Source organism: Stappia sediminis (genome assembly GCF_009826895.1).
Lineage (GTDB): Bacteria > Pseudomonadota > Alphaproteobacteria > Rhizobiales > Stappiaceae > Hongsoonwoonella > Hongsoonwoonella sediminis.
Map to the genome: position 1 here is coordinate 285,640 of NZ_WUMV01000006.1, position 165,891 is coordinate 451,530.

A 165,891-nucleotide genomic window follows, 5' to 3' on the forward strand; every position below is an offset into this window, starting at 1 on the left:
GCCTGCGTTGAAAAACACGATATCGGGGCGGAACGTCCTCAGGATTTCAGGCAGGTTTTCGCCAAGAACGGCCAGATAAGCCTCATCGCCGGTCTTGTCGGGAAGTGCGATATCGAAGCTCGACGGCACTTTCCTCACCGGATAGTTCTTCTCCGCATGCATGGAAAAGGTGAAGACATCCCGGTCGCCTGCGAAAATCTCCGCCGTTCCGTCGCCCTGGTGCACGTCGAGGTCGACGACAAGCGCCCTTGAGATCAGTCCGCTTGCCTGCAATACCCTGACCGCGACCGCAACGTCGTTGAAAACGCAGAACCCCGCGCCGTGGCTCTTTCGCGCGTGGTGGCTGCCGCCCGCCGTGTTGCAGGCAATTCCATGCTCCAGCGCCAGCATCGCGGTCAGCACCGTTCCCGCAACCGCGCATCTGGCGCGCATGCCGACGGCTTCCGTCATCGGCAGGCCGATCTCGCGGGCGATCTTCGCAGGCACGTCGGATGAAAACACCTGATCCACGTAAGTGCGGTCATGGGCAAGCGACACCCACTCGGCGGGAGCAGGCGCGGGGATAAAATATCCGTCCTCCGCGACGATGCCGTCCTCGACCAGAATTTCGGCAACCCGCCTGAACTTGTTCATCGGGAATCGGTGCCCTTGCGGCAGTTCTGCCCGGAAGGCGGGATGGTGAACGATCGGCAACGGCATGGCGGTCACGATAGCCGCCTTGTCGCGGGACGGAAAACGAAATTGCTCATGACGCCTCGTCGGGGTTCTGAATCACCTTTGTTTCCCTTTTCGGGCACGAATTTGCCCCGTCCGGAATTTTCCTCGCGGCCTTTTGCGCCCATCTGAAACCTGCCTGAAACCGATTGACCGTTCGACATCTGTTCTATACGCAATTGCGGCCATTCCGATCAGGTTCGTTTCATGGATTCCGCAGCTTCCCCCCAAAGACCTTTCGACGTCACGAACCGCAGCGTTCTCATGATTGCGGTGCCAATGACGCTTGCCTACCTGTCGACGCCGATCCTCGGCCTTGTCGACACCGCCGTCATCGGCCAGTTGGGTAATGCGGCGCTCATCGGCGGCATCGCGCTCGGCGGCATCCTTTTCGACCTCGTCTTCACGACCTTCAATTTCCTGCGCTCCGGCACCACGGGCCTGACGGCGCAGGCCGTCGGTTCCGGTAACGCCTTGCAGGAACACGCGGTTTTCTTCCGCGCCAGCCTGCTTGCGATCGGCCTTGGGCTCGCCGTCGTCCTCCTTCGTGCACCGATATTGGAAACCGGGCTTCTCGCCATGGGCGGCAGCGCCGGGGTTCAGGCCGCGACCCGCGATTATTTCATGGTCCGCGCGCTTTCCGCGCCCTTCGCCCTCATGAATTACGCCATCCTCGGCTGGTTCATTGGCCGCGGGCAGGCTGGAACGGGGCTCGTTCTCCAGACGATCCTGAACGGCCTGAATATCGCCCTTTCCGTGCTTTTCGTCATCGGATTCGCCTGGGGCATCACAGGCGTCGCAGCGGCAACAGTCGTCAGCGAGACCGCCGCCTGCCTGATCGGTTCCACGCTCGTCGCCCGCGCCATGCGTGGCCGCCCATTGCCGACACTTGCGCAAGTCCTTGAAAAGGCTGAATTCCGGCGGATGATCGCGGTCAACCGCGATATCATGATCCGCTCGTTCACGCTGCTTTTCGCCTTCGCCTTCTTCACCGCACGCTCGGCGGCACAGGGCGATACGATCCTTGCCGCCAACGCGATTCTTGAGAAATTCTTCCTGATCGGCGGCTATTTCCTGGACGGTTTCGCCACCGCCGCAGAGCAGCTCTGCGGGCGCGCCATCGGCGCGCGCTATCGTCCGGCGTTCGACCGGGCGGTCAGGCTCACGCTTGTCTGGGGCTTCGTGCTGGCCGGGCTGGCGGCCGTTGTATTCTGGGGCGCGGGCGACGCCATCGTCGCATTTATCACGACGGCAGAGGATGTGCGGAAAATCGCGGGAGACTACCTCTTTTGGGCAGCACTCACGCCCGTTTTCGGCGTGCTCGCCTTCCAGATGGACGGTATTTTCATCGGCGCCACATGGTCGCGGGACATGAGGAACATGATGCTCATTTCGCTTGCCATATACCTTGCAAGCTATTTCGTCCTGTTCCCGCTTCTCGGCAACCACGGCCTCTGGCTGGCGCTGGAGATCTTCCTCGGCATTCGTGGCATTTCGCTCAGCTACATCTGCCGGATTCGCGCAGCCGAAACGTTCCCGGCCGTATCAGGCCACAGACCTTTGGAAAAGGCGGGTTAGGCGGGTTTGTCTATCCGCCAGAAACGGCAAACCTCTTCGCGATTGCGCGACGGCGTATAAACCAGCCGTTCTCCCACTTCCCTCATGCCGAGCTTTTTCAAGAGATGATGCGACACCGCGTTTTCCGGCTGGGCGCCTGCCTCGACCGCATTCGCGTCCAACCGCGAAAATGCCGCATCGACGGACGCTGCGGCAGCTTCGAATGCATAACCTTTTCCCTGCGCGTTCTCGGCAATCCAATATCCAAGCTCCAATACCCCTGCATCATTCTCGCTCTGCTCAAGCCTGAGCCAACCGATGATACCGCCGTCCGCCCTGGCGGTGATAACCATGGGCCAGATGCGAGCGTTCGCCGCGGCATCGAGCCTGCTTGAGATCAGCCTTTCCGCCCCCTCTGCCGTGAGCGGATAGGGCCAAGACGCGACCCAGCGGCTGATTTCGGGCGTGAGCAACTTTGCAAGCGCTTTAGCATCCTCAAGGCGGACGATACGTAAATGCAGGCGTTCGCTATCAATGGCGAAATCAGTGGAATTCATTCTTTTGGTTCAACTTTCAATGCCGAGCTTAATGGTTGTCGCGCTCTACCTTCCCGGCTCGTCATGCCCGAGCTTGACCCGGGCACCCAAGCCACTTCGAAGCTTTACTTCGATGTTCAATGGGTTGCCGGGTCGCGCCCGGCAATGACGATGGAGAGAACACAGCAGGTGGAAAGTCCGCCTGGCCGCTTACCGCAGGCAATCGAGGATTTCGCCATCACCGATAAGGCCGACCGGCGCCCCTGCCTCTTCCACGACGACCGGGGTTTCGCTGCCGCGTTTCAGGGCGATCACGTCGCGCACCGGGGTTTTGGCCTCGCAGCGCGGTGCCTCCTTAATGTTTGAAACCGCAGCCCCGTTCACCGGCTTCATGATGTCTCGCGCGCGAAGCACGTTGAGCGGGTTCATGTGTCCGACGAAATCCGCGACGTATTCCGTTGCAGGTTGCTGCACGATCTGCTGCGGCGTGCCAAGCTGGATGACGTGACCGCCTTCCATGATGGCGATGCGCGAGCCGATCTTCGCAGCCTCGTCAAGATCGTGGCTGACGAAGATGATCGTCTTGTTGAGCTGATCCTGAAGGGCCAGCAACTCGTCCTGCAGCCGGTCGCGGATCAGCGGATCGAGCGCGGAAAATGGCTCGTCCATCAAAAGGATCGGCGCATCGGTGGCAAACGCGCGGGCAAGGCCGACGCGCTGCTGCATGCCGCCCGAAAGCTCGTGCACGTATTTGTCGCCCCATTCGGCAAGGCCGACAAGCTCAAGCTGGTGGCCGACCTTTTCCGCCCGTTCCGCCTTGCCCATGCCGGAAAGCTCCAGCCCGAAGCCGACGTTTTCGCGAACCGTGCGCCACGGCAGAAGCGCGAACTGCTGGAAGACCATGGCGATGCGCGAGCGGCGAAGACGGCGCAGCCGCTCCGGGTCGCAGGTGGTGGGGTTCACCCATTCGCCGTTGTCACGCACCTCGACCGAGCCGCGGATGATCTTGTTGAGCCCGTTGACCCCACGCAGGAGCGTCGACTTGCCTGAGCCTGAAAGGCCCATCAGCACAATCACCTCGCCCTCGACGATATCGAAACTGGCGCCCGCGACACCGAGGATCTGGCCGGTTTCGGCCTGGATTTCGGCGCGCGTCCTGCCGGCATCGATCAACGGCAGCGCCGTTTGCGGCTTGTCGCCGAATACGATGTCGACATCCTTGAACCTGACAATCGCCTCGCCGCTCATGATCCTCCTCCGCTTTCCTTCGTACGGAAGAACCGGTCGAGCACGATGGCGATCAGGACGATCGATATGCCGACCTCGAAGCCTTGCGCGATATTCACGCTGTTGAGCGCGCGAAGGGTCGGCACGCCGAGACCGTCAGCACCGACGAGCGCGGCGATCACCACCATCGACAGCGACAGCATGATGGTCTGCGTCAGACCCGCCATGATCTGCGGCAGGGCGTAGGGAAGCTCCACCTTCCAAAGAAGCTGGGACTTCGTGGCGCCGAAAGCCTCGCCCGCCTCCAGAAGCTGTTTTGGCGTAGAGGAAACGCCAAGCTGGGTCAGGCGGATGGGGGCGGGAATGGCGAAGATCACCGTCGCGATCAGGCCCGGAACCATGCCCAGCCCGAAGAGAATGAGCGCGGGGATGAGGTAAACGAAGGTCGGGATCGTCTGCATCAGATCAAGAACCGGCCGCATGGCGGAAAAAAGCCTCGGCCTGTGAGCGGCGGCTACGCCGAGAGGTACGCCGACGATCATGCATACCGTCGTCGCGCCGATGACGAGCGCCAGCGTTTCCGTCGTCTCTTCCCAGTAGCCCTGGTTGATGATGAGAAGAAGGCTTCCCACCACGAAGGCCGTGAAGGCGACGGTGCGGTGGACGAGATAGCCGAGAGCGCCGGCAGCCACCACGACAACGAGGGGGTGCGGCGTCTGCAGGAGCCAGAGGATGGCGTCGATCATGGTCTCCAGCGCGACCGATATACCGTCGAACACCCAATAGGCGTTGTCGGTCAGCCAGTCGACGAAGGCGCGCGCCCAAGGCCCGATGGGAATCTTGTGGTCAGTCAGCCATTCCAAGGGAATGCCTCATGGGTTTTTATGAGTCAGGAAGCGAAACGCCGGGGAAGAACCCCGGCGCTTATTTGGCGGACAATCAGAGGCCGAGAGCCTGCTTGACGGCGGGAATCCCCTCGCCGCCGTCGAGGGTCTTCACACCGGCAAGCCATCCCTCGAAGGTGGCCGGCTGTTCCTTCAGCCATGCGGCGGCGGCCTTTTTCGGATCCTCGCCGTCATTCAGGATCGCGCCCATGATCTCGTTTTCCATCGAAAGCGTGAACTTGAGATTTTCCAGGAGCTTGCCGACGTTCGGGCATTCCTTGGTGTAGCCGGCACGAACGTTGGTGTAGACGGTCGCGCCGCCGTAGTTCGGGCCGAAGATGTCGTCGCCGCCGTCAAGATAGGCCATCTCGAAGCTGGCGTTCATCGGATGCGGCTCCCAGCCGAGGAAGACGATGTCCTCATCACGCTTGGTCGCGCGAGCGACCTGCGCCAGCATGCCCTGTTCGGAGCTTTCCACGACCTCGAAATCCTTCAGGTCGAAGGTATTCTGGTCGATCATGTCGATGATCAGGCGGTTGCCGTCATTGCCCGGTTCGATACCGTAGATCTTGCCGTCGAGATCGTCCTTGAACTTGGCGATGTCGGCGAAGGACTTGAGGCCTTTGTCGTAGGTGTATTTGGGAACGGCGAGGGTATACTTCGCTCCCTCAAGGTTCTCGCGCACCGTCTCGACAGAACCGTCCTCGCGGTAGGCCTTGATGTCGCCTTCCATCGTCGGCATCCAGTTGCCGAGGAAGACGTCGATATCCTTGTTCTTGAGCGAAGCGTAGGTGACAGGGACGGAAAGGATTTTCACGTCCGTCTCATAGCCGAGCGCATCGAGAACCACCGTGGTTGCGGCGGTGGTGGCGGTAATGTCGGTCCAGCCGACATCCGAGAAGCGGACCGTCTTGCACGATTCCGGATCGGCGGCGAAGGCGGGGCCCGAGGCGAGCCCGAACACCAGGGCGGCGGCGCCGAGTCCAAATTTGACAGTCTTCATGAAAGCTCCTCCTGAATTACGGATAGATTTTGGAGTGACGGATCACCGTCAGCCATTTGTTCCCCGGCGCGTGCAAGGTCGCGCCCTTGTTTTTTAATTTCATATTCCTGCCGGTTCGCCAGCCTGTTTTCGCGCAACCTGCGATGCAGGGCGCGACCTCCAGCGATGCGATCCGCGATCAATAAAATCACTTTTCGTTTGCTTTGGCAAATCTTCCCTGAAAACGGCTTTTTTTGTTGATTGAACAGCCAATCAAAATTATCTCTGGGCTCTGTTGGGTTTTTTGGAACGGAGCCTGGATCGGAGCGCATGCCAAGGATCGGAATGGAGAGCGAGCGGCGCAAAGCGCTGATCGACGCGACCGTGGCTACAATCCACGAGCGCGGCTTCTCCGACGCCACGATTTCGGAAATCGCCAAGCGCGCCGGCGTCTCCGGCGGGCTGGCGCACCACTATTTCGGATCGAAGGCGGGGCTGCTCAACGCGACGATGCGCGCACTCCTGACCGATCTTTCGCGGGAGACGCGGGAGCGCATGGCGAGCGCGAAAAACGCGCGAGAGAGAATCAGCGCCAGCATCGGCGCGAGCTTTGCCACGAATCAGTTCCAGCCGGCGCTGATTTCCGCTTGGCTCGCCTTCTACCTGCAAGCGCGCGTGGAACCGGAAACACGGCGGCTCCTGCACATTTACCACAGACGACTCGTGTCGAACCTCGCGCACGACTTCGCCAGCCTCCTGCCGCGCGACGAAGCCCGGCGCGCGGCGGAAGGAACGGCGGCGCTGATCGACGGGCTCTGGCTGCAGCGCGTCTTCGCCGACGGCCCGCCACAGCCGCGATCGGCAGTGCGCATGGTCGAGGACTACGTCGAAAGACAACTCGGGACCTGAACGAAATGGCTCAAGCCACATACATCATCGTCGGAGCGGGCTCCGCGGGTTGCGCTCTCGCCTATCGGCTCTCGGAAGACCCGGGAAACCGGGTGCTCGTGCTGGAGTTCGGCGGCACGGACGCCGGCCCCTTCATCCAGATGCCGGCGGCCCTCAGCTACCCGATGAACATGTCGCGCTATGACTGGGGCTTCGAAACCGAGCCCGAACCTCACCTGGGCGGACGCAGGCTCGCCACTCCGCGCGGCAAGGTCGTCGGCGGATCGTCCTCGATCAACGGCATGGTCTATGTGCGCGGCCACGCCTGCGACTACGACACATGGGCGGAAATGGGCGCCAGGGACTGGGACTATGCCCATGTGCTTCCCTATTTCCAGCGCATGGAAAGCGCGCATCACCCGCACCTTGACGAAGAGCCGGGCGTGCGCGGCGCGAACGGCCCGCTGCACATCACGCGCGGGACGAAATGGAATCCGCTTTACGCCGCTTTCGTGGAAGCCGGCAGACAGGCCGGATACGAGGCGACGCACGACTACAACGGGCTGAAGCAGGAAGGCTTCGGCGATATGGAAATGACGGTGTGGAAGGGCCGCCGCTGGTCGGCGGCGAACGCCTACCTGAAGCCGGCGCTCAAGCGCCCCAATGTGGAACTCGTCAAGGGTGCCTTCGTTACTCGAGTCCTTTTTGAGGGCAAGCGCGCCGTCGGCGTTGAATACGAGCGCGGCGGCAGGATCGAAACCGCCCATGCGGACGGTGAGGTGATCCTTGCCGCCTCCTCCATAAACTCGCCGCGCATCCTCATGCTTTCGGGCATCGGCGACGGCAAGGCTCTCTCCAGCCTCGGCATTCCGGTTATCGCCAACCGCCCCGGTGTCGGCAAGAACCTGCAGGACCATCTCGAGCTCTATATCCAGCAGGCGTGCTCGCAGCCGATCACGCTCTACAAGCACTGGAACCTCGTCTCAAAAGGCATGATCGGCCTGCAATGGCTGCTTCAGGGCAAGGGGCTTGGTGCCTCGAACCACTTCGAGGCCTGTGCCTTCATCCGCTCGAAAGCGGGCGTGAAATACCCCGACATCCAATACCATTTCCTGCCATTCGCCGTGCGCTACGACGGCAAGGCGGCGGCCGAAGGCCACGGCTTCCAGGCGCATGTCGGGCCGATGCGCTCCAAATCGCGCGGACGCATCACCCTCACCTCGCCCGACCCGAAGGCAAATCCCTCGATCCTCTTCAACTACATGTCGCATCCTGACGATTGGGAAGACTTCAGGACGGCGATCCGCCTGACGCGGGAAATTTTCGGGCAAGATGCCTTCGCGCCGTATCGGGGCGAGGAAATCCAGCCGGGAGAAGCGGTGCGGAGCGACAAAGAACTGGACGCCTTCATCCGCGAACACGCGGAAAGCGCCTATCACCCTTGCGGGACCTGCCGGATGGGGGCTGCCGCCGATCCGAATGCGGTCGTCGACCCGGAAGGCCGGGTAATCGGCGTCGAAGGTCTTCGCGTCGCCGACAGTTCGATCTTCCCGCAGATCACCAACGGCAACCTGAACGGCCCATCGATCCTCACGGGCGAAAAGATGTCCGATCATATCCTGGGTCGTACGCCCCTGCCGCCTTCCAACCAGGAGGCATGGATCCACCCCGACTGGGAAACGGCCCAGCGCTGAAACCGTAGCTCCCCCGCCGATTGAACGCCTCAGCGGCGGAGCGTACCCTTTCTAACCTTCTTTCGGGATCGCCAGATATCCCGCGCCTCAAGAGGACCATGCCGATGCGCGCCCAGCCGACCGCCTCGCACTACATCAATGGCGAATACATCGACGATGAAAGCGGCGCACCGCTGGAAAGCCGCTATCCGGCAACGGGCGAAGTGATAGCGACGCTGAACGTAGCGACGCACGCCACGATCAACGCAGCCGTTGCCGCCGCACGCAGGGGCTTCAAGGTCTGGTCCGCCACGCCTCCGGCGGAGCGAGGCCAAGTGCTGCTCCGCGCAGCGCAAATCCTGCGCGAGAAAAACCGCGAACTTTCGGAACTCGAAACGCTCGACACCGGCAAGCCCTTGCAGGAAACGCTGGTGGCCGATGCCGCCTCCGGCGCCGACTGCCTTGATTATTTCGGCGGTCTCACCCGAACGCTGACCGGAGAGCATATCGACCTTGGCGGCTCCTTCGCCTATACGCGCCGCGAGCCTCTTGGCGTCGTCGCCGCGATCGGCGCCTGGAACTATCCGATCCAGATCGCCTGCTGGAAAGCGGCTCCCGCTCTTGCCTGCGGCAACTCCGTTGTCTTCAAGCCCTCGGAACTCACCCCGCTATCAGCCCTCAAGCTTGCCGAAGCCCTGAGCGAAGCCGGACTTCCCGAGGGCGTCTTCAACGTGATCCAGGGCCTCGGCGAGACGGGCGCGCATCTGGTCTCGCACCCCGATGTCGCGAAGGTTTCGCTGACAGGCTCCGTGCCGACCGGCATCAGGGTCGCCGAAGCAGCGGCGAAGACACTCAAGCACGTGACGCTGGAACTTGGCGGCAAGTCACCGCTGATCATTTTCGACGATGCGGATGTGGAGAACGCCGTCTCTGCGGCGATCAACGCGAACTTCTATTCCACGGGGCAAATTTGCTCCAACGGCACGCGCGTCTTCGTGCAAAAGGGCATCAAGGACGCCTTCCTGAAGCGGCTTGCCGAACGCACGGCCCTGGCCCGGCTGGGCGATCCGCTGGATGAGGAAACGCACATCGGCCCGCTTGTCTCCGAAAGCCAGATGGACAAGGTGCTTTCCTATATGAAGCTGGGCGCCGAAGAAGGCGCACGGCTTGTTTGCGGCGGCGGCCGGGCGGAGGTTCAAGGTTTTGCCGAGGGGCTTTTCGTGGAACCGACCGTGTTTGCCGATGTCGCCGACCACATGCGGATCGCGCGTGAGGAAATCTTCGGACCCGTCATGTGCGTGCTCGACTTCGATACGGAAGATGAGGCGGTCGCCCGCGCCAACGCCACCGAGTTCGGCCTGGCAGCCGGCGTGTTCACCGGCAATCTTGCGCGGGGGCACCGCGTGGTCGCCGCCCTTCACGCCGGCACCTGCTGGATCAACACCTACAACCTCACCCCTATCGAAATGCCCTTCGGCGGCTACAAGCATTCGGGCTTCGGCCGCGAGAACGGCCATGCGGCCATCGAGCACTACAGCCAGATCAAGTCGGTCTACGTGGAGCTTGGGAATGTTGAGAGTGCTTATTAAGAACCAGGCATTACGATCTGAAAACACGTATTGATTTTTCTCGATTCCAGGATTGCCAATGCTGACGATTTGGGGACGCAAGACTTCATCCAACGTCCAGGCGGCGATGTGGTGCGTCGCGGAGCTTGGACTGCCCTTCACACGCCATGATGTGGGCCACAAATACGGCGGAAACGATACGCCCGAATTCCTGACGATGAACCCGAACGGAACCGTTCCCGTTCTTCAGGACGGGGATGGCGAGCCCATTTGGGAGACTGGCGCGATCCTGCGGCATCTCGCCAATCGATACGCGCCAGCGCCGTTCTGGCCGTCAGAGCTTGAAGCGCGAACGCAGATCGACAAATGGACCGAGTGGGCCAAGATCAACATTGCCGCCGGCTTCACAGTACCGATCTTCTGGCAGGTGGTGCGCACCGCGCCGAAGGACAGGAACGAAGCCGCAATCAAACGAGGCATCGATGCACTGGGCAAGAAGCTCGATATCGCCGAAGCACGCCTTGCCTCCCATGCCTTTCTGGCCGGAGACGACTTCACGCTTGCCGACATCCAGTTCGCGCATGTTCTTTTCCGCTATTTCGACATTGAAATCGACCGCCCGCAGCACCCCTCACTGCGGCGCTACTACGACAGGATGACGGAACGCCCGGCATTCAGGGAGCATGTCATGGTGTCATACGAGGACCTGCGGGTCACCTGACGAAATCTTCTTCCAATGAGGCGATGGGCAACATCGCAGCATCGACAATCCCCTGAAGCGCCCGCCGGTCGGGCGCGGTCTTCGCCAGGACGTTGAGCCCCTGTGCGACGCAGACGAGGTAGCGTGCGAAATCCGCCGGCTCAAGATGCCCGGGAAGGCTTGCCCTGTCTCGCTCCAGCGCTTTGCGAAAGGCCGCTTCCAGTTTGTCGAAATGCTCTTTCATGATCGCCTGGACGGCGTCATCCCGGTCAGCCAATTCCATGAAGGAATTGGTGCCGAAACACCCCCATTGCCGGCGGCCCGCGACGATGCCGTCCATCAGGTAATCGAAATAGGCGCGGATGCCTTCCCGCCCGCTGGGGGCCGCTGCAATCAGGTCGATACCCTCGCGCGTCACGTCATCAAGATAAAGGCCGATGGCGGCAAGGAATAGATCGCGCTTGTTGCCGTAAGCCGCGTAGACGCTGCCGGGGTTAAGCCCCATGGCGGCACAGATCTCCTGCATTCCGGCGCCCGTAAAGCCGCGCTGCCAGAACACCTCCAATGCGCCAGCGAGCGCCTCTTCTTCATCGAATTCGCGATGGCGAGCCATATCCTGCGATACCGCAAATGAAATTCGCTTGCAAGGCAAAGCGTTACCCAAGGTTTCGTTGCCAGCCCTGCAATTCTTGAATTGACATTCAAAATTTTTCATGAATTCTCATTCAAGAATGCGAGAGCGGCATGAGGCAGGGAGGAAAATACGCCGCCGCTCCCGCAGGAAAAAACCTCTTCCTGGGAGTGAAACAATGAACGCCTACAAGAAGGAGTGGACGTCGACGCTCGTTTTCGGCGCACTCTACGTCGTTCTCGCGCATACCGGCCTGTTCGCCATCGCGTTCGGTGTCGACAACGACACCCGCGTACTCGGCTTTCCGCTGCACTACTTCATCGCGATAGTCCTCGGCTCCGCCGGCATCCTGGCCGTATCCATCGTCTGGAACCGCTACGCCGACCAGTTGGAAAGCGAGATCGAGGCGGAAAACAACAAGACAGCGCCTGAGGCCGCATCCGCGACCGGCGCGCTCGCAGCCGCGAACGGCTTCGCCCGGGAAGGAGCGCAGTCATGAGCGAAGCCGACTGGCAGATCCAGAATATCTGGCTGGGCATGGGGATCACGCTTGCGGTCTTCGCGCTCTACTACATCGTCGCCGTCATCTCCAACAAGAAGACGCATACCTCGGCAGACCTTTATCTGGCCGGCAGATCGATCGGGCCGGTGGTGAATTCGCTCGCTGCCGCCTCCACCTGGATGAGTGTCGCCACCTTCCTCGGCGTCGTCGCCCTTATCCAGCAACTGCACCTGCCCTTCGTCTACATGTGGATCCAGCTCATCCTGAGCGTGCCTCTGCTGGTGCTGCTTTACGGCGCATCGCTCTGGCGGTCCGGGGTCTACACATCCGTTCACTTCGTGCAGATGCGTTACGGGCGCTCCGCCGGATATCTCGCCGCCGTGTGGATGCTGCTCATCATGCTCATGTACATGATCGGCCAGTTCATCGGCATCGCGAAGGTATTCGAGGTTCTTCTCGGCCTTCCCTACACGCCCTCGCTCATAATTTCCGCGCTGGTGATCACCGGCTATATCACCGTCGGCGGCATGAAGGGCGCCACCTACAACGACGCGATCCAGATGGTGATCATGATGGTCGCCCTGCTCGTGCCGCTGGCCGCGATCCTCAAACAGATGGGTGTCGCCGGATACTGGTTCCCGCCGCTCGGCTACGGCGACCTGACGGATGTTCTTCTGGAACGCCTCCCGACGTTCTTCGACCTCAAGTACGAACCTCGCTTTTACCTGGCGCTGTTCGTCGCGCTGACGCTTGGCACGCTCGGCCTGCCGCAGCTTGCCCAGCGGGTCCTGACATCGTCGAGCATCCGCACCGCGCGCCGCGTCGTGCCGTGGTTCTGCCTCTGGGTGGGACTGATGTTCCTCGGCACCTATGCCATGGGCTTTGCCGGCGTCTACCACTTCGCCTCGATCGGCGAGACGCTGACACCGGAAGCCGCCGACAAGACGACGCTCCTGCTCAATCTCGCCTACAACCCGGAATGGGTGAGCGCCTTCGTGATCGCAGGCGTTCTGGCGGCAGGCGTTTCCACGATCGCCGGCCTCATGATCGGCATCGCAACGGTCGTCGGCCATGACATCGTCGGCAGCTTCAAGCCCGAAATGCCCGAAATCAAGAAGCTGCGCTGGGGCTACGTCGCGCTTGCGGGAACGGGTGTGGTCTCCATGCTCGTCTCACTCGATCCTCCGGCGTTCCTGATCACCAGCATCTTCTGGGCGTTCGGCCTTTGCGCGACCGCCGTAACCCCGATGGTGGTGCTCGGTGTCTGGTCGACGCGGATCAACTTCTGGGGCGCGATCTTCGGCAGCACCGTTTCCGGCCTGCTCTACATAGCCCTGTCGCCATATGTGTTTCCCGACTTCTCGATCGGCAGCGGGCTGATCGCCAAGCTCGGTTACTCGGTGGCGCTGATCACGGTGCCGGTCGGTTTCATCCTGACGATCCTCGGATCGCTCGCCGCCGAACGCGCATTCGCCGGCGTCGCCGCGGGCGAACTGTCACGCGCCCAGGCGATGGTGGAAGGCATGCACGGCTGGGCGACCGTCACACGCGAGCGCTACAACGGCGTGCAGTGGCTCCTGATCCTCTGCGCGCTTTGGGTGCCGGTCCTGATTTGGGGCCTGCAGCCGTGGTAGGCTCAGCAGCCGGACAAACAGGCTTCCGGGGGCTCACCGCCCTCGGAATGCCGGTTACCGGGCTGATGTGGAGCACAGGCGTCTTTCTCGGGCGATCAGACGACATAGGCGGGCTGGACATACCCTTGGCCCAGGCCTTTGCGGTTGTCACCGTCGGCGGACTTTCGCAGACATTGGCTATATGGTTCGGCCTGGCCGCCGTAACCTGGGCGATGACGCGCCTCTTCGGTGCTAGGATCGGTTTTCCGAAGCTTCTTGCGGTCTATTCCGCAGCAGCCGCGCCGCTGTGGGTGGCGGCACCCGCCGCCGCCCTTCACCTCAGCAGCGAGATCGTTCCGCGGGAACCGACACTGATCGTCGCCATCGCCGGTGTCGCGCTCTTTTTCTGGAAACTGTCGGAAAGCCTTGCCATGGCCTGCGACTGGACAAGGCTCAGAGCCTGCGGCGCCCTCATCTGCACGGGCGTCTTCATGGCCAGTTTCATCTCACTTTATGCATAGACAACAACCGGGAGCATCCCAATGACCATCAAAGCCATCGTCTTCGACGCCTATGGAACGCTCTATGACGTTCAGTCGGTATCGTCGATCACCGAGGAAAAGTTTCCGGGAAAGGGCGAGCTGATCACGCAGGTGTGGCGGCTTAAGCAGCTTGAATACACCTGGCTGCGTTCGCAGATGGGCGCTTTCCACGACTTCTGGGCCGTTTCGCAGGAATCGCTTGCCTATACGCTCGACTGCATCGGCATTCCCTATGAGAAAGCGGTCTTCGAGGAGATCATGGCGAAATACCGCCATCTCGACCCATATGCGGACAGCATCAGCGCGCTTGAAGCGCTGAAGGGGAAACAGCGGGCGATCCTTTCCAACGGCAGCCAGGACATGCTGGACGACCTGATCCGCAACACCGGGCTCAACGCTCACCTGGAGGCTTGCGTCAGCGTAGACGCCGTTCAGATCTTCAAGCCGAACAACAAGGCCTACGAGTTGATCGAGGACAAGCTCGGTGTGAAGCCGGAAGAGGTGCTCTTCGTCTCCTCGAACGCCTTCGATGCCTGCGGAGCAAAGAACTTCGGCCTCAAGGTAGCCTGGATCGAAAGGGTTACGGCGGAAGCGCTGAGAGCCGAGATCGCCGGCCTCGACAAGGCGGGCCCGACTACGATGTTCAAGATCCTGCGCATGCGCATGGAGCACTTCGGCATGGATCCGGATTATCGGCTTTCCTCGCTCAACGAACTGGCAGGCATCGTGAACGGCTGAAGCTTAAAGGATATCCAAGACGGCTTCCGGCGGGCGACCAAGCATGGCTTTCCCGCCGGAAAAGACGACGGGGCGCTCTATCAGGATCGGGTTCGCAGCCATCGCTGCGACGAGAATGTCCGGGTTGGTAACCTCGGCGAGCTCCATCTCCTTGTAGAGCGCCTCGCCCGTACGCATGAGCTTGCGCGGATCGTTGAAACCGAGCGCATAGAGAGCGGAACGAATATCCGCTTCGTTCGGCGTATCCTTCAGATATTCGCGCACATGCGGATGCGCGCCTTTTTCTTCCAGAAGCGCAAGTGTTTCCCGCGACTTGGAGCAGCGCGGATTGTGCCAGATCGTTACCGTCATTTTCGTTTAGTCCTCCCGCACATCGGCCCAGGCATCCACATTGGCGCCCACGGCTTCGGAAATATGACCAAGTCCGTTTGAATCGAGCTGCTTCGACAGATGCGACAGAATGCGCCTCACAAGGCCCGGCCCCTCGTAGACGAGGCCCGTATAAAGCTGGATCAGCGTTGCTCCGGCGGCGATCTTCGTCCACGCGGTTTCGGGACTGTCGATACCTCCAACGCCGATGATCGGTAGCTGCGGGCCTACAAGTTTGCGCATGCGGGCAAGGGCGATCGTCGATTTGCGAAAAAGCGGCCTGCCGGATAGCCCGCCGGCCTCCTTGGCCGTCGCGCTGTCCTTCAAATGATCGCGCGAGATCGTGGTATTGGAGACGATGAGACCGTCGACCTTGGCGGCAAGAACTTCTTCCGCGATCTCTTCCATGGCCTTGTCGTCGATATCCGGCGCGATCTTCAGGAAAACCGGCACCTTGCGTCCGACACGCTCAGAGGCATCGTCGCGCGCATGGAGCGACCGCTTCAGGAGATCGCGCAGCGCGTCGCGCGCCTGAAGGTCCCGCAGGCCCGGCGTGTTGGGAGAGGAAATGTTGACCGTGAAATAAGAGGCAAGGTCCGCAAAAGCCTCGATGCCGGCGACATAGTCGGCGATGCGGTCCCCGGCATCCTTGTTCGCTCCGACATTGACCCCGACGATGCCGCCGCGATGACGGCGCGCCTCGAGCCGGGCTCGCATCGCCGCATGGCCTTCGTTGTTGAAGCCGTAGCGATTTATGACCCCGTGATCGGCGGGAAGCCGGAAGACGCGCGGGCGCGGGTTCCCGGTTTGCGCCCTCGGCGTGACGGTGCCGACCTCGGCGAAGCCGAAGCCGAGACGAAGGACCGCATCGGGAACTTCGCCGTTCTTGTCGAAACCTGCGGCAAGCCCGAGCGGATTGGGAAAAGTCAAATCGAAGAGTTTGACCGCGAGCCTGCCGTCCGCCGCCGGCTCGCATGCCGGAAACAATCCGGAGGACAGCGCCTTGATCGTAAGCCCGTGCGCCGTTTCCGGATCCATGGAAAAAAGCGCCTTGCGGGCGAGGCCATCTACCAGCGACAGGACCATCAAAGCCCCTCCGGGAAGACATGCACTCCCCCAGGCCCGAGCGGAAGGTCGTTCACCCATCCGACCTTGGCAAGGTCCAGCGAGGCATAGAGATGCGGGAAAAGCGCACCCCCGCGCGATACTTCCCACTTCAAAGCGTCACCCAGCTTTTCCGCTTCCACGCCGACGAGCAGAAGGCCCGATTGCCCGCCAAAATGCTTTGCGGCGGTTTCGCGAACCTGATCGGCCGATGAAAAATGGATGAAGCCGTCGGCTTGATCGACCGGAGCCCCGTCGAACCGCCCCGCGCTTTGCGCCTCGGCCCATTGGGTGCTCGTGACGATCTTGTAGATGATTGCCATGATGATCCGCTCCACTCGCTCTGGCGAGCTTTTAGACTTCGCGAATGAGAACGACAAGACTGGCGAACAGGGGTGGACAGGAATATATACCGATAGGTAAACTAATGTCGGGATAAATTCCTTGCGCCATGCAGGCCGCAACCTCGACATACTGCAGGCCATATCGCCGGAGGAGCGAAGAAATGCTTTCCCATGATCGCGTCTGGGCCGCGATCGACACGCTCGCCCGCCGTCACGGCCTGTCGCCATCAGGCCTTGCCCGGCGTGCAGGTCTCGACCCTACGACCTTCAACCCGTCGAAACGGGTGGCAGGAGACGGACGGCCACGCTGGCCCTCGACGGAATCGCTCGCCAAAATCCTTGAGGCGACGCGTTCCGACCTGACCGAGCTGTTCGACATGGTCACCGACCGCGACCGTCCGGATCTTGCGGGCAAAGCCCCCAGGCGGACGGTCCCCCTGCTTGGCATCGCCCAGGCGGGCGCGGGCGGCTTCTTCGACGACGGCGGCTTTCCCGCAGGCACCGGGTGGGACGAGATTACCTTTCCGGACGACGGGCGGGAAAGCGTTTATGCGCTGGAGGTGACCGGCGATTCCATGCATCCGCTTTATCGCGACGGTGACATGCTGATCGTCTCTCCCGGCTCCGCCGTCAGGCGCGGCGACCGTGTTGTGGTCAAGACGCTGGAAGGCGAGGTCATGGCCAAGGTACTGCACCGGCAGACCGCGCGAAACGTGGAGCTGCATTCGCTCAACCCCGAGCACGAAGCGCGCACGATCGAACTTAAGGACATTGAGTGGATCGCGCGCATCATCTGGGCAAGCCAATAGCCGAAGCGGCAGGAGGCGACGATGAACATCAAGGGCTGGTTGATGGTGTTGATCGTAGCGATGGCCGGTGCGGCGGTGCTGTCCGTCATGCCCGAGCCGCAGGGCGACTTTCGCGAAAGACTGGCGGCAGCCCAACCCCAGCCGCTTATCGATACGCCACCAGTCTACCCTGACAGCATCCGCAACGTCACCCCCGATGACGTGCTGCCGCATCCGCGGGTCACCGGGCCGCTGAAGCGCGTTGCCGGCGTGCGCCCTCCCCCACCCGAAGAAGTGAAGCGGGACGATACGCTCGATTTCCAGCGTCCGCTGGTGCTCGACGCGCGCAGCATGCGCGTCAAGAAAACGACTATCAGGCTGGCGCATCTGGCAGGCCCGACCCTTGCCGAGAAATGCCCCTCGCGCCTCGGCGGTGACTGGCCGTGCGGGATGCGCGCGCGCACGGCCTTGCGCGGCCTCATCCGCAACTACGCCATACACTGCGACGAACAGCTCAGGCTCGGCGAAAACGAGATCCTCGCTAGCTGCACGAAGGGGCCGACCGATCTTTCCCGCTGGATGTTGGAGCAGGGTTGGGCGCGCCCTACGCAAGTTGCCCCGAAAGACCTGAAGAACCTTTCGCTGGCGGCCCAGGACGACAGAAGGGGACTATGGCAGCTCGACGGTTCTTTTTCCTGGTCAGGCCCCACCCTGAGCACACAAGTGCAGGAGCCCGACATTCCACTGGACGATATTGAAATCCTGCCTGCTGAAAATCTCGACGCCAGCACGGCTACCCCCTCCGGCGCGGACGCCACCGGCGACATCCTATGGTCGGAGAGGCCTTGAAGCGTCCTGATCGATGAACTGCGTGAGATGGCGCGCCCACGCCTCGAACCCCGTTTCAGAGGGGTGCACGCCGTCAGAACAGAAGGCATCCGCCGACAGGCCTTTCATCGCAGGGACGTCGATCGCTCCGCGTTCCAGGCAAAGCCTGCTACCCACGCGGTTGAACAAATCGGCCCGCAACTTGAGGATTGCGCCCAGAGTGGACGAGATCAGCGGCATCTCGTTCGGGTCCAGGACCTGCGACCAGTAGAGCCGGCTGTCGGGAAAGCGGGCCTTGAGCGCATACAAAAGCCCGCCGAAGCCCTTCTTGAAACGCCTGCCCGAGTGGAAGTTCTTCACGTCATTGAAACCAACGCAAAAAAGGATGTGCGTGTAGGGCGCCGGCTCCAGATTATGCACCACGTGATCGCGCAATTGATCCGAAGTCGCGGAATTGAAGCCAGCGCCGCGCCACGCTACCGGGCGGCCCGTTTTCTCGTTCAACGCGCGGGCAAGCGCGGGAGCCAGACCATCTGCCTGCCGCGCGATCCCGACCGCGGCTGCCGAGGAATCGCCGAGCACAAGGAGGTGGAGCGGCTCGCCCTCCCCTTCGACGTTGCCGCTCGTCGGCCCTTCACCCGGAGGAAGGCGAAGTGAGCGCACCCGCGTCCGGATACCTTCCAACGCGTACACGGGAAAGGCGGCCCAGGAAACGAAAGAAGCGATCACTCCGCGCCCTCCAATGCATCTTTATGGCGCAAGTTCGCCGGCAAGCGCCTTGCGGATCAGCTCGCGCGTCTCATCGATCCCGTAAAGCGCCACGAAGGACCCGAAACGCGGCCCCCTCTCCTGCCCGAGCAGGATTTGGTACAACGCGCCGAACCACGCCACCGATACGCCGGGGCCGCCGTCCGGGCTCTTCTTCTTGTGGTCCTGGTAGCGTTCGATCGCACGCGCAACGTCGAGAACGGCGTTCTGTATCGTTTCGCCATCCGCATCGGCCGGCAAGCTCGCCAGTTTCCGGTCAAGCTCCTCAAGAGCCGCGCGCTCTACATCATCCGGCGCGCGGAATGTCTTCGTCGGCTTCACGAAATCGTCGAAATAGCGGATCGCATAGCCGACGAGTTCGTCGAGCTTCGGGTGGCTTTGCGCCGTCACCCCCGGTGCATAGCGTGAAATGAAGGCCCAGAGGACGGACTTGTTTTCCGCATTCGATGCCGAGACGAGATTCAACAGCATGGCAAAGGAGACTGGCATATCCACCTTCGGCGGGTTGCCGGAGTGGATGTGCCAGACCGGATTGGACAGCTTCTGCTCAGGCGCCATCGCCTCGACCTTCGAAAGGAAGGTGAAATATTCGTCCACCGCCTTCGGGATGACATCGAAGTAAAGCTTCTTCGCCGCCTTTGGCTTGTTGTACATGTAAAGCGACAGGCTTTCCGGCGAGGCATAGGTCAGCCATTCGTCGATCGTCAGGCCATTGCCCTTGGACTTGGAGATCTTGCGGCCCTGATCGTCGAGGAAAAGCTCATAGACGTAATGCTCCGGCGGGGTGCCGCCAAGCACCGAGCAGATACGGTCGTAGATCGGCATGTTCGGCCCGTGGTCCTTGCCGAACATCTCGAAGTCCACGTCGAGCGCGGCCCAGCGCGCGCCGAAATCCGGCTTCCACTGCAGTTTCACCTGACCGCCGGTGATACCCTGCGTGATCTCTTCGCCGTCCTCGTCGATGAAAGTGATCGTGCCCGCCCTGGCATCGACATGCTTCATCGGAACGTAGAGAACGCGGCCGGTCTTGGCCGAAATCGGCAGGAACGGCGAATAGGTGGAACGGCGTTCCTCGCCCAGCGTCGGCAGCATGATATCCATGATGGCGTCATAGCGCTCGGCAACGCGCCGCAGGATTTCGTCGAACTTGCCGGACTTGTAATACTCGGTCGCGCTTGCGAACTCGTAATCGAATCCGAACGTGTCGAGAAAGCGCCGCAGCATGGCGTTGTTGTAGTCGGCAAAGCTCGCATAATCCCCGCCGAAGGGGTTCGGCACCGAGGTCAGCGGCTTGTGCAGATGCGGCTCCAGCAACGACTTGTCCGGCACGTTGTCCGGTATCTTGCGCATACCGTCCATGTCGTCTGAAAAGCAAAGCAGCCTGGTCGGAACCTGATCTCCGGTCAGAAGACGGAAAGCGGTGCGCACCATCGTCGTGCGCGCAACCTCTCCGAAGGTGCCGATGTGCGGCAGGCCGGACGGGCCGTATCCCGTCTCGAACAGAACCGGCCGGTCATGCGAACGCTTTTCCACCCGCTTGACCAGCTTGCGCGCTTCTTCGAACGGCCAGGCTTTGGAAGCCTGCGCCGCCTCTACGAAGGAGGGCGACAGGTCAAGTTCAGGCAGGGATTGAACGCTCATGTGCGGATGGTTCCGTTGAAGGGGTTGCGTCGATTTTCGCGGAAAACGGGACGCGACATGAGGATTGCCACGTTCCGGTCGCGCGGAAACTAGAAAAGCCGGGGCGTCCCGTCAATCTCGACCGCACGCCATTGCGGATATCGTCCTTCGCAGTGTTCTCGAACCGAAACCGAACGACCTGAAATTCGAAGGTTGCGTAGGAACGTCCGCCAACTTACTTGTCGTAAGCCAATTAGGCTCCGTGGACAAGAAAGGCGCAGATATCCCGATGACTTCGACCGTTTCCCTGCATGACGCGCTAATTTACGTGATGGTGATCACCTCGGCCGCCGACAGCGCGATGACCGACCGGGAACTTTCCTCCATGGGCCAGGTCGTGCGTACGCTGCCCGTTTTCAACGGCTTCGACGAGAACCGGATTATAGCGGTCGCCCAGGAATGCGGCGAGCGCCTGCAGGCCAAAAACGGCATGAACGACGTGCTCGACCTGATCGTGGCAAGCGTGCCCGAACGCATGCGCGATACGGCTTACGCGGTTGCGGTGGAGATCGCCGCAGCCGATCTGGACGTCCAGCAGGAGGAATTGCGCCTGCTCCAGATACTGCGCGACAGGCTCGGCCTCGACAAGCTCACCGTCGCCGCGATCGAGCGTAGCGCCCAGGCCAGATTCCGGACCACTTAGCATCAATCGGCTTCGAATCAGGCGTTGCCGATCTCGACACAGAACTCCGTTCCGGCGGTCCATTCTACAGGCCTTCCGACAAAATAGCCTTGCGCGAATGTCACACCCAGTTCGCGCAGGATTTTCATCGTTTCCCGATTTTCAACGAATTCCGCCGTGACTTCGATGCCCAGCTTGTTGGCCACCGCCACAATGCCAGCCACAATCGTACGCTGGACCTCGTCGCTTGCGACGTCGCCGATGATCGAGCCGTCGATCTTCAGGCAATCGATCTCGAATTGGCGAAGATAGGCGAACGAGGAAAGCCCCGCGCCGAAATCATCCAGGATGACCCCGCAGCCGCGATCGCGAAGCGCGCGGATGAGCGCTTGAGCGGTCGCCATGCTGCGCACCGTAGCCGTTTCCGTAATTTCGAAGGACAGCCGCGTGGCGAGGTCGGGATATTCACCGAGCCTATGAAGCAGAAGATCCTTGAACGCCGGATCGCCAACCGACTGCCCCGACAGGTTGACCGAAAGACGCAAATCTTCGGGTGCCGAACGAAGCCGCTGCAGGACGTTGCAAATGACCCAGCGATCGATTTTCGGCATCAGGCCATGACGCTCCGCCGCCACGATCAACGGAGCAGGCGGCAGCATCTGCCCGTTCTGGCCGACCACCCTCAGAAGCACTTCGTTGTAGAGGCGCCCACTGTCATCGATGGCTTCGATCGGCATGGTGAACAGGCGAAAGGCATTTTCCTCAAGCGCCTGGCGAATAACCTTGAGATTGCCGATATGCGCCTGCCGGGCGGCCATTTCCCGGTTGCCCGGCTCGAAAACGAGCGTACGCCCGCCGCCGGTTTCCTTGGCAAGCAGGCAGGCCTGGTCCGCCCATTTCATGAGGTCGCCCGCGGTAACGGGATTTACGCCGGCATCCTTGCCGTTGAGAAACGCAACGCCGATGCTCGCGTCGACCGTGAAGACGCTTCCGCCCCACTCGAAGCGCATCGTCTGAATGTTGGAGACGATCTGACGCCCGATTTCCATTGCCCGGCATTCGCCGCGGCAGGACAACAGGAGCGCGAATTCATCTCCGCCAAGCCGTGCCACCATGGCATCATGGCTCGACTCGAAGGCCTTCAACATTTCGCCGATCTGACATAGCAGCGCATCACCCGCACCGTGGCCGGCAAGGTCGTTCACCACCTTGAAATTGTCGAGGTCTATGGTCAGGAGTGCGGCACACTCGCCCTTCTCCGAAGCGTTGGAAATAAGCTCTTCAAGACGTTCCTGAAGTGCATATCGGTTGTAGACACCCGTCAGCGCGTCCTCGCGCGCCCTGCGGCGTATCTCCTTGGCCATCAGTGCGGTTTCGGTAATGTCGCGAATGACCACCACCGCTCCGGTGATCTCGTCCCTGCCTTCCCTGAAGGGGTACATGCGCACATTTGCGATCTCCGGCGCTTCGCCGGGTTTCGTCAGGTCCAGCTCGAACTCGAGCGACTCGCCGGCAAAGCAGCTGTCATAATTTTTTCGGCCATGCTCCTCGAACAACGCCCAGCCGATCATGTCGCCCAGGTGGCAACCGATGATATCTTCCGGTCTGCGGCGGTGATAGGCGGCGTTTGCGTCGTTACAGAATCGGTAGCGATAATCCGTGCCGATCACGCCGACCCGGTCCGTCGTCTGGCGCAGAACCTCACGGTACATCGACAGGCGCTGCTTGAGTTCCTGCTGCTCGCTCGCCTTGATCGCGGAAACGATCGCACCGACTATCTCACCTTGACGGTCGCGCACCGGAACATGGGATATGTCCAGGATAAAACGCGCGCCTGTGCGATCCGTTTCCCACTCCAGCAAGCGCGTGGTTTCGCCCGAAAGCGCCTGATCGATTGAAGGTTTGCGCCTCTCGAAAATCTTCTGACCGATCGCGCAGGAAAGCGGCCGCCCGATGACGACGTCTGCTACCAGACTGAAATCATTCAGGAATTTCGCATTCGCTTCCCAGACTATATAGTTACGGTCGCAAAGCAGCGTCGACGCAGGCGAATTGTCGATGATCGCATCGCGCCTGGCATCGGCATCAAGCGGCGGAACGAGTGCTTCGGCGCCTGACACGGAACCGGTAGCGTCAGGCCCCGCCGGGAAGACCTGCAGATCCGCCATCGCATCCATCAGTTGGCGCGAAGTGGGTACTCCGCGCTTTTGCCTGTCCCTGGCACGAGCCATCGTAACTATTGACGCCTTCGGTATTTATCGTTGAAGGCGATTGAACATTAAACAAGTGAATACTTGGTTTCCCGATGCGCAAGCCTGGTAAAAATTATCAGGTCGAGGCGATGTCATCGCGCTTCGGCACATCGGCGATTACTACCTTGGATAGAATGCACCTGTTCAATTGATGACGCGCCGCGGGTCCGGCTTGTCGAGGGAAAAGGTAGGAACGGTGACAAGGAAAAACTCACCTGAGTCCGACTGCATCTGATAAGAGCCCGACATAATGCCGGATGCCGTGGTGAGCGGACACCCGGAGGTATATTCGTAACGCTCGCCCGGGCGTATGATCGGCTGCTCCCCCACTACCCCGGCGCCGCGAACCTCGTTGACCTGGCCATTCGCGTCCGTAATCTTCCAGTATCGTTTCCGGAGCTGAACGGTTTCCTCGCCCAGATTCACGATCTCGACGGAGTAGGCCCAGAAGTAATGCTTGTCATCCGGATCGGACTCTTCCGCGATATAATATGGCTCAACAGTCACCTGAATATTGCGTGTAACAGATTTATACATCGATCGTTTCTGCCCAAGCCTGGCTACTAATCCAATTCGAAATTTCGTTATTTTTATCGCACGATCTTGATGCTGTTAATGCAAACTTTCGGGGAAGTGTGAATTGTGATCGCAAAAGCCGAGTTACATTTTCGCCATGACCAAGTCTACCCTAAAGTTTATGCTGCAACAGAGGCGCCATTTACCAGGAACCTCTCTGTGACTTAAAGAATATCAGAGCGGGAATTTTATGCACTATGCAATCTTTAAGAGTAATGCTCAATCTTGTAAAAATGACCTATGTTCAAGGTTTCGAATCCGAAACAAGCTATACTCGGCGTACATCCCGCCAAGCCGATGTGTTGCGCCGAAACGCCGAATAAGCGAAGAGCATTGAGCCAGAGAATGAAAGGCTCCGGATGTTCGACGCCAGGCTTCGCCACATCATTGATCCACCATTGAACGCGGTGGGGCTACGCCTTGCCCGATCGGGTATCGGCGCAAACTCAGTGACGATTGCGGGCTTCGTTTTCGGGATTGCGGCGGCACTTGCGATCGCTTGGGGGTATTGGCTTTCCGCGCTCGCACTGATAGCGCTCAACAGGCTTGCCGACGGCCTGGATGGCGCGGTTGCGCGGGCAACCGGAAAGACCGACCTCGGCGGTTACCTGGATATCGTGCTCGATTTCTTTTTCTACGGCGCAGTACCCTTCGCCTTCGCCGCCCAGGACCCGGCCGCCAACGCCTATTCGGCGGCGGCCCTTTTGCTAGCCTTCTACATGAACGGCGCAACATTCCTGGGATTTGCGGTAATGGCCGAAAAGCGCGGCATGAGCACGGACATCCATGGCGCGAAATCGCTCTACTATCTGGGCGGTCTGGCCGAAGGTGCGGAGACAATCGCGATTTTTACCGCCATGTGCCTGTTTCCGGCATGGTTTTCGATAATCGCATGGGGCTTTGCCGGGATATGCGCGATCTCCGCCTTATCCCGGCTTGTACTCGTCTCGCAGATGCTGCGCGGCTGAGGGGCAACTGCCCTTCAGCCGACGCGATCGAGTGCCCGCGTCAGATCCTGCAGGAGGTCTCCGGCATCCTCCAGGCCGACGGACAAACGCAGCAGTCCATCGGATATATCGAGTTCCGCGCGCGCCTCCTCGCCGATTGACTGGTGCGTGGTCGTCGCGGGATGGGTGATCAGGCTCTTGGCGTCGCCGAGGTTGTTGGAAAGCTTCACGAGCCTCAGGGCATTCAGCATGGAAAACGCCCCTTCCTTGCCCCCCTTCACTTCAAGAGCGATCATGGTTGAACCGGCCTTCATCTGACGCCTCACCACATCGGCCTGCGGGTGGTCCTCGCGACCGGGGTAGATCATGCGCGTGACGGCGGAATGGCCGGCGAGTTCGTCCGCCAGATATTTCGCCGTGGCCGTCTGGCGCTCCACGCGCAGCGGCAACGTCTCAAGCCCCTTCAGCATGACCCACGCATTGAACGGGCTCATGTGCGGGCCCGTATGCTTCACGAAAGGCATGACCTCATCGACGATCCATTCCTCATCGGACAGGATAACACCGCCGAGACACCTGCCCTGCCCGTCGATATGCTTGGTGGCGGAATAGACGACGACATCGGCGCCGAACTTCATGGGCGATTGCAAAAGCGGCGTTGCGAAAACATTGTCGACGATAAGCCTCGCGCCGACCGAATGGGCGATATCGGCAACCGCCTGAATGTCGATCACCTCAAGGGTCGGGTTGGTCGGGCTTTCAAGGAAAAGCGCCGCGGTATTGGGCCGAACCGCCCGCTTCCACTGTTCGATGTCGGTCCCGTCGACCAGGGTCGATTCCACACCGAAGCGCGGCAAGAGCGTTTCCACGATAAACCGGCAGGACCCGAAAAGTGCCTTCGCCGCGACGACGTGGTCGCCCGCCTTGCAACACGCCATGAGTGCCAGATTGACGGCTGCCATGCCGCTTGCCGTTCCACGCGCGGCCTCCGCCCCCTCAAGCGCCGCGATGCGCTGTTCGAACATGGCGACAGTCGGGTTCGCATAGCGCGAATAGACGAAGCCGGGTTGCTCGCCGTTGAAACGGGCTTCCGCGAGTTCGGCCGTTTCATAGACGAAGCCTTGCGTCAGGAACATCGCCTCCGAAGTTTCTCCAAACATCGAGCGCGCCGTCCCGCCGTGAACCAGCGTCGTGGCCGGTTTCCAGTTTCCGCCTTCGGTCGGGTCGATATCCTGCGTCATCAGCTTCATCTCCAGAATGCAAAAACCCCGGCCGAGAGCCGGGGTTTTGAGCACCCGGCCTTTTTAGCGACTTGTTTAACGTGGCTGCAAGCCGGCCGGCTCAAATCACCACGGGTCAAAAGGCGTCATACGCCAAGCCCGCCTGCCCGTCAACGCTCCGAGCGAGGCATTCGCGCCTCAGCGCCGCCCCGCAAGTATCCTTCACTCGATTTTGAACCCGTCAGCCGGAAACACGATTGGCGCTTTCAACAATTGTCGCAGGCTCGACCGGTTGTGCGAAATCCTGCAGCCTGTCCGGAATACGATCATAGAAGGGACCAAGATCGACCGGCATTTTTCGGGCGGCTTGCCTGCAGCAACGCAGTTCCTCTGTCCAATTGCCGCGAGCTGAGCGCAACGCATCGAAAAATGCCGAATGCGCTTCTGACAATTGGAGGAATTCCGAAGACCGCGCCAGTTCCTCGTCGCCCACCAGAATGTGGATCTCAACAAGATCGTGCCGGCCCTTGACGGCGATCCGGCCGGCCTGAAGCAGCGCCATGCCCTTAGCGCCTGCAGCGGTGGATGCGGAAAGGACGATATCGAAGCCGACTAATTTGGAAGCGGTCTCGACACGCGATGCGATGTTCACCGTATCGCCCACCACCGAATAGTCGAACCGCGACTGAGAGCCCATGTTGCCGACACATGCCAGGCCTGTCGCCATTCCAATGCCGATGCGAACAGTGGGGAGCCCCTTGCGCCAGCGCTGCGGCTGGCCTTGCCCGTCATCCTTGTTGAAGCGGTCCAGCGCCCGACGCATTTTCAGCGCTGCGCGGCAGGCATGAAGCTCATGCTCGGGATCTGTGACCGGGGCATTCCAGAACGCCATGACGGAATCGCCCAGATATTTGTCGATCGTGCCGCGCTCGGAGGTGATTTCCACGCTCAAGGCACCAAGAAGGGTGTTCAGGAACTGAATGATATCGTCCGGCGCGAGCGCTTCTCCAAGAGTGGTGAAATCTCGAATGTCCGCGAACAAAACCGTTGCTTCGCGGGTTTCTCCGCCAAGCGCCAACGTCTCCGGCTGCCTTTCGATCTGGTCCAGGATGGCCGGTGCCACATATTGCGAAAATGCGCGCCTGATCTGCCGTTTCTGGCGATCGGCCACAAGGAAGCGGAAGGATGTCGCCGCAAGAAAAATCACAAAACCGCCCGCCATCGGAAATGTGGGATCGAAAAGAACGCCGTAATCGGCGAAAGCAACCCACGAGCCCGTGGCAATGGCGCCCGCCGCAAGCCCCCCCGAAACAAATGCGACAACGGGCCCCGTTGCCATTGTCATGACAAGGACGAAGAGTGCGACGAGAACAAACCCGAGAAGCTCGATCCCATCTACCCAGTCTGCGCGTATAAGATAATCGCTCGCGATAACCTGTTCCAGCAGCTGCGCATGCACGGAAACGCCTGGCACATTTTCGCCGATAGGCGTGGCGCGGATGTCGTAAAGCCCGATCGCCGATGTCCCCACCAGGACGATGTTGCCCGCGATCTTGTCGATGACCGCCTGATCCACCTCATCGGCAAGGATATTCGCGGCTGAAACATATCTTTGCGGGCTATCGCTGCCGAAACGCACGCGGACCGTGCCGTCGGGAGCAGTGGGAATCTCGAATTCCCCGACCCGCAAGGACTGAATGATAGTACCTTTATTCTCCACTGCATTGACCAGAAGCGTGGAAACGCCGCTCGCCACGCGCAACGCCTCCACCGCAAGGCTCGGAAAAAGGTTGGTGCCATCAGTCCAGAGAAGCGGCACCATGCGCACGACAGAAACGGACTCCGTCGGCGACAGGCTGATGCTGCCGACGCCTGACGCCGCCTGATCCAAAATCGCAAGATTGGTGGCTACGGATGGCAGCTTGGGAACGGCAGGGGCCGGATCGACGCCGGTATATGCGAAGCCGGTCTTGACTGCCGGCTTGCCGCCTTCTGCCGCGTCCAGTCGTGCGAAGCCAAGAACCGAGGGAGTTATCGCCAGCATTTCCGAAAAGGCGCGATCGTTGTCATCGATCTCTTGCATAAGGCGCTGGATTTCGCGCGGCGGCATCAGCCTCGTGAAGGCGGGATCGCGCAGCATCGTCACGGGCGACAGGCGATCGGGTTCCGCAAACAGCATATCGAAGGCGATCGCAGCAGCCCCCATCTGTCCAAGTCGCTCAGTCAATTCGGCAAGCCGAGAGCGTGGCCATGGCCATTGGCCGTAAATGCGAAGCGAGGCTTCGTCTATATCCACTACGCGCACTGGCGCGTTACCAAGTGGGCGCGGTGAGAGGCGCTGAAACTGGTCGAACGCCGTTTCGCGGATCGTCCGCACGAAGAAGGGGTCGGCCGCACGCACGACCGAAAGCACCGCGATGCAACCGATCCCAAAAATAAGTGCCAGAAGTGTGGATCTGCGCAGCATCCGCCCGGCTCAACGCCGTTCAGTTGCCGGACGCGGTTTCGCCGCCGCCCGACCATGCAAAAAGCAGCGCAATGCCTAATATGGCGCCAATTTTCCCGAAGATACTACCGGGCAGATACACGCCCTTACCCTTCCCTGCGAAGATGGGGCCATATTTTTTCTTATTTTCATCATTATTTTTTTAATTTTTACATGATGCAAGGCAAATTCAAAGCGATATTTCCTTAACGACAGGATCTTTTATGTCAGCGATTTTGATATGGCCCGATTTGGCCGGATAGCAGAGAGCTTTCCCTTCCGCCCGGCATGCGTTAATAACGGAGCCAGAACCTGAAGACGCACGATGAGCGGGCAAATAGAGAATGATTGCCGCCAAGAACGGAATATTACCGGTACAGAACCTGAGAGAGCTTTTCGCGGAAGGCGCGATCACGGCCGCTCGGGAGCCGGATTCAGACCAGATTCAGCCTGCCAGCCTCGATCTCAGGCTTGGCCAGGTCGCCTATAGGGTGCGCGCCTCCTTCCTGCCGGGGCGCACCTCGGTGGAGGAAAAGCTCAACGATCTGAAGCTGCACGAATTCGATCTGTCGCACGGTGCCGTCCTTGAAACCGGTTGTGTCTACATCGTGCCGCTGCAGGAAAGCCTGGCGTTGCCGAACGATATCTCCGCGACGACCAATCCGAAAAGCTCGACCGGAAGGCTCGATGTCTTTACACGCGTCATAACGGATGAAGGCCGCGCGTTCGATACCGTTCCTGCCGGCTACAACGGAAGGCTTTACGCCGAAATCAGCCCGAGAACCTTTCCGGTGCTGGTGCGCGAAGGCTCGCGTCTGTCGCAGATCCGCTTCCGCCGTGGCGACCCGCTGGTGAGCGATGCGGAGCTTGCGACGGTCCATGACGAGCACACGCTCGTCAACGGTGGCGATGAGCTGATCGGCGGCGGCGTTCAATTGACCATCGACCTGAAAGGAGAGGCCACGGGGAGCCTGATCGGCTACAGGGCGAAACGACACACGAGCGTCATCAACGTCGACGCGAAGGCCGCCCAACACCCGCTCGACTTCTGGGAGCCGATCGTAAACCGCGACAAACCCTGGCTCGTGCTCGACCCGAATGAGTTCTACATCCTGGTTTCGCGAGAAGCGGTCCATGTACCGCCGATGTTTGCCGCCGAGATGGTGCCTTTCGATCCGCTCGTCGGCGAATTCCGCGTGCATTACGCAGGTTTTTTCGACCCCGGTTTCGGTCATACGGGTGTCGGAGGCAGGGGATCTCGTGCGGTTCTGGAAGTGCGCTCCCACGAGGTGCCGTTCATCGTCGAGCATGGCCAGACCGTCGGCCGCCTGGTCTACGAACGCATGACCGAGCGCCCCGAGACACTTTACGGCGAAGGGATCGGCTCGAACTACCAGGGCCAGGCGCTGAAGCTTTCCAAGCACTTCAAGACCAACGTCTGACCTCCATTGAGCGCATGTTTGGGTTAAGCCACATGGCGCGCTTGCCGGTATTTCGTTTTCCGAACGTCATTATCTCACTACCGGTCTCCAGCTTCGGGAGATATGCAATATGACGCTGCTGACGCCCGTGAGCGAAAGCATCGGCGAGTTGGAAGACCGGCGCTCGCGCTTCATCGCTCATCTCGTTTCGATGGATAAATTCGAGGCGCGCCTTGCCGAATTGCGCGAGGAACACCGCAAGGCGAACCACTTCGTCACCGCCTTTCGCCGGTTCGACGAGTTCGGGCGCATCGCCGAAGGTGCGAAGGACGACGGAGAACCGGCAGGCACATCCGGCATGCCTTGCCTCAAGGTTCTGACGGGCGCGAGCCTTATCGATGCCGGCGTCATCGTCGTGAGATATTTCGGAGGCACCAAACTTGGCGGTGGCGGCTTGGCGAGAGCCTATTCGGGCGCCGCCTCCCGAGCGATCGAAGCCGCCGACCTGAGGCCTTTCGTCAGGCAGGCGACCAAGACCGTGAACGCGGCCTTCGACGAGATGGGCGAGCTTGAAAAGCGCCTTGCCGCGGCAGGGGTTGTCATCGAAGGCCGCGAATTCAGCGAATCCGGAGTCCTGTTAACAATCTCCGGTGCAAAAGACGTGGTGGAAAAGCTGGGCCTTTAGAGCGCTTTCCACGAAAGCGGGAGCGCTTTCGTGATAAGAATTCGCTCCAGGATCAATACCTTGAGCATACCCTTGTCGTAAAATCCGATATGGATTTCGCGGGATATGCTCTAGGTCACGCCTGCCGTTCCTTGCGCAGTTCCTGTATTTCACGGCGAAGCGCCCTCACCTCTTCCAGCACCGCACCCGTTTCGTCATGGATCGCCTGACGGTCGGCCTCCGCCAGTTCATCATGCTCCTTTTGCATGGCGGACACGATGACACCGATGAAAAGGTTCAAGACGGTAAAGGCGGTGGAAAGAATGAAGGGCACGAAGAAGGCCCACGCCATGGGGTGTTTTTCCATGACCGGGCGCACGATACCCATTGACCAGCTTTCAAGCGTCATGACCTGGAAAAGCGTATAGATGGAGCGCCCGAGCGTCCCGAACCATTCGGGAAAACTCGCGCCATAAAGCTTCGTTGCCATGACACCGAAGACGTAGAAGACAAGCGTCAAAAGCAGGATGATGGATCCCATTCCCGGCAGGGCGGCGACAAGCCCGCCGATCACCCGCCGCAGGGAAGGCACCACCGAAATAAGGCGCAGAACACGCAAAATTCTCAGCGCCCGCAACACGGTAAGCGGGCCGGACGCCGGCAGAAGGGCAAGCCCGACGATGACGAAGTCGAATATGTTCCATGCGCCGCGAAAGAATGACAGCCGAAAGGCATAGATCCGCAACGAGATCTCGACGACGAAAATGGCAAGCGCCACCCTGTCGACGGCTACGAGAAAACCGCCAGCGTAATGCATGGCCGTCTCGCTGGTCTCAAGCCCAAGCGTTATGGCGTTGATGACGATCACCGTGACGATCGTCATCTCCCATTTTCTCGATTGAATGAGTTCCTGAAGCCTGCCGCGCATGATCCGCCTCTCCTTTCGCCTAAGCGAGACGCGTGAAAGGTGGCATCGGCGGACGCAATTTCAAGCAAAGACCGCGTTCATCCACCTCGGCATAGCGCAGCCGGCCGATCTCGCTTGACAGATGCCGCGAACCCTCGCGATATAGGAGTGCCTTGCGGGTGTAGCTCAATGGTAGAGCAGAAGCTTCCCAAGCTTACGACGAGGGTTCGATTCCCTTCACCCGCTCCAAAGTCTTCCAACAAGTCTTTCCAGTATCGAGAGCCTCGACTTTCGCCCGGGGCGAGCGGGCGTGTCGCAATTTTGCGGCGCCTTACGCATCTCGGCGTTCCGAATCAAAGGACGGTTCGCAAGGCCATGCGGCGTTTTGGTCCAGTGGTGAGGACGGCGTATAAATTCGTAAACAGCGTGATAGAAGGCAAGACTCTGCAAGAGCCAATAGACGGGGATGCCCAAAACGTCGCGAGGCCCAAGCCGGATAGCCCGCCGTTTCGCGCCCGAGGCCATTGCGAACAGCGATCCGGCGTAACTCATGAAAAGGCTTCCCGCGGCAAGAGCCACGACGCAATCTCCCGCCAGGCTTCCCTGAAGCGGATAGGAAGCAAGGCCGGACAGGTGCAGAGCCACGATCAGTACGAATACAGGATGAAACGCCAGTGTCATGACGATCGAGGCAAAGTAGACCAGGATTACGGTCAGGCCCGGCCGGTCCAGTTCGCCTGCAAGCCGAGGCGGGTCGCGAAAGGAAACCAAAAGGGTCTGCAGCCAACCCTTGAGCCAGCGCGTCCTTTGCCCGTGCCAGATGCGCCACGTCAACGGGGCTTCTTCGAACGTGGTGCTATCCAGAACCTCCAGGCTATAACCGTAGCGGCAAAGGCGGATGCCGAGGTCGGCATCCTCCGTCATGTTGAACGGATCCCACCCGCCGGCCCGTTCCAGCGCTTCGCGGCGAAAATGGTTCGACGTGCCTCCAAGCGGAATTGGCCAGTTGCGCGCGGCCAGCCACGGCAAGAAACGGTCGAAGAGTGCGGCGTATTCAAGCGCGAACTGACGGACCAGAAAGCGGTTGTCCACGTGATCGACCGCGAGTTGAGCTTGAAGGGCTGCGACATTTTCGGGAAGTTCGGCGAAGGCACTGGCAGCCATTCGCAACTGCTCGGGTTCTGGACGGTCTTCGCCATCGAATATGGTCACCAGTTCCCCCCTCGCTTGCGCGAGGCCGTGCATTAGTGCGCGGGGCTTGGAACGCGGGCTTCCCTCAGGCACGATGATGACGCGCATTCCAATGCCGAGTTCTTTCTGAATTGCGAGGTGTGTCCTTTGGTCGTCCTCTTCAAGAAGAAATAGAATTTCCCTGCGCGTGAGCGGGTAGTCGAGCCGTGAAAGAGCGTGGACGAGAGAACTCGCCACGGCCTCCTCGCGGTGCAGCGGCACCAGAACCGAGTAAAAAGGCAGCTTTTCATCCGGCAGGGGCGAGGCCGGCCTTATCGGCTGTTTGACCGAAAACGCGGATGCGGTCCTCGCCACCGCAAGTGCGATACTGCTTCCGGTCGTCACGACCGAGGTGAAGAGCGCCATAATCTCAGGGGGCATTGTCATCCCAGCGGTGGTAAATGCCGCCGCGACGCCGTAGAACCACCCTTGTTCGGGAGAAAGCCTTGTGCTGGCTGAAGATTCCGGATACCGGACCATGAGCCGAAATGTCGGATCGCATTCCTTGGCTGCGTATTCGATTCCCTCCGGGCTTGCAAAACAGATTTGACGGCGAAGCGGTTCGTGCCTTTTGAAGAATTCCAGAAGAGCCGGCAGGTTCTCCGGCGAAGGAACGACCACAAGTTTTTCCGTATCGTCAACTCTGGTGCCGAGCCCTAGAAGACCGGACGATCTCTCGCCCGCTCCATGGTCCGCACCGCTTATTTCATGCACCCCGAATGTGCGGGCCGGAAGGAATGTCACGCCGCAAAGCTCTGCCGCCACACTGCACCAGGTTTCCTGCGAAATATAGCCGCCGTCGAGCAGTATACGGCCCGGCGCGAGCTTCGAGCGTGCGGAAGCTGCATGCGCGAGCGATGCAAGCACGTCATTGAACCCGCGCCTGACAAGGCAGGCAAGATCGGGATGAATGCGCCGCTCTTGCCATCTATAGCCTGCGCCAACATCTCCCCTTGCGCCATCTTCGATTCCGCCGCCCGAATTTCGTGATAGTGTGCGCTCGCAACTGAGAAGGTCCGGATCAAATCGCAATGCTTTTCGAACTCCCGGCGAGACGGCCGAACGACCGAGGCGCTCGCACGAAATTCTCGTGTCATCCTTGGCGTTCAGGAATTAAACGCATTTCTTCTGCAGTATCAGTAGTTCTTGCATTGTCACTCTATGCGTGTATATGCACGCTTTCAATACTAATGATAGCAGGTCAAGGCGTGGCCCAAACGGCGCGGGACTATCCCGTTCCGCCGAACTTCTGGGATCCAAGGGCAACAACCGAAGAAACGGGCGTACCACCCGAGACCATCCAGTTTCTGGCGACCGACGATTATCCGCCGTTTTCCTTCCGCGATTCGACCGGTCGCCTGACCGGATTCAATATCGACCTCGCACGCGCGATCTGCGAGGAGTTGAACGCAGCCTGTTCCATGCGCATCAAATCGTTCGATGCGCTGATCCCCGCGCTGATGCGTGAAGAGGGAGACGCGATTATCGCGGGCCTGGCGCCAACCGAGGCCAACCTGAAGACCATGCGCTTTTCGGACACTTACGTCGGGCTTCCGGCGCGTTTCGTCGCATTGCGCGATGAGGAGGTGCAAGCCATCCCCGAAGAACTCGACGGAGAGAAGATTGCCGTGGTCGCGGGCACGATGCACGAAAGATTTCTGCATCGCTTCTTCACTCTCTCCGACATTGCCGCTTACGAGACGCGCGATGAGGCGCGGGCCGCTCTCATGGAAGGCAAGGCGAAGGTCTATTTCGGCGACGGCCTGTCGCTCTCGTTCTGGCTGAACGGGGCGGCATCCCAGAATTGCTGCAAATTCGCCGGTGGTCCCTGGCTGGAACCGGGCTATTTCGACCGTGGGCTTTCGATAGCGTTTCGCGCCGACGATGCATTGCGCCAACGCGCCATTGACGATGCGCTGCGAAGGTTACAGGCCAAGGGAACCTATTCGGAGCTTTACCTGCGCTATTTCCCGATAAGCTTTTACTGAACACACGAACGGAAAAATCTTGATGACCGACTTTCTCTGGACGCGGCCGACAAGCGCGGCACCCGTCTCGACCCTGCTGCTTGCCCATGGCGCGGGCGCGGCAATGGACAGCAACTTCATGGACCGCTTTTGCAATGCGGCAGCCGCACAGGGCCTGGAAGTTGCCCGGTTCGAGTTCGCTTATATGGCGGCACGGCGTAACGGAGGAAAAAAAGCCCCTCCCCCGCGCGCGGACAAGCTTGTAGCGGAGTATCAACGCGCGGTTCAGGACCTGATGGCCATCACCGAGGGCCCGGTTCTGATCGGCGGGAAATCCATGGGCGGGAGGGTTGCCGCTATGCTTTGCGGAAGCGCATCATGCCCGAAACGAGTAAGCGGCCTCGTGTGCCTGGGTTATCCTTTCCACCCAACGGGAAAGCCCGATCAATGGCGCCTGACCCCTTTACTGGAAAGCCGCAGGCCCGCACTCATCCTGCAAGGCGAACGCGATCCGTTCGGCAGCAGGGAGGAAATCGAGGCGATTACCCTGCCCGACAAGATCGGCGTCGAGTGGCTTGAAGACGGCAACCACGATTTCGGGCCGCGCGGCAGGTCCCCCGCCACATGGGAAGGCAACATCGAACTTGCAGCCCGAAAGACCGTCGAATTCGCCCGTCAGGTTATCGACTGCAAATAGCTATTCGGCGGGCGTGATATCCCGCGCGCCCGTCCCGTCGTGCATGCGAGATGGTTTCAGTGTGAACAGGTTGGCAATGTCGGCGCCGATCCCCATCAGCACAGGCACGAGGATGAGGACGAGCACCGTCGCCGATGCGAGGCCGAAGACGATCGTGATCGCCATCGGCATCAGGAACTGCGCCTGCAGGCTCTTTTCGAACAAAAGCGGCATCAGCCCGCCGATGGTTGTCAACGAAGTCAGAAGGACTGCCCTAAGCCGGTCCTGCGAAGCGCCGATGGCCGCCCCGGCAATGTCTTCGCCCTCGGCCAGCCTTTCGTCCGTGCGCGCGACAAGAATGATGGAATCATTGACCAGGATGCCGGCAAGGCCGAGAAGCCCGATCATGCTCAGGATCGTAAGATCGAAGCCCATGAGGTAGTGCCCTACGACTGCGCCTACCACGCCGAAAGGAATGATCGCCATGACTGCGAGCGGACGCGAATAGCTGGCGAAGATCGCCGCCAGTATCAGGTAGATGGCTACAAGGGCCGCGATCGTGCCGAGCTGCAGGTCCGCGAAGGCATCCTCGCGTTCCTCCTCTCGGCCCGAAAACCTGTAGCCGATGCCGTATTTGTCCGCGATCGCCTGGATCTTGCCCGATGAAAGATCGCGCACGATCTCGATATTGGACGTTACCTCGCGGTCCACATCCGCGGTGACGCTCACCGTCGTTTTGCCGTCGCGGCGCTGGATCACGGAAAAGCCCTGCCGGTCCGAAAGCCTGACCACCTCGCTCAAAGGTACGAATTCGCCACTCGGCGCCTTGAGCGAAAGATCGCGCAGCATGCTGGCGCCACTTCCCTCCTGCTTCTGCTGAACGCGGATCGTGATCTCTTCCTCCCCTTGAGCGAAACGGCGGGGGATAGCGCCTTCGAAGGCATTGCGGATCTGGCGCGCCGCACTTTCGACCGTGAAGCCCAGTGCCCGCCCGCGTTCCGTAAGCTCCATGACGAGTTCGGGTTTGCCATGGGCGAGATCGTCCGACACGCCGGAAACGCCGGGATACTCGGTCAAAAGTTCCTGAACCTCCAATGCCGCCGCCTTCAAAACCTCCGGGGCTGCATCCAGCAGGCGGATATCAAGGTCGCGGCCGGGCGGGCCGCCGCGCCGCTCGTAGACAGAAACGCGGCTGACGCCGGCAATGGGCGGGATCTTGTTTCGCCAGGTCTTGACGATTTCCGGCGTGCGCACCGTCCTGTTTTCGGAGGCCGTCAACTGGACGTCAATGCCGGCGACGTTGTCGCCGCGGTTGAAGCCCGCCTGCCCGAGCGTTGCAAAGGATGCGACCACAAGCGGCTCATCCCGCCCGTCCGTCAAAGTGCGCTCGGCATCGCGCAGTGCACCTTCGATAGCCTTGAGGGAGGAGATGGAGGCCTGTTCGTCGATCCCGGGGTTGAAATAGATGGTAGCTCGTATGTTTTCCGCCTCCGGCGAGGGGAAGAACACGAAGCCGACGCGCCCGCCGCGAACAAGTCCGGCGCAGATGATCAGCGAGCCGACGACCAGTGCGACCGTCACATAGCGCCAGTTGAAGGCAAGCGTGACGATGCCTTTGAACGGACGATCCCGGAACCAGCCGAACGCAGCATCGAAATTGCGCCGAAAGAAGCCCGGATGATCGACGATGTCACGCCCGGCGGCCGAACGGCGGCGCAAGGACAAGGTGGCCTCGAGCACCAGCGCAACGAGGAAGAACAGGCCGATGACACCTGCATCGAAGACGATTTCGCCCATTGCGTCACGCCAGGCCCGGGCGGGCACGGCCAACCAGTCGAGATAAGGAGGGACCGCAATATCCGGCCGGCCGGCAAGCGCAACGATGAAAAGGCCCGGGACTCCGGCGATAAGGATCACCCGCCACCAGTTCCAGGACGCCCGTCCGGCAAGCGAATTCGCCAGATGGCCTGGCAGGACGAAGAAACATTCGACAAGGCTCGCGATCACCACGGCGACCACGACAAGCGGCAGCACGCCCATGATCTGGCCGATGGCATCGCCGATGAGCAGGATCGGCAGGAAGGCCGCTACCGTCGTGAGGCTTGCCGCCGTCACGGGCATGATCATCCGGCCGGCACCATTTTCGGCTGCGATCACCGGGGTATCGCCCATCGCGCTTCGCGTCGCCGTATGTTCGCCGACGACGATGGCATCATCCACGATGATGCCGAGCGTCATGATCAGCGCGAAGAGGGAGATCATGTTGATGGTCTCGCCCATGACCCAGAGAATACCGATGGTTGCCAAGACGGCGACCGGAATGCCGGCCGCGACCCAGAACGCGATACGCGCGTTCAGGAAGGCGAAAAGGATCAGCACGACGAGGATGAGCCCGCCCAGGCCGTTCTCGACGAGTAACATGATCCTGTCGTTGAGAAGGTCCGCGCGGACCTCGTATTTCACCAGCTCCAGGCTTTGCGGCAGTTGCGGCGCGATTTCACGCAGATAATCGTCGAGTATCTGGTTGGTCTTCAGCGTATCCGCGCTTGCCGAGCGCTGAACGGTCAGTTCGACCGCGCGCAGGCCGTCGGAAAACCCTTGTGCCTCGGCCTCGTCGAACTGTTTTTCGACGGTGCCAATGTCGCCGATGCGGATCTTTTCGCCTGTCGGGAAGGTCTTGATGTCGATCTTGGCGATCGCCTGAGGCGAGGTGGTATCGGCAACCGCCCTGATCTGCCGCTCGACACCGCCCTTGATGTCGCCGGACGGCAGATCGCGCGTGTTCTGGGCAATCTTGTCGGAAACATCTCCTATCGTCAGGTTGAGACGCCGCAACTCGCGTTCCGGCAAGAGCGCAACGTACTCCGTGTCGCGAAAGCCCGCGAACTCCACCTTGTCGATACCCCGGTCTATCAGCCCGTCGCGTATCTGGCGGGCGAAGGCCTTCAGCGCATCTTCGGAAAACGGCCCCCGCAGGGCAACACGCGCCACGCTGTCGAACCAGTTTGAGACGGATACGACCGGAACTTCGGAATCTTCCGGCAATGTCGTGACGCCCGCGATTGCCTGATCCACATCCGAGAGCGCCTTTTGCATGTCCGCGCCGTCGACGAATTCAAGGCGGACAGAAGCCGCTCCCTCACGCGCGTAGGAGATGATCTCCTTGATATTGTCGATGAAGCGCAATTCCGGCTCGATCGCCTGGAGGATATTGTTTTCGACGTCTTCGGCACTCGCGCCCGGCCAGCTCACCGACACGTTGATGCGGTCGGTTTCGATCTGCGGGAAGAACTCGGTGTTGAGCTTGGCGATCGCGAACGCGCCGAACAGGATCATCATCGCCATTACGAGATTGGCGGCATTGGGGTGGCGGATGAAACGGCCGATAAGGCCAACGTTACGCAGGCCGCGAGTCGCCATCAGTTGGCCCCTTCCGCCTGCTTGGGCGCACCCGCCGCGGCTGTTTCTCCACCGCCTTCGCGCTCCTGACGCCTGCGTGTGGCATCATTCTGGTCTACGACCTTCAACCCGTCGCCAGCCTCGGCAATACGTGTGGCGACGACAACGTCGCCATCTTGCAGGTCTCCCTTCACGATGAGATGTGTTTCATCGAAGGCAAGCACCTCCACATCGCGGCGCACCGTCCTGCCGTCAACGACCGCGAAGACATGGTCGGCGCCATATAACGCTGCTTCGGGTATACGCGCGGTGTCGTGATATGTCTGATCCGCGAGCCGCGCCTCCACGAAGGCGCCGGGTCTCAGTGGCGTCTTGCCCTTCTCCGTCATGACTTTCGCGTAAACATCCACGCCGCCGCGCGCGAGTGCGACATCGGCGCCCACACGGTCGATGACCGCCCGATAGACAACAGGCTCACGGCCGATATACCAGACCACCTCGACCTGGCGTCCGATCACCGTACCGGCATCGGCGACGATACGGCCGAACTGATTGTCCGACAGGGTAAGCCTGACCTCCAGATCATCCCGGTCATAGAGTGTGGCGACGACGTCATTTACGCCAACGAGCCGGCCGATGCCCGCGGATTCCGAGCGCACGATCCCGTCGAAAGGCGCCTTCAGCACCGTATCGGCAAGGTTGCGTTCTGCCTCCTGCACGCGCCATTCAAGCCGTTCGATGGCGGCTGCCTGCTGCTCCACCTTCGCCTCGGCGACCGCTACCGCATTGCGCCGCTGTTCCACGGCTTGCCTGCGCTGCGAGAGCAGTAGCTCGCGCTCTTCGACGGTACGCTGCGTCAAGGAGCCGCTTTCAAGGAGTTGCTGTGCCCGGCCGAAATCCTTGCGTGCGAACTCGAACTGCTCCTGCGCCCGATCCAGATTGTCCCGTTCTGTCGCTACGAGGCCGCGGTTTTCAACCTGACGCGCACGCGCTTCAGCAAGATTTGCCTTCGCTTCGATGAGTGCGCCCTCATAGTCGAAGCGGTCGATGCGAATGAGTTCCTCGCCTCTGGCGACAGAACCGCCAGCCTTGAGGTTTTGCGAAATGGATACGATCTCGCCAGCGACGAGCGCCCGCAGGTCGACCGTTCGCGCAGCCACGATTTCTCCGTAGAGGTTCAATATCGGGGCGTGGTTGGCTATCCGGACGCGAGCCATCTCGACGACATATTCCGTCTCGCGGCGCTCGCGTTGGGGCACGTCCGGTTTCGTCAGAATGAAATAACGCATGCCCTGATAGGCGCCATAGAGGATCACGGCGACCAGCAGCGTCTGGAGAAGCGCCTTGAAGACGAGAAGAGGCCGGCCGGCGCGCCGGGGCGCTTCAGCTTCATGCCGCTCTATGGAAACCGCCCGGCCCTCCTCAGGCCGTTCGTCCTGCAACTGCTTCAACATTCGCGTCTCTGTCCGTTCGGGCTCGCTGACCTATAGTTATAGGGCAAGTATCGAAACGCGGATCTACAATGCACGTCACGACAGCGCGGGCTGACAAAATCTCCGGTTTGAGATTAGAAGACGTAAGCTGCGCTGCGGTGCAACAACAATCCTGTAACAAAATGTCTTCAAAGAAAAACCGCCGCCGCCCGATAGGCGACGACGGCGCGTTCGATCAATTTCCGAAAGGCGGAGTTCTGCTAGTGATCCGATTCCGACATTTGAGCATAAGCCTGGACGCCTCCGGGACTCAAATGTCCAATTCGCTCCACTAGCGGTCAGTTGACGTCCGCGAGAATTTTCTCGGCTTCGAAATCGTATTGCGAGCTGCAGAACTCGCAAGTGACTTCAATCCGGTTTTCTTCCTTGGTCATGTCGCGGATTTCTTCCTCGGTGAAGCTGCGCAGCATACCTTCGACGCGCTGACGCGAGCAGCGGCACCTGTCCTCGACCGCCTGTGGCGTGAAAATCCGCACTCCCCGCTCGTGAAAGAGGCGGAACAGGATCTGTTCGACGGTAAGATCCGGATCGGTCAGTTCCTCGTCCTTCAGCGTTTCGACCAGGGTGCGTGCTTCCACCCAGGCGTCGTCTTCCTCGATCTCGTGAACCTCAGCTCCATCCGGAGCATCGCCCGGGTGAAGGTCCGGCACGCGCATGCGCTCCGGCGCCTCGGGAAGGAACTGCGCGAGAACGCCGCCGGCACGCCAGCGGTGCCTGGGCATGGTCCCTTCCTGTCGGTCGAGGATTTCGGCCACCGCAAGGCGCACGACCGTCGGGATCTGCTCCGACTGGAGGAAATACCGGTGCGCGACTTCCTCAAGGCCGATCCCGTCCAGTTCGACGATACCCTGATAGAGCTGCATGTTCGCGCCCTGATCGACCGTCATCGCCAGATGGCCTCTGCCGAGCAGCGAAGGGGCGTCGCCACGCCCTTCCCTTTCGGCCGCGGCGACCGCGTCGGCGTCGAACTTCGCGCAGGCGCGAATACCGTCCGGCGTCTCGAAGTCGACCACCAGCATGGACACCGGACCGTCGGTCTGGGTCTGCAGCGTGAACCTGCCGTCGAACTTGAGGGAAGTCCCAAGCAGGGTGACGAGCGTCACCGCTTCAGCCAAAAGACGGGACACAGGCACGGGATAGTCGTGCCGGTCGAGGATCCTGTCGAGCGAGGGGCCAAGAAACACCGCGCGGCCGCGCACGTCGAGCGGCTCCACGGCATAGGGCAGAACGGCATCGTTGCCGGCCGGGGCAATGCCCCGGTCTTTCAATTCCTGTACGATCTTCATGATGTGGGCAGAGCGTCAAAACACCAGGCTAGGATGCCCTTTTGGGCATGCAATCTGTTTTCGGCTTCGTCAAAGACGACCGACTGTGGGCCGTCCATGACTTCGGATGTCACTTCCTCGCCGCGATGGGCTGGAAGACAATGCATGAATATAGCGTCCTTGTCGGCTTCCGCCATCAATCGCTCGTTGACCTGAAAGGCCTTCAGCAAATTGTGACGGCGTCCCTCGTCGCCATCGCCCATGGATACCCAGCAGTCGGTGACGACGCAATCCACACCCTTTACCGCCGCATATGGGTCGTCGGTGAAAGTGACTTCCGCGCCCATGGAGCGCGCGGAATCGATAAGCTGCATGTCCGGCTTCAGTTCTGGCGGTGTTGCGACATTGATCGCAAAGCCCAGTTTGGCCGAAGCATGGATCCAGGATGCGAGCACGTTGTTGCTGTCACCCGTCCAGGCGACCGTGCGCCCCTTGATCGAGCCCTTCTTCTCCTCGAACGTCATGACGTCGGCCATTATCTGGCAGGGGTGCGAACGCTTGGTCAGCCCGTTGATGACAGGCACGGTCGCCGCTTCGGCAAGTTCGTTCAGATCGTCGCTGCCAAGGATGCGGATCATGATCGCATCCACATAACGCGAAAGCACGCGCGCCGTATCCCCCAGCGTTTCGCCGCGTCCAAGCTGCATTTCCGCGCCCGTCAGCATCACCGTTTCCCCGCCAAGCTCGCGCATGCCGATGTCGAAGGAAATTCGCGTGCGGGTGGAAGGCTGCTCAAACACCATGGCAAGTACCTTGCCGGCAAGCAGGCCTTGTCCGCGGATGATGCGAATGTCGCCCCGGGCCTCCTTGATGCGGCGGCTGCCGTCCAGGATCGCGCGGAGTTCGTCCGCTTCCATTTCTGTCAGGTCGAGAAAGTGCCGAGGTTTGGCAGAACTCATTCGGCAGCTCCCTTCGCGGCCTTCTCCTCAACGGCAATTGCCGCCTTCTCGATACGCAACACCGCTTCTTCGATCTCCTCGTCGCTGATGGTGAGCGGCGGCATGATGCGCAGCACGTTTTCGCCGGCAGCAACGGAAAGAAGCCCATTGGCCCTCATTTCCGCCAGAACTTCGGCATTCGGTACATTGCATTTGAGACCTATATGAAGCCCCTTGCCGCGAACTTCCTCGAACACCGCCGGATGCGTGTCGACAAGTGCTGCAAGTTTCTGCTTCATCAAAAGCCCCTTGCGCTGCACCTCCTCCAGAAAGCCTTCGGCAAGGAGAACGTCGAGCACGGCGTTGCCTACGGCCATCGCCAGCGGATTGCCGCCATATGTTGTGCCATGCGTGCCGGCGACCATCCCGGAAGCAGCCTCTTCCGTCGCAAGACAGGCACCGAACGGAAAGCCGCCGCCGATCCCCTTTGCGACCGACATGATGTCGGGCGTAATACCCGCCCATTCATAAGCGAAGAACTTGCCCGTACGCCCGACGCCCGACTGAATTTCATCAAGCACCAGAAGCAGGCCGTTTTCATCGCAAATCTCGCGTAGTGCCCGCAAGGTCTCTGTCGGCAGGACGTTGATCCCGCCTTCGCCCTGCACGGGTTCGACGAATATACCCGCCGTTTCCGGCCCGATCGCGGCCTTTACCGCATCCAGATCGCCGAATGGAACCTGCACGAAGCCCGGCGTTTTCGGCCCGAAGCCTTCAAGATATTTCTCCTGGCCGCCGGCCGCGATCGTTGCGAGCGTACGGCCATGGAAGGCGCCTTCGAAGGTTATCAGCTGATAGCGCTCGCCCTCTCCCTTGGCATGGAAATACTTGCGCGCGGTCTTTATCGCCGCCTCGTTCGCCTCTGCACCGGAATTCGTGAAGAACACACGGTCGGCAAAGGTGGCGTCGATCAGCCGCTGGCCAAGCTTCTCCTGGCCCGGAATCGTATAGACGTTCGACACGTGCCAGAGCTTTTCCGCCTGCGTCTTCAGCGCTTCCACCAAGTGGGGATGCGAATGGCCAAGGGAATTCACGGCGATGCCGGCTGCGCAATCGAGGAATCGTCGCCCGTCTACGGTGGTGAGCCAGACACCATCTCCCCGCTCAAACGCAAGTTCGGAGCGTGCATAGGTCTGATAGAGCGGCGACGCGGACATTCCTCTTCCTCACAGGTTCAATCGCCATATCGCACCCGGATTGCGACGGATGCAGATCATGGTTATATTTCAAGAAGTTGGCAGAATTTGGCACCATCGCCCCCATTTCGAGGCGGTGAAGGGCCAGTTCGTTCGCAAGCTTTGAATACGGATTGCAAACGCCTGCCCCAAACGACACGTGCCGCCTCGGTAAGGCGGCACGGCGTCTGGAGAGACTATATACACCGCCAAGGGGCAGTCCTGTCAAATCAAACGGCCAGAATCCGCCAGTAACACGAGATTCGTCAATTTCGCCATTTCTGGGGAAAACCGCGGTCATCCCCAAGGTATTGCCTTGCTCGCCTTGCAGGCAAAACGCACCATATTGTAGATTACTAATTGTTAAATACGATATCTCGTATGGCTTGCTGACCAGCCTGCCAAATAAGCAGCCTCTCCATGTTCAAAGGAGGCTCAGGGATGTGCTTTGCGCACCCGGGCTGGAAGTGTGCCTGAACGTTGCGGTCAAAGCGAGACGGAGAGCCTCAAAAATGACCTGGACAACCGAACGTGTCGATCTCCTCAAGAAGCTTTGGAGCGACGGCCTCAGCGCAAGCCAGATCGCCGGCGAACTGGGCGGCGTAACGCGCAATGCCGTGATCGGGAAAGTGCACCGCCTGGGACTGTCCGGCCGCGCGAAGGCCCCCGCACCGCAGCAAAAGCCGCGAAGGCCCGTCTCGAAACCGGCTTCGGGCTTGTCTGGCGGATCATCGGCGCATTCCTACAGCCGCGGCGGAGGCAGCGCCCCGCAAACCCACGGCGCAACGGCGCTCAAGATGGAAACCTCGCCTGCCCCGGCTCCGGCGCCTAAGGAACAGCCGGTCGCCGAGCTGGTGCCGATGGCGAAGAAGGCGACCATCCTTCAGTTGACGGAGCGCACCTGCAAATGGCCGATCGGCGATCCGAGTACCGAGGACTTCTATTTCTGCGGCAATCCTTCGGACCCCAGCGTACCCTATTGCGCATACCATTGCCGGATCGCCTATCAGCCGGCGACGGACCGCAAGCGCAGGGCTGCGGGATAAGATAGATAATCGGCTCGTTTTTGCAGGCGGCACATTTCGGATGTGCCGCCTTTTTCATTTTTCGGAAGGACCGGCCGGTTCGATTTGCTATTCTGCTACCGCAAACTGATCGTTGAAGGCGTAGCCCGCGCCACGCACGGTGCGGATCGGGTCTTTCGCGCGGCCCCGGTTGATCGCCTTCCTGAGGCGGCCGACATGAACGTCCACCGTGCGCTCATCCACATAGACGTCGTGCCCCCAGACACCATCGAGCAGTTGTTCGCGTGAATACACGCGGCCAGGCGACGTCATCAGAAATTCAAGAAGCCGGAATTCCGTGGGGCCCAGGTGAATTTCCCGCCCGTTGCGGCGGACGCGATGGGTTTCGCGGTCAAGCTCTATATCGCCGGACCGCAACACGCTGGCGACGACCTCAGGCTTCGCCCGGCGAAGGATCGCGCGCACCCGCGCCATGAGTTCGGGCACGGAAAAAGGCTTCACCACATAATCGTCCGCACCCGTGGCAAGCCCGCGGATGCGCTCCGATTCCTCGCCGCGCGCCGTCAGCATGATGACCGGCAGACGTTCCGTCTCGGTGCGGCCGCGCAAACGCCGGCAAAGCTCGATGCCGGAGATGCCCGGTAGCATCCAGTCCAGCAGCAGAAGGTCGGGCTGATCTTCTCGCAGCCGCAATTCAGCATCGTCGCCGCGCGCGCAAACCTCGACCGAATATCCCTCGGCTTCGAGATTGTATCGCAGAAGAAGACTTAGCGGCTCCTCGTCCTCGACAATCAGAACCTTCGGCATTCCACCCCTCTCATTTCAACAAGACGAGGGCCGATTTCCGGCTCATTCCCACAAGGTTATTCGCTATTTCAGGCGTTCCCGCTTTCGACGAAACCCGTCTCGTCGACTTTCGGCCGTTCGTCCTGCGGTTGCGAGCCGGTGACCATATAAGTCACGTTTTCGGCGATATTGGTCGCGTGATCGCCGATACGCTCGATATTCTTGGCGCAGAAAAGAAGATGCGCGCAAATCGAAATCTGGCGCGGATCTTCCATCATATACGTCAACAACTCGCGGAAGATCGACGTGTAGATCGCGTCGATCTCGTCGTCTTGCTCGCGCACGGTTTCGGCCGCCTCGGCATCACGTTCGGCATAGGCGTCGAGCACGGACTTGAGCTGCTGCTGGGCGAGTTCAGCCATGTGCTCCACACCGAGCGCGAAGCGCTTGGAATTGAAGCTGTTGTCAATCGCAATCACACGCTTGGCGATGTTCTTGGCGAGATCGCCCACGCGTTCCAGGTCGCTGGAGATGCGCATGGCGGCGACGATGTCGCGAAGATCCTGCGCCACCGGCTGGCGGCGTGCGATGATCAGGACGGCCGTTTCCTCAAGCTCATGCTGGAGCTGGTCGAGCCGCTTGTCGGTCTGCACGATTTTCTGTGCCTGCTCGCTGTCCTTGCGGACCAGCGCGGATACGGAATCGTTGACCATGGTTTCGGCCAACCCGCCCATTTCGGCGACACGGCTGGCGAGACCTTTCAGCTCGTCGTCGTAGGATGTAACTGTATGCTGCGGCATATTTTTCTCCCTCCAAGGGGCGAGATTTCCCTGGCCGGCCCTATCCATCGCCGCCGGTCGAACGGCGATTACCCGAAGCGGCCGGTGATATAGTCCTGCGTGCGCCTGTCCCGCGGATTTGTGAACATATCTTGCGTCGGGCCTTCCTCCACCAGGATACCCAGGTGGAAGAACGCCGTACGCTGGGATACGCGCGCGGCCTGCTGCATGGAGTGCGTGACGATGACGATCGTGTAGTTCTCGCGCAACTCGTCGATCAGTTCCTCGACCTTTGCCGTGGCAATTGGATCCAGCGCCGAGCAAGGCTCGTCCATGAGGATCACTTCGGGGCTGACCGCAATCGCGCGTGCGATGCAAAGACGCTGCTGCTGCCCGCCGGAAAGGCCGGTGCCGGGCGCATCGAGGCGATCCTTCACCTCTTCGTAGAGGCCGGCCTTCTGCAGGCTGGAGGCGACGATGTCGTCAAGCTCCGCCTTGGAACGGGAAAGCCCGTGAATGCGCGGTCCGTAGGCAACGTTCTCGTAGATCGACTTCGGAAACGGGTTCGGCTTCTGGAATACCATCCCGACGCGGGCCCGAAGCTCCACCACGTCAATCGACGGATCGTAGATATCCATCCCGTCCAGCGTGATATCCCCGGCGACACGGCAAATGTCGATAGTATCGTTCATGCGGTTGAGGCAGCGCAGGAACGTGGACTTGCCACAGCCTGAAGGGCCGATCAGCGCAGTGACCTGGCGCTCGCGAATGTCGAGATCGATATCGAACAGCGCCTGCTTGTCGCCGTAGAAAACACAGACCTTGTCACCGCGCATCTTGATGGGATCGCCGTCTGCGGTGAGCGCACGTGCCCCGGCCTCGGTAGCGTTCGCTGCTTCGGCGGCCGTCGGGCTCATCGTGGCATCCATGGACATTTCGTCACCTCTTCAAACTCACCAGCGCCGCTCGAAGCGTTTGCGCAGGATAATCGCGATCGCATTCATCAGGATGAGGAACGCCAGCAGCACCATGATTGCCGCGGACGTCTTCTGCTGGAACGCGGGCTCGGGGAAATCCGCCCACATGTAGATCTGGACGGGCAGCACGGTCGACGGATCGAGCGGGCCACCCGGAATATCGACGATGAAGGCCACCATGCCGATCATCAGCAACGGTGCGGTTTCACCCAGCGCCTGCGCCATGCCGATGATCGTGCCGGTGAAGATACCGGGCATTGCAAGCGGCAGCACGTGGTGGAACACCGTCTGGATCTTCGATGCGCCGATGCCGAGCGCCGCCTCGCGGATCGACGGCGGCACGGCCTTGAGTGCCGCGCGCGCAGCGATGATTATCGTCGGCAGCGTCATCAGCGCAAGCACCATGCCGCCGACCAGTGGCGCCGAACGCGGCAGGCCGAAGACGTTCAGGAACACGGCAAGACCCAACAGGCCGAAGACGATGGACGGCACGGCGGCGAGATTGTTGATGTTCACCTCGATCAGATGCGTGATCCGGTTCTTCGGCGCAAATTCCTCAAGGTAGATGGCGGCTGCCACGCCGATGGGGAACGACAAGGCAAGCGTCACCAGCATCGTATAGAACGAGCCGACGACCGCACCCCAGATACCCGCCATCTCCGGTTCTCGGCTGGCACCGGAGGTGAAGAAGATCGTGTTGAGCTTGCTTTCGATGAGGCCTTTGCCGGCCAGGTAGTCGGTATATGCGATCTCCTGGTCGGAGAACTTGCGCGAGGATTCCGGCGTATCGATGCGCTTGATCCGCCAGTCGCCCGCCGCCGCCGCCGCTTCGGACTGAAGCGGGATATAGGCAGTGCCTTCGATCATGGTCGCATCGACCGTTTCGACCTTTACCACGCCGCCGTTGATCTCGACGAGATAGGAGGCAACGTTCGTGGTCAGCTGCTCCGACTGGTTCACGGCGGTTGCCCGCTGTTCCAGGTTTTCAGCCTGTGTGCTCAGGCTTTCGATTTGCGCCCGGACGGAGGCGAGTGAGCTCTTGTTACGTTCAAGCCGCTCTTCAAGCCGGCGCTTCGTTGGCCCGTCCGCTTCAGCCACGCGCCGTTCGAGTTCCGGGATAGACGCTTCCAGGCTGCGAACGCTGCGCTGCTTGGCTTCGATTTCGGCACGAATTCCACGCGCGTCGTTGCCGAGGCCGGCCTTCACTTCCGCCAGAATTTCGTGAAAATCGTTAGAGGTGGAGAGAATCCTCACCGTACCTTCGGTGCCGACCGGGCTCGCGATCCCCTGCCCGGTTTCAACTGAGGACGTGGTGATCATACCTTTCACGTAAAGGTCCGCGAAGTCGGATAGCGGGATCGGCCGTGCTTGTTCGGTGCCGAGCATCGAGACGTCGTCGAGGACCTCGTTCCTCAGCACGATGTTCGCGCCACTGGAGACGAGCGAATAGAGCACCCTGCGGTTTCGCCGGTCGGATGCGAAGGGAAGTTCCGCTTTCAGCGCGTCGCGGACAATCGTGTTGTAGTCGGCGGCTTGCGGATCGGAAGGGTCGACGTTTTCGACGGAAAGATCAATCGGCAGGCTCACGTAGTTGAACGTGAATGCCGGCAATCCTTGCGAGATGATCGTCGAAAGCAGCAGCACCAGAAACAGGCCCGCGATGCCAATGGCACCGATACCGTACGCCTTGAAGCGGGCTTCGGCGCTATAACGCCTGGCGAGACGCTTCTTCGCTTCCACGCTGGTGTGAAGGTCTCCCGCCGGAGAGACGGTCGCCTTGTGTGCGATCTCAGTCATACTGTTCCCTGTATTTCTGAACCACGCGCAGCGCGATGATGTTAAGCAGAAGAGTTATGCAGAAGAGCAGCAGGCCAAGCGCGAAAGCTGCCAGCGTCTTGGCGCTGTCGAATTCCTGGTCGCCGATGAGCAGTGTGACGATCTGAACGGTGACGGTCGTCACCGCTTCCAGCGGATTGACCGTGAGGTTCGCGGCAAGGCCGGCTGCCATGACGACGATCATCGTTTCGCCGATCGCGCGTGAGATCGCCAGGATCAACGCCGAGACGATGCCGGGAAGCGCAGCCGGCAATACGACCTTTCGGATCGTTTCGGACTTCGTGGCCCCGAGCCCTGCCGATCCGTCGCGAAGCGACTGCGGCACGGAGTTGATCACGTCGTCCGACAGCGAGGAGACGAAGGGGATGATCATGATCCCCATCACCACGCCCGCGGCAAGAGCGGATTCGGAGGAAACCGACATTCCGAGGCCTTCGCCGAAACCTCTGAACGCGGGCGCCACGGTGAGGGCGGCGAAGAAGCCGTAGACCACGGTCGGGATGCCCGCGAGGATTTCGAGAACCGGCTTCGCGACGGCACGCACGGGCTGCGAGGCGTAGTCGGAAAGATAGATCGCCGAAAGCAGTCCGACCGGCGCGGCGACAAGGATCGCGATCGCGGTTATCAGCATGGTGCCGACGAGAAGCGGGATCGCGCCGAAGATTTCGGAATTCACATCGCTTGCTTCAACGCCTGCCCCTTCGAAGGCGCTTTGCGGACTCCAGTGGGTGCCGAAAATGAAATCGAAGACAGGGACCTGGCGGAAGAACATGAGCGATTCAAAGATCAGCGACAGCACGATGCCGATCGTCGTGACGATTGCAACCGCCGAGCACGCGGCGAGAAAGACCATCGTCGTACGCTCGACCACGTGGCGCGCGCGCATGCGCGGTGCGATCTTTCTGAAACCGTAGACAAAGCCGAGGGCGACCAGCAACGCCAGGACGATGTTCATCCCTGTCGTGCTGTAGCTGCTGTAGGTTCTGAATAGTTCCGCAGCCTGCTCCTTGGCATCATCCGTAAAGCCGACAATGCCGCCGAAGGCGATCGCACGGGCATCGCGCAAAAACGCCTCAAGTTCCGGCTTGCCGAGATCGGCGACCGCGGAAACGCTTTGCGAGACTACGGCACTGTCAATAAACCGGGGCGCGGCGATCGACCAGACGACCAGCACGGCAAGTGCGGGCAATACGGTGACGATCGCGAGAAAACCGCCGTGGAACGACGGTCTTGAGTGCAGTTTCGAATAATCCCCATCGACGACCTTGCCCGATCGCGAACGGCCGATGAAATAAGCCGTGACTGCGAGCGCGGCGAGTATCAACAGATAGGTCCAGAACATGACAAGTCCTGATGGCTTGGGCCGATGGGTTGGGCGGTGACACCTTTAAGCCGATGACCGGCAGGTGAGCCCGCAAAGTGTCGCGACCGGCCGCGCATGGAGCGGCCGGTCGCGCAAGTCTTGTATTAGAGGCTGAGCGGCGTCAGGTTCTTCGTCGTCTCGCTCACCTCTTCGCGCTTCTCGTCCGGAAGCGGGATCAGCCCCTTGTCGGCGAGATAGCCTTCGTCGCCCCAGGTGCCTTCGCTGGTGAACTCGGCCACGTATTCCTCAATGCCCGGAATCACGCCGACATGCTCTTTCTTGACATAGAAGAAGAGCGAGCGGGAGACCGGATATTCGCCGTCGGCGATGGCTTCGAACGTCGGCGAAATGCCGTTGATCTTGGCGCCCTTGATCTTGTCGGCATTCTGGTCGAGGAACGAGAAGCCGAAGATGCCGAATGCCTTCGGGTTGGCTTCCAGCTTCTGAACGATCAGGTTGTCGTTTTCGCCGGCTTCGACATACGCGCCGTCTTCGCGGATGGCGGTGCATTTGTCGCCCTCAAGGCCGGCATCGGCAGCACCGGGAACCTGCTCGCAGCCATGCTCCATGACCAGTTCCTCGAACGCGTCACGCGTACCGGAGGTCGGCGGGGGGCCGAGAACCTCGATCTTCTCCGCCGGCAGCGAAGGGTCGATATCCGACCAGTTCTTGTAGGGGTTGGCGACGAGCTTGCCGTCGACCGGCACTTCCTTGGCAAGAGCCAGGAAGATCTGCTCGCGGGAAACATTGAGATCGGCGCCCGACTTTGCGTCGGCAAGCACGATGCCGTCGAAGCCGACCGTAACCTCGACCGGCGTCACGCCGTTTGCCTGGCAGGTCTCCAGCTCGGACTTCTTCATACGGCGCGAAGCGTTGGTAATGTCGGGCGTACCCTCGCCTACACCTTCGCAGAACAGCTTTATGCCGCCACCGGAGCCGGTCGATTCGACGACCGGGGTCTTGTGGGACGTCTTCTGGCCGAACTGCTCCGCAACCGCGGTCGCGAACGGAAAGACGGTCGACGAACCGACGATCTGGATCTGGTCGCGCGCTTCGGCGGTTCCCGCAACGACGGTGCTGGCAGCAACAAGCGCCACCGCGCTCACGAATGACTTGATCTTCACCTGGCCTCTCCCTTCGAGTGTTCAGGATTTTTTAACGTGTCCGCTTCGCAGGCGATTTCCCTTGCGAAACCGAGCGGAACGTAGCGGCCTCGGATGTGACTTCTATGACGCTTCGATCTCAGTTTTATGACAATGCTAGTTATTGATTTTATGAAGTTTTTCGTCCTTCACATCAGTCATTTGACGATCGGCCCTGGGGATTTTGACGGTGAAACAGGCACCTTCCCCGAAAGTGCTTTCAATTTCCAGCCGCGCCCTGTGGCGCGTCAGGATGTGTTTCACGATTGCAAGTCCCAGCCCCGTTCCCTTCATTTCGCGGCTTGTCGCCACGTCGACGCGGTAGAAACGCTCCGTGAGGCGGGGCAGGTGCTCCGCCTCGATGCCGGGGCCGTAATCACGAATCGATATCTCCCACCACTCGGCGCCGCGCGGCCCGGTTCCGGCCGCCGCCGCAATGTCCAGGCGCTTTCCGGACGCCCCGTATTTCAGAGCGTTTTCACACAAATTTTCAAAGACTTCCGTCAATTCGTCCTTGTCGCCACGCACCAGGATTTCACCGGCAGGAAGGTCCACCTCAAGCGCAACTTCCAACTCGTCGGCAAGCGGCTTCAGCGCCTCGAGGTTGTGCTCGATGACGTCCTTGAGATCGACGAGCGTATCCGGCTGGACATGCGCCTTGAGTTCGATACGCGACAGCGAGAGCAGGTCGTCGATCAGGCGTTTCATCCTGCCTGCCTGCTCCAGCATGATGGAAAGGAACCTGTCGCGCGCATCCGGGTCCTCGCGCGCGGGGCCCTGCAAGGTCTCGATGAAGCCGGTGAGCGAAGCAAGCGGCGTTCTCAGTTCGTGACTGGCATTCGCCACGAAATCCGCGCGCATGCGTTCAAGTCGCCGCTGTTCCGTCAGATCGCGTACGGTGACCAGAATGAACCTCGAGCCCTTTCGGAATTTTTCCGATGCCGACGCCTGCACCGGCGCGATATAGGCTTCCATCCAAAGTTCGGTGCGGGCTTTCTCGCTCCATTCGATGCGTTCGGTTCCGCCGCCGGAACTCACGCGGTCGAACGCTTCAAGCATTGCAGGCGAACGAAGGCTGAAAGAGAGCGGATCTCCCGGCCGCACGGTCCCGAACCGATCCCTCGCCGCCGGATTGGCGTATCGGGTAATGCCGCGCCTGTCGACGAGGAAGCACGGATCGGGCAATGCATCGACGACCATTTTCATGCCCGTGTCGGGCCAATTGTTCGCCTCGCCGTCGCCAGGAACCGCGTTTTTGGCAAGCCTCAGGTCTTTGCGCCCTCCAAGTACCGCGGCGAACAGAACAGCGGCAAAGGCCGCCACGGCCGCCCACGGTGGAACCTCGAAAGCTGCAACAGCTGCAATGCACAGTACCCCTGTGGCGATGAGCGTCCAACGCACGTGCATGAACCTTTGCCAGAGCCTTATGCCGAATTTGCGACCGTAGCGGCCTTTTGCGCCGGTGGTATGAGCTTCCTCAGTCATCGTGTTTTCGTTCATCGGTTGGCTGCCGGCCGTTTTCCGCAAAGCGCCTTTGCCGGGAGCGGACCTTCGAACGGCCCGGAAGCCCTTGGCGCATCACGGCAATTCCTCATACCACGAGGCCTGTGACGTTCCAAAGACGCAAGGTCGCGGTTGGCCGCGCGCCTGGGAAGCCGCACCCGGCGCCGGAACCCGCCCGCAAACACCGCTGTTCCATTCGCGCAAGCGCGAGACGGCCCGCGCTTTATGGCTTTCGGGCTGCGCAATCCCTCAGCGCCTTCAGGCAATGGGGCCATCCTTCGGGAGAGGACATCGCCGCCTTGTAGGCTTCGCCATCGACGCCGTGGCGCAGAAACTCCGAGTGGGATAGTTCCACAAGAGTTGCGTCGTTCGCAGGACGAAAGGCAACCATAACGCGGCTCGCGGCAGCCGGATCGGCAACGAGTTGACGATCCGGACCGATCTGCCAGGCGATGCGGATATAGAGCGGGCGCTCGATGGAAAGCACCGTACCCCAGACGATGCGGTGGCCGGAATTGGAGAGTTCGTAGCAGGCGCCGCCGAGGAAAGGCTCGATCCCGATCTCCTGCAGGTCGTCACCGGAAAATGTGTACTCGCGCGGCCACCAACGGCCGAAACCGTCGACAAACAGGTCGAATGCCGCTTCGCGCGAGCACGGAATGCGCTCTTCGAAGACCAGGGCACTGTCAGGTGCGGACATTGAAAATTCCCATGCTTCCTGGCCGTTATCCGACGGGTGCGCTGCGGTGTTTCCCTTGTTGGGCTACCATCCAAAGCGGCGCCGTCACAACAGCTATATCCACAGAAGATACAACGATCACGTTGATGACGGGAGGAAGTATCATGGCGTCCTGCCCCGTCGCATTGGCGCTCATCAGTCGCGTAGCGAAAGCCGCAGGTCCGCCCTGCGCCGCAGCCAGGGGCTCGGCCGGTAGCGAGGATCGCCGGAAAGCACCTCGATACCTTCCAGGATTTCCAGGATCACGTCTGCGCCAATCTCGTCGCCCCATGACAGCGGCCCGGACGGATAGCCGAGGCCGAGCGTCACCGCCGTATCGATATCCTCAGGCGTCGCGATGCCCGCCTGAGCGATGTCGCAGGCGATGTTTACAATCGTCGCGATCACGCGTTGCGCCACGAAACCCGTGGAATCCTCGATCGCCGTAACGGAATTGCCGCCTTTCGAGAAAGCCGCAACAGCCCGCGCCATCGTTTGCGTCGCCGTCGCCGGCGTGCTCATGAGCGTTCGCCGCCGGTCGAGCGAAAAGAGCGTATCGATAGCGATCACGCGCCTTGCGTCCAGGTCTTCGGCGACGGCGGCCGCCGAAGCGTCCGCGCCTATCGGCGTGACGATAATCAACGCGTTGTCCGAGGGGCGTTCCCCCGTTTCTACGTAAATGCCGGCGGAAGACAGCGCTTCATGCACCTTTGCGGCACGTTCGGGCCTTGCATTGCTGATCCAGACCGCTCCCGGCTCGACGGCTTCGTGGATGGTTTCGCCGGGTTCAGCCTTTTTTCCGTCCGGATATTCATAGAAGCCCTCGCCTGTCTTGCGGCCAAGCAGGCCAGCGGAAAGCCGCTGGTCGATCAACGGCGATGGGCGAAAACGCGGTTCCTGGTAGAACTGTTTGTAGACCTGGGCCATCACCGGCCCGGAAACATCCAGTCCGGTCAGGTCCAGGAGCTCGAACGGCCCCATGCGAAAGCCTGCGGCATCTCGCAGTATGCGGTCTATATCGGCGGGTTCCGCCACTCGCTCCCGCAACAGCTGAAGCGCCTCCGTCACATAACCGCGACCTGCATGATTGACCAGAAATCCCGGCGTATCGGACGCGCGCACCGCCTTGTGTCCCGCCTCTGTCGCCAGCCCTGTGAGCTTGTCCACCACATCCGGCTTCGTCCTGGCGCCGGGGATTACTTCCACGACCTTCATCAGCGGCACGGGATTGAAGAAGTGATAGCCGGCGACGCGTTCCGGCTTTTCACAGCCTGCCGCAATGGCGGTTACGGAAAGCGAGCTCGTATTGGTCGCCAGGATCGCGTGCGAACTCAGGATCTTCTCCAGTTTCGAAAACAGCTCCTGCTTCACCTCAAGCTTTTCGACAATCGCCTCGATCACGAGATCGCAAGATGCAAGCGCCTCGAGCTTACCCGCAACCTCGATGCGGTTCATGGCATCTTTCGCATCCCCTGCGTCCATGCGCCCCTTTTCCGCAAGCCTCGCAAGCATCCCGCCAACGAAATCCCGCGCTTCGGCTGCCGCGCCCTCGCGCGCGTCATGCAAAAGGATCCTGTTGCCGCTCGCGGCAAAAATCTGCGCGATGCCGCGCCCCATCGTCCCGGTTCCGACGATGCCGATGGTCAGGCCCATGGTATATCCCTCAAGAACTAGCGCTTCGCGTAGCGGATGTCATTCGCCGCGGAAATGCGGCTTGCGCTTGTCGAGAAAGGCGGACATGCCTTCCTTCTGGTCCGCCGTGTCGAACAGCATGTGGTAGGACTTGCGCTCAAGCGCGATAGCGGATTGCAGCGGCAGGTCTGCGCCAAGCAGCACGGTTTCCTTGATGTGCTCGAGCGCGATCGGCGGCAGGCGCGCGATCTTCACCGCCATTTTTACGGCCGTTTCAAGCACTTCGTCATCGGCGGCAAGTTCCGATACCAGCCCCCATTCGGCGGCGGTTTCCGCGTCGATGATGTCGCCCGTCATGAGAAGGCGGAACGCGCGGTATTTGCCGACTGCGCGCACGAGCCGCTGCGTGCCGCCCGCTCCCGGCATGATGCCGAGTTTTACCTCGGGCAAGCCGAATTGCGCACCCTCGCCGGCGATGATGATATCGGCATGCAGCGCCAGTTCGCAGCCACCGCCGAGCGCATAACCATTGACGGCGGCAATCATCGGCTTCGGAAAATCGGCGACCACCTGCCACAGCTTGTGAAACGCGAGGCGGTACATGCCCATCGGCGTTTCTTCCGCGACCACGGTGATGTCGGCCCCGGCGGCGAAGGTTGTGGTATCGCCCGTGATAACCACGGCGCGGACATCATGGTCGGTCTCTGCGCGGCTCAAGGCTTCGGCAAGCGCGACCCGCACTTGCGTGTTCAGCGCATTGCGCGCTTCCGGGCGGTTGATCTTCAGGAGAAGAACCCCTGGCTCCGGCCGCTCTTCGATAAGACAGTCCGTCATCGCCCGCTCCTCCAGATAGTCGATTGCCGGCCAATGGAGTGCAGGAGGCTTGCGCCCCCTGTCAAGGAATTCGTTTCATATGCGATAGTTTAAACCTAAAATATTCACTCGCAAACAATCGGACGGTCGATTGCGAAAGATCTGCGGTCAGACGGGAACGACGTTCAAAACATCCACTTCACGCGGATCGAGGCCCGTCCTGTCGGCGCAATGCAGAACCGCAAGACCTTCCGCGCAATCCGCATCGCGAGCCTTCAGGCGAAACGTCTCCGGCTCGCCGCCTTCGGGACGGACCGACACATCGAAGGTGTGGATGTGTCCGTGTTCCAGCTTGCCGTCCGGGTCGGGCTCGAAAGAGACGATCTTGACGTCGGCGGGGTTCCAGCCAAGCTCGAAGCCGGCCATGATCCGCGCGTGATCGGCAACCTCGTGCTCGCTCATCGCCTGCACGGGGATGGTTTCGACCTTGCCGTCGCAGCTCACCGTCGCGCGATAGTTCACCCAGATGTCCGACACGCCTTGCGCCTCCAGAAACTGATCCGGCCTTAATGCCGCAACGGTACTATCGAACAGTTCCGGGATGCCGTCCAGTCGCCTCGGGCCGTATCAGGCGCGTTGCAGGCGACGCCTCGCGATCACGCCGTAGCGCGGTGCGAAGATCATTGCCACGACCTGGATAATTCCGGCCACCACCGCGATCATTCCGGCAGCGGACACGCTCATGTCATAGCCGATCCAGGCGGGGCCGAATGCGGCGAATACATACCCGACGATGCCGCTTGAAAACGCGACGATGCCGGAAAGTATAAGTTGGGTGGATAGCCTGTCCGTGAGAAGGCGCGCCGTCGCCGCCGGGCAGATGAACATGGCGATCACCAGGATCGATCCGACCGCGTCGAATGCCGCAACCGCCGCCACCGCCACCATCACGATCAGCAGCGTGCCGACGAAGCGAGAGGATATGCCCAGCGTGTCGGCAAAGAGAGGGTCGAAGCTGACAAGCTTCAGTTCCTTGTAGAAAGCCAGAATGAAAGCGATCACCGCCATGTTCACGACGACGAGCCGCAGCACGGATACCGGCAGCGCGGCAAGGATTTCGGGCCGCAGCAGGTCGCCCCATCCGCTCGCCTCCAGCCAGATCGCGCTTTCCAGGTTTCCGTAGAGCGCGTGTTCGACGTCAAGGTGCACGCCGGCCGCGCCCGTTTGCTCCAGAAGCAGGACGCCGGCTGCGAACATCGAGGTGAAGACGACGCCCATGGCCGCCCCCGGCTCCACCTTGCCAAGCCGGCGCACGAGTTCGATCAGCCCGACGGAGACGAGCGCTGCAAATCCCGCCCCCAGCATCATAGGCAATGAATCCACCGTGCCCGTGATCAGAAAGCCGAGCACGATACCGGGAAGCACGACATGGCTGATGGCATCGCCCATCAGGCTTTGCCGCCGCAGCACCAGGAAATTGCCGAGAAGGCCGCAGCAAAGTGCTGCGAGACTGCCAAGCAGGATCGAGGGAAAGTCGAACTGCAGGAAAATATCGGCGCTCACGCGGCACCTCCCGCGGCCCTTGCCGCGTCATGCGGTGCAAGCCGCGTTTCAAGATCGGCCACCATGTCGGGCGAAAGCACCTCGTCGATAGGCTTCAGGGACCAGTCGGCAAGCGCATGCGCCTCGTCCGGGTATTCCTCGCGCCACAGGTTCCAGAGCGCCTGGTCGCGGTCGATCCGCCGTGCCGCCGACCATCCGGCTTCGGTCGGGCGCATATCACCGCTCACATACCCTCGCCGGATCAGGAGTTTGCGCGTGATCGGCTCCAGGATCGGCTCGTCATGCGCCACCGCCAGCAGGCCCTGGCGCAAGTGCACGATCTTCTGGAAGCGGCGGTGGCGAAGAAGCGCCGAAAGAAGCCCCCGCACGGGCGAGACCAGCATGGATATGACGAAGAGCGCGAAGAGAATGAGAACGATCAGCGCCCCCGTCGGCAGATCCGGCGCACTTGCGGAAAGGCAGGCGCCGGCGTAACTGCCTGCCGCGCCGATCGCCGCCGAAATCGGCACGAATCGCGACACGCGTTCGGTCCAGAAGCGGGCTGCGACCGGCGGGATTATGGTAAGCGCGATCACCAGCACGAGCCCGACCGTCTTCAACCCGATCACCACGACAGCTAGAAGCAGCGTGAGCAGCGCGATATCCAGCCTGCGCACGCCAAGGCCCGTGCTGCCGGCGAAATCCTCATCGAAACAAAGAAGCGCGAATTCCTTGAAGAGTGCCAGCACGATCAACGCCACCACGCCCGCGGCGATGGCAATCGTCATCGCTTCGGAGGAAAGCATGCCTGACGTCGAGCCGAGCAGGAAGCCGCTGAGGCCCGCCTGGCCTGCGGTCGCAAGCGACTGCAGCACCGTCAAAAGCACCATGCCAAGCGCGAAGAAGGTGGAAAGCACCGTGCCGATCGCCGTGTCTTCGGTAAGGCGCGTATTGGCCTTGATCCAGTCGACCGAGATCATGCCGATGCCGGCGGTCAGGGCCGCGCCTGCGAGCAGCAGCGGCAGTGAACGGCCATCGCCGAGCAGCCACACGCCAGCGAGGAAACCGATCACCACGCCCGGCAGCGTCGCATGGCTCATGGCGTCGGAAACGAGCGAGCGCTTGCGCAGCAGCACGAAGGCACCGACAGCCCCGCTTGCCGCGCCGAGAAGGGCGGCACCGATGGAGACGACCGCCGTGTTGTAGCCGGCATTGAGCGTCAGCGCGCCGAGGAAACTTTCAAGGAAGGTCATGGCCGCATCAAGTCTTCATGCCCGCCGCTTCGTGGAGCGCGGCAAGCTGCGTTGCCGCAAGCCGCCCGCCGTAGGTCTTCTGCAGGTTTTCCGCTGTGAAGGTTTCCGTCACCGGGCCGGAAGCGACGGTGCCGCCGTTCAGGAAAAGGACATGCGAGAAATAGACCGGCACGGTCTCGAGGTCGTGATGGACGACGAGCACGGTCTTGCCCTCGGCAAGAAGTTTCTTCAAAACGTCGACGATCGCCCGCTCCGTTGCGGCATCGACGCCCGCGAAGGGTTCGTCCATAAGATAGACCTTCGCGTCCTGCGCAAGCGCGCGGGCGAGGAACACGCGCTGCTGCTGGCCGCCGGAAAGCTGGCCGATCTGCCGGTCGGCGAAAGCTTCCATGCCGACAAGCGCCAGCATTTCGCGCGCGCGTTCCTTGTCGCGTCGTCCGGGCCATCGCAGCCAGCCGATCCGCCGGTAAAGCCCCATCGTGACGACGTCGAGCGCGGTCGCAGGAAAATCCCAGTCAACCGAGGAGCGTTGCGGTACATAGGCGATGTCGCCGCGCGCTTCGTCGATCGGCCGCCCGAATACGGCCACCTCGCCGGAAAGCTTCGGGATCAGGCCGAGAGAGGCCTTGAGAAAGGTGGATTTGCCCGCTCCGTTCGGCCCGACGATCGCCGTCAGTTCACCTTCAGGTGCCGCAAATCCGGCATTCCAGAGCACGGGCTTGCGGTCGTAGGCAACCGTCAGGCCCGATACCGCGAAGGGGCTCTTCGCATCCAGCGCCGGGCCGCGCCCTGCTTCCTTCAGGAAGCTCCCGCCGGTCTTTTTCGCCATACCCGTCACAGACCTGCCCCCAATTTGGCGTCCATGCCGCGTTCGGGCGCATCACCTCCGAGCGCTAGCGCTATGCGCGTCACGTTGTGATCGATCATGCCGACGTATGTTCCTTCATAAGTGCCGGGCGCACCCATGGCGTCGGAAAAGAGCTGTCCGCCGATTTTCACCTCATGGCCTTGCGCCGCGGCACCTTCGACGAGCGCTTTCACATTGCGTTCGGATACCGAGGATTCCACGAAGACGGCGCCGACATCCCGGCTGACGATGAGGTTCACAAGTTCCTCGACGCGCTGCAGACCGGCCTCGCTCTGGGTGGAGATACCCTGCACGCCAAGCACTTCGATGCCGTAGTCGCGGCCGAGATAACCGAAGGCGTCATGCGCGGTAACGAGAATACGCTGCTCTTCGGGTATGCTTGCTATGACTTCGCTGGCGTAGGCATGAAGACGGTCCATCTCCGCCAGATAGACCCTGGCGTTTTCCCCGAAGGTCGCCTTCCCCTCGGGGTCGAGTTCGCCAAGCGATGCCTGAATTCCGACAACCACCTGGCGCCAGAGTTTCGGGCTCATCCACACGTGAGGATCGAAGCGGTCCTTGTAGGTTTCGCTTGCGCGTCTTTCCTCGACCGGGATCACTTCGGCGGCTAAAATGACGGGCTTGCGTTCCTTCAGCTTCAGAAGAAGCTCCTCGAGCTGCGCTTCCAGATAAAGGCCGTTGGCGAAAATGGCGTCGGCCCGACCCATCTTCACCACGTCCGAGCGCGTCTGCCAGTATGAGTGCGGGTCGACCCCCTCGCCGATCAGGTTTGTAACCTCGACGCGGTCTCCGCCAATGCGCTGGACGGCATCTCCGATCATGCCCACCGTGGTGACAATATTCAGCTTTTCCGCGGCCTTCACCGGCGATACCGCAAGGATCGCCGCGCTGGCGATCGCCAGCAACGTCCCCAAAAAAGCTCGTCGTCCCAACACCATGCACATATCTCCGCGTTCGGTCGGTGGGTTTTCGCCCTGCTGCACGCATCGTAATTGCAAATGGTTCGCAAAAGCAATAGCAACTTTTCAAGCGGCCGAAAAATTTTCATCGCTACGAAAACAAGCGATTACGGTTGCTTTCGCCGCCTCGATGGCCCAAGTCACGATGAAGTTATTTTCGCGGATCGGCGGGTAAAGGAATTCCGATCCGTCCGAACGAAAGACTGTCATGAGCGATCTGGTCCACGAACGGGATTTCGACCCCCGGCATGGCGAGGCGGTCGGTTTGAGCGATGCGGTCCGCCGCATCACCGCGCGCAATCCGAGCCCGTTCACATTTCACGGCACGAATACCTATCTCGTCGGCCGCTCACGGATTGCCGTCATAGATCCGGGTCCGGAAGATGAAGCCCACGTTTCGGATATTCTCGCGGCCGCCGGGCAAGCGTCCATCGAGGCCATCCTCGTTTCTCACACCCACCGCGATCATTCGCCGGCAGCGCGCCTGCTGAAGGCATTGACCGGCGCGCCGATCCTCGGCTGCACCCCTCATCGCGCCGCACGGGCGCTCCTAGAAGGCGAGATTAATCCGCTCGATGCAAGTTCGGACAGCGAACACTCGCCGGACCGTGCGATGAAGGACGGCGATACGATCGCAGTGGATGGGTTCACCCTCACCGCGATAGAAACGCCCGGTCATACTGCGAACCATCTCTGCTTCGCCCTCGACGAGGGGAACGTCCTTTTTTCTGCCGATCACGTCATGGCCTGGTCGACGTCCATCGTCGCCCCGCCCGATGGTTCGATGCGCGATTACATGGCCTCTCTGGGCAAGCTCATGGAGCGTGACGAGCGTATCTATTATCCGGGCCACGGCGGTCCGGTAAACCAGCCGCAGCGATACCTGCGCGGGTTGAAGGCCCATCGCCACCAGCGCGAGGCGGCAATCCTGCGCCGGCTTGCCGCCGGAGATCGCTACATTCCGGAGATGGTGGAGAAAATCTACGCCTCGGTGGACAAGCGCCTGCACAAGGCCGCCGCCCTTTCGGTCCTGGCGCAGATGGAAGCACTGGTTGAGGAAGGCAAGGTCGCAACTGATGGCCCGGTCGCCATCGGTGCGCAATATCGCCTCGTTTGATACCAATGATACCAAATGAAACAGAATTTTATCCGGGGCGATTGCCGTATCTGATATCGATCCGGGACTTATCTTATTTGAGAGGCTTTTCATCGGCATGACCATCAGCGCGGTCCTCTTCGACAAGGACGGTACGCTCATCGATTTCGACAAGACATGGGCACCGACGTTCCGCGCCCTGATCGAAGAGGTGAGCGGAAATGACGAGGCGCAAATGCTGCGCCTGAGCGAGGCTTGCGAATACGACCTTGAAAACCGCGCTTTCCTGCCGGGTTCATGCGCGGTCGCCGGGACGAACGACGATTTTGTCGATGCCTGGGTCGAGATTCTCGGGCTGTCCGACAGCGAAGCCTTCTTGAGGGAGATGGACGAGAGCCTCGGCCGCCTGAGTCTCGATCATGTCTCGCCGTTCGAGGACCTCATCCACGTGCTTGACCGCCTCGCCGGGCACCAGATCGTTCTGGGCATCGCCACCAACGATGCGGAGGTGTCCGCCAGGGCGCAGTTGCAGGCAATGGGCATCACCGACAGGTTCCCCCATGTCTTCGGTTACGACAGCGGACATGGCGCGAAACCGGGACCGGGCATGGTCCGCGCATTCTGCGATGCGGCCCGCGTTGCGCCCGGCGAAGTCGTCATGGTCGGCGACAGCCTGCACGACATGCATGCCGGCCGGGCGGCGGGCACACGCACGCTTGCCCTCACCACCGGCACCATCGGCCGCGATATTCTTGAGCCTCACGCCGATCACGTGGCCGACAGCCTCACGGATGGCTGCTTCTGGATCGAGAGCTTGAGGATATAGGAAACCGACGCACTGGACATATTTCTCCTTCGGCACATAGATTCTGAAAAAACAGGGTCTCACCAAATCGAGGCCGGCCTTCCGGAGGAGACTGCCCATGCCTTCACCCGCCATGCCGGGCCTGATGCAGGACTGGCCGCTCACCTGCAATCGCATTCTGGATCACGCCGCTCTGCAGCATCCGAACCGGGACATCGTTTCCCGCAGCGTCGAGGGCGAAATCCACCGCATAACCTATCGCGACATGCGCGCACGCGCCCTGCAGCTTGCCAAGCGGCTGGAAAAGTGGGGCCTGAAAGAAGGCGATCGCGCGGCGACACTTGCCTGGAACACATGGCGCCACATGGAGTCCTGGTACGGAATAATGGGCGTCGGCGGCGTCTACCACACCGTCAATCCGCGTCTCTTCCCCGATCAGATCGCATGGATCGTCAATCATGCCGAAGACCGGCTGATCCTGGTCGATTCAACCTTCGTACCGCTCCTGGAGAGTATCTGGCCCCGGTTGAAGACGATAGAACTCGTCGTCGTGCTGAGCGACGCGGCACACATGCCGGAGACCTCACTTCCCGCTGTCCCTTACGAAGAATGGCTGGCCGAAGTCGATGGCGATTTCTCCTGGAAGGAGCTTGACGAACGTGCCGCCGCCGGAATGTGCTACACCTCCGGCACGACGGGGAATCCCAAGGGCGTCGTTTATTCGCATCGCTCAAACGTTCTCCATGCCATGATGGCGAGCCTGCCCGACATGCTGGGCCTTTCCGCGCGCGACCGCGTCATGCCTGTCGTGCCCCTCTTCCACGCCAACGGCTGGTCGCTCGCCTTTTCCTCCCCGCTCAACGGCTCGGCGATGGTCATGCCCGGTGCGCGGATGGACGGGGAGGCGATCTGGGAACTGCTGGATAGCGAGCGCGTCACACTCACCGCCGCCGTTCCCACGGTCTGGCTGATGCTGCTGCAATATCTTGAGACGACCGGAAAGACGCTCCCCTGGCTGGAGCGCGTGGTAATCGGCGGCTCTGCCTGCCCGCGCGCCATGACCGAGAAATTCGAGACCGTCTACGATGTCCACGTCATGCACGCCTGGGGCATGACGGAGATGAGCCCTCTCGGCACGGTCTGCACGCTGAAGCCGGAAGTGGCGAGGCTTACGGGAGACGCGCTTCTCGATTTTCAGGAAAAGCAGGGATATGCCCCCTTCGGCGTGGAAATGAAGATAACCGACGACGAGGGCAATTACCGGCCTTGGGACGGCAAGACCTTCGGCCGGCTGAAGGTTCGCGGACCGGGAGTCGCAAGCTCCTACTTCAAGGGCGACGGCGGGAACATTCTCGACGAGGAAGGATATTTCGACACCGGCGACGTCGCCCACATCGACGAGTTCGGCTACATGCAGATCACCGACCGCGCGAAGGATGTGATCAAGTCGGGTGGCGAGTGGATATCGACGATCGATCTTGAAAATATCGCCGTCGGGCATCCGGACGTCGCGGAAGCCGCCGTAATCGGCGTGAAGCATCCCAAGTGGGACGAGCGACCCCTGCTCGTCATCGTCCCGCGTGAGGGAAAATCGCCCGACAAGGCGGATGTGCTTGCCTTCATGGAAGGCAGGATCGCCAAATGGTGGATGCCGAACGACGTTGTCGTCGTGGCCGAAATCCCGCATACGGCAACAGGCAAGATCAAGAAGACGACCTTGCGCGAGCAATTCTCGGATTATTCATTCCCGGAGTAGATTCGAAGGCTTCCTGCCTGAGGCTCGAACGTGCTAAACGGTCGCGATGCCACGGCGTTCCCTGTCGAGCGGCCTGCTTGCAGGAGCGTCGGGCAGTCGTTCGCACGGGCGGAGCATGCACAAGCACATTCCCATTCGCCGGCCGAGGACGGCGCGGATCAGTTACCGCGCCGGTCTTTTCGCCGTGCCTGTGCTGGTGATTGCCGCCCTTGCCCATCGCGCGGGCCTGATTTCGGATATCGAGCTTCTGCCGGTCATGGCCTTCGGCTTCGCGCTCGGCATTGCCGCCTTCGTCGCCGGCCTGATCGCGCTCGTTTCGTTGTGGGAAAAAGGCGGCGTCGGCTGGAGCGCTGCGGTACGCGGCGTTGTTTACGGCGGTATCGCGCTCGTGCCGCTCGCCTTCGGGCTCTATGGCCTCGTCACCTATCCCAAGCTTGCCGACATCAGCACCGACATTGAAAATCCGCCGGTGCTCGTGGACTACGACAGGCCCGAACCGGACAAGGCGGACAGGCAGTTGCAGCGCGAGGCCTATTCCGATCTCGTTCCGCGTCGTTTCCGTGTCATGCCCGAGGAGCTTCACACCGCCGCACGTCAGGTGTTGGAAAGGAACGGCTGGCCGATCACGTCCGAAATCCCTCCCGACCTGCGCGATGTGCCGAGCCGCATCCAGGCGGAAGTGCGAACGCTGCTTTTCGGCTTCACGGATTATCTGGCCGTCCGCATCGAGCCCGATCCCTTCGGAGCGCGGCTTGACGTGCGTTCCGCGTCGCTTGTCGGCGAACATGATCTGGGTGCCAATGCCGAGCGGATCCGCATGTTCCAGGAAGAGCTCGATGCCGTGCTGCTTGAAGCGTTCGGCGCGCTCGAGCCCGTTTCCGAAGATGAGGAAGCGCCGCCCCCGCCGCCCGAGTTGCCGCTCCTTTCCGAAGTTCCCTACGAGGAACGCATCGGGCCGCCGCCTCCGCCAAGCGCCAAACCCGTGCCGGGTGCGGAGGAACTGGACGGCGAGGAGCAGATCGATCCGCTGGAGGAACTGCCGGAGGACCTTCGCGAGATTTACGTGGACGAACCTGCCGAAGGCTGAACCTCCTCATCATTCATCAAAAGGACGATGGAAAATGCCGCTGACCAACGTGCAGACGCGCGACGTGGAAGCCCTTCTTCACCCCTATACGCCGCTGCACAAGCTGCGCGAAACGGGACCGCTTGTACTCGATCACGGCGAGGGTGTTTTTGTCTACGATACGCAGGGAAAGCGATATATCGAGGGCATGTCCGGGCTCTGGTGCGCCGGCCTCGGCTTCGGCGACAAGGAGCTGATAGAAGCCGCCAGGGAACAGCTCGACCGGCTTCCCTACTATCACCTTTTCGGGGGAAAGAGCATCGAGCCGGCGATCGAGCTTGCCGAAAAGCTGAAAGAGATCGCCCCGTTCGAGGCTTCCAAGGTGTTCTTCACCTCATCGGGTTCGGAAGCCAACGACACCCAGGTAAAGCTTGCCTGGTATTACAACAACGCCCGTGGCCGGCCTGAGAAGAAGAAGATCATCTCCCGCCAGAAGGCCTATCACGGCGTCACCATCGTCTCCGCTTCCCTCACCGGCCTTCCCAACAACCACCGAGACTTCGACCTTCCGGTCGACCGGATCCTGCATACCGATTGCCCGCACTACTACCGCTTCGGCGAGCCTGGGGAAACGGAGGAGGAATTTACCGCCCGCACGGTGCGCAGCCTGAAGGAGCTGATCGCACGCGAGGGGCCGGAGACGATCGCGGCATTCATCGCAGAACCGATCATGGGCGCGGGCGGCGTCATCGTTCCGCCAGCCGGGTATTTCGAGGCCGTTCAGGCGGTGCTTGCGGAGCACGATATCCTTTTCATCGCCGATGAGGTGATTACCGGTTTCGGGCGTACCGGCAACTGGTGGGGCTCAGAGACCTTCGGCATTGCCCCGGACACCGTTTCCGTCGCGAAGCAGCTTACCTCGGCCTACGCCCCGCTTGGCGCCGTGATGATTTCCGAAGAGCTCTACCAGGCCTTCGTCGAGGAATCGGCGAAGATAGGCGTCTTCGGCCACGGCTTCACATATGGCGGGCATCCGCTCGGCTGTGCGCTTGGCGTCAAGGCGATAGAGATCTACCAGAGCCGCGATATCCTCTCCCGCGTTCGTGCGCTAGCGCCGCAGTTCCAGGAACGTCTGGAGCGCCTGCGCGATCACCCTCTCGTCGGCGAAGTGCGCTTCAAGGGGCTGGTCGGCGGCGTGGAGCTCGTGGCGGACAAGACGACGAAACGCCCCTTCGCCGCGAATCACGGTGTCGGCGGCATTTGCGCCAAGCATCTGGAAAACCACGGCGCGATCCTGCGCGCGATCGGCGACACGATTGCTCTTTGTCCGCCCATGATCATCACAAGTGACGAACTGTCGCAGCTGTTCGACAGCCTGGAAAAGGCGCTGGACGACACCGAGGCGACGGTTACGCGGAACGGACTTCGCAAAGTATAAGAATCTGTTTTTCCTGAATTCTCCTTTTGGGCAACCGATTGCCGCCCGCCCGTAACAGGGCGGGTCTTTTGCTCTGTTAACCGTCAGGAAATACCGAATTGTAACAATGCGATAAACATTGTGACTGGCGCCGGCGCAAAGGTCGGCGTCATCCTTACATTTGCCAAGATTGCACACGATGTGTGCAGGCACACCGTCATATGACGGCTCCGTCGGTGAAGTAACGGCAGCGGCAGACCGGAATGGAGGCTTCGGCCCGCACCGCGAAATCTCGGCGGCAACATCAACGCCATATAAATGGCAAGCAACGGAATGTAGTGATGAGTGCGCAAGTTAAGAAATCAGAAGCACAGAGCCCGCGACCGGAGCTGCAAAAGCTCTACAAGCCGGTCGGCATCCAGGCCATTACCGCAGCGACGCTCTGCCGCAAGACTGTAGCGCCGGCGAAGGCGAAACCGTCGAAGCACTGAAACGCTATCTCGTTCGGGCGTGAGCGCCCGTGCGACAGGACCTGGCTAGTTGAGCATGCCTCCGGGCGTCTTGCGTCCGCTCTAAAATGCCGTGTGCCGGTTTCCTGCGACAAGCCTCCTCCACGCCGGGCCTTGCAATGAAGCGTTGCGGTCGCAGTGACGGGTAGTGGCTTTTTCGCGTGTCGGACAATCGTGTTTATGTCGGCGAACCTCATCGCGGCGGCCTGCATCGCGGGCCGCCCGGCCAACCCCCCCTTCCCCAGCGGCTGTTTTATGCGGAAACTGTGAAGGCATTCCGAATCGCAGCCGGGGACATTCGTGATGATAACGGCCTACCTTCCGTCTACATCAGGAATGGAGCGCGTGCAGGTCGCGCAAGGAAGTCCCATCCCGACCACCGCCCTTTGGATCGACCTTTACAAGCCCACGAACGAGGAGCGTGAAAAGGCGGAAAAGCTGATCGGCGCGCGGATTCCCACCGCACAGGAAATGTCGCAGATCGAAACCTCGGAGCGGCTCTACGAGGAGGCCGGGGCGCTTGTCATGACGATGGTCATGCCCATGGCCGTGCGGGAACCGGATTTGAGGATTTCCTCGCTCACCTTCGTTCTCAATGCGCGTCGCCTCGCTACCGTGCGTTACGGGGAATCGGCTTCCGTCGCCATGAGCACCAAGCGCGCGCAGGTCGACACCACCGTTCCCCACACCGGGCCGGGTGCCATGTTCCTTCTGCTCGACGCGATCATCGATCGTGCCGCCGACGAGGTGGAAAAGGCATCGGCCGAATTCGACGCCATGTCGCTGACGGTGTTCGAAGGCCGGATCAGCGTCCGCAAGAGCCAGGATTACAAGGACGCGATCAGGGCGATCGGCCACGTCGGGCTCAAGGTCGCCAGGATGCATGACGTGTGCGCAACGATGTCCCGCCTGCTTTTGTTCCTGTCGCTACATCGCAAGACGATCGCGATGACTCAGGAGCAGCAGGCGGCCTGCAAGTCTCTCGGACGCGACATCAACTCGATCCGCGAACATGCGGATTCGCTCGACAACAAGCTGAATTTCCTGCTCGACGCGACTGTGGGCCTCGTCACGCTGGAGCAGAACCAGATCATCAAGATCTTCTCGGTTCTTGCCGTGATCTTCCTGCCGCCGACGCTGATCGCCTCCATCTACGGCATGAATTTCGCAGGCATGCCGGAGCTGCACTGGGCCTACGGCTATCCCTTCTCGATCGCCGTCATGGTGCTGTCGGTGCTCCTCACCTTCCTGTTCTTCCGCTGGCGCAAGCTGCTTTAGATCACGGATAAAGCCGCTCTTTCTCCCAGTTTCCTTCAGGCGTTGCCCGCTTGAAGACGATCCGGTCATGCAGGCGGAATGGGCGGTCGTGCCAGAACTCCATCCTCAAGGGGCGGATGCGAAAGCCCGACCAGTGTTCGGGGCGGGGGATGTCGCCAAAGCCGAATTTCGCGGTATAGCGCGCCACTTCCTTTTCCAGCGCGAAGCGGCTTTCGAGCGGGCGCGACTGCTTGGATGCCCAGGCGCCGATGCGGCTGCCGCGCGGGCGCGAGCGGTAATACTCATCGGCTTCCTCGTCGGAGACGCTTTCCACAACCCCACGCACGCGAATCTGCCGGCGCAACGATTTCCAGTGGAAACATAGCGCGGCTTTGCCCTGGCCCAGGATTTCCCGTCCCTTCGCGCTCTCAAGGTTCGTATAAAAGACGAACCCCGCCTCGTCGAAGCCCTTCAGGAGAACCATGCGCACATTCGGCAGTCCGTCCTCGTCCACGGTGGCAAGCGCCATGGCGTTGGGGTCGTTCGGCTCGGACTTGCCGGCGTCCTCAAGCCATTCGGCGAACAGCCGAAACGGATCCTCCGCTTCCGCAAAGTTACCGTTTGTTAAGAGTTCTGCCGGAATCTCGGTATTGTCCGTCATTGTGGCTCCCATGAATGCACGGCGCCAGAAAAAGGCTGGAAAAGCGGCCTTGCGGACCCGGAGGTCCCGTTAGCCGATGCTCGTATCGACTTATACCGCGAAGCGCATGATGCGCCAGTTCCGTTTCGCTCGAATTCGTCCGGGCCGGTTTCGGCTCGCCTTGCGGTTCGGCGCCTTGGTGGCGGTCACCGGCACGCTCGCGGCCTGCGGATCGATGCCGTCGCCCGTGGGCAGCGACGACGTAACCTCCCCGCTCGATCTTACCGGCTCGATCGACGGCGCGCAGAATGCCGCGGATGCGGACATCGGCGTTGACGATCGCAAGGCGATCGCCTTTGCGCTTGCCGCGGGGCCGACCTCCGTTTCCAGGCCCGCTGCCTTCACCTGGTCCAATCCGGTGAGCGGCAATTCTGGAACGATCATCTCGCTCAAGGAAGAAAGCGTTCCCTTCGGCACGGAATGCTCGCGTTTCGAAACGACCGCGAACACCATCGGCGGCGTGCGCGCCTATACCGGTCTTGCCTGCCGGGACGCCAACACCAACTGGACGATCGTCGACCTTCGCCCGAAGGATGATGTGCAGGACGATGCCTCAACCGCAAGGTCCTGATGCGGCTTGAATTTCCGGCCGGCCCGCCGCCTTTTGCCCCGTGCCGGGCCGCAATCGTGTTGAACAATTTCCTGTCTGGAATTAATTCCTACTAACCCCCATATGGATCATCGGTGGCAGACCGGTGTATATGCAGGGGTGAGGAAAAGTATGGCAGTAACCGAGATGAAAGATCCCTACACCGTCCTTGGCGTGCCGAAATCGGCAAGCGAGGCGGATATCAAGAAAGCCTACAGGAAGCTCGCGAAGAAGTATCACCCGGACCAGAACAAGGGCGATCCCAAGGCGCAGGAGCGGTTTTCCGAGGCGACGCAGGCCTATGACATCCTCGCCGACAAGGAAAAGCGCGCTCAGTTCGACCGTGGCGAAATCGATGCCGAAGGCAAGCCCCGCTTCCAGCAGGCGCACGGCTTTGAAGGGTTTTCCGACTTCGATGCCTTCCGCAAGGCAGGCGCGCAGCGCGGCTATCGCTTCGATCAGTCGGGCGGTGGCGCTTTCGACGATATCCTGGGCGACATTCTCGGTGGCTTCGGCAGCAGGCGGCGGTCGGGCGCGGGCGCCGGCGCCGGCGCGCGCTCGGGCTTTGCCCAGCAGCCGCGTGCGAAGCGCGGACAGGATGCGAACGCCACCGTCAAGGTCCCGCTTGAAAAGCTCGCCCACGGCGGCTCCATGCGCGTCGCCTTGCCGACGGGCAAGACGCTTGACGTGAAGCTTCCGGCCGGCACGACGGACGGCGAGAAGATACGCCTGAAGGGACAGGGCTTCGCCGGCGAGCACGGCGGCAGCACGGGCGATGCCATCGTCGAGGTTCGCCTGGTTCCCCATCCGCTGTTCAAGGCGGATGGCGACGATTTGCGTCTCGAACTTCCGGTCACGCTTTATGAAGCCGTGCTTGGCGAGAAGGTTCGCGTGCCGACGCTCGATGGCGCGGTAAACCTGAAGGTGCCGGAAAATTCCAGCGGCGGACGCACCATGCGCCTCAAGGGCAAGGGCCTGCCCAACAAGGCGGGTGGACGCGGCGACCTTCTGGTGACGCTGCGCGTTACATTGCCCGAGAACACGGATGAAGAACTGCGAAAGCTCATGCTGTCGTGGAAGGAAGTGAAGCCCTACCGCGCCCGCGGTCCGGAGTTCGACTGAGGGATATCAAAGGATACCGCCTTATCCTTCGGCTGCCTGTGCATGCAGCCAACCGATTGTTGTTCTCACCGCCAGCCGATCCGCCCGCTCCTCTGCCACTATGATGCGTATTCCAGCTGGCAGTTTCAGCGCCAGGCCCTTGAATGGACTGACCAGCGCGCCTGCAGCCACCGCTTCGCGGACCAGACGGTCGCGCGCCAAAGCGATTCCAAGCCCCTGCTCGGCTGCACGAAGCACGAGATCCGAAGACGAAAAGCGCGGGCCCGCACGCACGTCGAGATCGTTCGGTCCGAATTGCGCTTTCCACATTGCCCATGATGCGTTGGGGTCGCGGTCATGCAGGAGCTTGCCCTTCGCAAGCTTGGAAATGTCTGACGGCATGCCGAGGGCGCGCCAATATGGCGGACTCATGACCGGGTAAAGCGCATCGTCCATCAACGGAACGCCCAGTGATTTCGCCGCTTTTCCTCCCCCCATCCGGATTGCGATGTCGGCCCCTCGATCGCGGGGATCGCCAATACGTTGATCGACGATGACCGAGAGTTCTATCCAGGGGTATTCCGCTTCGAAATCGCCGAGACGCGGGAGCAACCACCGCGCGGCCAGAGAGGGCGTCGTTTCGACCGTAACGGAATTTGGCGGATGGGCTTCCCGTACGGACTGGACTGCACCCTCGATACCGGAAAACGACTTCACGAGGTCGCGTCCCAATGCCTCGCCGGCGGCGGTGAAGCGTATCAGCCGCTGCCCCTGCTTTCGTTCGATGATCGGCGTGTCGATCCAGACCTCGAGATCTCTCAAGAGCCGGCTTATTGCCGAATGCGTGACACCCAGCATACGCGCCGCCGGGCGGACGCCACCCGTTTCGTAAACGGCCGCGAAGGCACGGAGCATATTGAGCGGCAGGCTTTGCATAGTGGTCTCAAAAATAGACCAAGACATTCCATCTTTGAACCACCATTACTTCTGATTGCCGCTAATCTCCATTCAGTTGAACGGAGGGCGGCGCCATGGGACTGGTTGTCAATGGGCAATGGCATGATGATGACGGCTGGTCATCCGGCTCCGGTGAATTCGAGCGGGCCGGAAGCACGGCGGATAATGTGCTTTCGGAATTCGTCAAATCGGAAATCGCCGGCGGAACGGGCCGCTTTGTGCTCATCGCATCGCTCAGTTGCCCGTGGTCGCATGGCGTGCTTATCGCGCGCGCCCTCAAGGGGCTGGAGACAAGGCTTCCACTCCAGATTGCCTGCGGCCCGCGCATCCAGGGCTACGCATTGGACCGATCCGGTCCATTGGCTTTCTCCGGGGCATACGAAAGGCGGCATGTCCACGAGCTCTATGCACAAAGCGATCCTTGTTATACGGGCCGCGCAACGGTCCCCATTTTATGGGACCGGCAGGACAACCGGATCGTAAGTAACGATTCCGCCAAAATCATGCGTGGGCTCGACGATGTGCCAAAAGCCGGGGCCGTCATTCTTGCTCCCAAATTTCTGCAGCACGATATCGATGACTTGAACGCCTTCCTTTACGCCCGGCTTTCGAACGCTGTATACCGCGCGGGCCTCGCGCGAAGTCAGGTCGCTTACGACGAAGCGGTCGCCTCCGTGTTCGAGACTCTGGAGCACCTCGAAGAGCGACTTGGTAAGCGCCGCTTTCTCCTCGGATCGGCCGTAACGGAATCCGACTGGCGCCTGTTCACTACACTCGTTCGGTTCGACGCCGTCTACGCCACGCATTTCAGGTGCACTCGCAAGCGTTTGGTCGATTTTCCCAACCTTTGGGCTTATGCGCGGGATCTGTACCAATGGGAGGGAATTGCGGAAACCGTTGATTTTCCGGAAATTCTGGCGGGCTATTACCTCAACGACGGCGATAACAATCCCCATCGCATTATAGCTGAAAGGCCCGATGCCGCTTGGCACGCGCCCCATGATCGCGACCGCCTCGGTTCACGTCAGGTCTATGCCCGGCAGGATAACGATAATTTTGCTGCGGTGACGCGGCCTTTTCCGCCGAAAGCCAGCTGAAAATGGAAATGACGTTCTACGCCATCGTCGGCCTGATGACCGTCTCGTTCATCACCCCTGGCCCCAACAACTTTATCATTCTAAATGTCGCCGCGCGTTCCGGCCCGATGGCGACCGTCCCTCTCGTCTTTGTTGTAGTTCTCGGCTGGTTGTCGTTGTTTGGCTTCGCCTGGTTCGGCGTTTCCCGAGTTCTGCTGGAAACGCCTTTTCTAAACCGTGCCGTCCTGCTGGCCGGATCGTCATATCTCGGTTTTCACAGCATCAATCTGCTGTTTCGGGACAATGGCCGATATGACAAGCGCTCCGAAAAAAGCTCATTTACCGAAACAGCGGCCGGTTTGGCCCTCTTTCAGTTCCTAAATCCGAAAGGCTGGGTTCTCGCGGTAACTGTTGCCGCATCAGCACCCAACGACGGGGCACTTGCGCTTCTGCTTGCTTTGACGGCGGCGTGGATTTCGGCCGCAAGCCTGCTTGCATGGTCTGTCGCCGGCGCCTCACTGAATGTCTGGCTAAAAGGGCGCCGCAGCCGCCGAGCCTTCGATATCGTCATGGGGCTAAGTCTTGCCGGTTGCTGCGTCTCAATCGTTGCTCATCAATGGCCTTGATCCCTCTTCGCCGGATCGCCCAAGGCAAGGGTCATTCGGGCCGCTTTCTGACGAACTTCTGCTCGATGACTTCCATGCCCCACTGGTCGCCGCTGTATTCTTCCGCCAGTTCGAAGCCGAACGCCTCGTAAAGCGCGCGCGCGGTATCCAGCCCCTTCAGCGTCCAAAGATGCGTCTCGGCAAAACCTTGCGCGTCGCAATGTTCCATCGCGCGGCGCATGAGTTCCTTGCCAAGGCCCCTTCCGCGCAAACGCGGATCCAGGAAGAACCAGCGCAAATGTCCCCGGTTGTCGCCGAGGTCTTCTCCATCGATGGCGATCGTGCCGCGCAGTTCGCCACCCTCTTCCACGTACCAGATTTCGTTGGCGGGGTTTTCGATGCGCGGTCCGAATTCTGCCACGCCTCGCGCCACGATCGACTCGAACATGACGCCGAAGCCTCTTTCGCGCGCGTAATAGCTGCCGTGCATTTGCGCGATCCAGCCGACGATGCCGGGCCTGTATCCGGCCTTGACCTCGGTTACAGCTCCGTCAATTGATTGACCAGAGTTCGAACGCCCCGCCAAAAGGGCGCTGGAATACAACTCCAGTCCGTCGACCACGCAATCTTTCTGGCTGCCATCAAGTGTGGCGAGTGCTGCCGCCACGCGTGTCTCCGCCCAGCGCGATATGCCGCCAAGGACGCGATTGCCCTCCGCCGTCAGCCTCAGGTCCTTGCTCCGCGCGTCGGTGTCGGATCGCAACTCCTCCACGATCCCGCGCTCGACGAGCATCCTCAAAAGCCGGCTGACGGTGGATTTCTCCAGCAGAAGCGTGTTGCAAAGGTCCCGGGCGCTCATCTTTCCGCGCTCGCCGATCTCGATGATCGCGTGAATGGCGGAGGCGGAATACTCCGTACCTGCAAGCGTCTTCTGCATGAAACCCAATTCACGCACGAGCTTGCGGGATGCCGCTCTTATTCTCGAAACGCGAGGGTCTGCGTGAATGTTCATCGTCCCACCCATATAGTTGTATTATACAACTATATGGGTTCAGTCCGCACTGATCAAGCGCCCCTCGCCACCGCCCGGCCGCAGCGGCGAGGTCGCCGATCCGGTCCTACTTCACCGGATCGAAGCTTGCCGGCGCGGGGATATCCTCGGGCACGAAGAAATCCGGCGTCAGCTTCTTCGTCGGGTCGACGCGGTACTTGTCGAAGTCGCTCACGCCGCGCGAAGCGAGGAAGGTGTCGTCGATGAGGAAATTGCCGGTAAACTCCTTCGCCGGCGATGTGAAGATCTCATGAGCCGCATCGGCGAGGATCGCCGGGGTCCGGCTTGCAAGGATCATCTCGTCGCCGCCGATGAGATTCTTGACCGCCGCCGTCGCGATCGTCGTTCGCGGCCAAAGCGCGTTGACGGCAATCCCCTTGGATCGCAACTCGCCGGCCATTCCAAGCACGACGAGGCTCATGCCGAATTTGGCGATGGCATAGGGGGTGAAGGGCGCGAACCACTTTTCCTGCATGTCGAGCGGGGGCGACAGCATCAGGATATGCGGGTTCTCAGCCTTGGCCAGATGAGGCGCGGCATATTTGGAGCACATCAGCGTGCCGCGCGTGTTGATCTGGTGCATGAGATCGAAGCGCTTCATGTCGGTCTGCGCGACTGGCGTAAGCTGGATGGCGGAAGCGTTGTTGACCAGGATATCGAGCCCGCCGAAATGCTCCGCCGCACGGTCGATAGACGTCTTCACGCTTTCCTCGTCGCGCACGTCGACGACGAGCGGCAGCGCCCTGCCCCCGGCAGCTTCGATTTCCTCTGCAGCGGTATAGATCGTGCCTTCAAGTTTCGGATGCGGCTCCGCCGTTTTCGCGGCAATAGCGATATTCGCGCCGTCCCGTGCGGCCCTGAGCGCGATTTCCTTGCCGATCCCGCGCGAGGCGCCGGTAATGAAGAGCGTTTTGCCCTCAAGCGACATGGTGGTTTCTCCCTTTTGCGGCATCAGCGCTTGGATTTGGCCATGAAGGCGTTAAAGGCCGCGAAGGCTTCCTTCGACGTCAGGCGTTCGGCGAAGGTCCGGATTTCCTTTTCGATCCGCTCCTTCAGCTCCGCCCGGTCTCCGATCAGAAGGTCGCGCGAAAGCCTCATGGCTTCGACGGGTTTTTCCGCGATCGCCGCTGCCGTGGCGAGCGTACGCGCCTTCAGTTCGTCCTCGCCGACGATGTGGTTGACGATACCGGCTTCCCTTGCGCGTTCCGCATCGAAGCCCTGCCCGAGGCAAAGCAGCTCGAACGCGCGGGCGTGACCCATCAGGCGAGGTCCGAGCAGGCTGGAGCCAGCTTCCGGCACGAGACCAAGATCGATGAACGGTGTCTTGAACAGCGAACGCGCGCTCGCAAGCACCATGTCGCAATGGAAAAGCAGCGTCGTGCCGACGCCGATCGCCAACCCGTCCACACCGGCCACCAGCGGCTTCTCGTTGTTGCCGAGCGCACGCAGAAAACGCACCACGGGCGCGCCTTCCATGTTGCCGCCGGCTGCGGACTTCAGGAAGTCGCCGATGTCGTTGCCTGCTGTGAACACCTCGGGTTGGCCGAGGATAGCGTTGACGCGGATATTGTCGTCCTTGTTCGACGCTTCAATCGCTTCGGCCATCGCCGAATACATCTCGCCCGTCAGCGCGTTCTTCTTCTCCGGCCGGTCCATGGTCAGGATCTGGACCGCGCCGTCTCGTTCAATACGGATCATTCAAAAAGACCTTCCGAATTCCGGTTTTCAAGAAGCCAGGGCTTCCGCGTCATATCCAAGCACTGCATCGGCGGCCGCCAGGATGTCCGCCTTGAGCCCGCCCGTCTGCCCGAGCTGGCTTTGCGCGAAATAGCGCGCAAGCTGCACGCGCTTTTTGTCGGCCGGCGTATCGGCTGCCGAAGCGACGGCGCCCTTGATCAGCAGCGCGCCGCCGAGCGTCACACCGGCAAGCCTCAGGTAGGGTGTTGCGCCGGAGAGCGCTTCTCCCATCCGCCCATCCGCCATTGCCGCGAGCAGCCACTCGCTTGCCTCCTCCAGATCGCCGACTGCCGTATCGAGCCTGTCGGCCATCGCCGTGAACCCTTCGCGGTTGGAGGCACGGGCACTGCCGGAGATTTCGCGAAGTTCTGAAATAAAGCCGCGAATATGCTCACCGCCCGAAAGCGGCAGCTTGCGGGTCACGAGGTCGATCGCCTGAATGCCGTTGGTGCCTTCGTAGATCGGCGCGATGCGGGCATCGCGCAAAAGGCGGGCTGCTCCCGTTTCCTCAATGTAGCCCATGCCGCCGTGCACCTGCACGCCAAGCGAGGTGACCTCCACGCCGATATCGGTCGAAAGCGCCTTGGCGATCGGCGTCAGCAGGCCCGCGCGCTCGCTCCAATGCCTCTTCGCGGCATCGTCTTCGGCAAGCTGCGACATGTCGATCGCATGGGCGTTCGAATAGCAGATCGCGCGCGCGACCTGCGTATAGGCCTGCATGGAAAGCAGCGAGCGCTTGATATCGGGGTGCATGGCGATCGGGCTCATGCCTTCGGATGTATCGCCGGCGGCGCGCCCCTGTTTGCGTTCCAGCGCATAGGCCAGCGCCTCCTGGCTCGCGCGTTCGCCGACGCCAACGCCCTGGATGCCGACGGCAAGGCGAGCGTTGTTCATCATCGTGAACATACAGGCAAGACCACGGTTTTCCTCGCCGATCAGCCAGCCGATAGCGCCGTCCTTGTCGCCGAAGGCCATGGTGCAGGTGGGCGAGCCGTGAATGCCGAGCTTGTGTTCCACACCGGCGCAGCGCACGTCGTTGCGCTTGCCAAGGCTCCCGTCGTCATTGACGAGGAACTTCGGTACGAGGAAGAGCGAAATACCCCTGGTGCCGGCGGGCGCATCCGGCAGGCGCGCGAGCACCAGATGCACGATATTGTCGGTGAAATCATGCTCGCCGTAAGTAATGAAGATCTTCTGGCCGAATATGCGGTAGGTCCCGTCGTCCGCCCGTTCGGCGCGCGCGCGAAGGGCATTGAGGTCGGAGCCTGCCTGCGGCTCCGTCAGGTTCATCGTGCCCATCCATTCGCCGGAAACGAGCTTCGGCAGGTATTTTTCCTGCAGCTCGGGGCTTGCGTGCTTTTGCAGCGCTTCTATCGCGCCGATCGTCAGCGTCGGGCCGATGGCGAACGCCATGGATCCCGAATTCCATAATTCCAATGCGGCGGCATGCAGCATCGTCGGCAGGCCCTGCCCGCCGAATTCAGGATCGCCGGTCAGAGAGTTCCAACCGCCCTCGCACCATTTCGCGTAAGCTTCCTTCCAGCCCGGCGGCGTCGTCACCTCGCCGTCCTTCAGCGGCGTGCCGTGCCGGTCGCCGATCTCGTTCAGCGGCGCGATTTCTTCCGTGGCGAAGCGCCCTGCTTCCTCGATGATCGCGTCGACCAAATCTTCCGAAAGCTCGGCATGACGGGGTGCTGCCAGAACGTCGGCAAGCCCGGATACGGATTTCAGCGTAAACAGGATGTCGCCAACCGGTGCACGATACATGTTGCGTTTCTCCCCTGACACGTTCAATGCGCCGTTTTTCTTGACGAAGCGCCTCGCTGCCCGCATTACCCGACATCGGGTCCGCTCGCGGGCCGGACGGACATTATCGCAGTTGACGTTAACGTCAACCATATTCACGACGCTGTCCCTCCCCCATTGGGCGAGGGGCGATACCATCGGACAGGCGATGATACGCTGGATCGCAAACCCTGACGTTAGGGAATTAAGCGAAGCGCCGGAGTTTGCCGCCGCCGTCTCGGCGATCCGTTCCGGCCAGCTTGTCGCCATCCCGACGGAAACCGTCTACGGCCTCGGCGCCGATGCCACGAACCCGCAAGCCTGTGCGGGCATTTACGCCGCAAAGGGCCGGCCGAGCTTCAATCCCCTGATCGCTCACGTCCCGTCTCTGGCGGAGGCTGAAAGCCATGGCGTATTCGATGCGCGGGCACGAAGGCTGGCCGAAGTTTTCTGGCCCGGCCCGCTCACGCTCGTCGTTCCGAAACGTCCCGAAAGTCCGGTATCGGACCTCGCGACCGCCGGACTGGACACGATTGCGTTACGCGTCCCGGCGGCCAGGATCATGCGCGACCTCGCCCGGGCGGCGGGCCGGCCCATCGCCGCCCCCAGCGCCAACCGTTCGGGGCGCATCAGCGCCACGACGGCGGACGATGTCATTGAAGATCTCGGCGAGCATCTCGCCGTCGTCATCGACACAGGCCCCACGCCCGTCGGCGTGGAATCGACAATCGTTGCGCTCGCCGGTGACAGGCCCTTGCTCCTTCGTCCCGGCGGGCTGTCGCGTGAGAAAATCGAAGCCGTCCTCGGCGAGCCGCTCTTGCGCGCCGGCTCGAACGACGAAACACCGGCTGCCCCCGGCATGCTGACTTCGCACTACGCGCCGGATGCGCGGCTCAGGCTTCACGCGAAGAACGTCGGACCGGGAGAAGCGTTGCTGGCGTTCGGCCTGCCCCTTCCTCCGGGGTACGAAAAGGCGGCGGCGATCGAGAACCTGAGCGAGACGGGAGACCTGAAGGAAGCCGCCGCGCGCCTTTTCACCGCGTTGAGAAAACTGGATGCAAGCGGCGCATCGACGATCTGCGCGATGCCGGTACCGAATGAAGGACTTGGCGAAGCCATCAACGACCGTCTTGCCCGCGCCGCCGCTCCGCGAGCGTCCGAATAACGGGAAAACCTCAACCTACCTCTGCGGCATCGATAAAAGTGCTTAGGTGCACAACCAAAACTGTGACCATTTTGCCGCAGCATTTTCCTATCCACAGCACTCGCTTTCGACGTTTGAAGGGGTTGACGCCGTAGGGCTCAAAAAAGGCTGTTCCAGTAACTTTCAGATTCTCAACAACTTTTGCCATGCTGCACTGCGGAGTGACCTCAGTTGAGGCGGAATTTTTCTGACGAATATTACAGTTCGAAACGATCGTTGTCTTAAGTCTACATGATATTCGCTTCGCATATGCGAACGAATCATCTAGTATTTAACTCGTAAACCTTGGTGATGCAGCGGACCTCCCCACGAGCCTGGTGGCTCGCAACTCTTCCCGGAGCAGGCTCCTCCAGCCTGCTCCGTTTCTTCTTTCAGCACCTCCCCCGACATCGGAATTCGACCAACGTCCAAGCGGCGATTGAGGTGGCGCATTGACTTGGCCGCTTGCGCCCGCTCACATGGGTGCAACACTCATGCGGGCAAATGGACAACACCCTTGGCGACGCTGCTGCTTCATCACACGGCCTACCTCGATCACCTCACGCCTGTCGGCCATCCCGAGCGCCCGGATCGCATCCGCGCCATCGACCGGATCCTCGAGCATGAGCGTTTCCAGGCGCTGGAGCGAGAGCCCGCGCCGCTCGGTGCGGTGGAAGATGTGCTTCTCGCCCATCCTGCGGAATATGTCGACATGATCCGCAATGCGGTTCCCTCCGAGGGGCTTTTCCGCCTGGATATGGACACGACCGTTTCTCCGGGCAGCTGGGAAGCGGCGATGCGCGCCGTCGGCGGCGCCTGCCTTGCCGTCGACGAGGTTGTATCGCGAAAGGTCTCCAACGCGTTTTCAGCCTCGCGCCCGCCCGGCCATCATGCGGAGCGCATTCGCGCAATGGGCTTTTGCCTCTTCAACAACGCCGCGGTCGCCGCCCGCCATGCCCAGGCAAAACACGGGGCGGAGCGTGTGGCCGTGGTTGATTTCGACGTCCACCATGGCAATGGCACGCAAGACATCTTCTGGTCCGATCCCACGCTCATGTATTGCTCCACCCATCAGGCGCCTTTCTATCCCGGCACAGGCGCGGCGAGCGAGACGGGCGAGCACGGCAATATCGTCAACGCTCCCTTGAGCGCGGGCGACGGCGGCGCGGAATTCCGCGAGGCGATGGATATCGTGATCCTGCCTCGGCTTGAGGAGTTCGCCCCCGACCTCATAATCATTTCCGCCGGCTTCGATGCCCACGCGCGTGACCCGCTCGGCGGCCTCAACCTTGTGGAGACGGATTTCGCCTGGGCGACGGAACGCCTCATGGACGTTGCGGCGCGCCACGCCCAGGGCCGCGTCGTCTCGCTTCTGGAAGGCGGCTATGACCTGGAAGGGCTTGCCCGTTCCACCGCCGCCCATGTCATGACGCTCATGACCGCGTGATACGATCCTCACGAAGCGATCCACAGCCGCCGGAGCAGCCGGTCTTGACCTCTTCCGGCTCACGTCCGATCTTCGGCGCTCGCAATCAGCCTTCTACCTTCGGGAGTTCTCACCAATGACCAGCGAAACGAAAGGCAACGACGTTTCGGCCATGTCCTTCGAGGACGCCCTGAAGGAACTGGAGGTTATCGTCTCCCGCCTTGAGCAGGGGCAGGTGCCGCTTGAAGAGAGCATCACGCTTTATGAAAAGGGCGATGCATTGCGCCGCCATTGCGACAAGCTGCTGAAGGCGGCCGAAGCGAAGGTGGAGAAGATTCAGCTCTCAAGGGACGGCACGGCCTCGGGCACCGAACCGCTCGACGTCGAATGACTTTTCTCAAGGTGCTTCCCGCGGCTTCCCCTACGCTGAACACGGTCTGACGCAGATATTGCCGTGCACTGCAAAATACTACCTATGCGTGTGAAGCCGCTGTCGATTTGATCGCCGTGAACCAGCCCGGTTTCGCCTTGCGGGCCAAGATGCCGGAGCCCGCTTCGACAGACCATCCGGCGCTGACTTCCGGACAATCACCCAAAAGGCCGATCGGATGCCGCATGATTCATTGTTGTTGCTGTAACTTACGTTACGGAAAGTTATCAGCTTTTGCATGAGCCGGCCATTTCGCCAACCGTTTACCGCACGCGAGATGGGTCACGTTCCGCACAAAGCCACGGTATTTTCTCGGCGGAATAAAAAAAGGGCCGCGCGAAGGCGGCCCTAAGTCGATCACTGTGCACGTGGCCCCATCGACCACAACCTATGTTTAGTAGAATTCTTGTCGGATTGCACCCCCCAAATGGGTGAATCGCGCATTACGGGAGAAAGATTCTCTTCACAATCATGTTTGTAGCGAAGTGTTGACAATATGTGCGATTCACTCTCGTCGATCATGATTTGCGCCTCATATGCGCTTGGTGTAAGCCAAGGCGCTTATGCAACCCGGCTAGTGCCCTAACGACAGATGCGAAGCGAATTGTGACAGACCGCCCAATCACACCGCTCCTCGACACCATAAACATTCCTGCCGATCTCAGGACGCTGCCCGAGTCCGACCTCAAGCAGGTCGCTGAAGAATTGCGCAACGAACTGATCGATGCGGTTTCGCGCACCGGCGGGCATCTGGGTGCGGGCCTTGGCGTCGTGGAACTTACGGTCGCCCTTCATTACGTCTTCGAAACGCCGGACGACCGCCTGATCTGGGACGTCGGCCATCAGTGCTACCCGCACAAGATCCTGACCGGACGTCGCGACCGCATTCGCACGTTGCGCCAGGGCGGCGGCCTTTCCGGCTTTACCAAGCGCGCGGAAAGCGAATACGACCCCTTCGGCGCCGCCCATTCCTCCACATCCATTTCCGCCGGGCTCGGCATGGCGGTCGCCCGCGATCTGGATGATCGCAAGAACAACATCATCGCGGTGATCGGCGACGGTGCGATGTCGGCCGGCATGGCCTATGAGGCGATGAACAACGCCGGCGCGCAGCACTCGCGCCTCATCGTCATCCTGAACGACAATGACATGTCGATCGCCCCGCCGGTCGGTGCGATGTCGGCTTACCTCGCCCGCCTCGTATCGGGCCGCGCCTACACCTCCATTCGCGATGCCGCCAAGCACCTCGTGCAGTCCCTGCCGAAGCCGCTGAAGGAAAAGGCTGCGAGGGCGGAGGAATATGCCCGCGGCTTCTGGACCGGCGGCACGATGTTCGAGGAGCTCGGCTTCTATTACGTCGGGCCGATAGACGGTCACAACCTCGACCATCTCCTGCCGGTTCTCAAGAACGTTCGCGATACCCATCACGGCCCGGTACTGATTCATGCGGTCACGCAAAAGGGCAAGGGGTATCCGCCCGCCGAAACCTCTTCCGACAAATATCACGGTGTCGCCAGGTTCGATGTCGTAACGGGCAAGCAGGCGAAGCCGGTTGCGAATGCGCCCAGTTATACGCGCGTCTTCGCCGACAGCCTGATTTCCGAAGCGCAGGCCGACGAGCGGATCGTCGCCGTGACGGCGGCCATGCCGGACGGCACGGGCCTCGACCTGTTCGGCAAGTCGTTTCCCGAGCGCACGTTCGACGTCGGCATTGCCGAGCAGCATGCCGTCACCTTTTCCGCAGGCCTCGCAACGGAAGGTTACAAGCCCTTTTGCGCGATTTATTCGACCTTCCTGCAGCGCGGCTACGACCAGGTCGTCCATGACGTGGCGATCCAGGGCCTGCCGGTGCGTTTTGCGATCGACCGCGCGGGCCTCGTCGGCGCGGACGGGCCGACGCACGCGGGCGCATTCGACACCGCATATCTTTCATGCCTTCCCGGTTTCGTGGTCATGGCGCCGGGCGATGAGGCGGAACTGCGCCATATGGTTGCAACGGCGGCGCACTATGACGAAGGCCCGATCGCCTTCCGCTATCCGCGTGGCGAAGGGCGCGGCGTCGAGCTTCCCGACCGCGGCGAAGTCCTGGAGATCGGCAAGGGCCGCGTCTTGCGCGAGGGCACGGCGGTCGCGCTCGTCTCCTTCGGCGGCCGGCTCGCGGAGTGTCTGATTGCCGCTGACGAGCTGGAGGCCGCGGGCCTTTCCGCCACGGTGGCCGATGCCCGTTTCGCCAAGCCCCTGGATGAGGAACTGATCTCCCGTCTTGCACGTGAGCATGAGGTTCTCATCACCATCGAGGAAGGCTCGGTCGGCGGTTTCGGCAGCCATGTGCTTCAGATGCTTGCGACGAACGGCATGCTGGACAACGGCCTGAAAGTGCGCCCGATGGTGCTGCCCGACCGTTTCATCGACCAGGACAAGCCGGAGGCGATGTACGCCGAGGCCGGCCTCGATGCCGCGGCCATCGTCGCCCGCGTCTTCGAAGCCCTTGGCCGCGACGCGGTTCCCGTGCGCCGGGCCTGAATGCCGGCGCCCGCCGGCCAGCCCTGCAATAATTGCATGCCGCCATGCAATAGCGTGCATTGACAATCATCCTGTCTTCTTCCAAGTCTTGAAGAAGTAGAACGTCGGCTTTTCAGCCGGCGTTCTTTCGTTTTTCCTGAATTATTCCAATAAACGCCTTGTTCGTCTGCGCGTGAACGGGGCTGAACGAAGCCACAGGCAGGGCTGAATGGCCTTGCTTGAAAAAAGCCGGACCTCCCATGGCGCAGACACTCGCTCCTATTGCCGCCCTCCTTCTGTCCGTTGGTCTCGTGCTTTTCGGGCATGGATTGCAGACGACACTGCTCCCGCTCGCCGCTAACCTCGCGGATTTTTCGGACATCGCCATCGGCGTGCTTTCTTCGGGCTATTACGTCGGCTTCGTGGTCGGTTGCCTTGTCTCGCCGTTTGCCATCATGCGCGCCGGTCACATCCGTGCCTTTGCCGCCATCGTCTCGTTGATGTCGGCGGCCGCGATCATCCACCCGATCGTCATCGAGCCTTTCTCCTGGACGATGATCCGCTTTGTCTCCGGCCTGTGCCTTGCGGGGTTTTATCTCGTCGTTGAAAGCTGGCTCAACGAGCATGCCTCGAACGCCAATCGCGGCGCGATCATGTCGGTCTATATCGTCATCCTTTATTCCGCGATGACGCTGGGCCAGCTGTCGCTCACAAAATTCGATATCGCGACATTCGTGCCCTTCGCCATCGCCTCCGTGGCGGTTTCCGTCGCCGTCATTCCCATTTCCCTGACGCGGTCGAACCAGCCGGCCCCGATCACGCTCGTGCGCTTTCGCCCGATCGCGCTCTACAGGAATTCGCCGGCGGCCATGGTCGGCGGATTCGTGATAGGCATGGGCAACGCAGCGATCTGGACGCTCTCGCCGCTGTACGCGGCGAACATCGGCCTCGACACGAAGAGCGCGGCCTATTTCGCCTCCGCCGTCGTGTTCGGCGGCGCAATCGCGCAATGGCCGATCGGGCGTTTGTCCGACCGGATGGACCGTCGCTACGTGCTGGTGGCAATGGGCACCCTGTCGGCGGTCGCTGCCCTCTTTGTGGTTCTGATCTCGCCGACGGATCCACTCACGGCAATCGCGCTCGCGGCGCTGATGGGCGTGCTCACCCAGCCGACCTATGCGGTGGCCGTCGCGCATGGTTTCGACCACGCCGAGCCCGATGCCTTCGTGGAAACCTCGTCCGGCCTTCTCCTTGCCAATGGCATAGGTTCGGTGATCGGCCCGTTCGCCGCCGCTTTGCTCATGGATCGCACGGGCGCCAACGGGTTGTTCTACTGGATGATCGCCGTCGAATCGCTGCTGGCGGTCTATGTCCTCTGGCGTCTGGCCCAGCGCCGGGCCGTCACCGCCCACGACAGGACGGATTACGAATATGCGACGACCGCGCAGCTTGGCGCGATCATCACGCCCGATCCGCTTGACGTCGACGATCCGAACGTCATCCCGCCCGAGGAGTTTCCGGCCTACGAGGCACCGGAAGAGGGCAAGGAAGGCGAGGCTGAAGAAAGGGCACCGACCGAAGAGCGGATCATCGAGCGTGCCGGTGCATCGTGATTGCAACCTGCGGCAAATGACCTCTCGACGCCGGACGTGAACGGGATCATATTGCCGCCGATGAGAACGAGGACGGGCATACTTCCGGGTTTGAGGGCCGAGCGCACGCCGGTGGCGCTGCTGGTGGCTCTTGTGCTCGTCTTCAATCTCCTCGCTTCATTCGCGGCCACCGCCGCGAATGGGCCTGACGCCCCGGCCGGCTTCGTCATCTGTTCCGTCTCGGGCATCGCGGCACTTCCTGTTTCGGACGATGCCACGCCGCATGGCGGCGATTTCTGTGCCTGCGGGGAAGCTTGCGTGCATCTGGCGTGCTGTGCGGCCTTGCCTGGCGCCTCAGCCGAAGAGACGACAGTTTACTTCCCTTCCCCGCGCGAGAACTTTCTGCCATTGCGCGCCAGCCATGCTGTCGCGGGCGTTTTCCTTTTCTCGCAAGGCATCAGGGCGCCGCCGCTGAGCTGAATTTCCAAGCGATGAATGCGCTGTCGCGCGCCTGAAGCGCCCGACGCTTCGAACAAGTCACTGGAAAGTCAGCCTATGAAAATCTTCAAGATACTCGCGGTCGCAGCCGCGCTCGCCCTTGCATCCCTTTCCGTCCACGCCGAGGATATCAAGCTCGGCGATCTTACCATCTCCAATGCCTGGACGCGGGCGACCCCGCCGCGCGCGATTGCCGGCGGCGGTTTCATCACGATCACCAACCACGGTTCGCAGGACGATCTTCTTGTCGCCGCCTCCACCTCTGTTTCCGACCGGGCGGAAATTCACGAAATGTCGGTCGTCGACAACGTCATGAAGATGCGCCACGTCCCCGGCGGTGTCCCGGTTCCGGCTGGAGAAACCGTCGAGCTTAGGCCCGGTGGCTTTCATGTGATGTTTCTTGATTTGAAGGAGCCTTTGAAGCAGGGCGATACCCTCACTGTATCGCTCACATTCGAAAAGGCCGGCACGGTCGAAGTGCCATTCACGATCGAGAAGATCGGCGCGAAAGCTCCCGCACACAGCGGGCACGGTGGCTGATCGGGGCGGGCGACGCCCGCTTCGCTCGCGACGGAAAGAGGCTGTCAATCTTGAGAAGCATGATCGAAAAGCAGCAACGCAAGCTCCGCGCCGTCCCGGCGTTCGCGGCACTGTGCCTTTCCCTGCTATGCGCCTTCGCCTCGCCGGCCCTTGCCGGCGAGGCGAAACTTGGCGCGATTTCCATCAAGGATGCCTGGGCACGCGCGACACCGCCTTGGCCGGTTGCAACGCTTGCCTTCGTCAGGCTCGAAAATGCCGGGGCAGACGACAGGCTCTTGTCCGCCTCTTCCGATGTCGCGGGCCAGACACTGATCCACCGCTTTGTTGCCACCGGCGATCGCCCGGCGATGGAGGTGCAACGCGAGGGTGTTCCGTTAGCTGAAGGCGTTACGCTGGACATGCGCGCGGAAGGCTACCATCTCATGCTCTTGAACCTGGAAAGCAGGCTGGACGCGGGAAACACGGTGCCCGTTACCCTCACTTTCGAAAAGGCGGGGGCGGTGGAAGTCGCTTTCGATATCAAGAGCCTCCTGCCGCCGGGCCTTCAGGGCGGAAAACCCGCGCCTGAAAAGCCAACCAACTGAGGTTTGAAATGTCCGGACTGAAAATCGTTCGCTACGGCGCCTGGGCCGCGGTTGTCCTTGTCGCCTTTGCCGGGGCGACGCTCATGATCAACCAGTTCCGCACCATCGACAAGGACGAGCTGGTTGCCCCGATTTCCGAAATCGGCGGCCCGTTCGAACTTGTCGATGGCGCGACCGGCAAGACGGTCACCGAGGCCGATTTCAAGGGCAAGCCGTCCGCCTACTTCTTCGGTTATACCTTCTGCCCGGATGTCTGCCCGACAACCCTTGCCGAAACGCAAGGCTGGATCGAGGAACTGGGCGAGGACGCTGACAAGATGAACTTCGCATTCGTTTCCGTCGATCCGGAACGCGACACGCCGGAGATCGTCGGCGACTATGTTTCCGCTTTCGACAAGCGTATTCACGCGCTTTCGGGCAGCCAGGAACAGATCGACAAGATCGTCAAGAATTACCGCGTCTACGTAAAGAAGGTGACGCGCACCAACGGCGAATATCTCGTCGATCATTCCGCCGGCGTATATCTCATGGATGCCAACAACGAATTCCGCGGCACCATCTCCTACGGCGAAAGCCACGAAAACGCGGTGGCCAAATTGCGCCGTTTGATCGAAAATTCGGGAGCCTGATCGCGACAGCTTGATAACGTTCAACGGAGGTCTGCCATGAAACCGCTTCTCATGTCATGGCAGTTCTGGGCCGTCCTTGCCGCCCTCTTCGCGGCGATGACGGCGATTTTCGCCAAGGTCGGCGTGGAGGGCGTGGGCGCGGATTTCGCGACCTTCATCCGCACCTGGGTCGTTATCTTCGCGCTCGCGGCAATCCTGACATTGACGGGCGAGTGGCAGGGCCTGTCCGAAATCTCGGCCCGCTCCGCTGTCTTTCTGGTTTTGTCGGGTCTTGCGACCGGCGCATCCTGGGTTTGCTATTTCCGTGCGCTCAAGCTTGGAGATGCGGCACGCGTCGCCCCGATCGACAAGCTAAGCGTCGTGCTCGTGGCGATCTTCGGCGTTGTTTTCCTCGGCGAAAGGCTGTCCCTGCCGAACTGGATCGGCGTATGCCTGATCGGCGTCGGCGCCGTTCTCGTCGCATGGAGGGCCTGATCGGCCGGATCGGACAAGGGCTGCAATACGCGCCGGCAGGATGCCCGCCGGCGCCAAAGTCTTTTTTTACTGCTCTTCCACCTGAAGGTCGGCCAGCACTTTCTCGCCGCCTTCCTCGTCGTAGATCACGAAAACCTTCATGCCGGGCTCAAGGTCGTCGACGTAGAAGTCGACCGGGATCGAATAGCTTTCCCCGTCGCTCAGCACGATGACGCCCTTGTCCGTGTCGATCTGAACGATTTCCGCTTCCGTTTCACCGGCCAGGGCCGATGTCGCGATCAGGGCCGAAAGCATCAGGCCTGCTGCATGCGCGATGAATTTCATTTGGTCGTCTCCGAAGATTTGGCAGCGCGCTGGCACCCCATCGAATGGTGCGATCATCGCCGCCGGACGTCTGCCGTCAATCATTATCTCGCATCGAATCGCGAAAAGCAGATGGCCGAAGCGCGGCGAATTTGCGGCCTGTCGTCATCGAAAGGTTACCCGACATTTCAGACGTAACGTTAAATTGACCGCCTTCTCCCGGCGGCAGCAAAACCGGCTCCACCCCGGGCGCGTAAGACGATCAGTCACGGAATGACCGCTCATGCTGACCACGCTCGACACTGTAACGGACCGTTTTTACGCCGACCTGCCGGTATTCGATGATTTCGCCCGCATTGGCGAAGGCGATATGTATGCGTCCGTTCCGGGCGACTGGCACCTCATGGCCTCCGACATCGTCCGCTCGGGCGATGCGATCGCGCAGGGCCGCTACAAGGATGTGAACCTTGTCGGTGCTGCCTGCATCACCGCGATCCTCAATGCGGCGGAGGGCGTGGAACTGCCGTTCGTTTTCGGCGGCGACGGGGCGATCGTCGCAGTACCATCGAGCCGGCTGGAAGAGGCGTCGAAGGCCCTTGCGGGCGTCAGGCGGATGGCGCGGGAAATCATGGGTTTTTCGCTTCGCATCGCGGCCATTCCCGTCTCGGTGCTGAGGGAGCGCGGCTCGGACCTTCGCGTTCGCAAGTTCGAGCTTTCGCCCGGCAATCACCTCGCCATGTTCACCGGCGGCGGACTGGAAATGGCGGAAGCGCTCCTGAAGGACGATGATGACTGCCGCCCCTTCCGCTTGTCCGATGACCGGGAAACGCGAGCCCTGCTCGACGGCCTTTCCTGCCGGTGGGAGCCGCTGCCGGCGAAAAACGGCCAGATCGCAAGCCTCATGGTTCGGCCCAAGACGGCGGCCGAAGGTGGCGCGGGGGTCGATATCGTCACCCTTCTCGGCGAACTTGGGGAGATTCTCGGCACGTCCCTTGTCGAGACCGGTTGCCACAGCCGCCCGGTGCGCGAGGAAACGCTAAACTTCCGCTTTCCCCCGACCGGGCTTGAACGCGAGGTTCAACTTGCAGCGAAATCGCAACGCTTCAAGGCTTACGCGCGCATTCTGTTCGAGTGCGTGGCGTTTCTCTTCGCTTATCGCACCGGCTGGCGGGTCGGCCCGCTGCGGCCGAAGCGCTATGTCGGCGAATTGCAGACCAACACGGACTTCCGCAAGTTCGACGATACGCTCCGCCTTGTGCTTGACCTGACGCCCGAGCAGGTCAGCGCCCTTTCCGCTTACCTCAACCGCGCGCATCTGGCGGGTCGCCTGGTCTACGGCCTGCACATTACCGACAGTGCACTGATGACCTGCCTCATCTTCGATCTGGAGCATAGCCGCCACGTGCATTTCGTCGATGGCGGCGACGGCGGGTTGACGCAGGCCGCGCGCGACTTCAAGACGCGTCTTCATCCGCCGCAGCCTGCAACGGCCGCCTGATCGTCGCTTGCCCTTTCAATTTTGCCTTTCAGCGCCTAAAAAGCCGGGCAACGATCTCCTTCGCTCCGGATTAAGCCCCATGTCTCACAACACTTTCGGCCATCTTTTCCGTGTCACCACATGGGGTGAAAGCCATGGGCCGGCGATCGGCTGCGTCATCGACGGCTGCCCGCCCCTCATCCCCCTCACCGAGGCCGACATCCAGGGCTATCTCGACAAGCGCAAGCCCGGCCAGTCGAAGTTCACGACCCAGCGGCGCGAGCCGGATCAGGTGAAGATCCTTTCGGGCGTCATGGTGGATGACGACGGCATTCAAAAGACCACCGGCACGCCGATCTCGCTGATGATCGAAAACACCGACCAGCGCTCCAAGGACTACTCTGAAATCAAGGAGCGTTATCGTCCCGGCCACGCCGATTTCACCTATGACGCGAAATACGGCATCCGCGATTATCGCGGTGGCGGGCGTTCCTCGGCGCGCGAGACGGCGATGCGCGTTGCCGCCGGTGCTGTCGCCCGCAAGGTGGTGCCGGGGGTGCAGGTTCGCGGCGCGCTGGTGCAGATCGGCCCGCACAGGATCAACCGCGACAATTGGGACTGGGCGGAGATCGACAACAATCCCTTCTTCTGCCCGGACAAGGAGGCTGCGGCGTTCTGGGCCGACTATCTTGACGGTATCCGCAAGAAGGGCTCTTCCATCGGCGCGGTGATCGAGGTTGTCGCCGACGGCGTTCCCGTCGGCCTTGGCGCGCCGATCTATGCCAAGCTCGATCAGGACATCGCCTCGCTTCTCATGTCGATCAATGCGGTAAAGGGCGTTGAGATCGGCAACGGTTTCGAGGCGGCGGAACTCACCGGCGAGGAAAACGCCGATGAGATGCGCCTCGGCGCGAACAACCAGCCGGTCTTCCTGTCGAACAACGCCGGCGGCGTGCTGGGCGGCATTTCAAGCGGAGAGCCTGTCATCGCCCGTTTCGCGGTCAAACCCACCTCGTCGATCCTCACGCCCCGCCAGTCGATCACCAAGAGCGGAGAGGAAGTCGATGTCATGACCAAGGGCCGTCACGACCCATGCGTCGGAATCCGTGCCGTTCCCGTCGGCGAGGCCATGGTCGCCTGCGCGCTCGCGGATCATTACCTCAGGCATCGCGGGCAGGTTGGCTGAGCCAGCGCTCAAGTCTTTGCGCCTTCGAATATCGTGCAGTTGCCGCATCCAAGGCAATGGGATACATTGTATCTCAATGTTATACGAGAGGCGTCGCCTTGGACAAGGACAAGACACAGATATCGATCCGCATTTCCCGGACATTGCTGTCGGAACTGGACAGCGTTGCCGAGGCTCTTGATCGGGATCGGACTTGGGTCATTTTACACGCGCTGCGCGCCTATCTTGATGAAGAAGGCGCGGACATCCTGCGCGAATTTGAAGGCATTGCTTCGCTTGACCGTGGCGAGGGAGCGGACTTCGACAAAGTCTTGGGGGAAGCGGAAACGATTATTGCCGGATCTGACCGCAAATATGCGGGAAGGCGGGCTTGATACAAAGGAAAGCCGCATCATTCTCGCCTGAGGCTCGAAAGTGGTTTCTTACTGAAATTCAATATCTTGCCGAGCGCAATTTGGCGGCGGCCGAAGCACTGATCGCCCGAATGCGGCGACTGCGCGAGGAGCTTGCCAAATATCCTAAGCTGGGCGCTCGCGGTGCGATTCCCGGCACCAGACGGATCGTTCTTGCCCCCTATGTCGTCACCGTACGAAGCCGCCATGGCGGTATTGAAATTGTCGCCATTCGCCACGGCCGCCAGCGCGACGCGCTCGCACCCGATGACGCTTGGCAAGACCGCCCAAGAGAAGCCAACGAGCCGGATATCGGTGAGGACAGCTAAGAGATAATTTCAGTCCCACTGAAATTTTTCAGATTTTCATTGCCACTGAAATTCACCAAGACTAAATTCCGGCCATGCGTCTCGACCAATGGCTCGTCCAAAATCAGGAATCCCGCTCCGGTTTTGCCCGCCGCACCGGCCTGTCGCCTGCGGCGGTGACGGCGCTGTGCAACGATCCGCGCGTGTGGGTATCCCGCGAAACGGCGGAAAAGATAGCCGTCGCCACCGGTGGCATTGTGACGCCGAACGACCTTCTTGGGCTTGCAGCGCCCAAGGATGCCGCCCCAATCAAGGAAATCATCATGTCCCAGACCCGTGTCGCCGAAGCCATCCGTGCTTTCGAGCGCGGAGAGATGGTCGTCGTCACCGACGATGACGACCGCGAGAACGAGGGCGATCTGATCGTCGCGGCCAATGCGATCACGCCGGAGCAGATGGCCTTCATGATCCGCCACACCTCCGGCATCGTTTGCGCGCCGATGACGCGTGAGGCCGCGCGCCGCCTCAGGCTCGACCCGATGGTCGCCGACAACGACGCGCCGCTGTCGACTGCCTTCACCATTTCCGTCGACTATCGCCACGGGCTGACGACCGGCATTTCCGCGGAAGAGCGCTGCACGACGGTGCGCGCACTGGCCAATCCGAACGCCAGCGCCGTCGATTTCGCCCGTCCGGGCCACGTCTTCCCGCTCGTCGCCAAGGACGGCGGCGTGCTCATGCGTTCCGGCCACACGGAAGCCGCGGTCGACCTTTGCCGCCTCGCCGGCCTTCCCGAGGTCGGCGTCATCAGCGAGCTCGTCAATGACGACGGCACGGTCAAGCGCGGCCAGGCGGTGGCGGAATTCGCCGCCGAACATGACCTGAAGATGGTTTCCGTTGCCGATCTCATCGCCTGGCGCCAACGTACCGAGCGCCTGGTGGAGCGTGTCAGCGAGCAGCCGATCGACACCATCGCCGGCCCCGCCTACGCGATCACCTACGCAACGCCTTACGACCCGATGCACCATGTCGCCGTGGTCTTCGGCGATATCCTCGATGGGCGAAACGTGCCCGTGCGGCTCCAGCTTGAATCCGTTCTCGACGACGTCTTCGGCGAAACCCGGCTACTGGACGACGTCATGCGCAGCTTTGCCGAACGCGGGCGCGGAGTGATCGTCTTCCTGCGCGAAGGCTCGGTGGGCGTCGCCCGCCATGCGCGGCGTCCGCGCAACGACCTCGAGGCGGCAGAGACGGAAAAGCACGCCAGCGCACAGGCGCGCGAGGAAAGCTGGCGCGAGGTTGGCCTCGGCGCGCAGATCCTGAAGGATCTCGGCGTGAACTCCATCCAGCTCCTGTCCTCCCGCCAGCGTCATTACGTCGGGCTTGAGGGATTCGGCATAGAGATCACCGAAACGGAAATCCTCGACGGCTAAATGTGAGCTTTCCAGGAAAGCGGAACCAAATCAATGCGCTGGAGCACCTCTCTGTCGCTAAGTTCGACGCGATTTTGGCAAGACACACCCCATATTAAAAAATTAGCGGAAATAACTATATTTATTCATTCATATTTCCCCTCGCATAACTCTACAAGACTACTTAAACTTCGACGTGCTTCCTCATGCTTAGGAGCCATTTCAACAGCGGCTTCCAAAACCTTAATTGCCTCCTTCAAATTTCCATCAGCCACCAAATATTGACTAAGCAAAACCCTCAAATCAACATGGCGCGGATTTAATTTACTGGCCTCTATTACCACATCGATGCCCTCTTCAAATTGCCCTAGCCGCAAAAGCAAACGACCCAACTGAAGACTCGCCGATGCAGAATTCGGGTTTAATTTAACAGATTCCCGCGCGTAGATGGAGGATCTGCAAATTTTACCAGCTTCCTCAAGACACTTCGACCTTGTCTGTAGGTAATTTACTGATTTTCTCCTATTTTTAGTAATGTTTATATGTTCGAAACTTTTTTCGCTGAAAATATTACCTACAAGCGGCTTTAATTTTCCAATCTCATTTAAGTACCCAACCGATGAATGCCCACTAAACGATGTCGTAATTTCGGTAATATTTGAATCTTTAAGAAACTCTTTAATAAAATTAACATGATGTTTATCTTTATTATTATCGTCATATATAAGATAATATCTACTTGTTGAGCTTGTCGTACCATTGCTTATAGAATACCTCCATTTTATATGCTTAGCATATTCACTCCATCTCGTATCGAAATCGCAATCAATGCGGTATTGCGGTGAAAAAGCTATGACTTTTGTCATATTTAAAATTTTGGAGAATGCGATTGCTGCAAACCCTCCCATCGAAGCACCATACCCGACCCTCTCCGAATATCGCTCCTTTTCTAGCTGCTCGTCTATCTCGGCAAGAATTGATTCCGGCGTTACCTGAAACCAATGTGGCTTCGACGACTTGAAAGCGATAATATCAAAGTTGTTTTCTTGTAAAAATTTTGCACCAAACCCAGAGTCCTTAAGATTTTTGTGGTATAAAGACGTAAATGTAAATGCAATTTTTTTATTTTCTCTATTAGACCTCATGTAATCAATTTGTATATTGTTCCCTTTAAATATATTCTTCACTCTCATTCTTAATATCAACCCATTTTTTACAGACTCTCTATGAGATAGTAAAGAAACTAAAATCATACACAACTAAACATTTTTTTATTGGATAAATCCGCCCAACTAAATTTAATTGCATTGTTTAAAGTATTTTTAAACAGACATCCGATATTTTATGTTTAATAAACGGCGCACTATATGAATAAATATAGCAAGATATATTTTCGACTGCGCATACGTTCAATGGGTCGTTTAATTTTTAATACGAAGGATGCGATAATTCTATTTTACGGACAAATTGGCATTCAAGCGCTTGAACAGTAGGATTCCCGCACCAACTCGTTTCTAATGAGCTGAATTACCCTGCCGGCGGCATGTGCCGGCGGGCTTCACCGGGGGTGGTGACGAGATGGCGCAGGTATCCCCGCCGCTGAAATCGCATCTGGAGGAACACGGGCTGGCCTCGACGAGCCTGCCGCGTCGCGATCCGCGCCCTTTTGCCGTCGGCTATCGGCGCGGGGCGGGTGAGCCGCTCGTCTACGGGGCCGTTGTCGTCGCGGGGATCTTCGTTGCGGCGGCCATGATCCAGCACGAGCCGCTTATCCTGCTCGGCATCCTGCCGGCGCTGTGGTGCGCTTATCGCTACTATCCGATGATCGAGGCGAAGATGCCGCGTCTCGGCGCGAATGCCGATGGTCTTTTCGTGGACGGCATCGGCTTCCTTGACTGGTCGTCGATCGGCAGCGTCGATCTCTTCGAGACGTCGGTGCGCAACATGCATCTGTCGAGCCTCAGGATCGTCCTGAACCGTCCGTTCGAGGATGCGATCTCCCGCCCGCAGACCCGCGCGCCCTGGCGTCAGCTGATGACCCGTTCGTGGTCGCTCCACCCCGGAGATACGGTTGACGGGCTGGAGGTAGAGCTTCATTCGCTCGCCGCGAACCCGCACGAGGTTCACGACCGGATCATGGATTACTTGCCAAGACGGGGCGTCTGAGACGGGCCTGTCACGCCTTCGCGTAGGTCGCCACGCGCGAGAAGAAGGCCGTGTCGAAGCTCGTCCGCCGAAGCCCTTCAGCCTCGAATATCCCGTCCAGATCCTCCTCCAGGTAGGAGGCGAAATAGGGTTCGTGGAAAAGCTGCGGAAAGAGCTCCAGAAGCCCGTCGAACGCGGGCGTTTCGCCTGCCTTCAGGCTGTCGACGTAGATCAGCCGGCCTCCGGGCTTGAGCACCCGGGCAAACTCTTTCGCCGCCTGCCGGCGCACTTTCGGCGGAAGCTCGTGGAAGAGATAGACGCTCGAGACGACGTCGAGGCTTTCATCGGCAAAAGGAAGCTGCTCGGCGGGGGCTGCCGCGAAGCTCGCGCGCCGCTTCACGCTGTTTGTCGTCCGTTCGCGCGCCTCGCTCATATAGGCCGGCGACAGGTCGATGCCGATGCCCCTCAACCGTGGAAAGGCTTCGAGCGCGGGCAGCAGCAGCCCGCCCGTGCCGCAGGCGACATCGGCGTAGGCGAGTTTGCGCTGGTCCTTCGCGCGTACAATTTCGGAGAATGGAACCAGCGCCTGGCGGCGCATGGCGGCCGTCGCGCCGTTGAAAAGCACCTCCACCTGGAAATCGTAGAGCCTGGCGCTTTCCTCCGTCAGCCATCCGCCGGACTGGAAGTGGAAGTTCTGCCGGTAGTAGCGCGGCAGCCCACCCGTGTTTTCCCGCGTTTCCTCGAAGACCTCCTGATGGCCGCCAGCGGCATAGCGCCTGCGCGCGACCTTCGGCGCATCTTCGAAGAATTCGCGGCTAAGCGAAAGAAACTCCGCCGGCGAACCGAATTCGCCACGCGGCAGCGGATAGATACCGGCCTCCACATTGGCAAGGTCCCTGCGGAACAGCTCGATGATATGGCCGATCAGTTCACGCTGGCTTGGAACAGGCTTCGAGGGGGTGATGTTTGGCGGCGGTGACGGCTGTTCCTCGCGGATGCGCTTTTGCAGCCGGCGCAGCACCTCCCCGTGGGCGGTGAACCAGGCGATCCTTGCGCCCTGGCGCGCGACGAAGCGCGTTCTCCTGGAAAGCGTTCCGAGCGCCGTTTCCGCCATTTGCCTCTCCGATCATTTCTCCAGTGTGGCGACCACCTCGATATGGGGCGAGAACAGGAACTGGTCCACCGGCGTCACCGATTTGAGATGATAGCCGCCGTCGATGAGGATGCGAAGGTCGCGCGCCAGCGTCGCCGGATTGCACGACACCGCGACCACGCGGGCGGCGTTCGAGCGGGCGATCTCGCGCGCCTGCGCCTCCGCGCCCGCACGCGGCGGGTCGAACACGACGGCGTCATATCCCTTGCCGTAATCGTCGATTTCCGTCGCCGTCACCAGGTTTCGGAAGAGATCGCGCCGTTCGTGGCTGATCGTCTTGCGCCCCTGGGCCCGCCGCAATCCTCCGTCGAGCGACTTGAGGGCTGCGGCATCGCCTTCCACGGCGTATACGGTGGCCTGCCTGGCAAGCGCGAAGGTGAAGGTGCCGATGCCGGAAAAAAGGTCGAGTGCCTTCTTCGCGGAGCCGATACCGTCCAGGACGAGGCGGCTCAGCGTTTCCTCAGCCTCTTTCGTCGCCTGCAGGAAGCCCGCCGGCGGCGGCACGACAGGCACCCGGTCGATCAGGATTTCCGGCGGCCGCGCTTCCACCAGCACTTCGCCGTTGACCGAAAGCCGCGCAAGCCCTGCCTCCATCGCCTCGCCGACAAGACCGGGAATGCGTTTCGGGTCGAGCTTTTCCTTCCGCTCGAAAGCCGCATCCAGGCCGTTTTCCGTAGCTGTCACGGTAAGGCGCAACTCGCCCTTGCGCGGCAGCAGCCCGGCGGCGAGCTTCCGTAGACGTTCCAGCGCCTCGACGATCTCCGGTACAAGCACCGGACATTCCTGCAAGTCTACAAGCTTGTGGCTTGCCCGCTCGTGAAAGCCGAGCAGTGCCTTGTGGCCCGCGCGCACCGCCGCCAGCACAGCCCGGCGCCTGCCTTTCCCCTCGGCGGGTATGGTTTGCGCGACATCGGCGTCGATCCCCCGGTCGGCGAGTGCGGCGATCACCTGCTGCCGCTTCCATCCGAGATATGCGCCGCGTTCCATGTGTTGTAGCGCGCAGCCCCCGCAAGTGCCGAAATGACGGCAGACGGGGTCGATCCTCTCAGGCGAGGGATGATCGATGAACCGAACTTCGGCGCGTGCGCCCCTTCGCTCGACCGTCACCGTCTCGCCGGCAAGCGTAAAGGGAACGAACACCGGCCCGTCGGCGGTTTCGGCGACACCGTCGCCCCTGTGGGCAAGGCTTTTGATCTGAAGCTTGATTGTCTCTGACATGAGTAACGCGGTACTCGGGTGGGGCTATCAGGGCAAGCGCTATATTGGCATTAACCGTCTTTCCGCGCGCCGAGCAGCCATTCGCGGTTGCCGTCACCACCGGTAATCGGCGAAGGCTCAAGCCCCAGCACGTGCCAACCCGCTTGTTCTCCTAGCCATCGGGCAACCCCTTGCGCTACCTCTTCGGCGACTTTCGGGTCGACGAGCCCACCCTTGCCGATCGCCTCCCGTCCCGCCTCGAACTGCGGCTTGACGAGGAAGACCGCGACAGCGCCGGGCGCCGCCAGTTCCAGTGCGGGCGGCAGGGCGAGCTTCAGGGATATGAAGCTCACGTCGGAGACGAGAACTTGCGGTCGATATCCATCAAGATCGGCAAGCGTGAGTTCGCGCGCGTTCAGCCCGTCGCGCCTCACAACGCGCGGATCATTGGCGAGCCTTTCATGAAGCTGGCCATGGCCGACGTCGATGGCATGAACCTTCCCGGCCCCGCGCTCAAGCAGCACCTGCGTGAAGCCGCCCGTCGATGCGCCGATATCGAGCGCCACCTTGCCCGCAACATCGAAGCCGAAGCGGTCGAGCCCGGCGACCAGCTTCAGCGCGGCGCGCGAAACATAGGATGCCGCCGGATCGTCGATTTCGAGCTTCGCATCGGCGGCGACGAACTGTCCGGGTTTGGTCGCGGGTTTTCCGTCCACCGTCACGGCCCCGCGCTTCACCGCGTCTCGGGCGCGTGCCCGGCTGTCGCACAGCCCCCGTGCGACAAGCGCTGTGTCGAGGCGTTCCCGCTCAGCCATCCGTGAATTTTCAGAAACAGCCGGCGATGCCGGCGATCAGCCGCTCGATGAAGATGCGCTCGCCGTATTGCCACCACAGGAAACCGGTCATAACGATGGCGCCCGCGCTCAAGAGCGCGAAGGGGAGGATCAGGCCGTGCTGGTCGTTGAAGCTGCGCATGTCGGTTTTATCAGGGTTTGTCATGACGTTCGGAATATAGGGCAAAGCTGCAGGGCCTTGCCAGAGGAATGCCCGATCTGTTTACAAAGATCGTCGCCTCACGCAATTGGCAGGGGCGCCCGCATTTCAGGCTTGCGAGCGCACAACCTATCTATCGTCATGCGCGGGCTTGACCCGCGCACCCATGGCGCCGCCTCCAGCCCGCAAATTCAATGGATCGCAGGGTCGAGCCCGGCGAAGACAAACCGAAACGGGGTACGACAGACGCCTCAGCCCCTCAAACCCAGCCGTCCTTGCCGTCGCGCCAGAGGAAGACCCTGTCCTGCGGCACGTCGAGGCGCGGGATTTCCGCCGTCGGGATCGGTACCAGAAGCCCCCTGAGAACCCGCATCACGCCGCCATGCGCGACGATCACCGAGGGGCGGTCGAGCCCGGCGAGCCAGCCTTGGACGCGTGCCGAGAGCATTTCATAGCTTTCGCCCCCCGGCGGCACGAAGCCCCATTTGTCGGCGCGGCGCATTTCGGCCAGATCCGGATTGCGCTCGGCGATTTCGGGGATCGTCAGCCCCTCCCATTCGCCGAAGGTGATTTCGCGCAAGCGTTCGTCGAGCCGGTATCCCTCGCGCGGCAGGCCGAGGCCCTCGCGCAAAAGCTCCATCGTCTCCCGCGCCCGGCCAAGGGGCGAAGCCACGAAGTCGAGATCGACCGGAGAAACGGAAAGCCCGTCGAGATGCGCTTTCAGCTTTTTGCCGTTGCCCCGCGCCTGTCCCCTGCCCTTGTCGTTCAGCGGAATGTCCTGATTGCCCTGCATGCGGCCTTCCGCGTTCCAGTCGGTCTCGCCGTGGCGGATGAAAGCGAAGAAGGGAAGATTCGCGGGCGCCGGCTCGCTGAATGGCATGGTACTCGTCCGAACATCGTTAGTTATTGGAAAGATATGGCGGCAGGGGCAGGATGCCAGAGCGATGCGTAACTTGCGCTTAACATCGCCGCGAGAAATGAAAAAGGCGGGAAATTTCCCGCCTGGTTTATGGGTTCATGCCCCCGGCATCAGTCCTTTACGACCGAAATGTCGGGCGCATCCACCGCCTTCATGCCGACCACGTGGTAGCCGCTGTCGACATGCTGGATTTCGCCGGTCACGCCGCGCCCGAGATCGGACAAAAGGAAAAGTGCTGCATCGCCCACTTCCTCGATGGTGACGGTGCGCCTCAGCGGCGTGTTGTATTCGTTCCACTTCAGGATGTAGCGGAAATCGCCGATGCCTGACGCCGCGAGCGTCTTGATGGGGCCTGCCGAAATCGCGTTGACGCGGATCTTCTCCTTGCCGAGGTCGGCTGCGAGGTAGCGCACGCTCGCCTCGAGTGCGGCCTTCGCCACGCCCATGACGTTGTAGTGCGGCATCACCTTTTCCGCGCCGTAGTAGGTCAGCGTCAGCATCGAGCCGCCGTCGCTCATCAGCTTTTCCGCGCGCTGCGCCACCGCCGTGAAGGAATAGCAGGAGATCTGCATCGTCCGGCTGAAGTTGTCGGCGGATGTGTCGACGTAGCGTCCGGTCAGCTCGTCCTTGTCGGAGAAGGCGATGGCGTGGACCAGGAAATCGATCTTGCCCCACTTTTCCTCCAGCGTGCTGAACACCGCGTCGATCGTCGCCTCGTCGGTAACATCGCAATGGCCGGCGACTATGGCGTCGAGTTCCGCCGCCAGCGGTTCCACGCGCTTGCGCAGGGCGTCGCCCTGATAGGTCAGGGCCAGTTCGGCGCCCGCGTCCTTCAGCGCCTTTGCGATCCCCCAGGCGATCGAACGGTTGTTCGCAACACCCATGATGAGACCGCGTTTGCCCTCCATCAGCCCACGCGCATTGGCCATTCTCGTCTCCTGCACTTTCTTCCGTCTCCGGGCGGAAATCACCCCGGATCAACCGCTTGGCACGGCTGCGCCGAACAAGCAAAACACGCTTTTCACGCATATTGTCACAAAGCGCGCTTCCTATGGCACAGCCCCCCTGCCGCCGCAAGCCATGGCGGGACGCCGGCAAGGCGCCAGGCCCATGCTGCAATGCATCGACAGGCCCTCACGATGTGATATGTCTAGCCGCGCTTTATCCGGAAATCAGGAAAGAAAGAGCCTGCGGCTACCATGCTCGATCCCGACCACCTGAAGCGTCTCGCCGCTATCGTCGGCGAGGCGAATGCCCTCACCAGCGAGAGTGACAAAGCCCCCCACCTGCGCGAGTGGCGCGACCTCTACCATGGCAAGACACCCGTCGTTCTTCGGCCGGGCTCGGTCGAGGAGGTGTCGCAGATCCTGAAAACCGCGAACGAACTCAAGCTCAGGATCGTGCCCCAGGGCGGCAACACCGGGCTCGTGGGCGGCCAGATTCCCGATGATTCCTCAGGGGAAATCGTCCTTTCGCTCGGACGGCTCAACAAGATCCGCAAGATCGATGCGGATGGCTATACGATGACCGTGGAAGCCGGCTGCATCCTGGAGGCCATCCATCAGGCAGCCGAAGAGGTAGACCGAATTTTCCCGCTCACGCTCGGCGCGCAAGGTTCCTGCCAGATCGGCGGCAATATTTCCACCAACGCCGGCGGCACGGCGGTGCTGGCCTACGGCAACACGCGCGAGCTGGTTCTCGGGCTCGAAGTGGTGCTTGCGACCGGCGAAATCTGGAACGGCCTGAGGTCGCTGAGGAAGGACAATACCGGTTACGATCTGAAACAATTATTTATCGGCGCGGAAGGCACTTTGGGTGTCATCACGGCCGCTGTTCTCAAGCTGTTCCCCAAACCGCGCGACCGTCAGGTGGCATTTGTGGGGCTAAGTGATTCTCATGCGGCGCTGGCGCTCTTCTCTCAGGCCCGCGCCAAGGCAGGCCCGATGCTGACCGGGTTCGAGCTCATGCCCCGCGTCGGCATCGAGTTCTGCCTGAAGCATCTTGAGGGCGCGCGCGACCCCTTGTCGGAGCCTCATCCCTGGTACGTTCTGGTGGAGCTTTCTTCGGGAACCGAAAACGCGAGCCTGCGCGATCTGATGGAGGAGCTTCTGGGCGAAGCCTTCGAAGCAGGTCTCGTTCAGGATGCGGCGCTGGCGGAAAGCATCGCGCAAGGCGAAGCCTTCTGGCATCTTCGCCACGGAATGTCGGAGGTCCAGCGCGAGGAAGGCGGCTCCATCAAGCACGACGTTTCCGTGCCGGTCGCTTCCGTTCCGGCCTTCCTCGACAAGGCGATAGCGGCTGTGGAAGAGATGGTGCCTGGCTGCCGGCCCGTTCCCTTCGGCCACATGGGCGACGGCAACATCCACTTCAACGTCTCCCAGCCGGTCGGGGCCGACAAGGCGGGTTTCATCGCCCGCTGGGACGAAATGAACGCCCTTGTCCACGGCATCGTCGCCGAGTTCGGCGGCTCGATCTCCGCCGAACACGGCATCGGACGTTTGAAGCGCGATCTTCTGAAAGAAGTGAAGAGCGAACTTGAGCTCGACATGATGCGGCGGATCAAGGTCGCGTTCGACCCGAACGGAATCCTCAATCCGGGACGCGTTCTCTGATCTTTGGGTGAACTGCGAGGCGGGTCATTGTCCGTCTCGCGTTTCGGACGGTTACTCCGCCCGGCGGTAGAGCGCGAGCGCCCAGCCCATCATGATCAGCATTCCGCCGGAAATCCCTTCGACCCAATCGACGACCCGCTGCTTCATGATCGCAGCACTCTTCGCCGAGGCCATGCCGTAGAAGGCAAGGATCGGCAGTTCGAGCAGCACGGAGACGGCGCCGAAAACGGCAAGCTGGCCCGCGACATTGCCTTCCGGCGAAATGAACTGCGGCAGGATCGCCACGAAGAAGACGATGATCTTCGGGTTCGCAGCCTGCAGGATGAAGCCGCGCCAGAACGATTTGCGGAAGTCTTCCCTTGTCGAAACGGACAAGCTTGCCGCCTTGTCCAGATCGAGCGCGGAACCGTCGCCCTCTTCGGCCTTCCTGCGGGAGAAGAGCGGCCTCAGCATCTGGATGCCGAGATAGGCGAGATAAGCCGCACCCGCCCATTTGATCGCGGTGAAGAGCGTCGCCGACGCCAGGATCAACGCGCCAATGCCGAGTGCGGAAAGCGCGAAATAGATGGCATTGACGGAAAGAATGCCGGCGGTCGCTGCGAACCCGTTGCCGAAGCCCTTTCGCATCGACAGGCCGACGACCAGCAGGACCGCCGGTCCGGGCGTCATCGAAAGAAGAAACTCGGTAAGCGCGAAAAGCGCGACTGCTTCGAAATCCATTTGTTTTCCGTTTCGTTTCGGTGCTTGCGGTAGCGGGCTTCAGCCCCTCGCTTCTTTCAGGCCGTCGATCAGGAGCTTCGCGCCGAGAGCGCCGAACAGCGCTCCGAACGTTCCTTCGATCCAGCGGAAGAAGCGCCCGTAGGCGCGAGTGGCGAAACCTGTCGAGAAGAGCACGGCATAGGCCCCATAGACCAGAAGGGCGGAGAGCGAGGCGGCGAAGCCGATCACGAGGAAGCGCAGTTCCGAGCCGCTGGCGGATGCCAGGAACAGCGATATGGCAACCCACATGAGCGCGGCCTTCGGGTTGGTCAGCACCACCAGCATCCCGGTCCGGAAGGCCTTCGGGCTTGGCGTCGCGGCCGCCTGCGGTCCGCCATTCGACCGTGCGGGACGGAAGGAGGCCTTGAGCGCCTTGAGCCCGAGATAAAGCAGGTAGCCGCCGCCGATCACTTTCATGGCCGTGATCGAGCCCGGATAGGCTTCGATCAGCGCACCGATGCCGAGCGAAAACAGGAGCGCCCAGACGAGAACGCCGGCAGCGACACCCGCAGCCGTGCGAATGCCGGCCCGGCGTCCGGAAGAAAGCGAAGCCGACGAGACCGCCATCATGTTCGGTCCGGGCGACACTTGGGCGAGGACTATGCCGATGGCCAGCGGAACGAGTTCAAGCATGTTTCACCCAGCGAACAACTCCGGTCGGAATGGGCGAATCGCACGGTGCGTTTCATGGTCGCCATCCACCCTTCGATGGCGATCTTATCCCCGCCGCCACACTTTTTCCGATGACATCCTGTTGATCGGTGCCGCGCCGGGGAAATTTCCGCCGAATGAACCTTTTGGAATTCAATTCGGCAAAGTTTGGAAGGTTATCGGCGTGTTTGGAATTCTCGCCGCCGCGTTTCGAGACCGCGCAACGGCCTCAAAACAGGTCGAGCTGCCCGCCACCCTTCTTCGCGGGTTTTTGCGCTTTTTTCGGCGCGGGCCTGGGTGCTTGCGTCTCAACCGCTGCGACATCCACAGGTTCTTGCAGGCCGGGATCGTCATCTCGCGCGGAATTTACCCTGGTCGATACAGGTATCGCCTCGAACAGGTCTTCCGGCGCGGGCTTCACGATTTTCGCCGCTTCCTTGGCCGTAACGTTGGTGACGTCCAGCCAGTCGTCGAAGTCTTCGGGTGCGATCACCACGGGCATGCGGTTGTGGATCTCGCCAACCGTTCGGTTCGCCTCGATCGTCAGGATCGCGCCCGTCTCGATCTCGCCGCCGTCGGGGTCGGCCCACTCCTCCCAAAGCCCTGCGAACGCTACGAGACCGCCGTCTTTCGGGCGGATCCAGTAGGGCTGCTTCGGCCCGCCGTCCGGCCGTTTCCATTCGTAAAAGCCGCTTGCCGGAATGAGGCAGCGGCGGTGGCGCATGGCCGTGCGGAATGAGGGCTTTTCGGCAGCCGTTTCAGAGCGCGCGTTGATCAGGAGCGTGAAGCTTGCAGGATCCTTCACCCAGCCCGGCACGAGGCCCCAGCGCACCAGCGCGAACCTGCGCTTGCCGTGGTCCTGCCGCACGATGGCGATCGGCTGCGTCGGCGCGATGTTGTAGCGCGGTGGAAAATTCGGCTGATCGAGGTATTGAAGCAGCGCCCGCACCTCCTCGGGAGAGGCTGTCAGGGCAAATCGTCCGCACATTTTCACTTGTCCCGTCGGGAGTTAGGCAAATCGAAACCGGCATCGGCGTAGTTTCGGCCCGAGAAGGTAACAAGGGAAAAGACAATGGTCGACGCTGAACCCGCACTCGGTCGCGGGGACCTGGCGCCGGAGCGGCTCAAGCAGGCCAACATCAACCCGGACACGGGTTTGGCGACGGACTATCTCAACCACTTCAACGAGGTTGTGATGCTGCTTGAGATGCTGCCGGCCATGCCGGAGTGCGCCGACGAGGTGCTGGAATGGGCGCCGATGGACTACGAGGCGCATTTCGAAAAGTCTCGCTTCTCCGAAAAGGGTCTTGCGATCGCCGCCTATCGGGCAAGCCCCGGCGAATTGCGCGGTGCGCTTCAAAGTATCGTGACACAGATCGATGAAACCGTTCGCGGCGCCCAGCAGGCGCTGAAGGAGGCGGATGACGTTACTGTCATCGCGCCCCAGGTTTCCGAAACGGCGACGGCGCGCATCAAGCCTCTGGTCTCCATCGCGGGGGCGGTCATCCATGGCCATATCGACAGCGCGGAGGATACCGAAGCCGAATCTCAAGCATCGATCGACGCGCTCTTTGCGTGACGCCCGGCTGCCTGATTTCTGCTAACTTCCTGCGAAACCTCCAATCAGGCAGGGCCTTGCGATGTCGGACATCCCCCGCCTCGGCGTCTCCGTTCTGTGCCTGCGCGATGCCGAGATACTTCTCGTCAAGCGCGGAAAAGAGCCGTATTTCGGCCATTGGAGCCTGCCGGGTGGACTGGTGGAGTTCGGCGAACGCCTTGCCGATGCCGCAAGCCGCGAGCTTTTGGAGGAAACGTCGGTTACCGCCCTTCTCGAAGCGGAACCTGTTGAAACCTTTGATATAATCCAAAAGCAGGAAGATGGCGTGGCAGCGGCGCATTTCGTTCTTGCGGTCTTTCGCGGTACCTATGAAAACGGAGAAGCCCGGGCAGGCGACGACGCGGCGGAGGTTGCATGGGTTGGAATGCGCGATCTTGAAACTCTCATGATGACCCCCGGTACTGCTGCTCGGATTATGCGTCATGTTACGAGCATGGCGGACGGGCGCGGATAAGTTTCTTAAAAGCGCGCTTTTCCTTGCGAAATTCAGCGGATAACCCCATGGTCGTGCGCATGCTGAAGCCGCCTTTCACCCCGCCCCCGATTGTCCGGATCGCGCTCATCGTGCTCGCCTTTGCGCTTGCACCGGCGCTTGCCGCGCCCGTCCTTGCCCAGACCCGGCCCGACGATCCGCCGTATGAGCAGGACCTCATGCGCCTGTCGGAAATCCTTGGCGCCCTGCACTACCTTCGCCCGCTTTGCGGACATGACGACGGCTCGCTCTGGCGCGACGAGATGAGCGCGCTGATCGATGCCGAAGTCCAGGACGACAGCCGCAGACGACGCTATATCGAGCGTTTCAACCAGGGTTTCAGGGGCTTTTCTTCCGTCTATCGAGACTGCACGCCCGCCGCGGAACTGACCTTGTCCCGCTATGTGGAAGAAGCAGGCGCGATCGTGCGCGACGTCACCACGCGCTACAACCGCTGATTTTTCCACGGTTTCCTAAAGCTTCAAGCAATTGAGAAGCATAAGTGAACGGCGCTGGCCGTGACGTCGTTAACCATAATCGATACAAATGCGCGCGACTCATTAGGTTTTCGTTTACCAATGAGGGTGAGGCGACATTGTGATTCGCCGTTCCAGGACCCTCGCAGCCGTGCCATCGTCGGTCAACCGCCGCCGGCCGGCAAAGGAAGTTTTTATGAGCGACCTCGATCTGACCGACGAAGCCGAATTCGACGATGCCCCCCTCACCGACGAGGAGGTACGCCAGGCGGCCTTCGGTTACATCAGCGAAGCCTGGGCCGACGCGCGCGCCGACGGCGTCGACACGGATGCCGTCGCTCATGCCGCGCTCTTCACCGCCCTTATCGATCTCGTCCAGACATATGGCGAGGACGCGGTCGCAAAGCTTGCCGAAGGCCTTCCGGACCGTATCCGCCGCGGCGACTATACGACCGACCGCACCCTTCAATAGGCCGATTTCCAAGGCTTTACGGGCGCGAAGCTCTCCTACGCGCCCTGCTGCCAAAGCTGCCAGGCCAAATGCCCGTAGATGCCGAGGCCGAAGGCGATCAGGAGGCCGCCGGCTATGTGGTTGATCATCTCGAGCCAGTGATCGTCGAGGCGATCGCGCAGCTTTGAAACGCTGCTTGCGAGGAACAGCCACCAGAGCGTTGCCCCGCTTGCCACGCCCGCGACCATCAGCCCCGCGCTCGCATAATCCTCCTGATCCGGCGCCCATTTGCCCAGGCTGCCGAAAATCGCCAGAAACCCCAGGATTACGCCCGGATTCGTCAATGTCATGAAGAAACCGGCCGCAAGACCGCGAAGGATGCTCGGCGCCTCTCCCGCCCCGTTCCTTTCGATGTGCGGATGGCTCATGAACACCTTCAGGCCGAATATGATGACGAGCATTCCGCCACCGGTCTGGATCATGTCGGAATGAAATTCGATGAAATCCGAAACCGTCGTCACACCGAAAGCGGCAAGGGAAGCGTAGAATGAATCGGCAACCACCGCGCCGAGGCCGGCAAAGAGGCCTGCGAGGAAGCCGAAGCGGATTGTACGCTGGATCGCGGTGAGATTGACCGGCCCTGCCGGCGCGCTTGTCGCCAGCCCGATACCCACGCCGATCAGATAGTAGGCGATATCCGGCAATCCCTGCTTTCTCCGGCGTTTCGGGTCCCGTTAACGGGAGAAAGCTCTCCCGACTGCCCCCCGAACCCGTCGCTCATAACCGGCTTCGCCCGCATATGCGTGCGGACGATACGCCTGGCGCTCAGGTTTCGGCGTCACTCATCCAATACGGTAAGGCGCGTTCGGCATCAACACGGGGAGAGCGAATTTCAACCTACGGACCGCCGCCGCCTCACGAGCTCTTTATTCCGTCACAAGGCGGCGTTATCAGTCGATAAACCGTTATTTCCGGAGCCGATCCCGATGTCCGCCACCCGCCTTGCCGTCAGCGCCTGCCTTGCCGCAACGCTGACAGTCCTTTCACCCTTTGCCCCGGATTTCTCATTCGCCGCCCAGGTAAAAACCGAGCGGATCGAGCGTGACGCGCCTGAGGCGCAAGGCGGTGGCGGCACCGCGATTCCCGCTGAGGAGATCGACACGGAAGTAAGGTCCATTACTCAGGAACCTCCTTCGAACACCGCTGTGGACGGCCCCCTGCCTGAAATTCGTTACGGTGAGGAAGGACTGCCCAAGCCGGTTTCGCGAATGCGCGCGCAGATACTTGAAGCGGCCTACTCCGGCGATGTCGAGCGTATGCGCATGGTGCTTGAAGCCAATGAGGTGATGCCCACGCTGACCTTTGGCGAAATGGACGATCCGGTCGAGTTCCTGAAGGAAAGCTCGGGCGACGGGCAGGGCTACGAAATCCTGGCGATCCTGACCGAAATCCTGGAAGCGGGCTGGATCAAGGTGGATGAGGGCACGGCGCAGGAAATGTATGTCTGGCCCTATTTCGCACGCTACCCGCTGTCCGAACTCACGCCGGAACAGAAGGTCGAGATGTACCGTATCGTCACCGCCGGCGACGTCGCCGACATGGAGACCTTTGGCGCATGGATCTTTTACCGGGTCGGTATTGGCCCCGACGGGACGTTGCACTATTTCGTGGCAGGAGATTGAAACCGAAATTTACGGAGAAACTTTTATGAAAGGCAATTCCGGCCCCGGCTTCGCCCGCCGTCCCGACCACAAGGTGGCCATTTCGCCAGCCGGCGGGACCGTCAGCATCCGCTTTGACGGCAAGGAAATCGCGCGTTCGAGCCGTGCGCGAAAACTGGAGGAGGCCAGCTACCCTCCGGTCTACTATGTGCCGATCGAAGATGTTTCGACAGACGTTCTGGAAAAGACGGAACACAGCACCTATTGCCCTTTCAAGGGATCGGCCAGCTACTGGTCGCTTGTTGCAAGCGACGGAAAACGCAAGCAAAACGCGGTCTGGGGCTATGAAACGCCATATGACGAGGTGATGGAGATCAAGGATCACGTCGCCTTTTACGCTTCCGCGGTCGAGGCGATCGAGACCCGCTGACAATTGGCTTTCGCCTGAAAACCGGCCTCCGCGGTCCAGGCATACCCGCGATATAGAGGCGTAAACGATACGCCGGCACCTGCCCTGGCGCCGGCGTTTTTCAGGACATGGTGCAATTCCGCTCGCGGCTCGACATGGAACGAGGCGAGCCAGGCAAGAAGCGCTGAGCAGAAGATGCGGGGCAGCCTCTCCTGCTGGCCGAAATCGACGATCGAAAGCCGGCCATCTTCGTCCAGGCACCGGAAAGCCATGTCGATCGCCTGCCGCCACGGCGGGATCATCGACAGCGTGTAGGACAGGAACACACGATCGAACGCACTGATCTTAAACAGTTTTTCCGGATCGAACGCGGCCGCGTCAGCCTGCGCCACGGCGATCCTTCCTGACAGTCCCGCCCGCGCGATTTTGGCGCGCGCGGTTTCCAGCATCTCCGACGATATATCGATCCCGAAGAAACGCACGCCTTCATGCATTCGCGCGGCCCTGATGAGGTTTCGCCCGGTGCCGCAGCCGATTTCCAGAACCGCGCCGCCCGGCGGCGGATCGAGCCTTTCGATCAGCCTGTCGCGGCCAAGCAGATAGTATTTTCGGGTGAAATCGTAGATGTGGCGCTGATGGCGGTAGATACGATCCATCAGCACGCCGGAGCCGGCTGCCGCGCTCATGGCTTCCTACCCGTTGAATTGATAGAGGTGGAAGCCGCCGTAGATCGACGAGCGGTCCTGACCGGTAAAGGCGAGGCTTTCGGCTTCGCGATAGGTCCAGCGGGCCAGAATGTCGTCGCGCACGCGGCCCGGAAGCAGCGTCGGTTCGGCAGCGGTGCGGAAGACGACCTTCGCGCCCGGCCTGGCAGTGCGGGTGATTTCCGCCCAAAGCGCGTTGAGCTGTGCATCCGTCATCCAGTCCTGCGCATCCAGCAGCACATAGGCATCGAGCGCATCATCGCTCTCGCTTTCCAGATGCTCGGCGAAATTGCGGTTGACGATCCGCACCCTGTCGGCACGGCTGCGAATCTCGTCATAATGCGCAAGCTTGAGGTAGGGCGGCAGCGGGCCGGTCTCGCCGCCACTAGCCGGTGCATAGCCGCGCGAAAACGCCTGCCAGGCGAAGTAATTGTCCTGAAGAGGAAAACCGCAGGCGAGACGCTCCAGCCTTTGTTTCAGGACCAGCGCCATATCCCCGCCGCCGGCGGATGCGAGCGCCTCGTATTGCGCGGGCGGAATGCCGAGCCCGTAAAGCGACATTCGCTTGGAGGTCGCCCAGCGGATCATGCGCTTGTCGAAAAGCGGCGCCAGCACCTTGTCGAAATAGCTTCTTTGTTCCTCCAGCGTCCGCACGCTGGTGAAGTCGCGCGGATCGACGCCGTAAAGACGGGCGACGCGATGGCTGAGGCCGATAAAATAGCCCAGAAGCCCGTGGTGATAGAGGTCGCGCGAGAAAAGCGTGATGCGCCTGCGGCCCCAGTTGGCAAGATCGCGGCCTTCCCAATAATTCCTCGTTTCCGGGTCGATCCTGCCCCTCAGGAAGCGGTTGTAGGCGGCGATGTTGGTCTTCTCGTCCGCCGAGCCGAAGAAGCGGTAGAAATCCTCATAGCGCGGCAGGTGCTTCAGCGCGGCGAGCTTCAGCCGGCCGAGCGCGACATGCGCTCGGTTGAGGTCGACGGCGACGATTTCGGCAGGATCGGCAGTCAGATACGACAGGACGTTGCAGCCGCCGGACGCAATGGTCACCATGCGCGTGCCGGGCTTGAGGTCCAGCGCCCGCAAGTCCACTTCCGGATCTTCCCAGATTTGCGGGTAGACTAACCCCTTGAACGCGAAGGTGAAGAGCCGCTCCAGAATACCGTCCCGCGACGTCGCCTTCGAGCGGTGCACAGCCGAACCCAAGCGCTTCCTGGATGCTTCCAGTGTAGAACCTGCCATCTTTCGTCTCCCGAATCGCCGCCGAACAGCAAGATTTCGGGCGCTTTTATTGGATGGCTGCGACACTACGGTGACGGCGCCGCAGGCATTCGCCTGCGGCGCCGTGAAATGGAAATCAGCTTCGCTCAGGCGGGTTTTTAGCGCGTGGTCACGATGAAATCCGTACCGAGGCCGGAATGGCGCTGGAAACCACGGTCGGTGACGATCAGCGAGGACCCTGGCGTCAGGCGCTCTTCGATATGAGCGCGGACCTTTTCCGGCCATTCGACGCGGTCGAGCGCTTCGATCGGCGATATCGAAGAACGTTCATCGGCACTCATGCCCATCCAGCGCACCTCGCGTGCACCTCCGGCGAAACCCAGAGCCGTGAAGATATGCGTGCCGATTGCCTCATCCGGCGCTTTGAGATGCACCGGAGCGCTGTAGATCTCACGGAATTTCTGACGCACATAGACGCGGCCGTTCGCCGGCCCCTCTTCGCCGGCAGCGGAGTAGAGGCGCTTCAACACCAGATCGCTCGCAACACCGGTGACCGGCAGATCCTCACCTTCCTGGAAGGTCATGATAGCGGCGCGGGTCTTGCGCCCCAAAACACCGTCGACCGGCCCCGGAGCGTAGCCGAGCTGATAGAGAATCCGCTGCATGTCGCGGATGCGGGCGCGTTCGCTCGTACGGGTGATCAGGATACGCAAGGGCTTATCGGAGTATTGGACGGTTTTCTCGGGAAGCGCCGGCGGTTCCACCGCGTCGCTCTCGATCGCGCCGCGCAGCGCGGGATCGCTCTCGATCGTGTCGGCATCGAGGCTCGCCACCGTCGCCTCCGCAACGAAGGGCTGCAGCAGCGAACCGTGGACGATTTCCTGCGGAACGGCGCCCTCACGCATGACCAGCACATGAGTTCCACGCTCGGTCATGCCGAAGAGCCTTCGGGCAAAATCATGCGGCATGCGCACGCAGCCGTGCGAGGCCGGGTAATTCGGTACATAGCCCTGGTGCAGCGCGACGCCCGACCACGTAAGCCGCTGCATATAGGGCATCGGCGCGTCGTCATAGAGGTTGGAATAATGCCGCCGGCGCTTTTCCAGAATGGAGAAGATGCCCGTCGGCGTGCTGTAGCCGCTCTTGCCCGACGAGATCCTGGAGCTTTCGATGAGGGTCGTGCCGCGGTAGACGTCGACACGCTGATTGGCGAGCGAAACCACCATTTGCAACGGATCGTCCGAATAAGAGGCGTCTTCCGCGATTTTCGAAGCCTCGCCCGCAAGCGGGTGAAGTTTGCCCTTTTCGCTCGCCTCTGCCGGCAACACCAGAAGGCCGAGGGCGGTTGCTGCCGCCAACGCACCAATCAGGAACCGGCCCGCATCCCCGTTGAAGCGGCCGTCCATTTTCCTTGCACGTACCATCTTGCTTCCCTGCCTTTACGCAATACCCGACGACAGTTGGAGGTATCGTGAGGTAAACTTCTGAATCTCCCGTTAGTCGCACCAAAAGCCTGCCACAATCCGGATCACGACACCGTGACGAACGTCACTGAATGGCGCATGAAGTGATCCCAAGCGAATTGTGGCGCAAAACCGGCCATCTGATCCACAAAAAACCTAAGCTAGCGTAAATTCCATACTTGCAATTGCACCTTTCATTAGGCGTTGCGACTCAAAACACGATTCGGAATCCTTGGGTTGCGAACGGGCTCTCCTCCGTCCCGGACCAGACTAAGACAATCGAAGACAGTAGTTGCGCGGCCAAAGGGCTTGACCGCGACAGGACAGTTCATGTCTTCACGCAGAAATATCAGGGATCTTGAATGTTCACGGACATAAACGAAATTTCCATGACGGACTGTCCTGTAGAAATTGACGCCCTTCCTCTCGTAAACAAACTCTTCCAACAGCATGAGTGCTTTCGAAATGTCTCAGAATCCTTTGAAGTTGGGCTTTTCGATATTTTCGAAATGAATTTCGTCGAATGCAATCAGGAGCAGGAAGCCGCGCTGCGCGAAGTCGTGCATGTATTGTCGCGCCGCATCCTCGATATCTTCGAGGCATCGCTTCTCATGAAGCAGCTTGCCCTTGAGGACGGCACGACGAAACTGACCGGCAGGCAGATCGAAGCGTTCGTCGAGGCGATCCGCGAAGAGGCGCAGATCCAGTGCCTCGACATCCACGAGCTGGACCCCGCGTCCGCCGGCGGTGCCTATAACCGGCTGCAGGAGACGATCGAAAGGGAGGCGCGCGGCTACCTCGGCCTGCCCGGGCTCGACCTTTCGTTTCTTGCCGGCGACATCCGCGAGTGCATGGACATCGTCATCCAGCGCCACGTCTGGCGGCGCATCCGCATCGAAACCGAAACGCACCGGCGCATCGGCGACCAGATCGAGGCGCTCATGGCGCTGGCAAGCGATGCCGCCGACACGCAGATACCGCGGCTCTTCACCATAAAGCCCATCCCTGTCACGGCCAGGATCACCAGCTTCGGCAGCCGGTTTTCGGGCAAACCGCCGCATTCGCCGCATCCCGCGGGCGCATGAACGCACAAGAGTTTGAAATGTCCTGAAGCGTGACGGCCCGGTCTCCCCCTTCGCCCGGCCGTTACGAAATGGGCCGCAGCGGAAAATCCGCTGCGGTCTTTTTTTTCACTCCGTCCGCGGCAGGGCCTCGCCGAAAAGCACCGGCTCTCCGCTGGAAGGCGTGGTCAGATCGCCTTCCCACATCACGCGCCTGCCCCGCACGATCGTGCCGACGGGCCATCCGGTAACTGAAACCCCGTCGTATGGCGTCCATCCGCATTTCGACACGATCCAGCTATTGTGGATCGTCTCGCGGCGCTTCAAATCGACGACCGTGAAATCGGCATCATAGCCGAGCGCGATGCGCCCCTTCCGCGCAATGCCGAAAAGGCGCGCCGGCCCGGCGGACGTAAGGTCGACGAAGCGCAGCAGGCTGAGCTTTCCCGCATTTACATGGTCGAGCATCATCGGCACCAGCGTCTGCACGCCCGTCATGCCAGATGGAGAGTCCGGATAGGGCTTGCGCTTTTCTTCCAGAAGATGCGGCGCATGGTCGGAGCCCAGCACATCGGCAACGCCCTGCGCGATTCCCCACCAGAGGCGGTCGCGATGGCGGGCGGCGCGCACGGGCGGATTCATCTGGACGAGTGTGCCGAGCCGTTCGTAAGCGTCATCGGCAAGCGTCAGGTGGTGCGGCGTGATCTCGCAGCTCGCCACGTCCTTGTGATGCCCCAGGTATTCGATCTCTTCGGCCGTCGATATATGTAGCACATGAATGCGCGCGCCTTCGCGCCGGGCGATCGCGACCAGCCGTTTCGTGCAGGAAAGGGCAGCCTCCTCGTCACGCCAGACCGGGTGCGAGCGCGGATCACCTGGAATTCTTTCTCCAAGACGTTCGCGCAGACGGAACTCGTCCTCGGAATGAAACGCCGCGCGCCGCCGTGTTTTCGAGAGGATTTTCGATACCCCCTCATCGTCTTCCACCAGAAGATCGCCGGTGGAAGAGCCCATGAAGACCTTGATGCCGGCAGCGCCTGGCAAGCGTTCGAGTTCCGGTATATCGGCGGCATTGTCGCGCGTACCGCCGACCCAGAAGGCGAAATCGCAGTGCATGCGCCCGCTCGCGCGCGAAATCTTGTCGGCAAGCGCATCCGCACTGGTCGTCAGCGGCTTGGTGTTGGGCATTTCGAAAACGGCCGTTACACCGCCCATGACGGCCGCCCGCGATCCTGTTTCCAGGTCTTCCTTGTGATCGAGGCCTGGTTCGCGGAAATGCACTTGCGTGTCGATGACGCCGGGCAGCAAATGCAGGCCGGTGCAGTCGACCGTCTCTGCGGCATCTGAGGGCTGAAAACTGCCGATCCCGGCAATCAGCCCGCCCCGCACAGCAACGTCGCGAACGAATTCGCCATCCTGATTGACCACCGTGCCGCCCTTGAGGATGAGGTCATAGGTTTCGGCCATGGCGATCTCCGTATTCGCGTTTAAATTCCTGCAAGCGACTGGATACGCATCGGCAGGCGTGAGGAACTGCGTGGGGCTTATACGCCCGAGCCGCGCGTTACGCCACCGCCTCTTCGGGATAACGTTCCATCCGGCCTTGTTGCGTTTTCGCTAAAGCTCCATAAATGGATCGAATGATTGACCGTCGGTATATGTCGCCCCCCTGTCGAGAAGGATCAACATGCAAGCCGCCCAGATCGCCGAACTGACGAGCCGCGGCGTCATCCATGTCACGGGTGAAGAAGCCCACGGCTTCCTGCACAATCTTGTCACCTGCGACATGGATGACGTGGAAAAGGACGGCGCCGCATACGGCGCGCTTTTGACGCCGCAGGGAAAGATTCTCTTCGATTTCTTCATCGTGAAAATCGACGGGGGTTATCTCGTCGACATGCGCCGCGACGCCGTTGCCGACCTCGTCAAACGTCTTTCGTTCTACAAGCTTCGCGCCAAGGTCGAGGTGAAGGACGCGAGCGAAGACCTGGCGGTGCTTGCGGCCTGGGGCACCGATGAGCCGCCTGAAATGCCGGCGACGGTCGTTCGCGACCCGCGCCTTGCCGCCCTCGGCTTCCGGGCCATCGGCGCGCGCATCGGCATCGGCGCGGATCTTGCCAGCCCCGGTGTCGAAATCGCGGATGAGGCCGCCTATCACGCCCACCGGATCTCCCTCGGCGTGCCCGAAGGCGGCTTGGACTTTCCCTTCGGCGATGCCTTTCCCCATGATGCGGACATGGACGATCTCGACGGTGTTGCCTTCGACAAGGGCTGCTACGTCGGCCAGGAGGTCGTCAGCCGCATGAAGCATCGCGGTACGGCCCGCAAGCGCGTCGTCATCGTGCATGGCGACGGCGACCTGCCTGAGCCGGGTACCGCGATCGATGCCGCGGGCAAACCGGCGGGCACGCTGGGCTCGTCAGCTGGCGCTGCGGGCCTTGCGCTTGTCCGTCTGGACCGTATCAAGGAAGCGCTTGATGCCGGTGACGGCATATCGGCGGCAGGTGTTGCACTTCGCCCGGCCATTCCCGCCTGGGCTTCGTTCGGCTGGCCGGAGGCTCAGGCGGACTGATGGCGGCGGACCGCAGCGGCCAGCCTCCGCGCGCCTGGCAGCGCATGCTTTCCGGCAGGCGTCTCGACCTTCTCGACCCTTCCCCGCTCGATGTCGAGATCGAGGATATAGCCCATGGCCTTGCCCGTGTGGCCCGCTGGAACGGGCAGACGAAGGGCGATCACGCCTTTTCCGTGGCCGAGCATTCGCTTCTGGTGGAAGATCTCGCCCTGCGCCTGAAAAGCGACATCCCGCCGAAATGGCGGATGGCGGTCCTGCTTCACGACGCACCGGAATACGTGATCGGCGACATGATTTCGCCGTTCAAGACGGTGATGGGCGGCAACTACAAGGAGATCGAGGCGCGGCTTCAGGGCGCGATCCATCTTCGTTTCTCGCTTCCCGCCATCCTGCCCCAGGCGATCAAGAAGCTTGCCAAGCGCGCGGACATGATCTCCGCCTATTTCGAGGCTGTGGAACTTGCCGGCTTCGACGAGGCGGAAGCCGCGCGCCTGTTCGGCAGGCCACGCGGCTTCACCGCCGGGAAGGATGGACGATTGAGGCTCGGGCTGAAGCCTCTTCCCGTGGCGCGGGCGCAGGCGGATTTTCTCGCAAGGTTCAGGGAAATCGCGCTTGCGCGAAAGCAGGATCCGCAGGACAGGGAATTTTGCTGAGAATATCGGTGCGTTCGCGAGACGTCGGGTGCAGAGCGCACTAGAATCGATACTGAACCGGAGTGTTTCGCTCCATACCCTGACCCTGGTCGACCGAGCGGAGGCGCCATGCTTTATGTCTGTTCCCTGTCCCGACTGGCGGAAACCGTCAGCCGAACGGGGGCAAGCCACATGGTGACCCTCATCAACGCCGGCACGCCCGTCGAACGTCCGCCGCAAATCGCAGCCGGCCGGCATCTCTTCCTCGGCTTCAACGACATCACGGCGCCTGCCGAAGGCCTTGTGCCGCCCGGCGAGGAACATGTGCGCCACCTTATCGACTTCACCGGCAAGTGGGACCGCAGCGCGCCGATGGTGATCCATTGCTGGGCCGGTATCAGCCGGTCGACGGCCGGCGCCTTCATCACCGCCTGTTCGCTCATGCCGGACCGTGACGAGATGGAGATCGCGCTTGCCCTGCGTGAAGCTTCCCCTTCGGCCACCCCCAACGCACGCCTTGTCGCGCTGGCCGACAATGTGCTTGAGCGAAAAGGAAGGATGGTCGACGCTGTAACCGCGATCGGGCGCGGCGCGGACGCCTTCGAAGGCGATCCCTTCTCGCTTGAACTCAAGTAAGGAGCGCGGCAAGGCCCGAATGACCACGCGTATCGAAATCGGCCTGAACGCGGTGATCGTCGCGGTTGCCGACCCCAAGCCGCTGGTGCTGGTGATCGGCCCTGACACACCGGGCAACCCGGATTCGCTTCCCTTTGGTCCGTTCGATCCCGTGCGCCATCGCACGTTCGAGATCGGCCTGCGCGCATGGGTGGAAGAGCAGACCGCACTCAAACTCGGTTATATCGAACAACTTTACACGTTCGGCGACAGGGGGCGCCTTTACACGCGCAGCGACAACCGCCCGCACGAAGTATCCGTCGGCTACCTCGCGCTCACGCGCCCCAGCGAGGAATCGACGCAGATACTCGGCCAAATGAACGCTCGCTGGCGCTCCTGGTACGACTATTTTCCCTGGGAGGACTGGCGCAGCGGACCACCGGACGTGCTTGAAGAGCACATTCTCCCCGCCCTCGAAGTCTGGGCGAACACTTTGCCTGCCGCTGGCGCGCCGCCGCGCGCACTTTCGAGGACCGAACGGGTGCGCCTCGCCTTCGGCATGGAAAAGGATGTCTGGGACGAGGAGAAGGTGCTTGACCGCTACGAGTTGCTTTACGAAGCGGGCCTGGTGGAAGAAGCCGTTCGCGACGAACGCCCCGCCGCCCTTCAACGCGAAAGCCTGCCGCCCCTGGGGCGCTCCATGCAGCAGGACCACAGGAGAATTCTCGCGACCGCCATATCGCGCCTGCGTGCCAAGCTGAAATACCGGCCTGTCGTCTTCGAACTGATGCCACCGACCTTCACGCTGACGGAACTGCAGCGGACCGTCGAGGCGATTTCCGGGCGCCATCTGCACAAGCAGAATTTCCGCCGTCTCGTGGAAAACAACGACCTTGTCGAGCCGACGGGCGACACCTCCACGACGACCGGTGGGCGTCCCGCCGCTCTCTTCCGCTTCCGACGTGCCGTTTTGAGGGAACGTCCCGCACTCGGCCTCAGGCTTGGCAGCCGGTAGGGCATATCCGCGAATAGTGTATGCCGGCGGATTTCGGACAGGGATACGCCAACGCGGCGGCTCAGATGGCGGAGGCTGTTTCGGCTTCGCTCAGCAGCTTCCACAATTCGCCGACACGATCCGGACCGAGCGCGCGGTTCAGCGTGCCTTCCGCCCTGCGCCAACCCTTGACGGCCCGCGTCATCGCCTCTTCACCGGCGGGCGCCAGCAGCACGGGGTGTTCGCGCCCGTCTTCGGCAGTCGTCTCGCGGATGAGCTTGGCCTTGATCATGCGATCGAGTGTGCGCGTCATCGTCGTGCGGTCCGCACCGATGGACCTGGCGATCTCGGTTGCAGTGCTCGGCCCCCGGCGGGCCAGTATCGAAAGAACGGAATATTGCGTGATTGTGATACCGCTCCCGTCAAGCGCCTGTTCGTAAAGACGGGTCACCGCCCTGCTGGTCCTGCGCAGGCGGTGGCATGAACACAGTAATTCATCGGCCATAATCGAAAACTCCGATTCTTACGTTGTGTAACTACACATATTCCTTTACGGCATCAAAATGTCAATAGCGACTTGAAAATAGCAGAATTTCATGATCTCGTGCATTAGCACTAATAACGATGCGATTTATTTCGGTGGAGCGTTTCCCTATGGATTTCAATGCTGTGGACTTTGGCCTTCCCGACATGGCCGACATCAAGGCCCTGCCCGGACGCGCGTTCCTGGAGCGGATGATGGCCGGAGAATTTCCTTCGCCTCCCATATGCCAGACCATGAACTTTATGCTCACGTCAGTCGGCGATGGCGAGGCTCGATTCGAGGGCGTGCCGGAATTCCGGCACTACAATCCCCTCGGTACCGTTCATGGAGGGTGGACGGGCACGATCCTCGACTCCTCTCTCGGCTGCGCGGTGCATACAACGTTGGCACCTGGCGAGGGCTACACGACGGTGGAGTTCAAGGTGAACATCGTCAGGCCCGTTTTTGAAACGAGCGGGCGCCTCGTCTGCGACGGGCGCGTGGTTCATCGCGGCAAGCGCATCGCCACATCGGAGGCGACCCTCAAGGATGGCGAAGGGCGGCTTCTGGCACACGGCACGGAAACCTGCATGATATTTTCAGCGTCAGGATGACCGACGCCCGGACGTCGCTTCGTTAACACTATGTAAAGGTAATAGATGCGTCTTCGGATGCACCGTTAACGATAAATCGCGTCGAACTGCCGCAAGGCAACAGGAAATACCTGCCGTTCCGTTCTCATTAACGGTCTTTCAAGGTTAAGCGGTCACGATTCCCTCCGGATCAACGGTGGTGTTCCGGCCCGATGCGCGGAAAACCATAAGAGTATCGAGTGTGGAGTTGCCGCGTATGCCTGGCAGGACAAAGAGGAAGCCGACGTTGAGAAGGGCTCGTTCACGCCGTTCCATCGCAGCGGTTCTCGCCTGGACGCCTATCGTCTTTGCCGCAACGACAGCCGAAATCGCCCAGCAGGACATAACCGCGCTCATCGAGGCGAGCCGGGACGATGTGCCACGCTGGATGACGACGGTCGTCGCCGCCGAGCATGGTTCGGCCCACGCCCCGAGCATGGTTCTGGCCGATGCCTCGGCGAACAACCGGAACGCAGCCGATTTCGCGGTAACCTCCGCTGCGCAAGGCGATAACGCAACGGTCGTTCGCGGGCTCGAGAAATTCGCGATCGAGGCACAACCCGACGAGTTGCCGGAAAGGATCGAGATCAACCGCTCCTCGAAGGGCGACAGGCATCTGTCCATGGCGCCGGACCGGGAAATGCTCGATCTCGCGGCGGGCTCCGTCTATTCGGTGCCGAACATGATCGCCACGGGTCCGGCCCAGGATCTGCCGAAGGTCGCCTTCGTCGCGCCCCTTCCCGATACCGTGTTGGGGCCCGGCCCTGCGATTGCCAACGCCAAGAAGCCTGGCAACCCGCTGGACCTTACCCGCATGGCGATCGCGCGCAACGTGGCAGCCACCAGCGTTTCGCTCGCCTCCGCCTATGCCGCGAACCCGATGAACGACACCGCCGCGCCTTTCAGGGCACTGCTCGGAACGCCGGATCTTGATGCGCAGGCCGAAACGGATCCGCATTGGTGGACGCAGCGCGCTCTACCTGCAAGCGTCCTCAGCGCCAAGGAGCAGCGCTGTCTTGCCGAGGCCGTCTATTTCGAGGCGCGCGGCGAACCGGAGGACGGCCAGGTTGCCGTGGCCCAGGTGGTGCTGAACCGCGTCAAGAACCCTGCCTATCCGAATACGATCTGCAAAGTGGTCTACCAGAACCGGCACAAGCGCAACCGCTGTCAGTTCTCCTTCGCCTGCGACGGCAAGCGCGACCGTATTTCAGCCAGGGACGCCTGGGAAACCGCGCAGACCATCGCTAGGGAAACCGTCGAAGGCGAGCACTATCTCAAGGAAGTCGGCGCCTCGACGCATTATCACGCGACCTACGTGCACCCCGGCTGGGCCCGCACCATGGACCGGCTCGACAAGATCGGCCGGCACATCTTTTATCGCACAAAGGGCGGCGGCTGGAGCTGACAGCCCCAGCCTTTTTTACCTATCCCATTTCGACGACGAGCCGTCCGCGCACCTTGCCTTCAAGGATCGCCGAGGCGTGCGGGATGATGTCATCAAATCCGATCGTCGTCGTCATGGCATCGAGTTTCGCCATGTCGAGATCGCGCACCAGCCGGTCGTAGGCCTGGATCCGGCGAGCGACCGGCGCCATGACACTGTCGATCCCGGCGAGAGTTACCCCGCGAAGGATAAAGGGCGCGACGGACGAGGGAAGGTCCATCCCCTGCGCAAGGCCACAGGCCGCGACAGTGCCGCCGTATTGCGTCATGGAAAGCGCGTTGGCGAGTGTATTCGAGCCCGCGACATCGATAGCGCCGGCCCACCGCTCCCTGTTGAGCGGCTTCGGCGGGCCCGACAGTTCGGCACGGTCGATAATCTCCGCAGCACCCAGGCCTTTCAGGTAATCGCCCTCTTCGGCGCGGCCGGTCGAGGCGACGATCTCGTAGCCGAGCTTCGCCAGGACCGCGACCGCGACGGAGCCGACGCCACCCGCCGCTCCCGTCACGAGAACCGGCCCCTTGTCCGGGGTGACACCGTGATCCTCAAGCGCAAGCACGCAAAGCATGGCCGTATAGCCGGCCGTGCCGATCGCCATCGCCTGATGGCCGCTCAAGCCTTTCGGCAGCGGGATCAGCCAGTCGCTCTTGACCCGCGCATAGCCGGCATAGGCGCCCATATGCGTTTCGCCCACGCCGAACCCGTTGAGAAGCACCTTGTCACCCCTGGAATAGGCGTTGGAGGAACACTCCGTCACCTCGCCGACCAGATCGATGCCCGGGATCATCGGAAAGCGGCGCACCACGGGGCCCTTGCCGGTGACGGCCAGACCGTCCTTGTAGTTCACCGTCGTCTGCCCGACGCGGACGGTGACATCGCCCTCCATGAGGTCGTCGAGGCCGATTTCCCGGATCTCCGCCGGGTTTTGAACCTTCGCGCCCTCTTCGCGGGTGATCCATACGGCCTTGAACGTGCTCATCGCGGCTCCTCCGAAGCTGGAATTCGAACTTGCCTGAACGCTGCCAGACGCCATCCGTCCTTGCAAGGTCGCCGAAGGGCGAGCCTTGCCGGATGCGTCAAATCCCGGTGAACCCCTTGCCGCTCACTCCGCCGGCACGCTCGCAAGCCGCTCGACAGGCGCTTCCCTGATCGGCCAGTGAACGACTGCCGCAAAGAGCCCGAGTGCGATTCCGAGCCACCAGATCGTGTCGTAGGAGCCGGTCTCGTCGTAGAGCTTTCCGCCGAGCCAGATGCCGAGAAACGACCCGAGCTGGTGGGAAAAGAAGACAAACCCGAAGAGGGTTCCCATGTAGCGCGGTCCGAACATCACCGCGACGAGGCCCGACGTGGGCGGGACGGTGGAAAGCCAAAGGAGCCCCATGACACCGGCGAATACCATGACGGTGAAAGGGGTCGGAGGCACCATCAGGAAGATGAAGATCGCAAAGGCGCGGGACAGGTAGATTACCGACAGGAGATAAGGCTTGGAGAACCGTCCGCCGATATAGCCGGATGCCAGCGAGCCGAAGATGTTGAAGAGCCCGATCAGCGCGATCGACAATCCGCCCCAGAAGGGCTCAAGCCCGAGATCCACGATATACGGGGGCAGATGGACGGTAATGAAGGCGACGTGAAAGCCGCAGACGAAGAAGCCGAAGGTGAGCAGTATATAACCGCGCGTGCCGAAGGCTTCGGCCACCGCCTGCTTCAGGTTCTGCTCCTTTTCGTGCGCGTGCGTGGGTGTATGTACCGACTTGCCGCGCAAGGCGAACGTCAGCGGCAATACGGCCAGCATCACCCCGCCCATCGCGATCAGCGCAACCTGCCAGCCGAGCCCGTCGATCAGCGGCGGGGCCAGGAAACCGAAGACGAACTGCCCCATGGAGCCCGATGCCGTGCCGATGCCAAAAGCCATCGAGCGCTGCTCGGCGGTCACCACCCGCCCGAAAGCGGCGATCACCAGCGCAAAGGAAGAGGACGCTATACCGATGCCGATCATCACACCGGCGGAAACATGCAGCCAGACGGGCGTCTGCGCATAGGCCATGGCGACAAGCCCGATCGCGTAGATCACGACGCCGGCCGCGAACACGCGCGCCGTGCCGTATCGGTCCGCCAACATGCCGGCGAAGGGCTGCGCGGCACCCCAGGTAAGGTTCTGTATTGCAAGGGCGAGCGCGAAAATCTCGCGCGACCAGCCACGCGCTTCCGTCATCGGCAGCAGGAACATGCCGAGCGCCGAGCGCGGCCCGAACGACAGAAGCGCGATCAGGCAGCCGCAGACGATAATGAGAGGAACATTGGGACGGGCGGAGGAAAGCGGAGATGCGGCGGAAGATCGAGACATCCAATGATTCCCAATTATTTCTGTAACCGCCAAGCGGTGCTGCAAAGAGCTGAATTAGCCACATCATATGTCAGCAATACTGACCGAAATATCAAATAATATTTATCGAAAACATTCGCGTCGCAAATGGAACGCCCGCCGGAGGTCATGCCGGCGGGCGCGGGCCTTCTACAGGTCGATGACGATATGCGGTTCGCCATTCGACGTCGTCTCGGCGGATCGGCCGGTCTCGTAGACCGTCGCCGTCACCCTCTGGCGAAAGGCCGAGAAACTCTTGAAGGTGACGACGTCGACAGGCTCGTCGAACTTGAGCGTAAGCCGGAACCGGCCAGACCCCGCCAGGTCTTGCATGCCGACGAGACGACCGGTGAAGGGCTGACCGAGATAGCGCCCCGTCACAGTGTCCCCGATCCTGAGATCGGCGATGGACTTTCGGTTCCCGGCGCTTGCAAAGAGCGTATTCCAGTCGCGAAAGCCGTACTGCTGCGCCACGAGCTCAAGCGCCCGCCCGTGGCTGACATTATTGCCATTGGCGGCAAGACCGCCGCGCAGGCGCTTCGCCTGAGCCTTCAGGCTGTCGATTGTTGGAAGAGGAGCATGTCCGCCCATCTGAACCTCCTTCATGGTTCGACGCGGATTGTCCATAAGGGTGCTCGCATTGCCGTTGGTCCGCGTGACGAAAGGTCGGTCGGATTGGCGGAAAACCGGAACTTCACCATGAGCTTACGCCCGCGAGCGGCAGGGGCCCGAACCCGAGGCGCTTAGATAAGCTCGAGCGCCGGAAATTTCAACCGAGGCTCTTCCTTGAGTAAACTTTTCTCTAGATTTATAATATTTATCAATACGTTATGTTGTAATATGACAAATCTTCGCCATCCCCCATTGGCAAAGCGGCACGAGGGCGATTATATATGCTGCAAGTGAGCATAAGTGACGGCCTGAAGCACTTTCCACGAAAGCGAGATCGCTTTCGTGACAAGAAATCGCTCCAGTTAAAGTGCTGGAGCAAATCCTTGTCGCCAAATCCAAGTCTGATTTGGCGGGATGCGCTTTAAGCCGCGTTTTTTAAACCCAAACTTATGCTCAAAGTGAGTATAAAGCCGTCATCGGCAGCTTACCGGCCAAAAATCGGGAGAAATACCCATCAGGACGGCCGGTTTACCAGGGGGAGGTCTCCATGGCCACCACGATCATTTCCGCCGGTCTCGATCGACCAAAGACGAATGCCCGCACCGCGCTAGACCGCTATGGCACGGTCGCGCGGCCCGAGCTTGCCTATACGGCCGAGGTGGCGGAAGCGACGGCGCCCGTCTACGAGAAGGTGAAGCACCTGATCCCGGAATTCGAGTGGCCCGCCCTTGCGCCGACTGTTCATGCCATCAACGAGCTGAAGAAAGAGCGCAACGCGGTGATCCTGGCGCATAACTACATGACGCCGGAAATCTACCACGGTATTGCCGATATCGTCGGCGACAGCCTTCAGCTTGCCAAGGAAGCCACGCGCGCGGATGCCGATGTCATCGTCCAGTGCGGCGTGCACTTCATGGCCGAGACGTCGAAGATCCTGAACCCGGACAAGACGGTGCTCATCCCGGACATGAACGCCGGCTGCTCGCTCGCCGAATCGATCACGGCAGCGGATGTGCGCGGCCTTCGCGAGAAATATCCGGGCGTGCCGATCGTCACATATGTGAACACCTCCGCCGATGTTAAGGCGGAATGCGACATCTGCTGCACCTCGTCCAACGCCGTGCAGGTGGTGGAAAGCCTGGGCGCGCCGCGCGTCCTGCTGATCCCCGACCAGTTCCTGGCCGCGAACGTCGCGCGCCAGACGGACGTCGAGGTGCTCACCTGGGCCGGCGCCTGCGAGGTGCATGAGCGCTTCACGGCCGAAGAGCTTCGCGAATACCGCGATATCGAGCCCGGCGTGAAGATCATCGCCCACCCCGAATGCCCGCCGGAAGTCGTGGAAGAAGCGGATTTCGCAGGCTCCACCGCCGGCATGATCGACTGGGTGAAGGTCAACCGGCCTGAGAAGGTGATGCTCGTCACCGAATGCTCGATGGCCGACAATATCGCCAGCGAGACGCCGGGCGTCGATTATGTGAGGCCCTGCAACCTGTGCCCGCACATGAAGCGCATCACCCTTTCCAAGGTGCTCGATGCTCTTGTCGAGATGAAGGACGAGGTGATCGTCGATCCGGAAATTTCCGCGCGCGCCCGTGTCGCGGTGGAACGGATGATCAATCTCAAGAGCTGAGGTTATAATAGGCCTCATCCAATAACCTGGCCGGCATGGGAAACGACGTGTCGGCCGGCCTTCTCTTGCGCAACGCGCGCGGGGTGTTCCCATGTCTGCCAGTTCTTTCGCCTCCCCCGCCCCGCACATCGACGATGTGGTGATCCTGGGCGGCGGGCTTGCCGGGCTCTTCTGTGCCCTAAAGCTTGCCCCGCGTCCCGTCACGGTACTCACCGCCTCCCCCATCGGCAAAGGCGCGTCTTCGGCCTGGGCGCAGGGAGGCATTGCGGCGGCCGTGTCGGAGCAGGATTCGGCGGACGCCCATGCCCGCGACACAATGGAGGTCGGCGGCGGTATCTGCGAGGAAAAGATCGTCCGCCTGATGACGCAGGAAGCGGGCGACAGGGTCCGCGATCTTCTGGGCTACGGCGTTCCTTTCGATCAGGATCTTGAGGGCAAGCTGCAGCTTTCGCGCGAGGCCGCGCATTCGGAAAATCGCGTGGTGCGCGTGCGCGGAGACATGGCGGGCCGCGCGATCATGGATGCGCTTGTCGCCGCCGTGCGCGAAACGCCGTCGATCCGCGTCGTGGAGGGTTATCTCGGCGAAAGCCTGATCTGCGAAGGAAAGCGCGTCACCGGCATCCTCGCCCGCCGCCGGGGCGGGATGGAACGTCTCGCCTTTCCGGCGAAAGCCATCGTGCTTGCCTCCGGCGGCATCGGCCATCTCTACGGGGTCACCACCAACCCGTCGGAAGCGAACGGCCACGGCCTTGCCATGGCCGCGCGGGCGGGCGCGATCATCGCGGATGCCGAATTCGTGCAGTTTCACCCCACCGCGATCGATGTCGGGCGCGATCCCGCCCCGCTTGCGACCGAGGCCCTGCGCGGCGAAGGCGCGATCCTTGTCGACAAGGCGGGGAAACGCTTCATGGAGGCGATCGATCCGCTGAAGGAGCTTGCCCCGCGCGACGTGGTGGCACGCGCTATCTTCGCCGAGGTCACCGCCGGGCGTGGCGCGTTTCTCGACTGCCGGGCTTCGGTCGGAGCGGCGTTTCCCGAGCGTTTCCCGACCGTCTACGCCGCCTGCAAGGGCGCCGGTATCGATCCGGTAAAGGATCCCATTCCCGTCGTTCCGGCGGAGCATTATCACATGGGCGGCATCCTGACCGACGCCAACGGGCGCACCTCGCTCGACAATCTGTGGGCCGCCGGCGAAGTCGCCTCCACCGGCGCGCATGGGGCGAACCGGCTTGCCTCCAATTCGCTTCTGGAAACGGTCGTCTTCGCGGCAAGGATCGCGGAGGACATCCAGGGCCTCATGCCGACGCCCCGCACCGCCCATTGGCCGAAGATCGACCATACCATTCAGGATGCGAGCCAGCGCAACGAAGTCGAGCGTGCGGCCATCTCAACACTCCGCAAGACGATGAGCGCCAATGTCGGCGTCATCCGTAACGCGGAAGGATTGCGCGGCGCGCTTGCCGTTTTCCAGGCGCTGGAACGCCGCTGCGAGCGCGTCTCGATTACCAACATGATCGTCGCCGCAAAGGTGGTGGCGGCAGCCGCCCTTGCGCGCACCGAAAGCCGTGGCGGGCATTACCGCGAAGACTATCCCGATGCCGATCCGGCACAGGCGCGCCGCACTTTCCTCACGCTCGCGGAAGTGGAAATGATCGCCCAAGCGGCGGAGGAAAGCGAAGCCGGACAGCGCGCGCTCGCAGCAGGAGAACTTGCATGACGCGGGAACTTCGCCTTCCTACCCTGCCCCATCTGATGGTGGAGGATGCGGTGAAAGCCGCCCTGCTGGAGGACTGGGGCCGCGCCGGCGACATCACCAGCGAGGCGACGATCCCGGCGAAAGCGCTTGCGGATGCGGTCATCGCCGCGCGCCACCCGGGCCGGCTTGCCGGGATCGATCTTGCAGCCGCCGCCTTCCGCCTGACCGATGCTGACGTGCATTTCTCAGCTGAACTTGGCGACGGCGCGAAGCTTGCCCCCGGCGATGTGGTCGCGCGGATCGAGGGGCCGGCCCGCGCAGTGCTATCGGCGGAGCGCGTAGCGCTCAATTTCCTGGGTCATCTTTCGGGCATCGCCACCGCGACGGCCGCATTCGCGGAGCTGATTTCCCACACGAAGGCAAGCATTGTCTGTACACGCAAGACGACGCCTGGCCTGCGCGCTTTCGAGAAATACGCCGTGCGTTGCGGCGGCGGCGCGAACCACCGCTTCGGCCTTGATGACGCGATCCTGATAAAGGACAACCACATCGCCGTTGCCGGCGGCGTTGACCAAGCGATCGAGAGCGCGAAGGCCTTCGCCGGGCATCTGGTGAAGATCGAGGTTGAGGTCGACACGCTCGACCAGCTTGAAGAGGCGCTTCGTTCGAAGCCCGATGTCGTCATGCTGGACAACATGCCACCGGAGATACTGCGTCAGGCTGTCGAAATCGCGGGCGGCAAGGTGCTGCTGGAAGCCTCGGGCGGCGTAAACCTCGACACCGTTAAGGCGATTGCGGAAACCGGCGTCGACCTCATCTCCGTCGGCGCGATCACCCACTCCGCATCGGTTCTGGATCTGGGGCTCGATATCGAGATCGGGTGACGGGGCGTGGTCCAACGGCGTCGCTTGCGGACCGAGTCGAAACCCATCCGTTCGTCATGCCCGGACTTGATCCGGGCACCCATGCAGCCCTCCGTGTGCGCACTTGGGTTGCCGGGTCAAGCCCGGCGATGACGACAGAGAAGCCACAATACGAAGCGATGCCGTACAGCGCCGGGATAATCCTCGACCCAATCGGCGAACATCTCCCCACACGCCGTGCCGTCCACCGTCTGTCATTCTCGCGAAAGCGGGAATCTACCTGCAATTAGAATAAGATACCCGCCTGCGCGGGTATGACAGAGAACAAACGGCGCGCCGGCAAAACCGGCTGCCCCACTACCCCGCGATCTTCGAGAAATCCGCCACTTCCCGCGTCGCCTCGCGGATTTCGGCCAAGAGCTTCAGCCGGTTCTCGCGAAGTTTCGGGTCATCCGCGTTGACGAGGATATCGTCGAAGAACCGGTCGACCGGCGCGCGAAGGGCTGCAAGCGCCGTCATCGCGCTCTCAAAATCCTCATTCGCAATTGCTTCGGACGCATCGGAACGCGCGCTGTCGATAGCCGCCGCGAGCTGGATTTCGGCTGGCTCCATCAGAAGCTCGCGGTGGATGTCGCCTTCCACCTTCTTGCCGTCCTTCTTCTCCTCGATGCGCAGGATGTTGGCCGCGCGCTTCGTACCGGCGAGCAGATTCGCGCCATCCTCGGTTTCCAGGAACCGGCCCAGTGCTTCGACGCGCTTGACGATCATCAGAAGATCGTCCTGCCCGCCCAGCGCGAACACCGCGTCGATCAGGTCGTGCCGCGCGCCCTCGTCCTTCAGATGGACCTTCAGGCGATCGGCGAAGAAGGAAATAATCGAAAACGCTACAGCCTTGGCAGGATTGAAAGTAAAAGCTTCGCCTTCATACTCAGTTGCCGCCAGAAGTTTGCTTTCCGCATCAGCACTGGCCCCTCCTGACTTAATCAAATCTCCAGGCCACGGCGCTAGCGCAGGCTCCAAGGCTTTCACCAACGGCAACCGCAAGCCATTCTCCAACACGATCCGGATCACACCCAGCGCCGCACGCCTGAGCGCATAAGGGTCCTTCGAGCCGGTCGGCTTTTCGTCGATGGCCCAGAAGCCGGTGAGAAGGTCGAGCTTGTCGGCGAGTGCGACGGCGATGGACACCGGATGGGTGGGCACGCTGTCGCCCGGCCCCTGCGGCTTGTAGTGCTCCTCGATAGCCGCCGCGACGCTGGCGTCCTCGCCCTGAATTTCAGCGTAAGCACGGCCCATCTGGCCCTGCAGTTCCGGAAACTCATAGACCATCAGCGAGGCGAGATCGGCCTTGGCAAGCTCCGCAGCCCGCCTTGCCTTTTCCGGGTCCGCGTCGACAATGGGCGCAAGCTCCGTCGAAAGCTTCTTAAGCCGCTCCACGCGCTCGGCCTGCGTGCTGAGCTTTTCATGGAAAACCACGCTTTCAAGCTTCGGCAGATTGTCTTCCAGTTTCGTCTGAAGGTCCGTCTCCCAGAAGAAGCGGGCGTCCGACAGCCTTGCGCGGATCACCTTCTCGTTGCCGTGGATGATCTCTTTGCCGCCGTCTTCAGCCTCGATATTGGAAATCAGCACGAACTTGTTGGAAAGCTTGCCTGAACCCGGATCGCGCAGCACGAAGCACTTCTGGTTCGCGCGGATCGTGAGGCGGATCACCTCGTCGGGCAGTTCAAGAAACGCCTCGTCGAAGGAGCCGACGAGCACCACCGGCCATTCGACCAGCCCCGCCACTTCCTCCAGCAGCCCCGGATCCTCGACAAGCTCAAGGCCCAGCGCCAGCGCCCGGTCGCGCGCGTCGTGGTGGATGATGTCCTTGCGCCGATCCGCATCGAGCACGACCTTCGCCTGCTCCAGCTTTTCCATATAGTCATCAAGCCGGCGCACATGGATTTCGCCCGGTCCCATGAAGCGGTGGCCGCGCGTGACATCGCCTGACGAAATCCCGTCCACCTCGAAGGGGATGACCTCCGGCTCTTCCGTTTCCGGCCCGAACATGCAGACGATGGAGTGCAGCGGCCTCACCCAGCGAAGCGAGCCCGTGCCCCACTTCATGGATTTCGGCCAGGGAAAGCCCCGGATAATGCCCGGCATCGCCTCGGCGATGATGTCTTCCGCCGTGCGGCCCGGCTTTTCGATCACCGCAACGTAATAATCGCCCTTCTTCGGATCGGAGACGATCTCCGCCTCCTCGATGGAGGAAAGTCCTGCCCCGCGCAGGAAGCCTTCCACCGCCTTTTCCGGCGCGCCGACGCGGGGGCCTTTTCGTTCCTCGCGCGTCGCCTTGGAGGATGCCGGAATGCCCGCCACCTGCAGCGCCAGCCTGCGCGGCGTCACGAAGGCTTTCGCGCCCTCGTAGTGGAGACCTGAATCGACGAGTGCGTTTGTCACCAGCGACTTCAGGTCGTCTGCGGCGCGCCGCTGCATGCGGGCGGGAATTTCCTCGCTGAAGAGCTCCAGGAGAAGGTCGGGCATATCACTCGTCTCGAATTGTTGGCTGGTGCGGCGGCTGCCGGAATTTCGCGATGTGCCTACCAAGAAGCCCCGGCTTTGTCACCCCTGACACGCACTTGCGGCAAATTGCTTGGCAGCGAAAACGGTTGCGCCATCTATTTGTTAGGGTGAATACCTGAAATACGTCGTATCATCGATCCTTGGGCAAACGGCGCGAACGATCATGGAGTCGCGTCCTTTCGGAGTGCATGCGTGAACTTCTTGCGGCAAATCCTGATCATCGCGGTTCTCGCGGGCGCCGGCTGGGGCGGATATACCTTTTACCAGCAGGAATTCGCCAACGGCGCGGGAAACGAGCGCTCCGGGCGCGGACGCGGAGGGCCCGGCGCGGTGGGTGTCGAGACGGAAGCCGCCCTCATGCGCAACCTGTCGCAGGCGGTGGAGGCTGTCGGCACGACGCGGGCAATCCGTTCGGTGGAGATCGTTCCGCTGGCCGACGGCCGGGTTACCGAACTCAACATAACGCCCGGCGGAGAGGTGGAAGAAGGCGCCGTTATCGCGCGGCTTGACGACGATATCGAGCGGGCGAACCTTTCGGCCGCCGAAGGCACGCTCCTTCAAAAACAGCAGGCGGCGGAACGCGCTGCCCGCCTTCGCGAATCCCAGACGGTCAGCCTTGCAGCACTCGAGACCCTGCGCGCGGAGGAAATCGTCGCCCGCGCCGCCGTGGATCGGGCGCAACGCCAGCTTGATGACCGCACGATCCGCGCGCCATTCGCAGGCGTATTGGGCCTGACGTCCATAGATGTCGGCGCGCGCGTGGAAGCCGGGGACCGGCTGACGACGCTCGACGATCTCAGCAAGGTGGAGGTGGAGTTCCAGCTGCCCGAAACGCTGTTTGCGCGCGCGAAACCGGGGCTCGGTGTCGTCGCGCGCGGCTCGGCCTTTCCCGGCCGCACCTTCGAAGGCAGGATCGTCGCGGTCGACAGCCGGGTCGACCGCAATTCCCGTTCGTTCCTGACCCGCGCCGAATTGCCGAACCCGGACCGTACGCTGCCGTCCGGCATGTTCGTGCTGATGTCGATCACGCTTGATGATTACGAGGCCGTCACCGTCCCAGACGCAGCGATCGTCTCGGAAGGTTCCAACACATTCGTCTACCGCATCCTTGACGGCAAGGCGGCGAAAACGAAGGTTGCAACCGGGCTTCGCGAGCGCGGCCTCGTCGAAATTCGCGGGGGACTGGCCGCCGGAGACCTCGTCGCCGTAACCGGGCTGCAGCGGCTGCGCGACGGGGCCGAGGTCAACGTCCTCAACAGCGAGCCGGCGACGAGCGACGCCGGTAAACTGACGGGCGCGCAAAAAGGCTCACGCTCGTGACGCTCTCCGATCTTTCCGTCCGCCGGCCGGTGCTGGCGGCGGTCGCCAGCATCCTGATCGTCGTTTTCGGCTTTGCCGCCCTCACCCAACTGCCGATCCGCGAGTTGCCGGACGTCGACAGTTCCGTCGTCACCGTCACGACCTATTACCCGGGCGCGGCACCGGAAGTTGTCGACACCGACATCACGGAGATGATCGAGGGCGCTGTCGCGGGCATCTCCGGCGTGCGCACGATCTCCTCCCAGAGCCGGCGCGGGCGCAGCCAGACCACCATCGAGTTCGAAACGGGCCGGGATATCGATGAGGCATCGAACGACGTTCGCGATGCCGTCGGGCGCGTGCGCTCCAACCTGCCGGACGATGTCGACGAGCCGCGCATCGTCAAGAGCGACGCCGACGCCGATCCGGTGATGCGCCTTGCGGTGACCAGCGACAACATGACGACGGCGGAAATCACCGATTACGTCGACCGCTTCATCCACGACAGGCTCGCCACCGTCGAAGGGGTAGCCAGCATCCGGATTTACGGCGAACGCCCGCTTGCCATCCGCATCTGGCTGAACCGCCGCGAGATGGCGGCGCGCAACCTCACCGTCGCCGATGTCGAAGCGGCACTCAGGCGCAACAATGTGGAGCTTCCCGCCGGCGAGATCGAAAGCCGCGACCGCCAGCTCGGCATCCGCCTCGACAGCCGCCTTTCCACGGTCGATCAGTTCCGCGCCATGGTGGTCGACAGGATCGCGGGATACCCCGTCAAGCTCGGCGATATCGCCCGCATCCAGGAAGGCGTCTCCAGCGATACGACCATCGCACGCAGCAACGGGCGCGACGCGGTCGGCCTTGCCATCATCCGCCAGAGCCAGAGCAACACCATCGCGATCTCCAATGCCGTTCGCGAGGAGATCAAGGCGATCGAACCGACGCTTCCCGAGGGCATGGCAATAGAGATCGGCTCGGACGACGCGATTTTCGTCGGTGCATCGATCCGCGAGGTCGTGCAGGCTCTCGGCATATCGCTTGTACTGGTCGTGCTCGTCATCCTGCTTTTTCTGATGAGCCTCAGGGCCACGCTCGTGCCCGCGATCACCATTCCAGTGGCGCTCATCGGCTGCTTCCTGCTGATCCAGTTCCTGGGCTTTTCCATCAACGTGCTGACGCTCCTGGCGCTCCTGCTCGCCATCGGCCTTGTGGTGGATGACGCCATCGTGGTGCTGGAGAACATCCAGCGCCGGATCGACCTCGGCGAAAGTCCGATCGCCGCAAGCGTGCTGGGGTCCCGGCAGGTCACCTTCGCGGTGCTTGCGACATCGGCCACGCTGATCGCGGTTTTCGTGCCGCTTTCCTTCCTCCCCGGTCAGGTCGGCGGGCTTTTCATCGAGTTCGGCTTCGTCATGGCAAGTGCGGTGGCAATTTCCACCTTCGTGGCGCTTACGGCCTGTCCCGCACTTGCCTCCAAGGTGCTGTCACGCTCCAAAACCGCGAGCGTGGACGGCGAAAGGCGCGAAGCGCTGCTCCTGCGGCTCTACCGCCGCAGCCTTGAGGCGCTTGTCAGGATGCCGCTGGTGGCAATCGCGGTGGTCGTCGCGATCGCGGCCTTCAGTTGGCCGCTCTTCCAGTCGCTCCCGCGCGAGCTTACGCCGAACGAGGATCGCGGCGTCGTCTTCGTTCCCCTTACCGCTCCCCAGGGTAGCACGCTGGAACATACAGACCAGGCCGCGCGCCAGGTGGAGGAGATCGCGGATCCCTACCGCGAGAGCGGCGAGATCGATTCCATCTTCACTTTTTCCGGCTTCGGCAACCGCGCCTACCGCTCCTTCGTCGTCTTCCGCCTCGCTCCATGGGAAGAGCGCACGCTCGACAATCGCGGCATTGCCCGCGCGCTTGCCCCGCGCATGAGCGAAGTGACGATCGCCCGCGGTTTTCCGGTTTCGCCAGCCGGCCTCGGGCTTCGCGGATCTTCCAGCCCGCTGCGTGTGGTCGTCGGCGGACCGGATTTCGAAAGCGTGAAGGTTTGGGCGCAGGACCTGCTGCAAAAGGCCCAGGAAAATCCCAATCTCGTCAATCCGGAGATGGATTTCGAGGAGAACGAGCCGCAGCTTTCGCTTACCGTCGACAGGGCACGAGCGGATGATCTCGGCATCAGCGTGCAGACCATCGCCTCGACATTGCAGACCATGCTTGCCTCGCGCGAGGTTACCGATTTCGTCAGCCGCGGGCGCGAATATCCCGTCATCCTGCAGGCGGAGATCGAGGATCGGCGCTCGCCGTCCGATATCAGCAACATCTTCATCCGTTCCGGCGACGGTACGTCGCTGATCCCGCTCGGCGCGCTCGTGTCGATGAACGAGAGTGCTGCGGCGGCATCGCTGCGCCGTTACGACCGGCTGCCCTCCATCTCGATCTCCGCCGCCCTTGCAGACGGTTACGATCTGGGCTCCGCCATCCAGTTCATGCGTGAAGCTGCATCCGAGGTCTTGCCGCCGGAGGCGAAGCTTGGCCTCGCCGGCCAGTCGCAGCAGTTTCAGGAAACCGCGAGCGGCGCGAATCTCGTCTTTGCGATGGCGCTTCTGATCGTCTTTCTGGTGCTGGCGGCACAGTTCGAAAGCTTCATCCACCCGTTGGTGATCCTGCTCACGGTTCCGCTCGGCGTGGCCGGCGCGGTCTATGCCATGACCGTTGGCGGGCTGTCGCTCAACGTCTACAGCCAGATCGGCATCGTCCTGCTGATCGGGCTCATGGCCAAGAACGGCATTCTCATCGTTGAATTCGCCAACCAGCTCCGCGACGAGGGCCAGTCGGTGCGCGAGGCGGTGATCAACGCTTCGGTGCTGCGCCTGCGCCCGATCGTAATGACCGTCATTTCCACCGTGCTCGGCGCATTGCCGCTGGTGCTTGCAAGTGGCGCTGGCGCGGAAAGCCGGGTTGCCATCGGCAGCGTCATCATCGGCGGGCTTACGCTTTCTTCCGCGCTGACCCTGTTCCTGACACCTGTTCTCTATGATCTTCTGGCCCGCTTCTCGCGCCCGCGCGGAGCGGTTGAAAAGGTTCTGGAGCGCGAATTGAATGCGGCGGCCGGAAAGCGCAATGCCGCCGGCGCACAGGCCAAGCCGGAACCTGGTGAATAGCGCTTTCAGGAAAGATTGAGAAACACCCGGATGATCGCGGCGTTCGCGAGATCCACGAAAAACGCGGAAACCAGCGGCAGGATGAGAAACGCCTTGGTCGCCGGGCCGTAGTGCTTGGTCACGGCGGTCATGTTCGCAATCGCCGTCGGTGTGGCGCCCAGGGCAAAGCCGGCAAAACCCGCCCCAAGGACCGCCGCTTCATAGTCCCGCCCCATGACCGGGAAAAGCACGAAAAGAATGAAGCTGCCCGCCGCAAGCACCTGGAGCCCAAGGATGATCAGCATGGGCCCGGCAAGCCCGGCAATGGTCCATAGCTGCAGGCTCATCAGCGATATCGCGAGGAAGACACCGAGCGCGAACTCCGAAATCACTGCAAGGCCCGGCGTGCGCGCCGGCCATGCAAGCCGTGGAAACAGCATCGGCACGATGTTGGAAAGCAGTATTCCGCAGAACAGGCAGACAACGAACAGCGGCAGCTCGAGGCCCGCCTCGCCGATTGCTTTTTGAAGCGCCACGCCAAGCACGATCGCGATATTAAGCACGAGAAGGCTGCGCATGAGGTCGACATGCGTGATCTGCTGAACCTGGTCGCCATCCCGCTCGAAACCGATATTCGCCACCTTCTCATGCACTTCCGGTGCGGGCTTCGCGCCACGGCCTTCGATCAGATATTTCGCGGTCGGCCCGCCCATGATGCTTGCCAGGATTAGTCCGAGGGTCGCGGTTGCAGCACCGATTTCCGCCGCGGACGCCACTCCGTAGGTTTCGGCGAACGTTGGTGCCCAGGCGATTGCCGTTCCATGGCCGCCGACGAGCGAAACCGTCCCGCCGATGAGCCCGAAGGCGACGGGCAACCCCATGCTCACACCGGCCACCACGCCGACGATATTCTGCAGGATCATGAAAGCGATGGTCAGGCCAAGCAGCAGCGCAAGCGGCCGCCCGCCCTTCAGAAGATCCGCGAAGCGTGCGTTCAGCCCGATCGAGGTGAAGAAGTAAAGAAGCAGGAAGTCGCGCGTTTCCAGCGAGAAGCCGATTTCGCTGCCCGAAACCAGATAGACAAGCAGCACAATGCCCGCGACGAAAAGCCCGCCAGATACCGGCTCCGGAATATTGTAGCGGTTGAGGAAAGTGATCTTGCCGTTGAGGCGGACACCGGCGAAATAGACAAGTATCCCGATATTGAAGCTGGCGAATTCGCCGATGGTCATTTGTTCGCCCTCGCAAGTCAGAGGGCCAGCTTGCCGCAAAGGCTCCAGCCGTTAAAGCCTGTTTTCGCGACGTAAGTCAGGCGGCAATGTACCCCTTGCCGCCGGCATCGGTTTCCAGGAAGGCCGCCCCGCACGCCTTGGCAAGCTCGCGTACCCGCAGGATGTAGCTCTGGCGTTCTGTGACGGAGATGACACCGCGCGCATCCAGAAGGTTGAACGCGTGCGAAGCCTTGATGCACTGGTCGTAGGCCGGCAGCACCACCTTGTGGATGCCGTCTTCGCGTTCGTCGCGCGCCTTTGCGCCTGCCTCCAGCAGCCGCCGGCACTCGTCCTCGGCGTCCTTGAAATGGCGAAACAGCATTTCCGTGTCGGCATATTCGAAATTGTGACGGGAATATTCCTGCTCGGCCTGCAGGAAGACATCGCCATAGGTGACCTTGTCGTCGCCTTCCAGCCCGTTGTAGTTCAGGTCGTAGACGTTATCGACGCCCTGGATATACATCGCCAGGCGCTCAAGCCCGTAGGTCAGTTCGCCGGAAACGGGCGAACATTCGAAGCCCGCCACCTGCTGGAAATAGGTAAACTGCGAAACCTCCATGCCGTCGCACCAGCATTCCCAGCCGAGCCCCCAGGCGCCCAGCGTCGGGCTTTCCCAGTCGTCCTCTACGAAGCGGATGTCATGCACCTTCGGATCAAGGCCGATGGCATAGAGGCTGTTCAGATAGAGATCCTGCAGGTCGGCCGGCGACGGCTTCAGCAGTACCTGGAACTGGTAATAGTGCTGCAGCCGGTTCGGGTTTTCGCCGTAGCGCCCGTCCGTCGGGCGACGCGAGGGCTGCACATAGGCCGCCTTCCAGGGCTTCGGCCCGAGAGAGCGCAGCGTCGTCGCCGGATGGAACGTGCCCGCACCCACTTCCATATCGTAAGGCTGAAGCACCACGCAGCCCCGGTCCGCCCAGTAGCGCTGCAGGGTAAGGATCAGGCCCTGAAAGGAATTTTGAGGCCGCATGTGCGGCGGAAGGCTGTCGCTCGGCATATTTGTTTCCCGGCGGTGGACTGGGGCGAGATGAAGGGCGGCAGGCGGACGCGCCGCCTGATCGACGGGGCAGAGAGGTGCCACCATCGCCCTCATTCGTCAAGGAATTCAGAGCACGTCATCCTTCCGCGACATGCATTCGCGAACTCGCTCAGCCTTCGCGCGGGCGGTAACGGCCTGTATCCGGATCACGCTCCAGCGTCGCCACGCGCTCGCGTTTGGCCTTGTCGGCCGCACTCTTTGAAACGCGCGCCTCGACGCGGTTCATCTCACGGCGAACGGCCTTGGCAAGCACATAGCCGCCGACGGCAAGTGCGGCCAGTGCGAACAATTGCGGCATATTCTTACCTCCCGCCATTAGAGCCCGTAGCGCGCCCAGAGCGCGCGCGTCTCAAGCGACGATATGACGTCGTCTCCGAGACCTTGCAGATTGAGCCCGCCGAGCGCATCGACACCGATTCCCTGGCGCTTGGGGAAGATCGAGCGCGGCGCGCCGAAAAGCCTCGGCTCCGCGTCCTTGCCGAAGCGCTCCTTGACGACGGAGCGCAGGTCGCCGAGCTGGTCGACTAGCCCCAGGTCCCGCGCCTTCTGGCCAGTCCAGAACAGGCCGGAAAAGATCTCTTCCGCTTCGTTCAGCACGTCGCCGCGCCGCTCCTTCACCATGCCGGTGAAGGTTTCGTGGATTTCCTGCTGCAGCGACTTCAGATGCTCCACGTCCTCCGCCCGCTCCGGGCGGAAGGGGTCGAGCAGCACCTTCTTCTCGCCTGCTGTATAGACGCGGCGCTCCACGCCGATTTTCGAGATCAGGTCGTTGAAACCGAAGCCCGCGGAAACGACGCCGATGGAGCCGACGATAGAAGATGGATCGGCGATGATCTCGTCGCCGGCGATGGCGATCATGTAGCCGCCGGAAGCCGCGACATCCTCCACGAAGACGAGGACGTCCTTCTTGTGCTCCTCGGCCAGCGCCCGGATACGGGTGTAAATCAGCCGCGACTGGACTGGCGACCCGCCCGGCGAATTCACCAGAAGCGCCACGGCGGGCGCTTCCTTCACCTTGAAGGCGCGCTCCAGCGTCTGCGCACAGGAGGAAAGCGTCAGGCCCGGGCGAAGCGGCGTCGACATGCCGATCGCCCCATGCAGGCGGACCACAGGCACGGTCGGTTTCGTTTTTCCAAGTTTTCCGGGCAGATACTTGCGGATTTTGTTGAGCACGTCGGTTTCCCGCTGCGGAGTGTAAGAGGGCTACGAATTCGATATAGGTTTTCTTGATCCAAGTGAAAGGACTTCTACGCGCCGCCCTCTTCAAGGGCGGCCCTGATCGCCAGGAAGTCGCGCCATGCGAGGCGTTTTTGCGCCGGATTGCGCAGGAGATAGGCCGGGTGAAGCGTTGCGATCGCCCTGATCTGCCGCTTGCCCGTGTCATAGGTCATCCAGCGTCCGCGAAGGCGCAATATCCCGTCGGTGACGCCAAGAAGCGCCTTGGCCGAAGCTCCTCCCAGGAACACCAGCACGTCCGGGTCTACAAGTTCGATCTGCCGCTTGATGAAAGGCTTGCAGATTTCCGTTTCCTGCGGGCTCGGCGTACGGTTGCCGGGCGGGCGCCACGGCACGACATTGGCGATATAGACCGACTGCCGGTCAAGGCCAATTGCCGCGAGGATCCGATCCAGAAGCTGGCCCGACCGGCCGACAAAGGGAAGGCCCTGGATATCCTCCTCCCTCCCCGGCGCCTCGCCAACGAACATCACACGGGCCTGCGGGCCGCCATCCGCGAAAACGAGGTTCTTGGCCGTTCGCTTGAGGTTGCAGCCCTCGAAACTGGCCAGGATCCGGTGCAAATCCTCCAGCGTTTCAGCACTCGCCGCCGCCTCGCGCGCTGCGACGATATTTTCATCGCCCGGAACGCTCGGCGCCATCCCCGGCTGAGTTGGCGGTGTCGCTGGTGCGGATTGCGCGGCAGGCGCAGGCCTTTGCATCGGCATTGCGGCCGCGGCGGGACGCATCGGCGGAGCATCATGGCTCGTTCCCGTCGCCGGGCGCTTTGCCTGCGTCTCGACATAGGCGAAGGCATCCACGGCGTCCTCGTCGACCATGCCGTTGACGCCCGCGCCGATGTAGAAATCCATCAGCGCTTCATAGGCGCGCGCAAGCTCCGCCGCGCTTGGCGGCGCTTCGCCGTTGTCGCCAGTATCCGGGCCGGAAGTCGTCATGGCTCCTTGTCGCAAATGCCGGCCACAATCGCAATCGTCATTGCCTGCAAGGGCCGATACCCGAAAGCGTCAACGGATAGCCCGACGCCACTTGCACTCGACCATCATTCCGTTTACGTAAACGTCATTATCCTTTAGGGCCGACGCTCAACGATTGCGACGCGTTCCGCGCTGCACTAAACAGGAAACTGCGGGATATGTCGCTTGGCGTGTATGGAAACGCCGCGTCCGGGCTTCGGAATTCAGCCTTCGGATGCTAGCGATTGAGAAACAGGCAAACAGGCGGGCGGGTGCGCCGCATCCGCCCGAGGCGGGAGAGAGACATGGCCGAGACCGAGGCACTTCCTGAACGCGAGAGCATGGAATTCGACGTCGTGATCGTCGGCGCCGGGCCGGCCGGCCTTGCGGCTGCGATCCGGCTCAAGCAGATCGCGAACGAAAAGGGCGAGGAACTTTCCGTCGTCGTCCTGGAAAAGGGGTCAGAAGTCGGCGCGCATATCCTCTCGGGCGCGGTGATCGATCCCGTCGCCATCGACAAGCTCCTGCCCGAGTGGCGCGAGGAGGAAACCCCGATCAAGACGGCGGTCACCGCCGATCATTTTCTGGTGCTCGGGCCCGCCGGTTCCATGCGCCTGCCGAATTTCATGATGCCGAAGCTCATGAACAACCACGGCAACTACGTGGTCTCGCTCGGCAACGTCTGCCGCTGGCTTGCCGAAAAGGCGGAAGCCCTCGGCGTCGAAGTCTATCCGGGCTTTGCCGCCGCCGAAGTTCTTTACGATGAGAAAGGCACGGTCGTCGGTGTCGCCACCGGCGACATGGGCATCGGGCGCGACGGAAAGCCGAATGCAAACTACACGCGCGGCGTGGAACTTCGTGGCAAATATGTGCTCATCGGCGAAGGTGCGCGCGGCTCTCTCGCCAAGCAGCTCATCGCGAAGTTCGCTCTCGACAAGGACAGCGATTTTCCGAAGTTCGGCATCGGCATAAAGGAGCTTTGGGAGATCGATCCGGAAAAGCACCGTCCCGGTCTCGTCCAGCACACCTTCGGCTGGCCGCTCGACAACAAGACCGGCGGCGGGTCCTTCCTCTATCACCTGGAAGACAATCAGGTCGCCGTCGGCTTCGTCGTGCACCTGAACTACGAGAACCCGCACCTGTCGCCCTTCGACGAGTTCCAGCGCTTCAAGACGCATCCGGCGATCCGAGACACTTTCGAGGGCGGCAAGCGCATCTCCTACGGCGCGCGCGCCATCACCGAGGGCGGCTATCAGTCCGTGCCTAAGCTTTCCTTCCCCGGTGGCCTCATCATCGGCTGTTCGGCGGGCTTCGTGAACGTGCCGCGCATCAAGGGCTCGCACAATGCCATGCTCTCGGGCATGATCGCCGCCGAGCATGTCTTCGACGCGCTGGCGGAAGGCAAGACAAACGCCGAACTCACCGCCTTCGATACCGCCTGGCGCGAAAGCGAGATCGGCGATGATCTGCGGAAAGTGCGCAACGCCAAGCCGCTCTGGTCGAAGTTCGGCACGGTTATCGGCATCGCCCTTGGCGGGCTCGACATGTGGACGAACGAGCTTTTCGGCATATCCTTCTTCGGCACGATGAAGCACGGCAAGCCGGATTCAAAGACGCTGAAGCCTGCATCCGAATGCAAGCCGATCGCCTATCCCAAGCCCGACGGTGTCGTCTCCTTCGACAAGCTCTCCTCCGTCTTCCTGTCCAACACCAACCACGAGGAGGACCAGCCGATCCACCTCAAGGTGAAGGATATGGAACTGCAGAAGAAGTCGGAGCATGACGTATTCGACGGCCCGTCGAACCGTTACTGCCCCGCAGGCGTCTACGAATGGGTGGAGGAAGGCGAGGACGCGCCGAAATTCCAGATCAACGCGCAGAACTGCGTGCACTGCAAGACCTGCGACATCAAGGACCCGAACCAGAACATCACCTGGACGGTGCCCGAAGGCGCCGGCGGACCGAACTACCCGAACATGTGAGTCTCAGTCTTGGTGCTCTGCGCCTCACAACGGACGTCATCCCGGCCCGCGTGCGCTCAAGCGCATCGCGAGAGCCGGGATCCAGCATTTCGCCCGCACGTCAGCACACTTTCACGAAAAGAGCGGGCGTCGCCCGCGACAATTTTCCGGGAAGGCTCGCCACACACATTTCCTCACCTCTTCGCCGCGATATTCCTCCCCCCTTGCGGCGCGATTTCTTCTTTCAGGAACTGATCGGCAAAGGCATCGAGCGCCGCCCAATCGGTGAATTCCAATTCTCCTGAAGGCCCCATTTCCACGCCCTTGGCGCGCAGGATCGCGTGCAGGATCCAGCGCTTGATGAACCCGAGCCTTGCATCGCGCACGGCACCTGCCGCCAGATGCGTGCAATCGGCCTCCCAGCCTGCCTTTTCGAAGAACTCGGCAACGCATCGATGAGCCGCCGCGACATCCTCGCTGGTATCGCCATGCGCCGAAAGGCTCACGGAGACGAACCCCGTCGGCACGCCGCAGAGCGCCTCGCGGTGTGATTTCACGAACCGGATCAGCTCTTTCTGGTGACGGCCAGCATGGAGGGAGCCTGCAAGCAGAGCCGCGTCGAAAGGCTCTAGAGCATATTCCGTCAAAACGGCGTCGTTTTGACGATAAGAATATGCTTCAACATATTGATTCTGGAGCGTTTTCTTGTCACGAAAGCGGTTCCGCTTTCGTGGAAAGCGCTCCAGCGCCGGAACGCCATTCTTGGCAACATCGACCAGTTGAACGCCCGCGCCGTGGTCCCTCAACCGCGCCGCAATGCGCTCGACGATCTTCCGCGTCTGGCCTTCAGTAGAGGCATAGGCGACCAGAACCTGCACCATAACGCGTGTTCCCTTGGTGAAACCTCAGGCGTCAGAATGCGTCCAGTTGTGCCCTTCACGCCATGACGTGGCTCAAGCGCATGCCCCCAAAAGTGGATGCAGTTTTTGGGATAAGGGCATGCGATATCAAATAGCCTTTCATGCACTCACCTGCCCGCGCATCTGCGCCTCGACCGCCGCGAAGGCGGACATGTTCACCACCCCGCGCGAGGTGACCGAAGGTGTGAGGATATGCGCTGGCTTCGCCGTTCCCAGAAGGATCGGCCCCACATGGAGCGAATCCGTCATCACCTTGACGAGGTTCAGCGCGATATTGGCGGCATCGAGCGTCGGGAAGACGAGCAGGTTCGCCTCACCTTCGAGCTTCGAATTCGGAATAACACGCTTGCGCATGGCTTCCGACAAAGCCGCATCGCCGTGCATCTCGCCATCGACCTCAAGCTCCGGCGCCCGCTTCCAGATGAGCTTCAGCGCCTCGCGCATTTTCGAGGCCTGCGCGCTGTCGCGCGAGCCGAAGTTGGAGGACGAAAGAAGCGCGGCCTTGGGCGTGATGCCGAAGCGGCGGATTTCCTTCGCCGCAAGACATGTCATCTCGGCGATTTCTTCCGCCGTTGGATCTATCGTCACATAGGTATCGGTGAAGAACGTCGCTCCGGTGGAGTTGATCAGCAGCGAAAGTGCCGAGAAATCCTTCACCCCTTCAGCGCAGCCGATGATGTTGCGCACATCGCGCAAGTGCTTGGAAAACCGGCCCTCCAGACCGCAGATCAGAGCGTCCGCCTCTCCGCGGTGCACCGCAAGCGCGCCGATCACCGTGTTGTTGGAACGCACCATCGTGCGTGCGGCCTCCGGCGTCACGCCCTTGCGTCCGACAAGTTCGCTAAGCGTATCGACGTAGTCGCGGTAGCGCGGATCGTCTTCCGGATTGATGACTTCGAAGTCCTTGTCCGGCCGCACTCTCAGGCCGAAACGCTCGCAGCGCGCCTCGATCACCGCCGGACGGCCGATCAGGATCGGCTTGGCGAGCCCATCCTCCATAAGCACCTGTGTCGCGCGAAGCACGCGCTCGTCCTCGCCGTCGGAATAGATGATCGTTTCCTTTACGTCCCGCGCGGCGGCGAAGATCGGCTTCATGATCAGGCCGGAGCGGAAGACGAAGCGGTTGAGGCGGTCGTGATAGGCCTCGAAGTCCTCGATCGGGCGTTCGGCGACGCCTGTGTCCATCGCCGCGCGCGCCACAGCGGGCGCGATCCTCAGGATCAGCCGCTGGTCGAAGGGCGAAGGGATCAGATATTTCGGGCCGAAGGTTTCCGAAACGCCGCCGTATGCGCGCGCCGCAACGTCGGAAGGCTCCTCGCGCGCAAGCTGGGCGATCGCCTCGACGGCGGCAAGCTTCATCTCCTCGTTGATTGTCGTCGCACCCACGTCAAGCGCGCCACGGAAGATATAGGGAAAGCAAAGCACATTGTTCACCTGGTTCGGATAGTCCGAACGCCCGGTGCAGATGACGGCGTCGTCGCGCACGGCCAGCGCTTCTTCCGGCATGATCTCCGGCTTCGGGTTGGCAAGCGCCAGGATCAGCGGCCGGTCCGCCATTTTGGCGACCATTTCGGGCTTCAGCACGCCAGCTGCCGATAGCCCCAGAAAGACGTCGGCACCCTCAATTACGTCACCGAGCGTGCGAAGCTCCGTCTTTTGCGCGAACACCGCCTTCCACTCGTCCATCAGCGCCTCGCGGCCCTCGTAGACGACGCCCTCGATATCGGTCACCCAGATGTTTTCGCGCTTCGCGCCGAGCGAGACCAGAAGGTTGAGGCAGGCAAGGGCCGCAGCACCTGCGCCCGATGCAACGATCTTCGCCTCTTCGATTGGCTTGCCGCCAAGCTCCAGTCCGTTGCGCACCGCCGCAGCCACGATGATCGCCGTACCGTGCTGGTCGTCGTGGAAGACGGGAATGTTCATGCGCTCGCGCAGGCACCGCTCGATGACGAAACATTCCGGCGCCTTGATGTCTTCCAGGTTGATCCCGCCGAAGGTCGGCTCCAGCGCGCCCACCGCATCGCAGAAACGATCCACATCGAATTCGTTCACCTCGATGTCGAAGACGTCGATCCCGGCGAACTTCTTGAACAACACCGCCTTGCCTTCCATCACCGGCTTGGAGGCGAGCGGGCCGATGGAACCGAGGCCCAATACCGCCGTTCCGTTGGAGATCACGCCAACAAGATTGCCGCGCGCGGTGTATTCCGCAGCCGTTCCCGGGTCCCTGGCGATTTCAAGACACGGAGCCGCAACACCCGGCGAATAGGCAAGCGCAAGGTCGCGCTGGTTGCCGAGCGGCTTGATCGGCTGGATTTCAAGCTTTCCGGGCCTTGGATAGCGATGGAAGAAAAGGGCGGCTTCATCGAGGTCTGCGGCGGTCGGCTGTTTTTCGCTCATGGTTTCGGCTTCTTGTAGGACGGCATAAATTGACGAACGGAATCAACCTATCAGCTTTGCCGCGAAAGGCCATTCGCACGAACGTCCCGGAACGGCAAAAGACTGTTGCCCATCCATCTGCTTCGCCTTCTTTGCACAAAGGACGTCATCCCGGACAAGTGAGGCAAAGCCGAGCGATGATCCGGGAACCAGCGCATATGTTGCGCGTTAGCGCACGATACAAAACCAAGGTGCGGGCTTTGCCCGCAAATATATCTGGTTCCCGGCTCTCGCGATGCGCTTAAGCGCACGCGGGCCGGGATGACGGCCTTCCATCCATTACAAGCCCTCACCCCCTCTCCCGCGCTCGGACGAAAACCCTCAGCAGAATGTAGAGCGTCGTGGCGTTCAGGATGTGCCAGATGAAATGCGTGCCATGGGGAAATTCGGCGCAGACCGGCGCATCGAGCATCCTGAAGGACATGGAAACGGCGAACACGGCGGCAGCCCCGAACAATCCAAGCGCGGTTCCCGCCTCCTTTCCAAGCAGGGCAAGGCCGGTGATCACCATCGCCAGGAATGCCGGCACATAGCTGCCGGTCGAGCCGAAGGCGAAGCTCAACGGCTCGCCCCACCAATATGAGATGACACCGAAAACGACGACGATCCCGATGGCGGAAATGATCCGGAAACCGAAAAAGCGGCGCATGGCGAGGAATAGATAGCTGTAGATGAAGATCGAGATCGGCAGCACGTCGGCAAGCAGCGCCCAGCGCGTGGCAAGCGTGTGAAACAGAAACGAGCCGACGCCGATCACCGCAACGAGGCCCGTCAGGATCCAGGCCGGCAAATCGGCGGGCCTTGCCTTTGCCAGCGACAGCGCGATCAAGCCGGCGGCGATCAGGAAAGCGATGTTCGTTATGGCGTTGAGCGGCTCGGCCCAGAAGCTTGCATCCGCGCGCTCGCAATAGACGTCGACCTGCCTGAACCAGTCCATCCACTTTCTCCCGCCATCGAATCGAATGCGAAAATGGCAATGCGGCGATACGAAGCTGTGACGAACGCCCACCTTCAATCCGGCCGAAATAACGAATACAAATTTGCATTCCACCGGAGAGCAACATGAACCGTATCGACGAAAGCCGCCCCTTCATACCCATGCGTATCGCCGTGTTGACGGTTTCCGACACGCGCTCGCTCGACGAAGACAAGAGCGGGGCGACCTTGGCCGCGCGTATCGAGGAGGCGGGCCATAAGCTCGCGGACCGAAAAATCGTGAAGGACGATGTCGATGAGATTCGCAAAGTGGTCGGCGGCTGGATCGATTCGCCCGAGGTCGATGTCGTCATCACCACGGGCGGGACGGGCTTTACCGGGCGCGACGTGACGCCGGAGGCGGTCGAGCCGCTGTTCGAAAAGCGCATGGACGGCTTTTCCTACGCCTTCCACCGCATTTCCTACGACAAGATCGGAACCTCCACGATCCAGTCGCGCGCGACGGGCGGCGTTGCCAGGGCGACCTATATTTTCGTGCTGCCGGGTTCCACTGGTGCGTGCAAGGACGCCTGGGACGGCATCCTGAAATACCAGCTCGACTATCGTCACATGCCTTGCAACTTCGTGGAAATCATGCCCCGCCTCGACGAACACCTGAAACGCGGCAAGCTTCGCGAAGCCTGAAACTGATCCAATCGGGCCTGTCCTGTGTATCTACCTGGAAGGGTTTGACGTTGCTCACTCTATCGTGAGTCGCGCTTTACCTGCTCTGTGGCAACCCTATTCTCGAATGGGTTCACCACTTTCCGAAACGGGAGGTCAAGGATTAATGATCGATTTCAAGCTTAGCCGCCGCGCGGCCCTTTCCTCTGTGGCGGGTGCCGCGGTCGCAGCGCCATTCGTTCTCAAGGGCGCCACGCCCGCGAGGGCGGAAGCTCCTCTTCTCGGCGCTGCCCAGCCGCGTTTTCGTCGCATCAAGCTCGGCGCCTTCGAGGTGACGACCATGCTCGATGCCGAGCGCGGTGTCGGCGGCCCGCATCCGATCTTCGGCCAGGACCAGAGTGCCGAGGCTGTCGCGGAGCTTGCGAAGGAAAATTATCTGCCCACCGACAAGATGGTGATCGGCTTCGCGCCGGTTCTCGTCAACACGGGCAGCCAGCTCGTGCTGTTCGATACCGGCCTCGGCGGCGATGCCGGCACTCTGCCGGATCAGCTCAAGGCCGCGGGCTATTCCACCGACCAGGTCGACATTGTGGTGATCACCCACATGCATCCCGATCACATCGGCGGCCTGATGACGAACGGCAAGCCCACCTTCGCCAAGGCCCGCTATGTCACGGGCCAGGCGGAATATGACTTCTGGTCGGCCGAGGAGCGGCTTTCCGGCGGCACGGAAGGTGTGGCCAAGCTCGTGCGGTCGAACGTCGTTCCGTTTGCGGAACAGATGACCTTCATCGGCAATGAAGGCGAGGTCGTCTCGGGCATTCACGGCATCGACACCTCCGGCCACACGCCGGGGCACATGTCCTATCACATCGAAAGCGACGGCCAGCGCCTGCTGATCTGGGGCGATGTGGCCAATCATTTCGTCGCCTCCATCCAGCGGCCGGACTGGCATGTACGCTTCGACATGGACAAGGAAAAGGCCGCGGCCACGCGCAAGCGTGTGTTCGATATGGCAGCGGCCGACCGTCTGGCCGTCACGGGCTATCACATGCCTTTCCCTGCCATCGGTTACATCTCCACCAATGGCGGCGGCTACAGCTGGGTACCGGCGAGCTATCAGTTCTCTGTCTGACCCGTCGGGTCCGTTTCCAACGGAAAAGACCCCGCGGCGCATCGCTGCGGGGTCCTTCATTTTCGCCACAAGCCTGAGGAGTCAAGCCGCCTTTGCCGCAATCCCCTCGGGAACGGCAGATGTCGCTACCGCCGCGCGAAGGAGCACGAGGCGCCTGCGGCCGATGCGCCGGGCGAACTCCCTGTGCGGTGTCGCGGCGTCGTCACGATGCCCGCCGAGGCTGCGGTAGAACTCCTTCGGGATGACCAGTGGCTGCTCGCAAAAGGGTGCTGCCAGCAACCGGCTGTTCACCGCCGCCCGCCACTCCCTGAAGCGCGCCCGCCAGCCGAAGTCGTCGAGCGAAAGGCTCAGCACCGCCGCAATATCCTTGCGCCCGTTTCGCCCTGCACGCTCGGCAAAAATGCGCATCTCCTCGCCCCAGCCCGGCTGCGGCACGCTGCCCGGGCTCAGGAACAACAGCCAGTCGCCGCGCCTCGCCGCATCGGCGCCGGCGGCGAGACACGCGCCCAGGCTGCCCCGGTTGATCAGGAATTCCGCGCCCGCCACATCGGCCACCCGCTCCGTATCGTCATCGGAGCCCCGGTCGACGACGACCACCTCCCTGACGAGGCCTTCCGCCGCCGCCGGCACGAGGGCGGCAAGCGAATGCACCAGCGCACGCTCGTTGTTCAATGTCGGAATGATGACGCTCAGCATGAGCTCTTTTTAGCGGCATTCGCCCGGTTTGGCGAGTTCGTGCGATTTTCCTTCGAATTCGGGCCTGTTTCCATCTCCATCTCTGCAACACGCCACTTGCCGGGATCGGGCCGCCTGATATATGTTCTTCTTATGTTCTCTTTTTGAGTTTCGATCATGCGACACGCTCCATCCAGCACCGCCGCCCGTCACCTGCCCGAAGATCCGGCGTTCGATCCGGACACCTGCATCGATTTCGAGGTGGCGGATACCCCTCCCCCGGCGATCCACGCAGACCGTCGGCGGGGCCGTGGCGCGGGGCTCAACATGTCGGGCCGCTTCGAACGTCAGTCGCGCGAGATTTTCGACGACGGCTGGGAATCGATCGAGGATCTTCCGCCCTTCAGGACCGAGGTTCAGGAAGAGCGTGCGCGCACGATCATCACCCGCAACGAATCGCCCGACATCTCGTTCGACCGCTCGATAAACCCCTATCGCGGCTGCGAGCACGGCTGCGTTTACTGCTTCGCCCGCCCGACCCACGCCTACATGGGCCTGTCCCCCGGCCTCGATTTCGAATCCCGCCTCTTCGCCAAGCCGAACGCGGCGGAACTTCTGGAGCGCGAGCTTTCAAAACCCGGCTATAGCCCCCGCACGATCGCCATCGGCACCAATACCGACCCCTATCAGCCGATAGAGCGGCAATGGAAGATCATGCGCGAAATCCTTGAGGTTCTGGACCGCTGCAATCATCCGCTCGGCATCGTCACCAAGTCGGCGCTCGTCACCCGCGATATCGACATTCTTTCGAAGATGGCCGAGCGCGGGCTGGTCAAGGTCGCGCTTTCCGTCACCACGCTTGACCGCAAGCTCGCAAGGACGATGGAACCGCGCGCATCCACGCCTGAAAAGCGTCTCTCCGCGATCCGCGCCCTGTCGGATGCGGGCATCCCCACATCGGTCATGGTCGCCCCCGTCGTGCCCGCGCTCACGGACAGCGAGATGGAGGCGATCCTGACAGCCGCTCACGATGCCGGCGCGAGCGAAGCAGGCTATATCCTCCTGCGCCTGCCGCTGGAGGTAAGCCCCCTCTTCCGGGACTGGCTCTTGAGGAACCGGCCCGACCGCTATCAGCATGTCATGAACATCCTGCGGTCCATGCGTGGCGGCAAGGATTACGATGCCGAATGGGGCAAGCGCTTTCGGGGGCAAGGGCCTTACGCACAGCACCTTGGCAGACGCTTCACGCTTGCCGCAAGGCGTTTGGGCCTGAACCGGCGCCGTTTCAAACTGAGTGCGGACGCCTTCATCGCGCCTCAGAAGGGCGGCGTGCAACTCGCCCTGTTTTGAATCGATTTGCGGGGGATGAAAAGGCGATCCGGCTTGAGCATCCGCGAGGTCGTGCGCCACTATTCATCCATGCATGATTTCGCCCTCGTCGCACCGCTATCGCTGGACCTGCCCGATACGCTTTCGCCCGAGAAGGAAGCGAAGATCGCCTCCCGCTTCGCTTGCCGCCTTGCCGGTGTGGACGAGGCCGGGCGCGGGCCTTGGGCCGGGCCGGTCGTCACCGCCGCCGTCATCCTGGATTATGCGCGCCTGCCCGCGGGCCTGAACGATTCCAAGAAGCTGACGGAAGCCCGCCGCGAAGCCCTGTTTGAGGAAATCTGCGGCACGGCGGATGTTTCCGTGGCCTACGCCTCGCCAGCACGTATCGATGTCATGAATATCCGCGGGGCAACCCTTTGGGCAATGACGCGTGCCGTGGCGGGTCTCGGCCTCGCCCCCCAGGCCTGTCTCATTGACGGGCGTGACGTGCCGCCCTCCCTTGCCCTTCCCGCGCAGGCGGTGGTCAGGGGCGATGGCAGGTTGCTGGCGGTCGCCGCTGCGTCAATTGTCGCAAAGGTGGTGCGCGACCGTCTCATGGTCCGCCTGGATGCTCATGTGCCCGGTTACGGTTTCGCCGGTCACAAGGGATACGGCACCGCAGAGCATGCCGCCGCCCTTTCCCGCCTCGGCCCGTGCGCCCATCACAGGCGCAGTTTCCGCCCGATCCGCGACCTTCCAGGCATCGCAGGCTGATCCGCAAATGAAAACGGCCCCGAAACCGGGGCCGTTCGAACGTCCGTGAAGCCTGCGGTTCGGTCAGTTCAACCGGCCTTTGACTTCCTCGATGCTCTTTTTCATCAGATCGTCGGCAATCTTGCCGGAGACCTTGCCTTCCAGGATCTTGCGGGCGGCAGAGACTGCGATATCGGCCGCGCGCGCGCGCACTTCCGCCACCGCCTGGCCTTCGGCCTGCTCGATCTTGCGCTCGGCTGCCTTCGTGCGCCGCTCGATCATTTCCTGAAGAGCTTCGTTCGCCTCGACGGTCATGCGCTCGGCTTCGAGTTTGGCTTCGGCGACGATCGCCTCAGCTTCCTCTTCGGCTTCACGGCGCTTGCGCTGGTACTCCGCCAGCAGGGCCTGCGCCTCTTCGCGCAGCTTGCGGGCTTCCTCCAGTTCGTTGGAAATCGTCTCCGCGCGTTTGTCGAGCGAGGAGCCGACCGTGCCCGGCACCTTGAAGTAGTAGAGCACTGCGAAAAACAGGATCAGTGCGATCAGCGCCCAGAATGTAGCGTCCATCGTGCTCTCCTATTTCATCGCGCCGTCGATCGCCTTGGAAAGCTCGGTCTTGGTCGGCGCCTTGCCGATGAGCGTTTCCACAAGCGTCGTGGTGGTGTCGGTTGCGATCTCGCTCACCTGCGAAAGGGCGGCGCTCTTGATCTCGCCGATCCTTGCCTCGGCCTCCGAAAGCTTCTTGGAAAGGCCTTCTTCGGCTTCGCCCCGGCGAGCCTCGGTTTCGGCCTTCAGCTTTTCGCGCGTATCGTGCGCAATTCCGTGGGCGCGGTTGCGCGCTTCGGCCAGCGCCTGTTCGTAGGCGGCCACGGCGGCGTCGCCTTCCTGCTTGAGGCGGTTCGCCTCCGCAAGATCGCCCGCGATGCGGTCGCGCCGGTCTTCAAGGATGCCCGCGATGCGCGGCAGGGCAACCTTGCTCATGATCCAGTAGAGAAGCCCGAAAGTGATCGCGAGCCACAAGAGCTGCGAAGCGAAGGTCTCGCTGTTGAACGGCGGGAACCCTACGCTCGCGTGGGCGTCGTGGGGCACCTCGGTGCCGGCGGCGTGTTCGCCGGTCGTTTCTGATGCGGCCTGTGTCGTCGCCATACCCTTCATCCTTGCCCTGTTTCAGTGACGCCGCCGGACGATAAATCCCTGACGATTAACCATGTTCCGGCAATTCGTCTCCGGCCTGTCGCCGGATGGCGCTGGAACCGGGCGCCGGGAATCGTTCCCGCCGCCCGGCCCGATCTGCGTCGCTGTCGTCCGTCCGGAAAATCAGACGGCGAAGAGGAGGAGGAGAGCCACCAGCAGCGAGAAGATGCCGAGAGCTTCGGTAACGGCGAAGCCGAAGATCAGGCGGCCGAACTGGCCGTCGGCGGCCGATGGGTTGCGCAGGGCACCCGAGAGGTAGTTACCGAAAATGCTGCCGAGGCCGATGGCTGCGCCACCCATGCCGAGGCAGGCGATGCCGGCACCGATCAACTTTGCTGCTTCAGCTTCCATGACGTTTGCTCCTTGTAAGATTGCAGCGACGTGAAGAATGGCCCCGCGCCGCGGGGCCGTCAGGTTGTCCTCAGTGGCTCGGATGAAGAGCGTCGTTGAGGTACATGCAGGTCAACACCGTGAAGACGTAGGCCTGCAGGAAAGCGACCAGGAATTCCAGGCCGGTGAGCGCCACGCCCATGACGAGCGGCAGGATCGAGGTGATCGGCCCGAAGATGCCGAGCGCATCGCTCGCCAGCAGCGAGACGACGAAGCCGGTAAAGACTTTCAGCGTGATGTGTCCGGCGAGCATGTTGGCGAAGAGACGAACCGAAAGGCTGATCGGACGCGAAAGGAACGAGATCACCTCGATCAGCGTCACCAGCGGGACGAGCGCACCGGGCACGCCGTGAGGCACGAACAGGCCGAGGAACTTGGCGCCGTGCTTGGCGAAACCGTAGATGACCACAAGGCCGATCACGACCATGGCGAGCGCGAAGGTCACGATAAGGTGGCTCGTCACCGTGAAGAAATACGGAAACATGCCGAGAAGGTTGGCGATCAGCACGAACATGAAGATGGAGAAGACGAAGGGAAAAAAGCGCATCCCCTCGTTTCCGGCCGAACTTCGCAGCGTACTCGCCACGAACTCGTAGCTCATTTCCACCATCGACTGCCAGCGCGTCGGCACGAGGCCCCGTCCGCTGGTGCCCATGATCAGGAAGAGCGCGGTCACGGCGACGGTCGCCACCATGAAGAGCGCCGAATTCGTAAATGAAAGATCAAGGCCCCCGACCTCGATCGGAATGATCTTGCTGATCTGGAACTGATGGATCGGATCGTTCGCCACCGGCTCAGCCCCTCTTCCTTGTCTCGATCATGTCGGGCATTGCGCCCGAATGGTTCATATTCATGACTCTTGCGCCCGCAACTCTCAGTCGTTCCGGCCGCGGCCCCCGCCGTAAGGGTCGGACACGAGCCCGGCCGACCTCAAGACGTTTATCACGCCCGCGACGAACCCCAGCAGCAGGAATACGATTAGCCCCCAGGGCGACGTTCCCAGACCGCTGTCGATCAACCAGCCGATTCCGCTACCCACCAGAATACCGGCGACGAATTCCGTCGACAGCCTCAGGGCTAGCGCAATGCCTTTCGCGTCACCCTCGCGCTTGCTGCCGTGGCGGACTTCCTCCGCCTGGCGCTTCGCATCGAGCGATCGGCTAAGCCGGTCCATCCGTTCGGACAGATCCGCTCCCCGAGGTTTTCCCTCGCCGCTTTCCTTACCGGTATTCTCTGGAGACATGGTCTGGATCCCCGTCGTTTCCGGCTGGAAATCGGCGTTGGGTGAAGCCCCCGAAAGCCGGGCGCACCATAGTCGGCACCCTATAGCCTGTCAAGGCGGCATGAATACGGGTTAACCTGCTGATTTTGCTTGATATTCCACTTTTGGCGAAGGCTGTGGCCGGGCCGCTTCGCAAGCTTCCACCGAAAACTTCCGGGGAGGAATCGCTCTCGCGCGGACTTCAGACCGCTTCAAGGAAGCTTTCCGCCGTCTCGAGATCGACGGAAACGAGCTGCGAAACGCCGCGTTCGGCCATGGTCACGCCGAACAGGCGATTCATGCGCGCCATGGTGATCGGGTTGTGCGTAATGACCACGAAACGCGTGTCGGTATTGCGCGTCATTTCCTCCAGAAGATCGCAATAACGCTCGACGTTGGCATCGTCGAGCGGGGCGTCCACCTCGTCGAGCACGCAAATCGGCGCGGGATTCGTCAGGAACACCGCGAAGATCAGCGCCATGGCGGTCAGCGCCTGCTCGCCGCCGGAAAGAAGGGTCATCGTCTGCGGTTTCTTGCCCGGCGGGCGGGCGATGATTTCGAGGCCCGCCTCCAGCGGGTCTTCGGCATCGACGAGTTGAAGTTCCGCGGTGCCCCCGCCGAAAAGATGGGTAAAAAGGCGCTGGAAGTGATCGTTTACCTGCCCGAACGCCTTCAACAGGCGCTCGCGCGCCTCCCGGTTCAGGTTGGAAATCCCGTTGCGCAGCCGCTTGATCGCCTCGATCAGGTCGTCGCGCTCGCTGGCAAGCGTCGTGCGCTGCTCGTCGATTTCGCGCATTTCCTCATCGGCTCGAAGGTTCACCCCGCCAAGGCGCTCGCGCTCGCCCTTCAGCCGTTCCAGCTTGCGCTCCATCGCCTCGTGCTGCGGCAGCGGCGCGCCTTCCTTCAGCCCTGCAAGTTCCGGCAGCGCCGAAACCGGGACTTCAAGCGCCTCGTCGATCCGCGCCTCGATTTCCGCCTTGCGGGCGCGGGCGGCTTCCAGCCGCTCTTCCGTCCTGATCTTGCGTTCGCGGGCGCCCGACAGCGCCTCCAGCGTCGCCTTCGCGCCCCTGTCGAGTTCGGCGAGCGCAGCTTCGGCGGCGACAAGCGCATCGTCGGCCTTCTTGCGGTCCTCTTCGGCGGAAGAGACCTGGCTCAAAAGCTCGCGGCGCTTCAGGTCGATATCCTCCGGCGCTTCGGCAAGCGTCTGCCGCTCTTCTTCCGCCTCCTCGCGCCGCCCGCGCAAAACTTCGATCTGGGACTGCGCGTTGGACACGCGGTTTGCCCAGTTGGCCCGTTCGCGGGCGATCGCCTCAAGCCTGCGGTCGCGCATCTGCCGTTCGCGGGCGACGCCTTCGGCGCTCGCGCGCGCTTGCGCCAGTTCGGCCCGCGCATCGGCAAGCGTGTTGCGCAGTTCGGCAATCGCTTCTGCCAGACCGCCTACTTCGGGAAGGTCGGCGGCATCCGATTCCGCGTCCAGCATGCGCTCTCGCGCTTCGGCGATTTCCTCTTCCAGCCGCTGAACGGTCTCGCGCAAGGTTTCCTGGCGGGAGGAAAGCTGCGTCAGCGCCCTTTCGGCTTCAGCCAACGCCTCACGCGCAAGCATCGCCCTGCGCTGGCTTTCCTTCAGCCGGCCGCGTGCCGCCTGTTCGTCCTCGCCGGCCCGGCGCACGACATCGGACGCTGCCTGAAGTGAGGCCTGACGCACCTCGACCTCGGCTCGTGCTGTCTCGATCTCGTCTTCCAGTGCCGCTAGCCGGTTTTTCTGCTGCAGGCGCTGTGCTGCGGGCGTGGGCGCATCGGCCGCGATCGTGAAGCCGTCCCAGCGCCAGAGATCGCCATCGCGGCTCACAAGCCGCTGGCCGGGCTTGAGAATCGCCTGCAAGGCTGGACCGCGATGCGCATCCACGATGCCGATCTGCGCAAGCCGGCGGTGAAGCGCTGATGGCGCATCGACTTCATGCGACAGCGGCACCGCGCCTTCAGGCAGGGCCGGATCGCCCGCCATGTCTGCGGAACCCGCCCAATGGACAGGCGCTTCGCCGTCGAGCGGCGCATCGAGATCCTCGCCGAGCGCGGCACCAAGTGCCGCTTCGAAGCCCGGCGCCACCTTGATCGCCTCAACGACCGGCTCCCAGTCGCCCGGCGCCTCGACGTTGAGCACCCTTGCAAGCGTGGCCGCTTCCGTTTCAAGCCGCGACAGCTTGCCCTGCGCCTCGGAAAGCGGTGCCCTTGCGGCCTCCAGCGCTTCGCGGGCCGTGCCCGTCGCCTCTTCCGCCTCGGCCACGGTCTCTTCGCCGTTGACGAGTTCGGCTTCGGAAAGCTCCAGTTCCTCGCGGCGCATCGCCGGGCCTTCTTCTCCCGCGATCCGGTCCGTGACGGCGCTCAGTTCGTCCTCAGCCTCCGCCATCTGGCGCGACAGCCGGTCGGCCCGCGCCTTCGCGTCCTGGACAAGGCGCTCCAGTTCCCGGCGCCGCGCGTCGACGCGGGCTTGCTCTTGCGTCAGCTCGCCGAGCTTCGTCTCCAGCGACGCGACCTTTTCCGCCGCCGCCTCGACGCGAGCTCCCGTCTCCTCCGCGCGTTCGGCTTCCGCTTCGTTCTCCAGCCGCAGCTCTTCTTCCTCTTGGGAAAGCAGTTCCAGATGCTCGCCGTTTTCAGCGATCATGCGCTCTTCGCGCTCGATATCGCCGGCAAGCTGCTGCAGGCGCGCGGTCAGGTCCGAAAGCTTCTCGCGCACCCGCCGCTCTTCGGAATCAAGCTCGTTGCGCGCGATGACGAGCCGCTGAAGCACCGCTCCCGCCTTTGCCGCCGCATCGCGAAGTTCCGGCATCCTGTGCTGGGCGATGGCCTGATGTTTCGCGGCTTCCGCCTGCGTCGCGGTTGCCGTCGCCATCTCCTGCGCGGCCGTTTGCGCTTCCGCGTCGGCGGTTTCCAGATGCGCCTTGCCTTCAAGCCAGCGCAAGTAAAGGAGTGTCGCTTCCGTCTGGCGGATTTCGGAGGAAAGGTTGCGGTATCGGCTTGCCTGGCGCGCCTGCCGCTTCAGCCCGTCGAGCTGCTGGTCGATCTGGACGAGAACGTCCTCCAGCCGCTCAAGGTTCTGTTCGGCCCCCTTCAGGCGCAATTCCGCCTCGTGCCGGCGCGAGTGGAGGCCGGAAATGCCGGCCGCCTCTTCCAGGATCATGCGCCGCGAGGTCGGCTTTGCCGCGATCAGTTCGCCGATCTGGCCCTGGCGCACCAGTGCGGGCGAGCGTGCCCCGGTCGAGGCATCGGCGAAGAGAAGCTGCACGTCGCGGGCGCGCACGTCCTTGCTGTTGATCTTGTAGACGGAGCCCGCTTCGCGCTCGATCCGGCGCGTGACCTCCAGAAGGTCGGCGTCGTTGAAGCCGGAAGGTGCCGTACGCGCGCCGTTGTCGAGGAAAAGCGTCACCTCGGCGGTGTTGCGCGCCGGCCGGTTCAGGCTGCCGGAGAAGATCACGTCGTCCATGCCGGACGCGCGCATGTTCTTGTAGGAATTCTCGCCCATGACCCAGCGCAGGGCCTCGACGAGGTTGGACTTGCCGCATCCGTTCGGCCCCACGACGCCTGTCAGCCCCTCGCCGATGACGAATTCCATCGGTTCGACGAAGGACTTGAAACCCAGGACGCGCAGCTTGTTGAACTTCATGGCCGGCTTCTCCGGCCGGTCGTGCTTGCCCGGGAGAATTGGGCCTGGAGGAGCTGAATGCCGGGCACGGGCGAACGCTCGCCCGCCCGCGCCGCGCGCCGGTCACAGATGCTTTGCCAGCTCTTCGTCCAGCTGCTCAACCGTGATCGCTCCATTCACCTTCTCGCCGTTGACGAAGAAGGTCGGCGTCGAACTCACCCCGAACTCGCTCGAGGCGCGATTCTTGATATTGTTTATTGCGTCGAGAAGTTCCTGATTCTGCAAGCAGCTTTCGAAGTTTTCCTGTGTAAATCCGATCTGCTTGGCGAAATTCAACAATGAATTGTAAGGATCGTTGGTGAAAGCCCACTTGCGCTGTTCGGCGAACATGGTGTCCACCACGTCGAAATACTTGTCTTCCGGTGCGCAGCGCGCGAGCATGAAGGCGGCTGTCGCAACCGGATCGAGCGGGAATTCGCGGAACAGGAAGCGCACCTTGCCCTTCTCGATATATTCGCTCTTCAGATGCGGATAGGTGTTCTTGTGGAAATTCGCGCAATGACCGCAGGTCATCGACGCGTATTCCACGATCGTGACGGGCGCGTTTTCATCGCCCAGCGCCATCTCCGGCAGGGGCCCCGCCTGCATCAGCGCTTCCACATCCACGCTTTCCGCCAGTGCCGGAACGGCGCTGAGCGTCAGCCCGGCGGCCAGCATTACGCGGGCGGAACGGTCCAGGAATTGTCTTCTGTTCAAAGTCACCTTGCGTCTTCCTATGCGCTTCGCGGCTTCAGCCGCCGGATTTCGTATCGGCACCCGATAATCGTGCGGGTTGGGCGTCCGTTGAGTGAATGTGTAAGCCCAATTGCTCTCGCGTCAACGGGAGAGGTGAATTGTGGCATCAATGAGAGGTGAGCCAACCTGCCGGTTCACGCTCCGGTGAAATTAACGATCACGTAACTTTTGGTGCAAAAAGCGCATTTTCCCGCAAGGTCGGCGGCTTCGGTGCTTTTCATGCTCGCAACACGGCGCTACGCACGTCCGCTCGTAATTCCGCAACCGGAGGGATGATGGTCCGCGCGCCCGTTCTCGTCGCCGCCTGTCTGGCTCTTGCCGCCTGCCAGTCGGGCTCCGAAAGCCCGCCGCCTGCTTTATTCGCCTCGGCGCCCCAGGTGGAACCTGCCGTTGCAGCTCATCGGGGCGACAGCGGACAGCCTGTCTCGGCTCCCCTCTCGCTCGTGCCGGAAACGGCCGCGCAATCCGTCCCTTCCGCAGTCTCGCCGGCTCGGCCGTTCGTTGCGGCGGCTACGCAAGGGTCCACGCTTTCCGGCACGGATCTCGGTGAAATCACTCAAGGGTATTGGCGGGTGGTAACGCTTGCCGGCTGCGGCCTTCGCTTTGGCCACCCCGGCGTTGCCGGCGCTCCGGTCTCGGCCTCCGGCTGCGGCGCATCCGCTGTGGCCGGCGCGCATACATGGTCGGTGACAGGCGACACCTTGCGTCTTCTGGATGCGAGCGGCGTCGAAGTCGCAACGCTTTTCGTGGACAGGCCGGATCTTCTGACGGGCTATACGCCGTCGGGTGCGGAAATCGTCCTCAGCAGGTAATCCCGCTCAGCGGTTTTTTGCGATCACGGCGCGCCCGAGCCTTTCCAGCGCGCGGCGCAAATGCGGTGCCGTCACTTCGGAAACCTTTTTCGAAAGCTCGCATTCCTCGTCGCGCGTAAGCTCCCTCAAGGGCACGGGTTCCGCTTTCTTGCGCGCCACCACCGGGCGCTGGACGATCTTGATGCGCCCCACCGCCGCCCAGCCGAAATAGTCGTTGATACGGTCGATCAGCGTCGGGAGCTCATGGGTCAGGAAAAGCGCCGTCGCCCCGTCGGTATGGACCGTGAGGGTCGCGGGATCTGGCGCGTGATCGCCGCTGCCGTCGGCGGAACGCGGCCAGTGGAGCCGTGCCGGCTGGACGCGGGTTGCATATCGTTCGCCGACGATGTCCGGCCAGTCCGACAGCAGGTCGGCGGTGGCGAAGCCGCGTTTCTTAACGGCGGCGGCGATCGGCCTTGCGATGAGTTCGCCGAGCGGGCGCGCGTTCGTTAGGCGCTTTGCGCCGGCTCCGCTATGCAATCTGGAATCGTTCGTCGCCATGGCCGCTCTTTCTTCGACCGATCCCCGGACCGGCTGAATTGTAACCCGAAGCAGTATTTTCCACAAAATTTCAGCCCGATTCGCATGAGAATTTCTGCGAAACAAGAACAACCTGTGTGAAACCTCTTGAAATCTTCGTTTTCAACACGATCCTCGACACCGTCATGACGCTTGCCGCAGCACCCTCCGCCCTCATCGCCTGGTACGACCGTCACGCCCGCCCGCTTCCCTGGCGCGTCTCGCCGGAAGACCGCGCGCTCGGCGTCGTTCCGGACCCCTATCACGTGTGGCTGTCGGAGGTGATGCTGCAACAAACGACGGTCGCGGCGGTGAAGTCCTATTATTCGGCCTTTGTCGAGCGCTGGCCCCGGGTGGAAGATCTCGCGGCGGCTGGAGAAGAGGACGTCATGAAGGCCTGGGCGGGCCTCGGCTATTATTCGCGCGCCAGAAACCTGAAGAAATGCGCCGAAACCGTCGCCCGCGACCATGGCGGCCGCTTTCCGCAAACGGAGGAAGGGCTGAAGGCCCTTCCCGGCATCGGTCCTTATACGGCGGCCGCGATAGCGGCGATCGCCTTCGACCGTCCGGCCGCCGTCGTCGACGGCAACATAGAGCGTGTGATCACGCGGCTCGAAGCGATCGAAACGCCCCTTCCCGATGCCAAGCCGCAGATCCGCGATCATGTGGCTGAATTGATGCCGCCGGACCGGCCGGGGGATTTCGCGCAAGCGATGATGGACCTCGGCGCGACGATCTGCACGCCGCGAAAGCCGGCCTGCGCCCTTTGTCCGTGGATGGACGAATGCGCGGGTCGCCGAAAAGGGATCGCGGAAACTTTGCCGCACAAGGCGGCGAAAGCGCAAAAGCCCACCCGGCGCGGCATGGCCTTCGTCGCCGTGCGTGAGGATGGCGCGGTTTTATTGCGCCGCCGCCCCCCGCGCGGCCTCCTTGGCGGAATGAGCGAGCCGCCGACGAGCGAATGGGCCGCCGATGCCGTGACCGACCGTCCGCTCGATGCCCCATTGGCGTTGAAATGGCGGAAATCGCCTGCCCCCGTCCGCCATACCTTTACCCATTTCCATCTGGAGATGACGGTCTGGCGCGCGGACGCCCCGGCGGGCACGCCTCCTCCGCACGGGCACTGGTGGTCGCCCTCTCACGAGATTTCCGGCGAAGCCCTGCCGACGGTCATGAAGAAGGCGGTTGCCGCCGGCCTCGGCAAGACGGTCTGAAATCCGCCATCGCGGCCTTACTGGAACGCAGTTTCCGCGAAGCTCCTGAGTTTGCGCGAATGCAGGCGCTCGCGCGGCATCGCCCGCAGCTTCTCCATCGCGCAAATGCCGATCTCAAGATGCTGGGAGACCTGCTTCTTGTAGAAATCGCTCGCCATTCCGGGCAGCTTCAGTTCGCCGTGCAACGGCTTGTCGGAAACGCAAAGCAGCGTTCCGTAGGGCACCCGGAAGCGGAAGCCGTTCGCCGCGATCGTCGCCGATTCCATGTCGAGCGCGATCGCGCGCGACTGCGAGAACCGCTGCACCGGTTCGCGGTGGTCGCGCAATTCCCAGTTCCGGTTGTCGATGGAGGCGACGGTGCCCGTACGCATCACACGCTTGAGTTCATATCCCTGGTAGCCGGTCACCTCCGTCACCGCCTGCTCCAGCGCCACCTGCACTTCCGCAAGCGGCGGGATAGGCACCCACGTCGGCAGGTCCGCGTCGAGCACATGGTCCTCGCGCACGTAGCCATGCGCAAGCACGTAATCGCCGAGCGTCTGGCTGTTCCGCAATCCCGCGCAATGGCCCAGCATCAGCCAGGCGTGCGGGCGCAGCACCGCGATATGATCGGTGATCGTCTTGGCGTTCGACGGTCCGACACCGATGTTGACCATGGTTATGCCTGAGTGGTCGTCCCGCTTCAGGTGGTAGGCGGGCATCTGCGGCATGCGCGAAAGCCCGTCGCCATCCCCCGGTTCGCCCCGGCTGGTGATCACGTTTCCCGGCTCGACGAAGGCGGTGTAGCCGCTTTGCGGGTCGGCCAGGTGCTCGCGTGCCAGCCGGCAGAATTCGTCCATATAGAACTGGTAGTTCGTGAAGATCACGAAGTTCTGGAAATGCTCTGCCGCCGTCGCCGTATAGTGCTGCAGGCGGTGCAGCGAATAGTCGACGCGAGGTGCGGTAAAGGGGGCAAGCGGGCGCGCTTCGCCGGGCGCCGTCTCGAAAGTGCCGTTGACGATGGCATCGTCCATCACCGAAAGATCCGGCAGGTCGAAGAGATCGGCGAGCGGACGGTCGAGGCGGCCCATCACCGCGTTTTCCACGTGCCGGCCGTCGTAGAAGGCGAAATGCAGCGGGATCGGTACCAGGCTTTCGCCGATTTCAACGGCGTTGCCGTGATTCTTGATCAAAAGCGCGATCTGCTCTTCCAGGTAGTCGGCGAAGAGGTCGGGCCGCGTGATTGTCGTGGAATATACGTCCGGCCCCGATACGAAACCGTAGGAAAGCCGGCTGTCGAGGCGGCTGTGCGTACTCGTCGAAACCCTGACTTCCGGATATGTCGCGCGCACCCTGCCCGGCGGCAATTCGTCATTTGCAAGGCCGTCGAAGCAATCGCGCAGGAAAGCTGTGTTGCGCTCGAAGATGTCGGTCAGCCTGCGCACGGCGGCCTTGGCATCCCTGAATGCCTCGTGGGGGATCGGCGCGGGCATGTGGGCTGCGGGCTTGTCGGTCGTCGTTTCAACGGGATCGGTTCTTGTCACGTAATACGCTTCCTTTCTCGTTTTTATCAGGCTTCATCGCCAATGCGATGCGGTCAAGCCGCAAGGTGCCGGCTAAAATAATTTTCGCAACGTGAGGAATTTTTTATCGCAGAAAATTTCGACCGAACCAAGGAATCCTCGATTTTTCTTCAGGTTAACGTCTTGCCCGCCCCGGTCTTGCGAAATGCGAGAGTTCGAAGATCGGAAACGGCGAAAATGCGAGTCCGGCCAAGGCTTTGCAGGCGTAAAGCCGCACAGGCAAGGAGCGCAAGGGCGTTAACAAAGCGAAGCAGACGCTGCGGCGCGGCTCACCTTGGTAAACAAACCATTGATTCAGAAAGAATAATTCGTTTCACCGCTTAACTTGCGATTTACCAACTCCGGTAACCATGAGCCTCGTAATTGCGTGAGGTAATGCGTCGCAATGAGAGTACAGAGTAAAGGGGTGTCGGCAGCGGCACCCCATTCATCCGACAGGCCGGACTGGCTGGACACGATCATCAAGGGCGATTGCGTCGCGGCGCTTGAAAAGCTGCCGAAGCATTCCGTCGATGCCGTTTTCGCCGATCCCCCGTACAATCTGCAGCTCGGCGGAGACCTTCTCCGCCCCGATCATTCGCAGGTCGATGCCTGCGACGATCACTGGGACCAGTTCGCAAGTTTCGATGCCTATGACGCCTTTACGAGGGCGTGGCTGCTTGCGGTAAAGCGTGTCCTGAAGCCGGACGGCTCGCTCTGGGTCATTGGTTCCTATCACAATATCTTTCGCGTCGGCACGATCCTTCAGGACCTGGGCTTCTGGATCCTGAACGACGTGGTGTGGCTGAAGTCGAACCCGATGCCGAATTTCCGGGGGAAGCGCTTCACCAACGCCCACGAGACGTTGATCTGGGCCGTCCCGAAAAAGGACGCGCGCTACACCTTCAACTACGAGGCGTTGAAGACGTTCAACGACGATCTTCAGATGCGTTCGGACTGGAACCTGCCGCTTTGCACCGGCTCGGAACGGCTGAAGGACGATGCTGGCCAGAAGGTGCATCCGACCCAGAAGCCGGAATCGCTGCTTTACCGGGTGCTGCTTTCGTCCACGAACCGCGGCGATGTGGTGCTCGATCCTTTCTTCGGAACGGGCACGACGGGTGCTGTCGCGCGCAAGCTCGGCCGTCATTTCGTCGGCGTGGAACGCGAGCAGGACTATATCGCTGCGGCCGAAAAGCGCATCGACGGGCTGACGCCGGCCAATGACGATGCGCTGGAGGTTTCGCGCGGCAAACGCGCCGAACCTCGCGTGCCCTTCGGCAACCTTCTCGAGGCAGGCCTCATCAGGCCGGGCGACAGGCTCACCTGTGCGCGCGGACGCCACAGGGCGACGGTGCGTGCGGACGGCTCACTCGTCTCCGGCGAGCACAATGGCTCCATTCACAAGGTCGGCGCCCTCGTCCAGGGGCAGAGCGCCTGCAATGGTTGGACTTTCTGGCATATCGAGCAGGACGGCATCCTTGCGCCCGTCGACGGTCTTCGCCAGATCATCCGCTCCGGACTGCGCCAAGGCAGCCGGTGAACCAGATCAACCTGCGTTCAGGAGACCTCCCCTGAACGCAGACAAGTTGATCGCCCAGCAAAATGCTGGAGCATCCCTTGCTTGTTCTTGGCAACGATAGGGATGCTCCAGCGTCTCCCCGCGGTTCAAATGCTTCATGCCCCGTGCCGAAGCAAAACCCCGGACGGTTCGCCGCCCGGGGTTTTTCTTGCTTTCGGCCATGGATACTGGATTGCCGGATCAGGTCTTGCAGTGGCGGGACCTTGACCGACCGCAGCCCGGCCAAACCTGCTCCCACCCTCACAAGTCTTTGAAAATTCGCGCGGTTTTTGAATTTCAGAGTGTCAGACCCAAGCGCCTTCCCTCTCCCTCGAAGGGAGAGGGTCAGGGTCAGGGTGAATTGTGTTCGCTGCCAAAAAATCCGAGGAGAAAGCCGTCTCCGGAGCGATCTCCGGTCGCCAAAGCGATCTGATCACCTTGCCCCTTGCCTCACTCTCCGGGCATAGCGGACGCCCGGCCCAGCGGCTGGCTGACATTCAGCAGCGCATCGAGAAGCGCATAGAGCGGCATGGCGACATCGGCGAGCCCGCCTTCCGAAAGCGGATCGAGGCCGATGCCGGCAGCGTAGAAGAGCGAAGCATTTTCGTAGGAGTTGGCCGGGTTGCCGGCCTGGGCGAACAGCTGGCTCAAGTAACTCAGGCGCTTTTCGTCGACGCTCTTCAGCATTTCGGCGGCCGCATGGTCGTAGCGCGCCCATTCGCGGATCGCTGGCTCCAGCTTCAGCCCGTGGAAATCGCCGACGATTGCCGCGTTACCGGCAAGCCCCGCCCATGTCTGAAGCTTCTCGTAGGCCGACCCGCGCGCCTCTTCCACCCGTTCGATCACGCCTTCTCCGGCATCGATGCGCCAGACTTCGCGCATCATGAGCTTGAGTTCCGCCGCGTCCTTGAAATGCCAGTAGAATGACCCCTTGGAAACCCTGATGCTGCGCGCGATCGCCTCCACACGCACCGCATTCGGTCCGCCCCTCGCCAGTGCCTGTAATCCGGCGAGGACCCAGTCGGTCCGGCTCAACGGCCCCCGGTCTGCCTCCATGACGCTCCCTCACTTGATACTACGGCGTCATACTTGTTTGGGGCTTCAGGTCACGGCTTCATAAATTTTCGAGCAAATCCATGGAGCCATACCTGTCCCGGCCTCATGGTACTTCATTTTGCCGTTCGATAGGAGCATGGATACATGATTATGATTTAATATTACGTAATGTAAACTTCACGTGCCCGCCCGCGTCACTTCGAAGGCAGCAGCTTTTCCAGCGTGGTGGCCAGCATTTTCGTCTCGTCGTCCGTCAGCATTTCGCCGACTTCCCGCTGCATTGCCTCGGCGTAGACGGGCCACATTTCCTCACGGATCTTCCGACCTTGCCTGGTAATGCGGACGACGATGCCGCGCCCGTCCTGCGCGCAAATTTCGCGCTTCACGTAGCCTGCCTTCTCCATCCGGTCGAGCAGGCGCGACATATTGTACTGCGCCATCAAGATGCGTTTCTCGATCTCCAGTGGCCTCAGTTGGCCGCTCTCCTCGCGATCGAGTTCCAGGAGTACGTCGTACCAGGAAAGTGGCGGAAAGCCGTATTCCTTCAGGGTTCTTTCGATGCCGCAGCGGACGTGCTCCGCCACCCGGGTCAGGCGGACCCAGGCGAGCTCGACGGTTTCTGACGTCAGGGCAATTTTACGCATGGCCCGTCGCTATCAGATCGTCGCAATTGCATCAATCTTGATTTTTCAATGCAGATGCATGATAAATGATGCAAATGCAACAAGATGGGAAAATGATGATGTCTGAGGTTCCTGTCCTCGTCAGCCATACGCTTTGCCCCTACGTTCAGCGAGCGGCGATCGCGCTCACCGAAAAAGGCGTCCCTTTTGAGCGGATCTATGTCGATCTCTCCAACAAACCGGAATGGTTCCAGCAAATTTCGCCGCTTGGCAAGGTGCCTGTGCTGAAAGTCGGCGAAGAATCCTTGTTCGAGTCCGCGGCGATCGTCGAATATCTGGAAGACGTCTATCAAAATCCGCTACACCCGGGCGATCCGATCAAGCGCGCGCAGCACCGCGCCTATATGGAAATGGGCTCCAATATCCTGAACGGCATCGGCGGGCTCTACAACGCGCCGGACGAGGCCGCCTTCGCTGCGAAAGCGAAGGAGTTGCGCCAGCGCTTCGAGCGTCTTGAAGCCGACCTCGGGGAAGGTCCATTTTTCGCCGGCGAAACCTTTACCCTGGTCGATGCGGTCTTCGGGCCCATTTTCCGCTATTTCGACGTTTTCGACGAGATCGGCGATTTCGGCGTGCTGACCGGGCTTGAAAAGGTCGCCCGCTGGCGCAAGGCGCTTTCCGAGCGTCAGTCCATCAAGGATGCCGTCACCACGGAATATCCGGCACTGCTGCGCGCCTTCCTGCAAAAGCGCAACAGCCATATCGCGAAACTTGCTGCCTGATCTTCGCCTCGGCGAATTCAGACATTAATGCCGAAAGCCCGGCCCGGGGGAAGGTCCCCCGCCCGGGTTTTTTTCTTCAC

Annotated in this window: 156 protein-coding genes, 1 tRNA gene, 4 pseudogenes and 1 riboswitch (1 of these 162 only partly in view); of the genes and pseudogenes, 75 read left to right on the forward strand and 86 right to left on the reverse strand. The window is 61.5% G+C overall.

Translation table 11 applies throughout. From position 1 onward, the window contains the following. Positions 1 to 699: the 5' portion of a histone deacetylase family protein gene (locus tag GR183_RS13555; RefSeq protein WP_160776335.1), read on the reverse strand. 204 nt of this gene lie to the left of the window's left edge; the window shows 699 of its 903 coding nt (coding positions 1-699); its start codon is at positions 697 to 699; the stop codon falls past the left edge of the window. A gap of 222 nt (positions 700 to 921) precedes the next feature. Between GR183_RS13555 and GR183_RS13560 the strand changes: the two genes are divergently transcribed. Further along, complete coding sequence (locus GR183_RS13560; RefSeq protein WP_160776173.1) at positions 922 to 2,292, forward strand: MATE family efflux transporter; 1,371 nt, start codon at positions 922 to 924, stop codon at positions 2,290 to 2,292. Here the strand turns inward: GR183_RS13560 and GR183_RS13565 are convergent. The 5 genes from GR183_RS13565 to GR183_RS13585 all read right to left on the reverse strand — a co-directional run bounded on the left by GR183_RS13565 (position 2,289) and on the right by GR183_RS13585 (position 6,232). Next, on the reverse strand, positions 2,289 to 2,828 hold the full coding sequence (locus tag GR183_RS13565) for a GNAT family N-acetyltransferase (protein ID WP_160776174.1): 540 nt from the start codon (positions 2,826 to 2,828) through the stop codon (positions 2,289 to 2,291). The two genes, GR183_RS13560 and GR183_RS13565, sit on opposite strands and share 4 nt — an antisense overlap. Positions 2,829 to 3,017: 189 nt before the next feature. Then, positions 3,018 to 4,055, reverse strand: a complete 1,038-nt coding sequence (choV, locus tag GR183_RS13570) for a choline ABC transporter ATP-binding protein (protein WP_160776175.1) — start codon at positions 4,053 to 4,055, stop codon at positions 3,018 to 3,020. Beyond that, positions 4,052 to 4,897 carry a choline ABC transporter permease subunit gene (gene choW / locus GR183_RS13575; RefSeq protein ID WP_160776176.1) on the reverse strand — a complete coding sequence of 282 codons (846 nt, stop codon included), beginning with the start codon at positions 4,895 to 4,897 and terminating at the stop codon, positions 4,052 to 4,054. Before choW ends, choV begins: the two co-directional genes overlap by 4 nt. Before the next feature lie 76 nt (positions 4,898 to 4,973). After that, the gene (locus GR183_RS13580) at positions 4,974 to 5,921 is read right to left on the reverse strand and encodes a choline ABC transporter substrate-binding protein (protein WP_160776177.1); all 948 of its coding nucleotides are present in this window, start codon (positions 5,919 to 5,921) and stop codon (positions 4,974 to 4,976) included. Next, positions 5,918 to 6,232, reverse strand: coding sequence for a hypothetical protein (locus GR183_RS13585; RefSeq protein WP_160776178.1), 315 nt, complete (start codon positions 6,230 to 6,232; stop codon positions 5,918 to 5,920). Before GR183_RS13585 ends, GR183_RS13580 begins: the two co-directional genes overlap by 4 nt. Between GR183_RS13585 and betI the strand changes: the two genes are divergently transcribed. The 4 genes from betI (at position 6,231) to GR183_RS13605 (ending at position 10,750) form a co-directional block, all read left to right on the forward strand. Further along, positions 6,231 to 6,809, forward strand: coding sequence for a transcriptional regulator BetI (gene betI / locus GR183_RS13590; RefSeq protein WP_160776179.1), 579 nt, complete (start codon positions 6,231 to 6,233; stop codon positions 6,807 to 6,809). The genes GR183_RS13585 and betI overlap by 2 nt on opposite strands. 5 nt (positions 6,810 to 6,814) lie before the next feature. Next, complete coding sequence (gene betA / locus GR183_RS13595; protein ID WP_160776180.1) at positions 6,815 to 8,482, forward strand: choline dehydrogenase; 1,668 nt, start codon at positions 6,815 to 6,817, stop codon at positions 8,480 to 8,482. A gap of 104 nt (positions 8,483 to 8,586) precedes the next feature. Further along, positions 8,587 to 10,050 (forward strand): betaine-aldehyde dehydrogenase, encoded by a 1,464-nt coding sequence (gene betB, locus GR183_RS13600; protein WP_160776181.1) that lies wholly within the window; start codon positions 8,587 to 8,589, stop codon positions 10,048 to 10,050. Between the two features lie 58 nt (positions 10,051 to 10,108). Next, entirely contained in the window at positions 10,109 to 10,750 is a 642-nt protein-coding gene (locus GR183_RS13605; protein WP_160776182.1) for a glutathione S-transferase family protein, read from the forward strand. Here GR183_RS13605 and GR183_RS13610 read toward each other — a convergent pair. After that, the gene (locus tag GR183_RS13610; protein WP_160776183.1) at positions 10,743 to 11,342 is read right to left on the reverse strand and encodes a TetR/AcrR family transcriptional regulator; all 600 of its coding nucleotides are present in this window, start codon (positions 11,340 to 11,342) and stop codon (positions 10,743 to 10,745) included. The two genes, GR183_RS13605 and GR183_RS13610, sit on opposite strands and share 8 nt — an antisense overlap. 196 nt (positions 11,343 to 11,538) lie before the next feature. On the opposite strand from GR183_RS13610, the gene GR183_RS13615 reads away from it, so the two are divergent. From GR183_RS13615 to GR183_RS13630, 4 genes are read left to right on the forward strand one after another with little or no spacing between them, the layout of a single operon-like run. After that, positions 11,539 to 11,859: a hypothetical protein gene (locus tag GR183_RS13615; RefSeq protein WP_160776184.1), complete on the forward strand. Its 321-nt coding sequence runs from the start codon at positions 11,539 to 11,541 to the stop codon at positions 11,857 to 11,859. Then, positions 11,856 to 13,496, forward strand: a complete 1,641-nt coding sequence (locus tag GR183_RS13620; protein WP_160776185.1) for a sodium:solute symporter family transporter — start codon at positions 11,856 to 11,858, stop codon at positions 13,494 to 13,496. Before GR183_RS13615 ends, GR183_RS13620 begins: the two co-directional genes overlap by 4 nt. Before the next feature lie 47 nt (positions 13,497 to 13,543). Then, positions 13,544 to 13,996, forward strand: a complete 453-nt coding sequence (locus tag GR183_RS13625) for a YIP1 family protein (RefSeq protein WP_208999855.1) — start codon at positions 13,544 to 13,546, stop codon at positions 13,994 to 13,996. A 21-nt stretch (positions 13,997 to 14,017) separates the two neighbouring features. Continuing rightward, the gene (locus tag GR183_RS13630) at positions 14,018 to 14,755 is read left to right on the forward strand and encodes a haloacid dehalogenase type II (protein WP_160776187.1); all 738 of its coding nucleotides are present in this window, start codon (positions 14,018 to 14,020) and stop codon (positions 14,753 to 14,755) included. Between the two features lie 3 nt (positions 14,756 to 14,758). On the opposite strand, the gene arsC is transcribed toward GR183_RS13630, so the two are convergent. Genes arsC through GR183_RS13645 form a run of 3 tightly spaced genes read right to left on the reverse strand, consistent with a single transcriptional unit; the run spans position 14,759 to position 16,551 of the window. Continuing rightward, positions 14,759 to 15,106 carry an arsenate reductase (glutaredoxin) gene (gene arsC, locus GR183_RS13635; protein WP_160776188.1) on the reverse strand — a complete coding sequence of 116 codons (348 nt, stop codon included), beginning with the start codon at positions 15,104 to 15,106 and terminating at the stop codon, positions 14,759 to 14,761. 6 nt (positions 15,107 to 15,112) lie between these two features. Further along, on the reverse strand, positions 15,113 to 16,210 hold the full coding sequence (locus GR183_RS13640) for a quinone-dependent dihydroorotate dehydrogenase (protein ID WP_160776189.1): 1,098 nt from the start codon (positions 16,208 to 16,210) through the stop codon (positions 15,113 to 15,115). Then, the gene (locus GR183_RS13645) at positions 16,210 to 16,551 is read right to left on the reverse strand and encodes a DUF952 domain-containing protein (RefSeq protein WP_160776190.1); all 342 of its coding nucleotides are present in this window, start codon (positions 16,549 to 16,551) and stop codon (positions 16,210 to 16,212) included. The genes GR183_RS13640 and GR183_RS13645 overlap by 1 nt, the downstream gene beginning before the upstream one ends. A 182-nt stretch (positions 16,552 to 16,733) precedes the next feature. Here GR183_RS13645 and GR183_RS22355 point away from each other — a divergent pair. From GR183_RS22355 to GR183_RS13655, 3 genes and pseudogenes are all read left to right on the forward strand, one after another. After that, positions 16,734 to 16,926 (forward strand): annotated as a pseudogene (locus tag GR183_RS22355) (helix-turn-helix transcriptional regulator); the annotation flags it as partial. 77 nt (positions 16,927 to 17,003) lie between these two features. Beyond that, positions 17,004 to 17,381: pseudogene (locus GR183_RS22360) on the forward strand (S24 family peptidase); the annotation flags it as partial. 21 nt (positions 17,382 to 17,402) lie between these two features. Then, the gene (locus GR183_RS13655; protein ID WP_160776192.1) at positions 17,403 to 18,209 is read left to right on the forward strand and encodes a thermonuclease family protein; all 807 of its coding nucleotides are present in this window, start codon (positions 17,403 to 17,405) and stop codon (positions 18,207 to 18,209) included. Here GR183_RS13655 and GR183_RS13660 read toward each other — a convergent pair. Next, a complete protein-coding gene (locus tag GR183_RS13660) occupies positions 18,189 to 18,917 on the reverse strand; it encodes an SGNH/GDSL hydrolase family protein (protein ID WP_160776193.1) in 729 nt (242 codons plus the stop codon). The two genes, GR183_RS13655 and GR183_RS13660, sit on opposite strands and share 21 nt — an antisense overlap. A gap of 21 nt (positions 18,918 to 18,938) precedes the next feature. Continuing rightward, a complete protein-coding gene (locus GR183_RS13665; protein WP_160776194.1) occupies positions 18,939 to 20,597 on the reverse strand; it encodes a lysine--tRNA ligase in 1,659 nt (552 codons plus the stop codon). Between the two features lie 268 nt (positions 20,598 to 20,865). Here GR183_RS13665 and GR183_RS13670 point away from each other — a divergent pair, with 268 nt between their 5' ends. Further along, complete coding sequence (locus GR183_RS13670; RefSeq protein WP_160776195.1) at positions 20,866 to 21,279, forward strand: tellurite resistance TerB family protein; 414 nt, start codon at positions 20,866 to 20,868, stop codon at positions 21,277 to 21,279. 17 nt (positions 21,280 to 21,296) lie between these two features. Here the strand turns inward: GR183_RS13670 and GR183_RS13675 are convergent, their stop codons facing one another. Both GR183_RS13675 and apaG read right to left on the reverse strand, forming a co-directional pair. Further along, positions 21,297 to 23,489: an EAL domain-containing protein gene (locus GR183_RS13675; RefSeq protein WP_160776196.1), complete on the reverse strand. Its 2,193-nt coding sequence runs from the start codon at positions 23,487 to 23,489 to the stop codon at positions 21,297 to 21,299. A gap of 165 nt (positions 23,490 to 23,654) precedes the next feature. Next, positions 23,655 to 24,047 (reverse strand): Co2+/Mg2+ efflux facilitator ApaG/CorD, encoded by a 393-nt coding sequence (gene apaG, locus GR183_RS13680; protein ID WP_160776197.1) that lies wholly within the window; start codon positions 24,045 to 24,047, stop codon positions 23,655 to 23,657. Between the two features lie 398 nt (positions 24,048 to 24,445). Here apaG and GR183_RS13685 point away from each other — a divergent pair, with 398 nt between their 5' ends. Beyond that, a complete protein-coding gene (locus tag GR183_RS13685; protein ID WP_160776198.1) occupies positions 24,446 to 25,054 on the forward strand; it encodes a CDP-alcohol phosphatidyltransferase family protein in 609 nt (202 codons plus the stop codon). A gap of 14 nt (positions 25,055 to 25,068) precedes the next feature. Here GR183_RS13685 and GR183_RS13690 read toward each other — a convergent pair whose 3' ends face one another. Further along, positions 25,069 to 26,283 (reverse strand): O-succinylhomoserine sulfhydrylase, encoded by a 1,215-nt coding sequence (locus GR183_RS13690; RefSeq protein ID WP_376765775.1) that lies wholly within the window; start codon positions 26,281 to 26,283, stop codon positions 25,069 to 25,071. Positions 26,284 to 26,316: 33 nt separating this feature from the next. After that, a riboswitch (SAM riboswitch) is annotated at positions 26,317 to 26,396 on the reverse strand. A 98-nt stretch (positions 26,397 to 26,494) separates the two neighbouring features. Beyond that, positions 26,495 to 28,720, reverse strand: coding sequence for a CHASE2 domain-containing protein (locus tag GR183_RS13695; RefSeq protein ID WP_160776200.1), 2,226 nt, complete (start codon positions 28,718 to 28,720; stop codon positions 26,495 to 26,497). A gap of 362 nt (positions 28,721 to 29,082) precedes the next feature. Here GR183_RS13695 and GR183_RS13700 point away from each other — a divergent pair, with 362 nt between their 5' ends. Continuing rightward, positions 29,083 to 30,180: a 2'-deoxycytidine 5'-triphosphate deaminase gene (locus GR183_RS13700; protein ID WP_160776201.1), complete on the forward strand. Its 1,098-nt coding sequence runs from the start codon at positions 29,083 to 29,085 to the stop codon at positions 30,178 to 30,180. Between the two features lie 109 nt (positions 30,181 to 30,289). Continuing rightward, the gene (locus GR183_RS13705; RefSeq protein ID WP_160776202.1) at positions 30,290 to 30,844 is read left to right on the forward strand and encodes a YigZ family protein; all 555 of its coding nucleotides are present in this window, start codon (positions 30,290 to 30,292) and stop codon (positions 30,842 to 30,844) included. Positions 30,845 to 30,959: 115 nt separating this feature from the next. On the opposite strand, the gene GR183_RS13710 is transcribed toward GR183_RS13705, so the two are convergent. Next, entirely contained in the window at positions 30,960 to 31,751 is a 792-nt protein-coding gene (locus tag GR183_RS13710) for an ion transporter (protein ID WP_160776203.1), read from the reverse strand. A 154-nt stretch (positions 31,752 to 31,905) separates the two neighbouring features. Here GR183_RS13710 and GR183_RS13715 point away from each other — a divergent pair. Further along, positions 31,906 to 31,979 (forward strand) — tRNA-Gly (locus GR183_RS13715). Here the strand turns inward: GR183_RS13715 and GR183_RS13720 are convergent. Next, positions 31,968 to 33,992 (reverse strand): glycosyltransferase, encoded by a 2,025-nt coding sequence (locus tag GR183_RS13720; protein ID WP_160776204.1) that lies wholly within the window; start codon positions 33,990 to 33,992, stop codon positions 31,968 to 31,970. The two genes, GR183_RS13715 and GR183_RS13720, sit on opposite strands and share 12 nt — an antisense overlap. A gap of 176 nt (positions 33,993 to 34,168) precedes the next feature. On the opposite strand from GR183_RS13720, the gene GR183_RS13725 reads away from it, so the two are divergent. Both GR183_RS13725 and GR183_RS13730 read left to right on the forward strand, forming a co-directional pair. Further along, entirely contained in the window at positions 34,169 to 34,948 is a 780-nt protein-coding gene (locus GR183_RS13725; RefSeq protein WP_208999856.1) for a transporter substrate-binding domain-containing protein, read from the forward strand. Between the two features lie 22 nt (positions 34,949 to 34,970). Next, positions 34,971 to 35,624, forward strand: a complete 654-nt coding sequence (locus GR183_RS13730) for an alpha/beta family hydrolase (protein ID WP_160776206.1) — start codon at positions 34,971 to 34,973, stop codon at positions 35,622 to 35,624. Here the strand turns inward: GR183_RS13730 and GR183_RS13735 are convergent, their stop codons facing one another. The 5 genes from GR183_RS13735 to GR183_RS13755 form a co-directional block, all read right to left on the reverse strand. Continuing rightward, positions 35,625 to 39,023, reverse strand: a complete 3,399-nt coding sequence (locus tag GR183_RS13735) for an efflux RND transporter permease subunit (protein ID WP_160776207.1) — start codon at positions 39,021 to 39,023, stop codon at positions 35,625 to 35,627. Continuing rightward, positions 39,023 to 40,456 carry an efflux RND transporter periplasmic adaptor subunit gene (locus GR183_RS13740; RefSeq protein ID WP_160776208.1) on the reverse strand — a complete coding sequence of 478 codons (1,434 nt, stop codon included), beginning with the start codon at positions 40,454 to 40,456 and terminating at the stop codon, positions 39,023 to 39,025. Before GR183_RS13740 ends, GR183_RS13735 begins: the two co-directional genes overlap by 1 nt. A gap of 317 nt (positions 40,457 to 40,773) precedes the next feature. Continuing rightward, positions 40,774 to 41,781, reverse strand: coding sequence for an Hsp33 family molecular chaperone (locus GR183_RS13745; RefSeq protein ID WP_160776209.1), 1,008 nt, complete (start codon positions 41,779 to 41,781; stop codon positions 40,774 to 40,776). Then, on the reverse strand, positions 41,778 to 42,719 hold the full coding sequence (gene argF / locus GR183_RS13750; RefSeq protein WP_160776210.1) for an ornithine carbamoyltransferase: 942 nt from the start codon (positions 42,717 to 42,719) through the stop codon (positions 41,778 to 41,780). Before argF ends, GR183_RS13745 begins: the two co-directional genes overlap by 4 nt. Beyond that, positions 42,716 to 43,915, reverse strand: coding sequence for an aspartate aminotransferase family protein (locus GR183_RS13755; RefSeq protein ID WP_160776211.1), 1,200 nt, complete (start codon positions 43,913 to 43,915; stop codon positions 42,716 to 42,718). The genes argF and GR183_RS13755 overlap by 4 nt, the downstream gene beginning before the upstream one ends. 530 nt (positions 43,916 to 44,445) lie before the next feature. Here GR183_RS13755 and GR183_RS13760 point away from each other — a divergent pair. After that, positions 44,446 to 44,979 (forward strand): GcrA family cell cycle regulator, encoded by a 534-nt coding sequence (locus tag GR183_RS13760; protein WP_160776212.1) that lies wholly within the window; start codon positions 44,446 to 44,448, stop codon positions 44,977 to 44,979. A gap of 87 nt (positions 44,980 to 45,066) precedes the next feature. On the opposite strand, the gene phoB is transcribed toward GR183_RS13760, so the two are convergent. The 16 genes and pseudogenes from phoB to GR183_RS13835 all read right to left on the reverse strand — a co-directional run bounded on the left by phoB (position 45,067) and on the right by GR183_RS13835 (position 61,084). Next, the gene (phoB, locus tag GR183_RS13765; protein WP_160776213.1) at positions 45,067 to 45,765 is read right to left on the reverse strand and encodes a phosphate regulon transcriptional regulator PhoB; all 699 of its coding nucleotides are present in this window, start codon (positions 45,763 to 45,765) and stop codon (positions 45,067 to 45,069) included. A 68-nt stretch (positions 45,766 to 45,833) separates the two neighbouring features. Continuing rightward, positions 45,834 to 46,544 carry a phosphate signaling complex protein PhoU gene (gene phoU, locus GR183_RS13770; protein ID WP_160776214.1) on the reverse strand — a complete coding sequence of 237 codons (711 nt, stop codon included), beginning with the start codon at positions 46,542 to 46,544 and terminating at the stop codon, positions 45,834 to 45,836. A 68-nt stretch (positions 46,545 to 46,612) separates the two neighbouring features. After that, positions 46,613 to 47,359: a phosphate ABC transporter ATP-binding protein PstB gene (gene pstB, locus GR183_RS13775; protein WP_244313752.1), complete on the reverse strand. Its 747-nt coding sequence runs from the start codon at positions 47,357 to 47,359 to the stop codon at positions 46,613 to 46,615. 117 nt (positions 47,360 to 47,476) lie between these two features. Next, positions 47,477 to 48,376, reverse strand: a pseudogene (gene pstA, locus GR183_RS22270) (phosphate ABC transporter permease PstA); the annotation flags it as partial. A gap of 486 nt (positions 48,377 to 48,862) precedes the next feature. Next, positions 48,863 to 49,297 (reverse strand): annotated as a pseudogene (locus GR183_RS22275) (DUF3333 domain-containing protein); the annotation flags it as partial. Further along, a complete protein-coding gene (pstC, locus tag GR183_RS13785; RefSeq protein WP_160776216.1) occupies positions 49,290 to 50,678 on the reverse strand; it encodes a phosphate ABC transporter permease subunit PstC in 1,389 nt (462 codons plus the stop codon). The pseudogene GR183_RS22275 and the gene pstC, both read right to left, overlap by 8 nt. A gap of 125 nt (positions 50,679 to 50,803) precedes the next feature. After that, positions 50,804 to 51,823, reverse strand: coding sequence for a PstS family phosphate ABC transporter substrate-binding protein (locus tag GR183_RS13790; RefSeq protein ID WP_160776217.1), 1,020 nt, complete (start codon positions 51,821 to 51,823; stop codon positions 50,804 to 50,806). Positions 51,824 to 51,958: 135 nt separating this feature from the next. After that, a complete protein-coding gene (locus GR183_RS13795; RefSeq protein ID WP_160776218.1) occupies positions 51,959 to 53,326 on the reverse strand; it encodes an ATP-binding protein in 1,368 nt (455 codons plus the stop codon). 241 nt (positions 53,327 to 53,567) lie between these two features. Next, on the reverse strand, positions 53,568 to 54,044 hold the full coding sequence (locus GR183_RS13800) for an SRPBCC family protein (protein WP_160776219.1): 477 nt from the start codon (positions 54,042 to 54,044) through the stop codon (positions 53,568 to 53,570). 174 nt (positions 54,045 to 54,218) lie between these two features. After that, the gene (locus GR183_RS13805; protein WP_160776220.1) at positions 54,219 to 55,715 is read right to left on the reverse strand and encodes a 3-hydroxyacyl-CoA dehydrogenase; all 1,497 of its coding nucleotides are present in this window, start codon (positions 55,713 to 55,715) and stop codon (positions 54,219 to 54,221) included. 39 nt (positions 55,716 to 55,754) lie between these two features. After that, positions 55,755 to 56,528, reverse strand: coding sequence for an enoyl-CoA hydratase-related protein (locus GR183_RS13810; protein ID WP_160776221.1), 774 nt, complete (start codon positions 56,526 to 56,528; stop codon positions 55,755 to 55,757). Positions 56,529 to 56,675: 147 nt separating this feature from the next. After that, positions 56,676 to 57,044 carry a hypothetical protein gene (locus tag GR183_RS13815; RefSeq protein ID WP_160776222.1) on the reverse strand — a complete coding sequence of 123 codons (369 nt, stop codon included), beginning with the start codon at positions 57,042 to 57,044 and terminating at the stop codon, positions 56,676 to 56,678. 90 nt (positions 57,045 to 57,134) lie between these two features. Beyond that, positions 57,135 to 58,070, reverse strand: a complete 936-nt coding sequence (locus tag GR183_RS13820) for a metal ABC transporter permease (protein ID WP_160776223.1) — start codon at positions 58,068 to 58,070, stop codon at positions 57,135 to 57,137. Further along, entirely contained in the window at positions 58,067 to 59,302 is a 1,236-nt protein-coding gene (locus tag GR183_RS13825; RefSeq protein WP_160776224.1) for a metal ABC transporter permease, read from the reverse strand. Before GR183_RS13825 ends, GR183_RS13820 begins: the two co-directional genes overlap by 4 nt. A 7-nt stretch (positions 59,303 to 59,309) precedes the next feature. After that, on the reverse strand, positions 59,310 to 60,131 hold the full coding sequence (locus GR183_RS13830) for a metal ABC transporter ATP-binding protein (protein ID WP_160776225.1): 822 nt from the start codon (positions 60,129 to 60,131) through the stop codon (positions 59,310 to 59,312). A 5-nt stretch (positions 60,132 to 60,136) separates the two neighbouring features. After that, positions 60,137 to 61,084, reverse strand: a complete 948-nt coding sequence (locus tag GR183_RS13835) for a metal ABC transporter solute-binding protein, Zn/Mn family (protein ID WP_244313735.1) — start codon at positions 61,082 to 61,084, stop codon at positions 60,137 to 60,139. A gap of 253 nt (positions 61,085 to 61,337) precedes the next feature. Here GR183_RS13835 and GR183_RS13840 point away from each other — a divergent pair, with 253 nt between their 5' ends. The 7 genes from GR183_RS13840 to GR183_RS13865 all read left to right on the forward strand — a co-directional run bounded on the left by GR183_RS13840 (position 61,338) and on the right by GR183_RS13865 (position 69,056). Next, a complete protein-coding gene (locus tag GR183_RS13840; RefSeq protein ID WP_160776227.1) occupies positions 61,338 to 62,246 on the forward strand; it encodes an MBL fold metallo-hydrolase in 909 nt (302 codons plus the stop codon). Between the two features lie 97 nt (positions 62,247 to 62,343). Next, complete coding sequence (locus tag GR183_RS13845) at positions 62,344 to 63,051, forward strand: HAD family hydrolase (protein ID WP_160776228.1); 708 nt, start codon at positions 62,344 to 62,346, stop codon at positions 63,049 to 63,051. 112 nt (positions 63,052 to 63,163) lie between these two features. Beyond that, complete coding sequence (locus tag GR183_RS13850) at positions 63,164 to 64,786, forward strand: long-chain-fatty-acid--CoA ligase (protein ID WP_160776337.1); 1,623 nt, start codon at positions 63,164 to 63,166, stop codon at positions 64,784 to 64,786. Positions 64,787 to 64,901: 115 nt separating this feature from the next. Next, a complete protein-coding gene (locus GR183_RS13855) occupies positions 64,902 to 65,873 on the forward strand; it encodes a DUF1499 domain-containing protein (protein ID WP_160776229.1) in 972 nt (323 codons plus the stop codon). Between the two features lie 34 nt (positions 65,874 to 65,907). Continuing rightward, on the forward strand, positions 65,908 to 67,290 hold the full coding sequence (locus GR183_RS13860; protein WP_160776230.1) for an aspartate aminotransferase family protein: 1,383 nt from the start codon (positions 65,908 to 65,910) through the stop codon (positions 67,288 to 67,290). Positions 67,291 to 67,610: 320 nt separating this feature from the next. Beyond that, on the forward strand, positions 67,611 to 67,760 hold the full coding sequence (locus GR183_RS21680) for a hypothetical protein (RefSeq protein ID WP_202396086.1): 150 nt from the start codon (positions 67,611 to 67,613) through the stop codon (positions 67,758 to 67,760). 354 nt (positions 67,761 to 68,114) lie between these two features. Continuing rightward, positions 68,115 to 69,056, forward strand: coding sequence for a magnesium transporter CorA family protein (locus tag GR183_RS13865; RefSeq protein ID WP_244313753.1), 942 nt, complete (start codon positions 68,115 to 68,117; stop codon positions 69,054 to 69,056). Position 69,057: 1 nt separating this feature from the next. On the opposite strand, the gene pdxH is transcribed toward GR183_RS13865, so the two are convergent. After that, the gene (pdxH, locus tag GR183_RS13870) at positions 69,058 to 69,696 is read right to left on the reverse strand and encodes a pyridoxamine 5'-phosphate oxidase (RefSeq protein WP_160776232.1); all 639 of its coding nucleotides are present in this window, start codon (positions 69,694 to 69,696) and stop codon (positions 69,058 to 69,060) included. 76 nt (positions 69,697 to 69,772) lie between these two features. Between pdxH and GR183_RS13875 the strand changes: the two genes are divergently transcribed. Further along, positions 69,773 to 70,306 carry an RT0821/Lpp0805 family surface protein gene (locus GR183_RS13875; protein WP_202396087.1) on the forward strand — a complete coding sequence of 178 codons (534 nt, stop codon included), beginning with the start codon at positions 69,773 to 69,775 and terminating at the stop codon, positions 70,304 to 70,306. Between the two features lie 165 nt (positions 70,307 to 70,471). Continuing rightward, complete coding sequence (locus tag GR183_RS13880; protein WP_160776339.1) at positions 70,472 to 71,446, forward strand: DnaJ C-terminal domain-containing protein; 975 nt, start codon at positions 70,472 to 70,474, stop codon at positions 71,444 to 71,446. A gap of 21 nt (positions 71,447 to 71,467) precedes the next feature. On the opposite strand, the gene GR183_RS13885 is transcribed toward GR183_RS13880, so the two are convergent. Beyond that, positions 71,468 to 72,361 (reverse strand): LysR substrate-binding domain-containing protein, encoded by an 894-nt coding sequence (locus GR183_RS13885; RefSeq protein WP_160776233.1) that lies wholly within the window; start codon positions 72,359 to 72,361, stop codon positions 71,468 to 71,470. Between the two features lie 239 nt (positions 72,362 to 72,600). Between GR183_RS13885 and GR183_RS13890 the strand changes: the two genes are divergently transcribed. Further along, positions 72,601 to 73,479 (forward strand): glutathione S-transferase C-terminal domain-containing protein, encoded by an 879-nt coding sequence (locus tag GR183_RS13890; protein ID WP_160776234.1) that lies wholly within the window; start codon positions 72,601 to 72,603, stop codon positions 73,477 to 73,479. Positions 73,480 to 73,487: 8 nt separating this feature from the next. Then, a complete protein-coding gene (locus tag GR183_RS13895; RefSeq protein WP_160776235.1) occupies positions 73,488 to 74,084 on the forward strand; it encodes a LysE family translocator in 597 nt (198 codons plus the stop codon). A 31-nt stretch (positions 74,085 to 74,115) separates the two neighbouring features. Here GR183_RS13895 and GR183_RS13900 read toward each other — a convergent pair whose 3' ends face one another. From GR183_RS13900 to GR183_RS13915, 4 genes are all read right to left on the reverse strand, one after another. Beyond that, positions 74,116 to 75,075 (reverse strand): bifunctional helix-turn-helix transcriptional regulator/GNAT family N-acetyltransferase, encoded by a 960-nt coding sequence (locus tag GR183_RS13900; RefSeq protein ID WP_160776236.1) that lies wholly within the window; start codon positions 75,073 to 75,075, stop codon positions 74,116 to 74,118. Between the two features lie 106 nt (positions 75,076 to 75,181). Then, entirely contained in the window at positions 75,182 to 76,042 is an 861-nt protein-coding gene (locus tag GR183_RS13905) for an SDR family oxidoreductase (RefSeq protein WP_160776237.1), read from the reverse strand. 23 nt (positions 76,043 to 76,065) lie between these two features. Then, positions 76,066 to 76,812 (reverse strand): crotonase/enoyl-CoA hydratase family protein, encoded by a 747-nt coding sequence (locus GR183_RS13910; protein WP_160776238.1) that lies wholly within the window; start codon positions 76,810 to 76,812, stop codon positions 76,066 to 76,068. Positions 76,813 to 76,839: 27 nt separating this feature from the next. Next, the gene (locus tag GR183_RS13915; RefSeq protein WP_160776239.1) at positions 76,840 to 78,618 is read right to left on the reverse strand and encodes an acyl-CoA dehydrogenase; all 1,779 of its coding nucleotides are present in this window, start codon (positions 78,616 to 78,618) and stop codon (positions 76,840 to 76,842) included. Between the two features lie 187 nt (positions 78,619 to 78,805). Between GR183_RS13915 and GR183_RS13920 the strand changes: the two genes are divergently transcribed. The 10 genes from GR183_RS13920 to GR183_RS13965 all read left to right on the forward strand — a co-directional run bounded on the left by GR183_RS13920 (position 78,806) and on the right by GR183_RS13965 (position 88,494). After that, on the forward strand, positions 78,806 to 79,801 hold the full coding sequence (locus GR183_RS13920) for an L-threonylcarbamoyladenylate synthase (protein ID WP_160776240.1): 996 nt from the start codon (positions 78,806 to 78,808) through the stop codon (positions 79,799 to 79,801). Between the two features lie 535 nt (positions 79,802 to 80,336). Next, a complete protein-coding gene (locus tag GR183_RS13925; RefSeq protein ID WP_202396088.1) occupies positions 80,337 to 81,266 on the forward strand; it encodes a histone deacetylase family protein in 930 nt (309 codons plus the stop codon). A gap of 115 nt (positions 81,267 to 81,381) precedes the next feature. Continuing rightward, complete coding sequence (locus GR183_RS13930) at positions 81,382 to 81,636, forward strand: exodeoxyribonuclease VII small subunit (RefSeq protein ID WP_160776241.1); 255 nt, start codon at positions 81,382 to 81,384, stop codon at positions 81,634 to 81,636. A 645-nt stretch (positions 81,637 to 82,281) separates the two neighbouring features. Further along, positions 82,282 to 84,198 carry a 1-deoxy-D-xylulose-5-phosphate synthase gene (dxs, locus tag GR183_RS13935; protein WP_160776242.1) on the forward strand — a complete coding sequence of 639 codons (1,917 nt, stop codon included), beginning with the start codon at positions 82,282 to 82,284 and terminating at the stop codon, positions 84,196 to 84,198. A gap of 239 nt (positions 84,199 to 84,437) precedes the next feature. Beyond that, positions 84,438 to 85,790, forward strand: coding sequence for an MFS transporter (locus tag GR183_RS13940; protein ID WP_160776243.1), 1,353 nt, complete (start codon positions 84,438 to 84,440; stop codon positions 85,788 to 85,790). A 60-nt stretch (positions 85,791 to 85,850) separates the two neighbouring features. Next, positions 85,851 to 86,249 carry a hypothetical protein gene (locus GR183_RS13945; protein WP_160776244.1) on the forward strand — a complete coding sequence of 133 codons (399 nt, stop codon included), beginning with the start codon at positions 85,851 to 85,853 and terminating at the stop codon, positions 86,247 to 86,249. A 75-nt stretch (positions 86,250 to 86,324) separates the two neighbouring features. After that, complete coding sequence (locus GR183_RS13950) at positions 86,325 to 86,807, forward strand: copper chaperone PCu(A)C (protein WP_160776245.1); 483 nt, start codon at positions 86,325 to 86,327, stop codon at positions 86,805 to 86,807. 59 nt (positions 86,808 to 86,866) lie between these two features. Next, complete coding sequence (locus tag GR183_RS13955; RefSeq protein ID WP_244313755.1) at positions 86,867 to 87,391, forward strand: copper chaperone PCu(A)C; 525 nt, start codon at positions 86,867 to 86,869, stop codon at positions 87,389 to 87,391. Between the two features lie 8 nt (positions 87,392 to 87,399). Further along, entirely contained in the window at positions 87,400 to 88,020 is a 621-nt protein-coding gene (locus GR183_RS13960; protein WP_160776247.1) for an SCO family protein, read from the forward strand. 36 nt (positions 88,021 to 88,056) lie between these two features. Next, positions 88,057 to 88,494: an EamA family transporter gene (locus tag GR183_RS13965; RefSeq protein WP_160776248.1), complete on the forward strand. Its 438-nt coding sequence runs from the start codon at positions 88,057 to 88,059 to the stop codon at positions 88,492 to 88,494. A 66-nt stretch (positions 88,495 to 88,560) separates the two neighbouring features. Here the strand turns inward: GR183_RS13965 and GR183_RS13970 are convergent, their stop codons facing one another. Beyond that, positions 88,561 to 88,818: a DUF1344 domain-containing protein gene (locus GR183_RS13970; protein WP_202396089.1), complete on the reverse strand. Its 258-nt coding sequence runs from the start codon at positions 88,816 to 88,818 to the stop codon at positions 88,561 to 88,563. Between the two features lie 262 nt (positions 88,819 to 89,080). Between GR183_RS13970 and GR183_RS13975 the strand changes: the two genes are divergently transcribed. The 5 genes from GR183_RS13975 (at position 89,081) to ribB (ending at position 93,593) form a co-directional block, all read left to right on the forward strand. Next, entirely contained in the window at positions 89,081 to 90,295 is a 1,215-nt protein-coding gene (locus tag GR183_RS13975) for a DUF3095 domain-containing protein (RefSeq protein WP_160776249.1), read from the forward strand. A gap of 79 nt (positions 90,296 to 90,374) precedes the next feature. Next, entirely contained in the window at positions 90,375 to 91,460 is a 1,086-nt protein-coding gene (gene aroC / locus GR183_RS13980; RefSeq protein ID WP_160776250.1) for a chorismate synthase, read from the forward strand. 98 nt (positions 91,461 to 91,558) lie between these two features. Further along, complete coding sequence (locus tag GR183_RS13985; protein WP_160776251.1) at positions 91,559 to 91,834, forward strand: CopG family ribbon-helix-helix protein; 276 nt, start codon at positions 91,559 to 91,561, stop codon at positions 91,832 to 91,834. Beyond that, the gene (locus GR183_RS13990; protein ID WP_202396090.1) at positions 91,831 to 92,181 is read left to right on the forward strand and encodes a type II toxin-antitoxin system RelE/ParE family toxin; all 351 of its coding nucleotides are present in this window, start codon (positions 91,831 to 91,833) and stop codon (positions 92,179 to 92,181) included. Before GR183_RS13985 ends, GR183_RS13990 begins: the two co-directional genes overlap by 4 nt. 74 nt (positions 92,182 to 92,255) lie before the next feature. Next, the gene (ribB, locus tag GR183_RS13995; protein WP_160776252.1) at positions 92,256 to 93,593 is read left to right on the forward strand and encodes a 3,4-dihydroxy-2-butanone-4-phosphate synthase; all 1,338 of its coding nucleotides are present in this window, start codon (positions 92,256 to 92,258) and stop codon (positions 93,591 to 93,593) included. A 125-nt stretch (positions 93,594 to 93,718) separates the two neighbouring features. Here the strand turns inward: ribB and GR183_RS14000 are convergent, their stop codons facing one another. Then, positions 93,719 to 94,765, reverse strand: coding sequence for a tetratricopeptide repeat protein (locus GR183_RS14000; RefSeq protein ID WP_160776253.1), 1,047 nt, complete (start codon positions 94,763 to 94,765; stop codon positions 93,719 to 93,721). Positions 94,766 to 95,150: 385 nt separating this feature from the next. Between GR183_RS14000 and GR183_RS14005 the strand changes: the two genes are divergently transcribed. After that, a complete protein-coding gene (locus GR183_RS14005) occupies positions 95,151 to 95,738 on the forward strand; it encodes a hypothetical protein (RefSeq protein ID WP_160776254.1) in 588 nt (195 codons plus the stop codon). 10 nt (positions 95,739 to 95,748) lie between these two features. Here GR183_RS14005 and GR183_RS14010 read toward each other — a convergent pair whose 3' ends face one another. The 6 genes from GR183_RS14010 to fabI form a co-directional block, all read right to left on the reverse strand. Then, positions 95,749 to 96,831, reverse strand: a complete 1,083-nt coding sequence (locus GR183_RS14010; RefSeq protein WP_160776255.1) for a class I SAM-dependent methyltransferase — start codon at positions 96,829 to 96,831, stop codon at positions 95,749 to 95,751. A gap of 12 nt (positions 96,832 to 96,843) precedes the next feature. Continuing rightward, the gene (locus tag GR183_RS14015) at positions 96,844 to 98,088 is read right to left on the reverse strand and encodes a class I SAM-dependent RNA methyltransferase (RefSeq protein ID WP_160776256.1); all 1,245 of its coding nucleotides are present in this window, start codon (positions 98,086 to 98,088) and stop codon (positions 96,844 to 96,846) included. Between the two features lie 50 nt (positions 98,089 to 98,138). After that, positions 98,139 to 98,882, reverse strand: coding sequence for a TlyA family RNA methyltransferase (locus GR183_RS14020; protein WP_160776257.1), 744 nt, complete (start codon positions 98,880 to 98,882; stop codon positions 98,139 to 98,141). Positions 98,883 to 98,892: 10 nt separating this feature from the next. After that, complete coding sequence (locus GR183_RS21685; protein WP_202396091.1) at positions 98,893 to 99,042, reverse strand: hypothetical protein; 150 nt, start codon at positions 99,040 to 99,042, stop codon at positions 98,893 to 98,895. 277 nt (positions 99,043 to 99,319) lie between these two features. Then, positions 99,320 to 99,940: a histidine phosphatase family protein gene (locus GR183_RS14025; RefSeq protein ID WP_160776258.1), complete on the reverse strand. Its 621-nt coding sequence runs from the start codon at positions 99,938 to 99,940 to the stop codon at positions 99,320 to 99,322. A 149-nt stretch (positions 99,941 to 100,089) separates the two neighbouring features. Beyond that, positions 100,090 to 100,908 carry an enoyl-ACP reductase FabI gene (gene fabI, locus GR183_RS14030; RefSeq protein WP_160776259.1) on the reverse strand — a complete coding sequence of 273 codons (819 nt, stop codon included), beginning with the start codon at positions 100,906 to 100,908 and terminating at the stop codon, positions 100,090 to 100,092. Positions 100,909 to 101,178: 270 nt separating this feature from the next. Here fabI and GR183_RS14035 point away from each other — a divergent pair, with 270 nt between their 5' ends. Continuing rightward, positions 101,179 to 102,591: an FAD-binding oxidoreductase gene (locus GR183_RS14035; protein ID WP_160776260.1), complete on the forward strand. Its 1,413-nt coding sequence runs from the start codon at positions 101,179 to 101,181 to the stop codon at positions 102,589 to 102,591. A gap of 51 nt (positions 102,592 to 102,642) precedes the next feature. On the opposite strand, the gene GR183_RS14040 is transcribed toward GR183_RS14035, so the two are convergent. From GR183_RS14040 to GR183_RS14050, 3 genes are all read right to left on the reverse strand, one after another. Further along, complete coding sequence (locus tag GR183_RS14040; protein ID WP_160776261.1) at positions 102,643 to 103,311, reverse strand: LysE family translocator; 669 nt, start codon at positions 103,309 to 103,311, stop codon at positions 102,643 to 102,645. 39 nt (positions 103,312 to 103,350) lie between these two features. Next, a complete protein-coding gene (locus GR183_RS14045; RefSeq protein WP_160776262.1) occupies positions 103,351 to 103,983 on the reverse strand; it encodes a LysE family translocator in 633 nt (210 codons plus the stop codon). Positions 103,984 to 104,230: 247 nt separating this feature from the next. After that, positions 104,231 to 104,989 carry an SOS response-associated peptidase gene (locus GR183_RS14050; RefSeq protein ID WP_160776263.1) on the reverse strand — a complete coding sequence of 253 codons (759 nt, stop codon included), beginning with the start codon at positions 104,987 to 104,989 and terminating at the stop codon, positions 104,231 to 104,233. An 84-nt stretch (positions 104,990 to 105,073) separates the two neighbouring features. Here GR183_RS14050 and GR183_RS14055 point away from each other — a divergent pair, with 84 nt between their 5' ends. The 4 genes from GR183_RS14055 to GR183_RS14070 all read left to right on the forward strand — a co-directional run bounded on the left by GR183_RS14055 (position 105,074) and on the right by GR183_RS14070 (position 107,039). Further along, the gene (locus GR183_RS14055) at positions 105,074 to 105,580 is read left to right on the forward strand and encodes a hypothetical protein (RefSeq protein ID WP_160776264.1); all 507 of its coding nucleotides are present in this window, start codon (positions 105,074 to 105,076) and stop codon (positions 105,578 to 105,580) included. A gap of 61 nt (positions 105,581 to 105,641) precedes the next feature. Continuing rightward, positions 105,642 to 106,073, forward strand: coding sequence for an NUDIX hydrolase (locus GR183_RS14060; protein WP_160776265.1), 432 nt, complete (start codon positions 105,642 to 105,644; stop codon positions 106,071 to 106,073). A gap of 47 nt (positions 106,074 to 106,120) precedes the next feature. Continuing rightward, the gene (locus GR183_RS14065) at positions 106,121 to 106,549 is read left to right on the forward strand and encodes a TIGR02301 family protein (protein ID WP_244313738.1); all 429 of its coding nucleotides are present in this window, start codon (positions 106,121 to 106,123) and stop codon (positions 106,547 to 106,549) included. 214 nt (positions 106,550 to 106,763) lie between these two features. After that, positions 106,764 to 107,039: a hypothetical protein gene (locus tag GR183_RS14070; protein ID WP_160776266.1), complete on the forward strand. Its 276-nt coding sequence runs from the start codon at positions 106,764 to 106,766 to the stop codon at positions 107,037 to 107,039. A 35-nt stretch (positions 107,040 to 107,074) separates the two neighbouring features. Here the strand turns inward: GR183_RS14070 and GR183_RS14075 are convergent, their stop codons facing one another. Further along, positions 107,075 to 107,722: a LysE family translocator gene (locus GR183_RS14075; RefSeq protein WP_160776267.1), complete on the reverse strand. Its 648-nt coding sequence runs from the start codon at positions 107,720 to 107,722 to the stop codon at positions 107,075 to 107,077. Between the two features lie 282 nt (positions 107,723 to 108,004). On the opposite strand from GR183_RS14075, the gene GR183_RS14080 reads away from it, so the two are divergent. After that, positions 108,005 to 108,700, forward strand: a complete 696-nt coding sequence (locus tag GR183_RS14080; protein ID WP_208999858.1) for a hypothetical protein — start codon at positions 108,005 to 108,007, stop codon at positions 108,698 to 108,700. A 25-nt stretch (positions 108,701 to 108,725) separates the two neighbouring features. Then, positions 108,726 to 109,109, forward strand: a complete 384-nt coding sequence (locus GR183_RS14085; RefSeq protein WP_160776268.1) for a DUF427 domain-containing protein — start codon at positions 108,726 to 108,728, stop codon at positions 109,107 to 109,109. Here GR183_RS14085 and GR183_RS14090 read toward each other — a convergent pair. From GR183_RS14090 to GR183_RS14100, 3 genes are all read right to left on the reverse strand, one after another. Beyond that, positions 109,073 to 109,774 (reverse strand): class I SAM-dependent methyltransferase, encoded by a 702-nt coding sequence (locus tag GR183_RS14090; RefSeq protein ID WP_160776269.1) that lies wholly within the window; start codon positions 109,772 to 109,774, stop codon positions 109,073 to 109,075. The two genes, GR183_RS14085 and GR183_RS14090, sit on opposite strands and share 37 nt — an antisense overlap. A 6-nt stretch (positions 109,775 to 109,780) precedes the next feature. Next, entirely contained in the window at positions 109,781 to 111,031 is a 1,251-nt protein-coding gene (locus GR183_RS14095; protein ID WP_160776270.1) for a BtaA family protein, read from the reverse strand. Positions 111,032 to 111,168: 137 nt separating this feature from the next. Continuing rightward, positions 111,169 to 112,434, reverse strand: coding sequence for a L,D-transpeptidase family protein (locus tag GR183_RS14100; RefSeq protein ID WP_160776271.1), 1,266 nt, complete (start codon positions 112,432 to 112,434; stop codon positions 111,169 to 111,171). A 548-nt stretch (positions 112,435 to 112,982) separates the two neighbouring features. On the opposite strand from GR183_RS14100, the gene GR183_RS14105 reads away from it, so the two are divergent. Further along, complete coding sequence (locus GR183_RS14105; RefSeq protein ID WP_160776272.1) at positions 112,983 to 113,558, forward strand: hypothetical protein; 576 nt, start codon at positions 112,983 to 112,985, stop codon at positions 113,556 to 113,558. A gap of 105 nt (positions 113,559 to 113,663) precedes the next feature. Here GR183_RS14105 and GR183_RS14110 read toward each other — a convergent pair whose 3' ends face one another. After that, the gene (locus tag GR183_RS14110; RefSeq protein ID WP_160776273.1) at positions 113,664 to 115,001 is read right to left on the reverse strand and encodes a dihydroorotase; all 1,338 of its coding nucleotides are present in this window, start codon (positions 114,999 to 115,001) and stop codon (positions 113,664 to 113,666) included. A 220-nt stretch (positions 115,002 to 115,221) separates the two neighbouring features. Here GR183_RS14110 and ygfZ point away from each other — a divergent pair, with 220 nt between their 5' ends. The 4 genes from ygfZ to GR183_RS14130 all read left to right on the forward strand — a co-directional run bounded on the left by ygfZ (position 115,222) and on the right by GR183_RS14130 (position 118,368). Next, the gene (ygfZ, locus tag GR183_RS14115) at positions 115,222 to 116,106 is read left to right on the forward strand and encodes a CAF17-like 4Fe-4S cluster assembly/insertion protein YgfZ (RefSeq protein ID WP_160776274.1); all 885 of its coding nucleotides are present in this window, start codon (positions 115,222 to 115,224) and stop codon (positions 116,104 to 116,106) included. Next, on the forward strand, positions 116,106 to 116,759 hold the full coding sequence (locus GR183_RS14120) for a YfbR-like 5'-deoxynucleotidase (RefSeq protein ID WP_160776275.1): 654 nt from the start codon (positions 116,106 to 116,108) through the stop codon (positions 116,757 to 116,759). The genes ygfZ and GR183_RS14120 overlap by 1 nt, the downstream gene beginning before the upstream one ends. Positions 116,760 to 116,867: 108 nt before the next feature. Further along, positions 116,868 to 117,374, forward strand: coding sequence for a tyrosine phosphatase family protein (locus GR183_RS14125; protein WP_160776276.1), 507 nt, complete (start codon positions 116,868 to 116,870; stop codon positions 117,372 to 117,374). A gap of 19 nt (positions 117,375 to 117,393) precedes the next feature. Next, the gene (locus GR183_RS14130) at positions 117,394 to 118,368 is read left to right on the forward strand and encodes an NUDIX hydrolase (RefSeq protein WP_160776277.1); all 975 of its coding nucleotides are present in this window, start codon (positions 117,394 to 117,396) and stop codon (positions 118,366 to 118,368) included. A 61-nt stretch (positions 118,369 to 118,429) separates the two neighbouring features. Here the strand turns inward: GR183_RS14130 and GR183_RS14135 are convergent, their stop codons facing one another. After that, positions 118,430 to 118,852: a MarR family winged helix-turn-helix transcriptional regulator gene (locus GR183_RS14135; RefSeq protein WP_160776278.1), complete on the reverse strand. Its 423-nt coding sequence runs from the start codon at positions 118,850 to 118,852 to the stop codon at positions 118,430 to 118,432. A gap of 149 nt (positions 118,853 to 119,001) precedes the next feature. Here GR183_RS14135 and GR183_RS14140 point away from each other — a divergent pair, with 149 nt between their 5' ends. Next, positions 119,002 to 119,484, forward strand: coding sequence for a PaaI family thioesterase (locus GR183_RS14140; protein ID WP_160776279.1), 483 nt, complete (start codon positions 119,002 to 119,004; stop codon positions 119,482 to 119,484). Between the two features lie 265 nt (positions 119,485 to 119,749). Further along, the gene (locus GR183_RS14145) at positions 119,750 to 120,907 is read left to right on the forward strand and encodes a cell wall hydrolase (protein ID WP_208999859.1); all 1,158 of its coding nucleotides are present in this window, start codon (positions 119,750 to 119,752) and stop codon (positions 120,905 to 120,907) included. Between the two features lie 19 nt (positions 120,908 to 120,926). Here the strand turns inward: GR183_RS14145 and acuI are convergent, their stop codons facing one another. The 3 genes from acuI to GR183_RS14160 all read right to left on the reverse strand — a co-directional run bounded on the left by acuI (position 120,927) and on the right by GR183_RS14160 (position 123,899). Continuing rightward, positions 120,927 to 121,922 (reverse strand): acrylyl-CoA reductase (NADPH), encoded by a 996-nt coding sequence (acuI, locus tag GR183_RS14150; RefSeq protein ID WP_160776280.1) that lies wholly within the window; start codon positions 121,920 to 121,922, stop codon positions 120,927 to 120,929. A 123-nt stretch (positions 121,923 to 122,045) separates the two neighbouring features. Then, complete coding sequence (locus GR183_RS14155) at positions 122,046 to 123,290, reverse strand: MFS transporter (RefSeq protein ID WP_160776281.1); 1,245 nt, start codon at positions 123,288 to 123,290, stop codon at positions 122,046 to 122,048. Positions 123,291 to 123,458: 168 nt separating this feature from the next. After that, positions 123,459 to 123,899 carry a glyoxalase superfamily protein gene (locus tag GR183_RS14160; protein WP_160776282.1) on the reverse strand — a complete coding sequence of 147 codons (441 nt, stop codon included), beginning with the start codon at positions 123,897 to 123,899 and terminating at the stop codon, positions 123,459 to 123,461. A gap of 568 nt (positions 123,900 to 124,467) precedes the next feature. Between GR183_RS14160 and nadA the strand changes: the two genes are divergently transcribed. The 3 genes from nadA to nadC all read left to right on the forward strand — a co-directional run bounded on the left by nadA (position 124,468) and on the right by nadC (position 128,130). Continuing rightward, positions 124,468 to 125,550: a quinolinate synthase NadA gene (gene nadA, locus GR183_RS14165; RefSeq protein ID WP_160776283.1), complete on the forward strand. Its 1,083-nt coding sequence runs from the start codon at positions 124,468 to 124,470 to the stop codon at positions 125,548 to 125,550. A 91-nt stretch (positions 125,551 to 125,641) separates the two neighbouring features. Then, the gene (locus GR183_RS14170; RefSeq protein ID WP_160776284.1) at positions 125,642 to 127,267 is read left to right on the forward strand and encodes an L-aspartate oxidase; all 1,626 of its coding nucleotides are present in this window, start codon (positions 125,642 to 125,644) and stop codon (positions 127,265 to 127,267) included. Then, complete coding sequence (gene nadC, locus GR183_RS14175; RefSeq protein ID WP_160776285.1) at positions 127,264 to 128,130, forward strand: carboxylating nicotinate-nucleotide diphosphorylase; 867 nt, start codon at positions 127,264 to 127,266, stop codon at positions 128,128 to 128,130. Before GR183_RS14170 ends, nadC begins: the two co-directional genes overlap by 4 nt. Before the next feature lie 336 nt (positions 128,131 to 128,466). Here nadC and glyS read toward each other — a convergent pair whose 3' ends face one another. Then, a complete protein-coding gene (glyS, locus tag GR183_RS14180) occupies positions 128,467 to 130,635 on the reverse strand; it encodes a glycine--tRNA ligase subunit beta (RefSeq protein WP_160776286.1) in 2,169 nt (722 codons plus the stop codon). A gap of 231 nt (positions 130,636 to 130,866) precedes the next feature. Between glyS and GR183_RS14185 the strand changes: the two genes are divergently transcribed. Together GR183_RS14185 and GR183_RS14190 are read left to right on the forward strand one after the other, a co-directional pair. Beyond that, complete coding sequence (locus GR183_RS14185; protein ID WP_202396093.1) at positions 130,867 to 131,994, forward strand: efflux RND transporter periplasmic adaptor subunit; 1,128 nt, start codon at positions 130,867 to 130,869, stop codon at positions 131,992 to 131,994. Beyond that, positions 131,991 to 135,119 (forward strand): efflux RND transporter permease subunit, encoded by a 3,129-nt coding sequence (locus GR183_RS14190; RefSeq protein WP_160776287.1) that lies wholly within the window; start codon positions 131,991 to 131,993, stop codon positions 135,117 to 135,119. The genes GR183_RS14185 and GR183_RS14190 overlap by 4 nt, the downstream gene beginning before the upstream one ends. A 5-nt stretch (positions 135,120 to 135,124) precedes the next feature. On the opposite strand, the gene gltS is transcribed toward GR183_RS14190, so the two are convergent. The 5 genes from gltS to GR183_RS14215 form a co-directional block, all read right to left on the reverse strand. Continuing rightward, positions 135,125 to 136,330, reverse strand: coding sequence for a sodium/glutamate symporter (gene gltS, locus GR183_RS14195; protein WP_160776288.1), 1,206 nt, complete (start codon positions 136,328 to 136,330; stop codon positions 135,125 to 135,127). Between the two features lie 76 nt (positions 136,331 to 136,406). Beyond that, complete coding sequence (locus GR183_RS14200) at positions 136,407 to 137,339, reverse strand: glycine--tRNA ligase subunit alpha (RefSeq protein WP_202396110.1); 933 nt, start codon at positions 137,337 to 137,339, stop codon at positions 136,407 to 136,409. Between the two features lie 178 nt (positions 137,340 to 137,517). After that, the gene (locus GR183_RS14205) at positions 137,518 to 137,706 is read right to left on the reverse strand and encodes a hypothetical protein (protein ID WP_160776290.1); all 189 of its coding nucleotides are present in this window, start codon (positions 137,704 to 137,706) and stop codon (positions 137,518 to 137,520) included. A gap of 17 nt (positions 137,707 to 137,723) precedes the next feature. Continuing rightward, entirely contained in the window at positions 137,724 to 138,581 is an 858-nt protein-coding gene (locus GR183_RS14210) for a S49 family peptidase (RefSeq protein WP_160776291.1), read from the reverse strand. Positions 138,582 to 138,655: 74 nt separating this feature from the next. Continuing rightward, positions 138,656 to 139,579, reverse strand: coding sequence for a uracil-DNA glycosylase (locus tag GR183_RS14215; RefSeq protein WP_160776292.1), 924 nt, complete (start codon positions 139,577 to 139,579; stop codon positions 138,656 to 138,658). A 323-nt stretch (positions 139,580 to 139,902) separates the two neighbouring features. Here GR183_RS14215 and GR183_RS14220 point away from each other — a divergent pair, with 323 nt between their 5' ends. Then, complete coding sequence (locus tag GR183_RS14220) at positions 139,903 to 141,579, forward strand: electron transfer flavoprotein-ubiquinone oxidoreductase (RefSeq protein ID WP_160776293.1); 1,677 nt, start codon at positions 139,903 to 139,905, stop codon at positions 141,577 to 141,579. 173 nt (positions 141,580 to 141,752) lie between these two features. Here the strand turns inward: GR183_RS14220 and GR183_RS14225 are convergent, their stop codons facing one another. The 3 genes from GR183_RS14225 to GR183_RS14235 form a co-directional block, all read right to left on the reverse strand. Beyond that, entirely contained in the window at positions 141,753 to 142,439 is a 687-nt protein-coding gene (locus GR183_RS14225) for a flavodoxin domain-containing protein (protein WP_160776294.1), read from the reverse strand. Positions 142,440 to 142,577: 138 nt separating this feature from the next. Beyond that, positions 142,578 to 144,878, reverse strand: coding sequence for an NADP-dependent malic enzyme (locus GR183_RS14230; RefSeq protein WP_160776295.1), 2,301 nt, complete (start codon positions 144,876 to 144,878; stop codon positions 142,578 to 142,580). Between the two features lie 328 nt (positions 144,879 to 145,206). Next, positions 145,207 to 145,854 (reverse strand): ceramidase domain-containing protein, encoded by a 648-nt coding sequence (locus GR183_RS14235; RefSeq protein ID WP_160776296.1) that lies wholly within the window; start codon positions 145,852 to 145,854, stop codon positions 145,207 to 145,209. Between the two features lie 125 nt (positions 145,855 to 145,979). Here GR183_RS14235 and moaB point away from each other — a divergent pair, with 125 nt between their 5' ends. Together moaB and GR183_RS14245 are read left to right on the forward strand one after the other, a co-directional pair. Beyond that, the gene (gene moaB / locus GR183_RS14240) at positions 145,980 to 146,537 is read left to right on the forward strand and encodes a molybdenum cofactor biosynthesis protein B (protein WP_160776297.1); all 558 of its coding nucleotides are present in this window, start codon (positions 145,980 to 145,982) and stop codon (positions 146,535 to 146,537) included. A 145-nt stretch (positions 146,538 to 146,682) separates the two neighbouring features. Then, positions 146,683 to 147,651: an MBL fold metallo-hydrolase gene (locus GR183_RS14245; protein WP_202396094.1), complete on the forward strand. Its 969-nt coding sequence runs from the start codon at positions 146,683 to 146,685 to the stop codon at positions 147,649 to 147,651. 81 nt (positions 147,652 to 147,732) lie between these two features. Here the strand turns inward: GR183_RS14245 and GR183_RS14250 are convergent, their stop codons facing one another. Beyond that, positions 147,733 to 148,347: a glycosyltransferase gene (locus GR183_RS14250; RefSeq protein ID WP_160776298.1), complete on the reverse strand. Its 615-nt coding sequence runs from the start codon at positions 148,345 to 148,347 to the stop codon at positions 147,733 to 147,735. Positions 148,348 to 148,503: 156 nt separating this feature from the next. Here GR183_RS14250 and GR183_RS14255 point away from each other — a divergent pair, with 156 nt between their 5' ends. Together GR183_RS14255 and rnhB are read left to right on the forward strand one after the other, a co-directional pair. Then, positions 148,504 to 149,676, forward strand: a complete 1,173-nt coding sequence (locus GR183_RS14255; protein ID WP_160776299.1) for a PA0069 family radical SAM protein — start codon at positions 148,504 to 148,506, stop codon at positions 149,674 to 149,676. A gap of 69 nt (positions 149,677 to 149,745) precedes the next feature. Beyond that, on the forward strand, positions 149,746 to 150,408 hold the full coding sequence (gene rnhB, locus GR183_RS14260) for a ribonuclease HII (RefSeq protein WP_160776348.1): 663 nt from the start codon (positions 149,746 to 149,748) through the stop codon (positions 150,406 to 150,408). Positions 150,409 to 150,471: 63 nt separating this feature from the next. On the opposite strand, the gene GR183_RS14265 is transcribed toward rnhB, so the two are convergent. From GR183_RS14265 to GR183_RS14295, 7 genes are all read right to left on the reverse strand, one after another. Then, entirely contained in the window at positions 150,472 to 150,951 is a 480-nt protein-coding gene (locus GR183_RS14265; RefSeq protein ID WP_160776300.1) for a F0F1 ATP synthase subunit B, read from the reverse strand. 9 nt (positions 150,952 to 150,960) lie between these two features. Next, the gene (locus GR183_RS14270) at positions 150,961 to 151,530 is read right to left on the reverse strand and encodes a F0F1 ATP synthase subunit B (RefSeq protein WP_160776301.1); all 570 of its coding nucleotides are present in this window, start codon (positions 151,528 to 151,530) and stop codon (positions 150,961 to 150,963) included. Positions 151,531 to 151,701: 171 nt separating this feature from the next. Beyond that, positions 151,702 to 151,929 carry a F0F1 ATP synthase subunit C gene (locus GR183_RS14275; protein WP_160776302.1) on the reverse strand — a complete coding sequence of 76 codons (228 nt, stop codon included), beginning with the start codon at positions 151,927 to 151,929 and terminating at the stop codon, positions 151,702 to 151,704. 70 nt (positions 151,930 to 151,999) lie between these two features. Further along, positions 152,000 to 152,758, reverse strand: coding sequence for a F0F1 ATP synthase subunit A (locus tag GR183_RS14280; protein WP_160776303.1), 759 nt, complete (start codon positions 152,756 to 152,758; stop codon positions 152,000 to 152,002). A gap of 84 nt (positions 152,759 to 152,842) precedes the next feature. Further along, entirely contained in the window at positions 152,843 to 153,211 is a 369-nt protein-coding gene (locus tag GR183_RS14285; RefSeq protein WP_160776304.1) for an AtpZ/AtpI family protein, read from the reverse strand. 220 nt (positions 153,212 to 153,431) lie between these two features. Continuing rightward, the gene (locus GR183_RS14290; protein WP_160776305.1) at positions 153,432 to 156,890 is read right to left on the reverse strand and encodes a chromosome segregation SMC family protein; all 3,459 of its coding nucleotides are present in this window, start codon (positions 156,888 to 156,890) and stop codon (positions 153,432 to 153,434) included. Between the two features lie 102 nt (positions 156,891 to 156,992). After that, on the reverse strand, positions 156,993 to 157,631 hold the full coding sequence (locus tag GR183_RS14295; protein ID WP_160776306.1) for a DsbA family protein: 639 nt from the start codon (positions 157,629 to 157,631) through the stop codon (positions 156,993 to 156,995). A gap of 308 nt (positions 157,632 to 157,939) precedes the next feature. Between GR183_RS14295 and GR183_RS14300 the strand changes: the two genes are divergently transcribed. Beyond that, positions 157,940 to 158,476 carry a hypothetical protein gene (locus tag GR183_RS14300; protein ID WP_160776307.1) on the forward strand — a complete coding sequence of 179 codons (537 nt, stop codon included), beginning with the start codon at positions 157,940 to 157,942 and terminating at the stop codon, positions 158,474 to 158,476. Positions 158,477 to 158,482: 6 nt separating this feature from the next. On the opposite strand, the gene GR183_RS14305 is transcribed toward GR183_RS14300, so the two are convergent. After that, a complete protein-coding gene (locus tag GR183_RS14305) occupies positions 158,483 to 159,016 on the reverse strand; it encodes a DUF721 domain-containing protein (RefSeq protein ID WP_160776308.1) in 534 nt (177 codons plus the stop codon). Between the two features lie 164 nt (positions 159,017 to 159,180). On the opposite strand from GR183_RS14305, the gene mutY reads away from it, so the two are divergent. Further along, complete coding sequence (gene mutY / locus GR183_RS14310; RefSeq protein WP_160776349.1) at positions 159,181 to 160,248, forward strand: A/G-specific adenine glycosylase; 1,068 nt, start codon at positions 159,181 to 159,183, stop codon at positions 160,246 to 160,248. A 17-nt stretch (positions 160,249 to 160,265) separates the two neighbouring features. Here mutY and GR183_RS14315 read toward each other — a convergent pair whose 3' ends face one another. After that, positions 160,266 to 161,720 (reverse strand): AMP nucleosidase, encoded by a 1,455-nt coding sequence (locus GR183_RS14315; protein WP_160776350.1) that lies wholly within the window; start codon positions 161,718 to 161,720, stop codon positions 160,266 to 160,268. A 475-nt stretch (positions 161,721 to 162,195) separates the two neighbouring features. Between GR183_RS14315 and GR183_RS14320 the strand changes: the two genes are divergently transcribed. Continuing rightward, a complete protein-coding gene (locus GR183_RS14320; protein WP_160776309.1) occupies positions 162,196 to 163,332 on the forward strand; it encodes a site-specific DNA-methyltransferase in 1,137 nt (378 codons plus the stop codon). Between the two features lie 468 nt (positions 163,333 to 163,800). On the opposite strand, the gene GR183_RS14325 is transcribed toward GR183_RS14320, so the two are convergent. Together GR183_RS14325 and GR183_RS14330 are read right to left on the reverse strand one after the other, a co-directional pair. Further along, positions 163,801 to 164,406, reverse strand: coding sequence for a TetR/AcrR family transcriptional regulator (locus tag GR183_RS14325; RefSeq protein WP_160776310.1), 606 nt, complete (start codon positions 164,404 to 164,406; stop codon positions 163,801 to 163,803). A gap of 194 nt (positions 164,407 to 164,600) precedes the next feature. Continuing rightward, positions 164,601 to 165,050: a MarR family winged helix-turn-helix transcriptional regulator gene (locus GR183_RS14330; RefSeq protein WP_160776311.1), complete on the reverse strand. Its 450-nt coding sequence runs from the start codon at positions 165,048 to 165,050 to the stop codon at positions 164,601 to 164,603. A 98-nt stretch (positions 165,051 to 165,148) separates the two neighbouring features. Between GR183_RS14330 and GR183_RS14335 the strand changes: the two genes are divergently transcribed. Continuing rightward, positions 165,149 to 165,811, forward strand: a complete 663-nt coding sequence (locus GR183_RS14335; protein WP_160776312.1) for a glutathione S-transferase family protein — start codon at positions 165,149 to 165,151, stop codon at positions 165,809 to 165,811. Positions 165,812 to 165,891: the final 80 nt, after the last annotated feature.

Coding starts and splice junctions, on each gene's coding strand:
- GR183_RS13860 (WP_160776230.1), top strand. CDS start 65,908: ATGCCGCTGACCAACGTGCAGACGCGCGACGTGGAAGCCCTTCTTCAC.
- GR183_RS14000 (WP_160776253.1), bottom strand. CDS start 94,765: ATGAGAGTGAAGAATATATTTAAAGGGAACAATATACAAATTGATTAC.
- GR183_RS14035 (WP_160776260.1), top strand. CDS start 101,179: ATGCTCGATCCCGACCACCTGAAGCGTCTCGCCGCTATCGTCGGCGAG.
- GR183_RS13940 (WP_160776243.1), top strand. CDS start 84,438: ATGGCGCAGACACTCGCTCCTATTGCCGCCCTCCTTCTGTCCGTTGGT.
- ygfZ (WP_160776274.1), top strand. CDS start 115,222: ATGCAAGCCGCCCAGATCGCCGAACTGACGAGCCGCGGCGTCATCCAT.
- betI (WP_160776179.1), top strand. CDS start 6,231: ATGCCAAGGATCGGAATGGAGAGCGAGCGGCGCAAAGCGCTGATCGAC.
- GR183_RS13710 (WP_160776203.1), bottom strand. CDS start 31,751: ATGCGCGGCAGGCTTCAGGAACTCATTCAATCGAGAAAATGGGAGATG.
- GR183_RS13690 (WP_376765775.1), bottom strand. CDS start 26,283: ATGAAGCTGATGACGCAGGATATCGACCCGACCGAAGGCGGAAACTGG.
- GR183_RS14155 (WP_160776281.1), bottom strand. CDS start 123,290: ATGTCTCGATCTTCCGCCGCATCTCCGCTTTCCTCCGCCCGTCCCAAT.
- GR183_RS14205 (WP_160776290.1), bottom strand. CDS start 137,706: ATGCCGCAATTGTTCGCACTGGCCGCACTTGCCGTCGGCGGCTATGTG.
- GR183_RS13675 (WP_160776196.1), bottom strand. CDS start 23,489: ATGGCTCGTGCCAGGGACAGGCAAAAGCGCGGAGTACCCACTTCGCGC.
- GR183_RS13565 (WP_160776174.1), bottom strand. CDS start 2,828: ATGAATTCCACTGATTTCGCCATTGATAGCGAACGCCTGCATTTACGT.
- GR183_RS13560 (WP_160776173.1), top strand. CDS start 922: ATGGATTCCGCAGCTTCCCCCCAAAGACCTTTCGACGTCACGAACCGC.
- phoB (WP_160776213.1), bottom strand. CDS start 45,765: ATGCCGAAGGTTCTGATTGTCGAGGACGAGGAGCCGCTAAGTCTTCTT.
- GR183_RS13805 (WP_160776220.1), bottom strand. CDS start 55,715: ATGGGCCTGACCATCGGCATCGTCGGAACCGGGACGATGGGGCGCGGC.
- GR183_RS14325 (WP_160776310.1), bottom strand. CDS start 164,406: ATGGAGGCAGACCGGGGGCCGTTGAGCCGGACCGACTGGGTCCTCGCC.
- GR183_RS21685 (WP_202396091.1), bottom strand. CDS start 99,042: ATGCGCAGCTTCAACGACCAGCACGGCCTGATCCTCCCCTTCGCGCTC.
- GR183_RS14095 (WP_160776270.1), bottom strand. CDS start 111,031: ATGGCAGGTTCTACACTGGAAGCATCCAGGAAGCGCTTGGGTTCGGCT.
- GR183_RS21680 (WP_202396086.1), top strand. CDS start 67,611: ATGAGTGCGCAAGTTAAGAAATCAGAAGCACAGAGCCCGCGACCGGAG.
- acuI (WP_160776280.1), bottom strand. CDS start 121,922: ATGAGCACGTTCAAGGCCGTATGGATCACCCGCGAAGAGGGCGCGAAG.
- GR183_RS14105 (WP_160776272.1), top strand. CDS start 112,983: ATGAATTTCGTCGAATGCAATCAGGAGCAGGAAGCCGCGCTGCGCGAA.
- GR183_RS13760 (WP_160776212.1), top strand. CDS start 44,446: ATGACCTGGACAACCGAACGTGTCGATCTCCTCAAGAAGCTTTGGAGC.
- GR183_RS13695 (WP_160776200.1), bottom strand. CDS start 28,720: ATGCTGCGCAGATCCACACTTCTGGCACTTATTTTTGGGATCGGTTGC.
- ribB (WP_160776252.1), top strand. CDS start 92,256: ATGCGTCTCGACCAATGGCTCGTCCAAAATCAGGAATCCCGCTCCGGT.
- GR183_RS13880 (WP_160776339.1), top strand. CDS start 70,472: ATGAAAGATCCCTACACCGTCCTTGGCGTGCCGAAATCGGCAAGCGAG.
- GR183_RS13605 (WP_160776182.1), top strand. CDS start 10,109: ATGCTGACGATTTGGGGACGCAAGACTTCATCCAACGTCCAGGCGGCG.
- GR183_RS13830 (WP_160776225.1), bottom strand. CDS start 60,131: ATGGCGAAAAAGACCGGCGGGAGCTTCCTGAAGGAAGCAGGGCGCGGC.
- GR183_RS14050 (WP_160776263.1), bottom strand. CDS start 104,989: ATGTGCGGACGATTTGCCCTGACAGCCTCTCCCGAGGAGGTGCGGGCG.
- GR183_RS13960 (WP_160776247.1), top strand. CDS start 87,400: ATGTCCGGACTGAAAATCGTTCGCTACGGCGCCTGGGCCGCGGTTGTC.
- GR183_RS13855 (WP_160776229.1), top strand. CDS start 64,902: ATGCACAAGCACATTCCCATTCGCCGGCCGAGGACGGCGCGGATCAGT.
- GR183_RS14235 (WP_160776296.1), bottom strand. CDS start 145,854: ATGGACTGGTTCAGGCAGGTCGACGTCTATTGCGAGCGCGCGGATGCA.
- GR183_RS13930 (WP_160776241.1), top strand. CDS start 81,382: ATGACCAGCGAAACGAAAGGCAACGACGTTTCGGCCATGTCCTTCGAG.
- GR183_RS14170 (WP_160776284.1), top strand. CDS start 125,642: ATGTCTGCCAGTTCTTTCGCCTCCCCCGCCCCGCACATCGACGATGTG.
- GR183_RS14255 (WP_160776299.1), top strand. CDS start 148,504: ATGCGACACGCTCCATCCAGCACCGCCGCCCGTCACCTGCCCGAAGAT.
- GR183_RS13840 (WP_160776227.1), top strand. CDS start 61,338: ATGAGCGATCTGGTCCACGAACGGGATTTCGACCCCCGGCATGGCGAG.
- GR183_RS13965 (WP_160776248.1), top strand. CDS start 88,057: ATGAAACCGCTTCTCATGTCATGGCAGTTCTGGGCCGTCCTTGCCGCC.
- GR183_RS14080 (WP_208999858.1), top strand. CDS start 108,005: ATGTCCGCCACCCGCCTTGCCGTCAGCGCCTGCCTTGCCGCAACGCTG.
- GR183_RS13910 (WP_160776238.1), bottom strand. CDS start 76,812: ATGATCCGTATTGAACGAGACGGCGCGGTCCAGATCCTGACCATGGAC.
- GR183_RS14070 (WP_160776266.1), top strand. CDS start 106,764: ATGAGCGACCTCGATCTGACCGACGAAGCCGAATTCGACGATGCCCCC.
- GR183_RS14060 (WP_160776265.1), top strand. CDS start 105,642: ATGTCGGACATCCCCCGCCTCGGCGTCTCCGTTCTGTGCCTGCGCGAT.
- GR183_RS14290 (WP_160776305.1), bottom strand. CDS start 156,890: ATGAAGTTCAACAAGCTGCGCGTCCTGGGTTTCAAGTCCTTCGTCGAA.
- GR183_RS13630 (WP_160776187.1), top strand. CDS start 14,018: ATGACCATCAAAGCCATCGTCTTCGACGCCTATGGAACGCTCTATGAC.
- GR183_RS13640 (WP_160776189.1), bottom strand. CDS start 16,210: ATGGTCCTGTCGCTGGTAGATGGCCTCGCCCGCAAGGCGCTTTTTTCC.
- nadC (WP_160776285.1), top strand. CDS start 127,264: ATGACGCGGGAACTTCGCCTTCCTACCCTGCCCCATCTGATGGTGGAG.
- GR183_RS14230 (WP_160776295.1), bottom strand. CDS start 144,878: ATGAGCGAAAAACAGCCGACCGCCGCAGACCTCGATGAAGCCGCCCTT.
- GR183_RS14040 (WP_160776261.1), bottom strand. CDS start 103,311: ATGGATTTCGAAGCAGTCGCGCTTTTCGCGCTTACCGAGTTTCTTCTT.
- GR183_RS14085 (WP_160776268.1), top strand. CDS start 108,726: ATGAAAGGCAATTCCGGCCCCGGCTTCGCCCGCCGTCCCGACCACAAG.
- GR183_RS14010 (WP_160776255.1), bottom strand. CDS start 96,831: ATGGCGGAAACGGCGCTCGGAACGCTTTCCAGGAGAACGCGCTTCGTC.
- GR183_RS14320 (WP_160776309.1), top strand. CDS start 162,196: ATGAGAGTACAGAGTAAAGGGGTGTCGGCAGCGGCACCCCATTCATCC.
- GR183_RS14140 (WP_160776279.1), top strand. CDS start 119,002: ATGGATTTCAATGCTGTGGACTTTGGCCTTCCCGACATGGCCGACATC.
- GR183_RS13735 (WP_160776207.1), bottom strand. CDS start 39,023: ATGGCGACTCGCGGCCTGCGTAACGTTGGCCTTATCGGCCGTTTCATC.
- GR183_RS14335 (WP_160776312.1), top strand. CDS start 165,149: ATGTCTGAGGTTCCTGTCCTCGTCAGCCATACGCTTTGCCCCTACGTT.
- GR183_RS13865 (WP_244313753.1), top strand. CDS start 68,115: ATGGAGCGCGTGCAGGTCGCGCAAGGAAGTCCCATCCCGACCACCGCC.
- phoU (WP_160776214.1), bottom strand. CDS start 46,544: ATGCCGCAGCATACAGTTACATCCTACGACGACGAGCTGAAAGGTCTC.
- GR183_RS13900 (WP_160776236.1), bottom strand. CDS start 75,075: ATGAACATTCACGCAGACCCTCGCGTTTCGAGAATAAGAGCGGCATCC.
- GR183_RS13705 (WP_160776202.1), top strand. CDS start 30,290: ATGACGCTGCTGACGCCCGTGAGCGAAAGCATCGGCGAGTTGGAAGAC.
- glyS (WP_160776286.1), bottom strand. CDS start 130,635: ATGCCCGACCTTCTCCTGGAGCTCTTCAGCGAGGAAATTCCCGCCCGC.
- GR183_RS14315 (WP_160776350.1), bottom strand. CDS start 161,720: ATGCCCGCGCCGATCCCCCACGAGGCATTCAGGGATGCCAAGGCCGCC.
- GR183_RS14270 (WP_160776301.1), bottom strand. CDS start 151,530: ATGGCGACGACACAGGCCGCATCAGAAACGACCGGCGAACACGCCGCC.
- GR183_RS13655 (WP_160776192.1), top strand. CDS start 17,403: ATGAACATCAAGGGCTGGTTGATGGTGTTGATCGTAGCGATGGCCGGT.
- GR183_RS13665 (WP_160776194.1), bottom strand. CDS start 20,597: ATGAGCGTTCAATCCCTGCCTGAACTTGACCTGTCGCCCTCCTTCGTA.
- GR183_RS14305 (WP_160776308.1), bottom strand. CDS start 159,016: ATGGCGACGAACGATTCCAGATTGCATAGCGGAGCCGGCGCAAAGCGC.
- GR183_RS14265 (WP_160776300.1), bottom strand. CDS start 150,951: ATGGACGCTACATTCTGGGCGCTGATCGCACTGATCCTGTTTTTCGCA.
- pstC (WP_160776216.1), bottom strand. CDS start 50,678: ATGTTCTGGACCTATCTGTTGATACTCGCCGCGCTCGCAGTCACGGCT.
- GR183_RS13745 (WP_160776209.1), bottom strand. CDS start 41,781: ATGAAGATCGTACAGGAATTGAAAGACCGGGGCATTGCCCCGGCCGGC.
- GR183_RS14330 (WP_160776311.1), bottom strand. CDS start 165,050: ATGCGTAAAATTGCCCTGACGTCAGAAACCGTCGAGCTCGCCTGGGTC.
- GR183_RS14200 (WP_202396110.1), bottom strand. CDS start 137,339: ATGCGGCCTCAAAATTCCTTTCAGGGCCTGATCCTTACCCTGCAGCGC.
- fabI (WP_160776259.1), bottom strand. CDS start 100,908: ATGGCCAATGCGCGTGGGCTGATGGAGGGCAAACGCGGTCTCATCATG.
- GR183_RS13580 (WP_160776177.1), bottom strand. CDS start 5,921: ATGAAGACTGTCAAATTTGGACTCGGCGCCGCCGCCCTGGTGTTCGGG.
- GR183_RS13740 (WP_160776208.1), bottom strand. CDS start 40,456: ATGTTGAAGCAGTTGCAGGACGAACGGCCTGAGGAGGGCCGGGCGGTT.
- GR183_RS13645 (WP_160776190.1), bottom strand. CDS start 16,551: ATGGCAATCATCTACAAGATCGTCACGAGCACCCAATGGGCCGAGGCG.
- gltS (WP_160776288.1), bottom strand. CDS start 136,330: ATGACCATCGGCGAATTCGCCAGCTTCAATATCGGGATACTTGTCTAT.
- GR183_RS14130 (WP_160776277.1), top strand. CDS start 117,394: ATGACCACGCGTATCGAAATCGGCCTGAACGCGGTGATCGTCGCGGTT.
- GR183_RS14045 (WP_160776262.1), bottom strand. CDS start 103,983: ATGCTTGAACTCGTTCCGCTGGCCATCGGCATAGTCCTCGCCCAAGTG.
- GR183_RS13810 (WP_160776221.1), bottom strand. CDS start 56,528: ATGACGGACTGTCTTATCGAAGAGCGGCCGGAGCCAGGGGTTCTTCTC.
- argF (WP_160776210.1), bottom strand. CDS start 42,719: ATGAGTTCTGCCAAACCTCGGCACTTTCTCGACCTGACAGAAATGGAA.
- GR183_RS14120 (WP_160776275.1), top strand. CDS start 116,106: ATGGCGGCGGACCGCAGCGGCCAGCCTCCGCGCGCCTGGCAGCGCATG.
- GR183_RS14135 (WP_160776278.1), bottom strand. CDS start 118,852: ATGGCCGATGAATTACTGTGTTCATGCCACCGCCTGCGCAGGACCAGC.
- GR183_RS13670 (WP_160776195.1), top strand. CDS start 20,866: ATGACTTCGACCGTTTCCCTGCATGACGCGCTAATTTACGTGATGGTG.
- GR183_RS13895 (WP_160776235.1), top strand. CDS start 73,488: ATGACGTTCTACGCCATCGTCGGCCTGATGACCGTCTCGTTCATCACC.
- GR183_RS13950 (WP_160776245.1), top strand. CDS start 86,325: ATGAAAATCTTCAAGATACTCGCGGTCGCAGCCGCGCTCGCCCTTGCA.
- aroC (WP_160776250.1), top strand. CDS start 90,375: ATGTCTCACAACACTTTCGGCCATCTTTTCCGTGTCACCACATGGGGT.
- rnhB (WP_160776348.1), top strand. CDS start 149,746: ATGCATGATTTCGCCCTCGTCGCACCGCTATCGCTGGACCTGCCCGAT.
- GR183_RS14065 (WP_244313738.1), top strand. CDS start 106,121: ATGGTCGTGCGCATGCTGAAGCCGCCTTTCACCCCGCCCCCGATTGTC.
- pstB (WP_244313752.1), bottom strand. CDS start 47,359: ATGCGCGGTGACAAGGTCTGTGTTTTCTACGGCGACAAGCAGGCGCTG.
- betB (WP_160776181.1), top strand. CDS start 8,587: ATGCGCGCCCAGCCGACCGCCTCGCACTACATCAATGGCGAATACATC.
- nadA (WP_160776283.1), top strand. CDS start 124,468: ATGGCCACCACGATCATTTCCGCCGGTCTCGATCGACCAAAGACGAAT.
- betA (WP_160776180.1), top strand. CDS start 6,815: ATGGCTCAAGCCACATACATCATCGTCGGAGCGGGCTCCGCGGGTTGC.
- GR183_RS13620 (WP_160776185.1), top strand. CDS start 11,856: ATGAGCGAAGCCGACTGGCAGATCCAGAATATCTGGCTGGGCATGGGG.
- GR183_RS13915 (WP_160776239.1), bottom strand. CDS start 78,618: ATGTATCGTGCACCGGTTGGCGACATCCTGTTTACGCTGAAATCCGTA.
- GR183_RS13945 (WP_160776244.1), top strand. CDS start 85,851: ATGAGAACGAGGACGGGCATACTTCCGGGTTTGAGGGCCGAGCGCACG.
- GR183_RS13610 (WP_160776183.1), bottom strand. CDS start 11,342: ATGGCTCGCCATCGCGAATTCGATGAAGAAGAGGCGCTCGCTGGCGCA.
- GR183_RS14220 (WP_160776293.1), top strand. CDS start 139,903: ATGGCCGAGACCGAGGCACTTCCTGAACGCGAGAGCATGGAATTCGAC.
- GR183_RS13755 (WP_160776211.1), bottom strand. CDS start 43,915: ATGTCCGCGTCGCCGCTCTATCAGACCTATGCACGCTCCGAACTTGCG.
- choV (WP_160776175.1), bottom strand. CDS start 4,055: ATGAGCGGCGAGGCGATTGTCAGGTTCAAGGATGTCGACATCGTATTC.
- GR183_RS13795 (WP_160776218.1), bottom strand. CDS start 53,326: ATGACTGAGGAAGCTCATACCACCGGCGCAAAAGGCCGCTACGGTCGC.
- GR183_RS14285 (WP_160776304.1), bottom strand. CDS start 153,211: ATGTCTCCAGAGAATACCGGTAAGGAAAGCGGCGAGGGAAAACCTCGG.
- GR183_RS13615 (WP_160776184.1), top strand. CDS start 11,539: ATGAACGCCTACAAGAAGGAGTGGACGTCGACGCTCGTTTTCGGCGCA.
- GR183_RS14225 (WP_160776294.1), bottom strand. CDS start 142,439: ATGGTGCAGGTTCTGGTCGCCTATGCCTCTACTGAAGGCCAGACGCGG.
- GR183_RS14055 (WP_160776264.1), top strand. CDS start 105,074: ATGGTCGACGCTGAACCCGCACTCGGTCGCGGGGACCTGGCGCCGGAG.
- GR183_RS13845 (WP_160776228.1), top strand. CDS start 62,344: ATGACCATCAGCGCGGTCCTCTTCGACAAGGACGGTACGCTCATCGAT.
- GR183_RS13885 (WP_160776233.1), bottom strand. CDS start 72,361: ATGCAAAGCCTGCCGCTCAATATGCTCCGTGCCTTCGCGGCCGTTTAC.
- GR183_RS13970 (WP_202396089.1), bottom strand. CDS start 88,818: ATGAAATTCATCGCGCATGCAGCAGGCCTGATGCTTTCGGCCCTGATC.
- moaB (WP_160776297.1), top strand. CDS start 145,980: ATGAACCGTATCGACGAAAGCCGCCCCTTCATACCCATGCGTATCGCC.
- GR183_RS13625 (WP_208999855.1), top strand. CDS start 13,544: ATGCCGGTTACCGGGCTGATGTGGAGCACAGGCGTCTTTCTCGGGCGA.
- GR183_RS14160 (WP_160776282.1), bottom strand. CDS start 123,899: ATGGGCGGACATGCTCCTCTTCCAACAATCGACAGCCTGAAGGCTCAG.
- GR183_RS13800 (WP_160776219.1), bottom strand. CDS start 54,044: ATGTCCGCACCTGACAGTGCCCTGGTCTTCGAAGAGCGCATTCCGTGC.
- apaG (WP_160776197.1), bottom strand. CDS start 24,047: ATGTATAAATCTGTTACACGCAATATTCAGGTGACTGTTGAGCCATAT.
- GR183_RS14245 (WP_202396094.1), top strand. CDS start 146,683: ATGATCGATTTCAAGCTTAGCCGCCGCGCGGCCCTTTCCTCTGTGGCG.
- GR183_RS13850 (WP_160776337.1), top strand. CDS start 63,164: ATGCCGGGCCTGATGCAGGACTGGCCGCTCACCTGCAATCGCATTCTG.
- GR183_RS14020 (WP_160776257.1), bottom strand. CDS start 98,882: ATGGCTGAGCGGGAACGCCTCGACACAGCGCTTGTCGCACGGGGGCTG.
- pdxH (WP_160776232.1), bottom strand. CDS start 69,696: ATGACGGACAATACCGAGATTCCGGCAGAACTCTTAACAAACGGTAAC.
- GR183_RS13875 (WP_202396087.1), top strand. CDS start 69,773: ATGCTCGTATCGACTTATACCGCGAAGCGCATGATGCGCCAGTTCCGT.
- GR183_RS14125 (WP_160776276.1), top strand. CDS start 116,868: ATGCTTTATGTCTGTTCCCTGTCCCGACTGGCGGAAACCGTCAGCCGA.
- GR183_RS13955 (WP_244313755.1), top strand. CDS start 86,867: ATGATCGAAAAGCAGCAACGCAAGCTCCGCGCCGTCCCGGCGTTCGCG.
- GR183_RS14275 (WP_160776302.1), bottom strand. CDS start 151,929: ATGGAAGCTGAAGCAGCAAAGTTGATCGGTGCCGGCATCGCCTGCCTC.
- GR183_RS13585 (WP_160776178.1), bottom strand. CDS start 6,232: ATGCGCTCCGATCCAGGCTCCGTTCCAAAAAACCCAACAGAGCCCAGA.
- GR183_RS13905 (WP_160776237.1), bottom strand. CDS start 76,042: ATGTCGCTTGAGGGCAAAACGCTCTTCATTACCGGCGCCTCGCGCGGG.
- GR183_RS14300 (WP_160776307.1), top strand. CDS start 157,940: ATGGTCCGCGCGCCCGTTCTCGTCGCCGCCTGTCTGGCTCTTGCCGCC.
- GR183_RS13700 (WP_160776201.1), top strand. CDS start 29,083: ATGATTGCCGCCAAGAACGGAATATTACCGGTACAGAACCTGAGAGAG.
- GR183_RS13975 (WP_160776249.1), top strand. CDS start 89,081: ATGCTGACCACGCTCGACACTGTAACGGACCGTTTTTACGCCGACCTG.
- arsC (WP_160776188.1), bottom strand. CDS start 15,106: ATGACGGTAACGATCTGGCACAATCCGCGCTGCTCCAAGTCGCGGGAA.
- GR183_RS14090 (WP_160776269.1), bottom strand. CDS start 109,774: ATGAGCGCGGCAGCCGGCTCCGGCGTGCTGATGGATCGTATCTACCGC.
- mutY (WP_160776349.1), top strand. CDS start 159,181: ATGACGCTTGCCGCAGCACCCTCCGCCCTCATCGCCTGGTACGACCGT.
- GR183_RS13825 (WP_160776224.1), bottom strand. CDS start 59,302: ATGACCTTCCTTGAAAGTTTCCTCGGCGCGCTGACGCTCAATGCCGGC.
- GR183_RS14110 (WP_160776273.1), bottom strand. CDS start 115,001: ATGGCCGAAACCTATGACCTCATCCTCAAGGGCGGCACGGTGGTCAAT.
- GR183_RS14005 (WP_160776254.1), top strand. CDS start 95,151: ATGGCGCAGGTATCCCCGCCGCTGAAATCGCATCTGGAGGAACACGGG.
- GR183_RS14100 (WP_160776271.1), bottom strand. CDS start 112,434: ATGGTACGTGCAAGGAAAATGGACGGCCGCTTCAACGGGGATGCGGGC.
- GR183_RS13730 (WP_160776206.1), top strand. CDS start 34,971: ATGACCGACTTTCTCTGGACGCGGCCGACAAGCGCGGCACCCGTCTCG.
- GR183_RS14250 (WP_160776298.1), bottom strand. CDS start 148,347: ATGCTGAGCGTCATCATTCCGACATTGAACAACGAGCGTGCGCTGGTG.
- GR183_RS13920 (WP_160776240.1), top strand. CDS start 78,806: ATGATACGCTGGATCGCAAACCCTGACGTTAGGGAATTAAGCGAAGCG.
- GR183_RS13685 (WP_160776198.1), top strand. CDS start 24,446: ATGTTCGACGCCAGGCTTCGCCACATCATTGATCCACCATTGAACGCG.
- GR183_RS14015 (WP_160776256.1), bottom strand. CDS start 98,088: ATGTCAGAGACAATCAAGCTTCAGATCAAAAGCCTTGCCCACAGGGGC.
- GR183_RS14215 (WP_160776292.1), bottom strand. CDS start 139,579: ATGACGACTTCCGGCCCGGATACTGGCGACAACGGCGAAGCGCCGCCA.
- GR183_RS14025 (WP_160776258.1), bottom strand. CDS start 99,940: ATGCCATTCAGCGAGCCGGCGCCCGCGAATCTTCCCTTCTTCGCTTTC.